The sequence below is a fragment of the Streptomyces sp. APSN-46.1 genome, from assembly GCF_022815725.1.
Taxonomy (GTDB): Bacteria; Actinomycetota; Actinomycetes; order Streptomycetales; family Streptomycetaceae; genus Streptomyces.
Genome location: NZ_JALGRF010000007.1, coordinates 1 through 225755, shown reverse-complemented (window position 1 = coordinate 225755; position 225755 = coordinate 1). Strand labels below are relative to the sequence as shown.

Here is a 225755-nt window from a genome sequence, read left to right as displayed (position 1 = left end):
CGGGACCGGACTGGTCGACCTGGCCTTCTTCGACGACAGCCATGAGCGGTGCGCGCACACCGTCTTCCACTCCTTCCTGCTGCTGGTCCGGGGCGTGGTGCAGCGGCGCGGCCCGCAGAGCCTGAGCGTGGTCGGCGCGGCGGCCTGGAACCTGGCGGAGCTGGTGGAACTGCGGGCCGCGGGCGGTGTGGACGCGGTCGCGGCCCGGCTGTCCGAGCCGGCGGGTGAGAGCGCTCCCGCCACGGGCGCCGGTGGCGGGAGCGGTGGCGGGAGCGGCGGCGGCACCGGCGGTGGGAGCGGCGGCGCGGCCGGCGGCCGCCGGATCCACCTGCCGACGGGCTACGAGATGAACCCGTGGGCCGACCTCCAGCCGGCCGGCGAGCGAGCCGCGACCGGCCGCAAGCTGTGGCACTCCAGCCCGGGGAGCGCGGGATGAGCACCGGCGTCCTGCACGTCCGGTGCGCCCCGGCCCTGCCCGAGGAGGGCTACCGCGCGGTGCTGGAGCTGCTGCGGGAGTTCTCCCCGCTCGTCCAGGCCCTGCCGCCCCGGGCCGCCATCGTCCAAGTCCGGGGTGCCCAGCGGTACTTCGGCGTGGACGCCGAGCGCATCGCGGAGGTGGTGCGGCTGCGCGCGGTGGCCCGGCTGGGTACGGACGTCCGGATCGGGGTCGCCGGGACCTGGGCGGTCGCGGCGATGGCCTCCGCACGGATCCCGGGGCCGGGCGGCATCCTGACCGTCCCCGACGACGCGGCGGCGGTGGCGGGATTCCTCGGACCGCTGCCGGTGGAGGCGCTGTACGGCCTCGGCTCCCGCCAGGCCGAGGCGCTGCGCCGGTACGGGCTGCACACGGTCGGGGCACTGGCCGAGGTCCCGCCCGGGGTCGTCGAGCGGATCCTGGGCCGCCGGGCCGGCCGACTGGTCGCGGAGCGCGCCCGGGGGATCGACCCGCGCCCGGTCACCCCGAGGGACCTGCCCTCCTCGGCCGCCGTCCGGAGCCGGTTCACCCGCGAGGAGCTGGACGGCCCGCACGCCCGGGCCGAGCTGCTCGGCCTGGTGGTCCGCCTCGGCGCGACCCTGCGCGGCCGCCGCCAGGCCGCCCGGGCCCTGACCCTGACCCTGCAGTTCGCGGGCGGCACCCGCTGGGAGAAGACCCGGCGGCTGGTGGAGCCGTCCGCCCACGACGAGGACCTCCGCACCCTGGCGTACCGCCTGATGGACGCGGCCGGCCTGCAGCGGGCCCGGCTGACCGGCATGGTGCTCCGCGCGGAGGACCTGACCGGCGCCGAACGGGCGGCCCGGCAGCTCTCGCTGGACCCGGTCCGTGAATCCCGCCTGACGGTGGAGGCGGCCATCGACCGCGCCAACGCCCGCTTCGGCCCTGGCACGGTCCGCCCGGCCGCCACCTTCGGCAGGGCCTCGTAGCACCTTTCGGGGCCGGGGCGGGGGCAGTTGGGGACGACACGTCAGTTTTTTACCGACGCGTAACTTCCAAGTTTTGCTACCCGCCCGTAATTTAGCCACAGCAGCACCCCTTGTGATCCGGATCACGGGATGAACCCCCACGCATGCCCTGACCGCAAGGAGATCACTCGATGCTGCCTTGGCGACGCCTGCTCCGCCCGCTGGCCGTCCTCACCCTCACCGCAGCCGCGCTCGTCGCCCCCACCGGCGCAGCGCAGGCCGCTTCCGCACCGAGCACCGGCTGGAACAACTGGTCCTGCAAACCGTCAGCCGCCCATCCCCGCCCCGTCGTTCTCGTGCACGGCACCTTCGGGAACTCCGTGGACAACTGGCTCGGACTCGCGCCGTACCTCGTCCACCGCGGGTACTGCGTCTACTCCCTCGACTACGGCCAACTGCCCGGTGTGCCCTTCTTCAACGGGCTCGGGCCCGTCGACAAGTCGGCCGGTCAGCTCGACGTCTTCGTCGACAAGGTGCTGGCGTCCACCGGAGCCGCGAAGACCGACATCATCGGCCACTCCCAGGGCGGCATGATGCCGCACTACTACCTCAAGTTCCTCGGCGGCGCCCCCAAGGTCAACGCGCTGATCGGGCTCGCCCCCGACAACCACGGGACCACCCTGAACGGACTCACCCAACTGCTCCCGTACTTCCCCGGCGCGGAGGACCTGATCAGCTCGGCGACCCCGGGCCTGGCCGACCAGATCGCCGGATCCCCCTTCCTCACCAAGCTGAACGCGGGCGGCGACACCGTCCCCGGGGTGAAGTACACGGTGATCGCGACCAAGTACGACGAGGTGGTCACCCCCTACCGGAGCGGGTTCCTCGACGGGCCGAACGTACACAATGTCGTCCTCCAGGACCTCTGCTTCCTGGACCTCTCCGAGCACGTAGCCATCGGCCTCACCGACCGGATCGCCTGGCACGAGGCGCTCAACGCCCTCGACCCGGCCCACGCCGAACAGACCACCTGCGCCTCGGTCTTCGACTGAGACCGCGGCGCGGCGGCCCGCTCGCGCGGGGGAAAGCCGGGGTCAGAAGCTGTGGCGGCTCCTCGCCGCGCGGCGGCGGGCGAGGGCGAACAGCACGGCCGCACCGACACCCAGGGCGCCGGCCCCGGCGATCGCGATCGCCGGGGTGGCGCTGTCGCCGCCCGTCTCCGCGAGGTTGCCGCCGGCGGGGGACTGCGACGTCACCGGGGAGGGCGCGCTCTCGCCGTTCGTCTTCGGGTCGTTGTCGCCGTGGCCGTTGTGCTCCACGGAGGACTTGCCCGCGCCGGCGGCGATCTGCCGGTCCGTCGGGGCCTGGGCGCTCGGCTTGGCACCGGGCTTGTCGCCGGGCTTCGCGCTCGGCTTGGTCTCCGTACCACCGGTGGCGGTGCCGGTGCCCGCACCCGCACCCGTGCCGGTGCCCGCGCCGCCACCGCTCTCCTGGCCGAACACCACGTCCGAGCAGGTGTAGAAGGCCTCCGGGCTGTCCGAGCGCTGCCAGATGCTGTAGATCAGGTGGCGTCCGCTCTTGCCGGGGACCGTCCCGGTGAAGACGTAGTCCCCGTTCCGCATCTCCGGGTCGGTGGCCTCGGCGAAAGGCGCGGGCTCCAGGTCCGACCACTTCAGCGGCTTCGCCGGGTCGTACCCGTCCTTGGTGATGTACAGCTCGAAGGAGCCCTTGTGCGGGGCGGTGCCCTTGTAGCGGAACGTGTGCGATCCGGCCGTCATCCGGCTCGCGGGCCAGTCGGCGCGCGGCAGGTCCAGGCCCTGGTACTTGTCGTTGCCGGCTGAGCACAGCTGGCCGTTCGGGATCAACGCCCGGTGGTTCCCGGCCGCGTTGGCGATGTTCACGGCGTTCCAGTCGTAGAACGCCTGCGCCCCGCTCGCCTTCACCGCAGCCTTGCACGCCGCCGACTTGGGGGCCTCCGGACCCTCCGCGTAGCACGCCGCCACCCGGCTGACCGGGTCCGTCATCGAACCGTGGGCGGCCGCCGGGGCGGCGCCGTACGAGGCCACCGCGAGCGGGGCGAGGACGACGGCGGCGATACGGGTCACGGTGTGGCGTGCGGGCATGGGTGGATCTCCTTCGGGCATGGCGAAGCCGGCGGCACAAGTCCTGGGGCGCGCCAACGGAGTCGGGCTGTGCGGCGCCGGCCCCCCGTGGGTTCCCGGCGCCGCCTCAGGCCCTCCCTGGCCCGCCCAAACTAACCGCCCCACCCCCACCCCCGACCGCATTCCCGCCCCAGAACCAGATCCTTAGGCTCCGTTTAAGGCAGCGGTAAGCACCCCCTCAGGAACGACGCCCCCACCGGCCTTGTGGCCCAGGCCTTCAACCCCTCAACCGTCCGTAGAAGTCCAAGAGAATCCGCTCCGCGCCGAGCCCGATGGCTCCCCATCTGGCTCCCCAGGAGGTGCCCGGTCTTCCATGCCGCCGGCAGTCTGGCCTGCCCGAGATTCTGGCGGCAGCGCGTTTCGGCTTGTTGCGCAGGAAGTCATGTCTGCCTCAGCCCGCCAGTCAGACACTCAACAGACCCCCGCTCCAACCATGGTCTGAGGGGCTGTCATTGGTCATTGCCGGCGACCACCGGCAACCCTCCGACGGGCCACAGACGGCCCAGGCCTGTCCCGAACGCGACTTCCGACGGCGGTCGGCACACGGCTCCGGAGGCCCCGTGCGTCTCACGCGTTTCGCCAGCTCAGGGGACCAGAGGCCGGTCGAGCGGTTGTGTCCGTCCACGGATAGGCCGTGGCCTTGGGATGATGATCCCGGTCACCCGCTTGGCTTCGCTTTGCCGTGAGGACCGCCCCCGGCTTCGTTGCTCGGCTGAGGGGGACGTATGCGGGCAACACCTCGGGACACACCAGATCACAGACCAATTCCCCGAATCACTCGGTCCCTTGGATAGACGGCGGCCATGATGACTTAGGGCTGTGATGGCCCGCGCCACTCCGGAACTGGTACGACCATCCGGCGCACCGGCGCACCGGCGCGACCTTCGGACGGAGGGGCTGCTTGTGGCTGACTCGATTGAGGATTGGTACGCCCAGTACGACCTACCGGGAGGCGACCTCACGAGGGCCCCGAACTACTACTACAGCGAAGATGACGACCCCGCCCGTACCCCAGCAGGAGGGTCACTCATCTACGGCACGCCCAAGCCGTACCGGGAAGACCCCCTCGACTGCGCTGCTTGTGGACACACGCATCCCGAGAACCTTGACGAACAAGGTCGCTGCCCCTTCTGCCGCTAACGACGAGACGTGCGCATCTCGAAGATGCTCACCCGCAGGAAATCGCCGTTTGCCCCACACGGATCGGCCAGGGCTACCACGATGTACGAACCACCGTGAGAGGCCACACATGACTACTCTTGCCAAGGGCGGCAACACACTCTTGTCCGCGGCGGTATGCCGCGTCACCGTCACCTCGCCGACAACGGGCATCGATGTCTCTGCTGTTCTGCTCGGGCCTGAAGGCAAGGTACGGAGCGATGACGATCTGGTCTTCTACAACCACTCATCGCAGAACGGGATCGAACTAGAGGGTCAGACGATTGTGGCAAATCTTGCCGCCGTACCCACGACGGTCGACCGCATCGCGGTCGTCGCCAGCATCGACCCAGAACTACGAGCCATTCACTTCGACGAGAGGAATACCCCCCAAGCCGTCATCGAGTGCGGAAGCATGCGGATCACCTTTGCGCCGCCGCCGCTCATGCACAGGGAGACGGTGACCATCCTCGTCGAGCTCTACCGACGCGCAGGTGACTGGAAGGCGAGAGCCGTCGGCCAGGGATGGGATACGGGGCTGGCGGGGCTGGCCTCCGACTTCGGCATCGTTGTGGATGACCCAGGACCGGCCGTGCTACCGGCCTCATCTACGACGCTCCCCACACGGACACGACACGCGCTCACTTCGCCACCGCCTCCCGCGTTCGAGCCACACGTTTCACCGGCGACGACATCGGTCCTGCCGCAGGCACCAGTCCGCCCCCTTGTCCCGCTGGGCACGGTCGCCCTCACCAAGGCTGGCCGGGCGACCATCAACATGCGCAAGGACGACCCGACCCTCACCGTGACTGCCACGCTTGAGTGGAACGGCGGAAGCGCGGCCCGACGCCAGGCCGGTGCCGACCTTGACCTGTACGCCCTCTACGTACCAGGAAGCCTGGTCACTCCGGCTGGCGAGCGGCCGAGTAAGTACGACCAGGTTGTCTATTACCGACAACTCGGATCCGCCATTGCGCCGCCCTATATCGCTTTGGACGGGGCTCCCGTGTGCCCGGCCGCGAGACGATCGCCATTTGCCGTCCAGACCTCCAGGGCTATGTTCTCTTGTGTGCCTACAGTGCGGTGGAGAACGGGACCGGTTCGTTCAAGTCCTACGGTGCCAGAGCGGTCGTCACCGACGGGCGAGGCTCCACCGTAACGGTGCCACTCTTCAACAATCGCAACCTGTCCTACTGGGTCGCCATTGCCTTGATTGACTTCACCGTCCCCGGTGGCGTCCAAATCCGCCATGCAGAGAAGTACAGCGGCAACCATGTCGAAGCCCGCCCGACGTTGTACTCGAATGGGAATTTCCGAATGAGCACCGGGAAAATCGAGTTCAAAACAAGATAGCCGGCGGCAGGCGCATTTCTTTCGCAGCCGAAAGCTCTGAGTTTGGGAATCACCGATCTTGAAGGCCCTGCAACCCCTGTGACCTGTGGAAGCAGATGTAGGAGGCAGGGCTTTCGCGTTGTTCAGCGCCCGGTGCTGTCCGCGGTTATCCGCCTTACCTGGCGCGCATCTGGCACGTTGAGCACCTCAGGTCGCCGCGGCTGGGGTGCGGGTGCTGGGCCCCGAGCTGCTCCCGACATTAATAATGCTGCATCACGCGACTGATGCAGCATTGGCGGAGGAGCCAGCGTAGGCCGACGGCAAGCGGCTACGACTGCTTGGTGTCATAGCTGAGGCGGGTGACCTTCCCGTTGCCCGCCTCGTCGCGCTGGGCGCCCATGGCCATGCCGGTGAGCCAGTCACCACCGCTGGTCTGCAACTTGAAGGTGAACCTGTAGTCCTGACGGGTCCCGACCGGCTGCTCCTCGACGCGAACCACCTTGAGGGTGGAGGCGATGATCGTGTTGTCCCGGGTGAGGGACTTGAAGAACGCGTCCTTCTCCGCCGGCGTGAGTTTGCCCGGGTAGGTCACGGCCGTGCCCTCGTTGTCGCGCTTGTCCCAGCCCGGCTCGCTCGTACTGCGCGGCGTGTAGATGAAGGTCTGGGTCCAGTAGGTCGCGTCGTCCGACATCCAGGTCCGGTACGTACCGTCCTGCGGGGTGCGCAGGGCCTCCAGGAGGTGGACGACCTGTATGCGCCCGGGGGCTTTCGCGTACAGGTCGGCCGACGGAGACGGCGAGGACGGCGACGCTGCGTCATGGGAGCTGGACTTGGCTTTGTCGCCGGGTTCCGTCTCCGTACAGCCGGTAAGTGCCAGTGAGGCCGCCATCAGAACGATCGCCGCAACCTTTGATCGCGTCGGCATCAGCACGCTGTCTCCGTCCTTGCTACGCAGCATTAGGTCCATACGGGGCAATCCTTTGCGATCTTATGCTCAAAGACATGCATGTTCCGGCAGTTTGCCTCGATCGGAGATCACCGCACGCCAGCCGCTCCCCACGCCGCGACAGGGCCCCTGACCGACTTTTCCGGTCGAGGGCCCTGTGCTGTCAGCCTTCTGATCCGTAGCTCTAGCAAGATTGGTCAGCCACGGTCATACCGGCCGCTTCGAAGCCCCGGGGAGGCGCTACCGGACGGTGACGGCTGCTGTGGTTGCGGTACTCGACTGCTGTACGCCTACACCGAGCGCACCCCAGCGCACTCCAAAGCTGCGATGGCCGTCCGACGGTTGCCCGGGTCCGAATCTTCAGTCGTGTGCGATCCCGAGGGCCTGGGCCACCGCATCGGGGTCGTCCTTGTCGACGGCATGCCGCACCCACGCGAGAAGCGGACCCCGGTCAGTGATCAGAATCGCCAGCTCCCGATGCCCATCGCCGTCCGGACCATGGTGCGCCCGCTTCACAGACGCCTCGTCGAGGATGCGATTGATCTCGCGTGTGCAGTGCGCCAGATCCTCATCATGGGAGTCGGTTGGTGCGCGAGTGGTGAGGAACGCGCTGGCTCTGCCACGACTGTTCGCGTCGACGACAACACAGTCGTACGTCGAACTTTTGAAGCACACGATCGTGCCTTTATCGGTGACAGTGAATTCCCTCTCGACTGGCCTGGCCATCCCTCATCTCCTCTTGCGTGAAGTTGCTGTCCTGGGCCGATGGCTCATGAGTAATCTTCAGCCTCGCGTGTGGCCTCGTGGCACGCCATCCAAGAGCGCCCATCCGACTGCCCTGGTCACAGCTGGAACGCTTGAACGCACTCGCGGTCGTCGGAGCGGCTTTCGCCGTGTCCTGCCCCGGCTGCGGTCGAGCAGGTCGAGCCGAGTGGCTGGCCCAGCCACAACCTGCCCCGCTGTCATCCCCACCACAAACCGGCCCGCACCCGCACGACCGGCCCCCGTCATCCCGGAGCCTGAGCGCCCCCGCCGGAGGAAAGGGCTCTGACCCGTTGATGCCGTGGCCCTTGGTCCGGTACAAGCGTCCGGGGCACCTCCCAGCCGCGCCAACAGACCTGGCAAACAGGCAACACGCTTCAAGGTGGTGAGCGGGTATCGGTCTTGCTCGACACGGGGCCCAGGCCGGGGAGGTTGCTCAAGGCGTGGAGCCGACCGCCCCAGCCACAAAGGGGTTCTCCCGCCCATCAACCCGAGCCGTAGGCGTGCGGACGGCGGCCGGGCTGGAGCGGGGCGCAGACAGGAGCGCAGGCCCGGGCGCCGGGCCGCGCGCGCCGCGCCTGCGCGGCGGGTGCCTTGGTTGAGAGGGGAAACTTCTACCAGCGGAGGCAGCGACGGTTTTCAAGACGGGTCCGCTTGCAGTTCCTATACAGGGCCTGACCTGCACAGGAAGCCCCGAGGGCGGTCCCTTCCATCAACCCTGGCCCGCACATGGCCCAGAGGGTGCCGTGCGGGCTGGAGCGTGGGGGTCGTAGGCCCGGAGTGTCTGGGAGCGAGGGGGGCGTGGCTGGGATCGGCGCTAGGGACAACCGGGTGCCTGGCTGGCGTCTTCCAGGGCGAGGAGCAGTGCGCGGCGCATCATGCGGTCAAGGTCCTCGGCGACGGCGGCCAAGTCGCGCGTGGCGCTCCCGTCGAGCCGCCGGAGGGGCGCAGTGCGGTGCTGGTCACCGTGTACTTCCGTGTTGCGCCACTGGTAGACAGCGAGGATCAGTGCCTCGATGTTCGCCCTGGTCGGCGTACCGAGTGCGGGGTCTCCTGTCAGCTTTCCGGCGGCGCCGGACGCGAGAGGCCTGGCCTTTTGAGGGCCGCTGTGGCCGGGGCGCTTGATGAACAGCGCCTCACCTGCCGTAACCAGGTTGAGGATTCTGTCCTGGACGAGACCTCGGGAGCCAGCGAGGACGACCTGTCGTGTGGCGGTGGACAGTGGACGGTCGGCAATGACGGCCGGGTGGGTAAGGTGCTGGTACGTGGTGCGGACCCGGTCGAGCGTCTCCTGGCCAGCCAGGACGGTCGGGCGGGACGGATCGGTTGGCCCGATCGGGGTGAGCGCCGCGGAGTAGCCCTGTCCGAGCGAATCGGTACGGATGCCGTAGCTGGTGGTGGTCGAGCCCCCGCAGATCAGGCGGATCGCGGCAAGCACCGCGGGAATCTCATCGGCGTAGGTCGGGAGCGGTGGAGCGGCAGGTGGCGTAGTGAGGTCGGTGTCGCCTGTCTGGAGCGGATGGGTGTGCTCGACGGTCAAAGCCCATTGGTTGAATCGGGAGACCAGCATCATCGTGGTGGTCATGTACTGGTCGATGGGGATGGCCGCACGCTGGACCGCAAGCGATATCTCAATGTCGGTCATCCTGCGCAGCACGACGCCCGCGGTGATCTGCTGGCCCTCGACGCTCTGGTCCCCGTCGAACCCGAGCAGGGGGGCAAAGTCGGTGAAAGTGACCGTTCCGGCGGCCAGAACAGCCTCAAGGCGCCTATATGCCGCATCGAAGGTCTCCTGTTCGAAGTCCCAGGAGCCATTGGCCATCACCAGGTCGTGCACCAGGGATCGAACCAGCTCAGCAAGTTCCCGTCGCCGGCCGGAGAAGTGGGTTCCAACCATGGTGTCGACACGGGATGCCAGGACGGGATGGTTCTGGATGACCGCGCGCAGCTGGCGCATTTCTTCCAGGTTTTCCACGTCTCTCCACCAAACTTCGAGGGCGAGCTTCCAGAACACCAGGAGGATGACGCAAGCGGTGAGGGAGGCCGCGCCCATGAGGGCGAAGCGCCGGCGGGCGCGCCGACGCCGTCCGATGAGTGCCACGACGAGCCCGACAGAGGGCGCGACCACCACGCCGCCCATACCCGCCCACAGCAGCACTCTGGTGACCCCTTCCCACAAGGGATCACGGTCGCGCGACTGGACGCCGATGAGCATGGAAAGCGCGAACGTCAAGGGAGAGGCCATCCACCACAGCGAAACCCAGGTGAGGGTGGATGCCTGAGTACGTCACGGTTGCGATGCCTAAGTCGAGAGCGGCGCTGCCCGGCGTTCTCGTGAGTCAACACCGTCACCTTGATCACTCGTTGGTGTTGGTGGTGCGAGCCCGCTGCATGGTGACCTTTCGATGCGCCCGAGCCGACCGGGCTCCCGTATAGACCGAGGCCCGTGGGGTGAGCTGGTGCCACGAACGGCTACTGAGGTGGCGGACCGACCCTCGCGTCGAGTCCTGGGGTTAGGTCGCTGCGTGGTCCCGCATGAGCTCGTGACCAGTACAAACACCCGATTGCTGGGAGGGGAAAGACCTTGATCTACTGCGGCATCGACTGGGCGGAACGCACTCACGACGTCGCCCTGGTCGACGACAGCGGCCAGTTATCGGCCAAGCGGCACATCACCGATGACGCCGTCGGCTACAAGATCCTGCTGGATTTACTCGCTGAGTACGGCGACACGGAGGAATCCCCGATCCCGGTCGCGATCGAGACATCCCGCGGCTTACTCGTGGCGGTGCTGCGGACCGGCAAGCGCCAGGTGTTCGCGATCAACCCGATGGCCGCCGCCCGCTACCGCGACCGGCACTCCGTCTCCCGCAAGAAGTCCGACCCGGGCGACGCCCTGGTCCTGGCCAACGTGCTGCGGACCGACATGCACGCCCACCGGCCGCTTCCCCAGGACAGCGACCTGGCCCGAGCCGTCGCCGTCCTCGCCCGCGCTCAGCAGGACGCGACCTGGAACCGCCAGCAGATCTCCAACCAGCTCCGATCCCTGCTGCGCGAGTACTACCCGGCCGCCCTCGCAGCCTTCGAACCCTGGAAGAACGGACTCTGCCGACCCGAGGCCCACCAGCTCCTCAAGCTGGCCCCGACGCCAGCCAAGGCCGCTCGGCGCACCCGTACGCAGTTGCAGGCCGCGCTCAAGCGGGCCGGTCGACAGCGGGGTATTGCCGCCGAGGCCGAGCGGCTCCGCGAGGTCTTCCGGGCTGATTGGGCCCAGCAGCCGCTGCTGGTCGAGGACGCACTCGGTAAGCAGATGCTCGCCCTCCTGGTCCAGCTGGAGGCCGCCTGCACGGCCGCCGACAACCTCGCCGAGGCAGTCGAAGAAGCGTTCCCTCAGCACCCGGACGCTGAGATTATTCTCAGCTTCCCCGGCCTCGGCACCCAGCTCGGCGCCCGGGTGCTCGCTGAGATCGGCGACGACCGGCAACGGTTCGCCGACGCCCGCGGGCTGAAGGCATACGCCGGCGCGTCGCCCATCACCCGAGCTTCTGGCAAGAAGTCGAGCATCACCCGCCGCTGGGTGAAGAACGACCGACTCAATCACGCCGGTTACCTCTGGGCGTTCTCCGCGATCACCGCCTCGCCCGGTGCCAAAGCCCACAACCGGCGACGACGCGACAATCACGCGGACTGGCACGCAGCCGCCCAGCGCAACCTCTTCAACCGCATGATCGGCCAGCCCTACCACTGCCTCCAGCAGGACCAGCGATACGACGAGGCCCTTGCCTTCCCAGCTCCGCCGGACGAGGTGGGCACTGCGGCCGCCTGACCAGAGACCGCCTAATGGCCTGAGGACCGCACCCAGGGAGCGAAGCGCTGATCGGGGCCCGCATCCTCGCGCCAGTACCGCAGGACGGTTTCCTGGACGATGTCGAGCCGCTCTGCGGCGATGAGGCACGAGACCGGCTCCTGCCCGCCTGCGTCGGCCTCGAAGGCGACCACGACGGGCGGCTTCGCGCCGAGCTGACGAGCTACCTTCAGGAGCTCGTCCGGCGTAGGTGCGCGGAAGGCCGGATCGTGAAAGGTGGACGGGCAGCTGGCGAAGACCGGATCGCCGAAGACCAGTTCCAGGCCGTGGTGGTAGGCAAGGTCGTGGCCAGCGGCGAGCCTGAGCTGTCCGCCGTCCCAGGCGACGACGTCCCAGTCCCACCAGGACCCTTCAGGGAGCTGGATCGCGGCATGCGCTCCTTCGCCATCCACCCGCAACCCCCTCATCCCGTTCGAACAGATCGAAAGGCTACACAGCGGTCATGAGCGGGTGACTTGACGAGCTAGGACCCTGAGGTGTCTCGACTGGAGCGGCGTTGTTGGAGGACATTTTCGAAGCGTACGGCGCCGGTCAGGTGAGCAGGGCGGTGAGGCCGGACTCCGTTCGGGCCTGGGCGGCCAGGCCGTCCAGGGCGCGGACGGCCTCGGTCGCGGCGGCCGGGTCGGCTTCGGCGAGGCCGCTGGCGGCGAACTCGTCCTCGTCGAGGCGGAGTACGGTGGCGCCGTCCGCCGAGACCCAGAGGTCGAGGTCCAGGTCCTCCACGAGGACGTCGCCGTCGCTCACCACGGCCGGGCGCGTGACATCGCAGTACCAGCCCTTGAGGACGCCCTCGCCGGTCCGGACCTCCTTGATCGCGTACCAGCGGCTCCGCCAGAAGTGCTCGGTGAACACGTCGCCCGGCTCGAAGCGCACGAAGCCGAAGTCCCGTACGCCGTCGGCGGCCCAGGGGGCGCGCACGGAGATCCGGTCGCCGGTGTCGGCGACCAGCGTGGCCGGGTAGCGGATCTTGGTGCGGCCGGCCTTGGTGAGGGTGACGGTCAGCCGGGTGGTCATCGCGTGGTCTCCAGTTTCTTCGCGTAGCGCGTCTCGGTCGCGCAGATCTCGTATCCGAACCATCTGTTGACGGCGAGCATCGGCTCGTTCCCGGCGTCGTTGCCGGTGAAGGCCTCCGTGCAGCCGGCCGCGAGGGCCCGGTGGAGGGAGTCGGTCTTGGCGAGCTTGGCCAGGCCGCGGCCCCGGTGGGCGCGCAGGGTGCCGGTCATGGCCGAGCCGTAGCGGCCCGCGCCGTCGGTGCAGGCGGCCGTGAAGGCGGCCACGGCGCCGTCGACGAGGACGACCGTGGTCAGCCGCTTGTCGAGCAGCGGGTCGTGCCAGACGGTCCGCAGCCAGTCCTCGTAGTCGTCGAGGTCCACCGGGAGGTCGCCCGGTTCGTCGGCCGACACCTCGGCGTCGGCCTCGTAGAGCGGGTGCGGGTCGCCGGAGAAGTCGGAGCCGGGGCGGAGCTCGACCCCGGCGGGCAGGGTGTCCGGGTACGGGGGCAGCGTGCCCGAGGCCAGGTCCAGGCGCAGGAAGTGCGCGGAGCGGCTGGGGCGGTAGCCGTGCCGCTCGGCGAAGGCGCGGTGGCCCGGCTCGTCCAGCACCCAGGCGTACACGTCCAGCGCGCCCTCGGCGGCCAGGTACTCCTCGGCCGCGCGCAGCAGGGCCGTCCCGGCGCCGAGGCCGCGGTGGGCGGGGTCCACGTACGCGTTGACGTACGAGTGGCCGGGCTCGGGGCTGTCGTAGGCGAGGCCCACCTGGGCGGTGCCGATGGCGAGGCCATGCTCGTTCTCGGCGACGAGGAGGCGGTGGCGCGCGGCCGGGTTGGCGGATTCGGCCTCGAAGGCCACCCCGGCGGTGGTGGTGATCAGGAAGGGCAGGGCGGCGCGGCGCACCCGTACGACGGACGCGGCGTCCCCGGGGTCGCCGGGACGGAGGTCGCGGATCGTTGCGGTCATGTGAGCGACCGTAGAGGCGGGGACGGGCGGGACGCCTGCGAATTTCGCGGGAGATGGGGAAGAATCAGCCGCGTGACCTCGACGAACCTGAAGATCCGGATTGACGGCTCGGCCGGCGCCGCCGCCCCGTACGAGCAGCTGCGCGCGCAGATCGCGGACGCGGCGCGGGCGGGGCGGCTGCCGGTGGGGTACAAGCTCCCGACGGTGCGGGGGCTCGCGGAGGAGCTGGGGCTGGCGGCGAACACGGTCGCGAAGGCGTACCGGGCGCTGGAGGGCGACGGGGTGATCGAGACGCGGGGGCGCAACGGCACCTTCGTCGCGGCGGCGGGGGACTCGGCCTCACGGGAGGCGGCCGCGGCCGCGCAGGCCTACGCGGAGCGGGCGCGGCGGCTGGGCCTGACCTTCGACGAGGCGACGGCGGCCGCGCTCGACGCCCTGCGCGCGCGGTACGGCGAGTAGTCCCCTGGTCAGGGGCGGGCGCCTCCCGAGTGGCGCCTCCCGGATGGCGCCTCGCGAGTGGCGCTCGCGAGTGGCGCCTCCCGGGTCAGGGCTTGTGCGGCTGGAGCCGCGCCTGGAGGTGGTGCCGCATCGGCTGTCCCATCGCCGCCATGTCCTGCGTGATCGTCAGCTCTCCGTCCTGGAAGGCGTACCGGCGCCGCATGGCGGTCACCTCCTTGGCCCGGGGCGTGCGCGCCACGGTGTCGGTCGCCATCTCGATCTCCGTCCCGGACACCTGGCCGACGTACGTCTCCACGATTCCGGTGGGGTGCGCGAGGACGACCTCCAGCGAGGCGTCCGGCATGATCCGCCACCACCCGCTCTCCCGGCCCGACGGGCGCAGCGCCGTCCCGGACTCGTCGATCAGCCACGCGCGCGATTCGTAGCGCAGGAACGGCCTACCGTCGTGGCTGAAAGTGATCTCCTGCTCGTACCGGAATCCCTGCTCCAGGGTCGGATACTCGCCGCGTCCGCGGCCGTGCCAGCGCCCCAGGAGGGGCAGCACCGGCCGCAGCTGCGGGTGCGGTTCGGGGCCCTCGCCGAGGATGTGGCTGTCGGGGTACGGATTCTCCTGCGCCGGCTCGGGCACGGTGCGCTCTCCTGTTCGGTATGCCCCCCGGGGGCGGTGGTGGGGGGCGGTGGTCGCGGTCGACGGGGGCCTTCGGCCGTGGCCCATTGTCGTCGGCGCCCGGCCCGGCCCGCGCGCTCCCCGCGCCCCCGCGCGCGCCGTCGCCTTCGCGCCACCGCCTACAGGTACAGCCCCGCCTCCGCGCCGTGCTGCCCCTGCGGAGGCAGCAGCGCCGCCGGGCCCGTACCGCGCCGCAGGGCGAAGAGTTCGGCCAGGGTCGCGCCCTCGCGGGACACCCCCTCGTCCGTACCCAGCCAGTCCACCGCCTCGCCGTGGGTCAGCCGGCCCACCTCGATGCGGGCCAGGCAGCGGCCGGGGCGGACCACCGCCGGGTGCAGCCGTTCCAGGTCCTCGTTGGTCGTGACCCCGACCAGGACGTTGCGGCCCTGGCCCAGCAGTCCGTCCGTCAGGTTGAGCAGCCGGGACAGCGCCTGGCCGGCCGTGTGGCGGGCCTCGCCGCGGATCAGCTCGTCGCAGTCCTCCAGGAGCAGCAGCCGCCACCGTCCCTTGGCCGTGCCCTCGTCCTCGCCGATCGCGATGTCCATCAGGTAGCCCACGTCGTTGAACAGCCGCTCCGGGTCCAGCACGCAGTCCACCTGGCACCAGTCCCGCCACGACCGCGCCAGCGTGCGCAGGGCGGAGGTCTTCCCCGTCCCCGGAGGCCCGTGCAGCAACAGCAGCCGGCCCGCGATGTCGTCCGGGGTGACCTTCATCAGCCGGTCCATCGCCCCGGCCACCGGCGCGGTGTAGTTGGGCCGGACCTCCGCCCAGGTGCCGGCCGCGATCTGCCGGGTCGTCCGGTACGGGCCGCGGCGCGGGGAGACGTACCAGAACCCCATCGTGACGTTCTCCGGCTGCGGTTCGGGCTCGTCCTGCGCCCCCTCCGTGGCCTTGCCGAGCACGTCGGCGGCGAGTTCGTCGCTGACCGCCGTCACCGTGACGTCCGCGCCCCGGCTCCAGCGCGAGACGAGCATCGTCCAGCCCTCGCCCTCGGCGAGCGTGGCGCTCCGGTCGCTGTCGCGCGCCGAGCGCAGCACGGTCGCTTCGGGCGGCAGCAGGGTCGCCTCCGCCTTCACCCGCTCGATCGTCACGCTGTGCGAGTACGGCTGCTCGCCGGACGCGAACCGGCCGAGGAACAGCGCGTCGACGACATCCGACGGTGAATCGCTGTCGTCGACGTTGAGCCGGATCGGCAGCGCGTGGTGTGGATCGTCTGCGGTGGCTGACATGGCGCCCATGATCCGGCACGAACTGCCCCCATGCACCCGTGTTTCGCTGGATCGGGTGCCCAAGTTCCCTCTTCAAACACCCCGGGAGTGAAGATTCGGGCCATAACTCTGCCCCGAACATTCTTGGCATGAACACTTCCAGCCAAGCGCGGCTGCTTGTACCACGGACTCAGGAGTAACCCCCACAAGGAGCCGTACACATGAGCAAGAAGATTCCGCGCCTCGCTGCCCTGACCTCCTCCCTCTTACTCGCCGCGGGCGCCGCCCTGTTCGGCGCCGGCCAGGCCTCCGCCGCCGCCCAGGCCGACTTCGGCTACGTCGCCCTCGGCGACTCGTACTCCTCCGGCGTCGGCGCCGGCAACTACGACAGCGGGAGCGGCGACTGCAAGCGCACCAGCCGCGCCTACCCGGCCCTGTGGGCCGCCGCGCACTCCCCGCAGACGTTCTCCTTCACCGCCTGCTCGGGTGCCCGTACGGGTGATGTGCTCGCCGGCCAGCTCGGCCCGCTGAACTCCGGCACCGACCTGGTCAGCATCACCGTCGGCGGCAACGACGCGGGATTCTCTGACGTCATGACGACCTGTGTGCTCCAGTCCGAATCCACCTGCGTAAGCCGCGTCAACCAGGCCAAGGCCTACGTGGACTCCACCCTGCCCGGCAAGCTCGACCAGGTCTACGCCGCCATCGACAGCCGCTCGCCCAACGCCCGGGTCGTCGTCGTCGGCTACCCCCGGTTCTACAAGCTGAACGGCACCTGCGTCGCCGGGCTGACCGAGGGTGAGCGCTCCGCCATCAACGGTGCCGCCGACTATCTGAACGCCGCCATCGCCAAACGGGCCGCCGACCACGGGTTCACCTTCGCCTCGGTCGCCGGTGCCTTCACCGGCCACGAGATCTGCTCCGGCAGCGCGTGGCTGCACAGCGTCAACTGGCTCAACATCGGGGAGTCGTACCACCCCACCGCCGCCGGACAGTCCGGCGGATACCTGCCGGTGTTCACCAACGCGGCCTGACCCAGGTCCGGGAGGCGGAGCGGCGGAGCCGCGGAGCGGCCTAAGCGCCGAACGGCCTAAGCGCCGAACGGTCCAAGCGCCGAACGGCCCAAGCGCCGAACGGCCTATCGGCCTAAGGGCTGGCCTCCGCGCTCGGCGCCGCGCTCGCCGTCGCGCCCGGTGAACCGGTCGTGCCGGGGGAGGAGGCCCCGCCCGTCGGGGTCTCCTCCTCGCACGTCACGGAGAACTCCAGCCACTCCGAGGCCGCCCGCGCCGGCGCCCGTACCTCCAGCCGGACCGCGTCCTCGAAGGTCGCGTCCGGGTGGTGGGTGAGCTCGCCGTGCTCCAACTGCCGGCTCTTGGGGCCGTCCGCCTCGAACGTGAGGGACTGCCAGCCGGGACCGGAGGTGACCCCGCCGCGGGTGGCCCAGCGGTACTCCAAGGCGGCCGGAACCCTGGTGAGCTCGACGGTCGCGGTGAAGGAGGGCGTGTCCGACGCGGGCGGCGGGCAGGTTCCGCGGTAGCTGTCGCGCACGGTGTGGACGTACACCGCCACCTGCTGCGCGGGCGCGCTCCCGGAGGCCGATGCCGACGCCGAAGCCGATGGGGTGGGCGGCGACGGCGAGGCCGAGGGGCTCGGCGAGACGGACGGCGAAGTGGTGGCCGCGCCCGTCGGGCCGGCGTCCCCGCCGCTGCCGCCGTCGCGCTCCCTCAGCAGCAGCCAGCCCAGCGCCGCCAGCGCCAGCAGCAGCACCACGATCCCGACGGTCAGCAGCAGCCCGGCCCGCCCCTGGCGCGGCGGCGGCCCGGAGGGGGGACGCTGCGAGGGAGCGGGCACCGGCACCCGCTCCGTGGGCGCGCCGCGCGGTGTGCCGTACGGGACCGCGCCCTGCCGGCCCGGCCGGTCGTGCCCGTGGCGGGCGGCGGCCGTCGGCGAGTCCGGCCCGGACACCGCCCCGCCCGTGGTCCGTACGTCCCCGCCCGCGCCGATGATCCGCAGCATCCGGGCCGCCTCCGCCGGCGACAGCCGCTCGGCGGGGTCCTTCCGCAGCAGCCCCTCCAGTACGGGCTCCAGCGGCCCGGCCCGGCGCGGCGGCGGCAACTCCTCGTCCACCACCGCGCGCAGCGTGGACAGCGGGGTGTCCTGCCGGAACGGGGAGACCCCCTCCACGGCCTGGTACAGCATCACCCCGAGCGACCACAGATCCGACTCGGGACCCGGATCGCGCCCCAACGCCCGCTCCGGCGCCAGGAATTCGGGGGAGCCGACCACCTCGCCGGTCATCGTGATCGCCGAGGACCCCTCCAGGCGCGCGATCCCGAAGTCGCTCAGCACCACCCGGCCGTCATTGGCGACCAGCACGTTGGCGGGCTTGACGTCCCGGTGCAGCACCCCCGCCTCGTGCGCGGAACGCAGGGCGGCCAGCACCTGCTCCCCGAAGTGCGCGGCCCGCTGCGGGGTGAGCGGTCCCTCGGCCTCCAGTACGTCGGCCAGTGAGAGCCCGCGCACCAGCTCCATCACGATCCAGGGCCGGCCGTCCTCGGTCGCCACGTCGTAGACCGTCACGACCCCGCGGTGCGAGATCCGGGCGGCCGCCCAGGCCTCCCGTTCGAGGCGCCGGTACATCCGGGCCACCTCGGCCGGATCCAGCCCGGCGGGCGCCCGCACCTCCTTGACCGCGACCTCGCGGCCCAGGACCTCGTCCCGGGCCCTCCACACGATGCCCATGCCGCCGCGGCCCAGCGGGCCCAGCAACCGGTACCGGCCGGCGATGACACGCCCGTCGTCACCCATGTCTTCCGTCACGCGAGACCCCCATGTGTGCCACCGGGCGATCACTCCAAGTTAGCGCAGAGCGGGCTTTCCGGCTCCTCCCGCGGCGCGGTTCGCCGTATCGCTCCCCGGAGCGCCGGATTTGTGCGGAGAGTAACGGGCGACTCCACTGAGTAATCGTCAACTACCCGTAGAAGCAGGGGTAATTCACACGCCCGGGATACCCGAGCGCGACGCCGGGGCGATAGGGTTACCCTGCCCGGGCCGGGTGCCCTCGTACGGGTGGGGAGAGACATGGAACAGATAGCATTGCGCAGCAGGCCGCCCCGCGTGCCTGCCATCACCTGCGGCAGCAGCGCGACCAGCTCGCGCCTCGACCGCCACCTCGCCGTGCTGGGCGGTCCCGCCGTCCCGCACCACGAGACGGCCGAGGCGACCCTGCTGATGCGCGAGCTCACCTCCCGCGACCACACGCACGTCCTGCGGAGCCGGAGCGCGCGCGTCGCGCTCTTCGCGCCGCTGCGGCGGCTGCGTCGCACGCTCTTCGGTAGCCGCCGCTCGTAACTGGCCCCGAAGTGCGGCCGGTTGACCGGTCGCGACCCGGCCCCTCGTCCCCTTTCCCCGGCGTACCTTCCGGCCTCAGGCGATCACACCGTCCCGGCGCAGTGCCGTGATCTGCGCGCCCGTCATCCCCAGGGCGCGCAGCAGGGCCTCGGTGTGTTCGCCGAGAGCGGGCACCGCGCCCATGCGCGGTGCCGCGCCGCCCGGCAGCCCGATCGGCGGAAGCAGCGCCCGCAGCGGTCCGGCCGGTGAACCCACCTCCCGCCAGCGGTCGCGCGCCGCCAGCTGCGGATGCCCCGCCAGCCGGGCCACCGAGTTCAGCCGCGCGCAGGCGATACCCGCCGCCTCCAGCCGCTCGACCGCCCGCTCCGCGTCCAGCCGGCCCAGCGCCTCGGCCACCGCGGCGTCGGTCTTCTCGCGGCCCCGGGTCCGTGCCGCGTTCGTCGCGTACGCCGGGTCGTCCGCCAACTCCGGGCGCTCCAGTACCTGTTCGGCGAGCCGGCGCCACTCCCGGTCGTTCTGCACCGACAGCAGCACCCGGTCCCCGTCCGCCGTCGGATAGGCGTCGTAGGGCGCGATCACCGCGTGCGCGAGACCCGTCCGTACGGGCTGCTCCCCGCCGTGCATCGTGTGGTGCAGCGGGTGTCCCATCCACTCGGCGAGCGCGTCCAGCATCGACACCTCCACGCGGCCGCCGCGCCCGGTGACCCCGCGCCGCAGCAGGGCCGCGAGCACGCCCGAGAAGGCGTACATGGCCGCCGCGATGTCCGCCGCCGGGATCCCCGCCTTGACGGGCTGCTCCGGGGTGCCGGTCACCGACACCAGCCCCGCCTCGCACTGCACGAGCATGTCGTAGGCGCGCTTGTGGGCGTACGGGCCCTGCGCGCCGTAGCCGGAGATGTCCACGGCGACCAGCCTCGGGTAGCGGGCGCACAGCGCGGCCGAGTCCAGTCCGAGCCGGGCGGCGGCCCCGTGCGCGAGGTTCTGCACGAAGACGTCGGCGCCGTCGAGCAGTCCGTGCAGGACCTCCCGGCCGCGCGGATCCTTCAGGTCGAGCGCGATCGACTCCTTGCCGCGGTTGCACCACACGAAGTGCGAGGCGAGGCCGTGCGCCGCGGTGTCGTAGGCGCGCGCGAAGTCGCCGCCGTCGGGACGCTCGACCTTGACCACCCTGGCCCCGAGGTCGGCGAGCTGGCGGGTGGCGAAGGGGGCCGAGACGGCCTGTTCGACGGCGACGACGGTGACACCGTCGAGCGGCAGCGGATCGGGAGCGGGGCCGGGAAGGGGGCCTGGAAGGCGGTCGGGGGCAGGTTCGGTAGCCATGGGCCCCTGCCTACTGGATCAGGCCCAGGACTGTCACCCGTATGCGGGGCGAACACCCCGCTGTTCGTAGCATTTGCGTGCTTATGTTACTCAGTCCCGGCCGCGCGCGAACCGGCGCGCGGTCAGCGGTACGAAGACGACCAGCAGCGCGAGGGACCAGACCACCGCCCCGGCCACGGGGTGCGCCGCCGGCCAGGCCGCGCCCGCCGCCGCCCCGGCGCCGGTGTTGCCGCACAGCTCGCGCACCGCCGACGCGACCGCGCTGATCGGGTTCCACTCGGCGACCGTGCGCAGCCACGACGGCATCCCGGCGGTCGGCAGATACGCGCTGGACAGCAGCGGCAGTACGAAGGTGGCGCTGCCGAGCTGGCCGGCCGCCTCCTCGCTCGCGCTGATCAGGCCCAGGTAGGTGCCCACCCAGGCCATGGCGAAGCGGAACAGCAGCAGCACACCGAAGGCGCCGACCGCGCCCGCCGCCCCGTTCTCGACGCGCCAGCCCATGGCCAGGCCGACCAGCATCAGCGGAACCGTCCCGACCGCCGTGGTCAGCAGGTCGGCCGCGGTCTGTCCGAGCGGCACGGCGCCACGGCTCATCGGCAGGGTCAGGAACCGGTCCATCACCCCGCGGTGGGCATCCTGCGCGGCGGTGAACATGCCGGTCATCAGCCCGCCGGCGGCGGTCGCGGCGAGCAGGCCGGGCACCAGGAACTCGCGGTACTCCGAGCCCGGCATGGCGAGCGCGCTGCCGAAGACGTAGCCGAAGAACAGCAGCATGGTGATCGGCATGGTCTGGGTGAGGACCAGCAGCGCCGGGGCGTGCCGGGCCTTCTGCAACTGGCGGGTGAGGACGGCGCCGCCGTCCGACAGCAGGGCGCTCATGCCGCGTGCTCCTCGATCTCGTGGGGCGCGTGGGGCGGGTGGGGCGCGTGGGGTTCGTTGGGCGTGCCGGGCTCGTCGGGCTCGTTGCGCTTGTTGGGCTGGGCGGCGGGCTCGTGGGCGGTGCGGACCTGGGTGAGGCGCAGGAACACCTCGTCGAGGGTGGGCGGCCGCAGGCTCGCGTCGGTCACCGCGACCCCGGCGGCGTCGAGGGCGCGGATGATCCGGGGCAGGGTGAGCCCGGCCTCCGGCACGGTGACGCCGACGGTGAGGCGCTCCTCGTCCAGTACGGGCCGCCCTCCGGTGAGCTGGTCGAGTACGACGGCGGCGCCCGCGAGGGCCTCGGGGGCGGCGACGGTGACCTCGGCGTGGGCGCCGATCCGGGCCTTGAGTTCGGCCGGGGTGCCGGTGGCGACGGCCCGCCCCCGGTCGGCCACCACGATGTCGTCGGCGAGCCGGTCGGCCTCCTCCAGGTACTGGGTGGTGAGCAGCACCGAGGTGCCCTCGTCCCCCTTGTCGACGAGTTCCCGCACGGCCTCCCAGATCTGGCCGCGGGCCGCCGGATCGAGGCCGGTGGTGGGCTCGTCGAGGAACAGCACCCGGGGGCGGGTGATCAGCCCGGCGGCCAGGTCGAGGCGCCGCCGCATGCCGCCCGACCAGGTGGCGGACACCCGGTCGGCGGCCTCGGTGAGTCCGAGCCGCTCCAGCAGCTCGTCGGCGCGGGCCCGCCCGGCGTGCCCGCGCAGTCCCGCGAGGCGGGCGAACAGGCGCAGGTTCTCCCGGCCGGTCAGATCCCCGTCCACCGAGGCGTACTGGCCGGTGACCCCGATGGCCCGGCGTACGAGGGCAGGGTCGCGGGTGACGTCGTGGCCCGCCACGAGGGCGCGGCCGCCGGTGGGCGCGGTGAGGGTGGTGAGGATCCGGACGGCGGTGGTCTTGCCCGCGCCGTTCGGGCCGAGGAGGCCGCAGACCGTTCCCTCGGGCACCGCCAGGTCCAGCCCGCGCAGGGCGTGGACCTCTCCGTAGCTCTTCTCCAGCCCCTCACTAAGTACAGCGTACGTAGTAGTCATGTGCGGCACCCTATCCGACTCCGTACGGTGTACGTAACTAGGATGGTGGCGATGGACGAGGTGATGAGCGATGACACCCAGCGGCCGCCCCGCTGAACCTGAAGTGATCTGGGCCCGCCCGCAGCGGGCCGGCCGTGGCCCCCGCCCCGCGCACAGCCGTGACTCGATCGCCGCCGAGGCGGTGCGGATCGCCGACGCGGAGGGGATCGAAGCCGTCTCCATGCGACGCGTCGCCGCCGCCGTCGGGGCCGGGACGATGTCCCTGTACAACTACGTACCGCGCAAGGAGGACCTGTACGAGCTGATGGTCGACGCGGTCAGCGGGGAGTACGCGTTCACGGCGCCGACCGGCGACTGGCGGTCGGACCTGCTCGGACTGGCCCGCCAGACCCGCGCGCTGATGACCCGGCACCCCTGGCTACCCCGGCTGCTCAGCCCCGTGTACGGGTTCGGCCCGAACGCCCTGCGCTACCTGGAGCACAGCCTGGCCTGCCTGACACCCCTCGACGTGCCGGACGGCGAGAAGCTGGAGCTCGTCGCCGCCGTCAACGGCACGGTCGCGACGTTCGTGGCGGCCGAGCTGGCGCTGGCCGAGCGGACCCGGTCCCTGCCGTGGAGCGAGGCCGCCGAACAGGGCGTACGGATGGCCTGGCTGGGCACCCGGCTGGCGACGGGGGAGTACCCCTTGCTGGCCGCCGCGCTCACCGGGGGGCATCCGGTGGCCGAGGCGGAGTCCGACATGGGCGCGGTCTTCGACCGCTCCGTGTCCCGGCTGCTCGGGGCGTGGGAGCCGGCGTAGTCCGGAATCGGCCGCGGGGCCGTGTCAGAGCAGTGCGAACTGCCCGCCCGGGCCCTCCTCCTGGTGGTCCAGCACGGAGGCCGGCCGCCGGGCCCAGCGCGGCGCCGGCAGCACCCCGGCCGCGCGCAGCTCGTCGGCGGTCAGCGACGGCCCCGCACGGAACGCCGCCCGCTCCGGGGCGAGATCGGCCAGCAGCGCCAGGGTCGTGACCAGGGCCAGCAGCTCCGAGGTCCAGGCCTGCGGCCACTCGGCGGGGCCCAGCGCCTCCAGTCCGTCGACATCGGGCGCGCGGTGCGCGTGGCGGGCGGCGAACCAGGCCGCCAGCACCCGGGTCCCGTTCGCCTCGTACGCCCAGGCGCCCGCCGGGACGGGGGAGATGGTTCCGCTCCCCAGGCTCAGCGTCTCGGTCTCCGGGTCGTACGCGAGTTCGCGCGGCCACGCCGGCGGCGCGGAGCGGACGTAGGGCCGGCGCCCGCCGGGCAGCCGGGGCGGCTCACCGCCGCGGGCCCCGCGCAGCTGGACGGTGAGCAGCCGGTGTCCCAGCTCCAGGCCCGCCCGCCAGCGCTCCGGATCGGCGGCGAGCGGGACCTCGTACCCCCGCGGCCCGGGGCGCCCCGCGGCGAGGATCCAGCACAGCACGTCCTGCGGGGTGACACAGCTGCCGTACCGCTCGCCCAGCAGCGGCAGCAGGCCGGGCGCGAGATTGGGTTCGGCGCCGCCGGGGCGCCGGTGCAGGGGGCGGATCCGGCCGAGCCGGCCGGCCGGGAGGTGCGCGGTGACCAGCAGATCCGGGGTCTCGACGGCGAACAGCTGATGCTCGTCCCGGACCCGCCACAGCTCCGGCCGGGCCAGGTCGATGAGCCGCTGGTCGGGGATCAGCCACTGCTCGTCGAAGGGCTCGCGCAGCACCCGTACCGGATCGGGGAACGGGCCGGGCGCGTCCGTGAACCGGGCCGTCGAGCCGGCGCGCCGGCCGGGCAGCGCGGCCGCGCCGGCGGTGGGCCTACGGGTCCTGGTGGGGCGGAACAGCCGCTCCCGCTCGGGTCCTTCGGCGCCGGTCAGGGCCGTCCAGCGGGCCCGCAGGGTCGCGGCGTCGGGCGCCGCGACCCAGGTCCGGCCCAGGCGCAGCCCGCCCACGGTCCAGGGCATCAGATCGTCCAGCAGCGGGTCCGGCAGCGGTACGTCAGCGCTCACCCGGCCGATGGTAGCGACGGGACCTGACGGCCGGGCCCGGTCCAGGCCGAAGCGCTACGCTCCTTATATAGGGGTATGCGCCGATCGTGCGTTCCGACTGAGGAGACGGTCATGAGTCAGTACGACGAATACACGACTCCGTCCCAGGCCGAGGGTGAGCGGCTCGACGAGGACATGGACGAGACCGAGAAGAAGCAGCGGCACCCCCAGACGACGCGGACCACACCGTCCCAGGCCGAGGGTGAGCGCGGCGCGGACGACGAGGAGAAGAGCTGATCGGGCGATCGGGCGACAGGCGATCAGGTCGGGCGATCGGGTGATCGGGCGATCGGTGGTCAGTGCGCGTCGACCGTCACCGTGAAGGAGAAGCGGTCGCCGCGGTACCGGATCCGCGCCACGTCCACCACTCGGCCGCCCTCGTCGTACGTGACGCCCGTGTAGTGCAGGATCGGGCTGAGGAGCGGCACCTGGAGCAGCTCGGCCGTCGCCGGGTCGGCGAGCCGCGCCTCGACCGTGTCGGTGATCCGGCTGATCTTGACGCCCGCGATGTCACGTATCACCTTGGTCATCGGCCAGCGCGCCAGATCGGCCAGGTCGATGGCCGCCGCCAGTTCCGGGCGCACCGCGTTCTCCACCCAGTTGGTCGGCTCGCCGCTCTCGCTGTCGTGGCGCAGCCGCCGGTACGTGACCACCTCGGGCGTGTCCGGGAAGTGCTCCAGCAGCTCCCCGGACACGGGCGTCCGCTCGTGGCCGAGAATCGTCGTACGGTCGCCCGACTGCTGGGCCACGATCGCGTCGACGGAACCCAGCAGCCGGACCGGGGCCCCGCGCATCGCGCCCGGTTCGATGAAGGTGCCGCGCCGCCGGTGCCGGCTGATCAGCCCCTCGCCCTCCAGCTCCTTGAGCGCCTGCCGCATGGTCAGCACGCTCACCCCGTAGTGCCCGGCCAGCTGCTCCTCGGTGGGCAGGCGCAGCGACGCGTCCGGGGTGCGCCCCAGTATCGAGGCGCGCAACGACTGTGACACCTGGTACCAGAGCGGCAGCTTCCGGTTGAGCACCAGCGAGTCGGGGGCGAAGGCGGTCACGGGTGGTTCTCCGTACGGCTGGGCTTCTGTGGGGACAAGGGGGGCGGGACGGCTTGGGGCGGGGGCGTGCGCGCCGGCGTGGCGGGCTCAGCGCATGTTAGGCACGGAAATGGCGCTGGAGACCCCGCCAGACGTCGTCGTATCCGCGCTGGAGGTGGTCCGCGCCGGCTGCCTGGGCGGTGGCGGTGATCGGCCAGCGGGTCTCGAACATGAAGGCGAGGCCGTCGTCGATCTTCTGCGGCTTCAGCTCGGCGGCGCTCGCCTTGTCGAAGGTCTCCTGGTCCGGGCCGTGCGCCGACATCATGTTGTGGAGGGAGCCACCGCCTGGAACGAAGCCCTCCGCCTTGGCGTCGTAGGCGCCCTCGATCAGGCCCATGTACTCGCTCATGACGTTCCGGTGGAAGTACGGCGGGCGGAAGGTGTCCTCGCCGACCAGCCAGCGCGGGGCGAAGACCACGAAGTCCACGCCCGCCAGGCCCGGGGTGTCGGAGGGCGAGGTCAGCACGGTGAAGATCGACGGGTCGGGGTGGTCGTAGCTGATGGAGCCCAGGACGTTGAACCGCCGCAGGTCGTACACGTACGGCGCGTGGGTGCCGTGCCAGGCGACGACGTCGAGCGGGGAGTGGTCGTAGGTCGCGGACCAGAGGTTGCCGCAGAACTTGTTGACAACCTCGGTCGGGCGATCGATGTCCTCGTACGCGGCGACCGGGGCGCGGAAGTCCCGGACGGCGGCGAGGCCGTTGGCGCCGATGGGGCCCAGGTCGGGCAGCTCGAAGGGGCGGCCGTAGTTCTCGCAGACGTAGCCGCGGGCGGGGGCGTCCTCGCCGTCCAGCAGCTCGACGCGGAAGCGGACGCCGCGTGGGATCAGGGCGACCTCGCCGGGGCGGGCCGCGAGCAGGCCGAGCTCGGTGCGCAGCAGCAGCCCGCCGCGCTCGGGGACGATCAGCAGCTCGCCGTCCGAGTCGCTGAACACCCGGTCGGTCATGGAGACGTTGGCGGCGTAGAGGTGGATGGCCATGCCGGCGCGCTGGGCGGCGTCGCCGTTGCCGCCGAGGGTCCAGAGGCCGGCCAGGAAGTCGGTGCCGGGGGCCGGGTCGGGCAGCGGGTTCCAGCGCAGCCGGTTCGGGTCCGCCGGGGCCTCGGTGAAGGGCGCGCTGCGCAGGGCGCCGTTGTCGATCCGGGTGAAGGGCGGGTGCGCGGCCGAGGGGCGGATCCGGTAGAGCCAGGAGCGGCGGTTGTGGTGGCGCGGCTCGGTGAAGGCACTGCCGCTGAGCTGCTCGGCGTAGAGGCCGAGGGGGGAGCGCTGGGGCGAGTTCCGGCCGAGCGGGAGCGCGCCGGGGACGGCCTCCGAGCTGTGCTCGTTGCCGAAGCCGGTGAGGTACTCCAGCGCCTCCGCCGTCTTCCTGGCCTGCTCGCTCATGGCTGCTCCCGCTCTGTCGAAGGAATCCTATGGGTGACAGTAGGATTCCTCGGCTCGCACGTCAACGGGCTCTTCCGGCCCCTTCCGGCTGGCTTGTCCCTCTTTGTGCACCTCTTGCAGCCCCCTTGCAGCCCCCTTGCGGCCTGGTTGCGGCCTGCTTGTGGCCTGCTTGTGGCCCCCTCGCGGCCCGCCCGGCCCACCCGCCCGACATTCACAGTGCGGAGGGGGATCCGAAAAGATGAACATTGCTCTACTCTCACGCGCATGTCGTGGACCCGCAGGTTCCCTGCCGTGCCGGCGGCGCTCCTCGCCGCCCTCCTCGCCCTCCTGTCCCTCCTCGTCGCCGCGCCCGTCGCCCGCGCGCACGAGGAGCGCCCCGTCGCCCTCCCGGACGGCTCCGGATCCGTGCCGCGGTACCGGGAGGGCGAGCCCGACCTCGTGGTCTGCAAGACCGACCGGCCCGCCTTCGAGCGCCGTATCGCCGCCTTCCCGGAAGAGCTGAAGCAGCGCAACCTCGCCCTCTACGAGCGGTGCGAGAAGAACGGCTACCGGCACCTCCAGGAAGCCGTCGACGCCGTGGACCGGCCGGGAATGAACATCGCGATCCTCCCCGGCCTGTACGAGGAGGAGCCCTCGCTCCCCGAACCCACGGGCGAGTGCGCCTCGCTGAAGGCGCCCGACTCCTCCCTCGGCTACCAGATCCTCAGCTACGAGCAGCAGCTCGCCTGCCGCCACAACCAGAACCTCGTCGCGATCCTCGGCAAGACCGACCTCCAGATCGAGGGCACAGGCGCCTCCCGGCTGGACGTCGTCATCGACGCCAAGTACCAGAAGCTCAACGGCATCCGCGCCGACAAGTCCAACGGCATCTACTTCCGCAACTTCACCGCGCAGCGCACCACCTTCAACTCGCTGTACGTGCTCGCGGGCGACGGCTTCGTCATCGACGACGTCCTGACCCGCTGGAACGACGAGTACGGCTTCCTGACCTTCGCCAGCGACCACGGCCTCTACAAGAACTGCGAGTCGTACGGCAACGGCGACTCAGGCATCTACCCCGGCAGCGCCTCCGACATCAACGACGGCCGCGGCTACGACGTCCCGCGCTACTCCATCGAGATCACCGGCTGCCGCAGCCACCACAACATGGTCGGCTACTCCGGCACCGCGGGCGACTCGGTGTGGGTGCACGACAACGAGTTCGACCAGAACATGGGCGGCGCCTCGATGGACAGCGCCTTCCCCGGACACCCCGGACTCCCGCAGAACCACGCCAAGTTCGAGCGCAACCTGATCCACGACAACAACCAGGACTACTACCCCCACGTCGCCGACGGCACCTGCGCCAAGGCGCCGATCGAGCGCGGATACGAGCAGGGCGTGGTCTGCCCGCAGATCTCCATGCCGCCGGGCACCGGCATCATCACCGCGGGCGGCAACTGGAACCTGTACGAGAACAACTGGGTGTACGGGCACCGGCGCGCCGGGTTCTTCCTCAGCGCCGTCCCCGCCTTCATCCGCGGCGAGGAGGACTGGGCCAAGCAGACCGACACCTCCCACCACAACCGCTACGCCGGAAACGTGATGGGCAAGGACAAGTCCGGCGCGTCCCGCCCCAACGGCATGGACGTGTGGTGGGACGGCCAGGGCCGCGCCAACTGCTGGCAGGACGGACCCGACGGCTCCACCCCGGGCACCGTCCCGCGGTGCGGCGACCGCCGGGGCGAGGTGTCCGGCGCGTCCTCCCGCCTGGTGGGCGAACCGGTGAAGCTCGCCCAGCTCCTGGTCTGCGCCGACTACAGCGTCCAGGCGCGCAAGCTCCCGGCCGGCTGCGACTGGTACGGGGCGCGCGGCCTGGAACGGGTGGAGACCCAGCTCGCGGCGGCCGTCGCGGTGGTGCTGCTGCTGGTCGGCGGGGTGCTGTGGTGGCGCCGGCTGCGCGGGTCCCGGCTGGGTACGGCCGCCTCGCTGCTCGGCCTGGCCGGCCTGATCCTGGACGTGGCGGGTTCCACCATGCCGCTGACCGCCACCCCCGTCCCGGCCCTCGCGCTGCTGCTCCTGGGCCTGGGGTGGACGGGCGTCGGCCTGGCCCTGCGCCCCGACCGGCCGTGGCTGGGCCGCCTGAGCCTGCTGCTGGGCGGACTGACCCTGCTGGACGCCTTCGACAAAGCCGTCCTGATGATCCCGTGGATTCCGCTCGGGCCCGCCTGGATACGGGCGTTCGTGGCGGTGCTGTGGGTGCTCTGGGCGGTCATCGCCTCGGCCCGCCCGGGTACCCCGGCCCGCCCCGCCGGCCCGGGCGGCGACCCAGACGGTGACCGCGCCCCCGGCCCGGACGGCCCCGCCCCGGCCCTGAGCGCGGCCGCCACCCCCGAACCCCCGGCCGCCACCCCCGAACCCCCGGCCGCCACCGGAGGCCGGCGGTGACCCATGTCCGCGCCGAGGCCTCCGACCGCGCCGACGGCGTCCGTTGCGAGGCCTGTGATCCGCCGCTGCCCCGCGCGCCCCGCCGGACCTTCCGCACCGCGGCCCTGATCGCCGTCCTCCTGTTCTTCGCGGGCGTCGCGGCGACGGGCTGCGGGGGCAGGGCCACCACCCACCACAAGCCCGGCACCAGCCACGAGCAGGCCTCCGGCAGCGTGGGCCTCCTGCTCGAAACCGAGGACGGCGCCGGACACCGGCTCCGCGAGGTCCCGGCCGGGGGCGCGCCGGAGGTGCGGATCACCGCCCGCCCCGACACGGAGGACGGCTGGAACCTGCACCTGGAGGTGAAGCACTTCCGCTTCACCCCCGACAGCACCGGCGGCGCCGCCCTCCCGGGCGCGGGCCACGCCCACCTGGAGCTGGACGGCCGCAAACTGGCGCGGTTGTACGGCCCCTGGTTCCACCTGCCCGCCGCGCAGGTCCCCGAGGGCGCGCACACCCTGACCGTCCGGCTCTACGCGGACGACCACACCGCCTGGGCGGTGGCCGGCAAGCCGGTCGAGGCCGCCGTCCCCCTCACCGGCGGAGCCCCCGGCCAGGGCGCGGGAGCCCACAGCCACGGGCCCGCCCCCGCCACGCCCCCGAAGGCCACGACTCCGGAGGCCGCAGCCCCGCAGGCCGACCGCACGGTCACGGTCACGATCCGGGACGGCAAGGTCGCCCCCGCCCCGGGCCGCACCGAGCTCAAGCGCGGCGAACGCGTCGCGCTCCGGGTCACCAGCGACCGCCCGGACACCCTGCACGTCCACGGCTACGACAAGGAACTCGCCCTGCCGGCAGGGCAGGAGGCCACCCTGACCCTGACCGCCGACCGCACCGGCCTCTTCGAGGTCGAGACCCACGGGTCCCGACTCGTCCTGACCCAGCTCCTCGTCCGATGACCCCACCCCCACCCCCGATCCCGAGCGACGACCGGGCTCCCGACCACGCCCCCGCCGCCCGCGCGGCCCCCCGCGCCGCCCCCGGCCGGCTCCCCGGGCTCGGGCCCGAGCCCGGGACGCCAGTTCGAGGGTGTGGCGGGGCGCTGACCCTGGGGGGTCGGTGGTGACCCCGGCCGGGCCGGGGCCCCTCCCCGGCGCGGGCGCCGGCGGTGCCGGCCAGGGCGTGGTCCTTCACCCGGCCGATCCGCTCACCGCCCTCGCGCACGGGATCGGGTCCCAGCACGATCTGCCCATCTCTCCCTTCTACGCCTTCGCCGGTGCCTTCGCCGCGCTGTTCGTCTCCTTCCTCGCACTGGGCCTGCTCTGGTCCACCTCCCGGTTCCGCGGCGACCGCTCCGGCCTCGCCCTGCCCGCCGGGCTCCAGCGGGTGGCAGACGCGCCTGCCACCCGCACCGCCCTGCGCGGGCTCGGCCTCGCGGCCGCGCTCGCCGTCCTGCTCTCCCTTCTCCTCGGTCCCGACACCCCCGACCGGAACCCCGCTCCCGGCGCCGTCTACGTCCTCCTCTGGGTCGGTCTCGTCCCCGCCTCCCTCCTCCTCGGCCCCGTGTGGCGCCTCCTCAACCCGCTCCGCACCCTGCACCGCCTGCTCTCCAAGGCCTTCCGCCCCACAGCCCGCCCGCTTCCCGCCCGGCTCGGACAATGGCCCGCCGCGGCCGGGCTGTTCGGCTTCACCTGGCTCGAACTCGTCGCTCCTGATCCCGCGTCCACCACCACCCTTCTGATCGCCCTCGCCGCCTACGCCGGTGCCCAACTCCTGCTCGCCGCCCGCTTCGGCGAGCGCTGGTTCACCGAAGGAGACGCCTTCGAGGCCTACTCCGCCCTTCTGGCCCGGCTCTCCCCCCTCGGCCGGCGTGACGACGGCCGCCTGGTGGTCCGTAATCCCTTCCATGGACTCGACGCGACGCCCGAGCGGCCCGGACTCGTCGCCACCGTCTGTGTCCTGCTCGGCTCCACCGCATACGACGGCTTCTCCGACAACCCCGCCTGGATCAACTCGATACAGACCTCCCCCCTCGGCCGCACCCCCGCGGCCACCCTCGGACTTCTTGGCTCCATCGCCCTAGTCGCCGCCCTCTACGGCCTGTGCGCGGCAGTCACCCGCCTCGTCTGCGGCCCGCACCCCGGCCCGCTGACCGCCTTCGCGCACTCACTCGTGCCGATCGCGCTCGGCTATCTCATCGCCCATTACTTCTCCCTCTTCGTCACCGAAGGACCACGTACAGTAAGCATGGCACTCGGCACTGACAAAGCCCCCGAACCCTTGCCGCCACTGGGTCCCGGCGGCCTCGCCACCCTCCAGGTCGCCGCTGTCGTCACCGGCCACGTGCTCGGTGTCATCGCCGCCCACGACCGCTCCGTGCGCCTCTTCCCTCCCGCCAAGGCCGTGGCCGGCCAGCTCCCGCTGCTCGCGCTGATGATCACCTTCACCATCGGAGGGATCGGCCTCCTGTTGAATTGAGACGGCCGCTTGAATTGAGACGGCCGCCGAACCGAGGAGCCAGGAGCGGAGCGGCATGATGGACCCCGTGCCCCCAGCCCACCCCCTGCGCCGGACCCCGATCCAGCAGCGCAGCGCCGACCGGCTCGCCCGGATCCTCGATGCCTGCGCCGAACTCCTGGACGAGACCGGGTACGAGAACCTGAGCACCCGGGCCGTCGCCCAGCGCGCCGGTGTGCCCATCGGTTCGGTCTACCGCTTCTTCGGGAACAAGCGGGCCATGGCCCTCGCCCTCGCGCACCGCAACCTCGACCGCTACGCCGACGGCATCGAGAGCCGGCTCGCCGGCCTCCCCGCCACCCACTGGCGGCCGGTGGTTGACGCCGTACTGGACGAGTACCTGGCCATGAAGCGCAGTGTGCCCGGCTTCGCCCTCGTCGACTTCGGAGTGCCCGCGCCGCCCGCCGACGGTCGCGGCGCCGACCCCAACCACCTGGTCGCCGCCCGCCTCGCCGAGTTGCTCTGCGCTCATCTCGGCCTCGTCCCGGACGCCGCACTGGGGCGGGCCGTCCTCGTCGCGGTGGAGGCCACCGACGCGCTGACCAAGCTGGCCTTCCGGGTCGATCCGGCCGGCGACCCCGACATCGTCGCCGAGACCCGGGCGATGATGCACGCCTACCTCGCTCGCGTCCTGGACTGACCGAGCCGCACTGACCGAGCCGCAATGACCGAGCCGCATTGAGCCGCATTGACCGAGCAGTCGAACCCTCCCCACCGTGCCTACCGGTCGGTATGCTCGATCCCCCGCAGTGCCCGCGTAGCCACGTCGCGGTCTGCCGTCCCCAGGAGGGCCCATGCCCCGCACCGCCCCGCGCATCTGCCCGCTCTGCGAAGCCACCTGCGGTCTCACCCTCACCATCGAGGGCACCACCGTCACAGGAGCCCGCGGCGACCGCGACGACGTCTTCAGCAGGGGCTTCATCTGCCCGAAGGGCGCCGCCTTCGGCGCGGTCGACGGGGACCCCGACCGGCTGCGCACCCCCCTCGTCCGCCGCGACGGGCGGCTCCAGGAAGCCACCTGGGAAGAGGCGTTCGAGACCATCGCCGCCGCGATCCCCGCGCTGGTCCGGGAGCACGGCGGCCAGTCCGTCGGCGTCGTCCTGGGCAACCCGAACACCCACACCATGGCCGGCGCCCTCTATCCGCCGGTGCTCCTCAAAGCCCTCGGGACCCGCAACCTCTTCACCGCGAGCACCCTTGACCAGATGCCCAAGCACGTCTCCAGCGGACTGCTGTTCGGAGACCCCTTCGCGATCCCGGTGCCCGACCTGGACCGCACCGACTTCCTGCTGCTCCTGGGCGCCAACCCGGTGGAGTCCAACGGCTCCCTGTGCACCGCGCCCGACTTCCCCGGCAGACTCAAGGCCCTCCGCGCCCGCGGCGGCACCCTGGTCGTCGTCGACCCGCGCCGCACCCGCACGGCCCGGCTCGCCGACCGGCACCTCGCTCCGCACCCCGGCAGCGACGCACTGCTGCTCGCCGCCCTCGCGCACACCCTGCTCGACGAGAAGCTCGCCGCCCCCGGCACGCTCGCGGAACAGACCGAAGGACTCGGGGAACTCGCCGCCGCGCTCGAGAGTTTCACTCCTGAGGCCGTGGCCCCCGCCTGCGACCTCAAGGCCGCCGAGATCCGCGTCCTCGCCCGCGAGCTCGCGGCCGCGCCGACCGCCGCCGTCTACGGGCGGATCGGCAGCTGCACCGTCGAGTACGGCACCCTCGCCAGCTGGCTGGTCGACGTACTGAACATCCTCACCGGCAATCTCGACCGGCCGGGCGGGGCCCTCTTCCCGCTCTCCGCGACCGACCGCGCGCCCCGGCCCCCCGGACCCGGCAAGGGGTTCGCCCTCGGCCGCTGGCGCAGCCGGGTCAGCGGCCACCCCGAGGCCAAGAGCGAACTCCCGATCGCCGCCCTGGCCGAGGAGATCGAAACGCCGGGGGAGGGGCGGATCCGCGCCCTGATCGCCATCGCGGCGAACCCCGTACTGTCCGCCCCCGACGGCCGGCGGCTCGACACCGCCCTGGCCGGGCTCGACTTCATGGTCAGCGTGGACCCGTATCTGAACGAGACCTCCCGCCACGCCCACGTCGTACTGCCCCCGCCGCCGCCCTCGCAGAGCGCCCACTTCGACTTCGCGTTCAACGCCTTCGCCATCCGCAACCAGGCACGCTACTCACCGCCCGCCATCCCCCTGGAGGAGGGCCGGATGGACGAGTGCGAAATCCACGCGCGCCTCATCCTCGCCGTGTCAGGGCTGCACGGTGCCCCGCCGGGGGCCGTAGACGACCGCCTCATCGCCGACACGCTCGCCCGGGCCGTCGAGGACAGCCACTCGCCGCTGTTCGGCGGCGATCCGCAGGAGCGGGATCGCCTGCTGGCCGGCGGCACCGGGCCCGAGCGGCGGCTCGACCTGATGCTGCGCCTCGGGCCGTACGACCTCACCCTCGACGATCTCCGCAACGCACCGCACGGCATCGACCTGGGCCCGCTGCGGCCCCGGCTCCCGGGCGTGCTGAGGACGCGCAGCGGCAGGATCGAGCTGCTGCCGGAGCCGATCGCGGCCGAACTCCCCAGGCTGCGCGCCGCGCTCGCCGAACGCCCCGCCGCCCTGGTGCTCGTGGGCCGCCGCCATCTGCGGTCCAACAACAGCTGGTTGCACAACGTCCCGGCCCTCACCGGAGGTTCCAACCGCTGCACCCTCCAAGTCCACCCGGAGGACGCCGGCCGGCTCGGCCTCGCCGACGGCGGCCGGGCACGGATCACCGCGGACGGCGGCAGCCTGGAAGTACCCGTCGAGGTCACCGACGCGGTCCGCCGCGGTGTCGTGAGCCTTCCGCACGGCTGGGGCCACGACCGCGACGGATCCCGGCTCTCGGTGGCCTCCGCCGAGCCCGGAGCCAACGTCAACCAGCTCCTCGACGGCACCCGGCTCGACCCGCTGTCCGGCACGGCCGTGCTCAACGGTTTCCCCGTCGAGCTGGCACCCCTGCCCTGAGCTGGGGTTTTGCTCGTATTGCTCACGCCCGGACGTCTTGTTGGCACGAGGAGTCGACACCTACGTTCCCCCCATGCTGACCTTCCTCGGCTTCGCCATGATCGCCACTTTCCTGGTCCTGATCATGCTGAAGAAAATGTCGCCCATCGCGGCGCTCGTCCTGATCCCCGCGCTGTTCTGCGTGTTCGCCGGCAAGGGTGCCCACCTCGGCGACTACGTCATCGACGGCGTCGGCAAACTCGCGCCGACCGCCGCCATGCTGATGTTCGCCATCGTCTACTTCGGCGTGATGATCGACGTCGGCCTCTTCGATCCGATCGTCCGGGGCATCCTGCGCTTCTGCAAGGCCGACCCGATGCGTGTCGTGGTCGGCACGGCCGCCCTCGCCGCGATCGTCTCCCTCGACGGAGACGGCTCGACGACCTTCATGATCACCGTCTCGGCCATGTACCCGCTCTACAAGCGGCTCGGGCTGAGCCTGGTGGTCATGACGGGCGTCGCCGCCACCGCCAACGGCGTGATGAACACCCTGCCCTGGGGCGGTCCCACGGCCCGCGCCGCCACCGCGCTCAAGCTCGACGCCGCCGACATCTTCGTCCCGATGATCCCGGCCCTCGCGGTCGGCCTGCTCTGTGTGTTCATCCTCGCGTACGTCCTCGGTCTCAAGGAGCGCCGCCGGGTCGGCACGCTGGTCCTCCCGACGGGTGCCGACGAGGAGCCCGAGCTGGTCACCGCGGCGGCGGGTTCCGCCGAGGGCCAGACCGGTACGGCGGCCCCCGCCTCCGCCGGTACCCCCGCCTCTGGAGGGATCCGGGGCTCCGCCGGTACCCCCGCCTCCGCCGCCCCGGCCTCCGGCAGCGCTCCGGCGGAGGAGGGCTTCCAGGGGCTCGACCCGCACCGCCCCACCCTCCGCCCCCGCCTCTACTGGTTCAACGCGGGCCTCACCGTCGCCCTGCTCACCGCGATGATCATGGAACTGCTGCCCATCCCGGTGCTCTTCCTGCTCGGCGCGGCCCTCGCCCTCACCGTCAACTTCCCTCACATGCCAGACCAGAAGGCCCGGATCGCCGCCCACGCCGACAACGTTCTGAACGTCGCCGGCATGGTCTTCGCCGCCGCCGTCTTCACCGGCGTCCTCAGCGGCACCGGCATGGTCAAGCACATGGCCGACTGGCTGGTCGGCGCCATCCCCGAGGGCATGGGCCCGCACATGGCCCTGGTCACCGGCCTGCTCAGCCTGCCCCTCACCTACTTCATGTCCAACGACGGTTTCTACTTCGGCGTTCTGCCGGTACTCGCCGAGGCCGGCGCCGCGCACGGGGTCTCCCCGCTGGAGATCGCCCGCGCCTCCCTGGTCGGGCAGGCGCTGCACATGTCCAGTCCGCTGGTTCCCGCCGTCTACGTCCTCGTCGGCATGGCCAAGGTCGAGTTCGGCGACCACACCCGCTTCACCGTGAAATGGGCGGCCCTCACCTCCCTCGTCGTCCTCGCGGCAGGGATGCTTTTCGGCATCATCTGAGCGGTACGGGCCCTGGCGCGGGCAAAACTACCGCCGCTAGTTTGTAGGGTGTTCGAGCGGCCTGTGCCAGGTCGCTCACATACGCTCGCGCGTGCTCGGGAGGAATGCGATGAAGGCCCACGACGGGATGTACATCGGCGGGGAGTGGCGGCCCGCCGCCGGACGCGAGCGGATCGAGGTGGTCAACCCGGCCGACGAGAAGATCATCGGCGGGGTGCCGGCGGGGACCGCCGAGGACGTGGACGAGGCCGTACGCGCGGCCCGTGCGGCCTTCCCCGGCTGGGCGGCGACCCCGCCGGCCGAGCGGGGCGCCCTCATCGGAGCCCTCCGCGACGTGCTGATCGCCCGCAAGAGGGAGATCGCCGAGACCATCACCGCCGAACTCGGCTGCCCCCTGGGCTTCTCGGAGATGATCCACGCCGGGGCGCCGATCGGGGTGGCCTCCTCATTCGCCGAGCTGGCGGCCTCGTACGCCTTCGAGGAGCGGATCGGTAACTCCACCGTGCTGCTGGAACCGGTCGGTGTGGTCGGGGCCATCACCCCCTGGAACTACCCGCTGCACCAGATCGTTGCAAAGGTGGCGCCCGCTCTCGCCGCCGGCTGCACCCTCGTCCTCAAGCCGGCCGAGGAGACCCCGCTGACCGCACAGCTCTTCGCCGAAGCCGTGCACGAGGCGGGCATCCCGGCCGGAGTCTTCAACCTGGTGACCGGTACCGGCCCGGTCGCGGGGCAGGCACTGGCCGCGCACGAAGGAGTCGACCTCGTCTCCTTCACCGGCTCGACCGCCGTCGGCAAGCAGATCGGCGCCACCGCCGGCGCCGCGGTCAAGCGCGTCGCCCTGGAGCTGGGTGGCAAATCGGCCAATGTCATCCTGCCCGGCGCCGACCTGGCCAAGGCGGTCGAGGTGGGCGTGGGCCACGTCATGAACAACAGCGGCCAGAGCTGCAACGCGCTCACCCGGATGCTCGTCCACCGGGACCAGCACGAGGAGGCCGTCTCGCTCGCGGCCGCCGCCGTGGCCGCGTACCCCTCCGGCGACCCCCTCGACGCCGCCACCCGCATCGGCCCCGTCATCAATGCCAAACAGCGCGACCGCGTCCGCGGATACATCGTCAAGGGCGTCGAGGAAGGCGCGCGCCTCGTCGCGGGCGGCCCCGACGCGCCCCACGAGCGCGGGTACTTCATCGCCCCGACCGTGTTCGCCGACGTCACACCCGAGATGACCATCGCGCAGGAGGAGATCTTCGGCCCGGTGCTCTCGATCCTCCCGTACGAGGACGAGGACGACGCCCTGCGCATCGCCAACGGCACGGTGTACGGGCTCGGCGGCGCCGTCTGGGCGGCGGACCAGGAGACGGCGGTCGCCTTCGCCCGCCGCATGGACACCGGCCAGGTGGACATCAACGGCGGCCGCTTCAACCTGCTCGCGCCCTTCGGCGGCTACAAGCAGTCGGGTGTCGGCCGCGAGCTCGGCCCGCACGGCCTGGCGGAGTACCTCCAGACCAAGTCGCTCCAGTTCTGAGCCGCTTCACGACGCAGAGCCCTGTTGTCGAGCAGGCCCGCGTTCCCGCCCCGCCGGTCCCGCTCGTTCCACCCCGCTCGTTCCCACCCCGCCGTTTCAGCCCATGCCAGCCCCGCACACACGGAGACGACGACCATGGTCCGCGCCGCCATCCTGCCCGCCGTCGGAGCCCCGCTGGAGATACGGGAGATCGTGCTGCCCGAACCCGGCCCCGGGCAGGTCCGGGTACGGCTCGCCGCCGCCGGGGTCTGTCACTCCGACCTCTCCCTCACCAACGGCACCATGCGGGTCCCCGTCCCCGCCGTCCTCGGCCACGAGGGCGCGGGCACGGTCCTCGCGGTCGGGGAGGGCGTCACCCATGTCGCCCCCGGCGACGGGGTGGTGCTCAACTGGGCCCCGTCCTGCGGGGAGTGCCACCACTGCACCATCGGTGAGGTCTGGCTCTGCGCCAAGGCCCTCACCGGGGTCGGGGCCGTCTACGCCCACGACGCCGAGGGCACGGAGCTGCACCCGGGGCTGAACGTGGCCGCGTTCGCCGAGGAGACGGTCGTCGCGGCCAACTGCGTGCTGCCCGCGCCCGACGGCATCCCGCTGGCCGAGGCAGCCCTGCTCGGCTGCGCCGTCCTGACCGGCTACGGAGCCGTCCACCACAGCGCCCAGGTCCGCCCGGGCGAGTCGGTGGCCGTCTTCGGCGTCGGCGGGGTCGGCCTGGCCGCCCTCCAGGCCGCGCGGATCGCGCAGGCGGGCCCGATCGTGGCCGTCGACGTCTCGCCCGCCAAGGAGGAACTCGCCCGCGCGGCCGGCGCCACCGACTTCGTGCTCGCCTCCGACACCACCGCCCAGCAGATCCGCGCGCTCACCGCCGGCCAGGGCGCGGACGTGGCCATCGAGTGCGTCGGCCGCGCCGACACCATCCGCGCCGCCTGGGAGTCCACCCGCCGGGGCGGCCGCACCACGGTCGTCGGTATCGGCGGCAAGGAGCAGCAGGTCACCTTCCACGCCCTGGAGATCTTCCACTTCGCCCGCACCCTCACCGGCTGCGTCTACGGCAACAGCGACCCGGCCCGCGACCTCCCGGTGATCGCCGACCACGTGCGCGCCGGCCGCCTCGACCTCGGCGCCCTCGTCACCGACCGCATCACCCTCGACGGCATCCCGGCGGCCTTCGACACGATGCTGGCGGGCAAGGGCGGCCGATCGTTGGTCGTCTTCTAGCCAAAAACCGGCTCCGGCCCGGCGCGGCCCGACCTCAGTCGGCCGCGCGGGCCGCCGCCCTCCGCTGCCCGAGGTGCCGGTGCGCGTCGTAGAGCCGCCCGAAGTAGGGGGCGTCCTCGTCGTACGGGTGAGGGAAGCGCTCCAACGCCTCCTCGCCCCTCGGGTCATCGAGGAGGGTCAACGTACGCATGGCTTCCACCCGGACGAACTCCTCCGGATCGTCGAGCAGGCGGGCCACGGCGTCCCGCACCTCGGCGGAACGCTCCTTGCGCTCCGCCAGGGTCTCGCAGGCCCGTCCCCGTATGGACGCGTCGGAGTCCCGGAGGTAGGCGAGCAGCACCGGTCGTAGCCGATCGCCGACGGCAGCGTCGTCCGGCTGCCCGTACAACGTCACCACGACGGCTCGCCTGACCACGGCGGACGGATGCCCGTGGTGGGGGAGTGCGAGGTCCAGGAAGTCCGGCGGGTCGGTTTCGGCCAGCCCCGAGATCACCTCCGCGAGCACTTCGGGGTCCGTCTCCTCGGTGAGCCATCCGAGGAACAGCTCCCGCGACGGCGGTACCGGACAGCCGGGCGCCTCCACGCAGCCCTCGTCCCCGCCGCACTCGTCGAAGAGGGCCATGCACCGCAACACGTCCGCACCGAAACGCCGTGCCGAGGGCCGTGGATGCGTCCGCAGCGCCGCGGCCGCCTCCCAGGTATCCCGGTCCGCGCGCTGGTACAGCACTTTTACGGTCGCGGAGTGCGTCACGTGTTCCAGGTCGGGCTCGGCCTCCGCCCGCGCCAGGAGTTCCTCGAAGGGTGTCCGTATCCCGTACGCCACCTCCAGTGAGCACAGGATCGCCGTGTGCCCGGTGCGCACCTGCGCGCCCCCCAGCCGCAGCAGGCCGGTGAGCCAGAACCCGTCCTCGTCGTCCGGGACACGACTGAGTTCCGCCGGTCCGGTGGCCCCCGTCCGGCGCCGCAGTTCGTTCTCGGCGCCCGTCTCGTGCCAGTGGCGGGCCAGTTCCAGGGCCGTCCGCCCGTCGGGGCCCGTCAGCCCGGTCGCGGCCGAGGAGCCTGTGAGCAGGTCGGCGATCGCGTAGCACCCCGCGTCGACAGCCCGCAGTAGCGGGGTGAAGCCGTCGGAGCTGCGCCGGTCGAGCTTCGCGTATTGCCGGAGCGCCTCGAACGCCGCGGCCAGGCCCTCGCCGACGGCGATGTCCAGCGCCGACAGTCCGTCCTCGCCCGGTGCATCGGGATCGGCGCCCGCGCCCAGCAGATCCCATATGCCCGCCTTGTCGTCCGCGCGTACCGCCGCGATCAGTGCGGCGCCGTGCTGTGTCACCCGTTCTCCTTCAATGCCTCGTACTGCGGGGCCAGCCCGTCCAGCAGCGCCGTCAGGCCCGTCTCGAACGCGCCCTCGTCCACCTCGCGCCGGCGCTCCGCCAGCAGATGCGCCTGGCCCAAGTGGGGGTAGTCCGCCGGGTCGTATGCCGTCTCGTCGTCCACGAAACCCCCGGCGAAGGAGGCCACCGCCGAGCCCAGGATGAAGTACCGCATCAGGGCGCCGATCCGGGTCGCGTGGGCTGGGGGCCAGCCCGCCGCCGTCATCGCGCCGAACACCGCGTCCGCCAGCCGCAGTCCGGCCGGGCGGCGGCCCGGCCCGCGCGCCAGCACGGGCACGATGTTCTGGTGGTCCGACAGGGCGTCCCGGTACGAGTGCGCCCACGCGTGCAGGGCCTCCCGCCAGTCCCTGCCGTCGTCGAACATCGACAAATCGACTCGTGCGCTCACCGAGTCCGCCACCGCGTCCAGGATCTCGTCCTTGGTGCGGAAGTGGTTGTACAGGGACGGCCCGCTGACCCCGAGCGCGGCCGCCAGCCGCCGCGTCGACACGGCCTCCAGCCCCTCGGCGTCCACCAGCGCGCCTGCCGCCTCGACGATGCGGTCTCTGCTGAGAAGGGGCTTGCGCGGTCTGGCCATGCGCCACATAGTAGGGCCTGCCCGCCCATAAACTACCGATGCTAGTTTAACGGCCCGGCCGGACCGGTCGGCCCATCGGCCCCACGCCACCACGCCCGGAGGTGCCCGGTGAATCTTGAGCTCAGCGAGGAGCAGTCCGCCGTACGCCGGCTCGCCCGCGAGTTCGCCGAGCGCGAGATCGCTCCGTACGCCGCCGAGTGGGACCGCGCCGAGAGCGTGGACCGGGCCATCGTGAAGAAGCTCGGCGCCCTCGGCTTCCTCGGCCTGACCGTCCCCGAGGAATACGGCGGCTCCGGTGGCGACCACCTCGCCTACGTCCTCGTCACCGAGGAACTCGGCCGAGGCGACTCCGCCGTACGCGGCATCGTCTCCGTCTCCCTCGGCCTCGTCGCCAAGACCATCGCCGCCTGGGGCACCGAGGAGCAGAAGCACGCCTGGCTGCCCCGGCTCTGCTCCGGCGACGCGCTCGGCTGCTTCGGCCTGACCGAACCCGGCACCGGCTCCGACGCGGGCAACCTCGACACCCGCGCCGTGCGCGACGGGGACTCGTACCTCGTCAGCGGCAGCAAGATGTTCATCACCAACGGCACCTGGGCCGACGTGGTCCTCCTCTTCGCCCGCACGGGCGACGAGCCCGGCCACCGCGGGATCTCCGCCTTCCTCGTCCCCGCCGACAGCCCCGGCCTGACCCGCCGCGAGATCCACGGCAAACTCGGCCTGCGCGGCCAGGCCACCGCCGAACTCGTCCTCGACGGCGTCCGCCTGCCCGCCTCCGCGATGCTCGGCCCGGAGGGCAAGGGCTTCTCCGTCGCCATGTCGGCCCTCGCCAAGGGACGGATGTCGGTCGCCGCCGGCTGCGTCGGCATCGCGCAGGCGGCGCTCGACGCGGCCGTCTCGTACGCCGCCCAGCGCGAGCAGTTCGGCAAGCCCATCGCCCACCACCAGCTGGTCCAGGAGCTGATCGCCGACATCTCCGTCGACGTGGACGCCGCCCGGCTGCTGACCTGGCGCGTCGCCGACCTCATCGACCGCGGACTGCCCTTCGCCACCGAGTCCTCCACCGCCAAGCTCTTCGCCTCCGAGGCCGCGGTGCGCGCCGCCAGCAACGCCCTCCAGGTGCACGGCGGCTACGGCTACATCGACGAGTACCCGGCCGGGAAACTGTTGCGCGACGCCCGCGTGATGACCCTGTACGAGGGCACCAGTCAGATCCAGAAGCTGCTCATCGGCCGGGCCCGCACGGGGATCTCCGCCTTCTGAGCCGCGCCTCGCGCCCCTTCCGCTTCCGTCGCGTCCGTACGTGAGGACGCGCGCGGAGGTGACCGTCGCTCTCCCCAAGAACGCTAAGCGCTTGCTCACCCTCCGGTAAGGTGTTCATTCCTACAGGGTGAAGAGGGTGAGCGAGCGATGGACAGCGCGGCGGAGACCGGCGGCTACCAGCCATGGTCCGAAGTCACGCCCGACGCGGCGCGGCGGCTGCTCGTCGCCGCCGTCGAAGCCTTCGCGGAGCGCGGATATCACGCGACCACCACACGTGACATCGCGGGGCGGGCCGGTATGAGCCCGGCCGCGCTCTACATCCACTACAAGACCAAGGAAGAGCTGCTCCACCGGATCAGCCGGATCGGCCACGACAAGGCCCTCGACATCCTGGAGACGGCCGCCTCCGGGCCCGGCAGCGCGGCCGAACGGCTCGACGCGGCCGTGCGGTCCTTCGTGCGCTGGCACGCGGCCCATCACACCACCGCGCGGGTGGTCCAGTACGAGCTCGATGCTCTCGCTCCGGAGCACCGCTCCGAAATCGTGGCACTGCGCCGCCAGAGCGACGCCGCCGTACGCCGCATCCTGGACGACGGCGTGCGCGCCGGGGAGTTCGACGCCCCCGACGTGCCCGGCACCACCCTCGCCGTGCTCTCCCTCTGCATCGACGTGGCCCGCTGGTTCAGCGTGGCCGGGCAGCGCACGCCCGACGAGGTCGGCGCGCTCTACTCCGACCTCGTGCTCCGCATGGTGGGCGCCCGGCCCGACGGCCCTCAGAAGTAGTAGCGGGACACCGACTCCGCCACGCACACCGGCTTCTCGGAGCCCTCGCACTCGACCATGACGGTGGCCGCGACCTGGACGCCGCCGCCCGCCTCCGTGACCTCCGTGATCACCGCGGTGGCGCGCAGCCGCGAGCCGACGGGCACCGGAGCCGGGAAGCGCACCTTGTTCACGCCGTAGTTGATGCCCATCTTCATGCCCTCGACCCGCATGATCTGCGGCACCAGGCTGGGCAGCAGCGACAGCGTCAGATAGCCGTGCGCGATGGTGGAACCGAACGGTCCGGAGGCCGCCCGCTCGGGATCCACGTGGATCCACTGGTGGTCGCCGGTGGCGTCCGCGAAGAGGTCGATCCGCTTCTGGTCCACCTCCAGCCACCCGCTGGGGCCGAGCGGCTCGCCGATCCCGGCGCTCAGCTCATCGGCGGACATGAAGATCCTCGGCTCGGCCATGCGTCGTCTCCCTCTCCCGGCTCTCCCGGACGAATAAGCGCTTGCTCAGCGCCTGCTCAGCATGGTGGGGCCGCATGTATCTGTCAACGGAGTCCGAGCCGTCCGACTAGGCTCGGACGGGTGCCGCAGATTCCCGAGAAAATCCACGAGCTCACCGTCGGCCAGCTGTCCGCGCGCAGCGGCGTGGCCGTCTCCGCGCTCCACTTCTACGAGGCCAAGGGCCTGATCGCCAGCCGCCGCACCTCCGGCAACCAGCGCCGCTACAGCCGAGACGCGCTGCGCCGGGTGGCCTTCGTACGGGCCGCCCAGCGCGTCGGCATCCCGCTCGCCAGCATCCGCGAGGCCCTCTCCAGGCTGCCCGAGGAGCGCACCCCCAACCGCGAGGACTGGGCCCGGCTCTCCGAGGCCTGGCGCGCCGAGCTCGACCGGCGGATCACCCAACTCGGCCGCCTGCGCGACCACCTGACGGACTGCATCGGCTGCGGCTGCCTCTCCCTGGAGAACTGCGCGCTGTCCAACCCGGACGACGTCTTCGGCGAACGCCTCACCGGCTCCCGCCTATAACCCCGCCCCGGCACCGGCCCCGGCCTCAGCACCCGCGCCGGCCCCGGCCCCGGCACCCCCGCCGGCCCCGGCCCCGGCACCGGCCCCGGCTCCGGCGTCCCCGCCGACACCCGCCCCAGCCTCAGCACCCGTGCCCGCCCCGGCCTCAGCACCCGCGCCAGCACCGGCCCCGGCCTCAAGCACCCGCGCTGGTACCGGCCCCGGCCTCAAGCACCCGCGCTGGTACCGGCCCCGGCCTCAGCACCGGCTGCCCCCGGCCCGCGCCGGCACCCGCCGCGCCCCCGTCGGCGGGCGAGGTCAGTTCCGCGATCGCTGCCCGTACCAGCTCGGCGTTCGACCGGGCCGGCCGCCCGTCCGGCAGCCGCAGTACGTCCCCTACGCCGATCCGCGCGCCCGTGCCACACCGCGCGGCCAGGCGCAGCACCGGCCAGGCGGCGGCCTCCCGCCCGCACAGCACGACCGGCACCGGCGGCAGCCAGCGCAGCCCCGCCACCAGCGCCGGATCGGCCGTCGCCGGCTCCGCCACCAGTCGCACCCGCCCGTGGTCCGGAGCCGGCCAGGCCAGGAACCGGGCGAGCGGCTCCGGCCCGGCGGGCCCGCCCAGCGCCACCACCGCGTCCACCGCGACCCCCCGCTCCAGCAGGGCCAGGGCCAGCTCCTCGGCGCCGGGCTCCCCGAAGTCCACCGCCGCCCGGTCGGGCAGGACCGCCCAGGACCGCACCCGCTCCAGCCGCCCCGCCGCATCCGGCTCGGCCCCGACGGCCGCGGGCACCGTGACCGGTACGCCGATCCCCGCGCCCCGCAGCGCCTCCAGCGCCGGGCCCACCACGCGGGGCGACAGGCTCTCCCGCCCGCACGGGGTGCGCGGGTGCACCAGCACCTCCCCGGCCCCGGCGGCGACGGCCCCCAACGCCGCCTCCACGAGATCCTCGGGGGACATCGGCACGGCGCCCCCCTCGGCCGCGCCCCGGGAACCGTTCAGCGAGACCTGCAACGAAACCTGCGGAGCTACCCGCGGCGAGACCCCCGGCACGGCCCGCCCCCCAGACCTCACGCCGCGCCCGCCGAAGGGGCCTCCGCCAACGCGTCGGCCAGCGCCGGTCTGGGCACCACGATTCCGCAGCCCCCGCACACCGGCCCGTCCCACGCCCAGGCCCCGGCGCCCGCCGCCCAGCGCCCGCGTCCCGTCCCCGGCGGCGGCCAGCGCAGCTCCCGCTCACCGCAGACTGGGCACGCCGTCCCGGGCTCCGACTCCAGCGCCCGGATCAGCCGCCGCAACACCTCGCCCAGCGTCCCCTCCGGCCGCACCCCCGGATCGGCGCACCGCACCACGGCGTCCCCGCTGCCGCCCCACGCCCACTCCGGCCGGCGCAGCCCGTCGTGCTTCTCCCGCCGGCGCCGCGCCGCGAACTGGCGCTCGTACTCCAGCCAGACGGCCCGCGCCTCCTCCAACTCCTCCAGCGCCGCGACCAGCCGCAACGGATCGGCCCCCCGGTCCTCGGGGGCGATCCCGTGCCGGTCGCACAGATGCCACCAGGTCGCCCGGTGCCCGTACGGCGCGAACCGCTCCAGGCAGCGGCGCAGCGAGTGACGCCGCAAGGCCCGGTCGTTCCGCGCGTCGCGCACCTGGTAGGCCAGACTCCGGAAACCCGCCATCACCCTCACCTCCGCCACGCCCATGCCCACGCCCGCACCGAGGCGTCGTACAAGGTCGAACGACGCCACACGCTCCGACGTGCCCAACATGCCCGGCGAGATGTGGGCGCATGCGGGGGCGGTCGAGGCGTGCGGGTGGCACATGGCCGGAAGTCAGCGCCCCATGCGCCCCGCGACAACCACCACCCGGGCCAGTTCCTCGTGGCAGATGTCGCTGTGCGCCCCCGACGGAGCCCCGCCGCGGCGGACCACGGAGCCCGCGTCCACGCTGACGCAACCGCTCGCCGGCAGCCCCGAGCGCAGCACCTCGTCGAGGCTCAGCCTCGGTGCGCCCGGCACCGCCCGCACCCCGTCGTGCCCGATCGCGCCCCACCGCTCGTCGAAGCCCAGCAGACCGGCCGAATCCCGTGCCATCCGGGAGGCCAGCGGATAGAACACCTTCAGCGAGGTGTCGTACGGGGAGTGGCAGGCCACCGCCGGGCCGTCCACCCGTCGCTGGAGGCCCCGCAGGGCGCCGCCCCGGCCCGTGTCGTGGGGCAGGCGGTCGGCGAAGGCGTAATGGGAGAAGGCGCCCTGGAGCAGCGTCAGGGATTTCACGTGCCGCGCCCCGTCCGGCAGCGCGCGCAGCGAGAACGACACCACCCGGGCGCCGAAGCTGTGGCCGACCAGGTGGATCCGCAGTGCCGGCCGGCGGCCCGCGAGCTCTGCCAGCACCGGGCCGAGTCCGCGCTCGCCGACGACGCCGGCCCGCTTCTTCATCTCGAAGTACGTGGCCTGCCGCAGCACCTCCTTCGCGCCGCCCCACAGGGTGCGCAGCCCGCCGCCGACGGAGAGGCCCCGCTCGCCGACGGGCCCGCCCGCCTCGGCCAGCGCCTCGGTGAAGGCCCGGCACACCTCCAGGACGTCCGCGGTGAACATCGCGGGCACGTCAAGAGCCCCGCCCCCCAGGCCGGCCCCCGGGCCGCCGCTCCCCTCGGCCGCATTCACCGCGCCCGCCGCGCGCGCTGCACCCACCGGGCCCGCCGCCCCCGCCGCCTCAACGCCCGCCAGCTCCCGTACCAGGGCCCCGAATTCGATGAAGGCCGCCTCCGACTCGGGCCGGTCCTCCAGCAGTTCGGCGACCCGGTCCAGCTCCGCCTCCCGCCCCGGCCAGAACGCGCCCAGCGCCCGCCGCGTGGCGGGGTCCAGCGCCGTCCCGTGGCCGGGTTCCGCGAGCAGAGCTCCCCGCGCGTCGAAGTCCGGTATCGGCTCGTCCGAGAACCGGATCGATGGCCAGACCACCCCCACGTACCCCAGCCGCACCCCCGGCCCCACCAGCCCCGGGAACGGGGCGAAGAACCGGTCGAAGAGGCGGGTCGCCGTGGACCGGTCGCTGTTCCAGCCGTGCGCGAAGACCACCAGGTCGGTGGCCTCCATCCCGGCCACCGCCTCCCGCGTGCCGCGGTCCACGTCCCCCTCGGCGTCGAAGGTCAGCTCCTCGTAGGGCCCCACCCCCACGCCGCCCGTCCCGCTGCCGCCGACCGCGCCGATGTCCGCCATGACCGTCCCCCTCCACACCGTGCCTCCGGTGCGGTCAGCATCCCGCTGCCACGCCCGCCCGGCCAGCCCCGCGACGCCACCGGGTCGCCACGTCACCGGGTCGCCGGGTCACGGGTAGAGGAGGTACTCCTCGCGCACCGCCGCGAACCGCTCCAGCCCCGCCGCCCAGTCGCCCGCGATCTCGTCCACCCCGGCCCCCGCGTCCACGAGCGTCCGCACCCGGTCCGAGCCCGTCAGCCGGTCGATCCAGTGGTCCGCGCGCCAGGCGAAGCCGCTCCAGCTCCGGCGCGCGGTGACCAGCAGCCCGATTCCGGCCCGCACCGGATCGAAGGCCGCCCGGTCGTGCACGATCAGCCGGACCCCGCCGCACGGCTTCCCGGTGTGCTTGGAGAAGGTCGGCGTGAAATAGGACTCCCGGAACCACACCCCGGGCAGTTCGAGCGCGGTCGCCGCCTCCGCCCAGCGCCGGTCGAGGCCCTCCGCTCCCAGCACCTCGAAGGGCGTGGTCGTCCCCCGCCCCTCGGACAGGTTCGTCCCCTCGAACAGGCAGGTGCCGGCGTACGCGAGGGCCGTGTCCGGCGTTGGCATGTTCGGGCTCGGCGGCACCCACGGCAGTCCGGTCGTCCCGAAGAGGGCGTCCCGCCGCCAGCCGGTCATCCGTACCGTCCGCAGTTCTGCCCGATTCCCTGTCAGGAACTCGCCGTTGAACAGCAGCGCCAGCTCCGCCGCCGTCATCCCGTGCGCGAGCGCGATCGGCTCCCGGCCCACGAAACTCGCGTACGGCCGCTCCAGCACCGGCCCCGCCGCCCGGATGCCGCCCACCGGATTGGGCCGGTCCAGGACCACCACCGCCTTGCCGGCGAGCGCGGCCGCGCGCATGCAGTCGTAGAGGGTCCAGATGTAGGTGTAGAAGCGGGCCCCGACGTCCTGGATGTCGAAGACGACCGTGTCGATCCCGGCCGTCGTGAACACGTCCGCGAGCGCCTGACCGCTCTTGCCGTACGTGTCGTACACCGGCAGCCCGGTCGCCGGATCGCGACCGGCTCCCTCCGAATCGCCCGCCTGCGCCGTCCCCCGGAACCCGTGCTCCGGCCCGAACACCGCGACCAGGTCCACCCGTTCGTCCGCGTGGAGTACGTCGACCAGGTGCCGGGCGTCGGCGGTGATCCCGGTGGGGTTGGTGACCACGCCCACCCGTTGCCCGGCCAGTACGTCGTATCCGGCCGCGGCGAGCCGCTCGAACCCGGTGCACACCCGGCCCGCCCCGGCGGCGGCCCCCGCCGCCCCCGGCCCCGCGGCCCCCTCAACCCCCGTAACCGCGGCCCCCACCGCCCCCAGGGCCCCGGCGCTCCCGGCCAGTCCCAGCAACCCCCGTCGCGACAGACTCATCCCGCCACGTTAAGAGCCGCCCCCCTTCCATCCCGACATACCGACTGGTTAGTCTGCCCGGCATCGGTAGATCGGAACAGCCGGCAGCGCCGCCCGAAAGGTGATCCCCGTGAACGCGTACCAGGACCAGCGAGTCGTCGTCACCGGAGCGGGCGGCGGCATCGGAGCCGCGCTCGCGCGGCGCTTCGCCGCCGAAGGGGCCACCGTGGTGGTCAACGACCTCGACGCGGCCAAGGCCGCCTCCGTGGCCGGCGCGATCGGCGCCCGCGCGATCGCCCTGCCCGGCGACGCCTCGGCGGTCGTGGCGGAGGCCCGCGAGGCCCTCGGGGGCCGGGTGGACGTCTACTGCGCCAACGCCGGACTCGCCTCGGGCGGCGACGCCTTCGCCGACGAGACCGTGTGGGAGGCGGCCTGGGAGGTCAACGTCATGGCCCACGTCCGCGCCGCCCGGGCGCTGCTGCCGGACTGGCTGGAGCGGGGGAGCGGCCGCTTCGTGTCCACCGTCTCCGCCGCCGGGCTCCTGACCATGATCGGGGCGGCGCCGTACAGTGTCACCAAGCACGGTGCCCTCGCCTTCGCGGAATGGCTCTCGCTGACCTACCGCCACCGCGGCGTCCAGGTCCACGCGATCTGCCCGCAGGGTGTGCGCACCGACATGCTGACCGCCGCGGGCTCGGCGGGCGACCTCGTCCTGGCGCCGACCGCGATCGAGCCGGAAGCGGTCGCGGACGCGCTGTTCGACGGCATGGAGAAGGGCCGGTTCTTGATCCTCCCGCACCCCGAGGTCGCGGAGTTCTACGCCGCCCGCGCCACCGATACGGACCGCTGGCTGGGCGGCATGAACCACCTCCAGCGGACATGGGAGAAGTCGTGACGCCGGAAGGCAGCGAAGCACCGGAGCCGTCCCGGTACGCGGCGAAGCCCTGGCTCGGGCGGCTCAGCCCGGCCCAGCGGGCGCCGATCGCGCCCCCGCCGAGCGTCCTGCACGCCTTCCGCGACTCCGTCGCCCGGGCCCCGAAGCGCACCGCGCTGGCCTATTTCGACGGCCGGATCGACTACGCCGAGGCCGACGCGCTCTCCGACTCCGCCGCCGGATACCTGGCCGCCCAGGGCATCGGCCGCGGCGACCGGGTCGCGGTCATGCTCCAGAACACCCCGCACTTCGTGCTGGCCGTCCTGGCCGCCTGGAAGGCCGGAGCGGTCGTCGTCCCGCTCAATCCGATGTACAAGAGCGCCGAGGCCGGGCACATCCTCCGCGACTCCGGGGCCGCCGCGCTGGTCTGCGACGGCCGCGCGTGGGCGGAGTACCTGCGCGAGGCCGCGCGCGCGGCCGGCGTACGGACCGCCCTGACCGCCTCCGACCTGGACTTCCAGACCCGCGGCGACCTCCGCGTCCTCGCGCCCGCCGGCCGGCTGCCGCGGGCCGCGGACGCCGCCGACCTCGCCACGGTGGCCCGCCAGGGCCACCCGGCCCCGCCGGACCCGGGCCCGACCGCCGCCGACACCGCCCTCATCAGCTACACCTCCGGGACCTCCGGCACCCCCAAGGGCGCGACGAACCCGCACGGCGCCCTCATCTACAACGCCGCGCGGCAGGTCACCGGCCACCCGCTCCCCGAGGGCGCGACCTACTTCGCCCTCGCCCCCCTCTTCCACATCACCGGCATGGTCTGCGAGCTCGCCGCCTGCTTCGCCAACGCCGGCACCCTCGTCCTGACCCACCGCTTCGAGGCGGGCGTCGTCCTCGACGCCTTCCTCGAACACCGCCCCGGCTACACCGTCGGCCCGGCCACCGCCTTCATGGCCCTCGCCGCCCACCCCGGCGCCACCCCGGACCACTTCGCCTCGTTCCGCGTGATCTCCTCCGGCGGGGCCCCGCTCCCGCCCGCGCTCGTCGAGCGGCTGCGCGCCGCCTTCGGCTTCTACCTGCGCAACGGCTACGGCCTCACCGAGACCACGGCCGCCTGCGCCACGGTGCCCGCGCACCGCGAAGCGCCCGTCGACCCGGTCTCCGGAACCCTCTCCGTCGGGGTCCCGGGCGCCGACACCGTCATACGCGTCCTCGACGAGCACGGAGCCGAGCTGCCCTTCGGCGAGACCGGCGAGATCGCCGTCCGGGGCCCCCAGGTCGTACCCGGCTACTGGGGTCTGCCGGCCGACACCGCCAAGGCCTTCCCGGACGGCGAACTGCGCACCGGGGACGTCGGCTTCATGGACGCCGACGGCTGGCTGTACGTCGTCGACCGCAAGAAGGACATGATCAACGCGTCCGGCTTCAAGGTCTGGCCGCGCGAGGTCGAGGACGTGCTCTACACCCACCCCGCCGTGCGCGAGGCGGCCGTCGTCGGCATCCCGGACCCGTACCGGGGGGAGAGCGTGAAGGCGTACGTCAGCCTGCGCCCCGGGGCCTCGGCCGAGCCGGGGGAGCTGTCCGCGTACTGCGCCGAGCGCATCGCCGCGTACAAATACCCGCGGCAGGTGGAGATCCTGCCTGTTCTGCCCAAGACGACCAGTGGCAAGATCCTGCGACGGGAACTGCGCGAGCGCGGCTGAAAACAGTCGTACCCCCGCGCGTCGCCGCACCGGCGAGGGATCAGAGAAAAGGAAGGTGAGCGCCATGGCCGCCAGGACCGCCACGGAGACCGGAGGCACGCACGAGGCCCCGGTACCGCAGCGGCTGCTCGCCGTCGCCACCAGGCTGTTCGCCGAACGCGGCTACGACCGCACCTCCGTACAGGAGATCGTCGAGGCGGCCGGGGTCACCAAGGGCGCGCTGTACCACTACTTCGGGTCCAAGGACGATCTGCTGCACGAGGTGTACGCGCGGATGCTGCGCCTCCAGCAGCAGCGGCTGGACGCGGTGGCCGATTCCGACGCCCCCGTCGAGGAGCGGCTGCGCGCCGCGGCCGCCGACGTGGTGGTCACCACCATCGAGAACCTCGACGACGCGGCCATCTTCTTCCGGTCGATGCACCAGCTGAGCCCGGAGAAGTTCAAGCAGGTACGGGCGGAGCGCCGGCGCTACCACGAACGCTTCCGCGCGCTGATCGAAGAGGGCCAGAAGGCGGGGGTGTTCTCCACCGCCACGCCCGCCGACCTGGTGGTGGACTACCACTTCGGGTCCGTCCACCACCTGTCCACCTGGTACCGCGCCGACGGACCGCTCACCCCGCAGCAGGTCGCCGATCACCTCGCCGACCTGCTGCTGCGCGCCCTGCGCCCCTGAAGCGTCCCGGCCCCGCCGCGGCGGGTGGCCCGCGGCGGGGCCACCTGCTGCGGGGCCACCTGCGGCTGGCCCACCTGCTGCGGGGCCACCTGCGGCTGGCCCACCTGCTGCGGGGCCACCTACGGCTGGCCCACCCGCGGCGGGCCGCCCGTCAGCGGTACCGCTTCAGCTCCCGCTGGGCCAGTGAGCGCTGGTGCACCTCGTCCGGGCCGTCGGCCAGCCGCAGCGTCCGCGCCGCCGCCCACAGCTCGGCCAGCGGGAAGTCCTGGCTCACCCCGCCCGCACCGTGCAGCTGCACCGCCTGGTCCAGGATCCCCACCACCGCGCGCGGAGTCGCGATCTTGATGGCCTGGATCTCGGTGTGCGCGCCCCGGTTGCCGACGGTGTCCATCAGCCAGGCCGTCTTCAGCACCAGCAGCCGCAACTGCTCCACCGTGACCCGGGCGTCCGCGATCCAGCCCTGTACGACCCCCTGCGCGGCCAGTTCCTTGCCGAAGGCGGTACGTCCGATCGCGCGCCGGCACATCAGCTCGATGGCCCGCTCGGCCATGCCGATCAGCCGCATGCAGTGATGGATCCGGCCCGGGCCGAGCCGGGCCTGGGCGATGGTGAAGCCGGTGCCCTCCTCGCCGATCAGGTTCGACGCCGGGACCCGGGCCCCGTCGAAGACCACCTCGGCGTGCCCGCCGTGGTCGTGGTCCTCGTACCCGTACACCGTCATCGCCCGGCGCACCTCGACGCCCGGGGTGTCGCGGGGGACCAGGATCATCGACTGCTGGCGGCGCGGATCGGCGGCCCGCGGGTCGGTCTTGCCCATCACGATGAAGACCTTGCAGTCCGGGTTCATGGCGCCCGAGATGAACCACTTGCGCCCCGTGACCACGTACGCGTCACCCACCCGCTCGATCCGGGTCTCGATGTTCGTCGCGTCCGAAGAGGCCACCTCGGGCTCGGTCATCGCGAAGGCGGAGCGGATCTCCCCGGCCAGCAGCGGGTCCAGCCACTGCTTCTTCTGCTCCTCGCTGCCGAACTGGGCGAGCAGCTCCATGTTCCCGGTGTCCGGGGCGGCGCAGTTGGTCGCCGTCGGAGCCAGGTGCGGGCTGCGGCCGGTGATCTCGGCGAGCGGGGCGTACTGGAGGTTGGTCAGCCCGGCGCCGTACGCGGAATCGGGCAAGAAGAGGTTCCACAGGCCTTGACGGCGCGCCTCGGCCTTCAGTTCACCGAAGACGGCCGGGGTGTCCCAGGGCGAGGCCAGCCGCGCGCGCTGCTCGGCGGCGACGGGTTCCGCCGGGTACACGTACTCCTCCATGAACGCGAGGAGCCGCTCGCGGAGTTCCTCGGTCCGGGCGTCGAATGCGAAATCCATGGGTGTGCCTCAGCCTTCCTGGAGGGTGGTCAGACCGTGCTCGATGAAGACCGGGACCAGCTCGCCGATCCGGTCGAAGCCCGCACCCACGGTCTGGCCGAGGGTGAAGCGGTAGTGGATGCCTTCGAGGATCACCGCGAGCTTGAACCAGGCGAAGGCCGTGTACCAGGCGATCGCGCCGGTGTCCCGGCCGGAGCGGGCGGCGTACCGCTCGACCAGCTCGGCGGGCGCCGGGTGGCCGGGCGCCGCGCTCGTCGTGCTGACCGGTGAATCGGTCAGTCCCAGGTCCGAGCTGTACATCACCAACAGGCCGAGATCCGTCAGCGGATCGCCGAGCGTGGACATCTCCCAGTCCAGCACCGCCCGGATCGTGTCGTCCGGGCCGCCGATCAGCACGTTGTCGAGCCGGAAGTCCCCGTGCACCACGGTGGGGGCGGGGGAGCGGGGCAGGGCCCGGCCGAGCGCGCCGTGCAGCTCGTCGATACCGGCCAGTTCCCTGCCCCGGGAGGCCGCCAGCTGCTTGCCCCAGCGCCTCAGCTGCCGGTCGAGGAAGCCCTCGGGCCGGCCGAAGTCGCCCAGTCCCACCGCCTCCGGATCCACCGCGTGCAACTCGACCAGGGTGTCCACCAGGCCCAGCACCGCCCGCCGGGTCCGCTCCGGGCCGATGGCCGCGAGCTCCCCGGCCGTCCGGTACGGCACCCCGTCCACGTACTCCATGACGTAGAACTGCGCCCCGAGCACCGCCTCGTCCTCGCACAGCAGCACCGGTTCGGGCACGGGTACCGCCGTGCCGTGCAGCGCCGCGATGACCCGGTGCTCGCGCCGCATGTCGTGAGCGGTGGCCAGGACATGGCCGAGCGGCGGGCGGCGCACCACCCAGCGGGAGCTCCCGTCGGTGATCTCGTACGTCAGGTTCGACCGGCCGCCCTCGATCAGCCGGCCGCTCAGCGCCCCGGCCACGAGTCCCGGCCGCGCGGCGTCGAGATGGCCGCGCAGCCGCTCCAGATCGAGGCCTCGCGGGTCGGCCGGGCCCGGGGCTGAAGCTGAGGTCATGGTGGCGCGCCTCCGTACGGAGTTGACGATGACGAAGCGAACGAGAGCCATCATGCCGACCAGTCGGTATGCCGTCCAGAGTGCGCGGCGGAAGAGTCCGTCGGAAGAGTCCGGCCGAAGAGTCCGGCGGAGGAGCCCCTCCAGCGGATCAGGCGTGATCAGGCGTGACAGAGGATCGGCGTCCCGCCGTTCATCACCGTCATGTCCCTCAGCACCGCCAGGATGTCCAGCGGAGCCCCCTCCGGCTCCCCGGCCAGCTCCGCGTACGCCCGGTGTACGTTCGCCACCAGGCGCTCGCTCTCCCGCCAGGCCGCGAACTCGCCCAGGTCCGCCCGCCGTGCCACTTCCAGCGGGGTCAGCCCCTTCGCCCGGCCCTCCCGGGCCAGCTCTGCCACGTACCGCAGATAACGCTCGGTGGACTCGTAGGCCGAGGGGTCGGTCAGCGGGCCGTGCCCCGGTACGACGGTCTCGGCGCCCAGCGAGCGCAGCAGATCCAGCGCCCGCAGCGACCCGGCCAGGGAGCCCATCGCCAGGAACGGCGTCCCCTCGGCGAAGACCAGGTCCCCGGTGAACACGATCCGACGGCCGGGCAGCCACACGATCGAGTCCCCGGTGGTGTGCGCGACGCCCGGGTGGTTGACCCGCACCTCGGTCTCGCCCACGTGCAGCGTCATCCGGTCGCTGTACGTCAGACCGGGCGGGGTGATCTCTATCGCGCCGAAGTCGGTGGCGGGCCAGATCATCTCCAGCTGGTGCCCGGAAGCGATCTGCTCGGCCCGCGCGTTGTCGTGCCCGATGATCAGCGCTTCGGGGGCGAACACGCCGTTGCCGTAGGTGTGGTCGCCGTGGTGGTGGGTGTTGACGACCGTGCGCGGCAGCGGCACCCCGGCCGCCACGACCGCGTCGCGCAGCGCCCGTGCCCGCCGCTCGGTGGCGGCGGTGTCGATGAGCAGGGTCCGGCCGCCGTCGCTCACGAAGCCGGCGTTGTTGAGGCACCAGCCCCCGTCCGGCTGGACGTACGCGTACACCCCGGCGGCGGGCTGGACCAGATAGGGCTCCTCGGTGGCTATCGCGCTCTCCCCGGCTCGCTGTGACAGGCAGTCGGCATCCTGCCAGGGCATCCTGCCAGCCGGCGCGGCGCCGGGGGAGAGCGGGCTCAGGTCGGGAGCGGGCGGTCAGTGGTCGTCGTAGTGGCCTTCGTGCGGGGCGTGCCGGTGCCCGTCGTGCAGGTAGTCCAGGTGGTCCCCGTGCGGCACCGCTTCGTGCCCGCAGTTCGCCCCGTGGGTGTGGTCGTGGTCCGCGTGGGTGCTGTGCCCCTCGGGCTCGCACTCGTCCCAGTGTCCGGAGTGCGCCCGGTGCAGATGGCCGTCGTGCGCGTAGTCGAGGTGGTCCCCGTGGTCGACCGCCGGGTGGCCGCAGGCTGGGCCGTGGGTGTGCTCGTGCAGGGGGTGCTCATGGTGCAGGGTCGTCATGGCGTCGAGGCTAGTGCGGATCGCCCGGTATGGACCGTTATGGCAGGAGTGGCGCCCGTAAGCAGGACAAGCGCACCATCGCCTCAGCGGTTCAGATGATCAGCGCCGCCGCTGATCAGCGCCACCGCGAAGGCCGCCAGTCCCAGCGTGCACAGCACGACCGCCAGGGCCGCGCGCGGCGCCAGGCCCGGCGGACGCGCCGCCGCCAGTTCCCGGATCCGCCGGTGCGCCGTCCACAGGAACGCCAGCCAGATCAGGGCGATGACCGCCACCCCGACCACCTCGACCGGCGAGCCGGAACCGCTCAGGACCTGACGCAGCGCCAGTACCGCCACCACCGAGCACGCCAGCGTCGTACGCCGCCACGCGAGCCGGGTCCGCTCCGGCTGCAGCCCGGCGTCGCGCTGCTCCGCTCCGGAAGAGCTCACCGCTCCGTCGTCCAGCCGAGCAGGACGGCCGCGACCATCACCACCGCGACCAGGCCCACGCCCAGGCTCAGCACCACCGGGAACCGCGACAGCGGCAGATCCTCACCCCGGCGCATCGCCTGCTCGCACCGCACCCAGTGGTTCACGGCCCGCAGTGCGCAGGCCGCGCCCACCGCGAGCAGCGCGAAGGCCATCCCGACCCGCACCCCCCACCGCAGGTCCGGCAGGAACTGGTCCACCGCGAAACCGCCGCCCACCAGGGCCAGCGCGGTCCGGATCCAGGCCAGGAAGGTCCGCTCGTTGGCGAGCGAGAACCGGTAGTCGGGAGTCTCGCCCTCGTTCCTCAGCCGCTGCGGTGCGAACCAGAGCCGCACGCCCTTGACGAAGTCGATCATCTGATCAATCTACTGGTGGGGCTCCAGGTGCGCGCGCAGCCGCCGGTACGCCTCCAGCCCGTCCGGCACCCACTCCCACCCGCCGCCGGTCACCCGCGCGGCCAGCTCCTCCTCCGTCAGCCACGCGTGCCACGCCACCTCCGACACCTGCGGCGACACCGGCAGCTCGCACCGCACCTCGTGCACGTACGACCACCAGGCCCCGCCCGGACCCTCGTACAGGAACTTGAACAACGGCTCCGGCTGCCCGAGGCCGGTGACCCCCAGCTCCTCCTCGGCCTCGCGCAGCGCGGCCTCCCCGTAGTCCTCGCCGGCGCCCACCACCCCGCCCACGAACATGTCGTAGGCCGAGGGGAACACCAGCTTCGACGCGGTCCGCCGGTGTACGAAGATCCGCCCCTCGGCGTCCCTGACCCGCACGAACACGCACCGGTGGACGAGCCCGCGCGCGTACACCTCCCCGCGCGGAGCCTGCCCCGTCACCCGGTCGTCCCGGTCCACCACGTCCAGTACTTCATCTTCAGCAGCGGCACTCACACCGCTCATCCAACCACCGCTGTTGACTGGTTACCGCTCCGTAGCCAAGGATCTGCCCCACCATCGACCGGAGGACGGGTTCGTATGACGTACGACGCAGACGTGATCGTGATCGGGGCCGGGCTGGCCGGCCTCGTGGCCACCGCCGAGCTCGTCGACGCGGGCCGCAAGGTCATCCTGCTCGACCAGGAGCCCGAACAGTCCATCGGCGGCCAGGCCCACTGGTCCTTCGGCGGGATGTTCTTCGTCGACTCGCCCGAACAGCGCCGGATGCGGATCAAGGACAGTCGCGAGCTCGCCCTCCAGGACTGGCTCGGCTCGGCCGGGTTCGACCGCGAGGAGGACGCCTGGCCGCGCCGCTGGGCCGAGGCCTACGTGGATTTCGCGGCGGGCGAGAAGCGGCCCTGGCTGCACGCCCAGGGCGTCCGCTTCTTCCCCGTCGTCGGCTGGGCGGAGCGCGGCGGCTACGACGCCAACGGCCACGGGAACTCCGTCCCCCGCTTCCACATCACCTGGGGGACCGGCCCCGGCCTGGTCGAGCCCTTCGAGCGCCGGGTGCGCGCCGGGGTGGCCCGCGGCCTGGTCCAGCTCCGGTTCCGCCACCGCGTCACCGGCCTCGCGCGCACGGCCGGGACGGTGGACACGGTGACGGGCGAGATCCTGGCGCCCTCCGACGCCGTACGCGGGACCGCGAGCGGCCGCGAGAGCACCGGGGAGTTCTCCCTCCGGGCCCAGGCGGTGATCGTCACCAGCGGCGGCATCGGCGGCAACCACGACCTCGTCCGCAAGCAGTGGCCGGCCCGGCTCGGCACCCCGCCGGAGCGGATGCTCTCCGGGGTCCCGGCGCACGTGGACGGCCTGATGCTGGGCATCGCGGAGGAGGCGGGCGCCAGCCACATCAACAAGGACCGGATGTGGCACTACACCGAGGGCATCGAGAACTGGGACCCGATCTGGGCCAAGCACGGCATCCGCATCCTGCCCGGGCCGTCCTCGCTCTGGCTGGACGCGACCGGCAAGCGGCTGCCCGTACCGCTCTTCCCGGGCTTCGACACCCTCGGCACGCTCGACCACATCATGAAGACGGGCCACGACCACACCTGGTTCGTGCTCAACCAGCGCGTCATCGGCAAGGAGTTCGCCCTGTCCGGCTCCGAGCAGAACCCGGACCTCACCGGGAAGTCCGTCCGCGGCGTCATCGACCGCGCGCGGCAGGCGGTGCCCGGCCCGGTCAAGGCCTTCATGGACAACGGCGCGGACTTCGTCGTCGAACGGGACCTCGCCTCGCTGGTGCGGGGCATGAACGCGGTGACCAAGGAGAACCTGCTCGACGAGGCGACCGTCCGCCGGGAGATCGTGGCGCGGGACCGGGAGATCGCCAACCCCTTCGCCAAGGACCTCCAGGTGACCGCCATCCACGGCGCGCGCAAGTACCTGGGCGACAGGCTGATCCGTACGGCCGCCCCGCACCGGATCCTGGACCCGAAGGCGGGCCCGCTGATCGCCGTCCGGCTCTCCGTCCTGACCCGGAAATCCCTGGGCGGGCTGGAGACCGACCTCTCCTCGCGCGTCCTGACCGGATCCGGCGAACCGCTGCCGGGCCTGTACGCGGCGGGCGAGGCGGCCGGCTTCGGCGGCGGCGGGGTCCACGGCTACCGCGCCCTGGAGGGCACCTTCCTCGGCGGCTGCGTCTTCTCGGCCCGCGCGGCCGGGCGCTCCGCGGGTATGGCGGTGAGCTGACCGGCCGGGTGCCCCGGCCCGGCCCGGACATGGCGCAGCGGCAGCGTTACGGCAGTCGCGAGAGGACCCGGAACCGTTCCGCGACGACGAGCGTGTCGTCGTCCACCGTGTACTCCGGGTCGCCGAGCGCTTCGCGGACCGGCGGACTGTGCCAGAACCGCTCGTGCGAGGCGCGCCATTCAGCCACGGACGTGTACCCCTCGCCCTCGTCGAGCGCGTGCCGCAGGTCCACATCGGCGAGTCGCACCACCCGTACCTCTGTCACCTCCACCACCGCCACCGCCCGCTCCACGGAGTCCAGCAGGAGGCAGCGCTCACCCGCCACGCGCAGCGGTTCGCCCTCGGCCTCGTACTCGGGCAACAGCCCTGTGGTGGTGGTCTTCGCCCCGCTGAGCACAGCCGCGACCAATTGCTCACGCAGCGGTCCCGGGAATCCCAGCAGGTACGGAGGGAGATCGTCAGTGGTCGTCATCCGCCGACCGTACGCCAGGCGTGATCGGCGGCGCACCCTCGTTCGCGGGCCGCCCGAATGCGGCAAGAAACCCAACTCGTCCCCTTCGGCCACCAGTTGAAACACGCCACCCGATGGCCTGGACCTTGACTCGGAGCTGTGCGTACCGCTTTGCTGTGCGTGATCATCCGGATGCGCTCGCCCGCGTGATCCCCCTGCCCGCCCGCCCGCGTCCTGGAGGGAACCAGCGGTGTCCCCGCCCCCGCCGCCCCTTCCCCGCCCCCGCAAGCGGGACGCGCAGCTTTTCGACTCCGCCCTCTGCGACACCGAACTGGTCGACGTACGCGGCCAGTTCACCCAAGGCCGGTGGTCCAAGGCCCGCGCCCTCCTGGTCGGCACCGGGGACGACTGGGACCGCCGCGGCCACCGCGTCGTCGTTCTCGCCGAAACCCCGGCCGCCACCGCCTGGGCCCGCGAATGGCTGCTCGCCGAACCCGACAGCATCGACGCCGCCACCCTGCTCGCCTGCGCCACCGTCTTCACCGCCCTGCGCGGCAAGGGAGCCCCCGAGGCCGCCGAGGAGGCCTGCCGCAGGGCCGCCGCCCTGCTACCCGCCGACCCCACGCCCTGGCTCGCCCTGCTCCTGCTCTCCCGCGTCTTCGGCACCGAGGAGGAGTTCAGCCGCCACTTCGACCAGGTCCGGGCCCGTCACCGGGAGCACCACCACGCCCACCACCTGATGGTCGCCAAGCTGGCCGAGCGCACTCCCGCCGCCGGACACGACCCGCTCCACGAGGTCTACGACTTCGCCGCCTGGGCCGCCGAGGAGTCCCCGGCGGACTCCCCGCTCGCGGTGCTCCCCGTCGTCGCCCACGCCGAGCGCTACCGGGTCCTGGCCGCGACCCACGGGCACACGTTCGAAAGCGCCACCCAGCACTGGTCCGGGCGCCGCGCCCGCCAGGTCCTGCGCGCCGCCTTCGACTGGTGGCTGGAATGGGAGCGCGAGGACCACCCCCGCAACCGGGTGGACCTCAACTTCCTCGCCCACGCCAAACTCTGCGAGGGCCGCCCCGCCGAAGCCGCCGCCCTCTTCCACCGCATCGGGCGCCACGCCACCCGCGCTCCCTGGTCCTACCCGGACCTCGACCCGCACAAGGCCTTCCTCGCCGCGCGCAACGCAGCGCTCGGCACCGCGTGAAACCCACCCCCGCCTACGGAACGACCGCCCCGCGAAAGGACCCCGCCATGCCGACGGGCAGATCCACCACGGCCTCGACACCGGCCGAGATACGCACGTACAAGGGCCAGGACCGGGCCCTGCGCGCCGACCGCCTCGGTACCGCCGGCCTGCTGCTCTCCGTACTCGCCGCCAGCGCGCCCCTCATGGTGGTCGCGGGCGTCATGCCCACCACCTTCGGCGTCATGGGCATCGTCGGCCAGCCGCTGCTGTTCGTCATCCTCGGCGCCGTCCTCGCGCTGTTCAGCGTCGGATACGCCGAGATGAGCCGGCACGTCCACAACGCCGGCGCCTTCTACGCCTACATCGCGCGCGGCCTCGGCCCCACCGCCGGCGCCGCCGCCTCGGTCGTCGCCCTCGTCGCGTACAGCGCCATGCAGGTCGGGGTCTTCGGCATCCTCGGCTTCGAGATCTCCGGCCTCTTCGCCACCTACCTGGAGATCCAGATCGCCTGGTGGATCCCGGCCCTCGTCTCGGTCGCCGCCACCGGCGCGCTCGGCTGGCTGAAGATCGACCTCAACGCCAAGGTGCTCGGCGTCCTCCTGCTCATCGAGTGCGCCCTGGTCCTCATCTTCGATCTCGCCGCCCTCGCCGAGCCCGGCGCCGAAGGCCTCTCCCTGCACGCCTTCAACCCCGAGACGCTGAGCGGCGCCGGCCTCGGCACCGCCCTGTGCTTCTGCATCGCCGCCTTCGTCGGCTTCGAGCAGTCGCCGGTGTACGCGGAGGAGACCAGCAAGCCGCACATCGTCGTCTCCCGCGTGATGTTCCTCGCCGTCGGCTTCGTCGCCCTGTTCTTCGCGCTCAGCGCCTGGGCCCTCACCGTCGCCACCGGCCCCGCCGACGTGGTCAAGGCCTCCGCCGACGCCGGACCCGGCCTGCTCTTCCAGCTCACCGAGAGCCGCCTCGGCACCGCCTTCACCGACGTCCTGCACGTCCTCTTCGTCACCGGCATGTTCGCCGCCATGCTCAGCTTCCACAACGTCGTCGCCCGCTACGCCTTCGCGATGGGCCGCGAGGGCCTGCTGCCGGCCGCCTTCGGCCGCACCAACGCCGGCACCGGGGCGCCCGGCACCGGCTCCCTCCTGCAGACCGGCATCGCCGCCGTTGTCGTCCTCGGCTTCGCACTGACCGACGACATGCCGGCCGGCGATCCCACCGCGCCCGTCCTGCACCTGTTCACGTGGATGGGCAGCGTCGGAGCCCTCGGTGTGACGCTCCTCATGGCCACCGCCTCCTTCGCCGTCATCGCCTTCTTCGTCCGCCGCGGCACCGCGGGAGCCCAGATCCTGCGACTGGGCGCGGCCGGCGCCGCGGGCCTGGCCCTCGTCGGCATCGCCGTCTACACGGTCAAGGACTTCGGTGTCCTCGTCGGCGCCGAGAAGGGCTCCGCCCTCAGCTGGATCCTGCCCGCGGTCATCGCCGTCGCGGCGCTCATCGGACTCGTGAGCGGCCTGGCCCTGCGCGGTCGCGACCCCGAGGCGCACGCCCGCATCGGCCTCGGGAACGAGGCCTTCCGCCTCGATCAGGCCGCCGGATCAGACCAGGCAGACTGACCCCCCACCCACGCAATTACGGCTCCACGAAGCCCCCGGCACCCGTTTCCATGGTCGCCGGGGGCTTCCGCACGTAGAGGGCGGGTTTTGGCGGCAGCGGAGCCTCATGGTCTCCTGTTGCGACGAAACCACCGGATCGCGCCTCAGGGGACACCACCCAGCTCCCCGCGCGGCGGGTCCGGACCCTGCCTGTCCCACCCACGAAGGCGAAGCCGTACATGAGTGACCGCACCTTGACCGAGGCTCCGGCCCCGGCGTCGTCCCGCCACGTCGACGCCGGCGACGAGGGCTACAGCAAGGACCTCAAGTCCCGCCACATCAACATGATCGCGATCGGCGGAGCGATAGGCACCGGCCTGTTCCTCGGCGCCGGAGGCCGCCTCGCGGGTGCCGGACCCTCCCTCGCGATCGCCTACGCCGTGTGCGGCGTCTTCGCCTTCTTCGTGGTCCGGGCCCTCGGCGAGCTCGTCCTGTACCGCCCGTCCTCCGGCGCGTTCGTCTCGTACGCGCGCGAGTTCATGGGGGAGAAGGGCGCCTACACCGCCGGCTGGCTCTACTTCCTCAACTGGTCCACCACCACCGTGGCCGACATCACGGCCGCCGCGACCTACGCGCACTTCTGGTCGATGTTCACCGACGTCCCGCAGTGGGTCCTCGCGTTCATCGCCCTCGCCGTGGTCCTCACCGCGAACCTGATCTCCGTGAAGTACTTCGGCGAGATGGAGTTCTGGTTCTCCCTCGTCAAGGTCGCCGCCCTGACGGCCTTCCTCATCGTCGGCATCTACCTCGTCGCGACCAGCCACGAGATCGGCGGCCACACCCCGGGCCTCGCCTCCGTCACCGACAACGGCGGCATCTTCCCCACCGGCGTGCTCCCGATGCTCCTGGTCGTCCAGGGCGTGGTCTTCGCGTATGCCTCCGTCGAGCTCTGCGGCGTCGCCGCCGGTGAGACCGAGAACCCCGAGAAGATCATGCCGAAGGCGATCAACTCCATCATGTGGCGCGTGGGCATCTTCTACGTCGGCTCCGTCGTCCTGCTGGCCCTGCTCCTGCCGTACACGGAGTACTCGGACGGGCAGAGCCCCTTCGTCACGGTCTTCGAGAAGCTCGGCATCCCCGGCGTCGCCGGCATCATGAACCTCGTCGTGCTCACCGCGGCCCTCTCCAGCCTGAACTCCGGCCTCTACTCCACCGGCCGGATCCTGCGCTCGATGGCCCTCTCCGGCTCCGCCCCGAAGTTCACCGGCCTCATGAACAAGGGCAAGGTCCCCTACGGCGGCGTCCTGTTCACCGCCGCCTTCGGCGTCGCGGGCGTCGGCCTGAACTACTTCATGCCCAAGGACGCCTTCGAGATCGTCCTGAACTTCGCCTCGCTCGGCATCCTCGGCACCTGGGCGATGGTCATGCTCTGCTCGCTCCACTTCTGGCGCCGCGCCAAGCAGGGGAGCCTGGAGCGCCCGTCCTACCGGCTGCCCTGGGCCCCGTACACCCAGATCATCACGCTGGTCTTCCTTCTCGGAGTCCTGGTCCTGATGTGGTGCGACGGCGGCGTCGGCCGCACGACCGTCATGCTGGTTCCGGCCATCATCGGCGCCCTGGTCCTCGGCTGGTTCTTCGTCCGCGGCCGCGTCAGCGAACTCGCCGCCTCCCGCCGCTGACCCGGACCCCCCAACCCCCGGGCCGCCGTGCCCCTCCCGCCGATCGCCCCGCGCCGATCGCCGGGAGGGGCACGGCGGCCCCGGCGTTCATCGGCCGGGACGTGGTGAAACGCGAAATGCCGACTGAGAAGAATCTCAGCCGGCATCCGGCGACGGTCGAGGACCGTCTGTGGTGTCCGAGGGGGGACTTGAACCCCCACGCCCGATAAAGGGCACTAGCACCTCAAGCTAGCGCGTCTGCCATTCCGCCACCCGGACAAGGTGTCTGTCTCGCGGCCCTTGGCCGTTCCGACGTGGAAAACATTACCAAACATTCCGGGGCCTCGATCACACCCCCCGTCGGCCGGGGACCGTCCTTGGGGAGAGCGGCCGGGAGCGGGAGGATGGGAGGAGTTCGGTACCGATCAGTGGGAGGAAGCAGCGTGAGCGAGACGAGTGCGGGCAGGACCGTCTCCGGCGAGGACGAGGTCGTGGACCTCTGCCGGGACCTCATCCGGATCGACACCAGCAACTACGGGGACCACTCCGGCCCCGGCGAACGCAAGGCCGCCGAGTGGGTCGCCGAGAAGCTCGCCGAGGTCGGCCTGGAGCCGCAGATCTTCGAGTCGCACAAGGGGCGCGCCTCGACCGTCGCGAGGATCGAGGGCGAAGACCCCTCGCGGCCCGCCCTGCTGATCCACGGGCACACCGACGTGGTCCCGGCCAACGCGGCGGACTGGACGTACGACCCCTTCGCGGGCGAGATCGCCGACGGGTGCCTGTGGGGCCGCGGCGCCGTCGACATGAAGGACATGGACGCGATGACGCTGGCCGTCGTACGCGACCGGATGCGCAGCGGGCGCAAGCCCCCCCGGGACATCGTGCTGGCCTTCCTCGCCGACGAGGAGGCCGGCGGCATCCACGGCGCCCGGTACCTCGTGGACAAGCACCCCGGCCTGTTCGAAGGCGTCACCGAGGCGATCGGCGAGGTCGGCGGGTTCTCGTTCACCGTGAACGAGAACCTGCGGCTCTACCTCGTGGAGACCGCCCAGAAGGGCATGCACTGGATGCGGCTCACGGTGGAGGGCACCGCGGGCCACGGCTCCATGACGAACAACGACAACGCGATCACCGAGCTCTGCGAGGCCGTGGGGCGCCTCGGCCGCCACACGTGGCCGGTGCGCGTGACCAAGACCGTACGGTCCTTCCTGGACGAACTCTCGGACGCCCTCGGGACCCCGCTGGACCCGGAGGACATGGACGCCACCCTCGCCAAGCTCGGCGGCATCGCCAAGATGGTCGGCGCCACGCTGCGCAACTCGGCCGCCCCGACGATGCTGGGGGCCGGCTACAAGGTCAACGTCATCCCCGGCCAGGCCACCGCGCACGTGGACGGCCGCTTCCTGCCCGGCTACGAGGACGAGTTCTTCGCCGACCTCGACCGGATCCTCGGCCCGCGCGTGAAGCGGGAGGACGTCCACGGAGACCGGGCCCTGGAGACGGACTTCGACGGCAGGCTCGTGGACGCCATGCAGGGCGCGCTCAAGGCGGAGGACCCGATCGCGCGCGCGGTCCCGTACATGCTCTCGGGCGGCACGGACGCCAAGTCCTTCGACGACCTCGGCATCCGCTGCTTCGGCTTCGCGCCGCTGCGGCTGCCGCCGGAGCTGGACTTCGCCGGGATGTTCCACGGAGTGGACGAGCGGGTGCCCCTGGAGGGGCTGAAGTTCGGCGTACGGGTGCTCGACCGATTCATTGACAACGCCTAGGAATCGCAGAGGTGTGCGCAAACCACTGAGAAGAGTGAATGCACTCATACGCTCGTAGCCCTGGTGATCCCTCCTCGTTACAGGTGGTGCGGTCCGCGGCTGGGACCGCACTTGCCTACTAGGAGGAACAATGCTCAAGAAGGTTGTCGCCGCTGCGGCTGCCACCGGTGGTCTGGTTCTCGCGGGTGCGGGCCTGGCTGTCGCCGACGCGGGTGCCCAGGGTGCGGCCATCGGCTCCCCCGGTGTCCTGTCCGGCAACGTCGTCCAGGTTCCGGTTCACGTGCCGGTCAATGTCTGCGGCAACACCGTGAACATCATCGCCCTGCTGAACCCGGCCTTCGGCAACACCTGCGTCAACGCCTGACGCATCTGAAGTTCTGGCCCCGGAGCGCATTCCAGCGTTCCGGGGCCACCGGGCTTTCCGGCCCGGAATCCGATCTTTTCCGGCGTACGCGGCGGGGGCGCAGTTACGGCCACTACGCCGGGCCGAACGAGCACAGCAGGGGACGAGTACAGATGCGACGACAGGTCACCAGGAAGACGCTGATCACGATGGCGGCCGCGGGCGGGGTGCTCGCGCTGGGCGGGGGGCACGCGCACGCGGATTCCGGCGCGGCCGGACATGCCGCGAACTCTCCGGGCCTTCTGTCCGGGAACAACGTACAGGCGCCCGTGGACGCGCCGGTGAACGTCTGTGGCAACACGGTCACAGTGGTGGGACTGCTGAATCCCGCCTTCGGAAACCACTGCTCCAACGGCAGCAAGCCGGGCAAGCCCGGTCACCCCGGAAACCCGGGCACCCCCGGTCATCCCGGAAACCCGGGTACCCCCGGTCATCCCGGAACCCCGGGAACTCCTGGTCACCCCGGAAACCCGGGTACTCCCGGTCACCCCGGCACCCCAGGTCACCCCGGCAACCCGGGCACGCCAGGTCACCCCGGAACCCCGGGTACCCCCGGTCACCCCGGCACCCCGGATCACCCCGGAATCCCGGGTACTCCCGGTCACCCGGGCCACCCCGGAACCCCCGGCAACCCGGGTCACCCCGGTGGCCCGGGCGAGCCGTGCGACGGCGAGGAGCCGGGCAACCCCGGAATCCCCGGCACGCCTGAGAACCCGGATACCCCCGGAAAGCCCAGGACGCCGGGTGCGCCCGAAACCTCCACGAGCCCCGGCCGGGGAACGGTCACGCCGATCACCACGAGCCCCGCCACGGGTACGCACACCGGCTCCACTCCGGGTCTCGCGGCCACGGGCGCCGGTGACGTCCTCAGCGCGGGCGTGCCGATCGCAGGCGCCCTGCTGCTGGGCGGCGCCGTGCTCTACCGGCGGGCACGCGGCGCCGCCTGACCGGTTCGGCCGACGCGGGCACCGGAGACGGTGCCCGCGTCACCAGGTGGCGCGTACCTGGCGGATGATCCGGCGGCGCAGACGCACCCGTCGGCTGCCGTCCCGGTGCAGTGTCAGCCGGTCCAGCTCCCAGTTCCCGTACTCGGCGTGATCGATCAGCAGGCGGGTGGCTTCCTTGCGGGGCACTCCGCGCGGTACGTACACGTCGACAAATTCGTATTCCGGCATCGCATCTATTGTGCAAGCAGAGCCCTGCTACGGATAGCGTCTGCACTATGTCTGATGCTGCTCTGCCCACTGTTGCCGAGGTACGCGCCGCCGCCGAGGCGGTCAAGGCCGCTCTCGACCGTCACCTCGCCGCGGTCGAGAGCAGGGCCGGGGAAGAGGACCCGGCCGTCTACGCGGCGTTCAACGAACTCGCCGCCGCCGCCGAGGAGTACGACGAACTCCTCTACGACCGGTACGACGAGGTCACCCCCTTCGAGATTCCCACCCCCGAGGAACCCGCACCGTACACCGGCCCCACCGAGCCCGCCGCCATCAGCGTGCTCATCCGCCGTGACTACGCCGTCGTGGAACCGCACCGGCTGATCGCGCAGGCCGAGCGCCTCGCCGCACTCGACCGCGAGGCCGCACTCGATGACGAGAGCGGTACCGCCGGCGCGCTGGGCGTCCTCTTCGGGGAGTACGAGCCCGACGAAATCGCCTCTCGTTACAAGGAGTTCGGTCTGGAGGAGGGCGACTCCACGCTGTGGATCGCGACTTCGGAGGAGATCGCCGAACCGGGGGAGTGGCTCAACTCCCCCTTCGGACACACCGATCCGCAGGACGTACTGCACCGCTTCGACGTGAGCTCCGTCTTCGACGAGGAGTCGGAGGACTACGAGGACGACGAGGCCGCGGAGGAGAACGAAGAATCCGAGGAAGCCGCCGAAGACGACGACGAGACGGCTGAGCCGGGACTGGCCCCGGCCTGAGAAAGCCGAAGGAGCGGCCCCCGCCCGGCAGGGCGGGGGCCGCTTCGCTCACTCGGGCTGTTCCGCCGCCGCCACCAGGGCGCTCAGCAGGCCCGTCAGCCGGGTCGTCCGCGGCTTCGGCGGCACCTCCGCGACCGCGTGCGCCAGTGCCTGGTCCACCCCGTGCACCACGGACAGGTGCCGCTCGGCCCGCCCGAACGCCGTGTAGACCCAGTCCCGCGACAGCGCCTGTGCCGCGTCACCCGGCAGTACGACGACCACCGCCGGCCAGCGTGCGCCCACGGCCTGGTGCGCCGTCACGGCCCAGCCGTGCCGGACCCGCGCCTCCACCCGCTCCCTCGGTACGAGGATCCGCGCGCCCGCGCTGTCCAGGTGCAGCCCCTCCGCGTCGGCCGACACCACCCGGGCCGGCACCGCCCGCCCGGGCGAGGGCACGTACACGACGCGGTCGCCGGGGTCGAAGCCGCCGAACCGGCCGGGGCCGGGGTTCAGCCGCTCCTTGAGGGCGGCGTTCAGCGCCCGGGTCCCCGCGGAGCCGCCATGGCCCGGGGTGATCACCTGGACGCTGTCCGCCGGGATCCCGAAGGCGCGCGGCACCGACTCGGCGACCAGCTGCACGGCGCGGTGGACGGCCTCCCCGGCGTCGCGCACCGGGACGATGACGACCTCCTTGCCGGGGGCGTCTACCTGGTTCAGCTCCCCGATCCCGATCCCCGAGACCAGCTCGCCGAGCGGACCGGGGTCCGGGACTCGGGAGACCACCTGGGGGCAGGCACGGGCGGCCAGGACATCGGCGAACACCCGGCCCGGACCGGCGGACCCGAGCACTCCCGGATCCCCGGACAGCACCAGCCGGGCCCCGTCGGGGACGGACTCCACCAGCGCGGCCGCGGTCTCCACGTCGAGCTGCGGGGCGTCGAGGACCACGAGCAGGTCCAGCGCGAACCGGCCGTCGGCATCCCGGCCCGGGCCTTCGGTGCCGGCGATTAGCCCCGGCACCGTGACGGCCCCGTTCGACGGGGTGTGCGCGGCGAAGCAGACTCGCAGCCCGAACTCCCGGGCGGCCGCCGCCAGGGCCAGCGGCTCGGCGCGGGCGGCCTCACCGCCGGTGTGGGTGACCAGGCCGTGGCCGGCGACGGCCCGGATCAGCTCGGCGCCCGGCCCGGTGGCGGCCTCGTCCCAGTCCGCCGGGTCGTCGAAGGTGTTGGCCAGCCGGGTCAGGCCGTCGGCCAGGCTCTCCTCGGCCAGGGCGTACCCCTCCAGGCCCACGAGCACGCGTACGGGCTGCTCGGCCTCCTCGTCCGCGACCTCGGCCGGCGGACCTAGCGGTTCGTTGAACACCAGCACCGTCCCGTCGCCGATGGCCTGTTCCAGGGCCGCGGCTGGGTCCGGTACGCCGTACTGGGCGAGGGCGGACTCCAGGATGGGCGCCTCCAGCGCGGTGTGCCCCTTGAGCGCGGCCTGCTCCAGCAGCCAGCTCACCAGGGCGGCCGTGCGGCGCTCGTCCGCCGGGTCGGCCTCCGGGCCCAGCAGGGCGCGCGCGAAGCCGTCCGCCTGGGCGGGGCGCACCCCGGCGACGGCCAGCAGCCGCCAGGGGTCCTCGGCCAGTTGCCCGGCGGCCCCCTCGCCCAGGGCGGTGGCGGCCGCCTCGGCCAGCCCCTCGGGTGCCCCGCCCCGTGCGAGCACGGCCCGCAGGGCGGCCACGGCGTCGGCGGACGGCGCGGCGGGCGCCGCGGGGGCGGGGACCGGGGCCGCGGGACGAGGCGCCGGGGGAGGGGCGACCGCCTTGCGCGGGGCGGTCGGCGCGTCGTCGAAGTACACGGCGGGGGGCTTCTCCCCGCTCTCCACGGCCCGTACGGCGGCCAGCAGATCGGCGGCCTTCCCGCTCAGTTTCGCGCCGGCCTCGACGGGTGCCTGTCGCTCGGCCTTGCGCCGCTCGATCCGCTCCCGCTCCACCTTCTGCGCGGCCAACTCGGCCTGCGCCTCGCTAAGCCCCGGCCGAGCCTCGTCCCCGCCTGCGGCCCCGTCCCCGACTTCGCCCGCGGCGGCCGGTTGCGCCTCCGCGTCGGCCTCCGCGTCGGCCTCCGCGGTGCCCGCAGTGCTTTCCCCCACCCCGCCCCTTCCCGAAACCGGTGGCTCCGCCCCCGGCCCCCCCTCGCCTGCGGCGGGTCCGTCCTGGGGCTCGGCCCCCGGCCCCCCCTCGCCTGCGGCGGGTTCGTCCTGCGGCTCCGCCCCCGGGCCCCCCTCGCCTGCGGCGGGTTCGTCCTGGGGCTCGGCCCCCGGGCCCCCCTCGCTTGCGGCGGGTTCGTTCTGGGGCTCGGCCCCCGGGCCGTCGTCCCCGGCTTCGCCGGGCGCGGGGTCTGCGGCGGCCTGCGGCGCGGCCGTGCCGGGCTCGGCGGTGGCGTCAGAGGGCGCCGGCGTGGCCGTGCCGGGCTCGGGGGTGGGGCCAGAGGGCTCCGGCGTCTCGCGGGTGGGTGTGGCTTCCGGGGCGATGGTCTTCTCCGGTTCCTCCGCGGCAGCGGCAGCGGCGGCGGCGGCCTCGGGGTCCGTACTCACAGCGTGCTCCAGTCCTGATCGGGATAGCGGTGCAGCGGCGCCGAAACGTCGTCCAGCGCCTGGCAGATCTCCTCCGGAAGACTAAGGGCCTCCACCGACAGAGCCGCCCCGAGCTGCGCCGCCGTCCGCGCGCCGACGATCGGCGCGACCACCCCCGGCCGGTCGCGGACCCACGCGAGCGCGACCTGGAGCGGGGTCACCGCCAGGCCCTGCGCCGCCGTGACCACCGCGTCCACGATCCGGCTCGGCGCCTCGTCCAGGTACGGGTCCACGAACGCGGCCAGCGTCTCCGACGCGGCCCGGGAGTCCACCGGGGTGCCGTCCCGGTACTTGCCCGTCAGGACACCCCGGCCCAACGGCGAGGAGGGCAGCAGGCCGACGCCCAGGTCCAGCGCCGCAGGCAGCACCTCCCGTTCCACGCCCCGCTGCAGGAGGGAGTACTCCATCTGTGTCGAGGCCAGGCGGGTCCGCGCCCCGGGCGCCGCGAGCTGCCAGGTCGCCGCCTTCGCCAGCTGCCAGCCGCTGAAGTTCGACACCCCCGCGTACCGGGCCCGGCCGCTCGCGACCGCCAGGTCCAGCACCTGGAGGGTCTCCTCCAGCGGGGTCGCCGGATCGAAGCCGTGCACGTGCCACAGGTCCACGTAATCGGTGCCCAGGCGGGCCAGCGAATCGTCCAGCGCCGCGAGGAGATGGCCGCGCGAGCCGTCGAAGCGCCGGTCCGGGTCGCGCACGGAGCCCGACTTCGTCGCGATCACCAGGTCCCGGCGCGGCACCACCCCGCCCAGCAGCTGCCCGAGGAGGTACTCCGCCTCCCCGCCCCCGTACACGTCGGCGGTGTCGACGAGCGTGCCGCCCGCCTCCCAGAAGGTCTTCAACTGCTCGGCGGCGCCCGACTCGTCCGGTCCGCCCGCGGAACGGCCCCAGGTCAGGGTACCGAGGCCGATCCGGGACACGCGCAGGCCGGTGCGGCCGAGATGCCTCTGCTCCATGAGCGCTGAGACTACTGGGGCGCTGACGGATCGGACCTTGGCGCGCTACAGTCCCGGCAACGAACGTTACTGATCGGTAAACCGTAAGGGGACGACACATGCGGCTCGGCATCAATCTCGGCTACTGGGGCGCTGGCATGGACGCCGACAACCTCGCCGTCGCCCAGGAGGCCGACCGCCTCGGCTACGACGTCTGCTGGGCCGCCGAGGCCTACGGGTCCGATGCCGCCACCGTCCTGGCCTGGGTCGCCGCCCAGACCGAGCGCATCGACGTCGGCTCCGCGATCTTCCAGATCCCGGCCCGCCAGCCCGCGATGACGGCCATGACCGCCGCCACCCTCGACTCCCTCACCAAGGGCCGCTTCCGCCTCGGCCTCGGCGTCTCCGGACCGCAGGTCTCCGAGGGCTGGTACGGCGTCAAGTTCGACAAGCCGCTCGCGCGGACCCGGGAGTACGTGGAGATCGTCCGCAAGGCCATGAGCCGCGAGCGCCTCTCGTACGAGGGCCAGCACTGGACCCTCCCGCTGCCGGGCGGCCCCGGCAAGCCGCTCAAGCTCACCGTGCACCCCGAGCGCGAGCACATCCCCCTCTACATCGCCGCCATCGGGCCGAAGAACCTGGAACAGACGGGCGAGATCGCCGACGGCGCGCTGCTGATCTTCCCGTCCGCCGCGCACCTGGAGGAGACCGCGCTGCGCCACATCCGCGCGGGCCGCGACAAGGCCGGGCTGACCATGGACGGCTTTGACGTCTGCCCGACCGTCCCGCTGGCCGTCGGCGACGACGTGACCGCGCTGGCGGACATGTTCCGTCCGTACACCGCCCTGTACGTGGGCGGCATGGGCAGCCCCAAGCAGAACTTCTACAACCAGCTCGCCCAGCGCATGGGCTACGAGAAGGAGGCCGCCGAGATCCAAGCCAAGTACCTGGGCGGCGACAAGACGGGCGCGGCGCAGGCCGTTCCGCACTCCCTCATCGACTCGACCACCCTGCTCGGCCCGGTCGAGCGGATCGCCGACGGGATGCGGGCCTACGCCGAGGCCGGGGTCACCACCCTGACACTGGCCCCGGCCGGATTCACCCTCGACGAGCGGCTCACCGCCCTGCGGGCCGGCACCGAGGCCATGGAACGCGCGGGCCTCGCCTGACAGTCGGCCCGGCGCATCCGCCGGTGTGAAGAAGGAGCCTGCGGCCGTGGTGGGGGCTCGGGGGGTCCTCCCCGCCACGGCCGTCACAGCCAACAACGCGTGGGGAGCCCGCCGGGTTACGCCCGCCGCGCCACCCTTTCGACTCGTTCATTCGGCCGAGTAGTGCGATGTATCGGTTGCCCGCCCGGGAAATCCGCATTTGACTCGATTTATGCTCTCTGCCCGCAGCCTCTTCCAGGAGATCGTCGACAACGACGACTCCTTCCAGCTGTTCTGCTCCATCGCCGCCAGCGGGGAGGCCCAGGGCGGCTGGGAAAACGGCCGGATCGCGGCCCTGGTTCCCGCAGGCATGCGCCATCTCGCCCCCAAGATCACCCGACACGGCGCAGACGAGGACAAGCACGGCCGGATCTTCAACGCCCTGCTCCGCAAACGCGGGCTGCCGCCCGTCCCCGTACCTCTCGAGACCGACTACACGATGCTGCTGGAGCGGCACGGAATCGGCCTCGCGCACGACAAGCTGCGCCGCGAGGAGCCGCTGACGGAGGAGGACATCCTCGTCTACCTCTCGCACAGCCGGGTCACCGAACAGCGCGCCGCCGACCAGATGGAGATGCTGGTCAAGAACTTCGGGGACCACCCCGAGGTCGGCAAGGCCATCCACATGATCAGCGACGACGAGGACAACCACCTCGCCTACTGCCACGAGGAACTGCTGAGGCTCGCCCACGAGGGACACGGCCGGACCATCCAGCGGGTGCTGCGCGAGAGCGCGCTGGCCGAGATCGCCATCTACCGGGACGTGAGCCTCGCCGTCATGGGCCACATGGGGCGGCTGCTGAAGTGGCCCGCGCCCAAGGCGGCCGTGCTCGCCGCCGGTATCCGCGGGATGTACGCGTACGAGCGGTTCAGCGGCTGGCACCGGATGGTGGGCCTGCGCATGCCGGAGCGGCGCGACGCCCTGGGGGGCGCACCGACCAGCGCGGCCGGGCTCGCGTAACCGCCCCCCGCACGCCCCCTACAGCCAGCCGCGGCTCTTGAACAGCCGGTGCAGGCCCAGGCACACGCCCGCCATCAGCACGACGACGCCCGGATAGCCCCACTCGTTCCTGAGCTCCGGCATGTGGTCGAAGTTCATCCCGTAGATCCCCGCGACCATCGTCGGGACGGCCGCCATGGCCGCCCAGGCCGAGATCTTGCGCATGTCGTCGTTCTGCCGGACGCCCATCTGCGCCAGATGCGCGGCCAGCGCGTCCGACAACAGCCGGTCCAGGCCCTCGATGTACTCGTTCGCCTTGGTCAGGTGGTCGGCGACATCGCGGAAGAAGGGCTGGGCGTGCTCGTGCACGAACGGCACGCTCCCGAAGGCGAGCCGGTCCATCGGCTGGAGCAGCGGGCTCGTCGAGCGCCGGAACTCCAGCACCTGCCGCTTGAAGGCGTAGATCCGGGCGGCCGTGTTCTTGGTGTCCGTGGCGTTCGGCGCGAAGACCTCCGCCTCCAGCTCCTCCAGGTCCACCTGGAGTTCGCCCGCTACGTCGATGTAGTGGTCCACCACAGCGTCGGACACCGCGTACAGCACCGCCGTGGGGCCGTGCCGCAGGACGTCCGGCTCGTGCTCCAGCCGCTGCCGGACGGCGGTCAGCGCGGCCCCCTCCCCGTGCCGGACCGTGACCACGAACGAGTCACCTATGAACACCATCAGCTCGCCGGCGGTCACCGTGTCGCGGTCGTCGTCGTACGTCACCGGCTTGAGGACGACGAAGAGCGAGTCGTCGTAGACCTCCAGCTTCGGACGCTGGTGCGCGGTCAGCGCGTCCTCCACGGCCAGCGGATGCAGTCCGAACTCCTGGCTGACGTGCTCGAACTCCTTCTCCGTCGGCTCGTGCATGCCGATCCACAGGAAGGCGTCCCCCGTGGCCCGCGCCTCGTCGAGGGCGTCCGAGAAGTCCCCGGGAGCGTTGGAGCGACGGCCGTCCCGGTACATCGCGCAGTCCACAATCACGCGCGCATTCTCCCCCGCCCGACCCATCTCCGCATACCGGTGCCACCGCTTAGGGTGGGCCCATGGCCACGCTGATCCTCGTACGACACGGGCGGTCCACCGCCAACACCGCAGGGCTGCTCGCCGGATGGACCCCGGGAGTGGCCCTCGACGAGCGCGGCGCCGAACAGGCGGCGGCGCTCCCGGGCAGGCTCGCCGGGGTGCCGATCGCGGCAGCCGTCACCAGCCCGCTGCAACGCTGCGGCGAGACGCTCGCGCCCCTGCTGGCCGCCCGCCCGGACCTGGCACTGCACACCGACGAGCGCATCGGCGAATGCCACTACGGCGACTGGTCGGGCCGCAAACTCTCCGAACTCTCCGACGAACCCCTCATGAAGATCGTCCAGCAGCACCCCTCGGCCGCGGCCTTCCCCGGCGGCGAGTCCATGCGCGCCATGCAGGCCCGCGCCGTGGACGCCGTACGGGAGTGGAACACGCGGATCGAGGAGGAGCACGGCGGCGACGCCCACTTCCTCATGTGCTCGCACGGGGACATCATCAAGTCCCTTGTCGCGGACGCCCTGGGCATGCACCTGGACCTGTTCCAGCGGATCCACGTCGATCCCTGCTCGGTGACCATGATCCGCTACACCCCGAGCCGGCCGTTCCTGCTCCGGCTCGGCGACACCGGGGACTTCGCCGGCTTCGTACCCCGCGACGAGCCGCCCGCCGCGGGGCCGGCCGCGGACAAAGCCGCGGAAGACGGCGGGATCGCGGTCGTGGGGGGCGGTGCGGGCGCGGTGTGATCGAACGGCGCGTTAGGGTGGACGGGCCAACACAACCGCGCAGCTGCCCTCGCCTCCCCCAGACTTCGTCCGGGGGGACCCCCAGATTTGGAGACTGGACGTGCCCCGTCAGGTGTTCCTCTACGACCCGCCGGAACGCTTCGTGGCCGGCACGGTCGGTCTGCCGGGGCGCCGTACGTTCTTCCTGCAGGCCTCCGCAGGCTCCCGGGTCACCAGCGTCTCCCTGGAGAAGACGCAGGTCGCCGCGCTGGCCGAGCGGATGGACGAGCTCCTCGACGAGGTCGTACGGCGCACCGGCGGCAACGCCCCGGTGCCCGCCGTCGCCTCCACCGAGGCCGCCGACACCGCCCCGCTCGACGTGCCGGTCGAGGAGGAGTTCCGCGTCGGCACCATGGCCCTCGCCTGGGACGGCGAGGAACAGCGGATGATCGTCGAGGCCCAGGCGCTGGTGGAACTCGAAGCCGAATCCGACGAGGACCTCGCCGAGGCCGAGGAGCGGCTCCTCCAGGACGAGGAGAACGGCCCGCCGATGCTGCGGGTCCGCCTCTCCGGCGCCCAGGCCCGCGCCTTCGCCAAGCGGGCCCTGGACGTGGTCAACGCCGGCCGGCCACCGTGCCCGCTGTGCAGCCTGCCGCTGGACCCCGAGGGGCACGTGTGTCCGCGCCAGAACGGGTACCGGCGCCAGGCGTGACCACCGTGACTCCGATCGAGGAGCTGCTCACCCGCGGTGAGCTCACCGTACGCGGCCGCATCCGCGAGGCGTCCAACGCGGTACTGCTGTGCGGCGTCACGTACGAGGGCGTCAGCGCCGACTGCGTGTACAAGCCGGTCAAGGGCGAGCGGCCGCTCTGGGACTTCCCCGACGGCAACCTCGCCCGGCGCGAGCGCGCCGCCTACCTGGTCTCCGAAGCCACCGGATGGGGCCTGGTGCCCGCCACCGTGCTGCGCGACGGGCCCTACGGCGAGGGCATGGTCCAGCACTGGATAGAGGCGGGCGAGTCACCCGAGGCGGCACTCCTCGCGCTCGTCGACGGCGAGGAGGCGGGGGAGGGCTGGAAGCCGGTCGCCCTCGCCGAGGTCGGGGAGGGCCGCACCGCCCTGCTCGTCCACGCCGACGACCCGCGGCTGCGCCGCCTCGCCGTCCTCGACGTGGTGATCAACAACGGTGACCGCAAGGGCGGCCACCTGCTGCCCACGCCCGACGGGCACCTCTACGGCATCGACCACGGAGTGACCTTCCACACCGAGGACAAGCTGCGCACCCTGCTGTGGGGGTGGGCGGGGGAGCCGCTGACCGACGAGGCGCGCTCCGTGCTGGCCTCGCTGGACGCCCAGCTGGCCGATTCGGAGCCCCTCGCCACCCGGCTGGCCGAACTGATCACCCCCGTGGAGCTGGCCGCCGTACGGGACCGGGTGGCCCAGCTGCTGCGCACCGGGGTGCATCCGCAACCCTCGGGGCAGTGGCCGGCGATCCCCTGGCCGCCGGTCTGAACCGGCGGACGGAGCACGCATAGAACCGGCCGGAGCGCAAGAGAGCCGATCAAGCCAACAGTGCAGGTCCGGTTCGTTTTCGGAACACCCGTCCGGTTAGGCTCGACGCATGCATGCCTGGCCCGCTTCTGAGGTCCCCGCCCTGCCTGGCAAGGGCCGCGACCTCCAGATCCACGACACCGCGACCCAACGGACGATCACCCTCGCCCCCGGTCCCGTCGCCCGTATCTACGTCTGCGGTATCACCCCGTACGACGCGACCCACATCGGTCACGCGGCGACCTACAACGCGTTCGACCTCGTACAGCGCGTGTGGCTCGACACCAAGCGGCAGGTCCACTACGTCCAGAACGTTACGGACGTGGACGATCCGCTGCTGGAGCGGGCGCTGCGCGACGGCCACGACTGGACCGAGCTCGCGGAACGCGAGACGGCCCTCTTCCGCGAGGACATGACCGCCCTGCGGATGCTGCCGCCGCAGCACTACATCGGCGCCGTCGAAGCCATACCGGGCATCGTGCCGCTGGTGGAGCGGCTGCGGGACGCGGGCGCGGCGTACGAACTGGACGGCGACGTCTACTTCTCCGTGGAGAGCGACCCGCACTTCGGCCAGGTCTCGAACCTGGACGCGGAGGCGATGCGGCTGCTCTCGGCGGAGCGGGGCGGCGACCCCGACCGGCCGGGCAAGAAGAACCCGCTGGACCCGATGCTGTGGATGGCCGCCCGTCCGGGCGAGCCGAGCTGGGACGGCGCCTCGCTGGGCCGCGGCCGGCCGGGCTGGCACATCGAGTGCGTGGCGATCGCCCTCGACCACCTCGGCATGGGCTTCGACATCCAGGGCGGTGGCTCCGACCTGGCGTTCCCGCACCACGAGATGGGCGCCTCGCACGCGCAGGCCCTGACGGGCGAGTTCCCGATGGCCAAGGCGTACGTACACGCGGGCATGGTCGCGCTGCACGGCGAGAAGATGTCCAAGTCCAAGGGGAACCTGGTCTTCGTCTCGGCCCTGCGGCGGGCCGGCGTGGACCCGGCGGCGATCCGCCTGGCACTGCTGTCCCACCACTACCGGGCCGACTGGGAGTGGACGGACTCGGTGCTGGCGGACGCGGTGGCCCGGCTGGAGCGGTGGCGGGCGGCGGTCTCGCGGCCCGACGGCCTGTCGGCGGACGCGCTCGTCGAGGAGGTCCGCGAGGCCCTCTCCCGAGACCTCGACGCGCCTGCGGCGCTGGCCGCCGTGGATCGCTGGGTGGACGCGCAGAATGCCTCGGACGGCGACGACGAGTCGGCCCCCGGCCTGGTCTCCCGGACGGTGGACGCCCTCCTGGGCGTGGCCCTGTAACCTGCGGCGCCGTTGCCGGGGGCTCCGCCCCCGGACCCCCGCGCCTCAAACGCCGGCGGGGCTGAAAGATCGCCTCAAACGCCGGCGAGGCTAAAAATAGCCTCGCCGGCGTTTGAGGCGCGGGGTGTGGGGCGGAGCCCCACAAGGCCGGGCGCAGCCCGGGACGCTTGCGCGGCGGCGCCGCACCCGGCCGGACCCGGCTACGCCTCCGGCGTCTCCGGCGGAGTCTCGTCCTCGTCCGGCGGGGTCGCGGCCGGCGGCTCGGGTTCCTCCCCGGAGGGGTCCGGCTTGCGCTTCGGAGGGCGCGTCAGACCACTGGAGGTGTCCCGCAGGTACGACCCGTCACCCGGCTCACCGCCCGCGGCAGCGGAAGGGTCCCGCCGCCTCAAGTACCGCTCGAACTCCCGCGCGATCGCGTCGCCCGACGCCTCCGGCAGGTCCGCCGTGTCCCGCGCCTCCTCCAGCGTCTGGACGTACTCCGCCACCTCGCTGTCCTCGGCGGCCAGTTGGTCCACGCCCAGCTGCCACGCCCGCGCGTCCTCCGGGAGTTCACCCAGCGGGATCCGGATGTCGATCAGATCCTCCAGCCGGTTCAGCAACGCCAGGGTCGCCTTCGGGTTCGGCGGCTGCGACACGTAGTGCGGCACCGCCGCCCACAGCGACACCGCCGGAACACCCGCGTGCGTACAGGCCTCCTGGAGCACCCCCACGATCCCCGTCGGCCCCTCGTACCGGGTCTCCTCCAGGTCCATCGTCCGCGCCAGATCGGCGTCCGAGGTCACCCCGCTCACCGGGACCGGCCGCGTGTGCGGGGTGTCCCCGAGCAGCGCGCCGAGGATGACCACCATCTCCACGCCCAGTTCGTGCGCGAAGCCGAGGATCTCGTTGCAGAACGACCGCCACCGCATGGACGGTTCGATCCCCCGCACCAGCACCAGGTCGCGCGGCTTGGCGCCGCGGATCCGCACCACCGACAACCGCGTCGTCGGCCAGGTGATCTTCCGTACCCCGTTGTCCAGCCACACCGTCGGCCGGTTGACCTGGAAGTCGTAGTAGTCCTCGGCGTCCAGAGCCGCGAAGACCTCGCCCTTCCACTCCCGGTCCAGGTGCGCGACCGCACCGGAGGCCGCGTCACCCGCGTCGTTCCAGCCCTCGAACGCGGCCACCATGACCGGGTCGATCAGCTCGGGCACGCCCTCAAGCTCGATCACCCAGGTCTCCTTCCGAAGTTCCTTGCGTACATGGGTCAGCCTAAGCCTTGATACGGCGCCTTCCACAGCCCACGACAGAGGGGCGGTTCCCCATGGAACCGCCCCTCTTCCCCACCCGCGTCAGAGCTATGCCTTGCCGCGGCTCAGCATCTCCTCGACCCGGCCGCGCACCTCGTCGCTGTCCAGACCGCGGATCGTCACCGTCGTACGGCGGCGCAGCACGTCGTCGACCGTCTCGGCCCACTCGTTGTCCCGGGCGTAGGCGACCTGCGCCCAGATCTCCGGCCCGTCCGGGTGGATCCGCTCGGCCAGCGCCGCGTCCTCGTTCGCCAGGCGCGCGATGTCGAAGGCCAGCGAGCCGTAGTGGGAGGCCAGGTGGCGCGCGGTCAGCGGGTCCATCCGCGTACCCGGCTCCCGGTCCACCAGCAGGCGGTGCGCGACCGCGTTCGGGTTGGCGACACCGGGCAGCGGGATTCGGCGTACCAGCGACTTCGCCGGCTCCATGTCCTCGGTCAGCGGGCTGCCCGGGAGCTTGGCCAGCTTGTCCATGACCACGCGGCCGATGTGGCGGTACGTCGTCCACTTGCCGCCGGCCACCGACAGCATGCCGCCCGCGCCCTCGGAGACGACCGTCTCGCGCTTGGCCTTCTCGACGCCGCCGGGGCCGCCGGGCAGCACCCGCAGGCCCGCGAAGGCGTACGTCATCAGCGAGCGGTCCAGGTCGGCGTCCTTCACCGAGAAGGCCGCCTCGTCCAGGATCTGCTGGATGTCGGACTCGGTGGCGCGCACGTCCGCCGGGTCGCCTTCGTACACCTCGTCGGTGGTGCCGAGCAGCAGCTGGTCCTCCCACGGGAGCGCGAACGTGATGCGGTACTTGTCGATCGGGGTGGCCATGGCGGCCTTCCACGGCGACTTGCGCTTCATCACGATGTGCGCGCCCTTGGAGAGGCGGATCGACGGCATCGAGTGCTTGTCTTCCATGCGCCGCAGGTGGTCCACCCACGGGCCGGTGGCGTTGAGCACGACGCGCGCGTCGACGCCGAACTCGGTGCCGTCCAGGCGGTCCTTGAGCTCGGCACCGGTGACCCGGCCCCGCGTCATGCGCAGACCGGTGACCTCGGCGTGGTTGAGGACGACCGCGCCCGACTCGACGGCCGCGCGGACCGTCATGACGGCGACGCGCGAGTCGTTCATCTGGTGGTCGTAGTAGACCGCGACGGCCTTCAAGTTGTCCGTCTTCAGGCCCGGGTTGTCGGCCACGGCACGGGCCGGCGATATGACCTTGCCGATGCCGTCGCCGAACCCCGACAGCGCCGAGTACGCGAACACGCCCGCGCCCAGCTTCGCGGCGCCGACCGGCCCGCCCTTGTAGACGGGCAGGTAGAAGGTGAGCGGGTTGACCAGGTGCGGGGCCACGTCCTTGGCCAGCACCCGGCGCTCGTGGTGGTTCTCGGCGACCAGCTTGACCGCGCCGGTCTGCAGGTAGCGCAGGCCGCCGTGGACGAGCTTGGAGGAGGCCGAGGAGGTGGCGCCGGCGAAGTCGCCGGCGTCCACCATGGCGACCCGCAGACCCGACTGCGCGGCGTGCCAGGCCACCGAGGTGCCCAGGATTCCACCGCCGATGACCAGCAGGTCGTACGTGGCCTTCGCCAGCTGCTCACGGGTCTCGGCGCGGCTCGCGTTGGAACCGGCGGTCGGGTGCGTCCCCAGTGTGGGAACGCTCTGCAGGCTGCTCATATCTCTCTTAGCTCCTCGTCGATTGACTCAGCTGGTGCGGTCAGCTGGCGTCTTCGTCGTCGACCCAGCCCATGGAACGCTCCACGGCCTTGAGCCAGCTCTTGTACTCGCGGTCCCGCTGCTCGGCGGGCATCCGCGGGGTCCACTCCGCCGCGCGGCGCCAGTTGGCGCGCAGGGCGTCGGTGTCGGGCCAGAAACCGACGGCCAGGCCGGCGGCGTAGGCGGCGCCGAGGCAGGTGGTCTCGGCGACCATCGGACGGACCACGGGGGCGTCCAGGAAGTCCGAGAGCGTCTGCATCAGCAGGTTGTTGGAGGTCATGCCGCCGTCGACCTTGAGGGCGGCGAGCTCGACGCCCGAGTCCTTGGTCATGGCGTCGGTGATCTCGCGGGTCTGCCAGGCGGTGGCCTCCAGGACGGCACGGGCGATGTGCGCCTTGGTGACGTACCGGGTGAGGCCGGCGATCACACCGCGGGCGTCGGAGCGCCAGTACGGGGCGAACAGACCGGAGAAGGCCGGCACGAAGTAGGCGCCGCCGTTGTCCTCGACCGAGGAGGCCAGGGTCTCGATCTCGGCCGCGGACTTGATCAGGCCCATCTGGTCGCGCATCCACTGGACGAGCGAGCCGGTGACGGCGATGGAGCCCTCCAGCGCGTAGACCGGCTTCTGGTCGCCGATCTGGTAGCCGACCGTGGTCAGCAGGCCGCTGTAGGAGTTGATGATCTTGTCGCCGGTGTTCATCAGCATGAACGTTCCGGTGCCGTACGTGGACTTCGCCTCGCCCTCGGCGAAACAGGTCTGGCCGAACAGGGCGGCCTGCTGGTCGCCGAGCGCCGAGGCGACCGGGACACCGGCGAGGACGCCTTCCTTGACGTGGCCGTAGACCTCGGCGGAGGACTTGATCTCCGGGAGGACGTTGAGCGGGACGCCCATGGACTCGGCGATCTTCTCGTCCCAGGCCAGGGTGTGCAGGTTCATCAGCATGGTGCGCGAGGCGTTGGTCACGTCGGTGACGTGGTGACCGCCCTCGGCGCCGCCGGTGAGGTTCCAGATGACCCAGGAGTCCATGGTGCCGAAGAGGATGTCGCCGGCCTCGGCGCGCTCGCGCAGGCCCTCGACGTTGTCGAGCAGCCAGCGGACCTTCGGGCCCGCGAAGTAGCTCGCCAGCGGCAGGCCGGTCTCGCGGCGGAAGCGGTCCTGGCCGACGTTGCGGCCGAGCTCCTTGCACAGGGCGTCGGTGCGGGTGTCCTGCCAGACCAGCGCGTTGTGCACCGGCTCGCCGGTGTTCTTGTCCCACAGGACGGTGGTCTCGCGCTGGTTGGTGATGCCGACCGCCTTGACGTCGGCGGAAGTGATCTCAGCCTTGGCGATGGCCCCGGCGACGACCTCCTGGACGTTGGTCCAGATCTCGGCGGCGTCGTGCTCGACCCAGCCCGGCTTCGGGAAGATCTGCGCGTGCTCCTTCTGGTCGACGGCGACGATGCGGCCGTCGCGGTCGAAGACGATGCAGCGGGAGGAGGTGGTGCCCTGGTCGATCGCGGCGATGAACGGGCCGGTGCTGCTGGTCATGGTGGCTGCTCCTGGGTAGTCCGGTGGGCGAACGGCTGAGACGTCTTAGACGAACGCGAGGTTGTAGATACCCGCGGCGAGGGCTCCGCCGATCAGCGGGCCGACGACGGGGATCCAGGCGTATCCCCAGTCGGAGCCGCCCTTGTTCGGCAGCGGCAGCAGTGCGTGGACGATGCGCGGACCCAGGTCGCGCGCCGGGTTGATGGCGTAACCGGTCGGGCCGCCGAGCGAGAGGCCGATGCTGACGACGGTCAGGGCGACGATGAGACCGCCGAGGGTGCCGAGGCCCTTGCCGGAGTCGTTGAGGCCGAAGGCGAGTACCGCGAGCACGAGCACCACGGTGCCGATGATCTCGGTGGCGAGGTTCTGCCACACGTTCCGGATCTCGGGGCCGGTGGAGAAGACGCCGAGCACCGGGCCGGCGTTCGGCTCCGTCTTCTGGTCGACCAGGCCCGCGTGCTCGGACTTGGCGGCGACGATCTCCGGATCGGTGAGGTGGGCCTGGAACTGGCCGTAGTACGCCACCCAGGCCAGCGTGGCACCGATCATGGCGCCGAGCAGCTGGCCGGCGAAGTAGACCGGAACGTTGCTCCAGTCGCCGTCCTTGATCGCGATACCGACCGTGACGGCGGGGTTGAGGTGGGCGCCGGACAGGGTGCCGGTCATGTAGACGGCGGTCATGACCGCGAAGCCCCACCCGAAGGTGATCGCCAGCCAGCCGGCGTTCTGCGCCTTCGAGCGCTTGAGTACGACGGCGGCGACCACGCCGGCGCCGAGCAGGATGAGGACGGCGGTACCAATGGTCTCGCCGATGAAGATGTCGGAGCTGGACACCCGCGACTCCTTACGTCATACGTCCAGGGGTGGGCGGAAACCGGGTCCCTCCGGTGGTTCCGCGCACTCGGTGAGTGCTGCACCAGTCCTTGGCCTCGCCACACCCTAGCGCGTATTGCCGTTAGGTGTTCGGCAATGCCGACCGGTGAACGGCAGTTTTCCGCCCGGGTGAAGAACGCGTCAAGAGTCGGCCAGGTCAAATGCCGGATCGTTACCACTAGGTACGATCGCCCAAAACCGGCCATTCAATGGTCAGGAAATGGCGAAATACACCCAATGGCGCACGCTCGTGCCATGGGTGCGGTCAAAGCAAGGTCAGAACCGGCCCGCGCCAAGGTCGCGCGAAACCGCCCTGGCGCAGTCGCGCACCGAGGCCACCAGGGCCGCCCGGGGCTCACCGGACTCCCCGCAGACCCGCTCCACGGCCCCCGCCACGGCCACCGCGCCGACGGGCATCCGGCGCCGGTCCAGGATGGGCGCCGCCACCGAGGCGATGCCGTCCCACGTCTCCTCGACGTCGGCCGCCCAGCCGCGGGCCCGGGCCAGGTCCAGCACTTCCTCGAAGCCCGCCGCGTCCGTGACCGTCCGGGGCGTGAACGCCTCGCGCTCCACCTCCATGGCCTCCGTGTGCGCCACCGGGTCGTACGCCGACAGCACCTTGCCCAGGGCCGTGGAGTGCAGCGGCTGCATGGCCCCCACCTCCAGCACCTGGCGGCTGTCGTCGGGCCGGAACACGTGGTGCATGATCAGCACCCCGCTCTTGTGGAGCACCCCCACGTACACGCTCTCGCCGCTCGCCCGGGCCAGGTCGTCCGTCCACACCAGGGCGCGGGCGCGCAGCTCGTGGACGTCCAGATAGCTGTTGCCCAGGCGCAGCAGCTCCGCGCCGAGCTGGTAGCGGCCGGAGGCGGGGTCCTGCTCCACGAAGCCCTCGGCCTGAAGGGTGCGCAGGATCCCGTGCGCGGTGCCCTTGGCGAGGCCCAGGGCGCCCGCCACATCCGAGAGTCCCAGCCGGCGCTCGCCGCCCGCCAGGAGCCGCAGCATCGCAGCGGCTCGTTCGAGCGACTGGATGTTCCGTGCCATCGCGCAGCCTCCTGCTGACGTAGTTCGACAATGCTGAACAGTATCGGTCGATGCCGACCTCGCGCACGATGTGGCAGGTCTCCGGACGACTGGTTTCGGACACCCCGTTCAGGCCCCACGCCCAGAATGCCGTCCGCCACGTGGGACACCTCCACCGGGGTTCGCGCCGCGCGGTTACCCTGACCGCGTGCACCCTTGACTACAGATGGGGGTGTAAAGCCGACAGCCGTCGCATTCCAGGGAGCTCAGCCATGGCCTCGTTGCCGAACCTGCCCACCGACCCGCAGAACCGGGCCGATGCCCTCCGCGAGGCGCTCGCGACCCGTGTGGTCGTCGCCGACGGAGCCATGGGAACGATGCTCCAAGCGCAGGACCCCACCCTCGAAGACTTCCAGAACCTCGAAGGCTGCAACGAGGTCCTCAACGTCACCCGCCCCGACATCGTGCGCTCCGTCCACGAGGAGTACTTCTCGGTCGGCGTGGACTGTGTCGAGACCAACACGTTCGGCGCGAACTTCGCCGCGCTCGCCGAGTACGACATCGCCGAGCGGAACTTCGAGCTGTCCGAATCCGGCGCCCGCATCGCCCGCGAGGTCGCCGACGAGTTCACCGCCTCCACCGGACAGCAGCGCTGGGTACTCGGCTCCATGGGCCCCGGCACGAAGCTGCCCACCCTCGGCCACATCGACTACGCGACCATCCGCGACGCCTACCAGGTCAACGCCGAGGGCCTGATCTCCGGCGGCGCGGACGCGCTGCTCGTCGAGACCACGCAGGACCTCCTCCAGACCAAGTCCTCCATCATCGGCGCCCGGCGCGCCATGGAGGCCCTCGGCATCTCCGTGCCGCTGATCTGCTCCGTCACCGTCGAGACCACCGGCACGATGCTGCTGGGCTCCGAGATCGGCGCGGCCCTCACCTCGCTGGAGCCGCTGGGCATCGACATGATCGGCCTGAACTGCGCCACCGGCCCCGCCGAGATGAGCGAGCACCTGCGCTACCTCGCGCGCAACTCCCGCATCCCGCTCTCCTGCATGCCGAACGCCGGCCTCCCCGTCCTCGGCAAGAACGGCGCGCACTACCCGCTGTCCGCGACCGAGCTCGCCGACGCCCAGGAGACCTTCGTCCGCGAGTACGGTCTGTCCCTGGTCGGCGGCTGCTGCGGTACCACCCCCGAGCACCTGCGCCAGGTCGTCGAGCGGGTGCGCGCACAGGCACCGGCCGCGCGCGAGCCGCGCCCGGAGCCCGGCGCCTCCTCCCTCTACCAGACCGTCCCGTTTCGCCAGGACACCTCGTACATGGCCATCGGCGAGCGCACCAACGCCAACGGCTCGAAGAAGTTCCGTGAGGCCATGCTGGAGGCCCGCTGGGACGACTGCGTGGAGATGGCGCGCGACCAGATCCGCGAGGGCGCGCACATGCTCGACCTCTGCGTGGACTACGTGGGCCGCGACGGCGTCGCCGACATGGAGGAACTGGCCGGCCGCTTCGCCACCGCGTCGACGCTGCCGATCGTGCTGGACTCCACCGAGGTTCCCGTCATCCGGGCCGGTCTGGAGAAGCTCGGCGGCCGCGCCGTCATCAACTCGGTGAACTACGAGGACGGCGACGGTCCGGAATCCCGCTTCGCGAAGGTCACCCGACTGGCCCAGGAGCACGGCGCGGCGCTGATCGCCCTCACGATCGACGAGGAGGGCCAGGCCCGCACCGTCGAACACAAGGTCGCCATCGCCGAACGCCTCATCGACGATCTGACGGGCAACTGGGGGATCCACGAGTCGGACATCCTCATCGACACCCTCACCTTCACGATCTGCACCGGCCAGGAGGAGTCCCGCAAGGACGGCATCGCCACGATCGAGGCGATCCGCGAGCTCAAGCGGCGCCACCCCGACGTCCAGACGACGCTGGGCCTGTCGAACATCTCCTTCGGCCTCAACCCGGCCGCGCGCGTGCTGCTGAACTCGGTCTTCCTCGACGAGTGCGTCAAGGCGGGCCTGGACTCGGCCATCGTGCACGCCTCGAAGATCCTGCCGATCGCCCGCTTCGACGAGGAACAGGTCAACACCGCCCTCGACCTGATCTACGACCGGCGCGAGGGCGACTACGACCCCCTCCAGAAGCTGATGGCCCTCTTCGAGGGCGTCAACACCAAGTCCCTCAAGGCGGGCAGGGCCGAGGAACTCCTCGCGCTGCCCCTGGACGAGCGCCTCCAGCGCCGCATCATCGACGGCGAGAAGAACGGCCTGGAGACCGACCTCGACGAGGCCCTCCAGACCCGCCCCGCCCTCGACATCGTCAACGACACCCTCCTGGAGGGCATGAAGGTCGTCGGCGAGCTGTTCGGCTCCGGCCAGATGCAGCTCCCCTTCGTCCTCCAGTCCGCCGAGGTCATGAAGACGGCCGTCGCCTACCTCGAACCCCACATGGAGAAGACCGACGACGAGGGTAAGGGCACGATCGTCCTGGCCACCGTCCGCGGCGACGTCCACGACATCGGCAAGAACCTCGTCGACATCATCCTGACGAACAACGGCTACAACGTCGTCAACATCGGCATCAAGCAGCCCGTCTCCGCGATCCTCGAAGCGGCCCAGGAACACAAGGCCGACGTCATCGGCATGTCCGGCCTGCTGGTCAAGTCCACCGTGATCATGAAGGAGAACCTGGAGGAGCTCAACCAGCGCAAGCTGGCCGCCGACTACCCGGTGATCCTCGGCGGCGCCGCCCTCACCCGCGCCTACGTGGAACAGGACCTCCACGAGATCTACGAGGGCGAAGTCCGCTACGCCCGCGACGCGTTCGAGGGCCTGCGCCTGATGGACGCCCTCATCGCCGTCAAGCGCGGCGTCCCCGGCGCCAAGCTCCCCGAGCTCAAGCAGCGCCGCGTCGCCAGGAAGCCGGCCACATCAGCGGCCGGCGCCGCGGACCCGCTCCTCCAGGCCGATGAGCCGCAGGAGCCGGGCGGCCGCTCCGACGTCTCCGTCGACAACCCCGTCCCCACCCCGCCGTTCTGGGGCACCCGCGTCATCAAGGGCATCCCCCTCAAGGACTACGCCTCCTGGCTCGACGAGGGCGCCCTCTTCAAGGGCCAGTGGGGCCTCAAGCAGGCCCGCGCGGGCGGGGCGACGTACGAGGAGCTCGTCGAGAGCGAGGGCCGGCCGCGGCTGCGCGGCCTGCTCGACAAGCTGCACACCGAGAACCTGCTGGAGGCGGCCGTCGTGTACGGCTACTTCCCCTGCGTGTCCAAGGGCGAGGACCTGATCATCCTCGACGACTCCGGGACCGAGCGGACCCGCTTCACCTTCCCGCGCCAGCGCCGCGGTCGCCGCCTGTGCCTCGCGGACTTCTTCCGCCCGGAGGAGTCCGGCGAGACCGACGTCGTCGGCCTCCAGGTCGTCACCGTCGGCTCGAAGATCGGCGAGGCCACGGCCAAACTGTTCGAGTCCGACTCCTACCGCGAGTACCTGGAGCTGCACGGCCTCTCCGTCCAGCTCGCCGAGGCCATGGCCGAGTACTGGCACGCCCGGGTCCGCGCCGAGCTCGGATTCGGCGGCGAGGACCCCGCCAAGGTCGAGGACATGTTCGACCTCAAGTACCGCGGTGCCCGCTTCTCCCTCGGTTACGGCGCCTGCCCCGACCTGGAGGACCGCGCCAAGATCGCCGACCTCCTCCAGCCGGAGCGGATCGGCGTCCACCTGTCGGAGGAGTTCCAGCTCCACCCCGAGCAGTCCACCGACGCGATCGTCATCCACCACCCCGAAGCGAAGTATTTCAACGCACGCTGACGCGAACCGACGTACACTAGTCGGTCCCACACAGGCCGGTCGCCTGCTCCCCGGGGGATGCCCCATGGGGAAGAGGCGGCCGGCCTTCTCGTCCCCTGAGAGAGGTTGTGCCGGATGACCAGCACCGTTTCCGCCCCCGTTGTCCGTACGGCCGACGGACACGCCCTGCAGGCGGTGCTGCTCGACATGGACGGCACCCTCGTCGACACCGAGGGCTTCTGGTGGGAGATCGAGGTGGACATCTTCGGCGAACTCGGCCACCGCCTCGACGACTCCTGGCGGGACATCGTCGTCGGCGGCCCCATGACCCGCAGCGCCGCCTTCCTCATCCAGTCCACCGGCGCCGCCATCACCCTCTCGGAGCTCAGCGTCCTGCTCAACGAGCGCTTCGAGGCGCGCATCGCCGACCAGGTGCCGCTCATGCCCGGCGCCGAGCGGCTGCTGACCGAGCTGGCCCGGCACAACGTGCCCACCGCCCTCGTCTCCGCCTCCCACCGCCGCGTCATCGACCGCGTGCTGCGCTCCCTCGGCCCCGAGCGGTTCGCCCTGAGCGTCGCCGGCGACGAGGTGTCCCGCACCAAGCCCCACCCCGACCCCTACCTCCTCGCCGCCCGCACCCTCGGCGCCCACCCCTCGCGCTGCGCCGTCATCGAGGACACCGCCACCGGGGTCGCCTCCGCCGAGGCCGCCGGCTGCCGGGTCGTGGCCGTCCCCTCGGTCGGCATGATCGCGCCCGCGCCGGGCCGCACGATCGTCAGCTCGCTGGAGGACGTGGACCTGACGTTCCTGCGCTCCCTCATCACTCCGCTGAACTAATCGCGCACGCTGCGTACCGAACGAAACGTGCGTAAGAATGCGGCACAGTGGAAGAATCTTCCGCGCAACACCCCGGAGGCTGAAATTCCACCCCTTCCGGGGCAGTTGCCGCAAGTGACCTTGGTCACGCGTCAAGCCCCCGACGGACCTGTCAGGCCCTGTCGGGGGCTTCCCTTGTGTCCGGATTGATCAGCTCCTGACCCCATCTGCGGCGACCCCCGCATGAACAGGCAGTCCGCACCCATCACCGTGCGATTACGCCCCAACTCGGGCCAGTTCCAGCCATCCCGCCCCAGGCCACTAGGGTCGATCCCGGGCACTGCGCCGCACCTCTGCCGTCCCGGCACACACCCCTGTGCCGAGACCGCGTGGACCGATCGTCACACCACCGGCCCGATCGTTCCGCCCTGAACGGGCGACCGCCGCGAAGTGCCCTTCACACCGCTTTGAGCAAGTGCCGGTATAGGGAGTACTTCCAGCATGAACCGCAAGACCATGGTGCTGACGGCCGCGGCCGGACTGCTCACCCCCACGCTGGCCGCCTGCGGCACCGCGACCGGCGGAGGAGCGGGCTCCGGAGCGATCGTCGTCGGGACCACCGACCGGTTCGAGGCCGCCGACTACGCCCCCGCCCCGTTCGACCCGGCCTACGCCTACGACGCCGGAGCCTGGAACGTACTGCGCCAGACCGTCCAGACGCTGATGCACACCCCGCGCGGCGGCGGCCAGCCCGTCCCCGAAGCGGCCTCCGACTGCCGCTTCACCGACACCGGCAACGAGAGCTACCGCTGCACCCTGCGCCCCGGACTGAAATTCGCCGGCGGAGAGCCCCTCACCGCCAAGGACGTCAAGTTCTCCATCGACCGCGTCCTCGCGATCAAGGACGAGAACGGCCCCTCCTCGCTGCTCTCCACCCTCGACACCGTCGAAGTCAAGAGCGCCGACACCGTCGTCTTCCACCTCAAGACCCCCGACGCGACCTTCCCGTACAAACTCTCCACCCCCGCCGCGGGCATCGTCAGCGAGAAGAACTACGACGCCAAGAAGCTCCGCGAAGGCTTCACCGTAGACGGCTCCGGCCCCTACACCATGAAGGCCGAAGTCAAGGAAAACCGGCTCGTCCGCGCCGTCTTCAGCAAGAACCCGAACTACAAGGGCGACATCAAGCCTCAGAACGACAAAGTCGAACTGCGCACCTTCACCGACTCCGCGGCCATGGGCAAGGCACTCACCGCCGGATCCGTCCACATGGTCTCCCGCACCCTGTCGCCCGCCCAGATCACCGAGCTCTCCGCCAAGCCCCCCAAGGGCGTCAAGCTGGTCCCCCTGCCCGGCCTGGAGATCCGCTACCTCGGCTTCAACACCGAAGCACCCGTCGTCAAGGACAAGGCCGTACGCCAGGCACTCGCCGCCGCCGTCGACCGCAACGCCCTCATCGCCAAGGTCTACGGCAAGTCCGCGCAGCCGCTGTACTCGCTGGTCCCCACCACCGTGAACGGCCACGTCAACTCCTTCTTCAACAAGTACGGCGAGGCCAACACCGCCAAAGCCGCCACCCTGCTGAAGGACGCCGGCATCAAGACCCCGGTCAAACTCACCCTGACCTACACCGCCGACCACTACGGCGACGGCACGGCCGCCGAATTCGAAGCCCTCAAAACCCAGCTGAACTCCACTCAGCTCTTCGACATCACCGTCCAGGGCAAGGAATGGGCCGACTTCCGGCCCGCCCAGAAGAAGGGCGACTACGCCGCCTACGGGCTCGGCTGGTTCCCCGACTACCCGGACGCCGACAACTTCCTCGCCCCGTTCCTGGAGCAGGACAACTTCCTGGGCACGCCGTACGCCAACACCGCGGTGCGCACCAAACTCATCCCCGAATCCCGGCGCGCCGTCGACCGCAACGTCGCCGCACCCGCGATCGCGGAGATGCAGGACATCGTCGCCGAGGACGTACCCGTCCTGCCCCTGTGGCAGGGCAAGCAGTACGTCGCCGCGCGCGACGGGATCACCGGAGTGGAGTGGTCGGTCAACGCCATCTCCGACCTCCAACTGTGGGAACTCGGCCGCGGTGTCAGCGGCTGAGACCGGCAACAACCGGCAGCGGATGTCGCGGGCCGGCGCAACGAAACAGCTCGACTGTGAAGGACGTTCGCGTGATGAGACGTAACCAGTGGTTGGCGGCCCCGCTCGGCGCAGCCACCGCCGCCGCGCTGCTCAGCGGTTGCGGTTCGCAAGAAGGCACGGCCGCGGACGGCGGCAAGGGCGTGGTCATGGGCATATCCGACAAGGTCAAGGCAACCGACCCCGCGTCGGGCTACGACCCGGGCTCGTGGCTGCTCTTCAACAACGTCTTCCAGTCCCTGCTCAGCTTCCCCAAGGGCGGCACGACGCCGGAGCCCGACGCCGCCCAGGCCTGCACCTTCGAGGGCGGCGACAGCAAGCTCTACAAGTGCGTCCTGCGCCCCAACCTGAAGTTCAGCAACGGCAACAGCCTCACCTCGAAGGACGTCAAGCACTCCTTCGAACGCACGCTGAAGATCAACGACGAGAACGGCCCGGCCGTGATGCTCTCGTCGATCGCGAGCATCGACGCCCCCGACGAGAAGACCGTCGTCTTCCACCTCAAGACGTCCGACGCGACCTTCCCCAGCAAGATCGCCTCGGGCGCCGGCGCCATCGTCGACCACACCGAATACCCGGCCGACAAGCTCCGCACCGACGGCAAGGCCACCGGCTCCGGCGTCTACAAGCTCGACTCGATCAACGACAAGAGCGCCAACTTCTCGGTCAACGACTCCTACACGGGCAAGGCCAAGCCGAAGAACAACGGCGTGACCATGAAGTTCTTCACCGACGACCAGGCCGCCCTCAAGAAGGTCCTGGAAAGCGGCGACGTCGACTTCGCCTACCGGGGCCTCGCCGCCAAGGACATCGCCGACCTCTCCAACAAGACCGGAGAGCAGAAGGTCGAAGTCGTCCAGGGCACCGGAGCCGAGGTCCAGCACCTCGTCTTCAACATGAACGACCCGGTCGCCGGAAAGCTCCCCGTCCGCAAGGCCATCGCCTACCTCGTCGACCGCGAAGCGCTCGTCCAGGGCGTCTACCAGGGCACCGCGACCTCGCTGTACTCGATCGTCCCGGCCGGCATCGGCTCGCACAACACCGCCTTCTTCGACCGCTACGGCGGCACCCCGCAGCCCGAGAAGGCCAAGGCCGTCCTGCGCGCGGCCAACATCAAGGACAAGGTCAAGCTGACCCTGTACTCGACGCCCACCCGCTACGGCCCGGCCACGGACCAGGAGTTCCAGGCCATAGCCAAGATGCTCAACGACAGCGGGCTCTTCGAGGCCGAGGTCAAGTCCATCCCCTTCGACCAGTACGAGAAGGACATCGAGGCCGGCAAGTACGGCGTCTACGTGAAGGGCTGGGTGCCCGACTACCCGGACGCCGACAACTTCACCCAGCCGTTCTTCGGCCCGGGCAACGTCCTCGGCAACAACTACGAGAACAAGGAGATCACCGGGACGATCATCCCCTCGACCTCCGCCAAGTCCGACCGCACCGCGGCCACCATGGACTACGGCCGCCTCCAGGACATCGTCGCCGAGGAGATCCCGCTCCTCCCGCTCTGGCAGGGCAAGCAGTACGCCGTCGCCCGCCAGAACGTGACCGGCCTCCAGTGGTCCCTGGACGCCTCGACCGTCTTCCGCTTCTGGGAGATCTCGAAGGGCTGACCCGCCCCGCACCACGAACGGGCCGGCAACCGCGTGCCGCGGTTGCCGGCCCGTCGCCGTTCCCCCGGCCCGGCTCAGTAGTCCCGGGCCCACACACCCGCCCCGGGACTACTGAGCCGCCCCCGGCCGCACCAGACCGCTCTCGTACGCGTACACGGCCGCCTGCACGCGATCGCGCAGGCCCAGCTTCGTCAGAACATGCCCCACGTGCGTCTTCACCGTGGTCTCACTCACGAACAGATCCGCCGCGATCTCCGCATTCGACAGACCCCGCGCCACCAGCTTCAACACCTCGACCTCGCGCTCCGTCAGCGTCCCCAGCACGTTCGGAACGCTGTCCTCACCCGACGGCAGATGCCCCGCGTACTTGTCCAGCAGCCGCCGCGTGATGCTCGGCGCCAGCATCGCCTCACCCGCCGCGACCACCCGGATCGCCTGCACCAGCTCATTGGCCGGCGCGTCCTTCAGCAGGAACCCGCTCGCCCCCGCCCGCAGCGCCTCCACCACGTACTCGTCCAGATCGAAAGTCGTCAGGACCAGCACCTTCGCGGGCCCGTCCCGGCCCGGACCGGTGATCTGCCGGGTCGCCTCCACCCCGTCCATGCGCGGCATCCGGATGTCCATCAGCACCACATCGGGCTGCAACGCCCGCACCTGGTCCAGCGCCTGCAGACCGTCCCCGGCCTCACCGACCACCGCCAAGTCCTGTTCGGCCTCCAGAATCATCCGGAAACCGGTGCGCAGCAGCGGCTGGTCGTCGACCAGAAGGACGCGGATCGCCACGGGGTCTACCTCGTATTCATCGGACGGCTTCGGGGACGCCGCCCATTCTGCCCTGACCCGGCGATCAGGAATCCGCCGGGCGTACGACCGGCTCCGCCACCGGTGCGGGGTGCTCCACCGGCGCCGCCTCCGGCTCCGCCTCCGCCCCCGCCACCGCCTCCGCACGAGGGATGATCGTCAGGGGATAGGCCGGGGGAGTCCCGCCGAACTCCGGACACACCGCCTGATGATCACACCAGCCGCACAGCTTCGTCGGCCGCGGCCGCCACTCACCCGTCTCCGTCGCCTCCCGGATCGCCTCCCACAACGCCAGCAGCTTGCGCTCCACCCGCTCCAGATCCGCGACCACCGGGTCGTACGTCACCACGTCCCCGCTGCCCAGATACACCAGCTGCAACCGCCGCGGCACGACCCGCTTCAGCCGCCACACCACCAGCGCGTAGAACTTCATCTGGAACAGCGCACCCTCGGCGTACTCCGGCCGCGGCGCCTTCCCCGTCTTGTAGTCGACGATCCGCACCTCGCCCGTCGGCGCCACATCCACCCGGTCGATGATCCCGCGCAGCCGCAACCCCGAATCCAGCTCCGTCTCCACGAAGAACTCCCGCTCCACCGGCTCCAGCCGCGTCGGGTCCTCCAACGTGAACCAGCGGTCCACCAGCGCCTCGGCCTCCGTCAGCCACCGCGCCAGCCCCGCCCCCTCATCACCCACCGGAAACAACTCCGTCAGCTCCGGCTTCGCCTCCAGCAACCGGTCCCACTGCCCCGGAATCAACGCCTTCGCCCGCGGCGCCGTCCGCTCCTCCGCCGGATGATCGAAGAGCCGCTCCAGCACCGCGTGCACCAGCGTCCCCCGCGTCGCCGCCGCACTCGGCTTCTCCGGCAGCTTGTCGATCACCCGGAACCGGTACAGCAGCGGGCACCGCATGAAATCACTCGCCCGCGAAGGAGACAGCGAAGCGGGCCGGGCAGCAGCGCTCGGCACGGCATCGGCATCAGCATCGGCAGTGCCAGGAGCGGAACCGGGGGACGTCGTCATACCCGAAACAGTACGACCCATCACCGACAGCACGCGCATACCATCGACGCCGACCCCCCTCGCACTGCATGATCGGTGCATCACACCCAGCGACAACGCGACCCCGTTCCGCACCGGAACCGCGGGGGAACCACAATGGGAACCACCGACGGAACCGACCCGCCGGACAGCACCGACCGAAGGACAGCCGTGGCAGACACCGACCAGACCGGCGAGCGCCCGAGCCGGCGCCCCGACCCCGGCGGCGGACTCCTCATGGGCCGCCCCTTCGGCGTGCCCGTCTACGTCTCGCCCAGCTGGTTCCTCGTCGCCGCCCTCATCACCTGGGTCTTCGGCGACCAGCTCGACCGCATCCTGCCCGACCTCGGTCCGGTCCGCTACCTCGTCTCCCTCTTCTTCGCCGTCGCCTTCTACGCCTCCGTCCTCGTCCACGAACTCGCGCACACCATCGCCGCCCTCCGCTTCAAACTCCCCGTGCGCCGCATCCAGCTCCAGTTCTTCGGCGGAGTCTCCGAGATCGAGAAGGAATCCGAGACCCCCGGCCGCGAATTCGTCCTCGCCTTCGTCGGCCCCCTGCTCTCCCTCCTCCTCGCCGGCGCCTTCTACCTCGGCCTCGAAGCCGTGGACCCGGCCACCGTCCCCGGCGTCCTCCTCGCCGGCCTGATGATCTCCAACCTCCTCGTCGCCGCCTTCAACCTGCTCCCCGGCCTCCCCCTCGACGGCGGCCGCATGCTCCGCGCCGTCATCTGGGGCATCACCGGCAAACCCATGACCGGCACCATCGCCGCCGCCTGGGTCGGCCGCGGCCTCGCCCTCGCAGTCCTCCTCGGCCTGCCCCTCCTGACCCACACCGGCATCCTCGGCAACCGCACCGAGGAAATCGACGGCATGAACACCGTCATGGACGCCCTGCTCGCCGCGATCCTCGCCGCCATCATCTGGACCGGCGCCGGCAACAGCCTCCGCATGGCCCGCCTGCGCGAACACCTCCCCGAACTCCAGGCCCGCGCCCTCACCCGCCGGGCCATCCCCGTCGAGAACACCACCCCCCTCTCCGAAGCCCTGCGCCGCGCCAACGAAGCCGGCGCCCGCGCCCTCGTCGTCGTCGACGGCCACGGCGACCCCACCGCCATCGTCCGCGAAACCGCCATCGCCTCCGTACCCGCACACCGCCGCCCCTGGGTCGCCGTCAGCACCCTCGCCCAGGACATCAACGACGGCATGAAGGTTTCAGCGGACCTCACCGGCGAAGAACTCCTCGAACACCTCCGCGCCACCCCCGCCTCCGAATACCTCGTCATCGAACCCGGCGGCGAGATCTACGGCGTCCTCTCCACCCTCGACGTCGAAAAGGCCTTCGTGAAGGCCATGGCGCGGCCCCAGCCCTGAAGCCAATACACTGGTCACATGTCCGAACCGACCGGTGCCGCCCGCCGACGCGGGCCCTTCGAGGTCGGGGACCAGGTTCAGCTCACCGACCCCAAGGGCCGCCACTACACGTTCACGCTCGAAGCCGGGAAGAATTTCCACACCCACAAGGGTTCCTTCCCCCACGACGAGCTGATCGGTGCCCCCGAGGGCAGTGTTGTCCGTACCACGGGCAACGTCGCCTACCTCGCGCTGCGTCCCCTGCTCCCCGACTATGTCCTTTCCATGCCCCGCGGTGCCGCCGTGGTCTACCCCAAGGACGCGGGCCAGATCCTGGCCTTCGCCGACATCTTCCCCGGCGCCCGCGTCGTCGAGGCAGGCGTGGGCTCCGGCTCCCTGAGCAGCTTCCTGCTGCGCGCCATCGGCGACCAGGGCATGCTCCACAGCTACGAGCGCCGACCGGACTTCGCCGAGATCGCCACGGCCAACGTCGAGCGCTACTTCGGCGGCCCGCACCCCGCGTGGCAGCTCACCGTCGGCGACCTCCAGGACAACCTGTCCGACTCGGACGTCGACCGCGTCATCCTCGACATGCTCGCCCCCTGGGAATGCCTGGAGGCCGTCTCCAAGGCCCTGGTCCCCGGTGGCATCCTCTGCTGCTACGTGGCCACCACCACCCAGCTCGCCCGGACCGTCGAATCCATCCGCGAGTTCGGCTGCTACGCCGAACCGCAGCCCTGGGAATCGATGATCCGCAACTGGCACGTCGAAGGCCTCGCCGTCCGACCCGACCACCGGATGATCGGCCACACCGGCTTCCTCGTCACCGCCCGCCGCCTCGCGGACGGCGTCGAGCCCCCGCTGCGCCGCCGCCGCCCCTCCAAGGGCGCCTACGGCGAGGACTACGACGGCCCCGGCAGCGACCGCTCCGCCTGAGCCGCCCCGGAAGCCCAACACGAAGGCGCTGTGGCGCAGTTCCCCGAGCAACACGGGAACTGCGCCACAGCGCCTCTTCGTTGTCCCGGACACCGGCCACCACACCGGCCACCACACCGGCCCACCACACGCGGCCACCACACCCGGACCCAGCCATTCCACCTGAGTGTGAGGTATGGCACGATGCTGGCGCCCCGTCACCCTTCGCACAGGAGACACCCCGCGTGCCGCACCGTCCCGCCCAGCCGGCCCCGCCCCTGGAAGACCTGGCGCACAGCCACACCAAGCCCGTCCACTGGTTCGCCACGGCCTCGGCCATGGCCGCCGTCGTAGCCGCCGCGGGCCTCGTCCAGCCCTCCGCCGGCGCCGCCTCCGCCTCGGCCGCGAACGGTCCGCGGGCAGCCGCCCCCGACGCCCGGGCGCTCACCTACCCCCTCGACTGCAAGGGCGCCCCGCAGGCCGTCACGGACACCGCCCAAGGCGACCTCGACGGCGACGGCAGCCCCGAGACCGTCGCCGCCGTCCGCTGCGACGCCGGCTCCGGGACCCCGCCCCACGCGATCTACGTCATCACCCAGGACACCGCCGGTCCGAACGGCGCCGCCCGCCCCCGCGTCGTGGCCACCCTGCTCGACACCGCGCGACGCCAGACCGCCACCGACCTCACCGTGCGCGACGGGATCGTCACCGCCCGTCTCCTCGGCTACTCCTCACCCGAGGTCCCGCGCTACAGCCCCGACATCAAGCAGCTCGCCAAGTGGCGCTGGAGCGACGGGAAATTCCGCCAGGAGCTGACGGACTCGGCCGCCAGGCGGGTTTGAAGCGTCACGAGGCCATTACTCGGCGTCGGGACCGTACACCTCGACCCTGTCCGAAACGCGCCTTACGTGGATACAGTCCCCCGGGCATTCCTTCGCCGAATCGACCACGTCCCGGAGCAGCGTCAAGGGAACCGGAGTGGTCGCCCCCGCCTCCACCAGAAGCTCGTCCTCCGGGCTCTTCACATACGCCAGACCGTCGATGTCCAGCTCGAACACCTCCGGGGCGTACTGCACGCAGATGCCGTCCCCGGTGCAGAGGTCCTGGTCGATCCAGACCTCGAGCGGCTCCCCGGCCCCGCCGGTGCCGCCCGCGAGGGCCTCCTGCTGCACGGTCATATCTCCTGCCGTTCCCTGCGCTGAGTGATCCTTCCCGGCCACAACTCGCGGCAAGTCGCGCGAGCCCTGACGGGTGTTGAACAGTTCGACCTTACAACCGGCTGCTTTCCGATGTTGAAGGGTGGGTATTTCCTTGGCGTGAGGGAGTACGCAAGGGTGAAGATCGGACACACCTCTACCGTCTTTGTGATCTAGGGGTTTCAATCACCACCAGCCCAGGTAGGGTCAGGAAGCGTCCAGCTCCCCTTGGAGGAGGTGAGGACCGTGGCAGCCCACGACGACGACATCAACCGCGGCATCCGGCCCGGGCGAGGGTCCGAGGACCCCGCCGGACAGGTTGCCTATCTCGAGCAGGAAATCGCCGTCCTGCGACGTAAGCTCGCCGACTCTCCGCGACACACGAGGATTCTCGAAGAGCGGATCGTCGAGTTGCAGACAAACCTGGCCGGCGTCTCCGCACAGAACGAACGACTGGCGAATACCCTCCGTGAGGCCCGCGACCAGATCGTGGCCCTCAAGGAAGAAGTCGACCGGCTCGCACAGCCGCCGGCCGGTTTCGGTGTCTTCCTTCAGGCGAACGAAGACGGCACCGTCGACATCTTCACCGGCGGCCGAAAGCTCCGCGTGAACGTCAGCCCCAGCGTCGACCCGGAAGAGCTCCGGCGCGGCCAGGAAGTCATGCTCAACGAAGCGCTCAACGTGGTCGAGGCCATGAAGTTCGAGCGGGCCGGGGACATCGTCACCTTCAAGGAGATCCTCGAGGACGGCGAGCGCGCCCTGGTCATCGGACACACCGACGAGGAGAGGGTGGTGAGGCTCGCCGAGCCGCTCCTGGACGTCCCTATCCGAGCCGGCGACTCCCTCCTGCTCGAACCCCGCTCCGGCTACGTCTACGAGATCGTCCCCAAGAGCGAGGTCGAGGACCTCGTCCTCGAAGAAGTCCCCGACATCGACTACAGCAAGATCGGCGGCCTGGGCGACCAGATCGAGTTGATCCGCGACGCCGTCGAGCTCCCCTACCTCTACCCGGACCTGTTCAAGGAACACGAACTGCGGCCGCCGAAGGGCATCCTGCTCTACGGCCCGCCCGGATGCGGCAAGACGCTCATCGCCAAGGCCGTGGCCAACTCGCTTGCCAAGAAGGTCGCCGAGGTGACCGGACAGGCCGCGGGGAAGTCGTACTTCCTGAACATCAAGGGACCCGAGCTCCTCAACAAGTACGTCGGCGAGACCGAGCGGCACATCCGCCTCGTCTTCCAGCGTGCCCGCGAGAAGGCGAGCGAGGGCACCCCCGTCATCGTCTTCTTCGATGAGATGGAATCCCTCTTCCGCACCCGCGGATCCGGAGTCAGCTCGGACGTGGAGAACACCATCGTCCCCCAGCTGCTCGCCGAGATCGACGGCGTGGAAGGCCTGGAGAACGTCATCGTCATCGGCGCCTCCAACCGCGAGGACATGATCGACCCGGCCATCCTGCGCCCCGGCCGGCTCGACGTGAAGATCAAGATCGAGCGCCCCGACGCCGAAGCCGCGAGGGACATCTTCGCGAAGTACCTCAAGGCCTCGCTGCCGCTGCACGCCGACGACCTCACCGAGCACTCGGGCTCTCCCGAGGTCGCCGTCCACAGCATGATCCAGACCGTCGTCGAGCAGATGTACGCCGAAACCGAGGAAAACCGCTTCCTCGAGGTCACGTACGCCAACGGCGACAAGGAAGTCCTCTACTTCAAGGACTTCAACTCGGGCGCGATGATCCAGAACATCGTCGACCGTGCGAAGAAGATGGCGATCAAGGCCTTCCTCGAGCACAACCAGAAGGGCCTCCGGGTCTCCCACCTCCTCCAGGCCTGCGTGGACGAGTTCAAGGAGAACGAGGACCTGCCGAACACCACCAACCCCGACGACTGGGCCCGAATCTCCGGAAAGAAGGGCGAGCGGATTGTATTCATCCGCACCCTCGTCACCGGAAAGCAAGGCGCGGACACCGGACGCTCCATCGACACGGTGGCAAACACCGGTCAGTACCTCTGACAAAGCGGGGCGGCTGCGGGTGCCCTCACGGGGCATCCGCAGCCGACTGCTTTACCGACCGCAGTTCAGCCGTGGACGGGAAAAGTCAATGACTGAAATGATCTCCCCACCAGCGCGGAGTGGTTCTAGGCTCTTCCGTACCGCCGGTCGCGCAGTGCGGGGACGGACACCGCACAGGCACACGCACCGGAGCACCAGCGGTACTTGAGCGCCGCTCCCGAACGGGAGCGCCGCCGGGCAAGGAGGGCCGCATGACCGTACGGCGAGTAATGGGGATCGAGACGGAGTACGGGATCTCCGTCCCGGGGCACCCGAACGCCAATGCCATGCTCACCTCGTCCCAGATCGTCAACGCCTACGCGGCGGCGATGCACCGGGCGCGCCGCGCCCGCTGGGACTTCGAGGAGGAGAATCCGCTGCGGGACGCCCGCGGCTTCGACCTCGCCCGCGAGGCCGCCGACAACAGCCAGCTCACCGACGAGGACATCGGCCTCGCCAACGTGATCCTCACCAATGGCGCGCGGCTCTACGTCGACCACGCGCACCCCGAGTACAGCTCCCCGGAGATCACCAATCCGCTGGACGCCGTCCTGTGGGACAAGGCCGGCGAGCGGATCATGGCCGAGGCGGCCGTCCGGGCGGCCCAGCTGCCCGGGGCCCAGCCGATCCACCTCTACAAGAACAACACCGACAACAAGGGCGCCTCCTACGGCACGCACGAGAACTACCTGATGAAGCGGGAGACCCCCTTCTCGGACATCGTGCGCCACCTGACCCCCTTCTTCGTCTCGCGGCAGGTCGTCACCGGCGCGGGACGCGTGGGCATCGGGCAGGACGGGCGCGAGGACGGCTTCCAGATCAGTCAGCGCGCGGACTACTTCGAGGTCGAGGTCGGCCTGGAGACCACCCTGAAGCGGCCCATCATCAACACCCGGGACGAGCCGCACTCGGACGCCGAGAAGTACCGCCGGCTGCACGTGATCATCGGCGACGCGAACCTGTCCGAGATCTCGACCTACCTCAAGCTCGGCACGACCGCGCTCGTCCTGTCCATGATCGAAGACGGCTTCATCAACGTGGACCTGGCCGTGGACCAGCCGGTGCGCACCTTGCACCAGGTCTCCCACGACCCCGACCTGCACCACCTGATCACCCTGCGCAGCGGCCGCACGCTGACCGCCGTACAACTCCAGATGGAGTACTTCGAGCTGGCCAGGAAGTACGTGGAGGAGCGGTTCGGGGCCGACGCGGACGACCAGACCAAGGACGTCCTCGCTCGGTGGGAGGACGTGCTGGGGCGGCTGGAGAGCGACCCGATGAGCCTGTCGGGGGAGCTGGACTGGATCGCGAAGCGGGAGATCCTGGAGGGCTACCGCAGGCGGGACGGGCTGGGCTGGGACGCGGCGCGGATCCACCTGGTGGACCTCCAGTACGCGGACGTACGGCCCGAGAAGGGCCTGTACAACCGCCTGGTGGCCCGCGGCAAGATGCAGCGGCTGGTGGAGGAGCCGGCCGTGCAGCGGGCCCAGGGCAAGCCGCCGGAGGACACCCGGGCGTACTTCCGGGGGCGGTGCCTGGAGCAGTACGCGGACGACGTGGCGGCGGCGTCCTGGGACTCGGTGATCTTCGACCTCCCGGGCCACGACTCCCTCCAGCGGGTCCCGACGCTGGAGCCGCTGCGGGGGACGCGGGCGCACGTGAAGGAGCTCCTGGACCGCTGCCGGACGGCGGAGGACCTGGTACGGGTGCTTTCGGGGCGGTGAACGCGGCTGAAAGGCCCCCGGGGCGGGAATCATGAGAAGGCCCGCACGTTATGAAAGTGCGGGGACGAATGTCGGACCCTCCTTGTAGGGTCCGACGTAGGGTCTGATCTTGAGAGAGATCCCGAATCCCGGGGTCTCTCGACGTGAGCGTGCGAACCGAGCGGGGTGAGGTAGACATGGCGACCAAGGACACCGGCGGCGGACAGCAGAAGGCGACGCGCTCGACCGAGGAGGTCGAGGAGCAGACCGTAGAGGCTGAGTCCGACCTCAAGGAACGACAGGAAAAGCTCTCCGACGACGTCGACTCCGTACTTGACGAGATTGACGATGTACTCGAGGAAAATGCCGAGGACTTCGTGCGCTCATTTGTCCAGAAAGGTGGCGAATGAGCTAAATGTCCGATTTGCCGAATGGGAAGCAGTGTCGAGGCTGTCTGGCAGTGCTCGCGCCTGACTCGTTCGCGGCGGATCGGAACCGTCCGGACGGGCTCCAGACGCGATGTCGCACATGCGTTGCGGAGTACTGCGCAGAGCGGTACCGAGCCCGTCGGGCGGCTGAAGGCAAGGTCGGCCGCGAGAAGGTCGAAGTGCCCGAGGGACACAAGATCTGCCGGACCTGCGGAGAGGTCAAGCCGCACAGCGAGTGGCATCGCCGGAAGAGCGCCCCTGATGGGCTTGCCACACGGTGCAAAACGTGTCGCAAGCCCAGGGATCGTGCTGGGCACCTGAAGCGTAAGTACGGCATTACCGAGGCCGAGCGAGAGCAGATGATCGCAGCCCAGGGCGGTGTCTGCTGTATCTGTCTGCGGGCTCCAGCCGTGCATGTGGATCATTGCCACACGACGGGTAGGGTCCGTGGCGTACTTTGCTTCAACTGCAACACGGCCCTTGGCCTATTGCAGGAAGACCCCGACCGATTTCGTCGGGCAGCCGAATACCTGGAGGGACACGCGTGGAAGCCAACAATCGTGGCACAGGGCGTCTACCGGCAGCCTTCCTGACGCCGGGGTCGTCGTCCTTCATGGACTTCCTGGGCGCGCACTCGCCCGAGATGCTGCCGGGGAACCGCAAGCTCCCCGAGGGTGTCATCGAGGCGCCGCACGGGACGACCATCGTGGCCGCCACCTTCCCCGGCGGGGTCGTGCTCGCCGGTGACCGGCGAGCGACCATGGGGAACATGATCGCGCAGCGGGACATCGAGAAGGTGTTCCCGGCCGACGAGTACTCCGCGGTGGGCATCGCCGGTACGGCCGGTCTGGCCGTGGAGATGGTCAAGCTGTTCCAGCTGGAGCTGGAGCACTTCGAGAAGGTCGAGGGGACGACCCTCTCCCTGGAGGGCAAGGCCAACCGGCTCTCGACCATGATCCGGAGCAATCTGGGGATGGCGATGCAGGGGCTGGCGGTCGTGCCGCTGTTCGCCGGGTTCGACGAGGCCAAGGAGAAGGGCCGGATCTTCTCCTACGACGTGACGGGCGGCCGCTCCGAGGAGCACGGCTTCGCCGCCACCGGCTCCGGTTCGATCTTCGCGCGGGGCTCCATGAAGAAGCTGTACCGCGACGACCTCACGGAGCAGCAGGCCACCACCCTGGTCGTGCAGGCCCTGTACGACGCCGCCGACGACGACTCGGCGACCGGTGGGCCGGACCTGTACCGCCGGATCTTCCCGATCGTCACCGTCATCACCGACGAGGGTTTCCGCAGGCTCAGCGAGGAGGAGTCCTCGGAGCTCGCCCGCGCCATCACCGAGCGGCGCATGGAGCAGCCCGACGGCCCGCGCGCCGCCCTGCTCTGACCATTCGTCGCCCCGTGGGCGCCCAGAAGAAAGGGACGGACAGCCGGTGTCGACTCCGTTCTATGTGTCACCCCAGCAGGCCATGGCCGACCGGGCGGAATACGCCCGGAAGGGTATTGCCCGCGGTCGCAGCCTCGTCGTGCTGCAGTACGCCGACGGCATCGTGTTCGTCGGTGAGAACCCGTCCCGCGCGCTGCACAAGTTCAGTGAGATCTATGACCGGATCGGCTTCGCGGCCGCCGGTAAGTACAACGAGTACGAGAATCTGCGGATCGGCGGTGTGCGGTACGCGGATCTGCGTGGATACACCTATGACCGTGACGATGTGACGGCGCGTGGGCTGGCGAACGTCTACGCGCAGACGCTGGGCACCATCTTCTCCTCGGCGGGCGAGAAGCCGTACGAGGTGGAGCTGGTGGTGGCGGAGGTCGGTGCGACGGCTGCCGGGGACCAGATCTACCGGTTGCCGCACGACGGGTCGATCGTGGACGAGCACGGTTCGGTCGCGGTCGGCGGGAACGCGGAGCAGATCAGTACGTTCCTCGATCAGCGTCACCGGGACGGGATGACCTTGTCCGAGGCGTTGAAGCTGGCGGTGCAGGCGCTGTCCAGCCAGGCGAACAATGCGGACAAGGCGATTCCGGCGGAGCGGCTGGAGGTCGCGGTGCTGGACCGGACGCGGTCGCAGCAGCGGAAGTTCAAGCGGATCCGGGGTCGTCAGCTGTCGCGGTTGCTGGAGGCGGACGTTCCGGCGGCTGCCCAGGCGGATGCGGTGTCGAACGACGAGGTGCCGGAGGACGACGCCGAGTAGGACCCGGGTGCGTGGGCCCCGGTCTGCCCGTAGGGGTGGGCCGGGGCTTTGTCGTGTGCGGGTTCAGGAGGGGGCCGGGGCGGGGCCTGAGGAGTCGCGGACGACGAGGTTCACGGGGATGTCGGGGGCGGTCCAGGGGGTGCCTTCGAGGACGGCGAGGAGGGCGGTCATGCCTTGTTCGCCGACGCGTTCGGCGGGGAGGTGGACGGTGGTGAGTTCGGGTTCGACGGCGGTGGCGAGGGCGAGGTCGTCGAAGCCGGTTACGGAGAGGTCCTCGGGGATGCGCAGGCCGAGGCGGCGGGCGGCTTTGCAGGCGCCGGCGGCGAGGATGTCGTCGTCGCAGACGATGGCGGTGGGGCGGCCGTCCGGGGTGGCGAGGGCGGCTTCCATGGCGGTACGGGCGCCGTGCACGGTGAGGGGGGACCGTACGGTGCGCAGCTCGGTGTCGGGGCCCAGGAGGGTGTTCAGGGCGCCGGCGCGGACTTCGAAGGTCCAGGTGTCGATGGCGGAGGCGAGGTGGAGGAAGCGGCGGTGGCCGTGGCCGAGGAGGTGTTCGGTGACTTGGCGCATGCCGTCGGCGATGGCGAGGTTGACGTGGGCGGCGGCGGTGCCGGCGGTGGGGTCGCTGTCGAGCATGACGAGGGGGAGGGTGTCGCCGCCGATGGCTTCGAGGGTGTGGGCGGCCATGGAGGAGGCGATGACTCCGTCGAGGGCGGCGCGGGCGGAGGCGAAGGGGTCGCGGGCGGGGCCGGTGCCGTCGGGGGAGGGGTAGAGGACGACGCCGAAGCCGTGTGCGGCGGCGATGCGGGCGGCGCCGGTGTAGACGCGGGCGAAGAATTCGTTGGTGAGGGCGGGGACGACGAGGAGGGCGGTGCGGGTGCTGCCGAGGCGGAGGTTGCGGGCGGCGAGGTTGGGGCGGTAGCCGAGGTCGGTGGCGGCTTCGCGGACGAGGTTCGCGGTGCGTTCGGAGACGCGGCCGCGCCATTTGTCGCCGAGGACGAGGGAGACGGTGGCCTGGGAGACCCCGGCGGCGTGGGCCACGTCGCGGCTGGTGGGTCTGGTCACGGGTGGCTCCTGGTCGGGGTGGTGCGGGTGGACCGGTGGGCTGTGGCCATGGTACGTATGACGGGTCAAGTTATACGTATTACCCCGGCTGGATCCGGGCAGAAGGGGGCGGACATGGCCGCGGGATACGCGGAGCTGCTCAGGACCCGGCATGCCGCGAGGCTGCTGGTGGGGACGCTGATCGGCCGGCTGCCGAACGGCACCGCGCCGATCGCGATCGTGCTGTTCACGCGGGCCGAGGGGGGCAGCTACAGCCTCGCGGGGGCGCTGGCGGCCGCGTACGGGGTGGCCAACGCGGTGGGTCAGCCGCTGCTGGGGCGGGCCGTGGACCTGTACGGGCAGCCGCGGGTGCAGTTGCCGGCGGCTCTGGTCTCCGCGCTGGGCATGGTGTGGCTGGCGCTCTCGGGTACCGGGTCGGTGGCGGTGGCGTATGTCGCCGTGGTGGTCGCGGGTCTGTTCACGCCGCCGCTGGAGGGCGGGCTGCGGGCGCTGTGGCCGAGTGTGCTGGGCGGCCGTGAGGAGCGGGTGCACCAGGCGTACGCGATGGACGCGGTGGCGCAGGAGGTCATGTTCACGGTGGGTCCGCTGCTGGTGACGCTGTTCGTGGCGCTGTGGTCTCCGGCCGGGGCGCTGCTGGCGTTGAACGCGATCGGTGTGCTGGGCGCGCTGTCGGTGGTGGTCTCGGAGCCGTCGCGGGCGTGGCGTTCGGCGCCGCGTGAGGCGCACTGGCTGGGGGCTCTGCGGTCGCGGGGGCTGGTGGCGCTGCTGGGCGCGTTCTTCTTCGTGGGTACGGCTCTGGGTTCGATCACCGTGGCGGGGGTGGCGTACGCCGATGACCATGGCGGTCAGGCGGTGTACGGGTGGCTGATGGCGGCGCTGGGTCTGGGTGCGCTGGTCGGTGGTGTGGCGTACGGTGCCCGCCGGTGGGCGGGGGCGCCGGAGCGGCGGCTGCGGTCGCTGGTGGCGTTGCTGGCGGTCTGCTATCTGCCGTTGGTGCTGGTTCCGGGGCCGGTGGCGATGACGGGGCTGGCGGCGCTGGCGGGTGTGTTCCTGGCGCCGGCGATCGCCTGTGCGTTCATCGTGGTGGACCGGCACGCTCCGGCGGGGACGGTGACGGAGGCGTTCTCGTGGCTGGTGACTTTCTTCGGGGTGGGTGCGGCCATGGGTACGGCCGCGGCGGGGCCGGCGGTGGAACTGGGCGGTACGGCGGCGGGCTTCGGTGTGGCGGGTGTCGCCGGGGTGGCGGCGCTGGTGGTTCTGATGGCCACTCAGCGGGTGCTGGGCTCTGTCGGCCGCGGTCGTGCGGTGGCGGGTTCGCCCGGGGTGTCGTCCGGCGACACTCCGGCCGGTGCGTCGGCGGGTGCCTCCGGCGGTGTCGCCGCCGCTGCTCCCGCGGATGCTCCGGCGTCGGGCTGAGGGTGCGGTCCCGGGGCGGGTTTCCGCCCGGGGGCCGACCGGGTATGTAAAGGGGCCTCGCCTGGAGTGTTCCGGGGGCTGGTCGGCGGATTGACGGGAAACTGATCGAATCGCGCTGGCGAACCCGGTTTCAGAAGAGGGCAGAAGGCGTAATGTTCAGTCATGGACCGCCGCATTTTCGGGCTGGAGAACGAGTACGGCGTCACGTGCACGTTCAGGGGACAGCGCCGACTGTCTCCTGACGAAGTGGCGCGCTACCTCTTCCGCCGTGTTGTGTCATGGGGCCGCAGCAGCAATGTCTTCCTGCGGAACGGCGCCCGCCTCTACCTCGACGTGGGTTCGCATCCGGAATATGCAACACCCGAATGCGACAACCTGACCGAGCTGGTCACTCACGACAAGGCCGGCGAGCGCATTCTCGAAGGCCTGCTCGTCGACGCCGAACGCCGCCTGCACGAGGAGGGAATCGCGGGCGACGTCTACCTCTTCAAGAACAACACCGACTCGGCGGGCAATTCGTACGGCTGCCACGAGAACTACCTCGTGGCGCGGCACGGAGAATTCTCCCGTCTGGCGGACATCCTCATTCCGTTCCTTGTCACCCGCCAGTTGATCTGTGGCGCGGGCAAGGTGCTGCAGACTCCTCGGGGCGCGGTCTACTGCGTCAGCCAGCGGGCGGAGCACATCTGGGAGGGCGTCAGCTCCGCGACGACCCGGTCCCGGCCGATCATCAACACGCGGGACGAGCCGCACGCGGACGCGGAGCGTTACCGGCGTCTGCATGTGATCGTGGGCGACTCGAACATGTCGGAGACGACCATGCTGCTCAAGGTCGGGGCCACCGACCTGGTGCTGCGCATGATCGAGGCGGGCACGGTGATGCGGGACCTGACGCTGGAGAACCCGATCCGGGCGATCCGTGAGGTCAGCCATGACATCACCGGCCAGCGCAAGGTGCGTCTGGCCAGTGGCCGGGAGGCCTCCGCGCTGGAGATCCAGCGCGAGTACTACGACAAGGCCGTGGACTTCGCCGAGCGCCGGGGTATTCGCACCGGGGTCGTCGACCAGGTTCTGGAGCTGTGGGGCCGTACTCTCGACGCGATCGAGTCGGAGGATCTGGACCGGATCGGCACCGAGATCGACTGGGTCATGAAGTACCAGCTGATCGAGCGGTACCGGGGCAAGCACAACATGACGATGTCGAATCCGCGGGTCGCGCAGATAGACCTCGCGTACCACGACATCCACCGTCGGCGCGGGCTGTACTACTTGCTGGAGCGCAAGGGGCAGGCGGCGCGGATCTGCAACGACCTGAAGATCTTCGAGGGCAAGTCGGTGCCCCCGCAGACCACCCGGGCCCGGTTGCGCGGTGACTTCATCCGGCGGGCGCAGGAGCAGCGTCGGGACTTCACGGTCGACTGGGTGCATCTGAAGCTCAACGACCAGGCGCAGCGGACCGTGCTGTGCAAGGACCCGTTCCGGTCGGTGGACGACAGGGTGGAGAAGCTCATCGCCGGCATGTGATGCCGGTGTCGTGTCGTGTGGTGGAGGGCCCCGTGCGCCGTGGCGTGCGGGGCCCTTCGCACGCCACGGCCTTGTCGCCGTGGGGGTTGGCCGTAGAGTGGGCCGCTACGACGGACCATTCCAGCGACCCTGAGGACCACTGTGCGACGCCGACTTGCTGCCGCGCTCATCGTGCCGGCTCTGATGCTCACCGCGGCCTGCGGAGGGGGCGACGACTCCGGGAAGAAGAAGGACGCGTCCCCGTCGGCCAGCCCTTCCCAGCCCGAGGTCCCGAAGGCGGTCGCGTCCGCGGACCCGATGCCCACGGTGAAGGGTGAGGCGGGCCAGAAGGCGGAGATCACCGTCCCCAAGGGCGAGCCGAGCGGCAAGTTCGTGGTGAACACGCTCAAGGAGGGCACGGGCCCGGAGATCAAGAAGGACGATCTCGTGGTCACGAAGTACACGGGCAAGATCTGGAAGAGCGGCAAGGACCTGACGGGGTCCTATGACAAGGACGGGTCTCCGCTCGTCGTCCCGGCCGGCTCGCAGACGATCGTCCCGATGTTCAGCGAGTCGGTGCTGGGCAAGAAGGTCGGCAGCCGGGTGCTGGTCGTCGCTCCGCCGGAGGCGGCGTTCGGTGCGCAGGGTCAGCCGCAGCTGGGTGTGGGTCCGACCGATAATCTGATCTTCGTCCTGGACATCGACTCGGTCATGCCGAAGAAGGCCGAGGGCACGCAGGCGCCGATTCCGTCGGACCTGCCGCAGGTCAAGGCGGACAAGGACGAGGCCGCCACGATCACGGTCCCGAAGAACGACCCTCCGAAGGAGCTGGTCGACAAGGTCCTGATCGAGGGCAAGGGCCCGGAGGTCAAGAACGGCCAGACCGTCTACATGCAGTACAGCGGTGCGGCGTGGGCGCCGAACCAGGGCAAGGACGCGGCGAAGCTCTTCGACACCTCGTGGAAGACCGGCGCGCCGTTCTCGACCGCGATCGGCCAGGGTCAGGTCATCGAGGGTTGGGACAAGGGCCTGGTGGGCAAGAAGGTGGGCAGCCGCGTGCTGCTGGTGATCCCGCCGGAGCAGGCGTACAAGGACCAGGCCAAGGGTGAGGACCTGCCGGCCAACTCCACCCTGGTGTTCGTCGTCGACATCGTCGGAGCAGTGTAAGACTGTTCCGGTTGTCAACCGGTTCGTACGTATGAGGAGCAGTTCCGTGAGCGACAAGCTCGAGAAGCCCGAGATCGACTTCCCCGAGGGCGAGGCCCCGGAGGACCTCGTGATCGAGGACATCTGGCTGGGCGACGGCGCCGAGGCCAAGGCCGGTTCCCGGGTCTCCGTCCACTACGTGGGTGTGGCCTTCTCCACCGGCGAGGAGTTCGACGCCTCCTGGAACCGCGGCTCGGCGCTCCAGTTCCAGCTCGGTGTCGGCCAGGTCATCGCCGGCTGGGACAAGGGCGTCCAGGGCATGAAGGTCGGCGGCCGCCGCAAGCTGACGATCCCCGCGCACCTCGCCTACGGCGACCGCGGCGCGGGCAGCGCGATCGCCCCGGGCGAGACGCTGATCTTCGTCTGCGACCTGATGGCGGCCTGACCGTCCGGGCGTGACTGCTGTGGGCCCCTGCCGTGAGGCGGGGGCCCTCGCTTTTGTCCGGGCCCGCCGGAGCGGTACGGTCAACGGTCACGAGTGTGTCCATCAGGGTGCATCAGGTGTACGTGGGGAAGGGCGGAAGGGCGTCGATGGCGATTGCCAAGGCCGAGCGGTTGATGAATCTGGCGTTGTGTCTGCTGGGGACCCGCCGGCCGCTCAGCAAGCGGGAGTTGCGCGGTTCCATCGAGGCCTATCTGGAAGCCGGCAACGACGAGTCCTTCAACCGCATGTTCGAGCGGGACAAGGACGATCTGCGTGAACTCGGCCTGGTCATCGAGACGGTGGAGAACCTGGAGGGCGAGACCGGCTATCTGGCCCGCCGGGACAGCAACCGGCTGCCGCCCGTCTCGCTGGACGCCGAGGAGGCGGCCGCGCTGGGGCTGGCGGCCAAGGTCTGGCAGCAGGCCCGCCTCGCGGGCGCGGCCAGCGGCGCCCTGCAGAAGCTGCGCGCGGGCGGGATGCCGGAGGCGTCGGATCCGTACGAGGGCCAGCACAGCGCCATCGAGCCGCGGATTCCGGTCCATGAGGCGGCCTTCGAGCCGTTGATGCTGGCCTGCCGGGACCGGCGGCCGGTGGTCTTCGACTACCGCAAGTCCACGGCCGCGCGGCCCGAGACGCGGCAGGTGGAGCCGTGGGCGCTGGAGTGCTGGCGCGGCCACTGGTATTTGGCCGGATTCGACCGCGACCGCAAGGCGGAGCGGGTGTTCCGGCTGTCCCGGATCACCGGGAAGGTCCGCTCCCGCGCCGCCAAGTACACCGCCGAGGTGCCGGACGTGGTGACCGTACGGGAGACCGTGGCGAGCTGGGCCGGGGAGATGGCGGACCGTTCCGCGCTGATCCGGCTGCGCGCCGGGGCGGGCTATCCGCTGCGGGCCAAGGCCACCGCCGTGCGGGAGTGCGGGGACGGCTGGGACGAGCTGGAGATTCCGTACGGGCACGGGCTGGACGCCTGGCTGGTGGAATTCGGGCCGGATGTGGTGGTCCTGGAGCCCGCCGACCTGCGGGCGGATGTGGTGGACCGGCTCCGCGCCGTCGCCAAGGGCTGACCCGACCCGCGCAAGATCCGTTAGATACGCCCTGAGGGGGAGACGTACCAGCATGGCTGCGAACGCCATTGACCAGACCCGCCGGATGCTGTCCCTGGTGACCTATCTGCGCGAGCGGCCCGGGGCGTACGTCGCCGACGTGGCGCGCGCCTTCGGGATCACCGAGGACGAGCTGATCTCGGACCTCGACGTGCTGCCCATGTGCGGCACCAGCTTCCGGGGCGGCGACCTGCTCGACATCGACACCGACGGGGAACGCATCTGGTGGCGCAATCCCGACGCGTCGGGGGAGTCCACCGCCGAGCCGCTGCGGCTGGCCGCCGACGAGGCGACGGCGCTCCTGGTCGCCGCCCGCGCGGTGGCGACGCTGCCCGGGCTGCGCGAGAGCGACCGGGACGCCCTGCTGCGGGCCACCGCGAAACTGGAGGCGGCCGCGGGTGAGGCGGCCGGTGCCAGCTCCCGGCTGTCGGTGACGTTCGAGGCCGAGGGCGGGGTCTTCGCGGACGTCGACCGGGCCATCGCGGAGCGCCGGCGGCTGTGGCTGCGCTACTACTCTCCCGCGCGCGACGAGCTCACGGAGCGCAAGGTCGATCCGATCCGGCTCTTCACGGTGGGGCACACGTACATGGAGGGGTGGTGCCACCTCTCCGAGGCGAGGCGCACCTTCCGTCTCGACCGGGTGGCTGAGATCAGGCTGCTCGACGAGCGGGCGGAGCCGCCCGCGATCGAGCCGCGCGACCTGTCGGAGGGTCTGGTCCAGCCGGCCGCCGAGGACCCGGAGGTGGTGGTCGAGGTGGGCCCCGGCGGGCGCTGGGTCGCCGAGTACTACCCGCACGACAGTGCCGCGGAGCTGGCGGACGGGGGCCTGCGGATCACGCTGCGCAGCCCGGACCCGGCTTCGCTGCGCCGGCTCGCGCTGCGGCTGGGCCGGGAGGGGCGGATCGTGGCGCCCGTGGAGCTGGCGGACAGTGCGCGGCGGGCGGCGCGCGAGGCGCTGGCGGGGTACGGGGAGCATACGGGGAACGGGGAGCAAGCGGGGTACGGGGAGCAGGCCTGAGCTCCGGTCGCGGGGCTGGTACGAAGAGCTGGGCTGGGTACGGAGAGCTGGGCCGAGGGGAGCGCCGAGTGATGTCGCCGACGTATGGGACGCCAGGGCTGAGGGCCGGTGCGGGGCAGCCGGTGAGGCCGGTCACCTTCAAGGCGGGCTGCCCCGACTGCCGGGGCCGCTTCGAGCTCGCGGCGGGCGCGCTGCGGCTGGTGATCGGCGGCAGCCGGCGTACCACGTTCTATTCGTTCACGTGTCCCGAGTGCGGGGCGGCGGTGCGCAAACCGGCCGGTGAGCGGATCGTGGAACTCCTGACCGGCGGCGGCGTGAGCACCCTGCGCAGCATCTGAACCGCCGGTGGCCTACGCTCGGTCCCATGCTGTGGCCGATGCTCGCAATTGCCCTGGGTTTTCTGGGGGTCGCCGTCCTCTCCGTGCTGGCCCTGCGGGTCTTCCTGGAGGTGCGGCGGCTGTCCGGACAGGTCGCCGACGCCAGTCGGCGGATCACGCAGGCCTCGGCGGACCTGGAGCGGGCGGCGGAGGACCTCGCGCGGGCGGGCCGCGCCGTGCGATCATAAAACCGGACGAATGCGTATGGTCGGGGTGTTGGCCGCCGTCCGCGCGCGAGGCGGGAAGACGTCGGGGGATTGCCGGGCGTTAACCCCCGGGGGTTACGATCCTCGGGAGAGACGCCCGTCTGTGTGCTGTGAACCTCGGAGAAAAGGAAGATACCTATGTTCGGCAACCTCAGGGGTTGGGAAATCTTCGTCATTCTCGGGGTCATCATCCTGCTCTTCGGTGCGAAGAAGCTCCCGGACATGGCCCGCTCGCTGGGCAAGTCGGCCCGCATCCTCAAGAGCGAGGCCAAGGCCATGAAGAAGGACGGCGAACCCGATGACGCCGCCGCGGCCGCCGCGGCCACCGCCGCCGACCAGGCCGCTCAGCAGCCCGTCGCCCCGCGCACCATCCAGGCCGCGCCCGGCGACGTCGCCAGCTCCCGGCCCGTCAGCGAGCCGAACCGCACCACCCAGGCCTGATCTCCAGGTCACGCCGGTCATCTGCAACGAGACAAGGGACGTGGGTTGCTCAAGTCTGCCCGCAAGCAGGAGAAGCAGGACAAGAAGGCAAAGGACGCCGAAGGGCGGATGCCTCTCGTCGAGCACCTGCGTGAGCTGAGAAACCGGCTGATGAAGTCGGTCCTGGCGATCCTCGTGATCACCTTCGTGGCGGCCTTCTTCTACAAGGACCTCATCGACTTCATGCTGAAGCCGATGCTGGACTCCGTCGGCTGCACCAACGGGGTGGTCTCGCAGCGCAACGGCCGGCCCTGTGCCGACATGACCGTCAACGGCCTCATCGCACCCTTCTCGATCGCCCTGAAGGTCTCGCTCACCGCCGGTGTGGTGCTCTCCGCGCCGGTGTGGCTCTACCAGCTGTGGGCGTTCACCGCCCCCGGCCTGCACAAGCACGAGAAGAAGTACGCGATGAGCTTCGTCGCGGTCGGCGCGCCGCTGTTCGGCGTCGGCGCGGTGCTCGCGTACAAGATCCTCCCGCAGACCGCCGTCATCCTGCTCGACTTCACGCCGGACAACGCGCGCAACCTGCTGCCGGTCGACGATTACCTCGACCTGGTCACGCGCATGGTCGTCGTCTTCGGCCTCGCCTTCGAGCTGCCGCTGCTGCTGATCCTGCTGAACGTCACCGGGGTCCTCACCGCGAAGCGGCTGGGGAGCTGGTGGCGCGCGATGGTCCTCGGCATCACGGTCTTCTCGGCCTTCGCGACACCCACCGGCGACCCGCTGACCATGCTGTCGCTGGCCGTCCCGATCATCGCCCTCTACTTCGTCGCGCTCGCCATCTGCTACGTCAACGACCGCCGGCGCCGTCGCAACGACCCGGACGCGCTCCTCGACGACGACGAGGCCTCCGAGCTGGACCTGGCTCCCGCGCCGATCGGCGCCGTCGAATCGGTCCCGGCCCCGAACGCGCTGCCCGAGCAGGCCGACGGCGGGCGGCGGCAGATCAACGGTTACGACGACGCGACCTGACAGGTACATTCCCTTCGGTGAGCGCTGAGATCACCCTCTTCGTCAATCCCACCGCGGGACGCGGCCGGGGCGCGCACGCCGCGCAGCCGGCCGCTTCCGCGCTCCGGGCCGCCGGATTCTCCGTACGGACCGTTCTCGGCGCCGACGCCGAGGACGCGCTGGCCCGGCTGCGCACCGCCGTGCGCGAGGGCACCGGCGCGGTGCTCGCCGTCGGCGGCGACGGGATGGTCTCCCTCGCCCTCCAGGCCCTCGCGGGCACGCTGGTGCCGCTCGGCGTGGTCGCGGTGGGCACCGGGAACGACTTCGCGCGGGCCATGGGGCTGCCCGTACGGGAGCCCGCGCAGGCCGGGCGGCTGGCCGCGGAGGCCCTCAAGGAGGGGCGGATCCGGGAGATCGACCTCGGCCGCGTGGGCGGGGACGGCGGCGGAACCTGGTACGGGACCGTGCTGTGCTCCGGCTTCGACTCGCGGGTCAACGACCGGGGCAACCGGATGCGGCTGCCGGCGGGCCGGTTCAAGTACGACCTGGCGATGATCGCGGAGCTGGCCGCCTTCCGGCCCTTCCCGTACCGGATCACCCTGGACGACGGTCCCGTCATCGAGACCGAGGCCACGCTGGTGGCGGTGGGCAACGGTTCTTCGTACGGCGGCGGCATGCGGATCTGCGCGGACGCGGTGCCCGACGACGGGCTCTTCGACGTCACGGTCGTCGGCGACTGCAGCCGCACCACCCTGCTGAGGGTGTTCCCGCGGGTCTACAAGGGAACCCATCTCAGCCACCCGAAGGTGACCGTCCACCGGGCGCGGAAGGTGACCCTGGAGGCCGCCGGGATCTCCGCCTACGCCGACGGCGAGCCGCTGGGGCCGCTGCCCGTGACGGCCGAGTGCGTGCCCGGCGCCCTGCGGCTCCTGGTGCCGGATTCCCGGGTACAGGGCTCCTGATAAAGATCGCGACTGTTGTCAGAGGCGGCGGGTAGGCTCGACTACAAGATGACCGAAGAACTCTCACCCGCCGAGCGGTACGCCGCTGCCCGGATCCGCGCCGCCGAAGAGGCCTCTGGCCTGGCCCCCTTCCGCGAGATGTACGAATTCGATCTGGACCCGTACCAGGTCGAGGCCTGCAAGGCACTGGAGGCCGGCAAGGGCGTGCTGGTCGCCGCCCCGACCGGCTCGGGCAAGACCATCGTCGGCGAGTTCGCCGTGCACCTGGCGCTGCGGCAGGGCCGCAAGTGCTTCTACACGACGCCGATCAAGGCCCTGTCGAACCAGAAGTACGCCGACCTCGTCAAGCGCTACGGCGCCGCCAAGGTGGGCCTGCTGACCGGCGACAACAGCGTCAACGGGGACGCGCCGGTGGTCGTGATGACCACCGAGGTGCTCCGCAACATGCTGTACGCGGGCTCCCAGGCGCTGCTCGGCCTCGGCTACGTCGTGATGGACGAGGTGCACTACCTCTCCGACCGGTTCCGCGGCGCCGTCTGGGAGGAAGTGATCATCCACCTCCCCGAGTCGGTGACGCTGGTGTCCCTCTCGGCGACCGTGTCCAACGCCGAGGAGTTCGGCGACTGGCTGGACACCGTGCGCGGCGACACCGAGGTCATCGTCTCCGAGGAGCGGCCCGTACCGCTGTGGCAGCACGTCATGGCCGGGCGCCGGGTGTACGACCTCTTCGAGGAGGAGTCCGACCACGGAGGCCGCGGCTCCGCCCGCCGGGAGGTCAACCCCGACCTGCTGCGCATGGCGCGCGAGGAGAACAGCCGCACGTACAACCCGAAGGACCGGCGCCGGGGCAAGATGGTCCGCGAGGCCGACCGCGAGCGCGAGCGGCGCTCGCGCGGCCGGATCTGGACGCCGAGCCGTCCCGAGGTGATCGCCCGCCTCGACAACGACGACCTGCTGCCCGCGATCAACTTCATCTTCAGCCGGGCCGGTTGCGAGGCCGCCGTCCAGCAGTGCCTCTACGCGGGCCTGCGGCTCAACAACGAGGAAGCGCGCCTGAAGGTGCGCGGCATCGTCGAGGAGCGGACCGCCTCCATCCCCACCGAGGACCTGCACGTCCTCGGGTACTACGAGTGGCTCGAAGGCCTGGAGCGGGGCATCGCCGCGCACCACGCCGGCATGCTGCCGACCTTCAAGGAGGTCGTGGAGGAGCTCTTCGTCCGCGGCCTGGTCAAGGCCGTCTTCGCCACAGAGACGCTGGCGCTGGGCATCAACATGCCCGCGCGCACGGTGATCCTGGAGAAGCTGGTCAAGTGGAACGGCGAGCAGCACGCCGACATCACCCCCGGCGAGTACACGCAGCTCACCGGCCGGGCGGGGCGGCGCGGCATCGACGTCGAGGGCCACGCGGTGGTGCTGTGGCAGCGCGGCATGGACCCGGTGGGGCTCGCCGGGCTCGCGGGTACCCGTACGTATCCGCTGCGGTCCAGCTTCAAGCCCTCGTACAACATGGCCGTGAACCTGGTCCAGATGTTCGGGCGGCATCGCTCGCGCGAGCTGCTGGAGACCTCCTTCGCGCAGTTCCAGGCCGACCGCTCGGTCGTCGGGATCTCGAAGCAGGTGCGGCGCAACGAGGAGGGCCTGGAGGGCTACCAGGAGGGCATGACCTGCCACCTCGGTGACTTCGCGGAGTACGCGCAGCTGCGCCGCGACCTCAAGGACCGTGAGACGGACCTGGCGAAGCAGGGTGCGGCGCAGCGCCGGGCCCAGGCGGCGAGTTCGCTGGAGCGGCTCAAGCCGGGCGACATCATCCACGTGCCGACCGGCAAGTTCGCCGGGCTGGCGCTGGTGCTGGACCCGGGTGTGCCGGCCGGGCGGGTCAACGGGCACCGGGGCCACGAGTACACCGAGGGTCCGCGCCCGCTGGTGCTGACCGTGGAGCGGCAGGTCAAGCGGCTCGCCGCGATCGACTTCCCGGTCCCGGTCGAGGCCATCGACCGGATGCGGATCCCGAAGACCTTCAACCAGCGTTCTCCGCACTCCCGTCGGGACCTGGCGTCCCAACTGCGGGCCAAGGCCGGGCACATAGCGCCGGACCGGCACCAGCGGGGCCGGGCCGCGGCGGCCGACGACCGGGAGATCACCCGGCTGCGGGCCGAGCTGCGGGCGCATCCGTGCCACGGCTGCGACGAGCGCGAGGACCATGCCCGCTGGGCGGAGCGCTACCACCGGCTGAAGCGGGACACCGTGCAGCTGGAGCGGCGGATCGAGGGCCGGACGAACACCATCGCCCGCACCTTCGACCGTATCCACGCGCTGCTCACCGAGCTGGACTACCTGCGCGAGGACCAGGTCACCGAACACGGCAAGCGGCTCGCCCGGCTGTACGGGGAGCTGGACCTGCTGGCGTCGGAGTGTCTGCGCGAGGGCGTCTGGGAAGGCCTGAACCCGGCCGAACTGGCCGCCTGTGTCTCGGCGTTGGTGTTCGAGGCGCGGCAGTCCGACGACGCGGTGGCGCCGAAGGTGCCCAATGGCGCGGCGAAGGCGGCGCTGGGCGAGATGGTCCAGATCTGGGGCCGGCTCGACGCGCTGGAGGAGGAGCACCGCATCAACCAGGCCGAGGGCGTGGGCCAGCGTGAGCCCGATCTCGGTTTCGCGTGGGCGGCGTACCAGTGGGCCTCCGGCAAGGGCCTGGACGAGGTGCTGCGCGAGGCGGAGATGCCGGCCGGTGACTTCGTGCGCTGGTGCAAGCAGGTCATCGATGTGCTCGGGCAGATCGCGGCGGCGGCTCCTTCGTCCTCGGGCGGTGGGAGCACGGTGGCGAAAAATGCCCGTAAGGCCGTGGACGAACTGCTGCGCGGTGTAGTGGCCTACAGCTCCGTCGGCTAGGCGGACTTGGGGCTTCCTCTAAGAGTGCGGCTGGCCGGATCTGATCTCTTGCCATGATCGATCCGGCGTGCGCTGTGCGACGATCGCCCTATGAGTGGGGGAGCGGGAGAGGGAGCGAGACGGGTCGGTCGGCCGCGTGCCGATCAGCAGAGACCGGACAGTGGCCGGCCGCCGCGCGAGGAACTCCTCTGTGCGGCGGCCGAGCTGTTCACCGTCCGGGGGTACGCGGCCACCACCACGCGGGCGGTGGCCGAACGGGCCGGAATGCGCCAGGCCACGATGTACCACTACTTCGGCGGCAAGGAGGAACTCCTCGCCGAACTCCTGGAATCGACGGTCAGTCCCTCGCTGGCCCTGGCCCGGCGGCTGCTGGCCGAGATTGAACGGCCCGCCGGGCGGCGGCTGTGGGAGCTGTGCCGCTCCGATGTGCTCCAGCTGTGCGGGGGGCCGTACAACCTGGGCGCGCTCTATCTGCTGCCGGAGGTGAGCGGGGCGCGGTTCACCCGCTTCCGCCGGATGCGCGGGGAACTGCGGTACGTCTACCGGGAGTTGCTCGACCGGACCTCCGTGGGGGCCGAACTGGCCGGTGACAGGGCGGGATTGACCCTGCGCAACGATCTGGTCTTCGGGCTCATCGAGGGTGTCATGCTGATCCACCGCTCCGATCCGGAGCGGCCGGTGGAGGCCTTCGCGGAGGCGGCCGCCGACGCGGCGATGCGGATCGCGGGGGTCAAGGACGACGGCGCCGCCTGAGACCGCTCAGCCCTGGTCGCCGGTTTCCCAGGCGGTGCGGTCCTGCCAGGCGCGCAGGGTGAGGCGGCTTTCGAGGCGGTGGCTGAGGCCGGTGACCGGGTCGGTGAACGACAGGAACCGGGCCAGCAGTTGCAGCGGACGGCGGTAGTCCCGCGGGTCCGGGTCGGTGACCTCGGGGTAGACCGGGTCGCCGAGGATGGGCAGCCCCAGGCTGTTCATGTGCACCCGCAGCTGGTGGGTGCGGCCGGTGTGCGGGGTCAGCCGGTAGCGGCCCACGTCCCCCTTCGACTCGGCGAGTTCGACCAGGGTCTCGGCGTTCGGCTCGCCGCCCGGGATCTCGGCCGCCGCGATGACGCCCCGGGTCTTCTCGATCCGGCTGCGGAGCTTGCGCGGGAGGGTGATCTCCGGATCGAGGGGTGCGAGCGCCTCGTACTCCTTCTCGACCCGCCGGTCCTGGAAGAGGAGCTGGTAGGCGCCGCGGTCCTCGGGGCGGATGCTGAACATCACCAGGCCCGCCGTCAGCCGGTCCAGCCGGTGCGCGGGGCTGAGGGCGGGCAGGTCCAGCTCGTGGCGGAGCCGGGCCAGCGCGGTCTGCGTGACGTGGCTGCCGCGCGGGGTCGTCGCCAGGAAATGCGGCTTGTCCGCGACCAGGAGGTGCTCGTCGCGGTACACGACGCCGATCGGGAAGGGCACCGGCGGCTCGGGCGGCATGTCCCGGTGGAACCACAGGTAGCGGCCCGCCTCGTACGGGTCGTCCGGGCGCAGGACCCGCCCGCCCTCGCCGAGGACCCGGCCGGAGCGCAGCAGCGCGGGCATGGTCCGCTCACCGCGCGTGCCGGCGTAGCGGTCCGCGAGGTAGGCGCCGAGGTCCGGCCAGAGCCCGTCCGGGTCGGAGGGCAGCCGCAGCCGGACCGGGTCGATGCCGGCGATCTGGGGGAGGGGTGCGGGGGGTAGGGGTCTGCGTCTCATCGGGGTCAAGGGTAGGCGCCCGGGCCCGGCGGCCGTGCCGGACGGGCGCCCGGCTACTCCTGGGTGAAGGTGCCCAGGTGGTTGGCATCGAGGGACTCGACGCGGACCGTGCCGTCGGCGAAGGTCACGCCGGTGCGGCCGGCCGCCATCTCGCCGGTGGTCTCGAAGCTGAAGGTGTCGCCGTCGTAGTGGGTGAGCGGGAAGAGCATCGGCTTCGGGCCGAGGGCGAGGGTCAGCGCGCCCTTGTCGTCGGCCGTCACGGTCGCCTTGCCGTAGTACGGGTTGTCGTAGGTGCCGGTGTAGGCGGCGCTGTCCTTGGCGGGCTTGGCGGAGGCGGGCGGGTGGGCGTAGTCGGTGGGGGACCGGGCCTCGTCGACCTCCTTCGCGTAGACGGACGCGAGCAGGGGCAGCCAGTCGGTCGTGGCCTTGCCGTGCTGGGCGACGTCGAAGAAATCGAGGGCGACGGCGTCGGCCAGGCCGACGGGGGCGCCGTTGGTGAGGACGACGATGCCGAGCTTCTCCAGGGGGAGCATCGTGACGTTGGCGTTGGTACCGAGTTCGAAGGCGCCGGAGTGGCTCAGGCGCAGCCGGCCGGAGTCGTCGTAGGACACGTTCCAGCCGAGGCCGTAGAAGCCGGGGGTTCCGGAGGGGGTGGACGGCTGCGAGACGATCTCGGGGAGGTGCGTGCGGGCGAGGGTGTCCTCGGGGATGATGCGCTTCCCGTCGAGGGTGCCGCCCGCCAGCTGGAGCCGCATCCACCGGGCCATGTCTCGGGCGGTGGAGCTCACTCCGCCCGCCGGGGCCTGGGCGTCGGGGTCGCGGACGAAGCGCGGGCTCCAGGTGCCGTCGGGGTTTTTGACGTGGGTGGCGGCGTGGTCGGGCGCGTCGGCGAAGGCGGAGAACTCGGTACTGGTGCGGGTCATGCCGGCGGGCTTGAAGAGGGTGTCCTCGGCGAGTTTCTGCCAGCTGGTGCCCTTGGCGCGGGCGATGGCCTCGGCTGCGGCGGTCAGGCCGAAGTTGGTGTACGCGTAGCTGGCCCGGAACGGGCTGAGGGGTTCCAGGCGCAGGTGGTCGAGGATGTACGCCTGGTCGTAGCCGAGGTCTTCGAGGAGGTCTCCGGCGTGGTCGGGCAGGCCGCTGCGGTGGGAGAACAGGTCGGCGGTGGAGACGTGGTCGGTGACCCAGGGGTCGCCCAGCGCGAAGCCGGGGAGGGGGACGTGCTTGTCCCACTCGCCGGGGTCGGTGAGGGCGCCGGCCACGATCGTGGAGGAGACGGGCTTGGAGAGGGAGGCGATCTGGAAGACGGTGTCGGGATCGACCTTGGCGGTCTCTCCGGTCTTGCGGACGCCGAAGCCCTGGGTGTAGACGACCTTGTCGTCGTGGACGACGGCGACGGAGACGCCGGGGACGCCGGTGGTCTTCATCATGGCGGCGACGGTGTCGTCCAGGCGCGCCACGGCCTTGTCGACGGCGGCGTCGGAGAGCTGGGGCCCGGGCGGCGGGGGCGGGCTCGGTGCGGCGGTCGCTGTGATCGCTGCGGTCCCGGCCGTTCCCGCGGTGGCCAGCAGGAGGGCGGCCGCGGCCCCGGCGGTGGTGAGGGCGCGGAGCGTACGCATGCGGTCATTGTCCCGCCGCACGGGTGAGGCCGCCCTTCGGGGCGGAGGCCGCCCTTCAGGGCGACGAGGGCCGCCAGGGCCGCTTCAGGGCCGCCCTTCGGGGCCGCCCTGAGGGCCGTCGGCGTCAGACCGCCGGGAGTTCCTGTTCGGCGGCCTCGACCTCGGCGTTCCAGTCGCGCTTGATCGCGCGCCAGCCCTCGTCCGTCTCGCCCAGCCGCCAGTAGCCCGAGATCGACAGCCGCTCGCGCGGGATGCCGCGCTCCAGGCGCAGGTGGCGGCGGAGGTCCTTGACGAAGCCCGCCTCGCCGTGGACGAAGGCGTGGACGTCGGCGGAGGGGAACTCCAGCGAGGTGATCGCCTCCACCAGGGCCTCGCCGATGGGGCGGCCGCCGCGGTGCAGCCAGATCGGGACGACCCCGTCCGGGGTGGCGATCTTCTGCTCGTCGTCCGGGCCGTCGATCTCCACGAAGGCGTGCACTCGCGCGCCGACCGGCATCCGCTCCAGCGCGGCGCCGATCGCGGGCAGGGCGCTCTCGTCGCCCGCCAGGAGGTACCAGCCGGCGGCGGGGTCCGGGGCGTACGCGCCGCCGGGGCCGAGGAAGCGGACCTCCTCGCCGGGCTGGACGCGGGCAGCCCAGGGGCCGGCGAGGCCCTCGTCGCCGTGGACGACGAAGTCCAGGGTCATCTCCAGGTGCGCCGGGTCCCAGCTGCGGACGGTGTACGCGCGCTGGCGCGGCCACTGCTCGCGGGGGTGGGAGGAGCGGATCGCGTCCAGGTCCCAGGGGGAGGGGTAGGTGACGCCCTCCGGCGCGAAGAGGATCTTGATGTAGTGGTCGGTGAACTCCCCCGCGCCGAACTCGGCCAGCCCGGCTCCCCCCAGCACCAGCCGCACCATGTGCGGTGTCAGCCGCTCGGTGCGTACGACGACGGCGGTGCCGACCTTGCGGGCGCGTCCTTCTGCCACGGCGTCTCCCTGACTCCAGTTAAACTTAGGATTACCTAAGTTAGCACCTCAGGGGAGCAGCGCGCTGCTCAGACGCGACACCGCTCCACTCAGACCCCAGCGGCGGGCCAGCTCCTCCACGAGATCCGGCTGGGCGGGAGCCTTCGGCAGGGCCGGGTCGAACCGCGGAAGCGGAACGTCCGAGGCGACCTTGACCACCTTCGGGGCCACCGCCAGATACGGCCGCGATTCGTGCAGCCGCTTGCGCTGGGCCGGAGTCAGCTTGGACCTCGGGTCGTCGATCGCGGCGATGATTCCGGCCAGATTCCCGTACGCGTCGAGGAGCTTGGCCGCCGTCTTCTCGCCGATCCCGGGCACGCCCGGCAGGCCGTCGCTCGGGTCCCCGCGCAGCAGCGCCAGGTCCGCGTACCCGGGGCCGTCGACGCCGTACTTCTCGCGCAGCCACGCCTCGTCGGTGACCTGGAGCGTGCCCACGCCCTTGAGCGGGTACAGCACGCGCCGCTGCCGGGCGTCGTCCACCAGCTGGTAGAGGTCCCGGTCGCCGGTGACGATGTCCACCGGGCCGGTGGCCCGCGCGGTCAGCGTCCCGATCACGTCGTCCGCCTCGTATCCGGCGACCCCGACCCGGGCGATCCCGAACGCGTCCAGCGCCGCCTCGATGATCGGCACCTGCGGGGCCAGTGTGTCCGGGACCTCCTCCACATCGGGGCCGGTCGCCGTCTCGGCCGCGACCCGGTGGGCCTTGTACGAGGGGATCAGCTCCACCCGCCAGTGCGGGCGCCAGTCGGCGTCCATGCAGGCCACCAGATCGTCCGGGTGGTGGTCGTGGACCAGCCGCCCGATGAAGTCGAGCAGCCCGCGCACGGCGTTCACCGGGGTGCCGTCCGGTGCCCTCACGGAGTCCGGCACGCCGAAGTAGGCACGGAAGTAGAGGGAGGCGGTGTCCAGGAGCATCAGGCGTCGTGTCGTCACGGTGACGATGATGCCGCAGCCGCGGCGCGTTCGGCTGACTCCGGCCGGGGGAGGCCGTGCGCGCGAAACCGGAGGCGGTTGCTGCGTATGGTGCTTACAGCAGACCGATGTGCGACGGACAAGGGGAGGGCAGCCCCGACATGAACGACAGGGACGGCGCAGACGACAAGGAACGGGACAAGGACGCCAAGGAACCGCTCCGGGTGGGCGTGGCCGTGCGTAAACGGCGCCGCGCGCTCCACTTGACGCTCGCCGCGGTATCGGCGCGCAGCGGCCTCTCGGTGCCTTTCCTCAGCCAGATAGAGAACGAGCGGGCCCGGCCCAGCATGCGCTCCCTGGAGCGGGTCGCGGACGCGCTGGAGACCACGGCCGTCGAACTGCTGGCCGCCTCCGACACCGCGCGCACGGTGGACCTCGTACGGGCCGGTGACGAATCCGGGCTCACCCCCGTCCCCGGCGTACGTCCCCTCGTACGCGGGCACCACCAGCTGCACGCGTTGGAATTCACCGGGGACCAGGACGCCGGCGGCGAGTACCAGCACCGCAACGACGAGCTGATGTACGTGGTCTCGGGCGCGTGCCAGGTGGAGGCCGAGGGGCGGGCGTTCCGGCTGGAGTGCGGGGACGCGCTGTTCCTGTCCGGAGGCGTGCGGCACCGCTGGCGGGCCGTCACCGAGGACACCCGGTTCCTGGTCGTCGCGGTCGGGGAGCACATCCACGCGACCTCCGAGCCGCCGTCGCCGGGGCAGTGAGCCGCCGGGCGGTGAAGCGGAAGCGGGTCGTCTCGCTGGTGCCCTCGCTGACCGAGGCGGTGGCGGTGAGCGCTCCCGGGCTGCTGGTCGGGGTCACGGACTGGTGCACGCACCCCGCGGACCTGGGGGACGCCGTGCGCATAGGGGGCACGAAGAACCCCGATGTACGGGCGATCGCCGCGCTGCGCCCCGACCTGGTGATCGCCAACGAGGAGGAGAACCGGGCCCCGGACCTGGCGGCGCTGCGGGCTGCCGGTGCGGAGGTGCTGGTCACCGAGGTACGCGAGCTGCCGCAGGCGCTGCGCGAGCTGGACCGGGTACTGGTGGGGGCGTTGGGGCTGGCGCGGCCGGGGTGGCTGACCGACGCCGAGCGGGCGTGGGCCCGGGCCGAGCCCGCCGGGGAGCGCCGGGCGATCGTCCCGGTGTGGCGGCGGCCGTGGATGGTCCTGGGCCGGGACACGTTCGCCGGGGACCTGCTGGCGCGACTGGGGGTGCGCAACGTCTACGCCGGGCACGCGGAGCGGTATCCGCGGGTCCCGGTGGCGGAGCTGGCCGCCGCCGGATGCGATCTGGTGGTGCTGCCGGACGAGCCGTACCGCTTCACGGCCGAGGACGGGCCGGAGGCCTTTCCGGACCTGCCGGCGGCGCTGGTCAGCGGACGGCACCTGACCTGGTACGGCCCCTCGCTGGCCGAGGCCCCCGCGGTCCTGGCCGCCGCCTTGCGCGCTGCGGGCTGACGCCGGGACGCGGCGAGCGTGCGTGCCCGAGCTCGCGACGCCGCGGAGATCCGGGAAACACCCCTAGCGTGGGGCGGCGAGCAGGCGGCCGGTGACGAGGCCGCGGAGGGTGTGGGCGGCGGCGAGCAGCCAGGCGGTGAGCAGGGCCAGGAACAGGGCCGCGGCCAGCCAGGCGAAGGCGGTCAGGCCGGTGTGGCGGGCCAGGCCGGCGGCGCCGGTGACGCAGGTGCCGACGGGGAAGGTCAGGGCCCACCAGGTCATCGCGAAGCCCATGCCGTTACGGGCGGCCCGGACCAGCATCGCCGCCGCCAGGGCCAGCCACAGGAGGGCGAAGCCCATCACGGGGACCCCGTAGACGACCGCGAAGGCGCCGAGCGCGCCGGCGTAGGGGGCTCCGATCGACCGGGGGGCCATGTCCGCGAGCTGGTTCACGGCGGTGGTGGACTGGCCGAGGGGGCCGAGGACCAGGAAGAGGGTGGGGGTCAGGGCCAGGGGCAGCGGGCCGCTCATGATCAGCCGGCCGAACACCAGGGGCAGCATGAGCAGGGTGGCCAGCAGGCTGATGCCGAACATGGCGTAGCAGGCGAGCAGCAGCGCCTCACGGGCCTGGCCCTCGGGCAGGTGGGGTATGAGCAGCGGGCCCACGGCTGCGGAGACCATCGGGGCGACCAGGGGGAGCAGCCAGACGGGGGTGGCCTGGTGGGGCTCGACCTTGTGGCGGACCACCATCAGGTAGGGCACGACGACGGCCATGACCAGGCCGATCACGGTTCCGGCGGTGAAGAGGACCGCGTCCGCGACGACGGCCGGCCCGGTGCCGATCAGGTCCTCGCCGACGATGAGGGTGCCGCCTCCGACGGCCAGCAGCGCCATCGCCAGACAGCCGTAGAAGGGGGCGACGGCGGGGTCCAGGAGATGAGCGCGGGCCTGGTCGCGGTGGTGAAGCCAGTGCCCGGCGCGGGCGGTCAGCAGGACGGCGAGGGCGGCGGCGGACAGCGCCCAGAGGAGCTGGCAGGCCACGCGCTGTCCGGGCAGCTGGTACGGGAGGGTCGCGCCGGCGTTGGCGACGATCGCCGTGCCCATGACGGAGGCGTACCAGTTGGGGCCGAGGTGCCGGAGCGCGGGGGCCTTGTGGGCCAGGGGCGCGGGGTCGGTGGCGGTGCGGGGTCGCACGAGGGTGGTGGCCATGGAGCCAGCGTCTCGCCGGAGCGGGCGGGGCGGCAGAGGCCATCTTCATATGAGGGCATAAACTGGATTTATGGGCAATGAGGAGTGGGTTCCGCTGGCGCACCGCGTGCCGGACCTGGGCGCGCTGGAGTTGCTGCTGGCGGTGGCGCGGGTCGGCAGCCTGAGCGGGGCCGCGCGGCGCATGGGCATCACCCAGCCCGCCGCGAGCAGCCGGATCCGGGCGATGGAGACCCGGCTGGGGGTCGCGCTGGTGGACCGGTCGCCGCGGGGATCGACGCTGACGGCGGACGGGGCGCTGGTCACGGACTGGGCCCGGCGGGTGGTGGAGGCGGCCGAGGCGTTCGACGCGGGGGCGCAGGCGCTCCGCGGGCGACGGGACTCGCGGTTGCGGGTGGCGGCCAGTATGACGATCGCGGAGTACCTGCTCCCGGGGTGGCTGATCGCGCTGCGGGGGCAGCGGCCGGATACGGCGGTGTCCCTGCACGCCGGGAACTCGGCCGTGGTCGCGCAGCGGGTGCTGGCCCACGAGGCGGACCTCGGGTTCGTGGAGGGGCTTTCCGTGCCGGAGGGGCTGGACTCGGTGGTGATCGCGCAGGACCGGCTGGTGGTCGCGGTGGCACCGGGGCACCCGTGGGCCCGGCGGGCACGGGGAGTGGAGGCGGCGGAGCTGGCGGCGACACCGCTGATCCTGCGGGAGCGGGGTTCGGGGACGCGGCAGGTGCTGGACGCGGCGCTGGCGGGGTGCGGGGGGCTGGCGGAGCCGCTGCTGGAGCTGGCGTCGACGACCGCGGTGAAGTCGGCGGCGCTGAGCGGGGCGGGGCCGTGCGTGCTGTCGGAGCTGGCGGTGGGGGACGAGCTGGCGGCGCGGCGGCTGGTGGCCGTGCCGGTGGTTGCGGCGGCGCTGGACCGGGAGTTGCGGGCCGTGTGGCCGGTGGGGGCGCGGCCGGGTGGCCCGGCGCGGGATCTGCTGTCGCTGACCCGGGCCCCCGCGTGATCCCGCCGGGGGTTTAGCGGGAGGTCCGGGGGCGGGCGCCCCCGGACCCCGAGCGGCGGGCCGCCCTGCCCCGCCGGTGCCCCGGCCCGGGGGAGGGGCCGGGTGCGGCGCCGTTGCGGGGGCGCTGCCCCCGGACCCCCGCGCCTCAAACGCCGGCGAGGCTGGATTTGGGCGCTGCCCCCGGCCCCCGCGCCTCAAACGCCGGCGGGGCTGGAAAGGGCCGGCGGGGTTGGCGAGGTGGCCGGGAGGCGGCTTAGCCGCGGCTTAGACGGGGGCGAGGGTTAGGCTGCTGGCCTCGATCAGGGAGGACATGACGCGGGTGTCCTTGTCGCGTTCCGGGTGCCACTGGACGCCCAGGACCCAGCGGTCCGGTTCGGGGAGTTCGATGGCCTCCACCGTGCCGTCCAGGGCGTGGGCCGAGACGACCAGGCCGCTGCCCACGCGGTCCACCGCCTGGTGGTGGTACGTGGGGACGTCCGCCTCCTCCGGGACCAGTGCCGCGTAACGGGTGCCGGGGACCGGGCGCACCGGGTGCCAGGAGGTGATGCCCGGGGTCTCTACGTGGCCGTCGATGTGCTGGTGCAGCGTGCCGCCCAGGGCCACGTTCAGCGCCTGCATGCCCCGGCAGATGCCCAGCAGCGGCATCCGGGATTCCAGCGCGGCGTTGATCAGGGCCAGCTCCCAGTGGTCGCGGACCGTCGCGGGATCCCCCGTACGGGGGTCGCGGGCGGCGCCGTAGTGGACCGGGTCCACGTCCGGTCCGCCCGCGATGACCAGGCCGTCCACCCGGCTGAGCACCTCCGCCGCCCTCGCGGGTTCGTCGGGCGGGAGCAGCACGGCCGCACCGCCCGCCGCCTGGACGAGTTCGTAGTACCCGGTCGGAACCAGGGAAGCGGGAAGGTCCCACACCCCGTAGCGGGTGGATTCCTCCACGTAGGTGGAGATGCCGATGAGCGGCCTGGGCACGGTTTCTACCTCCAGGGACGGTCGAGACACAGGGGTCGGGCACGGCCGGGCACGGTCGTGCGTACGGCGCGCCGTCACGCGGCGCGCCGCAAGGTCATGCAACACCATGCAAGGTCATGCGGGGACAGGATTTCAGTCCCGGGAGAGTTCCGCCTCGGCTTCGGCGAGGGCCGCGAATTCTTCTTCGGGTGCCGAGGCCACCAAGTGGTGCCGACTGTAGATCGCGAAGTAGGCGAGGGCGACGGCGTACACGGCCAGTGCGATGAATGCCGCGTCCTTGTCCACCAGGAAGGTGGCGACCAGGGCCGACAGGGCCAGGGCGAAGGCCACCGAGGACGTGGCGATGCCGCCCGGTGTGCGGTACGGGCGCTCCAGCCCCGGCTCCCGGTGGCGCAGCACGATATGCGACAGGGCCATCAGGGCGTACGAGATGGTCGCGCCGAACACCGCGATGTTGAGCATGCGCGGGCCGTTCCCGGTGGCCGCCGCGAGGGCGAAGCCGATCGCGCCGGGTATCAGCAGGCCGAGGTACGGGGCCTTGCGCTTCGAGGTCAGGGACAGGAAGCGCGGCAGATAGCCCGCCCGGGACAGGGCGAACAGCTGGCGCGAGCCGGCGAAGATCAGGGAGAAGAACGAGGCGACCAGGCCGGCCAGACCGGCGTAGTTGACGAAGGTCTTCAGCCACGACAGGCCGGGGTTGCCCTCCAGCGCCACGACGAGCGGGTTGCCGGCGTCCTTGATGGCGTCGGCGCCGCGGGCGCCGGTCGAGGCCAGGAAGGTGATCAGCGCCAGCACGACGAGGATGCCCATGGAGATCGACAGGGCGCGCGGCATCGAGCGCACCGGGTCCTTGGCCTCCTCGGCCGCGAGCGGGACGCCCTCGACCCCGAGGAAGAACCACATCCCGAACGGGAAGGCCGCCCAGATGCCGAGGAAGCCCAGCGGCAGCCAGGAGTTCGATCCGGCGGCGGTGGTGTCGACGGGGATGTTGTCGAGGTTGGCCGCGTCGAACTCGGTGAACGCGCCGAGCGCGAAGACGATCAGCGCGAGCACGGCGATGGCGGTGACGACGAGGGAGAAGCGCAGGGCCTCGCCGACGCCCCAGAGGTGGATGCCGATGAAGACCGCGAAGCAGGCGAGGTAGACGGGCCAGCCGGAGGTGAGCCCGAAGAGGTTCAGGGATTCGACGTAGTCGCCGATGAAGATGGCGATCGCGGCGGGGGCCAGGATGTACTCGATGAGGATCGCGGTGCCGGTGAGGAACCCGCCCCAGGTGCCCAGCGCCCGGCGGGCGAAGCCGTAGCCGCCGCCCGCCGTGGGCAGGATCGCGGACAGCTCCGCGAGGGAGAAGACGAGGCACGCGTACATCGCGCCCATCAGGACGGTGGCGATGGCGAGGCCGCCGAAGCCGCCCTGGGCGAGGCCGACGTTCCAGCCGGAGAAGTCGCCGGAGACGACGTACGCGACGCCGAGGCCGGTGAGCAGCAGCCAGCCGGCGCTGCCGCGGCGCAGCGTACGGCGCCCGAGATAGTCGTCGGGACGGGCGCCGCCATCGGGGGGCGGGGCGGTTTCGGGCCCGGCTGCCAGCCGGGCCTCGATGTCGTCGGCCATGGGTGCGCTCCTGCCTCAGGGCAATGGTTGTGAGGCGTACCTTTGCGTCAGCGGAGGGGAACGCGCAAGACCCCTGCGTTAAACAGCGGTTACGAAAACCTCCCGGGGCGCGAGAACGCGAACCCGCCCCTCAGGCCAGAAACCCCCTCAGCAGCGCCGCCGTCCCGCAGCAGTGCTGGCGCATCGTCTCGCGGGCGGCCTCGGCGTCCTGCTCCAGTACCGCCTCGACCAGCGCGGTGTGCTGCTGCTGCGAGTGCTCCAGGTTGCGCACCAGTAGCGGGATGCAGTCCAGCAGGTCGTTCACCGAGGCCCGGACGGCCGCGTACTGGGCCGTCAGCGTGGCGGATCCGGCGAGTTCGCACAGGGTGAGGTGGAAGAGGGTGTCCTGGCGGCGGTAGTCCGCGAGCGCGGCGTCATGGGTGGCGGCGAGCGCGCCGAGCAGCCGCTCGGAGCCCTCCTCGGTCAGCCCGTGGGAGGCGCACAGGCCGGCCGCGCCCACTTCCAGGACCTCGCGGAACCGCAGGACGTCCTCGATGTCCACGCCCGCGACCCGGCGCCGCAGCTCCTCCTCGGCCCCGCCCGCCGGGGTGTCCGGACGCGGCAGCACGAACGTTCCGCCGTACCGGCCGCGCCGGGCCTCCACCAGACCCTGGTCCTGGAGTACCTTCAGGACCTCCCGCAGGGTGACCCGGCTGATCCCCATCCGCTCGGCCAACTCGCGCTCCGGTGGCAGCCGTTCGCCGCCCGGTACCAGGCCCAGCCGGACCACCTGGAGAATCTGCTCCAGCGCCTCCTCGAAACCGTTGCCCGCCCGCACCTGTCGCAGCACGGGATTCAGCCGCGCGATCGGGCCGCCTTCGCTCGCCGTGTCGGTCATCTTGGCTCCTCCCCTTCCCAAGCAATGGTTCTATTCAATACCTTAGGCCCACTCGGCTCACCGAAGGAGAGATTCCCGTGGTAGACCGCAAGCCGCCGCTCGCGCCCGAGGAGCTCCGTGCCCTCGTCGCCAGCGGTGAGATCGACACAGTGGTCCTGGCCTTCCCCGACATGCAGGGACGCCTCCAGGGCAAGCGGTTCGCCGCGCAGTTCTTCCTCGACGAAGTCCTCGAACACGGCACCGAGGGCTGCAACTACCTCCTGGCCGTCGACACCGACATGAACACCGTCGACGGATACGAGATGTCCTCCTGGGACCGGGGCTACGGCGACTTCGCCATGCGCCCCGACCTCGCCACCCTGCGCCGGATCCCCTGGAACCCGGGCAGCGCCTTCCTCCTGGCCGACCTGGCCTGGAACGACGGCTCGCCCGTCGTGGCCGCGCCCCGGCAGATCCTGCGCCGCCAGCTGGAGCGCCTCGCCGAGCACGGGTACACCGCGATGGTCGGCACCGAGCTGGAGTTCATGGTGTTCCAGGACACCTACGAGCAGGCCTGGAACGCCAACTACCGCGGCCTGACCCCGGCGAACCAGTACAACATCGACTACTCCGTCCTCGGCACCGGTCGCATCGAGCCGCTGCTGCGCCGCATCCGCAACGAGATGCAGGCCGCGGGCCTGATCGTCGAGTCGGCGAAGGGGGAGTGCAACCTCGGACAGCACGAGATCGCCTTCCGCTACGACGAGGCGCTGACCACCTGCGACCAGCACGCCGTCTACAAGACGGGGGCGAAGGAGATCGCCGCCCAGGAGGGTGTCTCGCTCACCTTCATGGCCAAGTTCGACGAGCGCGAGGGCAACTCCTGCCACATCCACCTCTCACTCAGCGACGCCGACGGGCACAACGCGATGGCCGGGGACGGCCCTGGCGGCATGTCACCGGTGATGCGGCACTTCCTGGCCGGCCAGCTGGCCGCGCTGCGCGACTTCTCCCTTCTCTACGCCCCGAACATCAACTCGTACAAGCGTTTCCGGCCGGGATCCTTCGCACCGACCGCCGTCGCCTGGGGCGTCGACAACCGGACCTGCGCCCTTCGCGTCGTCGGCCACGGCCGCTCCATGCGCTTCGAGAACCGCCTCCCCGGCGGCGACGTCAACCCGTACCTCGCCGTCGCGGGCCTGGTCGCGGCCGGGCTGTACGGCGTCGAGAACCGCCTGGAACTCCCGGAAGCCTGCGCCGGCAACGCCTACACCGCCGATTTCGCGCACGTCCCGACCACCTTGCGCGAGGCCGCGGAGCTCTGGGAGAACAGTGAGATCGCCAAGGCGGCCTTCGGTCCCGAGGTGGTCGCCCACTACCGGAACATGGCCCGCGTGGAACTCGACGCGTACGACTCCGCGGTCACCGACTGGGAGCTGCGCCGCTCCTTCGAACGCCTGTAACCCGCTCCCGCCAACCGAAAGTCTGTGAGGCACCACGTGTCCGATGTGCTGGCCCCCCTCGATCTAGAGGTGTTGAATCCGGCCACCGAGGAAATCGTCGCCATCGTCCCGGCCGCCACACGGGACGATGTCGATGCCGCCGTCGCCAGAGCCGCCGCCGCCCAGCGCGGCTGGGCGGCGGTCGCCCCCGCGGACCGGGCCCGGCTGCTCCGCCGCTTCGCGGCGGTGGTCGACGGACACATCGAGGAGCTGGCCCGCCTGGAGGTCCGGGAAGCCGGGCACACCATCGGCAACGCCCGCTGGGAAGCCGGCAACGTACGCGACCTGCTGGACTTCGCCGCCGGCGGAGTGGAACGGCTCTCCGGCCGCCAGATCCCCGTCGCCGGAGGCATCGACGTCACCTTCCTCGAACCCCTCGGCGTCATCGGCGTGATCGCCCCGTGGAACTTCCCCATGCCGATCGCCGCCTGGGGCCTGGCCCCCGCGCTCGCCGCTGGCAACGCCGTCATCCTCAAGCCCGCCGAGACCACCCCGCTCACCGCACTGCGCCTCGCCGAACTCGCCCTCGAAGCCGGGATCCCCGAGCACCTGCTCCAGGTGCTCCCCGGCCGCGGGGCGATCACCGGAGACGCGCTGGTCGAGCACCCCGGCGTCGCGAAGATCGTGTTCACCGGCTCCACCCGGGTCGGCAAGCAGATCATGGCCAAGTGCGCCGACCGGGTGAAGCGGGTCACCCTCGAACTCGGCGGCAAGAGCCCCAACATCGTCTTCGCGGACGCGGACCTGGAGGCGGCGGCCGCCGCCGCCCCCATGGCCTTCCTGGACAACACCGGCCAGGACTGCTGCGCCCGCACGCGGATCCTCGTACAGCGCTCGGTGTACGACCGGTTCCTGGAGCTGGTCGCCCCCGGAATCGAGGGCGTGGTCGTCGGGGACCCGTCCGACGAGAAGACGCAGATGGGGCCGCTGATCTCGCAGGTGCAGCTGGACCGCGTGCGGTTGTACGTCACCGACGACCTCACCGCGATCCGGGGCACGGCTCCCGCGGGCCCCGGGTTCTGGCACGCCCCGACCCTCGTCACCGGCGTCGCCCCCACCGCGCCCGTGGCCGCCGAGGAGGTCTTCGGCCCGGTCGCCGTCGTCCTGCCCTTCGAGGACGAGGAGGACGCCGTACGCCTGGCCAACGCCACCGAGTACGGACTCTCCGGCTCCCTCTGGACCCGCGACATCGGCCGTGCCCTGCGCGTCTCGCGCGCCGTCGCCGCGGGCAACCTGTCCGTCAACTCCCACAGCAGCGTCCGCTACTCGACCCCCTTCGGCGGCTACAAGCAGTCCGGACTCGGACGCGAGCTCGGACCCGACGCCCTCACCGCGTTCACCGAAACCAAGAACGTCTTCATCAGCACGGAGGCCTGAAAACTCATGACCGGTCAGAGCACTGAAGAGATCGTCTGCCGCCGCCTGGTCGGCCGCACCGCCGTCATCACCGGAGCCGGCAGCGGCATCGGCCTCGCCACCGCCCGCCGACTCGGCTCCGAAGGCGCCAATGTGGTCTGCGCGGACATCGACGAGACGGCCGGCAAGGCCGCCGCCGAGGAGGTCGGAGGCACCTTCGTCAAGGTGGACGTCACCAGCCCCGAGGAGGTCGAGGCGCTGTTCAAGACCGCCTTCGACACCTACGGCTCGGTCGACATCGCCTTCAACAACGCGGGCATCTCGCCCCCCGAGGACGACTCGATCCTCACCACCGGCCTGGAGGCCTGGAAGCGCGTCCAGGACGTCAACCTCACCTCCGTCTACCTGTGCTGCAAGGCCGCCCTGCCCTACATGCGGCGCCAGGGCCGCGGCTCGATCATCAACACCGCGTCCTTCGTGGCCATCATGGGCGCCGCCACCTCGCAGATCTCGTACACCGCCTCCAAGGGCGGCGTCCTCGCCATGTCCCGCGAACTCGGCGTCCAGTTCGCCCGCGAGGGGATCCGCGTCAACGCCCTGTGCCCCGGGCCGGTCAACACCCCGCTCCTCCAGGAGCTGTTCGCCAAGGACCCCGAGCGGGCCGCCCGCCGCCTCGTGCACATCCCGCTGGGCCGGTTCGCCGAGCCCACCGAGATCGCCGCGGCCGTCGCCTTCCTCGCCAGCGACGACTCCTCCTTCATCAACGCCACCGACTTCCTGGTCGACGGCGGCATCTCCGGCGCGTACGTCACCCCGCTGTAGGGCGAACACCCCTAAAGGAACGTGCGGCCCTCGCCCCGGTAGGTCGGGGCGGTGGCCGTCACCCGGTCGCCCTCCACGAGGTGCAACGCGTCGAAGCGCTCGCACAGTTCCCCCGCCTTGGCGTGGCGGAACCAGACCCGGTCGCCGATCAGCAGGTCGTCGGCCGGGCTGCCGAGGAGCGGGGTCTGCACCTCGCCCGCACCCTCCTGGGGGTCGTAGCGCAGGCCCCGGGGCAGGTACGGCTCGGGGAGCCGGTCGGGTCCGGCCGCGCCGGAGGCGGGGTAGCCGCCGCCGAGCACGGTGACGACACCCACGCCCGGCCTGCGGACCACCGGCAGGGCGAACAGCGCGGCCGGGCGGCCCCGGAACGAGGTGTAGTTGTCGAACAGCCTCGGTACGTACAGCCCCGAGCCGGCCGCGATCTCGGTGACGGCGTCCTCGGCGGCGGTCTGCTGGACGCTGCCGGTGCCGCCCCCGTTGACGAACTCCAGGTCCGGGATGACGGAGCGGACGGCCCGGACCGCCTCGGCACGGCGCGCGGCGAGCTCCCTGCGGGCCGCGCCCTGCATCAGCCGGATGGCGCGGGAGCGCAACGGCCGCCCCGCGAGGGCGTCTCCGACCCCCGCGACGTGGCCCTCGTACCCCATGAGCCCGACGACCCGGAAGCCCGGCCGGGCGCTGACCGCGCGGGCCAGCTCGGCGAGCTGCCCGGGCTCGCGCAGCGGCGAACGCCGGGCGCCCACGCGGACCCTGCCGCCGAAGAGCTGGAGCGCGGTGTCGAGTTCGAGGCAGACCCGGATCTCCTGGCCGCCGCCGTCCCGCGCGCGGTCCATGAGCTCCAGCTGCGCGGGGTCGTCCACCATGACGGTCACGGCACCGGCCAGCTTCGGGTCACCGGCCAGCTCGGCGAAGCCCGCGCGGTCGGCGGACGGGTAGGCGAGCAGGACGTCCTCGAAACCCGAGCGGGCCAGCCAGATGGACTCGGCGAGCGTGTACGACATGATCCCCGCGAACCCGGGCCGGGCCAGGACCCGTTCCAGGAGCACGCGGCACCGGACGGACTTGCTGGCCACCCGGATCGGCTTCCCGCCGGCGCGGCGCACCAGGTCGTCGGCGTTGGCGTCGAAGGCGTCGAGGTCGACGACGGCCAGCGGGGCGTCGAGGTGGGCGGTGGCCTTGTCGTACCGGGCCCGGTCGCCTCCGGCGGGGGATTTCATGGCGGCAGCTTGCCAGACGCCTCTACCGGTGGGTAGGCCCCGAACCCCCTGGGGAGTGTCGGTCGCGAGGGAGTCCCCGGGACCGGGGCCCGGCAGGCCGGACGTAGAGTACGGGGAGGCCGCAGCGGAAGAACGGGGGGCGGGCCGCCGCATGACGACGTCGACACCGCAGACCGCGTTCCCCGCCGTGCCGCAGCGGATGGCCGCCGCCGTGCTGTGCGGACTGCTCGGGGCCGGACTCGTCGGCGCGGCCGGGGTCACCGCCTGGGAGGAACACCGCGCCGCGCACCGCCCCTTGACCGCCGGCGCCGCCTACCGCGAGGCGGGCTCGCTCTGGCGGGCCGCCCCGGTGGACACCCTGTTCCCGCCCGTGCTCGACGGAGCCGCCGCCGGGCCCGGCGGCGCCGACCGCTCCTGGACCCGGACGGCCATCGCTCCCGACGCCGCGTGCGCGGCCGCCCTGGCCCCCGACTGGCAGGGCCTGCTGAACGAAACCGGAGCCGGCTGCACCCGCGTGCTCCGCGCCACCTACACCGACGCCACCCGAAGCTCCCTGATCACCGTCGGCCTGGTCTTCACCCCAGCCGACGCCACCGCCATGGCGGGCCTGCGCGAGCGCCTCACCGCCCCGCCCGCCTACGGGTTCGCCGACCCGCAGCGCGCGGCCTGGACGGCGTCCGTGCTCCCCGAGGCCCCGGTCGTCGTCTACGCCGTATCGGCCTTCGCCGACGGCCGGGTCCTGGACACCCCCCTCCCGGCCCGGGACGCCATGAAGAAGGACGCCACCGGCGCCGCGGCGCGCGCCGGCCTCGGCCACGAGACCCAGGCCGTCGCCGACCGGGTCGAGCGCGCCGTCCGGGCCCTGGCCACCGCGCCGGAGCCCGCGGCATGACGGCGCGGACGAGCGGATCCCGGGCCCGCACCACCCTGGCGGCCCTCGTGTGCGCCGCGCTCCTCGCCGGGGCCACCGCGCCCGCCGTCGCCGTCGCCGCCCCAGCCGACATTGACGCCATCCGCGACCGCCAGTGGGGCCTGCTGGCGCTGCGCGCCGAGGAGGCCTGGGGGACCACCCAGGGCGAGGGGATCACCGTCGCCGTCCTCGACACCGGGGTCGACTCCCGCCACCCCGACCTGGCCGGACAGGTCCTCGACGGCACCGACCTCATCGGCATGGGAGCCGGCCGCGGCGATCGCGCCTGGGCCCGCCACGGCACCGCGATGGCCGGCATCATCGCCGGGCACGGCCACGGAGCCAACCGCCGCCAGGGCGTCCTCGGCATCGCCCCCCGCGCGAAGATCCTCCCGGTGCGGGTGATCCTCGAAGAGGGCGACCCCGGCCGCGCCAAGGCCCGCGAGAGCAAGGGCGGCGCCCTCGCCGAGGGCATCCGCTGGGCGGCCGACCACGGCGCCGACATCATCAACCTGTCCCTCGGCGACGACAGCGAGTCCGCCCACCACGAGGCCGCCGAGGACGAGGCGGTTCAGTACGCCCTGGCCAAGGGCGTGGTCGTCGTCGCCTCCGCGGGCAACAGCGGCAAACAGGGCGACCCCGCCTCCTACCCGGCCGGCTACCCCGGGGTCATCGCCGTCGCCGCCGTCGACCGGCGCGGCCGCAGGGCCGGCTTCTCCACCCGCAACTGGTACGCCACCGTCAGCGCCCCCGGCGTCGACGTCGTCATCGCCGATCCCGACCGCTCCTACTACGAGGGCTGGGGCACCAGCGCCGCCGCGGCCTTCGTCTCCGGCGCCGTGGCCCTGGTCAAGGCGGCCCACCCGGACCTGTCCCCGGCCCAGATCAAGAAGCTGCTGGAGGACACCGCCTCGGACTCCCCGCCCGGCGGACGCGACGACTCCCGGGGCCACGGCCTGGTGGATCCCGTCGCCGCCCTCCAGGCCGCGGAGCGACTGCGCCCCGAGCAGCCGGTGCCCTCGCCCGTCGCGGCCGGCCGGCCCTACTTCGGCCCCGGCCCCGAGCCCGTCCGCGTGCCCGAGCGCGGCGCCCGGATCGGGGCCCCCGCGGCGGCCGCCGCGGGGGTGGCGCTGCTCGCGCTGGCCCTCGTACTGGCCCGGCGGCCGCGGCGCCCCGGGCCGGGATAGGGTCGGGTAACTGTGGCGATCAAAGGCGTGGCGATTAAAGGCGTGGCGAACAAAAGCGTGGCGAAGAAGAGCGTGGCGAACAAGAGCATTCCCGACCCCGGCTTCTCCGACGACGACGGCTCCGCCGACCCCCGGCTGAGCGCGGCCCTGGCCGCCTGGGCCGAGGACAGGGGCCGCGAGCCCGAGGTGCTGGCCGCGCTCCAGGACGCCCGTCTGCTGGTCCCCGTCGTCGCCGTCCTCGGCGAGGTCGAGACCGACCCGGAGACCGGCCTCAAGCGGGAGAAGACCAGCGACATGGCCGTCCCCACCCTCACGGCGGGGGACCGGCGCGCGCTGCCCGCCTTCACCTCGATCGCCTCGCTCGCGCTGTGGGACCCGGCGGCCCGGCCGGTGGCCGTCCCGCTGCACCAGGCCCTGAAGGCCGCCGCGCACGAGAAGGCCGACACCGTGGTCCTCGACCTGGCCGGCCCGGTCACGTATCAGCTCACCGGCGCCGCCCTGCGCGCCCTGGCCGAGGGCCGCACGGACGCGGGCCCGCTGGCCGATCCCGCCGTACGGGAGGCCGTACGCGCGGCCGTGGCCGCCGAGCCCGCCGTACTCCGCGCCCACATCGGCCCCGCGGGCCCGGACGCCGACGGCACCCTCGCCATCGTGCTGGCCGGTGACGCGCAGAGCGCCCCGGCGGCGGCCCGCCGGGTCGCCGAGGCGCTGGCCGCCGACGAGACCCTGCGGGGCCGGCTGGTGCGCGGGCTGAATCTGGCACTGCTGCCGGCCGGGGCCCCGAACCCGCCCGGCGAGCCGCTCTTCACCCGCCCGTAGGCGAAGCCCGTAAGCGAAGCCCCTAAACGAAGAAGGAGGCCGGGGCGGTCACGCCCCGGCCTCCTTCTCCCCTGCGTGGACGCGCTCAGGCGTACACCGGGCCCGTGAACTTCTCGCCCGGGCCCTGGCCCGGCTCGTCCGGCACGATCGAGGCCTCGCGGAAGGCGAGCTGCAGTGACTTCAGACCGTCGCGGAGCGGGGCGGCGTGGAAGGAGCTGATCTCGGTGGCGCTCGCCGTGACCAGGCCGGCCAGGGCCGTGATCAGCTTGCGGGCCTCGTCGAGGTCCTTGTGCTCGGAGTCCGGCTTGTCCAGACCCAGGTTGACCGCCGCGGCGCTCAGCAGGTGCACGGCCACCGTGGTGATCACCTCGACCGCGGGCACGTCCGCGATGTCGCGGGTCATGGCGTCGTAGTCGGGGGCCTGGTCGGAATCGGCGGAGTCAATGGTGGAGGGCGTCGCGTCAGTCATGCGCCCCACGATATGCCGTGCGGCGGGCTTGTCACGCGGGTGCTAGTATGTACTTCGACCGGCCGGACACTGATGTGCCCGGCCCACAAGTGGAGGCTCCGATCTCCCACCTGACTGCCCTCCGGGGTGGCGGGTCATCCGGTCAGGCGGTATCCATCGTTCCGTACGGACGATGGAAAGCTGCCCGAGTTGCGCCCCGCGGTTCGCATGCGGAGGTGCTCCGGTTGTGTTGGAGCCCCTGCCTGTGCCCGGCGGGGCATTTTTGTGTTCCGCCGCGGTTGGTCTGACGACAACAAACGTCAGCGGCTGTCTGCCAGGCAGTCGTGTGGTGCTACCGAGGAGGATCCATCAGCACCGAGCCCCGCATCAACGATCGGATTCGTGTCCCTGAGGTGCGACTCGTCGGTCCCAGCGGCGAACAGGTGGGCATCGTCCCGCTTGCGAAGGCGCTTGAGCTCGCGCAGGAGTACGACCTGGACCTGGTCGAGGTCGCGGCGTCTGCACGCCCGCCGGTCTGCAAGCTCATGGACTACGGCAAGTTCAAGTACGAGTCGGCCATGAAGGCCCGTGAGGCGCGCAAGAACCAGGCGCACACGGTCATCAAGGAAATGAAGCTCCGGCCGAAGATCGACCCGCACGACTATGACACCAAGAAGGGTCACGTCGTTCGGTTCCTCAAGCAGGGCGACAAGGTCAAGATCACGATCATGTTCCGTGGTCGCGAGCAGTCCCGGCCGGAACTCGGCTACCGACTGCTGCAGCGTCTCGCTTCGGACGTCGAGGACCTCGGGTTCATCGAGTCGAACCCGAAGCAGGACGGCCGAAACATGATCATGGTCCTCGGTCCGCACAAGAAGAAGACCGAGGCGATGGCCGAAGCCCGCGAGGCGCAGGCCGCCCGCAAGGCCGAGCGCCAGGGTGTCTCCGCCACCGACGAGGAGGCTCCCTCCGAGGAAGCCGCCGTCGAGGCGCAGGACATCGAGGTCGCCTCTGCCGAGGTTGCCGAGGACGCCGAGGCTGCCGCCTCCGACGAGGCATCCGCCGAGGCCTGATCCAGGGACAGCCCGTCCCGGGTCACCGACACAACATGACGCTCCCGCGAGCCCGGTCCCGCAAGCGGACCGGACCGGCGGGAGCGCCACCGACGAGGAGAGAACGGCGCCATGCCGAAGAACAAGACGCACAGCGGTACCAAGAAGCGCTTCAAGGTCACCGGCTCCGGCAAGATCCTGCGCGAGCGCGCCGGTAAGCGCCACCTGCTCGAGCACAAGTCGTCCAAGCTGACGCGTCGCCTCACCGGCACCGCGGAGATGGCCCCGGGCGACGCCGCGAAGATCAAGAAGCTTCTCGGCATCTGACGTCTCCGCTCCCCTGCCGGGAGCGGGACGCCATGACCACCGGGACCCCATCGAATTTCGGGCCGTGTGAAGACACCCACGGCCCCGCTACAAGGAGTAAAAAGTGGCACGCGTCAAGCGGGCAGTAAACGCCCACAAGAAGCGCCGGGCGATCCTCGAGGCTGCCTCCGGCTACCGCGGTCAGCGTTCGCGCCTGTACCGCAAGGCCAAGGAGCAGGTCACCCACTCGCTGGTCTACAACTTCAACGACCGCAAGAAGCGCAAGGGCGACTTCCGTCAGCTGTGGATCCAGCGCATCAACGCCGCTGCCCGCCAGAACGGCATGACGTACAACCGCCTCATCCAGGGTCTGAAGGCCGCCAACATCGAGGTGGACCGCAAGATCCTCGCGGAGCTGGCCGTCAACGACGCCAACGCGTTCGCCGCGCTCGTCGAGGTTGCGCAGAAGGCGCTTCCGGCCGACGTGAACGCCCCGAAGGCCCCCGCCGCCGCCTAAGCGCCGCCTAAGCGTCACGCTTCGCGAGCAGCAAGCCCTTCACTGGCTTCAGCCCGGACCCGCAGGCCCTGTGCCTGCGGGTCCGTGCGTTGTGACACCTGTTTTCACGGACCACCTGTTTTCGCGGACCACCTGTTTTCACCCGCAGTACGTACGGAAGCGAGCCGACCGCCATGGGTACCCCCGCCCCCGCCGAGCTGATCTCCCCCCGGTCCCCCCGGGTGGCCGCCGCCAGGCGGCTGGCACGGCGCAACTTCCGCACCAAGGAGCGCCGGTTCATCGCCGAGGGCCCGCAGGCGGTCCGCGAGGCCGTGGCGCACCGCGGGACCGAGGGCGCGACCCTGATCGAGCTGTTCGCCACCGTCGAGGCCGCCGAGCGCTACGCCGACATCGTCGAGGCCGCGACCGCCGCCGGCGCCCGCGTCCACTACGCCTCCGACGAGGTGCTCGCGGAGGTCTCGCAGACCGTCACCCCGCAGGGCCTGGTCGGCGTCTGCCACTTCCTCGACTCCCCCTTCGAGGACATCCTCAAGGGCCGGCCCAAGCTGGTCGCCGTCCTCGCGCACGTCCGCGACCCCGGCAACGCCGGTACGGTGCTGCGCTGCGCGGACGCCGCGGGCGCCGACGCCGTGGTGCTCACCGACGCCTCGGTGGACCCGTACAACCCGAAGTCGGTACGGGCCTCCGTGGGCTCCCTCTTCCACCTCCCGGTCGCGGTCGGCGTGCCGGTGGAGCAGGCCGTCGAGGGGCTGCGGGCAGCGGGCGTACGGATCCTCGCGGCCGACGGGGCCGGCGAGGACGACCTCGACGCCGAGCTCGACGCGGGCACCATGGGCGGCCCCTCGGCCTGGGTCTTCGGCAACGAGGCCTGGGGCCTGCCCGAGGAGACCCGGGCGCTCGCGGACGCCGTGGTGCGGGTCCCGATCCACGGCAAGGCGGAGAGCCTGAACCTCGCCACGGCCGCCGCCGTGTGCCTCTACGCCTCCGCGCGTGCACAGCGGGCTCCCGGAGGGTGCCGCTCTGTGACTCCCAGCTAGTAATGTGGCGGCCCGGGGGCCCACTGCGCTACTCGGAGATGTGGGGTACGGGGACATGACCGTCGGTACGAACAGCTCGCCGGGGGCCGCGGAAGCCGCTGACGCGGCCGAGGAACGGTTCCGGGACACCCCCGAACCCTGCGGGCCCGGCCCGGCCGGCGGCGAAGCCGCGCAGGCCCCCGCGAGCGGGCACCCCGGCGCCCCGGACGCGCTGCGCGGCGTACCGCCGCAAGCGGCGGACTCCGGGCGCGGCAGCAGCCCCGGCGCCCGCCGGCCGGCCTCCGCCCCCGGCGCCCGCACCGGCCTCCCCCGGCAGAGCACCGGCCCGGGCTCCCCGGCCGCCGCCCCCGGCGAGGGGACCGGCTTCGCGGTCGACCCCGACGACCTGCCCGACGGGCTCGTCATCGCCGACGACACCGGGCGGGTCATCTGCTTCAACCGGGTCGCGGCCCGGATGACCGCGATTGACCCCGCCCAGGCCCTCGGTACCCGCATCGACTCCGCGCTCCCGCTGGAGGACCTCGAAGGCCGCCGCTGGTGGGCGCTGACCGATCCGTACGGGGGCCTCGCCACCCGGCGCGGGCAGCCCGAGCGGAACCTGCTGCTCCCCGGCGGCCGCGAGGTGCTCGTATCCGCCAGCTACGTCCGTACGCACCCCACGGGCCCGCTGCGCCGCCTCGTGGTCACCCTGCGGGGCACCGAGGCCCGGCGCCGCACCGAGCGCAGCCACGCCGAGCTGATCGCGACCGTGGCCCACGAGCTGCGCTCCCCGCTCACCTCCGTCAAGGGCTTCACGGCGACGCTGCTCGCCAAGTGGGAGCGGTTCACCGACGACCAGAAGCGGCTGATGCTGGAGACCGTCGACGCCGACGCCAACCGCGTCACCCGGCTGATCGCCGAGCTCCTCGACATCTCCCGCATCGACTCCGGGCGGCTGGAGGTGCGCCGCCAGCCCGTCGATCTCGCCACCGCCGTGGCCCGGCACGTCCAGGCCCTCACGGCGAACGGCCAGGCCCCCGACCGGTTCCTCGTGCGCGTCAGCCGCCCGCTCCCCGATCTGTGGGCCGATCCGGACAAGATCGACCAGATCCTCGGCAACCTCCTCGAAAATGCGGTGCGGCACGGCGACGGAACGGTCACCATCGACGTATCGCCGCATGAGAAGGGAACCGCCGTCACCGTGACCGACGAAGGCCCCGGGATCCCCGAGGAGTCGATGGGCCGCGTCTTCACCCGCTTCTGGCGGGGGAGCAAGCGCGGCGGCACCGGCCTGGGCCTGTACATCGTCAAGGGCATCGTGGAGGCCCACGGCGGCACCATCACGGTCGGCCGCGGGCCCGGCGGAGGCGCCGAGTTCCGATTTATCCTGCCCGTCGCCGCCCCGGCCTACCTCACGCAGTAGCCCTGCGGAGCGTCTCGCCAGGCGGCCCACGGGCCTCCATCACCCCCAGCGGCCTTTAGACTCGTCCTTTGGCACCTTTGTGTCCGTGTGCAGAACGTGTCGGTCGAGAGTGTCGAGCGTGTCGCGCGGGGATCCACCAGCCAGCCATCGGAAGTACGGGAAGAGATGTCGGCACCGAACAAGTCGTACGACCCTGTCGAGGTCGAGGCACTGAAACCGGAAGAGATCGAGCGCATGCGGGACGAGGCGCTCGCCGCCTTCGCGTCCGCCGGCGACCTCGACGAGCTCCGCGAGGCGAAGACCGCGCACATGGGCGACCGCTCGCCCCTGGCGCTCGCCAACCGCGAGATCGGCGCCCTGCCGCCCCAGGCCAAGGCCGAGGCGGGCAAGCGCGTCGGCCAGGCCCGCGGCGCCGTGAACAAGGCCTTCGGGGCCCGCACGGTCGAGCTGGAGGCCGAGCGCGACGAGCGGGTGCTGGTCGAGGAGGCGGTGGACGTCACGCTGCCCCACGACCGCGTGCCCGCCGGCGCCCGGCACCCCCTGACCACGCTGATGGACCGCATCGCGGACATCTTCGTGGCCATGGGGTACGAGGTCGCGGAGGGCCCCGAGGTCGAGGCGGAGTGGTTCAACTTCGACGCCCTCAACTTCACGCCCGACCACCCCGCGCGCCAGATGCAGGACACCTTCTTCGTCAAGGGGCCGGACGGCACCGAGGGCGACGAGTCCGGTGTCGTGCTGCGCACCCACACCTCCCCGGTGCAGGCGCGCTCGCTGCTGGAGCGCAAGCCCCCCGTCTACATCGTCTGCCCGGGGCGGGTCTACCGCACCGACGAGCTCGACGCCACGCACACCCCGGTCTTCCACCAGGTCGAGCTGCTCGCCGTGGACGAGGGCCTGACCATGGCGGACCTCAAGGGCACCATGGACCACATGGTCCAGGAGCTGTTCGGCGAGGGCACCACCACGCGCCTGCGCCCGCACTTCTTCCCCTTCACCGAGCCGTCCGCCGAGATGGACATGCAGTGCTACGTGTGCCGCGGCGAGTCGGTGGGCAACCCCGACCGCCCGTGCCGTACCTGCTCCAGCGAGGGCTGGATCGAGCTCGGCGGCTGCGGCATGGTCAACCCCAAGGTGCTCATCGCCTGCGGTGTGGACCCCGAGAAGTACAGCGGATTCGCCTTCGGGTTCGGCATCGAGCGGATGCTGATGTTCCGCCACAACGTCGAAGACATGCGAGACATGGTCGAGGGTGACGTGCGCTTCACCCGGCCGTTCGGGATGGAGATCTGATGCGGGTCCCGCTTTCTTGGCTGCGGGAGTACGTAGACCTCCCCGCAGGTGAAACCGGTCGCGACGTCGCGGCCAAGCTCGTCGACGCCGGCCTGGAGGTCGAGACCGTCGAGCAGCTCGGCGGCGGGCTCAAGGGCCCGCTCGTCGTCGGCCAGGTGCTGACGATCGAGGAGCTCGAAGGCTTCCGCAAGCCGATCCGTTTCTGCACGGTCGACGTCGGCCGTGCCAACGGAACCGGCGAGCCGCAGGAGATCGTCTGCGGCGCCCGGAACTTCTCCGTCGGCGACAAGGTCGTCGTGGTCCTCCCCGGCGCGGTGCTGCCCGGCGACTTCGCGATCGCCGCGCGCAAGACGTACGGCCGGACCTCGCACGGCATGATCTGCTCCGGCGACGAGCTGGGCATGGGCGACGACGGCACGCACGGCATTATCGTGCTGCCGCCGGAGTACGAGGTCGGCACCGACGCGATCGAGCTGCTCCAGCTCATCGACGAGGTCCTCGACATCGACATCACCCCGGACCGCGGCTACTGCATGTCCATGCGCGGCGTGGCCCGTGAGACCGCCACCGCGTACGGCCTGCCGCTGCGCGACCCGGCGCTGCTCGACGTGCCCGCGCCGAACTCGTACGGCTACCTCGTCAAGGTCGAGGACCCGACCGGCTGCGACCGCTTCACCGCGCGCACCGTCACGGGCCTGGACCCCGAGGCGCGCTCCCCGATCTGGCTCACCCGGCGCCTGCAGAAGGCGGGCATGCGCCCGGTCTCGCTCGCCGTCGACGTCACCAACTACGTGATGCTCGAACTCGGCCAGCCGCTGCACGCCTACGACCGCTCGCGCCTCGACGGCGCGATCGGCGTCCGCCGTGCCGAGCAGGGCGAGAAGTTCACCACCCTCGACGGCGTCAAGCGCACGCTCGACGCCGAGGACCTGGTGATCACGGACAACAGCGGCCCGATCGGCCTCGCCGGTGTCATGGGCGGCGCCAACACCGAGATCGCCGACTCCGTCACCGACCTCGACACAGGCGCCGTCACCGGCACCACCGACGTGGTCATCGAGGCCGCGCACTTCGACCCCGTGTCGATCTCGCGCACCGCCCGCCGCCTGAAGCTGTCCTCCGAGGCGTCCAAGCGCTTCGAGCGGGGCGTCGACCCGCAGGCCGCCGCCGCGGCCGCGCAGCGGACCGTGGACCTGCTCGTGCTGCTCGCGGGCGGTACCGCCGAGGCCGGTGTCACCGAGCTCGTCGCCCCGGGCGCCCCGCGCACCGTCGCGATGAGCGCGGACCACCCCGACCGCGTCGCGGGCATGGCGTACGGCCGCGAGACCGTCGTGCGCCGCCTCCAGGAGATCGGCTGCGACGTCTACGGCCAGGACGAGCTCGTCGTCACCGTCCCGTCGTGGCGGCCCGACCTCGCCGAGCCCAACGACCTCGCCGAGGAGGTCATCCGGCTGGAGGGCTACGGGAACCTCCCGTCCACCCTCCCGCAGGTGACCTCCGGCCGCGGTCTGACCGACCGGCAGCAGCTGCACCGCCGGGTCGGCCGCGCGCTGGCCGGCGCGGGCTACGTCGAGGCGCTCAGCTACCCGTTCCTCGGCGAGGGCGTCTTCGACCAGCTCCAGCTGCCGGCGCACGACGCCGCCCGCCAGGTGGTCAAGCTCGTCAACCCGATCTCCGACGAGGAGCCGGCGCTGCGCACCACGCTGCTGCCGGGTCTGCTCGGCGCGCTGCGCCGCAACGACAGCCGGGGCAGCCACGACCTCGCGCTCTTCGAGACCGGTTCGGTCTTCCGGGCCGCGGCGCAGCCGGGTGTGGCCGTACGGCTGCCCGTCGACCGCCGTCCCACGGACGAGGAGATCGCCACGCTCGACGCCGCCCTTCCGGCGCAGCCGCGGTACGCCGCGGTCGTGCTGGCCGGTGCGCGTGAGCAGGCCGGCTGGTGGGGCAAGGGCCGCCCGGCCGACTGGGCGGACGCCGTCGAGGCGGCGCGCTCGCTGGCCGTCGAGGCCGGTGCGGAGCTCGTGGTGCGCCAGGGCCAGTACGGCCCGTGGCACCCGGGCCGGTGCGCCGAGCTGGTCGTCACCCTGGACGGGGTGGAGACCGTCATCGGACACGCCGGCGAGCTGCACCCGCGCGTCGTCAAGGCGATGGGCCTGCCGGCCCGTACCAGCGCGATGGAGCTCGACCTGGACCGCCTCGCGGCGGCCGGCGGCGAGCCCGTCCAGGCGCCCCGGATCTCCACCTTCCCGGTGGCGACCCAGGACGTCGCGCTGATCGTCGACGCGGCGGTTCCGGCCTCCGAGGTGGAGGCGGCGCTGCGCAAGGGCGCGGGTGAACTGCTGGAGTCGCTGCGGCTGTTCGACGTGTTCACCGGTGAGCAGGTGGGCGAGGGCAAGAAGTCCCTCGCGTACGCGCTGCGCTTCCGGGCGCCGGACCGCACGCTGACGGCCGAGGAGTCCACGGCGGCGCGCGACGCGGCCGTTGCCCTGGCCGGGGAGCGGACGGGCGCGGTGCTGCGCGGCGCGTAGCCGCTGCCGCGGGTTTCGAGGGGCGCATCCGGATTGCCGGGTGCGCCCCTCGCCCGTTGTGGCGGGCCCCCGGGTGCCCCGCGGCGCCGTTGCGGGGGCTCTGCCCCCGTACCCCCGCGCCTCAAACGCCGGCGGGGCTGGAATTGCCCGGCGGGGGCGGAACGGCGCGCCGGGCCCGGTGGAAGGGGTCCGGCGCGCGTCCGGCCTGGCCCTGCCGGGCCCGGCGACCAACCGGGCGTCGGCGGAACCGAGGCGCGCCGCCCGCCTGCCATGGAGTGTCGGGCAGACAGCAGAACGGGCGGCGCGGTGACGGGTCGTCGCACTGTACGAGGGGGAGCCGACGACCCGAGCTGCCTCTTGGCGAGGCCCTTAAGTGAACCGCCGAATACCCCCTCCACGGCAGAGTGCGTTTCGCATTTATGCGCGTACTTGGTTCACACCCCGTGTGAACCCCGCACCCACTAGCCTGAGTTCCACCAGCCCTTGGAGGGGCCCATGCAGCCGAACACCCTGCTCGACGCCCTCCTCGCCGAGGCGGGCATGTCCCATGCCGGACTTGCCGCTCACGTCAACCAGGCGGGCCGGACCCGCGGACTCGCGCTGCGCTACGAACACACCGCGGTCTCCCGCTGGTTGAAGGGGCAGCGCCCGCGCGGTCAGGTGCCCGACCTGATCTGCGAGGTGCTCGGCGGACGGCTGGGCCGGCCCGTCGGCCTCGACGACGCCGGGCTCGGACTGCCGGGCCGGGCTCACCACGCGACACCGCTCAGCGGGTTCGTCGACCGGGCCGCCGCCCTGTGGCGGTCCGAGGAGCAGGGCCGCACCCAGCTCCTCGCCGTCGAGGCGGTCACCGGCACCCCCGCCGTCATCCCGGTCTGGGAGTGGGAGAACCCGCCCGAGGACATCGACGTGTCCCGGGAGGGCCCGACCAGGATCGGCCCGGAGCACATCGAGATCCTGCGGGCGGCCCGCGCGCACTACGAGCTGATGTACCGCCGGGCCGGCGGGGTGGCCACCCGGGATCGGATCGTCCGCTTCCTGGGCAGCGAGGCGGCCCCCATGCTGCGCGGCAGCTACCCCGATGACCTCGGCCGCCGTCTGCACCGCGCCGCCGGGTCCCTGGTGGCCGTGGCGGGCATCTGCGCGTACGACTCGGACGCCCACGGGCTCGCCCAGCGCTATTTCCACCAGGCCCTCAGGCTCGCCAAGGCGAGCGGGGACCGGGGGCTGGGGGCGTACGTCATCGCGCTGCTCGTCAACCAGAGCCTGCATCTGCGGGACCACCGCCAGGCCGTGGCCTTCGCCGAGGCCGCGCTGCGCGCCGCCGGCCGGCACACCACCCCGGCCCTGGCCGCGGACCTGTACGCGATGCAGGCCAAGGCCTACGCCCAACTCGGCGACACCCGCGCCGCGTTGGCGTGCATCCGGCAGGCCGAGGCGGCCGCCGAGCGGATCCGGCCCGGTACGGAGCCCGACGAGACGGGGTACGTCCAGCCCGGGCTGGTCAACGTACAGGTGGCTCAGGCGCTGCTCAGCCTCGGGGATCTGGACGCCGCGCACGAGCAGGCGGCCGCCGCCGTGGGCACGCCGGCGCACGATCGCGGCCGGGTCCACCGGCTGGCGATGCTCTGCGAGATCCAGCTGCGCCAGGGCGAGGCCGACCGGGCGGTGGCGGCCGCGGCCGAAATGGCGGAACGGGCCAAGGGGATGGAATCGCTCCGGCTGCGGGAGCGGCTGCGGGCGGTCCGCGAACAGCTGCTGACCAGCGGTTGTGCCGGTGCGGAGGAGACCGCACAGCTCATCGACGGGGCGTTGCGCGTTCCCCTGTGACGGCCTGAACTGCTGCCATGTTGCCACCTACTCGAACGGAAGGTGGCACAACCGTGCAGTGGACGAACCTGAGTGAGCAGACCGTGTACAAGAACCGCTGGTTCGATGTGAACCTCGCCGATGTGGAACTCCCCGACGGGCGGCACCTGGACCACTTCGTGATCCGGCTGCGCCCGGTCGCCGTCGCCACGGCCGTCAACGAGGCCAATGAGGTACTGCTGCTGTGGCGGCACCGGTTCATCACCGACAGCTGGGGCTGGGAACTCCCGGCGGGTGTCGTCGAGGACGGCGAGTCCGTCGAGGCGGCCGCGGCGCGCGAAATGGAGGAGGAGTCGGGATGGCGGCCCGGCCCGCTCCACCACCTGATGACAGTGGAGCCCTCCAACGGGCTCACCGACGCCCGCCACCACCTCTACTGGGCCGACGGGGCCACGTACATCGGCCACCCCGAGGACGGCTTCGAGTCCTCACGCCGTGAATGGGTCCCGCTCAAACTGGTGCCGGACATGATCGCCCGCGGGGAGGTCCCGGCCGCCAACATGGCGGCCGGGCTCCTGCTGCTCCACCATCTGAGGCTGGGGTAGCGGCCGCTACGGGAGTCAGCCGTAGGGGTAGAAACCCGAGCCGCTCTTGCGGCCGAGGCGGCCCGCGTCGACCATCCGCTGGAGCAGCGGGGGAGCGGCGTACAGCGGCTCCTTGTACTCCGCGTACATGGAGTCGGCGATCGACACGATGGTGTCCAGGCCGATCAGGTCGGACAGCTTCAGCGGGCCCATCGGGTGGGCGCAGCCCAGCTCCATGCCGTTGTCGATGTCCTCGCGGCTCGCGATGCCGGACTCGAACATCCGGATCGCCGACAGCAGGTACGGGACGAGGAGCGCGTTGACGACGAAGCCGGAACGGTCCTGGGCGCGGACGGCGTGCTTGCCCAGCACGTCCCGCACCAGGGCCTCGGCCCGCTTGACCGTCTCCTCGCCCGTGGTCAGCGCCGGGATCAGCTCGACGAGCTTCTGCACCGGGGCCGGGTTGAAGAAGTGGATGCCGATGACCTGGTCCGGACGCGAGGTCGCGACGGCCAGCTTCACCAGCGGGATCGAGGAGGTGTTGGAGGCGAGGATCGCGTCCGGACGGGTGATCACCTGGTCCAGGACCTGGAAGATCTCCGTCTTGACCTGCTCGTTCTCGACGACGGCCTCGATGACGAGGTCGCGGTCGGCGAACTCGCCGAGGTCGGTGGTGAAGGTGAGGCGGGCCAGGGTGGCGTCCCGCTCCTCCACGCTGATCTTGCCGCGTTCGGCGGCCTTCATCAGCGAGTTGTGCAGCCGGGTGCGCCCGAGTTCCAGGGCCTCGCCGGTGGTCTCGGCGACCTTCACCTCAAGACCGCTGCGGGCGCACACCTCCGCGATGCCCGCGCCCATCTGGCCACAGCCCACTACGCCGACGCGTGCGATGTCGGTAGGGAGGTCCGTCACATCGTGCCTTTCGCTGCTCATCCATCGCGGGTCCCCCGGCCTTGACAGTGGTAACTGCTGTCCGGCGCCCGCCACGTCCCCCGACGTTACCCCTGACGTTGAGCGTCGTGGCGGGCCGGGGCGGGCATGCTGGGCGCACGCGGGGCAATGTCACCGATCGGAGTGGGGTCGTCACATGGAGTGCATCGGGCGTCGTGGGCTGCTGGCGGGAGCGGCGGGGGCGCTGGCCGCCGCGGCGGCGGGCCAGGCGGTCCCCGCGCGCGCGGCGGAGCCGGCGGGCGCGGCGGAACGGGCGGCGCGCGGGGCGGCGCGGCGAGCGGCGCCGGCCCGCGGGGCGGCGGGAGGGCGGTCGGCCGCCCCCGAATTCCGCGGGATGTGGATCGCCTCCGTCGAGAACCTGGACTGGCCCTCCGAGCCGGGGCTGCCCGCGGCGGCGCAGCGGGCCGAGCTGACCGACTTGCTCGACACCGCCGTCAGGCGGCGCCTGAACGCGGTGATCCTCCAGGTCCGGCCGACCGCGGACTCGATGTGGCCGGCGGCGTGGGAGCCCTGGTCGCAGTGGCTGACCGGGGAGCAGGGCCGTGATCCCGGCTGGGATCCGCTCGGTACCGCCGTCGCGGAGGCGCACGCCCGCGGGCTGGAACTGCACGCCTGGTTCAACCCGTACCGCGTGGCCCAGCACACCGACCCCGATCTGCTGGACCCGGGCCATCCCGCCCGGCGCAACCCGCACTGGACGGTCGAGTACGGCGGCAAGACCTACTACAACCCGGGCCTGCCGGAGGTGCGGGCCTTCGTCCAGGAGGCCATGCTCGACGCCGTCTCCCGCTACGCGGTGGACGGGGTGCACTGGGACGACTACTTCTACCCGTACCCCGTCGAGGACGAGTACTTCGACGACGACGAGGCGTACGAGGAGTACGGAGGCTCCTTCCCCTCCCGGGCCGCGTGGCGCCGGGACAATATCGACACCCTGGTCAGCGAGATGTCCGCGCGGCTGCGGAAGGTCCGGCCGGCGGCGCACTTCGGCATCAGCCCGTTCGCGATCTGGCGCAACGACGACGTGGACCCGCTGGGCTCGCCGACCCGCGCGGGCGTCGCGACGTACGACGACCTGTACGCGGACACCCGCAAGTGGGTCAAGCAGGGCTGGATCGACTACGTCGTGCCCCAGGCCTACTGGCAGATCGGCCACCCGGCGGCCGACTACACCGACATCGTGCCGTGGTGGGCGCGGACGGTGGAGGGCACCGGGGTGCGGCTCTACGTCGGCGAGGCGCTCTACCGCTGCGACCCCGACAGCCCCACGGAGGCCTGGCGCGACCCGGCGGAGCTGTCGCGGCACGTCGCGTTCGCCAAGGAGTACGCCGAGGTCCGCGGCCACGTCTACTTCTCGGCGAAGCAGGTGGTCACGGACCCCAATGGAGCGATGGCGAGGGTCGTCGCCGACCACTACCCGACGGCGGCGCCGCCCCGGTGAGTCGGTGCGTCGCGTGGAGTCAGCGCGCGTGGCGTCAGCGCGGGGGCTCCGCGGGGTGCTTCACGACGCAGTCGGGGCCCGGAGACATGATGGCCTCGTGGCCGTCCTGGAAGCGCACCCGGTAGGGAGGGGTTCCGTTCTCGCCAAGTACCTGAGTGATCTCGCCGACCTTGTCGTGCTGTCCCACGACTCTGCCGTGCTGCACGATCTGGTCGCCCTCAGTCGCACGCATACTGACCTCCTCGGTGGCGGTCCGATCCGATCCGATCCGGTGTTAGCAGTCTAGGGTGAATTGCTCCTATTTGACCCGCTGGGTCACGGCGATGCAGACCAGCACCGCGCAGGCGGCCACCGGGGCGGCGGGCGACAGCCGCTCGCCCAGCAGCGCCACCGACCACACCAGGGTCAGCAGCGGCTGGGCGAGCTGGAGCTGGCTGGCCCGGGCGGCGCCGATCTCGGCCATGCCGCGGTACCAGACGAACAGGCCGAGGAAGGTGGAGCCGCCCGCCGCCCAGACCAGGCCGGCCAGCCCGTGCCCGGTCAGGTGCACCGGCTCGTACGCGAGCCCGAGCGCGGAACCGGCGAGGGTCAGCGGCAGACACAGCACCAGCGCCCAGCCGATCACCTGCCAGCCCGGCAGGTGCCGGGCCAGGCGCCCGCCCTCGGTGTAACCGGCGGCGCACACCAGCAGGGCCGCGAAGAGGAAGCCGTCGCCGCCCGAGACGCCCCCGCCGCTCTGGGCGAGGGTGAAGCAGAGCACGACCAGGGCTCCGGCCACGGCCGCCGCCCAGAACCGGCGCGAGGGGCGGATCCCCGTCCGCAGGGCGGCCAGCGCCGCCGTGGTCAGCGGCAGCAGGCCGACCACCACGGCGGCGTGCGAGGTGGTGGAGGTCCGCAGGGCCAGGGTGGTCAGCAGCGGGAAGCCGACCACCACGCCGGCGGCCACGACGGCGAGCCCCGCCCAGTGCTCCCGGCCGGGCAGGGGCACCCGTGCGGCCAGCAGGAACCCGCCCGCGATCAGGGCCGCGAGCACGCTGCGCAGGGAGACCAGGGACCAGGGGCCGAAGCTCTCCAGGCCCCAGGCCGTGGCGGGGAAGGTCAGCGAGAAGGCGATGACGCCGAGCAGGGCGAGGGCGGTTCCGGTGCGGGTACTCGTAGCGGGGGTGCTCGCAGCGCCTTGAACTGCTATCGGCATCGAGGCGATAGCGCTATTCTGTGCTGTCATGTACGAGCGTAGCAGTGTGGCCCAACTGGCGGAATCCTTGCGGTCGGAGCTCAACCGCTACTCGGTGGGTGGAAAGCTCCCGTCGAGTCGGGCTCTCGTGGAGCGCTACCGGGTCAGCCCGGTCACCGTCTCCCGGGCCCTCGCCCAGCTCGCCTCCGAGGGGCTCGTGGTCACCCGGCCCGGCGCCGGGGTGTTCCGGGCCCAGCCGCGTACGGAGACCGAGGCGCCCGGGGACACCTCCTGGCAGGAACTCGCCCTCAGCGCCGACGGCGCGGGGGAGGTGATCCCGCGTTCCGTGGACGCCTCGGGGGTGCTGAACACGCTGGCCGCGCCCCCGCCCGGGGTGATCGAGCTCAACGGCGGCTACCTGCACCCCGCGCTCCAGCCCGAGCGGGCCATGGCGGTGGCCCTGGCCCGGGCCGGGCGCCGCCCCGGGGCCTGGGGGCGGCCGCCCATGGAGGGGCTGCCCGAGCTCCGCGACTGGTTCGCCCGGGAGATCGGCGGGGCGGTGGCGGCCGTCGGGGCCGCCGACGTACTGATCACCGCGGGCGGGCAGAGCGCGCTGACCACCGCTCTGCGGGCGCTGGCCCCGCCCGGGGCGCCGATCCTGGTGGAGTCCCCGACGTACCCCGGACTGCTGGCCATCGCCCGCGCGTCCGGCTGCCGGCCCGTACCCGTGCCGGTGGATGCCGAAGGGGTCCGGCCGGAGCTGCTGGCCGCCGCCTTCGAAGCCACCGGTGCGCGGGTGTTCGTATGCCAGCCGCTGTTCCAGAACCCGACCGGCGCGGTGCTGTCCGCCGAGCGGCGGGGCGAGGTGCTGCGGATCGCGCGGGCCGCCGGGGCGTTCGTGGTCGAGGACGACTACGCCCGGGCCCTGGCCCACGAGGACGCCGGGCCGCTGCCTCCCACGCTCGCCGCCGAGGACGACGCGATGGCCCAGGGGCTGGTGGTCCATGTGCGCTCGCTGACCAAGGCCACCTCGCCCAGCCTGCGGGTGGGCGCGCTCGCCGCCCGGGGCCCGGTGCTGGACCGGCTGCGCGCCATCCAGGTGGTGGACAGCTTCTTCGTGGCCCGGCCGCTCCAGGAGGCCGCCCTCGAACTGGTCGGCGCGCCCGCCTGGCCGCGCCACCTGCGCGCCGTCGCCGCCGAGCTGCGGCACCGGCGGGACGTGCTCGCGGGCGCGCTGCGCCGCGAGCTGCCCGGGGTCGAGCTGCCGCATCTGCCGTCCGGCGGGTACCAGCTGTGGGCCCGGCTCGGCGAGGGCGACGACGTGTCCTTCGCGGCGGCGGCCCTGCGCGCGGGCGTCGCGGTCGCGCCCGGCCGGCCGTACTTCTGTGCGGAACCGCCGGCTCCCTACGTCCGGCTCAGCTTCGCCGGGGTGTCGGGCGCGGGGGAACTGGCCGAGGCCGTCCACCGGCTCCGCACCGGGCTGGGCGCGGGGCTGGGCGCCGGGCCGGCCTCGGGTCTCGGCAACGTGTCGGCCTCGGGTCTCGGCAGCGCGCCGGGCTCCGGTCCCGGCAACGCGCCGGCCTCGGGTCTCGGCAGCGCGCCGGGCTCGGCTTTCGGCAACGCGCCGGGCTCCGGTCCAGGCAACGGCGTCGGTCGGGACGCTTGACCCGACGCCGCGCGCGGCTCACCATCACCGCATGCATGTTCGGGTCTCGCTCGTCGCCGCAGCCCGGGGCACCCCGCTGCTCGCCGAGCGCTTCGACGACGACCGCCCGCTGGACGGGGCCGGCTGGCGCGCGGTGGAGTCCGCCGCCCGGGGTCTCGTACCGCTGGGCGCCGCCGAGCTGCGCTACTGCTCGCCGACCCCGCGCAGCCGCGCCACGGGCGAGGCCCTCGGGTACGCCCCGCTCGCCCAGCCCGCGCTGCGCGACTGCGACATGGGGCGCTGGCGGGGACTGACCCTGGGCGAGGTGACGGCGCGCGAACCCGGGGCGGTGGACCTCTGGCTCACCGACCCCCTGGCCGCCCCGCACGGCGGCGAGTCCCTGCTGGCCTTCATCTCCCGGATCGGCGGCTGGCTGGACACCCGGCCGGCCGACGACGGCGGAGCCATCGTGGCGGTGGCCGAGCCCGCGGTGGTCCGGGCGGCCCTGGTCTACGCCCTGAAGGCACCCCCGCTGACGTACTGGAACGTGGACGTCCGCCCGCTGTCCACGGTCACCCTGACGGGCTGGTCGGGCCGCTGGCACCTCTCGCTGCAGGCCCCGGCACAAACCGCTTGAGGGGGTGGTGGCCCCCGCCTAGCCTGCGGGTATGACCGGTATCAAGATCACCTCCCTCGCGCACCGCCCCGAACTGGCCGAACGGCTCTGGGACATGGCGGACCCGTGGCCCGAGTTCGCCGTGCACGACGACCTCGCCTGGCTGCTCTACCCGCGCATGGTGGCCGAGCTGCCGGAGTTCATCTGGGTCGCCACGGACGGCGACGCGGTGGTGGCCCGGGCCTTCAGCCTGCCGTTCGCCCAGCACGCGCCCGGGCGGGACGGGGTGCTGCCCACGCGGGGCTGGGACCAGATCCTGATGTGGGCCTTCTCCGATCTGCGGCGGGGGGTCGAGCCGGACACCCTGAGCGCGATCGAGATCACCGTCGCCCTGGACCGGCAGGGCGAGGGCCTGTCGGGGCGGATGCTGGCCGCGATGCGCGAGGGCGCCCGGGCCGCCGGGTTCGCCGAGGTCGTGGCCCCGGTCCGGCCGAGCGGGAAGCCGGCCGAGCCGGACACCTCGATCCACGAGTACGCGTACCGCACCCGCGAGGACGGTCTCCCGTACGACCCCTGGCTGCGGGTCCACGTACGGGCTGGCGGCGTCATCGACTCCGTGGCCCCGCTGTCGATGACGATCAACGGCTCGCTCGCGCAGTGGCGGGAGTGGACCGGCCTGCCCTTCGACGAGCCGGGCCCGGTGCGCGTTCCGGGCGCGCTCACCCCGGTGCGCTGTGAGCCGGAGCAGGGCTACGCGGTGTACGTGGAACCGAACGTCTGGGTCCGGCACCGGCTCGGCTGACGGCGCCTGCCGCCCGGCCCGGGAGGGCGCGGCCGCGTGCGGTGGTCGGGGCATGATTTCCGCTGTGCATGAGGACGAGAAGGAGCACGGGAGCGCGCGGTACACGCTGACCGAGACGGAGCACGGCCATGTCTGGGGCGTCTGCGCCGAGGTGGAGGGACTGTTCGGAGAGTCCCCGCGCGCGACGTACGAGCTGTTCGGCTGGGTTCCGGAGGAATCCGGCGTACCAGCTTGGGTCGGCAGCCGGGTGTGGCTGGTGCCGGACGACGAGACACTCGACGCCTGGCACCTGGAGGACGCGGAAAGTATGGGGCCGCTCCCCGGGACGGACAGCCTGTTGCTCACCGGCCTGGCCGACTACGAAGGTCCGCCCGAGGGGCACCGGGGAAGCGTTCGCGTGCACGACGGGCACCGCTGGCTGGGCTCCTGCCGGGAATTCACCCGCATCCTGTCACCAGAGCAGGTGCCGCCCCCGATCGTCCTTCGGGGGTTCGCGCGGAGCGATCAGCTGAGGGCGGCGCTGATGAAGGGCACCCGGCGGGCGCTGGACCTGGAGGAGGCCGCTCTGGAGATACGGGACGACCGAGGTGGGCTGCTGACTGATCGGCTGCTGTGGGCCACGGTCAGCGACTGGCGCCCCTCCTCCCGCGGGACGGACCTGATCGACCTGGAGCTCGACGGAGGCCGCTTCACACCCGTTCCCGCATACGCCCGGCCCATCTGGGAGCGGTGGCTCGCCGGGCCGCCGGACGCCGTGAACGCCTGGGCCGGCCTCGATACCCGCCGCCGCGGGGCCTGGCACGACCTCGTCCGAGAGCGGGCCTGCCGACGATCCCACCATGACCGGCCGGCCGGTCACGCCTACGAACTCGACGGCCGGCACATCACCGACGAACCCGCCCTCTACCTGGCGCTCGGCGAGGCGGTCAACGGGCCGGGCGGCTACTTCGGCGGCTGCCTCGCCGCCCTTGACGACTGCCTGCACGGCGCCTTCGGCTACACCGCCCCCGCCACCCTGCTCTGGCGAGACGCCGCGACCGCGCGCGAGCACCTCTCCTACGCCCTGACACCGGACGGCCGGCCCTACGACCTGTTCGCCGCAGTCCTTGAGGCCCTGGCCGAGGGCGGCATGGACGTCACACTGGCCTGAGCCGCTGTCCGCCCGGCACTCGCGCCCCGCTCGACGCCGACCTCAACTCTTGACGGCCTCTGCGATCCGCAGGGCGGCCTGGGCGGGCGTGAGGTGCGTGGTGTCGACGACCTCGGCCTCGCCGTGCAGCCACGTGAGCGTCTCGCCGACCTTCTCGGCGTCGAAGACCGTGAATCCGGGATCAGCCGCTGCACGAGTGCACTGGTCGTCGTCTTGCCTGCGCCGTGGGTGCCGTTGAGCCATACGATCATGGGCCCAACGCTAGCGCCGCACGGGCCGCGGGAATGGGCACAGCAGAGCTGCCGCGTGCCGGAGGACCGCGACAGCGTTGCATAAAAGTGCGGGATTACGTATAGTCATGCCATCAAGGATGGAGGTCCGATGGTGGTACGTGTAGCGGTGGCCGGAGCGAGCGGGTATGCGGGCGGTGAGGTGCTGCGCCTGCTGCTCTCGCACCCCGAGGTGGAGATCGGCGCGCTGACCGCGAACTCCAACGCCGGACAGCTCCTCGGCTCCCTTCAGCCGCACCTCGTGCCGCTCGCGGGCCGCACCCTGGAGGCGACCACGCCCGAGGTGCTCGCGGGGCACGATGTCGTGTTCCTCGCCCTGCCGCACGGCCAGTCCGCCGCCGTCGCCGCCCAGCTCGGCGAGGACGTCCTCGTCGTCGACATGGGCGCCGACCACCGGCTCAAGGACTCCGCCGACTGGGACACGTTCTACGGGGCCCCGCACGCCGGCACCTGGCCGTACGGCCTCCCCGAGCTGCCGGGCGGCCGCGCCGCGCTGGCGGGGTCCAAGCGCATCGCGGTTCCCGGCTGCTACCCGACCGCCGTCTCGCTCGCGCTCTTCCCGGCGTACGGGGCGGGACTGGCCGAGCCGGAGGCCGTGATCGTCGCCGCCACCGGCACCTCCGGCGCGGGCAAGGCCCTCAAGCCGCACCTGCTCGGCTCCGAGGTGATGGGCTCCATGAGCCCGTACGGCGTCGGCGGCGGCCACCGGCACATCCCCGAGATGATCCAGAACCTGAGCCCCCTGGCCGGGCAGCGCGTCACCGTGTCGTTCACGCCGACCCTCGCGCCGATGCCACGCGGCATCCTCGCCACCTGCTCCGCCAAGGCCCTGCCGGGCACCACGGCCGAGTCGGTGCGCGCCGCGTACGAGAAGGCGTACGCCGACGAGCCCTTCGTCCACCTGCTCCCCGAGGGCCAGTGGCCGGCCACCTCGTCCGTTTACGGTTCCAACGCCGTTCAGGTCCAGGTCGCCTACGACGAGGCGGCCCAGCGGATCATCGCCATCAGCGCCATCGACAACCTGACCAAGGGCACCGCCGGCGGCGCGGTCCAGAGCATGAACATCGCGCTCGGGCTCCCGGAGAGCCTGGGTCTTTCGACGATCGGAGTCGCACCGTGAGCGTCACGGCAGCACAGGGATTCACGGCGGCGGGCATCGCCGCCGGGATCAAGGCAAACGGCAATCCGGACCTGGCCCTCGTGGTCAACAACGGGCCGCGTCTGGCCGCCGCGGGCGTCTTCACCTCCAACCGCGTCAAGGCCGCGCCCGTCCTCTGGTCCGAGCAGGTCCTGCGCGGCGGCACCGTCGGCGCGGTGATCCTCAACTCCGGTGGCGCCAACGCCTGCACCGGCCCCAAGGGCTTCCAGGACACCCACGCCACCGCCGAGAAGGTGGCCGAGGCCCTGAACGGTCTCGGCGGCGGCGAGCACAACGCCGGCGAGGTCGCCGTCGCCTCCACCGGCCTGATCGGCGTCCTGCTCCCCATGGACAAGCTGCTGCCGGGCATCGACACGGCGGCCGCCGCCCTGTCCGCCGACGGCGGCGAGGACGCCGCCATCGCCATCAAGACCACCGACACCGTGCACAAGACGGCCACCGTCTCCCAGGGCGGCTGGACCGTCGGCGGCATGGCCAAGGGCGCGGGCATGCTCGCCCCCGGCCTGGCCACCATGCTCGTCGTCCTCACCACCGACGCCGACGTGGACAGCGCCACCCTCGACACGGCGCTGCGCTCCGCCACCCGCACCACCTTCGACCGGGTCGACTCCGACGGCTGCATGTCCACCAATGACACGGTGCTGCTGCTCGCCTCCGGCGCGTCCGGCCAGGTGCCGGCGTACGAGGAGTTCGCCGAAGCGGTACGCACCGTCTGCCACGACCTCGCCCGCCAGCTCATCGGCGACGCCGAGGGCGCCAGCAAGGACATCCGCATCGAGGTCATCGGCGCGCTGGACGAGGACGACGCGGTCGAGGTCGGCCGGTCCATCGCCCGGAACAACCTGCTCAAGTGCGCCATCCACGGCGAGGACCCGAACTGGGGACGCGTGCTCTCCGCGATCGGCACCACCAAGGCGGCCTTCGACCCGGACCGCCTCAACGTCGCCATCAACGGTGTCTGGGTCTGCAAGAACGGCTCGGTCGGCGAGGACCGCGACCTGGTCTCCATGAAGGACCGCGAGGTCCACATCACCGCGGACCTGTCCAACGGCACCGAGTCGGCGGTCATCTGGGCCAACGACCTGACCGCCGAGTACGTCCACGAGAACAGCGCGTACTCCTCATGAGCACCGCGAGAAGGCACACCGCGCTCCCCAAGGCCGAGATCCTCATCGAGGCCCTGCCCTGGCTCACCCGCCACAACGGCAAGATCGTCGTCATCAAGTTCGGCGGCAACGCCATGATCGACGAGGACCTGAAGGCCGCCTTCGCCCAGGACGTCGTCTTCCTGCGGCAGGCCGGCCTCAAGCCGGTCGTCGTCCACGGCGGCGGCCCGCAGATCAACGCCCAGCTGGACAAGCAGGGCCTGGTCAGCGAGTTCAAGGCAGGACTGCGGGTCACCACCCCGGAGGCCATGGACGTCGTACGGATGGTCCTGGCGGGCCAGGTCCAGCGTGAGCTGGTCGGGCTGCTCAACCAGCACGGGCCGCTCGCCGTCGGCATGACCGGCGAGGACGCCCACACCATCACCGCGAAGAAGCACAGCCCCGAGATCGGGGGCGAGCGCATCGACATCGGCCGGGTCGGCGAGATCACCGCCATCGACACCGGGGCCATCGAGGCGCTGCTGGCGGACGGCCGGATCCCGGTCATCTCCTCCATCGCGCGCAGCGCCGACGACCACCACGTGTACAACGTGAACGCCGACACCGCGGCCGCGGCGCTCGCCGCCGCCCTCGGCGCCGAGACCCTGATGGTCCTCACCGACGTCGAGGGCCTGTACGCGGACTGGCCCAACAGCGACGAGGTGATCAGCCGGCTCACCGTCAGCGAGCTGGAGAAGCTGCTGCCCGAGCTGTCCAGCGGCATGGTGCCCAAGATGGAGGGCTGCCTGCACGCCGTGCGGGGCGGCGTGACCACCGCCAGAGTGATCGACGGAAGGGTCCAGCACTCGATCCTGCTGGAGATCTTCACCGACGAGGGAATCGGCACGATGGTCGTGCCCGACACGCAGGCCGATACTCAGGCCGACACGCAGGGAGGGGACAGCGCATGACCGGGAACCAGGAGACCGGCAATCAGCGGTACGGAGCCCGTTGGAAGGGGGCGCTGACCGACAACTACGGCACCCCCGCGCTGGCGCTCGTACGCGGCGCGGGCGCCCAGGTCTGGGACGCCGACGGCCGCCAGTACACCGACTTCGTCGGCGGTATCGCGGTCAACGCCCTCGGCCACGCCCACCCGGCGATCGTCTCCGCGGTGACGGAGCAGGTCTCCACCCTCGGCCATGTCTCCAACCTGTACGCCTCCGAGCCCGTCCTCGCGCTCGGCGAGCGGCTGCTCCAGCTCTTCGGGCGCCCGGGCCGGCTGTTCTTCTGCAACTCGGGCGCCGAGGCCGTCGAGGCCGCCTTCAAGATCGGCCGGCTGACCGGGCGGACCCGCATGGTGTCCACCGACGGCGGCTTCCACGGCCGGACCATGGGCGCCCTCGCGCTCACCGGCCAGCCCAAGAAGCAGGACCCCTTCCTGCCGCTCCCCGGCGATGTGACGCACGTCCCGTACGGTGACGTGGAGGCCTTGCGGGCCGCCGTCACCGAGGAGACCGCGCTCGTGATCATCGAGCCGATCCAGGGCGAGAACGGCGTCGTCGTCCCGCCCGCCGGGTACCTGACCGCAGCCCGCGAGATCACCCGGGCCACCGGCACCCTGCTCGTCCTCGACGAGGTGCAGACCGGTATCGGGCGCTGCGGCCAGTGGTTCGAGCACCAGGCCCACGAGGGCGTCGAGCCCGACCTCGTCACGCTCGCCAAGGGTCTGGGGGGTGGACTGCCGCTCGGCGCCCTGGCCGCCTTCGGGCCCGCCGCCGACCTGCTCCGGCCCGGCCAGCACGGCACCACCTTCGGCGGGAACCCGGTGGCCTGCGCCGCCGGCCTCGCCGTCCTCGACACCATCGCCGCCGACGGACTGCTCGACCAGGTCAAGGCGCGGGGCGAGCGGCTGCGCTCCGGAATCGAGGCTTCCGGAAGCGCGCTCGTCTCCCATGTCCGCGGTGCGGGCCTTCTGCTGGGTATCGTGCTGACCGAGCCCCTCGCACCCCAGGTGCAGAAGGCGGCTCAGGACGCCGGCTTCCTGGTCAACGCGCCCGCCCCCGACGTCGTACGGCTCATGCCCCCGTACGTTCTCACCGAGGACGAGGCGGACGCGTTCGTCCAGGCCCTGCCCGGTGTCCTCGCGGCAGCCAAGAGCGCTGCCGAGAACGCGGCCAACGGGGACGGACGAACCGGGGAATGAGACGACGATGAGTCAGGCGCAGGAACACGAGCAGAACGGCCCGTCCGTCCCGCAGACCCGAACCGCCCGCCACCGCCGGATCGTGGACATCCTCAACCGGCAGCCGGTCCGCTCCCAGAGCCAGCTGGCGAAGCTGCTCGCCGACGACGGGCTGAGCGTCACCCAGGCGACGCTCAGCCGGGACCTCGACGAGCTGGGCGCGGTGAAGATCCGCAACACCGGCGGCGAGCTGATCTACGCGGTCCCCAGCGAGGGCGGTTTCCGCACCCCGCAGGCTCCGCTCGGCGAGTCGGCGAAGGAGGAGCGCATGCGGCGCCTCTCCGGTGAGCTGCTGATCTCGGCGGAGGCCTCCGCGAACCTCGTGGTCCTGCGCACCCCGCCGGGTGCGGCCCAGTTCCTCGCCTCCGCGATCGACCAGGCCGAACTTCGGGAGATCCTGGGCACGATCGCGGGCGACGACACCCTGATGCTGATCAGCCGCGACCCGATGGGTGGCCAGGCCCTGGCCGACCACCTGCTGCGACTGGCCCAAAAAGAGAGCTGAGCGGTCTCCGTCTCCGCTCAGCAGGTCCCGACAGGTCGTGGCCCGGATCGCGGCCGCCGAGCCCCGAACCCGGATCGCGGCCGCCGCGCCCCGAACCCGGATCGCGGCCGCCGCGCCCCGAACCCGGATCGCGGCCGCCGCGCCCCGCGGCCTCAGTAGCGGGTGACGGCCAGCGGCCCGGACTCCGTGCCGATCACGATGTGCGGTCCGCGCCGCGGGTTCGCCCAGCGCAGGATCGCGCGCATGGCCCGCTCCGGGACGGACACGCAGCCGGCCGTCGCCCCCTTGCCGTTGACGTGCAGGAAGATGCCCGCGCCCCGGCCGCGTACCGGGCGCTCGTAGTTGAAGCCGATGACCAGCGCGTGGGCGTACTGCTTCTCGAACGTCACCAGGCGCTCCGCCTCGCCCGGCGCGCAGTCCGCCGGCAGCGGTTCCACCCAGCGGTTGTAGCTGGCGGACGCGTTGTCCTGGCACCACCACGCGTGCTCCGTCACCCGCCGGTAGCGGTACCCCGTCCCGGCCGGGGCCGATCGGATCCCGAACGCGTACGGGAGCTCGTACAGTCCGGCCGGGGTCGTGTCGGTGCCCTGCGTGCGGGTCGCGCCGTCGGTCAGCCCGTTCGCGCCGAACCGGGCCTCGACGCTGCCCTCCTCGTACCAGCGCCCCGCGCGCCGGTCCCACCACGTCACCCGTCCGGTGGTGGATCCGGGCCCGGGCGCGACGGCGGTGATCAGCTGACTGCCGCCGCCGGTGTCGGCGAGGCGGGCGGGCAGCGGGTCATGGCCGTGGGGCAGCAGGGTGGTGACGATCAGTGAGCCGGTGACGAGAGCGGTACGCAGCACATGTCAGACGGTACGGGGGGAAGGCGCGGAGGCAGCGCAGGCAGGCCGTCGAGGCGGAAGTCAGGGTTCAGTATCCGTCCGTCGTGGACCGCGGGCGGGGCAATCCGAGTTGTGAGCGCATCCGGTTCATGACGTAGTCGCTGAACAGGTGCGTGCAGCGGTCCAGCAGGGCGCCGACCTCCAGGTCCCGGAACGGCAGGCCGGGCGGCCGGTACGGGGACCACAGGCTCCGGATGCGCTGCGCGGCGATGTGCCGCAGGCCCGGGTCACGGTCCGTCAGCAGCTCGACGGAGGCCCGCAGTCCGGCCACTCCGCCGCGCGTGTGCAGCAGCCGGTACGCGGCCCGGCGGGTGTGCGGCGGCCGCTCGGGCGTGATGCGGGCCAGCAGCCAGTCGGCGGGCAGCCGTTCCGCCGAGTCGCACAGGCTGAGCGAGGCCTCGCGGGCCACGGCCGGCGACGGGTCGTCGAGCAGCGCGCGCAGCCGGTCCTGGTCGACCGTGCCGTCCAGTGCGCGCAGCCCGCCGAGGGCGGCGGCCCGCACCGCGTCGGCCCGGTGCTCCAGCAGGGCGCGCAGCAGCGGCGCGTCGGCCCGCTCGGCGCATTCGGAGAACCCGGTCACGGCGTACGGGGAGACGCGCGCCGGGTCCGCGACCAGCTCGCGGTAGCGGGCGTACGGGTCGCCGCCGTCCTGGCGCACCAGCCAGCGGGCGCAGGCCCGGACCAGGCCGGAGCGGTCGGTGAGGTGCCGGGCGGCCTCGGAGGCCCGCCCGGCCCGGCGCAGGGCGGTGACCCCGGCGGCCCGGACCATCGGGATGCGGGCGCCCCGCAGGCGGTCGACCGCCTCGTCGTCCGGCCCGTCGGCGGCCATGGCGGCGAGGGCGGAGTCCGCCCACTGCCCGGCCGTCACCGGATCCGGCTCCTCGGCGGCCCGCCGGGCGAGCTCCCGTACGTCGTACTCCCCGGCCTCGACGGCCAGCCGGGCGGCGAACCGCCGGGTCGGCAGGTCGGCGCTGTCGAGCAGCCCGGCCAGGACGCCGGAGCCGCCGCCGGAGCCGCTGCCGGAGCCGCGCAGCTCGGCCCCGAACCGCTCAAGCGCCCAGGCGCCCTGCCCGCGGCGGCCCAGCCGCAGGACGAGCGGGGTCAGCCGGTGCAGCACCGGCACGGGGTCGGCCGCCAGGGCCTCGGTCAGCCGCCGCCGTGCCTGTTCCCGCACGGCCGGGACCCAGTCCGCGCACCGGATCACGAGGAGCTCGGGCGGCGGGTGCGGTGCGCGCAGCGCCCCCTCGCGGACCCGGCCGTCGGGATGGCAGAGGCGGACCTCCGCCCGGTTGCTCCGGGGGAACCCGTACCAGCGGCGGTGGATGCTGCGCACCTCTTCGTCGAAGGCGGTCCAGGCCTCGGGCCCGGCGCCGGGCAGTACCTCCCCGACCCCGTCGGCTTCGCCGCTCAGGAGCAGCTCCGCCACTGCCCGGCCCTGGTCCGCCGCCCGCCGCTGTCCGGCGCCCATGTGCCCTCCCCGTGGTGCGTCGAACCCTGATCGTAGACAGCCGGCCCGGGGCGGCGCCCGCGATATTCCGGCAGGTCAGGACGCGCGCCGGGGACTGATTGACGAAACATACGGAGTAGTGCATAGTTATGCCTGTCGTTGAATGCACCCTAAGGAGAAACCCGTGACCGAGCGCGTCGTACTCGCCTACTCGGGCGGCCTGGACACCTCCGTCGCCATCGGCTGGATCGCCGAGGAGACGGGCGCCGAGGTCATCGCCGTTGCCGTGGACGTCGGCCAGGGCGGCGAGGACCTGGACGTCATCCGCAAGCGCGCGCTCGACTGCGGTGCCGTCGAGGCCGAGGTCGCGGACGCCAAGGACGAGTTCGCCAACGAGTACTGCCTCCCGGCGATCAAGGCGAACGCCCTCTACATGGACCGCTACCCGCTGGTCTCGGCGCTCTCCCGGCCGACCATCGTCAAGCACCTGGTCGCCGCCGCCAAGAAGCACGGCGCCACGACCGTCGCCCACGGCTGCACCGGCAAGGGCAACGACCAGGTCCGCTTCGAGGCCGGCATCGTCGCCCTCGCCCCGGACCTCAAGTGCATCGCCCCGGTCCGCGACTACGCGATGACCCGGGACAAGGCGATCGCCTTCTGCGAGGCGAAGAACCTCCCGATCGCGACCACCAAGAAGTCCCCGTACTCCATCGACCAGAACGTCTTCGGGCGGGCCGTCGAGACGGGCTTCCTGGAGGACATCTGGAACGCGCCGATCGAGGACATCTACGAGTACACCTCGAACCCCGCCGAGGCTCGCGAGGCCGACGAGGTCGTCATCTCCTTCAAGGAGGGCGTCCCGGTCGCCATCGACGGCAAGCCCGTCTCCGTGCTCCAGGCCATCCAGCAGCTCAACGAGCGCGCCGGAGCCCAGGGCATCGGCCGGATCGACATGGTCGAGGACCGTCTCGTCGGCATCAAGTCCCGTGAGGTGTACGAGGCCCCGGGCGCGATCGCGCTGATCACCGCCCACCAGGAGCTGGAGAGCGTCACCGTCGAGCGCGAGCTGGCCCGCTACAAGCGGCAGGTCGAGCAGCGCTGGGGCGAGATGGTCTACGACGGCCTGTGGTTCTCCCCGCTCAAGCGCGCCCTGGACGGCTTCATCAACGAGGCCAACCAGCACGTCACCGGCGACATCCGGATGACCCTGCACGGCGGCCGCGCCGTCGTCACCGGCCGGAAGTCCGACGAGTCGCTGTACGACTTCAACCTCGCCACCTACGACTCGGGCGACACCTTCGACCAGTCCAAGGCCCAGGGCTTCATCGAGATCTTTGGCCTGTCCGCGAAGATCGCCGCCCGCCGCGACCTCGCCTGAGTCGTTACCGCACTAGGCAGTAGTACGGACGGCCTCCCCGTGTCCTCCGCGACGGGGAGGCCGTTGCACACCCGAAGCCATGCAGTCTTGAGGAGCAGCAGCTGTGAGCAGCAACAACGGTGGTGACGTCCGGCTCTGGGGCGGCCGGTTCGCCGACGGCCCTTCGGAGGCGCTGGCCCTGCTGTCGGCGTCCGTCCACTTCGACTGGCGTCTCGCCCCGTACGACATCGCCGGCTCCCGCGCCCACGCCCGGGTGCTCCACAAGGCGGGCCTGCTCACGGCCGAAGAGCTCGACCGCATGATCGCGGGCCTGGACCGGCTCGAAGCCGATGTGGCCGACGGCTCCTTCACCGGCACCGTCGCCGACGAGGACGTGCACACCGCCCTGGAGCGGGGCCTGCTGGAGCGGCTCGGCGCCGACCTCGGCGGCAAGCTGCGGGCCGGCCGGTCCCGCAACGACCAGGTGGCCACCCTCTTCCGGATGTACCTGCGCGACCACGGCCGGATCCTCGGCGGCCTGATCGCCGACCTCCAGGACGCGCTGGTCGGCCTCGCCGAGACGCACGCGGACGTGGCCATGCCGGGCCGGACCCACCTCCAGCACGCGCAGCCGGTGCTCTTCGCCCACCACGTACTGGCCCACGTGCAGTCGCTGTCCCGGGACGCGGAGCGGCTGCGGCAGTGGGACACCCGGACCGCGGTCTCCCCGTACGGCTCGGGGGCGCTGGCCGGCTCCTCGCTGGGCCTGGACCCGGAGGCGGTCGCCGCCGACCTGGGCTTCGAGCGCGGCTCGGTCGGCAACTCGATCGACGGCACGGCCTCGCGCGACTTCGTCGCCGAGTTCGCCTTCATCACCGCGATGATCGGGATCAACCTCTCCCGGATCGCGGAGGAGATCATCATCTGGAACACGAAGGAGTTCTCCTTCGTGACCCTGCACGACGCCTTCTCGACCGGGTCGTCGATCATGCCGCAGAAGAAGAACCCGGACATCGCGGAGCTGGCGCGAGGCAAGTCGGGCCGCCTCATCGGCAACCTGACGGGCCTGCTGGCCACGCTGAAGGCGCTGCCGCTGGCCTACAACCGGGACCTCCAGGAGGACAAGGAGCCGGTCTTCGACTCCTGCGACACGCTGGAGGTCCTGCTGCCGGCCTTCACCGGCATGATGGCCACCCTCACGGTCAACCGGGAGCGGATGGAGGAGCTGGCTCCGGCGGGCTTCTCGCTCGCGACCGACATCGCGGAGTGGCTGGTCAAGCAGGGTGTCCCCTTCCGGGTGGCGCACGAGGTGGCCGGCGAGTGCGTCAAGGAGTGCGAGGCGCACGGCATCGAGCTGGACGAGCTCACGGACGAGCAGTTCGCGAAGATCTCCGAGCACCTCACGCCGCAGGTCCGTATGGTCCTGAACGTGCCCGGCGCGCTGGCCTCCCGCAACGGCCGCGGCGGCACCGCCCCGTCGGCGGTCGCGGTCCAGCTCACCGAGCTGAAGGCCGACCTGGTCATCCAGCACGCCTGGGCGGCCCACAAGCAGTAGGCGCAACCGCCCGAAGGGGCGGCCGGAGCACCCGCTCCGGCCGCCCCTTCGGCGTCTACGGGGCCCAGCGGGCCAGCGCCTCGAAGTCCGGCCGGAGCAGGCCGATCCGCTCGTCGATCCGCAGCAGCAGCGCCCGCGCCGGGTGGCGCTGGTCGACGTACTCGCGGTCCATCGCCGTGATGTCGTCGTCGATCCACGCGAACGGCCGCCCGCCCGCGTACTCCAGGATGTACTGGGTCTTCCAGAAGGTGCCGCGCGGCGCCCGGCCGTGCATCTGCGGCCAGTCGATGTACGGGAGCCTCGGCAGCCCCAGCCGCGGGCCTATCCAGTCGTTGGCCTCGTCCTTCCAGGTCGTGGCCCAGACGAGCTCGTACGAGTCCGCCAGCGCGAGCAGCTCCTCGCCGTGGGCGGGGTTCAGCCAGACCCGCAGGGGCTTGCGGTCCGCCTGCGTCCAGCCCGTCGGGCGCATCCGGTGGGTGGTGTAGCCCGCCGGGCGGCGCTGCGCCTTCGCGGCGTACGGGTTCAGCGGGCCGTCGACGTCGATCAGTAGCAGTGGCTTCATGCTCGGCATGGCGATCGGCTCCGTCGTCAGTTCGGTGTGACGGCCCAGTCCGGGACCGCCGGGAGCACTTTCTCGGCGACGCGCAGGAGTACCGCGTCGTCCGGCACTCGGCCGTCGGTGCGCCACACGGTCAGCTCGAAGGAGCCGCCGCTGTCCTTCTCGTCCTGGGCCACGGTGAGGACGCGGGTCGGGAGGCCGGGGACGCTCTGGGCATCGCTGCCGTCGAGGCGGAAGCGGATGCTGAGGGTGCGATCCGAGGAGAAGAACGCCGGGCGGCCCAGAACCGTCTGCAGCGGCGCGCCGTTCCCCAGGAGGACGGCGGAGTCAGCCACGGAAAACCGGTCGGCGGTGGCCGTCAGGTTCACGGTGTAGGTCTCGAACTGGACCTTGGCCGAGGGGGTGACGATCTCCTTGCCGCCGCCTCCGGCAGGATTGAAGGTGCTGCTGTTGCCGCTGGCGTTCAGCGCGATCTCCGTGGGCGTGCCCAGCAGTTCGGCGAGCTCGGGACGGTTCAGCGCCGTGCACAGTTGCTCCCCGGAGACGGGCCGGGGCGCGTTCCCGGCTTCCCCGGTCTCCCCGGTCCGCTCCGGCGTCTTCGTGGGCTTGCCGTTCGAGCACGTGGCGGGCGGCCGCGGGCCACCGCTCGAGTTCGTCGCCTCCCCGACCACCCACAGGCCGCCACCGAGTGCCCCGATCAGCGCCACGGCCGTGACTGCCTGCCCCCACGCCGCGCCCGCCGTGAGTGTGTCGCTGCCTTCGGTCATGTCCCCCACCTGCTGTGATCCCCCGATGTGCATGCCCCGATGTGCATGCCCCGATGTGCATGCCCCGGGACCTTAACCCGTGATCATCGGGCAGGGGAACAGGGTTCTTGATGAGACATTGATGTCTCATTTGGGGTATGGTTGTCTCATGGCCATGGATCGTGATCAGGTGCTCCGCGCTGCCGCCGCCCTGCTCTCCCGCAAATCGACCGCCACGATGGACGAGGTCGCCCGCGCCGCCGGAATCGGCCGCGCGACCCTCCACCGGCACTTCGCCGGGCGCGACGCCCTCGTACGGGCGCTCGAAGACCTCGGCATCCGGGAGTTCGAGGTGGCGTTCGACAACGCCCGTCTCGACGAGGGCAGCGCCGTCGACGCGCTGCGCAGACTGGTCGCCGAGTCCGAGCCCAACGCGCAGTTGCTGGCCTTCCTCGTCACCGAGAACCAGCTCTTCGAGGGCGACCAGATCAACGAGGGCTGGGCCCGGCTCGACGCCCGGGTGAGCGCGCTCTTCCGGCGCGGCCAGCAGGAGGGGGACATCCGGATCGATCTGAGCCCCGCCTGGCTCACCGAGGCCCTCTACGGCCTCATCGGCACCTGCGCCTGGGCCGTCATGGACGGCCGGGTCGCGGCCAAGGACTTCCAATACATGATCATCGAGCTGCTGCTCGGTGGCGCCCGACGGAGTGTGGAGTGATGAGCAGTACCGAACAGCTGAAGCGTCAGACGGGGACGGAGGAGAGGAGTCCGGGCCGCTGGCTCGCGCTCTCCGTACTCGTCCTCGCCGTGCTGCTGGTCGCGGTGGACGCCACCGTACTCGGTCTGGCCACCCCGTCCCTCAGCGAGGACCTCAAGCCGTCCGGAACCCAGCTGCTGTGGATCGGCGACATCTACTCCTTCGTCATCGCCGGTCTGCTCGTCTCCATGGGCTCCCTCGGTGACCGCATCGGCCGAAAGAAGCTGCTGCTCGTCGGCGCCACCGCCTTCGGCGCCGTCTCCGTCCTCAACGCCTACGCGACCAGCCCCGAGATGATGATCGTGGCCCGGGCGCTGCTCGGCGTGGCCGGTGCGACGCTGATGCCGTCCACCCTCGCGCTGATCCGGAACATCTTCCACGACCCCAAGGAGCGCAGCCTCGCCATCGGCATCTGGGGCGCCACCGCCTCCGCCGGCGCGGCCGTCGGCCCGGTGGTCGGCGGAGCGCTGCTCCAGCACTTCTGGTGGGGCTCGGTCTTCCTCATCAACCTCCCCGTCATGGCCGCCCTCGTCCTCGTCGGCATCAAGCTGCTGCCCGAGTCGAAGAACCCGGTCGCGGGTCCCTGGGACCTCGTCAGCGTCGGTCTCTCCCTCGTCGGTGTCATCGCCGTCGTCTACGCCGTCAAGGAACTCGCCACGCACGGACCGACCTGGGAGGTCGCGGCCACCGCGATGGCCGGCGCGGCCGCGCTGTACGCCTTCGTGCGCCGCCAGTTCACCCTGCCGTCGCCGCTGCTCGACATGCGGCTGTTCAAGCACCGCGGCTTCTCCGGCGCGGTCCTCGCCGACCTGCTGACCGTCTTCGGACTGTCCGGCCTCGTCTTCTTCCTCTCCCAGTTCCTCCAGCTCGTCCAGGGCCGCGATCCGCTGGAGGCGGGCCTGGCCGAACTGCCCGCCGCGATCGGCGCGGTGGCCACCGGTCTGCTCGCGGGCCGGTACGCCCGCAGGTACTCGGTGCGGTCCATCGTGACCGGCGGCCTGGCCGTCATCGGCCTGGCCCTGGGCGCACTGACCGTGCTCCACAAGGAGAGCGGCTACCCGCTGCTCGGCGCCGCACTGCTCGCCGTCGGCCTCGGCGCCGGTTTCTCCTTCACCGTCACCGCCGACGTGATCCTGTCCAGCGTGCCCAAGGAGCAGGCCGGTTCGGCCTCCGCCGTCTCCGAGACCGCGTACGAACTCGGCGCCGCCCTCGGCATCGCCCTCCTCGGCTCCATCGTCACGGGCGTGTACCAGGGCTTCAACGCCCCGGCGTCCGTCGCCGGCCCGGTCGCCGACGCCGCGCACGAATCGCTCGGCGGCGCCGTCGAGGCGGCCAAGTCGCTGGATCCGCACACCGCTCAGGAGATGGTGGGCGCGGCCCAGGAGGCCTTCGTGGACGGGCTCCGGCTCGCCTCCGGCGTCGGCGCGGCCGTGCTGCTGGCCACCGCCGCGGCCGCCTGGTTCCTGCTGAGGGGCCAGAAGCTCCAGGACGGTACCGAGCACTGACGTCCCGACAGGGGAGCGGGTGTCGCGCGGAGTTGACAGTGCGTCGAACCGCAGGCCACCATCCCCAAGCGATGGAGATCACCGACCTGACCCCGGCGGAGCGCCGCGTATGGGACGCCTTCCCGAGCGGGGAGGGCGTTGACTTCCGTCAACACCCCGACGAGGAGGCCACCGAGGGCCATACCTGGGGACCGGAGCGGACCGTACGTGCGGACGTGCTCGCCGTCCTGCTGCTGAGCGGTGTCCCGGCCGGGGGACAGGTCCCCGAGCTGAATGTCCGGGGCGCCCGGATCACCGGCAAGCTCAACCTCAGGTACGCCGACATCGAGCACTCGATCCGGCTGCGCGCCTGCTGGTTCGAGCGCAAACCCGTCCTGTACGGGGCCCGATTGCGCGCCGTGTCACTGAGCGACTCGGCGCTGCCCGGCCTGACCGCCTCCTCCATCAGCGTCGACATCCAGCTCAAGCTTTCCTGCTGCCGCATCACCGGGCCGGTCCGCCTCGCCGGCGCCCGGATAGCCGGCGGACTCTTCCTCCAGAAGGCGGTCATCGGCATGCCCGGCCCGGCCGAGGAGGGCCAGGAGGCGGCGCTCCAGTTCAACCACGCCGACATCGGCACCGACGTCATCGCCTTCGGCCTCACCGTCCACGGCCAGACCCGCATCAACGGCGCCGTCGTCGGCGGCCAGATCAACCTCGACGACGCCCGCCTCCTCGCCCCCGGCGTCACCGCCCTGCACGCCGAGATCCTGACCGTCGGTACCGACCTGCGGGCCATGCGCCTGGAGGCCCGCGGCCGGGTCAACCTCACCGGCTCCCGGATACCCGGTCAGCTCAACCTCGCCTACGCCCGGTTCCACAACCCCGACGGCGTCGCCCTGCGCGCCTCCAGCTGCGTCGTCGGCGAGGTCTGGATGCGCTCCTGCCCGACCATCCAGGGCGGGGTCAACCTGCGCCGCTCCCAGTTGGACCTGCTGCACGTAACGCCCGTCACCTTGCCGGAGCAGATCCGCCTCGACGGCCTCACCTACCGCACCCTCGCCCCGCACCTCCCGGCCGAGGACCGGCTGCCCGCCCTGGAGCGCGAGGCGTCGGGCTACCTCCCGTACGCCTACGAACAGCTCGCCGCGGCCTACCGTACGGCGGGCGACGAGGCGGGCGCCCGTACCGTGCAGCTCGCCAAGCTGCGCAGGCACCGCCGCACCCTGCCCCGGCACGCCCGGGTCTGGGGGCTGCTCCAGGACGTCACCGTCGGCTACGGGTTCCGGCCGCTGCGCGCGGCGGGCTGGCTGCTGGCGCTGCTGCTGACGGGGGCGATCGCGTACGGGATCGACCCGCCCCGGCCCCTGAAGGCGGGGGAGGCGCCGGACTTCAACCCGGTGTTCTACACGATCGACCTGATGCTGCCGATCATCGGCTTCGGGCAGGAGGCGGCCTTCGCGCCGAGCGGCTGGCACCAGTGGCTGTCGTACCTGCTGATCGTGACCGGCTGGGTCCTCGCCACCACGACGGCGGCGGGCGTCAGCCGGTCACTCCAGCGGCAATAGGGTGACCGGCTACGCGGCCTTCGCCTTGGTGGCGTACATGTCCACGTACTCCTGGCCCGAGAGCCGCATGACCTCGGCCATCACCGAGTCGGTGACGGCGCGCAGCACGTAGCGGTCGCGGTCCATGCCCTCGTAGCGCGAGAACTCCATCGGCTCGCCGAAGCGGACGGTGACCCGGCCCGGGCGCGGCATGCCCGCGCCGCCCGGCTGGAGCTTGTCGGTGCCGATCATCGCGAACGGGACCACGGGGGCGCCGGTCATCAGGGTGAGGCGGGCGATGCCGGTCCGGCCGCGGTAGAGGCGGCCGTCGGGGGAGCGGGTGCCCTCCGGGTAGATACCGAAGATCCTGCCCTCTTCGAGGATGCGCCGGCCGGTCATCAGGGCCGCGACCCCGCCGTTGGCCCCGTCACGGTCGACGGGGATCATGCCGGAGCCGGTGAAGAACCAGGCCATGAGGCGGCCCTTGATCCCCTTGCCCGTCACGTACTCGTCCTTGCCGATGAAGTGGACCGTACGGTCGCACACCAGCGGAAGGATCATGGAGTCGATGAAGGTGAGGTGATTGCCCGCCAGGATCACCGGACCGGTGCCGGGGATCTTCTCCAGGCCCTCCACACGGGTGCGGAACATCATGCGGATGACCGGTCCCACAGTGGCCTTGATGAGCGCGGTACGGAACAACGTGAGCCCTCCGGCATCGAAAGCGGTTCGCGCACCACACGGCGGTAGTGCAGGTGAGGACGATACTCGCGGGTCCGAGCTGATCGCACATCGGGTTCACACGGTGGATACCCAGTGTTGACGCGTGTTTCCGCCATGTTCCCTCCAGTCCCACTCTAAGGACACGGGCCCGTGCCTACGATCGCCACGCCGAATCGGGGCCGCGAGTCGCCGGGACATCCGAGATCCCCGGGTCGGCGGCCCCCTCAGAATGGGGAGTGGCACTCATGACGCAGGGTGGGGCAGCGCGGCGCACGGTCCTGGGGGCGGCCGTCCTGGCGGCGGGCGGCGGCATCGCCGGACTCTCGGCGGGATCCGCCGCGGCCGCGGAGACGGGATCCGCCCCGGCCGCGGAGAGCGGTCGCGGGGGCGGCGGCTACCGGGACCTTCCCGTTCCGACGGTGATCGGCCACCGGGGCGCCAGCGGGTACCGGCCCGAGCACACCCTCGGCTCCTACCAGCTCGCGCTCGACCTCGGCGCCGATGTCGTCGAGCAGGACCTGGTGCCCACCAAGGACGGCCACCTCGTATGCCGTCACGAGAACGAGATCGGGGGCACCACCGATGTCGCAGACCACCCCGGGTTCGCCTCCCGCCGCACCACCAAGTCGATCGACGGGGTCTCCGTCACGGGCTGGTTCACCGAGGACTTCACCCTCGCCGAGCTGAAGACCCTGCGCGCGAAGGAACGTATCCCCGCCCTGCGCCAGCGCAACACGCTCTACGACGGCCGGTGGGCGGTGCCCACCTTCGAGGAGGTGCTGCGCTGGGCCGACCGCGAGGGCAAGCGGCGCGGCAAGCGGGTCTGGCTGCACGTCGAGACCAAGCACCCCAGCTACTTCCGAGGCCTCGGCCTCGGCCTGGAGGAGCCGCTCGCCCGGCTGCTGCGCCGCTACGGCCGCGACGGCCGCACCGCCGCCGTCTTCCTCCAGTCCTTCGAGCCGTCCAGCGTCCAGCGGCTGTCCCGGCTGGTGTCCGCGCCGCGCGTGGTGCTGCTGTCCGCCGCGAACACCCGCCCGTGGGACTTCGAGCTGGCCAAGGACCCGCGTACGGTCGCGGACCTGGTCAAGCCCGAGGGGCTGAAGTGGATCGCGGGCTTCGCCCAGGGCATCGGCCCCACCCTCGACTTGATCGTCCCGCGCGACGCGGCCGGCAAGTTGGGCACCCCGACCACCCTGGTGAAGGACGCCCACGCGCGGGGGCTGGTGCTGCACCCCTACACCGCGCGCAACGAGAACAACTTCCTGCCGGCCGAGTTCCGCAAGGGTACGGATCCGGCCGGTTACGGCGACGCCTTCGGCGCTTTCCGGACGTATTTCGAGCTCGGAATCGACGGCATCTTCACCGACAACCCGGACACCGGACTGCTCGCGGCGGAGGCCTTCCGCCCGGGCCGCGGAGCCGGCCGATAGGCCACCGATAGGCCGAGGGGCCAACCGGGTAAGACGGGTAAGACGGGTAAGACGGGTAAGAAGGGGTCAACCGATAAGCGGAACATCCCGTACGGGTGGGCCGTGCCCCACGGCGAAACCGCGGGGCACGGCCCGCGCGTCCCGCCCGGCATGGACCTGTTGAAGGACACCGACCTCCTGAACGAACTGGGCCCACTGCTCTCCGCCGAGGCGGCCGCGGAGGCCCCCGGCACCGGCGTGGACGCCGCCGACCTCGAACAAGCCGTCTGGGTCAGGCTGCTGGAACGCGACCCCGCCCCCACCGAGCCCGTGCGCTGGCTGCGCCGGGCGGTGCGCGCCGAGGCCCGCGTGGCGCGGCGCCGGGCCAGGCGCGAGATCCCCTACGGCCACCGCCACCACCTCGTGGACGGCCACCGCCGCTACTCCGCGGACGGCGGGCCGCCGGCGAGCGGGCCGCCGTCCGCGGAGCCGGAGGACGCGCTGATGAACGGTGAGGAGAAGAAGGTCATCCGATCAGCGGTCGCCCGATTGCCGGGACGCTGTCCTGAGCTCATGGGGGCACTTCTTTCGCCCAGGGACTTGACTTACCGTGAAATCGCAGGGGAGTTGGGTATCTCACAAGGAAGTTTGGGACCAGTTCGTTCCCGTTGCCTGGGATGTCTGCGCAGAATGCTCGCTGCAGAGGTTGCGGCTCCTGGCCTGCGGGGAAAGGAGCGGTAGACCAACGGGCTACCAGGTGAGCTGGAGGCATGCGCACATGGGCATGAGCGTGACCATTTCGGCGGCGACCGCCGAGGACGCCGAGCAGATCTTCAAACTGCAGTATCTGGCGTTCCAGCGGGAGGCCGAGCTGTACGGCAACTACCGCATCCAGCCGCTCACCCAGACCCTGGAGTCCCTCAAGGGCGAACTGGCGACGGACACCGTGCTGGTGGCCCGCCTCGGCGACGAGGTCGTCGGCACCGTCCGCGGCAACGTGGACGAGGACGGCACCGGCAAGATCGCCAAGCTCTGCGTCCACCCGCGGCTGCAGGGCCACGGGCTCGGCGCCCGCCTGCTGCGCGCCGTGGAGGAGGCCCTGGAAGGCGGCGGCGGGACCGCCCGCTTCCGGCTGCACACCGGACACAAGAGCGAGTCCAACCTGAGGCTCTACCGCAAGGCGGGCTACACCCAGGTCGGCGGCCGCACCGCGTCCGACGGCGTGAAGCTGGTCATCCTGGAGAAGGAAGCCAAGAACGCCGGCGACTTCGCGGTCAGCGCCTGATACGGAGTCAGCGCTTCGTGCGCAGCCAGAGCATCCCGGTGATCGGCAGGATCACCGGGATGAACAGGTAGCCCATCCCGAAGTTGGACCACACGGTCGTGTCCGGGAAGGCCTCGGGCCGGACCAGGGTCCAGGTGCCCACGGCCAGTACGCCGGTCAGCTCGGCGGCGCAGCAGATCCGCGCCGCCTTGCGGGCCGTCTCCCCGCCGCGCACCAGGGAGTACGTGATGAAGGCGTACACGAGCGCGGCCACGCCGGTCAGTGAGTACGGCAGCGGGGCTCGGTCGAACTCGGTGGAGATCTGGTAGACGGAGCGCGAGACCGCGCCGACCGTGATCACCCCGTACAGCCAGACCAGCAGCAGCCCGGGCCCGGAGACCAGACGCCGCCGCCCGGCGGTCGCGGCGGCCGTGTCCTCCATCCGCGTGTCAGGCACCGGGGGTTCCCCAAATGTCATAGAGGCGTACTTCGAGCACGGCGAGGACGACCGCGCCGGCGGACACCGTCACCGAACCCCACTTGCTCCGCTCGGTCAGGGAGAGCAGCCCGGCGGCCGGGACCGCCGCGAAGGCGCCGATCAGGTAGGCCACGAAGATCACCGTGCCCTCGTCGGGCTCGCCGCCCTGCGCCAGCTTGACCAGGCCCACCGCCAGTTGGGCCAGGACCAGCACGGTCACGGCGGCCATGCCGATGAAATGCCAGTCCTTGGTCGGCTGGTCCCGCCAGGCGGCGAGGCCGCACCAGGCGGCGAGGGCGAGTGCGGTCACGCCGATGGCGACCGTCAGGGCGTCGAGCATGCAGCGAGCGTATTACGGCCCGAAAGGCCCGCCGCGCGCGCCCCTGGCCCCGGGTTGCCGCCATCGACGGGGTACGTGGTCTTGACCACAGCGCGCACCGCTGCCCGGGCCCCGCGCGGACCTGGCCGCAGGGGCCCCTCCGGGCCGTGTCGGCGCAGGTCGGCGCGGGTGTCCGGGCTGGGGACCGGGTGACTGGATCGGACCGCTGTTGTCCGGTATGCGGCCCAATTCCGTCCGCTATCCGGACGTCTTTGATCGGTGAAGCGACGTGTCTGCTTTACTGGGGCCCATGACCACGACGAGCAGCCGCACCCTTGCGACCGAGGCGACGATGACGCCCGGTGCTCGTTGTATGTGTCGAATGTGCGCCTTCTGAGGGCCCCTTTCCGCACGTCTCGCGCCCCGAAGCGAGACCGGCCGCGCCCGGCCGCGCGTCACGCCTGACACCTGACGCATCCCGGACCGCTCCTGCCCCGCGCACGCGCTGAGACCGTCGCTTCATGCCGGTTTCAACCCGTATCGCGTCCCCAGATGTTTGCCCCGTGCCCGGCACCCGCTGCGCCGAGCACTCGACAGCGACGGAAATCCTGTGATCACCACATCGGGCCTCACGAAGGTCTACCAGTCCCGTGGCCGCGAGGTCACCGCCCTGGACGGCGTCGATCTACACGTCCGCGAGGGCGAGGTCTACGGAGTCATCGGCCAGAGCGGCGCCGGCAAATCCTCCCTGATCCGTTGCGTGAACCTGCTGGAGCGCCCGACCACCGGCACCGTGACCGTCGACGGGGTGGACCTCACGGCGCTCGCCGGCCGCGGCCGGCGCGCCGGCAAGGAGCTCCGCGAGGCCCGCAGCCGCATCGGCATGGTCTTCCAGCACTTCAACCTGCTGTCCTCGCGCACCGTACAGGCCAACATCGAGCTGCCCCTGGAGATCCTCGGGATCTCCGGCCGTGAGCGCTCCCGCAAGGCCGCCGAACTCCTCGACCTCGTGGGCCTTTCCGACAAGGCCAAGGCCTACCCCGGCCAGCTCTCCGGCGGTCAGAAGCAGCGCGTCGGCATCGCCCGCGCCCTGGCCGGAGACCCCAAGGTGCTGCTGTCCGACGAGGCCACCAGCGCCCTGGACCCCGAGACCACCCGCTCCATCCTCCAGCTGCTGCGCGACCTCAACCGGCAGCTCGGCCTGACCGTCCTGCTCATCACGCACGAGATGGACGTGGTCAAGGCCGTCTGCGACTCCGCCGCGCTGATGAAGAGGGGCCGGATCATCGAGTCCGGCACCGTCGCCGAACTGCTCGCCACCCCCGGCTCCGAGCTCGCCGGCGAACTCTTCCCGGTCAGCGGCGCCGCCACCGGCCCCGATCACACCGTCGTGGACGTCACCTTCCACGGCGACGCCGCCACCCAGCCGGTCATCTCCCAGCTGGCGCGGACGTACAACATCGACATCTCGATCCTCGGCGCCGCGATGGACACCGTCGCCGGCCGCCAGATCGGCCGGATGCGCATCGAACTGCCCGGCCGCTACGAGGACAACGTCGTGCCGGTGGGCTTCCTGCGCGAGCAGGGCCTCCAGGTCGACGTCGTCGAGGACCCCGAAAGCGACACCGACACCGACAGCGCAGACGCCGAGCTCGCCGAGCTCGTCAAGGATGGTGCCCAGTGACCTGGTCCGAGATGCAGCCCCTGCTCACCCAGGGCACGTACGACACCCTCTACATGGTGCTGTGGTCCACCCTGGTGACCGTCCTCGGCGGACTGCCCATCGGCATCCTGCTGGTCCTCACCGACAAGGGCGGCCTCCTGCGGAACCAGCCGCTCAACAAGGTCCTCGGCGTGATCGTGAACATAGGCCGCTCGCTGCCGTTCATCATCCTGCTCATCTTCCTGATCCCGGTGACCACGGCCGTCGTCGGCACCTTCATCGGCCCCACCGCCATGATCGTCCCGCTGGCCATCGGTGCCATCCCCTTCTTCGCCCGCCTCGTCGAGACGGCCGTACGCGAGGTGGACCACGGACTGGTCGAGGCCGTCGAGTCGATGGGCGGCGGCATCCCCACCCTGGTCGGCAAGGTGCTGCTCCCGCAGGCCCTGCCCTCGCTGGTCGCCGGCGTCACCACCACCGTCATCACCCTGGTCGGCTACTCCGCCATGGCCGGCGCGGTCGGCGGCGAGGGACTCGGCTCCAAGGCCATCACCTACGGCTTCCAGCGGTTCGAGACCAGCTTCATGGTCGCCACCGTCGTGGTCCTGGTCGTCCTCGTCACCGTGATCCAGCTGACCGGCGACGGCGTGGTCCGCATCCTCGCCCGCCGCGGCCGGACAGCCTGAAACAGAACTTTCTCCCCCATGAAGCCCGCACTTGTCGTGCTTGGGCCACCACCGCACACCCGCTAGAAAGGCACTCTTCGTGCGTAAGAACATCAAGCTCACCGCTTTCGCCGCCGCCTCCGCCGCGCTCGCCCTCGGCCTCACCGCCTGCGGCAGCTCCTCGGACCCGTCCTCCACCAAGGCCGACGGCGGCAAGGCCGACGCGAGCAAGCCGCTCGTCATCGCGGCCTCCCCGAGCCCGCACGCCGACATTCTGAACTTCGTCAAGGACAAGCTCGCGGCCAAGGAAGGCCTCAAGCTGGAGGTGAAGGAGTTCACGGACTACGTCCTGCCCAACACCGCCACCGAGCAGGGCCAGGTCGACGGCAACTACTTCCAGCACAAGCCGTACCTCGACGACTTCAACAAGAAGAACGGCACGCACATCGTGCCCGTCGTGAACGTGCACCTGGAGCCCCTCGGCCTCTACTCCAAGAAGGTCAAGGCCATCGGCGACATCAAGCCCGGCCAGACCGTCGCCGTCCCCAACGACACCACCAACGAGGGCCGCGCGCTCCAGCTGCTCGCCGCGAACAACCTGATCACCCTCAAGGAGGGTGTCGGCACCAGCGCCAAGCTGTCCGACATCACCGACAAGAAGGGCCTGGAGTTCAAGGAGCTGGAGGCCGCCACCGTCCCGCGCGCCCTGAACGACGTGGACGCCGCCGTCATCAACGGCAACTACGCCATCGAGGCCGACCTCAAGCCCGCCGAGGACGCGTTGGTCCTGGAGAAGTCCGAGGGCAACCCGTACGCCAACTTCCTCGCGGTGAAGGCCGGCAACGAGAAGGACCCGCGCATCGAGAAGCTCGCCAAGCTCCTCGGCTCCGACGAGGTCAAGAAGTTCATCGAGGAGAAGTACCAGGGCTCGGTCGTCCCGGCCGCCGGAGCCCCCGCCGCCTCCTGATGAGCCGCTGAGAACCGCCTGACGAACACGCCTGACAAACACGGGCAATCCGGCCCCGCACGCCCTCGTGGCGGGCGGGGCCGAGCCGTGCCCGCTTCCGGGCAGCCCCGGCCATGCGCATCCCGCCGCCGATGCTGCATGCTGTGGCCTACGACCCGCATGAACGGTCCCGCACCACGGTCGCATCGCATCACGGTCGCACCACGGTCTCAGGCATGGAGCTGCGCATGACTACCACCTTCCCGGACGTCACCATCAGCACGGACCGGCTGGTGCTGCGCGCCTTCGAGGAAGACGACGTCACCGCGCTCGCCGAGATGATGAACGACGAGCACGTCACCGCCTGGACCTCCGTCCCCCACCCCTACACCCACGCCGACGCGCGGAGCTGGGCCACCCGGGACTCCCACGCGGAGCGCACCGAGGGCCGCGGCATCGTCCTCGCCGTCACCGAATTCCTCACCCAGCGCCTGGTCGGCATCGTCCACCTCCAGAACACCAACTGGCGCACCCGCTCCACCGAGGTCGGATACGTCACCGCCCCCTGGGCCCGCGGCGAGGGCTACGCCAGCGAGTCCGTGCTCGCCGTCGCCCAGTGGCTCTTCCGGGACCAGCGCTTCGAACGCCTCGAACTGCGCACCGCCGCCGACAACACCGCCTCCCAGCAGGTGGCTCAGAAGATCGGCTGCATCAGTGAGGGCGTGCTCCGCAACGCGTGGATAGTGCGCACCCAGACGGCCGACGGCTCCTGGACCGACACCCGGACCGACCTCATCGTTTGGAGCCTCGTCCCCGAGGACCTCGACGGCTACGACGGAACCGACGGATACCGGGACGGCTACTCCGACTACTCCGAGGGCTACGACGGATACGACTTCGGCCGCCGCTCGGACGCGAACGGGTACGCGGTCTCCACCGACTGGAACTGACCCGATGACCAGGTAGTCTCACCGTAACCCCGCACCCTCCGCGCCTGCCCACATCCACGCCTGCCCCCACCTCTGGAGACTGACGACGATGGCCGACCGGGTCACGGTGATCGGCTGGGACGGCTCCCCCCTGACAGCGGCCGCCCGGTCCGCGCTCTCCGCCGCCACCCTGGTGGCCGGCGCCGCGCACCACCTCGCGCTTCCCGAAGTCCCGCCGACCGCCGAACGCATCCGCCTCGGCAGCCTGGGCCTCGCCGCCCGGCGCATCGCCGGCCACCGCGGGACCGCCGTGGTCCTCGCCGACGGAGACCCCGGCTTCTTCGGCGTCGTACGCACCCTGCGCGCCCCGGAGCACGGCCTGGAGGTCGAGGTCGTCCCCGCCGTCTCCTCCGTCGCCGCCGCCTTCGCCCGCGCCGGGATGCCCTGGGACGACGCCCAGGTCGTCGTCGCCCACCCCCGCACCCTGCGCCGCGCCGTCAACGTCATCCGCGCCCACAGCAAGGTCGCCGTCCTCACCTCGCCCGGCGCCGGACCCGCCGAACTCGCGCTGCTGCTCGACGGAGTCCACCGCACGTTCGTCATCTGCGAGGAACTCGGCACCGCCGGGGAACAGGTGAGCGTCCTCACCTCCGACAAGGCCGCCGACCACACCTGGCGCGACCCCAACGTCGTCATCGTCATCGGCGGCGCCGGCCAGCCGGCCACCGCCCCCGACTCCGGCTGGCTGCTCGGCCAGACCCCCGGCCAGACCGGCCCGCGAGGCTGGGCCCGGCCGCAGCCGGACGCCGTGGGAGAAGGGGAGTCCGCTCCGCTGCGCGCCGCCCAACTCGCCCGCCTCGGCCCGCGCACCGGCGACCTCGTCTGGGACATCGGAGCCGGCTCGGGCGCCCTGTCCGTGGACGCCGCCGCGCTCGGCGCCGCCGTCATCGCGGTGGACGCCGACCCGCACGCCTGCGAACGCGTAACTGCCGCCGCCCGCAAGCGAGGCGTACAGATCCAGGTCGTCGCCGGGCGAGCCCCGCACGTACTGGAGGACCTGCCCGAACCCGACGTCGTCCGCGTCGGCGGCGGGGGAGCCGAGGTCGTCGCGGCCGTCGCCGACCGCCGTCCCGAACGGATCGTCAGCCACGCCTCGTCGCGCGACGAAGCGGAGGCGATCGGCCGCGCACTCACCGAACACGGGTACGCCGTCGAGTGCGCACTGCTCCAGTCCGTGGGCCTCGACCCGCGCACCTGGGCCGAACAGGACCGATCCGTCGTCTTCCTGCTGGCGGCCGAACGCCCCGTGAACCGCTGGCGGGAGGGCCCGGGGTAGGCTGGCCGATCGTCGTACTGCCCTGGACGTCCGGGCACGACGGCGACGAGGCGGTACGCGGGGCGCGCGACGTGGCGCAGTCCACAGCGGACCGTGCCGGTTCTGGCCGCCATTGCGGCCGACGAGCGCGACAATGCTTACTGGTTGTTGTGCGGGCGTCCGTGAGGCGTTCGCGTCGCACGGCGACCCCGTACGGCAAACTCCGCGCGGCGGGCCCTGTGGGCGACCGGGCGATCGAAGAGGCAACACCGATGGGCGAGGGGTACGCATGACTGACACCGGCCAGGTCCCGGGCGAGGGGCTCCCGGACAACGCGGGCATGGTGGATCAGCAGGGTATCCCCGCTCCGGTCCAGGCGCAGGTGCCGCACCCGATGCAGGTCCCGACTCCTTCCGCCCCCGCGGGCTACGCCTTCCAGGACCTCATGGACAACCCGGCCGAGCCGGAGGACGAGGAACTGCTCCTGATGCCCAGCGGACAGGGCGCGTGGAGTGACCCGCAGCTGGTCCCGCCGGTGCCGTCCTTCCCCGTGGCGACCGAATACCCCGAATACACGGACGCGCCGCCCGCGCCCTACGCCCAGTACCCCGGGTTCCCCGAACAGCCGTTCCCCGAGCCTTCCTTCCCCGAGCCCTCCTTCCCCGAGCCCGCGTACAGCACGGGCGCGCACGAGGCGGGTGGCCGGGACACCGGCGCGCTCGACCTCGGCGGCCTGGTGGTCCCGCCGCCCGCCGCCCCGCAGGCGGCGCCTCCGGTGACCCCGGCGCGCCGCCCGCTGCACATGGGCCCGCCCGTGCCCGAGGCCGGCGGAGTCGTACGTTCCCTCGCGGACCGGGGCCCGGCCGCGCCGATGGCACCCGCCGCCCAGCCCACGCCGGTTCCGGTGCGTCAGCCCGGGCCGCCGACCACGGGTCCGGAGTACCTGGACATCCCGCGCGCGGAAACCGCCGTGGACCCGTCAGCCGCGCCGCCGCAGGCCGGGACCCCGTGGGCCCCGGACCCGGTCCCCCCGGTCCCGGCTCCCGAGGCCGAGGCGCAGGCCGAGCCGGAACCGGAGCAGCCGGTCGCCGCCGCGGCTCCCCTGGCGGCGGAAGCGCCTGCCGCCCTCGCCGTTACCCCGGAGCCCGAGGTCGCGGAGCCGGCGGAGGCCGCCCCGGAGCCGGAGCTGCCCGCGGAAGCGGCAGTTCAGCCCCCGGCGCCCCAGCCCGCCCCCGTCGATCCCGAGGTCACCACCGCCCAGCCGGCCCCCGAGCCCGCCCCGGCCGCGCCCGCCGCAGGCGACCCCGCGCACGCCGTGCCGGCCGCAGCCGAACCGGCCGTGCCGGCCGCAGGCGAGCCCGCACTTGCCGTCCTGGCCGCAGGCGACCCCGCGCACGCCGTACCCGCCGCAGTCGAACCGGCCGTGCCCGCCGCAGGCGAACCCGCACTTGCCGTGCCGGCCGCAGGCGACCCCGCGCACGCCGCAGTCGAACCGGCCGTGCCGGCCGCAGGCGAGCCCGCATTTGCCGTGCCGGCCGCAGGCGAGCCCGCATTTGCCGTGCCGGCCGCAGGCGAGCCCGCACTTGCCGTGCCGGCCGCAGGCGAGCCCGCGCACGCCGTACCCGCCGCAGTCGAACCGGCCGTGCCCGCCGCAGGCGAACCCGCTGTGCCGGCCGCAGCCGCACCCGCCGACACCGAGCCCGCGGCAGGCGAGCCCGCACTTGCCGTGCCGGCGGCAGGCGAGCCCGCGCACGCCGTGCCCGCCGCAGGCGAACCCGCACTTGCCGTGCCCGCCGCAGGCGAACCCGTGCACGCCGCGCCCGCCGCAGCCGAACCTGCGCACGCCGTGCCGGCCGCAGGCGAACCCGCGCACGTCGCGCCCGCGGCAGGCGAGCCCGCGCACGCCGTGCCCGCCGCAGGCGAGCCTGTACCCGTCCTGCCCGCCGCAGGCGACCCCGTACCCGTCCCGCCCGCCGCAGGCGACCCGGCCGACACCGAGCCCGCCGCAGGCGAGCCCGTACCCACCGGGCCCGTACCCGTCGCGCCCGCCGCAGGCGACCCCGTACCCGTCCCGCCCGCCGCAGGCGACCCGGCTCCCGCGTACGCCGACGCCGAGCGCGAGGCCGTCCTGCGCGTGATGCGCGAACGCCGGGACATCCGCAAGGGCTTCCGCACCGACCCGATCCCGCACGAGGTGCTGCTCCGCGTCCTGGAGGCGGCGCACACCGCCCCCAGCGTGGGCCACTCCCAGCCCTGGGACTTCGTCGTCATCCGATCGGCCGAAACCCGCCGGACGATGCACGAGCTCGCCCAGCGCCAGCGCGAGGCCTACGCCAAGTCGCTCCCCAAGGGCCGGGCGAAGCAGTTCAAGGAACTCAAGATCGAGGCCATCCTCGACACCCCGGTGAACATCGTCGTCACCGCCGATCCAACCCGCGGCGGCCGCCACACCCTCGGCCGGCACACCCAGCCGCAGATGGCCCCTTACTCCTCGGCCCTCGCCGTCGAGAACCTCTGGCTCGCCGCGCGCGCCGAAGGCCTCGGCGTCGGCTGGGTCAGCTTCTTCGACGAGCGCGAGATGGTGCGCGCGCTGGGTCTGCCGGAGCACCTGGAGGTCGTGGCGTACCTGTGCGTCGGCTACGTCGACGAGTTCCCGAAGGAGCCCGAGCTCGCGCAGGCCGGCTGGTCGCAGCGCCGGCCGCTGGCGTGGGTCGTGCACGAGGAGACGTACGGCCGCCGCGCGCTGCCCGGCGAGGCGCCGCACGACCTGCTCTCGGAGACCGTCGCCAGCATCCGCCCGCTCGACGCGAAGGCGCTGGGCGAGGCGTGGGAGCGGCAGAAGCGCATGACCAAGCCCGCCGGGGCCCTGGGCATGCTCGAAATCATCTCGGCGCAGCTCAGCGGGCTGTCCCGGGTCTGCCCGCCGCCGATCCCGGAGCCCGCGGCGGTCGCGATCTTCGCGGGTGACCACGGCGTGCACGCGCAGGGGGTCACCCCCTGGCCCCAGGAGGTCACCCAGCAGATGGTGGCCAATTTCCTCGGTGGCGGAGCGGTCTGCAACGCGTTCGCCAACCAGGTGGGCGCGGAGGTCTGCGTGATCGACGTCGGCGTCGCCGGCGACCTCCCGGCCACGCCGGGCCTGCTCCCGCGCAAGGTCCGCCCGGGCACCGCGGACCTCTCCACCGGCCCGGCGATGACCCGCGAGGAGGCCATCGCGGCCATCGAGGTCGGCATCGAGACGGCCCGCGACCTGGTCGCGGCGGGCAACAAGGCGCTCCTCACGGGCGAGATGGGCATCGCCAACACCACGGTCTCGGCGGCCCTGATCTCGGTGTTCACCGGAGTGGACCCGTCCGAGGTCACCGGCCGCGGTACGGGCATCAACGACGAGACCCACGCCCGCAAGGTCGAGGTCGTACGCCGCGCCCTCGAACTCCACCAGCCGGACCCGGCGGACCCGATCGGGGTCCTGGCGGCGATCGGCGGCCTGGAGCACGCGGCCATCGTGGGTCTCCTCCTCGGCGGCGCGTCCCTGCGCACCCCGGTGATCCTGGACGGCGTCAGCGCCGGAGCGGCGGCCCTGGTCGCCCGCGCCATCGCCCCGGAGTCCCTCTCCGCCTGCATCGCGGGCCACCGCAGCGCGGAGCCGGGCCATGTGGCGGCCCTGAACAAGCTCGGCCTTCGGCCCCTGGTCGACCTGGACCTCCGCCTCGGCGAGGGCACGGGCGCGCTGCTGGCGCTCCCCCTGGTCCAGAGCGCGGCCCGCGCGATGCACGAGGTCGCCACCTTCGACTCGGCGGGCGTCACCGAAAAGTAGCCCCTGCGGGCCGCCTTCCCGGGGCTCCGCCCCAGACCCTCCCCCAGACTCCGTCCGGGGGGACCCCCACGCCTCAATCGCCGGCGGGGCTGGATGTGGCTGATGCCGCTCGCCAGGCGCGGCTGGATTGCCCGCAGGGCAATTTCAGCCCCGCGCGGCGGAAATATAGCCTCGCCGGCGTTTGAGGCACGGGTCCGGGCAGAGCCCGGTTTCGGGAAGGGGCGGGTAGGGGAAGGCCCCGCAGGGCCCGCCCCGCGCCCCCGCCCCCGCCGGGCCGTATCGTGGACCCGCACGAGAAACCGCACGTCAGCACCGCACACAGCCGCTCCAACGCCGCAGCGGCACAATCGCACGACCGCCGCATCAGGAGCCGCACGCCATGGCTGAACACCCCGCGTACCCCGTCGGTCTCCGACTCGCCGGCCGCCGCGTCGTCGTCATCGGCGGCGGCCAGGTCGCCCAGCGCCGCCTCCCCGCGCTCGTCGCGGCCGGCGCCGACGTCCTGCTGATCTCGCCCTCCGCCACCCCCTCCGTGGACGCCATGGCGGAGACCGGCGAGATCCGCTGGGAGCGCCGCCGCTACCAGGACGGCGATCTCGACGGCGCCTGGTACGCCCTGATCGCCACCCGGGACCGCGAGACCAACGAGGCCGCCTCCGCCGAGGCGGAGCGCCGCCGGGTCTGGTGCGTGCGCGCCGATGACGCCGAGGCCGCCACCGCTTGGACCCCCGCCACCGGCCGGGTCGACGGCGTCACCGTCGCCGTGCTGAGCGGCAACGACCCCCGCCGTTCCGCCGCCGTCCGTGACGCGGTCGTCGAAGGACTGCGCGACGGCTCCCTCAGGTCCGCCCGCCCCCACACGCCCGGCGTCGCCCTCGTCGGCGGCGGCCCCGGCGACCCGGACCTGATCACGGTCCGCGGCCGTCGCCTCCTCGCCGAGGCCGACGTCGTCATCGCCGACCGGCTCGGCCCCCGCGACCTCCTCGACGAGCTCCCGCCGCACGTCGAGGTCATCGACGCCGCGAAGATCCCATACGGCCGTTTCATGGCCCAGGAGGCCATCAACAACGCCCTGATCGAGCACGCCAAGGCCGGCAAGGCCGTGGTCCGGCTCAAGGGCGGCGACCCGTACGTCTTCGGCCGCGGCATGGAAGAGCTCCAGGCCCTCGCCGAAGAGGGCATCCCCTGCACCGTCGTCCCCGGCATCTCCAGCTCCATCTCGGTGCCCGGCGCCGTCGGCATCCCGGTCACCCATCGCGGCGTGGCGCACGAGTTCACCGTCGTCAGCGGGCACGTCGGTCCCGACGACCCGCGCTCCCTCGTGGACTGGGCCTCCCTCGCCAAGCTCACCGGAACCCTGGTGATCCTGATGGGCGTCGACAAGATCGGCCTGATCGCCGAGGCCCTGGTCCGCCACGGCCGCTCCGCCGACACCCCCGTCGCCGTCGTCCAGGAGGGCACCACCGCCACCCAGCGCCGCGTGGACGCCACCCTCGCCACGGTCGGCGAGACGGTCCGCGCGCAGGAGGTCCGCCCGCCCGCGGTCATCGTCATCGGCGAGGTCGTACGGGTCGCGACCGCCGCCGGAACGCCGGACACCCGAACCACCAGCGCCTGACCGGCCGTTGGCACCGCACCCAGGACAAGGCAGTATCACCCTGTGGCTGATCTCATCACCATCGAAGACCCCGCCGACCCGCGCCTGCGCGACTACACGGGTCTGACCGACGTCGAACTCCGGCGACGGCGCGAGCCTGCCGAGGGCCTTTTCATCGCCGAGGGCGAGAAGGTCATCAGACGGGCCAAGGACGCCGGGTACGAGATGCGCTCGATGCTGCTCTCCGCCAAGTGGGTCGATGTCATGCGCGACGTCATCGACGAGCTCCCGGCCCCGGTCTACGCCGTCAGCCCGGACCTCGCCGAACGCGTCACCGGCTACCACGTGCACCGCGGCGCCCTCGCCTCCATGCAGCGCAAGCCGCTGCCGACGGCCGAGGAACTGCTGGCCACGACCCGCCGCGTGGTCGTCATGGAAGCGGTCAACGACCACACCAACATCGGGGCCATCTTCCGCAGCGCCGCCGCCCTCGGAATGGACGCGGTGCTGCTGTCGCCCGACTGCGCGGACCCGCTCTACCGGCGCTCGGTGAAGGTGTCGATGGGCGCGGTGTTCTCCGTCCCGTACGCCCGTCTGGAGTCCTGGCCCAAGGGCCTGGACTCGGTCCGCGAGGCCGGCTTCAAGCTGCTCGCCCTCACCCCGCACGAGAAGGCCTCGCCGATCGACGAGGCCGCCCCGCACACCCTGGAGCGGGTGGCGCTGATGCTGGGCGCGGAGGGCGACGGCCTGTCCACCCAGGCACTGGTCGCCGCCGACGAGTGGGTACGGATCCCCATGGCGCACGGCGTGGACTCGCTGAACGTGGGTGCGGCCGCGGCCGTCGCCTTCTACGCGGTGGCGAGCGGGCGTCCGTAACGCCCCTGACGGACGCCCCTACAGCTTCTGGGCGGCGGCGATGCCCAGCGCGACGATCAGCGTCACCACGACGAACACGATCAGCCGCTGCCGCATCAGCTTCGGATCGGGCCGCGAGGGGCGCCGCCCCGTGCCCGTCGTACGGGGGGCCGGGCGGCCGCCCGTACGCCCCGCGGTCGGCCGGGAGGCCGGGCCGCCGGCGCCGGCCCGGCTCTTCGGGGACGAGGGCCGCGCGTGCGGTCCGCTCTGCGGCCCCTGGCCCTGGCCCTGACCCTGCGCCCGGGCCACGGGTGTGCCGCCCGTACGACGCTCCGTGTGCTGCTCCCCGTACGGCTCGGCGAGCCGCCCGGTCGTCCGCTCGGTACGGGCGCGCTGCGCGGGCGGGCGGCCGTCGGCGGACAGCCCGTGCGCCTCGCGCGCCGCGATCTCCTTGAGCCGCATCGACAGCTGGAGCGTGGTCGGCCGCTCCTCGGGATCCTTGGCCAGACAGGCCTGTACGAGGGGGGCGAGCGCGTCGGGGACCCCGACCAGGTGCGGCTCCTCGTGCACCACGCGGTACAGCATGACCTCGGAACTGCCGTGCCCGAACGGCGAGTCGGCCGTCGCCGCGTAGGCGAGGGTGGCGCCGAGCGCGAAGACGTCCGTCGCCGGAGTGACGAGGGCGCCGCGCACCTGCTCGGGCGCGAGGAAGCCGGGGGAGCCGACGGCGGTGCCCACGTGCGTGAGGGTGCTCGCGCCGGTGGCCCAGGCGATCCCGAAGTCGATGATGCGGGGGCCCTTGGGAGACAGCAGGATGTTCGAGGGCTTGAGGTCCCGGTGCACCACCCCAGCCTCGTGTACGGCGACCAGCCCCTCGGAGAGCGCGGCGCCCACGGCGGCGATCTGCGCGGCCGTCAGGGGACCTTCCTCGGCCACCTTGTCGTGCAGCGACGGGCCGGGAACGTACTGGGTGGCGAACCACGGCCGCTCGGCCTCCAGGTCCGCCGCCACCAGGCGCGCGGTGCACCCGCCGCGGATCCGCCGGGCCGCGGACACCTCGCGCGCGAACCGCGAGCGGAACTCCTGGTCCTCGGCCAGATCGGGCCGGATCACCTTGAGCGCGACGCGCTGGCCGCGCCGGTCCGAGCCCAGGTAGACGACGCCCATGCCGCCGGCGCCGAGCCGCCGGTGCAATCTGAACGAGCCGACGACACGCGGGTCCTCGCGCCGGAGCCGCATCATCGCCATGTCCACCCCGCTGACCGGTCGTCCTGCTGACGTGGCACAGCTTACGGACCATCCGGCATGAGCGCTCAGAGGCCGCGCCCTCGTCAGGAGATTCGATTGTCAGTGCGGCGCAGCCCACTTGAAGGATGTCCGGGTGCCCGGACACAGGGCGGGCGGGCGGGTGCGGACGGTTCCAAACCGCCCTCGCGCCAAGGGGATTGGCGTGCGACGGGGCCGGGCACGGCCGACGGCCCCGGCCCGTATCGCCGAACAACCCGGAATGATCTTGCAGGCACCCGAAAGCAGGACACGCGTGTGCGAGGAGTGACGGAAGTGAGCGAAGTCACCACACTCCGGTCATCCCCTCCGGGAAGACCCCCATGACGGGGGAGCCGTCTCCACCCAGGGGAGTACACGAGGAGGGGACTCGTCATCCTCCCGGAGGCCCGCCAAAGGGTACGAGGGCATGAGGCCAGAAGCCTTCCGGGTGCCTAGTGTTGAAGACAAGCGGCGGGTGGAGCACTCGTCCCCCGAGGTCATAAGCCCGCCGCTGCCAACGACAGGGAGAGGACCATGGCGGACATCGCACGGCAGGGACGCAAGGCATTCGCGTTCAACGGCCATGAGTCCGGCACGCGCCACCCACTGGTGGCCGCGGCCATGGTGCTCCCCCTGGCCGCCCTCCTGCTCTTCCTCTTCGGAGGCTTCGAGCAGGTGGTGGCACAGGCGTCGTCCGTGGGTGTGATGCTGGGGCGCTGAGCGGCGCACCAGACCCGGGAGAGCGGCCCGGGTCCGACATCGGCCCGTCGAACCCCGTGGGGACGGGGGCGCGGCGGACGGCAGGTGAAGGGTGCTGCCCGTACGACTGGGGAGTCGGACGGGCAGCACCCTTTTTCATGCGCCGTGCCGCCGGCCCGACCTCCCGACGGGGGCGGTGTTCCGTAATCTGGCTCCGGACCCCGAGGTGACGGAACGGAAGCGGAGGCACCGAGCCGCGATGACCCAGGACACCCTGCACGCGGCCCTCGCGGCGTACGCGGCCTCCTCCGGCGAACCCGCGCCGTACGTACTCCTCGCCGACCGGGACGACGGGACCGTCGTGCGGTGCGGGGAATCCGTGGCCAAGGCCCACGCGGGGGACACCGACCGGGACGGCCTCGCCGCGCGGATGCGGATCGCCGGGGACCGGTTGCTGGCCGGGGTGCTGCTGCCGCCCCTGCGGACCGGTGTCGCCCACATCGGGGGCCGGCCGGTGTCGCTGTGGCCCTACGGGGCGCCCGTCGATCCGGCGCGCCCCGAGGACGCCCCCTGGGAGCCGGCCGCCCGGCTGCTCGCGGCCCTGCACCAGGTGCCGCTCCGCCGGCTCCCGGGACCGGTCCCGCCGATGCGCGGCCCGGCCAAACTCGCCCGCGCCCTGCACCGCCTCGGGCGCGCCGCCCTGTCCGGAACCGGACTCGGAGCCGACGCCGAGGCGGTCCGGGGCGCCGCGCGGACGCTGCCCGCCTGGGCGCGGGGCGAGACCCCCCCGCCCGCGGGCGGGGTGCTGTGCCACGGGGACCTGCATCTGGGGCAGTTGGTCCGGTTCCCCGCCCCGGAAGGGGCCTGGCGGCTCATCGACGTCGACGACCTCGGCGTCGGCACCCCGGCATGGGACCTCGCCCGCCCCGCCGCCTGGTACGCGGCCGGGCTCATCGACTCGGCCACCTGGCTGCGGTTCCTCGACGCCTACCGCGACGCCGGCGGGGCCGGTGCCGGTCCGCCCGGCTCCGACCCCTGGCCGGAACTCGACCTGGCCGCACGGGCACTCACCGTACAGACGGCGGCGCTGGCCCTGACCAAGGCGGCACGTGAAGGCCGCCGACTGGAAGACGTGGAACGCCTGATGGTGGACGCCTGTGTCCGAATCGCCACTCTCCCGCCCCACTTGGAGCCCGCCCCCGCGTCGTAGGCTGAGCCCCACGCCACCGGGCACGCGTCCGGTGTCGACGCATACGGCGAGGAGTTGATCCGGTCATGCAGTGTCCGAAGTGTCACGCGATGATGCACACCTACAACCGCAACGGCGTCCAGATAGAGCAGTGCAGCGGCTGCCGCGGCATCTTCCTCGACTACGGCGAGCTGGAGGCGCTGACCCGCCTGGAGTCCCAGTACACCGCCCAGTACGGCCAGGTCCCGCCGCCCGCCGCGCCGCCGGCCCCCTACCCGGGCCAGCACGCCGCCCCCGCCCCTGCCTGGGGCGCCCCTCAGCACGGGCACGGCCACGGGCACCACGGCCACCAGCGGGGCGGGTTCGGCCGGATGCTGTTCTCCTCCTGACCCGGTCCTGACCCGGCCCGCACACGCAGAAGCCCCGACCGTCGAGACGGCCGGGGCTTCCGGATACCGGTGCGCGATACTGGGATTGAACCAGTGACCTCTTCCGTGTCAGGGAAGCGCTCTCCCGCTGAGCTAATCGCGCGGGCTCGCGGCTCGAAAGCCGCAGGTGAAGCAGGTGGTGCAGAGGTGGTGCGGAGTACTGCGTGCGCGATACTGGGATTGAACCAGTGACCTCTTCCGTGTCAGGGAAGCGCTCTCCCGCTGAGCTAATCGCGCGGGTGGTCCTCGCGGACCAGTGGACGATACTGGGATTGAACCAGTGACCTCTTCCGTGTCAGGGAAGCGCTCTCCCGCTGAGCTAATCGTCCTTGGAGGTGGAGACGGGATTTGAACCCGTGTAGACGGCTTTGCAGGCCGTTGCCTCGCCTCTCGGCCACTCCACCATGGAGCTGCGGGGTTCTCGGGAAGATCCCCCACTTCGAGCGGACGACGAGACTCGAACTCGCGACATCCACCTTGGCAAGGTGGTGCTCTACCAACTGAGCTACGTCCGCAGGTCACCGTGCTCGCTCCGGGGTTTCCCCCTTCGCTCCCTGGCGACGTGTTGAACTCTAGCGGATTCCCGGGCCAGCTCAAAAACGCGTTTCCGCAGCGTGCTGCCGCTCGATCACCGGGGGTCACCCGGCAGTCACCTGCCCGGCGCCGCCGCGCCACCGGTCATAGACTCGCAGCCGTGCACGACCTGCTTCCTCTGGCCCGCTTCGGCGGCCTCCTCGCGACCGACCTCCGTGACGTCACCAGCGACGCCTCCGCCCTGGACTCCACCGGGTTCTGGGCCGTGGCCGCCGACTTCGAAGGCGGGCTCGTCTGCGCTCGCTTCGGTGACGTACGCCCCGATCCGGTGCCCGCGCCCCTCCCGGGCGCCTGGCGCGGCCCCGCCGCCGACCGCTGGACCTCCTCGCTCGACCGGCCCGCGTACACCGCGGGCGTCCGCCGCATCCGCGAGCTCATAGCCGCGGGTGAGGTCTACCAGGCCAATCTCTGCCGGGTGATGTCCGCGCCGCTGCCGGATCCGGCCGCCGCCGATGTCGACGCCCTCACCGCCCTGCTCGCGCGCGGCAACCCGGCCCCGTACGCGGGAACGATTCGGCTCCCGGCCCGCGGCGTCGAGATCGCCACCGCGTCGCCCGAGCTGTACCTGCGCCGGGCCGGGCGCCACGTCGAGTCCGGGCCCATCAAGGGCACCGGCCGCACCGCCGCGGACCTGCTTCCCAAGGACCACGCCGAGAACGTGATGATCGTGGACCTCGTCCGCAACGACCTCGGCCGGGTCTGCGCCACCGGCACCGTCACCGTCCCCGAGCTGTGCGCCGTCGAGGAGCACCCGGGCCTGGTCCACCTCGTCTCCACCGTCAGCGGCGAACTCGCCGACGGCGCGGGCTGGCCCGAGCTGCTTGACGCGACCTTCCCGCCCGGTTCCGTCACCGGCGCCCCCAAGTCCTCCGCCCTGCGGATCATCGCCGACCTGGAGACCGCCCCCCGCGGCCCCTACTGCGGTGGGATCGGCTGGGTCGACGCCGACCGGGGCACCGCCGAGCTCGCCGTCGGCATCCGCACCTTCTGGATCGACCGCGCCGCCCCCGGCGGCCCCCGCCTCTGCTTCGGCACCGGCGCCGGGATCACCTGGGGCTCCGACCCCGACCGCGAGTGGGCGGAAACGGAACTCAAGGCCGCCCGGCTGCTCGGGGTAGCGTCAGCCTCGGGGGCCGATGGAGCTGCGGGTATGCCCGAGGCTCGTGGAACGAGTGCCCGTGAAGCACGTGGAAGTGGAAGGACCGTTCGGTGAGGATCTGGCTCGACGGAACACTGCGGGACGCCGACGACGCGAAGGTGTCCGTGTTCGATCACGGGCTGACCGTGGGTGACGGCGTGTTCGAGACGCTCAAGGCGCAGGACGGGACGCTCTTCGCCCTCACCCGCCACCTGGACCGGCTGGCCCGCTCGGCCCGCGGCCTCGGGCTGCCCGACCCCGACCTCGACGAGGTCCGGCGCGCCTGCGCCGCCGTACTGGAGGCCAACCCGGTCCCGCTCGGCCGGCTCCGGATCACCTACACCGGCGGCCTGTCCCCGCTCGGCTCCGACCGGGGTGACAGCGGCCCCACCCTCGTCGTCGCCGTCGGCGAGACCACCCGCCGTCCGGACACCACCGCCGTGATCACGGTGCCCTGGGTCCGCAACGAGCGCTCCCCGCTGACCGGCCTGAAGACCACCTCGTACGCCGAGAACGTGGTCGCGCTGGCCGAGGCGGACCGGGCGGGGGCCTCCGAGGCCCTGTTCGCCAACACCGTCGGGCAGCTCTGCGAGGGCACCGGCTCCAACGTGTTCGTCGTCGTCGACGGGGAACTGCACACGCCGCCCGTCGCCTCCGGCTGCCTCGCGGGTATCACCCGCGCCCTGGCCGTCGAATGGACCGGCGCCAAGGAGACCGACCTGCCCTTCGACGTCCTGGAGCGGGCCGAGGAGGTCTTCCTGACCTCCACCCTGCGCGACGTCCAGGCCGTCCACCGGATCGACGGGCGGACCCTCGCGCACGCCCCCGGCCCGGTCACCGCGAAGGCGATGCGCGTGTTCGACGAGCGCGCCGCCTCCGACCTCGATCCGTGACCGCCCGGCGGGCGGGCCGATAAAGGCTGTCGCCGGGGCCGCCGGGCGGGTAGAACTCGGATGATGACCACCACCCTGCGGCCCAGCGCGCCGCTTCAGCAGAGCACCAACGGGGGGCGCTCGCGCCCGTACGAGGTCCGCGTCAACAGCAGGCGCGTCGGCGCCCTGCTGATCACCGCCGACACCCCCTTCGGGCCGACGGTCGGCGAGATCCGCGACCTGGCCATCGACGAGCCGGACCGGCGGCGCGGCCGCGCCACGGTCGCGGCGCTCGCCGCCGAGGAGGTGCTGCGCGGCTGGGGCTGCCGCCGGGTCCGCGTCTCCGTCCCGGCCGGGTCGGCGGGCGGGCTGCGGATGGCCGAGGCCCTCGGGTACACCGAGTACAGCCGCAACCTGGCCAAGGAACTCCCGGCCGAACCGCCCGCCCTCTCCGAGGGGGTGCTCGGGCGGCCCATGACGCAGGCCGAGTACGAGGTCTGGGACGCCGCGGCCCGCGCGGAATACGCGGAGGTCTGGATCGGCCGGGGCATGTCCCCGGAGGCCGCGCACGCGAAGTCGGCCGCCGACCACGACAGCAACCTGCCCCGCGGCCTGGCCACCCCCGGGGTCACCCTCGCCGTCCTGGAGGCGGCCGGCGCGCCGGTGGGCACCCTGTGGGTCGCACCGCTCGGCGAGGGCGCGTACGTCTTCGACGTCGACGTCGCCGCCGAGTACCGCGGCCGGGGCTACGGCCGCGATCTGATGCGGCTCGCCGAACGCACGGCCCTCGCCGACGGGCACCGGACGCTCGCGCTCCAGGTCTTCGCCGACAACACCCCGGCCCTGCGGCTCTACGACTCCCTCGGCTACCGCCCGACCCGCATCAACTACGCGAAAGCCCTGTTCTAGGCGCGGTCCAGGCGCGCTCCGAGGCCTTCAGCGGGACGTCAGCCGGCCAGCAGGCGGTCGGCGATCTCCTCGACGCGGGCGCGCAGGCCCTCTTGGCTCTTGCCGCCGTCGAGGCGCTCGCCGCCGATCACGTACGTAGGGGTGCCGGTCACGCCGATCGCCTTGCCCTCGGCCTGGTCGGCGTCCACGATCAGGATGTGCCGGCCGTCGATCAGGGCCGTGTCGAACTCCTCGACGTCCAGGCCCAGCGCGCGCGCCACGTCCAGCAGCACCGGCTCGCCGCGCTCGGCGAGCTCGGCGGTGCGCGCCAGCACGGCCTCCGCGTACGGCCAGCCCTGACCCTGTTCCAGGGCCTCCTCGGCGGCCTGCGCGGCCGCGAACGCGTGCTTGTGCTTCTCCAGCGGGAAGTGGCGCAGCCGGATGTCCAGCCGGTCGCCGTAGCGGGCCCGCAGGGCGCGTACGTCGTCGAGGGCGCTGTGGCAGTCCGGGCACTGGAGTTCGCACCAGACGTCGAGGATCACGGAATCGGTCATACGGACAGTCTCCCAGCCGCGCCCCGGGCGCACCGCACCGCACCGACCGGCACCTGCGGAGGAGGCGGGACCCGGAGATGTCCCGGAGATCGGGCCGGGCCGCGGCCCGGGCGTGGCCCGTACGGCGGTGCCCGGTGCAGGATGGAAGGGACGGATCGCCCGCCCCGACAGTCACTCGCCCCCTGGAGGACCGCATGCTCGCCGAGACGATATGTGCCGCGGTGTCCGCGGCGGGCCTGGGCATCGCCGCGGTGGCCGCCTACCGCAAGCGCTTCCTGGCCGCCGCGCGGATCGCCGCGTACGCGCTGGTGCCGCTGGGCCTGGTGCTGACGGGCGTCGTGGAGTGGGTGTCCGGGATGGTCTTCAAGCCGACGGTCTGGATCGGCTTCGGGCTGCTGGGCGCCGCCTGGCTGCTGTTCATGACGACCCGGGCCATCGAGCGCCGCGGGCTCGGTGCGTCCGAGAAGCGGGCGAAGCCGGTCAAGGCGTCCAAGGAGCCCAAGGCCGCGAAGGGCGCTCCCGTACGGGACGCCGTCGAGCCGGCGGCCTCCGCGCCCGCCGCGCCCTCACCGGGGCCCGCCGCCGGCCGGAGCGCCCCGGTCACCCCCGCGGATGACTTCTCCGACATCGAAGCGATTCTCAAAAAGCACGGGATCTGACGAACTCCCGCGTAGATCTTGGCGTGTTGAGGGGCGAACGGCGGCGCGCTGCGCCATCATCGCCCCGACATGCTCGACACATCGCAGGGTGAGCCGTCGGTTCCCGCGCCGGTCCCCGTCCCCGTCGCCGAGGAGCCGAGAGGCTGCCTCTTCGCGCTGTCCCAACCGCCCCTGATGATCTTCCTAGCGGTGATCGGAACGCTTCTGCTGCTTGCCGCCGTCCATGATCTCTTCCTGCTCTGAACGTGTCTCCGGGTAGGCGTCGGCCTCCTTGCGCCGCGCCCGGTACGCGGCCACGTGCAGCCGGTTTCCGCAGGTGCGGCTGTCGCAGTAGCGGCGCGAGCGGTTGCGGGAGAGGTCCACGAAGGCGCGCCGGCAGTCAGGGGCCTCGCAGCGGCGCAGCCGCTCCTGCTCGCCCGAGACCACGATGAAGGCCAGCGCCATGCCGCCGTCCGCCGCGAGGTGGTCGCCCACCGAGGCGCCGGGCGCGAAGTAGTGCACGTGCCAGTCGTAGCCGTCGTGGTCGGTCAGCTGTGGGGTGGTGCCCGCCGTGTCCACCAGCTCGTTGATCAGTGCGGCCGCCGCACGGGAGTTCGGAGCCGCGAAGATCTGGGCGAACTTGCCGCGCACCGCCCGGACCCCGGCGAGGTCGCGAGCGCCCAGCTCACCTACGTCGCTGATGGCGTGCTCCTGGACGAAACCGCGCAGCGCGCTGACGTCCGACAGGCCGTCCGGCTGGTCCGGCTCGGCCGCTGTGTTCACCAGCGCGACGACGACGTCGAGCGCGCGACGGGTGTCGTGGGGGATCTGCACGGGGTCTCCCTCAGGGGCCGGGCCTGCGGCGACAGGCTGCTGCCGCCGCTTGCGGGCGACTCTAGCGGGTCCCTCGGAAAGCGCACCGGCGCCGCCCGCGCGGGTGGCTCCCGCAGGGACAGCGCCGACACTGCCGTATGTGGTTGTCCAGCCCGCACCGTCGCCCCGAGTCGGACGGTGTCGAGCGGGAGCGGTTGTAGGCCTGGCTCAGCTTTCGGCCAGGATGTGGGAGAGCTCCTTGTCGAGATCGAAGTGCCGGTGTTCGGTACCGGGTGGAACCGCGGCGTCCGTCCGCTTGAGGAACGACTCGAGTGCCCGCGCGGGTGCTTCGAGCAGTGCTTCTCCCTCCGGTGAGCTCAGGGCGATGCAGACGACGCCCTGACCGTGGCTGCGGGACGGCCACACGCGGACGTCGCCGGTACCGGTGGGCCGGTGGAGGCCCTCCGCGAGGAGGTCGCGGGCGAATACCCATTCGACCGTCTCCTCGGCGCCGGTGTGGAAGGTGGCGTGCACGGCGTAGGGGTCGGCCGTGTCATACCGCAGGCCCGCGGGAACAGGCAGTGAGGACTCGCTCGACACAACGAGGCGCAGGTGCAGCTCGCAGCTGACCGTGGTGTTCATAAGCGCCAGGGCCTTTCGCTCAGTGTGCGCTCGGGGATTCGCACGTCGGCGAAATCGACATGCCACCTACGGTGCCGTTGTAAACCCCTCTGACCGTTTTGCGGACCTCTGGGTCCCTCGGACGGCGGATCCAAACCGACATTCACGTGTGCATCCGGTTCCGGTAGATTCGGGCCTATGAATACGGGGAGTGACCACGAGACCAACGAGTCCGCAGAATCCGTCGAATCCGCCGAGGCGGCCGGGTCCCGCGCGGCGGAAGCGCTGCTCGGTTCCCGGGCGCCGGCGTTCATCAAGGCCCGCCGGAGCCTCCACCTGAGCTGGCAGGTGGGCGTCTTCGTCGTCGGCCTGGCCGTCGTGGTCGCGGGCGTCATCATGCTGCCCCTGCCCGGCCCCGGCTGGCTGGTGATCTTCGGAGGCATGGCGATCTGGGCGACCGAGTTCGTCTGGGCCCAGCTGGTCCTGCGCTGGACCAAGCACAAGGTCTCGGAGGCCGCCAGGAAGGCGCTCGACCCGAAGGTCCGCCGTCGCAACATCATCCTGACCAGCGTCGGCCTCGCCATCGCGGGCGTCCTGATCGGCTTCTACGCGTGGAAGTACGGCTTCGCCATGCCCTGGAACATCAAGGACCAGTGATCGGCCGGGTTCCGCCGGGGACGGTCAAAGAGCACCGCTGACATGCGGTAATGTTTGCGGTGCGTCCGGGCGATTAGCTCAGTGGGAGAGCACTTCGTTCACACCGAAGGGGTCACTGGTTCGAACCCAGTATCGCCCACCCGGACCGAAGGCCCGGAGACTCGATGAGTCTCCGGGCCTTCGGCGTTACCCGAGCCGGCCGAGGGCCGAGCGCAGCCGCCGGGCGTCCCGCAGCCGCTTCTCGTACGTGGCCCCCACCGCGAGCAGCAGCAGGCCCGCCAGGGCCGGCGGCAGCCAGCGGGGGAGGGCGTCGACGACCTGGACCACGTACGGGGCCAGCTCGTGCAGGGCCACCGCCGCGAGGGTCGCGCCGCCCAGTAGGAGCGGCGCCTGGAGCCGGCGGTGCGCGCCCGCCAGGGTCACCGCGAGCGCGGCCGTCCCCAGCAGCAGCGGCCGCAGCCAGTGCCCGTCGCCCCAGGCGGCGAACAGGCTCGGCAGCAGGGTCGCCGCCAGGCCCGGGCCGTACGCCGCCCAGGACGAGGCCGCCGGGTCCTCGCGGCGGCGCAGGAATCCCACCACCAGCGCGGGCAGCGTCACCGGCAGCGTGTACGCCTCCGGCACGTCCACCCCCGCCGACGCCAGCCGGACCCAGGTCGCCGCCACGAACAGGACCCCGGCCGCCCAGCCCAGCGAGCGCCGGTCCGCCCGGACCGCGGCGCCCGCGCAGACCACCCCGGCCAGCGCCATCGTCAGGGCCAGCACCGGCAGGTCCCGCGCGGCGAAGGCCACCGCCAGGAACCCCGCGACGGCCGCCGCGGCCTCCGCCGGGACGCGGACGGCGCCCAGCCGGGGGCCCGCCGCGGCCACCGCCGCCGGCACTGCCAGCACCAGCGGCCCCCACCACCACACCGCGAGGTCCAGCCGCGCGCCCAGCGCCGCCAGCACCGCCGCGGCGTACGCGACGCAGAGCGCCGCCGCCCCGCCGCGGGCCCAGCGCGCGGCGGGCCTGTAGGCCGCTCCAGCCGCGCCGCCCGCGCCCAGCAGCCCCCAGACCGCGAAGGTGGCCGAGCGGCCGTCCAGCGCCCCCACGGACACGCTGACGGCACCGATGACGGCGCACACGCCGGCCGCGATCCCGGCCTCCCGGGCCGGCGACCGCAGCGCGAGGACCCCCGCGGCCCCCGTCACCGCCAGCTGCGCCGCGAACACCGCAGCCGGCGCGAGCCCGAGCACCACCGGGGCCGTGAACGCGCCCGCCCAGGCCAGGACCACCGCCGCGATCGCCGGCTCCGGGCGCGGCAGCACCCGGGTCAGGAACCAGGCCGCCCCCGCCGTGATGAGCAGGGCCACCGGGACGGCCGCGCCCGGTCCGTACGGATCCCGCGGCGGGGTCGTCGCCGCCCACACCTCGCCCAGCACCCCGAGCCGGTCCGCGAGCACCCCGGCGGCCCCCGCCAGGGCGCCCGCCCCCGCCAGGACCGCGATCCCCGCCCCGGCCCGGGCCAGCCCGAGCCGTACGGGCTCCGGGAGCGCGGTGGCCCGTACGGCCGCCAGCAGCGGCAGCGCCACCGTCAGGTACACGACCGCCGCCCAGGCCGGATCCAGCTCCGGCCGGGCCACCCCGCCGAGTGCCGCGACCGCCGCGACCCCGCCGGCCAGGGCGGCCGCCGAGGCCGCGGGGGCGCGCCACGCCGCCGCCACGCCGAGGCCCGCCACCGCGGCCAGCAGGGCCGCCGGAGCCAACGCGTCCGCCGCCGAGGCCGCCGCCACCGACTCCGAGAGCCCGATGAGCGCCGCCCCCGCGCCCAGCGCCACCGCCGGGATCCACGCGGCACGCGAGCGGGACCCCGGCACCAGGACCGCCAGAGCCAGGTCCAGCGCGGCCGTCGCCAGCAGGGCCCAGCCGAGCTCCAGCGGGCCGGCGTCCGAGGCCAGCGCGGCCAGCGGGAGCGGGAGCTGCGCCGTCAGCAGCGCCGCCGGGACCGGGATCCGCAGCGCGGGCAGCTCGGGGGCTCTCCCGCCGGGCCAGGCCGGGCTCGCGCCGCCTGGAGCCGCACCTCGCCGCGTTCTCGTCGGTCGCCGACGCTCCGCGTCGACTCCCTCCTCGGCCTTGCGATGCACGGCGCCAGCCACCGCTCCCTGATCCGGCCTGGCCCAGCGGGAGAGCCCCGGCCCGTACCCGGCCCAGACCGCGGCCAGCACCGCGGCCGCGCCCGCCGCGTACGCGGTGCCGTCGGTCCCCGGCATGCCGACCGCGTGCAGGGCGTAGGCGTCCAGCACCGTCAGCAGCAGCCCCAAGGCCCCGACCGACTCGGCCGTGGACCGCAGGCCCCGGCGCAGAAGCGCCGCGGGGGCGCCCAGGGCCGCGGCCGTGACCGCGGCCAGCACCGCCGAGCGCCCGACGATTCCGAGGGAACCCCAGCTGACCAGGGTGAACGCGAGGGCGGCCACGGCCAGCAGTACGGCGCCCAGGGTCAGGAGCACGTTCTGCGCGCTCGGCGCGGAAGCCTCCTTCGCACGCTCGGGAGCGCGCCCCGGCGCGGACGCGGACCCGGGCGCGGTCGCGGGCGCCGCCCAGAGGATCGGGGCGAGCGGGACCAGCTGCCGCAGCAGCCAATCCCGTCGGCTGAGCAAGTACACGCGCCGGGCGTCGAGTTGCGTCAGCTCGCGATCGATGAGCGCCAGCTCGTCGGCCGGCGGCAGGGGGGTGTTCATGGTCCGGAGTGTGGTGCCCGTCACGGCATCAGCACATGGGTGCGGATACTCATCTCCCGCTGAGTACCCAACGGGCCGAGCCGGCCGCGCATCCGGGTATCCGGCCACCGCGTCGGGAGCGGTTTGAATCAGACCCCATGGCTCTTGTATGGTTCAGACCGTTCCCGGGCGATTAGCTCAGCGGGAGAGCACTTCGTTCACACCGAAGGGGTCACTGGTTCGATCCCAGTATCGCCCACCGGGACAGGCCGGTCCGTCTTATGGCGGACCGGCCTTCCGCATTCCCGGCACCTTTCCGCGGGGCCGCGCCGCTACGCCGCCGCCGGCAGCTCCGGCCGCAGCGGCCAATGCGGATCCACCGCCTCCGGCGTCCCCTGACGCGCGAACCACGCCTGCAGTCCGCGCGCCTGCGCCGCGTGCCACACCGCCTGCAGCGTGTGCAGTTCGCCCGGCGTCAGCCGCTCCAGCCGCGCCGCGAAACGGCGGCCGACCGCCCGTACGAGCTCCAGCGAGGCCAGCGCGTCCGCCGCCGCGTCGTGCGCCCCCTCCAGCTCTATCCCGTAGTGCGCGCACAGATCCGTCAGCGTCCGCCGGCCCTTGCGGTAGCGGTCCAGGTGCTTGTCCAGCACCCGCGGATCCAGCACCGTCAGCGGCCGGTTCTCCAGGTACCGGGCCAGCGACGACGCCCGGTGCCGGCGCAACTCGCGGTCCAGCAGCGTCAGATCGAACGGCGCGTTCATCACCACCACCGGACGGCCCGCCACCAGCTGCTCCCCGAGCGCGCGGGCTATCTCCTCCACCACCGGCGCGGGCCAGCGCCCGTGCCGCTGGAGGTGCTCATCGGTCAGACCGTGCACTTCCGTGGCACCCGGGGGAACCGGGATGCCGGGATTGACCAGCCAGCGCGTGGAGCGGACCCGGCCGCCCGCGCACTCCTGCACGATGAGCGCGGCGGACACGATCCGGTCCTGCTCCACGTCCACCCCGGTCGTCTCCGTGTCGAACGCGGCCAGCGGGCCCTCGTACCAGCGAGTCATGGCGAACTCCTCGTCCCCGAACGGCAGATGGGGCGCACCCGGGCGCCGCCGCCTCGGAGCGTGTCGCCCTTGCCCGAATCCGTGATACCCGGGCTGTTTGCGCTGTACGCCGTTTGCGGGCAGCCGGGTGCGGAGACAACTTCCTTGGGGGACCGCACACCTGATCGGCCGTCACCCCATCCACCACTCCACCCTCATTCGGCAGAGCCCGGAAGGCATGGGGAGCCGGCCATGGCGCTCGCGCAGCCCGAACAGGGCGGGGTGCTGGCGGGGCGGATCGAGCCGCGGACCGACGCGCGGACCGGACCGCTGCGCGGCACACTCGCCACCACCGCCTGCATGGAGACCCTCCAGGTGGGCTACCTGCACGCCGTCGCCGCCGCGGCCGGCTGCTCGCTGTCCCAGCCCTTTCCGGACAACGGCATCGACTGGCACGTCAGTCACGGCGCGCCCGAGCACGTCGTCGACGACGAGGTCACCATCAAGGTGCAGCTGAAGGCGACGTACCAGATACCGCCCAGCCCGGCCGGGCCCACCTTCGCCTTCACCCTCGACAACGAGCACCTGGTGAAACTGGCCCGGACCCCGGTCGCCGTGCACAAGGTCCTGGTCGTGATGCTCGTCCCCAGGGAGCGCGACCAGTGGCTCGCCGCCGGGCACGACCGGCTCGACCTGCGGCACTGCTGCTACTGGACCAACCTCGCCGGACACCCCGTGACCGGCCGGCGCCGGACCACCGTACGGATCCCGACCTCGCGGATCTTCGACGACCGGGCGCTGTGCGAGATCATGACCCGGGTCGGGTCGGGAGGGACACCCTGATGAACTGGCACTCACCGCACCTGGAACCGCTGACGTCCCCGGAGTTCGCCTCCGGAGCCCCCGGCCCCGACCCCGCCCACGTCGATCCGGCGGTACTGGGCGCCCTCCTGCACCGGCACGGCTGGCTGCGGCGCGGCGGGGCCGCCGGACGGTACGGGCGCTGGACCCCGCCCGGCTACGCGGGCACCAGCGTCCTCGTCCCCGAGAGCCGGGCCTTCCCCGACTGCGCGGACCTGCTGGACGAGGCGCTCACCGCGCTCTCGCGCAGCGCCCTGCCGTCGGCGCGGGAGGTGCTGTACGGGCTGAGCGTGCCGAGCGACGAGATCCGCTGGGAGCGGGAGATACCGGAGGGGCCGTACGGGTTCCAGGGCGAGGCCGACTGGACGGTGCAGGAACAGCTGCGCGCGGCCGCCCGGCAGCTGCTCCTGGCCGGGGCCCTGGCGGACCGGGCGCGCGCCGGGTACTACGGGGCGCGGCACCGGGCGCAGGCCGAACGGGCGCTGGACGGGGTGCTGGTGGGGCCGGCGCCGGGCGGCCGGCGGCTGGCGGCGTACGTCCCGGTGGACGGGGGCCGGGGCATCGTGACCCGGCTGCACCACGCGCTGCACGCCACGCGGGAGGCGGTGGACTACCGGCGGGCGACGGGCGGCATGGAGGCCTTCGACGCGGCGGTCGCGGCGGGGGTCAGCCGGGAGCTCGCGGACGCGGTGATCGCGCTGGTGCGGGGGTCGGAGGGGGCGCGGATCGCACTGGCGTGGGCGCCGGCGGCCGGGGTCCCGGCGGGGTGCGCGGCCCGGCCGGAGCCGGTGGAGTTCTCCCCGGGCGATCTCCCGGTGCTGCGGGAGGCCGCCGCCCGCTACACCCGGGACGAGCCCGCGGTCCTGGTCCGGGTCGCGGGCGCGGTGGTCCGGATGCGGCGCTCCGCCCCGGGCGGCGGGGGCACGGTCCGGCTGAGTGTTCTGGCCGGGGCGGAGGTTCCGTCGATCCGCGCGGCGCTGGACGAGGAGGCGTACCGGGTCGCGGTCCACGCCCATCTGGCGGGGCTGCCGATCCGGGTCAGCGGCCGCCTCCAGCGGCGGGGCGGCTTCCGCCGGCTCGCCGATGTCACGGACGTGACCCCCGTGCCGCTCGACGAGGTCGAACGGGACCGCCTGCTGAAGTCGCTGGACGAGGCCCTTGATCCTGCGGATGTGCTGCCGGGCGACGAGTAGGGTGCGGCGCCGTTGCCGGGGCTCTGCCCGGGGCCCGCTCCTCAAACGCCGGAGGGGCTGGATTCAGCGGGGCTGGACCGGAAGGACGCCATGCGCAGGCCCGGGGTGGGGGAGAAGTCCGCGCCGCGGGTGAAGCCCAGGCGCTCGTACAGGGTCACCGCGGGGGCGTTGGCCGCGCCCGTGGTGACCTCGACCGGGCGGTCCGGGAAGAGCTCGGTCAGGGCGTGGCGCAGCAGCAGGGAGGCGATGCCCCGGCGGAACCGGGCCGGGTCCACGCACAGGCGGTCCACGCACACGGAGCCGTCAGGCTCCTCCTCCCAGGCCAGGAACCCGGCGATCCCGCCTCCCTCGGCGACCGCGCCGAGCCATCGGAGCGGCCGCTCCCGCATCTGCGCGAGGCTCTCCCGCAGGGCCGGGATCCCGTCGAAGCCGATCAGCTCCGCCTCCACCGTGTAGGCGGCCCGGCCGATCCGGTGCACGGCGGCCGCGGTGGCGTCGTGGCTCAGGTCCAGCGGGCATATCTGCGGGCTCGGCATAGGGGCCACGCTACGACATCCAGCCTCGCCGGCGTTCGAGGCGGGGGGCCCGGGGCGGAGTCCCAGCGGCGGCGCCGCACTTTCGGCCCCGTGCCGCCGGCCGGTGATGGGCTCGGCCACACCGGGGCCCGGTAACCGTTTCGCGGCGCGGCCACTCGGCTCGGTACGATTCAGGCGCGCAGTGTTCGCTCGCGCACCCCCAGAGTTCAGGAGAGACCGGTGTCAGACGTCCGTGTGATCATCCAACGCGATTCCGAGCGGGACGAGCGCGTGGTGGCCACGGGCACTACGGCGGCGGAGCTCTTCGCCGGCGAGCGCACCATCGTCGCCGCGCGCGTCGTAGGCGAGCTCAAGGACCTCGCCTACGAGGTGAAGGACGGCGAGACCGTCGAGCCGGTGGAGATCTCCTCCGAGGACGGCCTCAACATCCTGCGGCACTCGACCGCGCACGTCATGGCCCAGGCCGTGCAGGAGCTGTTCCCCGAGGCCAAGCTGGGCATCGGCCCGCCGGTCCAGAACGGCTTCTACTACGACTTCGACGTCGCCCGCCCCTTCACCCCCGATGACCTCAAGGCCATCGAGAAGAAGATGCAGGAGATCCAGAAGCGCGGGCAGAAGTTCGCCCGCCGCGTGGTCACCGACGAGGCGGCGCGCGAGGAGCTCGCGGACGAGCCGTACAAGCTGGAGCTCATCGGCATCAAGGGCGCGGCCTCGACCGACGACGGCGCGAACGTCGAGGTGGGCGGCGGCGAGCTGACCATCTACGACAACCTGGACGCCAAGACCGGTGAGCTGTGCTGGAAGGACCTCTGCCGCGGTCCCCACCTGCCCACCACCCGCAACATCCCGGCGTTCAAGCTGATGCGCAACGCGGCCGCCTACTGGCGCGGCAGCGAGAAGAACCCGATGCTCCAGCGCATCTACGGCACCGCGTGGCCCTCGAAGGAGGAGCTGAAGGCCCACCTCGACTTCCTCGCCGAGGCCGAGAAGCGCGACCACCGCAAGCTCGGCAACGAGCTGGACCTCTTCTCCATCCCGGACGAGATCGGCTCCGGCCTGGCCGTCTTCCACCCGCGCGGCGGCATCATCCGCCGCACCATGGAGGACTACTCGCGCCGCCGGCACGAGGAGGAGGGCTACGAGTTCGTCTACTCCCCGCACGCCACCAAGGGCGCCCTCTTCGAGAAGAGCGGCCACCTGGACTGGTACGCGGAGGGCATGTACCCCCCCATGCAGCTCGACGGTGGTACCGACTACTACCTCAAGCCCATGAACTGCCCGATGCACAACCTGATCTTCGACGCGCGCGGCCGCTCGTACCGTGAACTGCCCCTGCGCCTCTTCGAGTTCGGCACCGTGTACCGGTACGAGAAGTCGGGCGTCGTGCACGGCCTGACCCGCGCCCGCGGCTTCACCCAGGACGACGCGCACATCTACTGCACCCGTGAGCAGATGGCCGAGGAGCTCGACCGCACCCTCACCTTCGTGCTGAACCTGCTGCGCGACTACGGTCTGACCGACTTCTACCTGGAGCTGTCCACCAAGGACCCGGAGAAGTTCGTCGGCTCGGACGAGGTCTGGGAGGAGGCCACCGCGGTCCTCCAGCAGGTCGCCGAGAAGCAGGGCCTCCCGCTGACCCCCGACCCGGGCGGCGCGGCCTTCTACGGCCCGAAGATCTCGGTGCAGGCGCGGGACGCGATCGGCCGTACCTGGCAGATGTCGACCGTCCAGCTCGACTTCAACCTGCCGGAGCGGTTCAACCTGGAGTACACCGCGCCGGACGGCTCCCGCCAGCGGCCGGTCATGATCCACCGCGCGCTGTTCGGCTCGATCGAGCGGTTCTTCGCCGTGCTGCTGGAGCACTACGCGGGCGCCATGCCGCCGTGGCTGGCCCCGGTCCAGGCGGTCGGCATCCCGATCGGCGACGGGCACGTGGAGTACCTGCGGGAATTCGCCGCCGAGGCGAAGAAGAAGGGCCTGCGGGTCGAGGTGGACGCCTCCTCCGACCGGATGCAGAAGAAGATCCGCAACCACCAGAAGCTCAAGGTCCCGTTCATGATCATCGTCGGTGACGAGGACATGGCGGCGGGCACCGTCTCCTTCCGCTACCGCGACGGTTCGCAGGAGAACGGCATCGCCAAGGACGAGGCCCTGGCCAAGCTGGTCAAGGTCGTCGAGGACCGCGTCCAGGTCTGAGCGGCGCAACGCGTCAGGACGAGGCCCCCGGGGAGTTTCCGTTCCCCGGGGGCCTCGGGGCACGGGGCCGGCACCGTGGGGCCCTGTCCGCTTTCGCCCCGGCGACACGCCCAGCGGGGGCAAGGTCATATGCTGCATCTCATGACGACTGAGCGGGAGCAGCAGATCGGTGTGGGCACGCAGGACGCGTTCCAGCGTCTGTGGACGCCCCACCGGATGGCCTACATCCAGGGGGAGAACAAGCCGACCGGCCCGGACGCCGGCGACGGCTGTCCCTTCTGCGGGATTCCGGAGATGTCCGACGAGGACGGCCTGGTTGTGGCCCGCGGCAGGCACGTCTACGCCGTGCTGAACCTGTACCCGTACAACGGCGGACACCTGATGGTCGTCCCGTACCGGCACGTCGCCGACTACACCGAGCTCGACGGGCTGGAAACGGCCGAGCTGGCGGACCTCACCAAGCGGGCCATGGTCGCGCTGCGCAAGGCGTCGGGGGCGCACGGCTTCAACATCGGCATGAACCAGGGCGCGGCCGCCGGGGCCGGCATCGCCGCGCACCTGCACCAGCACATCGTGCCCCGCTGGGGCGGGGACACGAACTTCATGCCGGTCGTCGGCCACACCAAGGTTCTCCCGCAACTCCTCGCGGACACCCGTCAGATGCTGGCCGACGCCTGGCCCGTCGACTAGGAGTGCCAGGTGCGGGGGACGGGCCCCCGCACCCGGCACCCGACGGCGCTACGCGTCGTACACGTCCGCCTTGCGGGGCGCGGGCTCCTGGATGACGCCGCTCATGATCGAGGAGCGGTTGGTGAAGCGCTCGGTGTCGCAGCCGTTCTCCTCCAGCACCCGGAACGCGGCCGCGTGCACGGCCCGCAGGACCGGGGTGACCGTGCGCAGGGCGTCGTCCGCCATGAAGCGGTGGCGCCACATCGAACCGGTCCAGACGTGGCGCAGGCCGAAGGGCTCCGGCAGGACCAGCTTGCCGCCGAGGAAGTCGAGGAGCGGCGGGTACCAGGTCAGCGGGGCGCGGGCCGCCACGCGTACCACCTCCATGGTGTCGACCAGCGGCAGCGGGCGCTCCACGGTCTCCCAGAAGCGGATGGACTTGGGGACCTCGACCGTGGGGGGCTTGGACTTCGTGGTGAACAGCCCGTGCACCGGGCCGAGGGCGTGCGCGGTGACGTCGACGCGCAGGGTCTTGTAGAGCACGGTGACGGTCACGAGCATGTTGATGACGAGCTGGCCGTCCCAGAGCGGGTACTGGATGCCCAGGTAGTGCCGGTCGCCGGCGCTGAACTGCTGCTCGTTGCAGATCCGGGTGATCTCGTGCGGCTTCACGAGGAAGGTGTCCACGTCCTCACCGGAGGGCCGGGCGACCTCCGCGGCGCCTTCGCCGATCGGCGTGACGATCCAGTGCTGGATGGCGGCGTGCGGGAAGCCGCCGGTGTGCAGGGGGCCGCGCTCCAGCTTGCGCAGCTCGGTGTCGATCGCGCGTATGACGTCCCAGCTGCGGAACGGGTGGATCTCGGCGCCCTCGTCCTTGGGGGCCAGCTCCTCGGCCATCTGCCAGCTGCCCCAGCGGGTGCCCATCCCGAGGATGCCCTTGGGACCGGCGTAGAAGACGGAGTTGCTCCGGTTCTCGGCGGTGAGCTTGGCGAGGGAGTGGCGCAGGTCCTCGCGGGCCTTCTCGTCGGGGTTGACGGGCACCGCCTCCGGGATCTTGGCGGCCACGCCGTCTCCCGACAGCAGACCGTCCCACCGGGAGCGCAGATCGACGACGGTGGCCTCGCAGAGGCGGCGGGCGAGGAACCAGCCCAGCGCCGGGGCGATGATCATGCCGCGCAGGTAGATGCCGAGGAAGCCCGTGAACGGCAGCCGGAACATCAGCACGGCCGCGACCACGGCGACGCCCACGAGCACCGCGGTGCCCATCCAGGACGCGCGCTTGCCCTCCTTGGCGGTCAGGGTCTTGCGGAGTTGGAACAGGCCCAGCCACAGCAGGAGTCCGGGCAGGAAGAGCACTCCGCAGACCAGCATGATCAGGCGCAGCTTGCGGTCCCGCACCTTGCGGATGCGGGAGGCCGCCAGACAGTGCTCGACGACCGTCTGCGGGTCGGCGCCGAAGGACTGGATGAGCGGTTTGCGGCCCGCGCCGAGGGTGCGGGCCTCCACGGCGCGGCAGAAGGCCTCGCCGAGGCTGGGTTCGAGGAGGGACAGCTTCCCGGCCTTGACCGTCGACTTGTGGTACTCGTTGTCGGCGCCGAGGATCTCCTTCAGCTTGCTGTCCTTGCCGCCGTCGCGGTACGCGGCGGAGGCCAGCGCGTTGGTCGCCGCCGTCTGTCCGCCACCGCCCTGCAGCGGAATCTGCGCGCCGGGCCTGAAGTCGAATCCGTCGTTCGCCACCGCTGCCCCCATCGCTGTGCATCTGTACTTTTGCCGCGCGGAAGAGCCTATCCGGGCAGCTTGCCCCATGGTCATGGGACAGGGAAAGACCGCCCACCGCAAGCTGGTTGGGTGGGCGGTCGCCGAAGCGCTATGTCAACTAGGTTCCCTTCTCCGCCTGTTCGCGAATCTTGTCCGCCAATTGCGGGGGCATGGGCTCGTGGCGGGCGTACGACCGGCTGAACCGGCCCGTGCCGTGCGATACGGAGCGCAGCTCGACGGCGTACCGGCCGATCTCGATCTCGGGAATCTCCGCGCGCACCCTGGTCCGGCCGGGGCCCGCCTGTTCGGTGCCGACGACGCGGCCGCGGCGGCCGGCGAGGTCGCTCATCACGGGGCCGACGTACTCGTCGGGGACGGTGACGTCGAGCTCGGCGACCGGTTCGAGGAGGTGGATGCGGGCCTCGGCGGCGGCTTCGCGCAGGGCGAGGGCGCCGGCCGTCTGGAAGGCGGCGTCGGAGGAGTCCACCGAGTGCGCCTTGCCGTCGAGGAGGGTGACGCGTACGTCGACCAGCGGGTAGCCGGCGGCGACCCCGCGGGCGGCCTGGGCCCGTACGCCCTTCTCCACGGACGGGATGAACTGGCGGGGCACGGAGCCGCCGACGACCTTGTCGACGAACTCGACGCCGCTGCCGGGCGGGAGCGGCTCGACCTCGATCTCGCAGATGGCGTACTGGCCGTGCCCGCCGGACTGCTTGACGTGGCGGCCGCGGCCGGCGGCCCTGGCGCCGAACGTCTCGCGCAGGCTCACCTTGTGGGGGACTGGATCGACCTGGACCCCGTACCGGGTGCGCAGCCGTTCGAGGGCGACGTCCTGGTGGGCCTCGCCGAGGCACCACAGGACGACCTGGTGGGTGTGCGGGTTCTGCTCCAGCCGCATCGTGGGGTCCTCGGCGACGAGCCGGGCCAGGCCCTGGGAGAGCTTGTCCTCGTCCGCCTTGCTGTGGGCCTCGATGGCGAGGGGGAGCAGCGGGTCGGGCATCGGCCAGGGCTCCATGAGGAGCGGCCGGTCCTTGGCCGAGAGGGTGTCGCCGGTCTCGGCGCGGGTGAGTTTGGCCACGCAGGCCAGGTCGCCGGCGATGCACCGGGTGAGGGTGCGCTGCTGTTTGCCGAAGGGTTCGGTCAGGGTGCCGATCTTCTCGTCGAGATCGTGGTCCTCGTGTCCGCGGTCGGTGAGTCCGTGGCCGCTGACGTGCACGGTCTCCTCGGGGTGCAGGGTGCCGGAGAAGACGCGGACCAGGGAGACCCGGCCGACGTACGGGTCGGAGGAGGTCTTGACGACCTCGGCGACCAGTGGCCCGTCGGGATCGCAGCCCACCTCGGCGGGGGCGCGGCCGTCCGGGGCGGTGACGGTGACGGGGGCCCGCTCCAGCGGGGTGGGGAAACCGCCGGTGATCAGTTCGAGGAGTTCCACGGTGCCGAGGCCCTGGCGGGCGCCCTCGGGGGCCGGTGCGGCCATCAGGACGGGGTGGAAGGTGCCGCGGGCCACGGCCCGCTCCAGGTCGTCCACGAGGGTCTTGACGTCGATGTCCTCGCCGCCGAGGTAGCGGTCCATGAGGCCCTCGTCCTCGCTCTCGGCGATGATCCCCTCGATCAGGCGGGAGCGGGCGTCGGAGATGAGGGCGAGCTCGGCGGGGTCCGGATCGCGTTCGACGCGCTCCCCGGAGGTGTAGTCGTAGACGCGCTGCGAGAGCAGGCCGAGGAGGCCGGCCACGGGGGCGTGCCCGTCCGGCCCGACCGGCCCGTGCAGGGGCAGGTAGAGCGGGACGACGGCGTCGGGGTCGTCGGCGCCGAAGATCTCGCCGCAGATTCCGGCCATCTGGGCATAGTCGGCGCGGGCTGCCTCCAAATGGGTGACGACGATGGCCCGGGGCATGCCCACGGCCTCGCATTCGTCCCAGACCATGCGAGTGGCTCCGGAGAGCCCCTCGCCGCCCTCGGCGGCCGAGACGACGAAAAGGGCCGCGTCCGCGGCGCGCAGACCGGCCCTGAGGTCCCCGACGAAGTCGGCGTATCCGGGGGTGTCCAGGATATTGATCTTGATCCCGCCCCATGCGACGGGGACGAGGGAGAGCTGGATGGAACGTTGCCTGCGGTGTTCGATCTCGTCGTAGTCGGAGACGGTCCCGCCGTCCTCGACCCGGCCCGCCCGGTTGACCGCGCCCGCGGTCAGGGCCAGGGCTTCGACCAGGGTGGTCTTACCGGCTCCGCTGTGGCCGACCAGCACGACATTCCGTATGGAGGAGGGGCGGTCGGCCGTCAGTGCCCTGCCGGCGGCCCCGGCTTGGTGTGAGGTGGCTCCCATGATGCTCGTGCCTCCCGGTGGTGGCGGTGAGGAGGATGCCCGGTCCGGAAGAAGTGCGTCCGGAAGTAGTGCGTCCGGAAGAAGTCCTTCCGGAGGAAAAAAGGGGCTCTTCGAGCTTTGCACTGCCGTCACACCCCGTCCATACGTCGTACCGAGCGCTGTCCGGAGGGTGAAGCGGGCACGGCGCGGCGATTGTCCGGCAGCGACCGGTGGGTGCGGGGCGGTACCGGCTCGGGGCGCTGGCTACGATGGGCCAGCCGGTGGCCATGTGGCCGTGCGGCCCAGCGACCCTCTGGGAAGGCCATGCTGAACAAGTACGCGCGTGCATTCTTCACGCGTGTTCTCACGCCATTCGCCGCTTTTCTGCTCCGGCGGGGGGTGAGCCCGGACGCGGTCACCCTGATCGGCACGGCCGGAGTGGTGACGGGAGCGCTGGTCTTCTTCCCCCGGGGAGAGTTCTTCTGGGGCACGATCACCATCACCCTGTTCGTGTTCTCCGACCTGGTGGACGGGAACATGGCCCGCCAGGCCGGCGTCTCCAGCCGGTGGGGCGCGTTCCTCGACTCGACGCTCGACCGGGTCGCGGACTCGGCGATCTTCGGCGGGCTCGCGCTCTGGTACGCGGGCTCCGGGAACGACAACGCCCTCTGCGCGGTGGCGATCTTCTGCCTGGCCAGCGGGCAGGTGGTCTCGTACACCAAGGCGCGAGGAGAATCGATCGGCCTGCCGGTGGCCGTCAACGGGCTCATCGAGCGGGCCGAACGCCTGGTGATCTCGCTGGTCGCGGCCGGCCTGTCCGGACTGGAGACCTTCGGGGCGCCCTCGTGGATCGGGGTGCTGCTGCCGATCGCGCTGTGGGTCGTGGCCGTGGGCTCGCTGGTCACGCTGATCCAGCGGGTGGTCACCGTACGCCGTGAGGCGGCCGAGGCCGACGCGGCCGCCGCCGTCGCCGAGGGCGGGGCCGCCTGATGGCCGGCAGCGCGCGGGAGAAGCTGGTCGACGGCCTGTACGGGCTCGGCTGGGCCGGGGTCAAGAAGCTCCCCGAGCCGGCGGCGGTGGCCCTGGGCCGGCGCATCGCGGACTACACGTGGAAGCGGCGCGGCAAGAGCGTGCTGCGGCTGGAGTCGAACCTCGCCCGGGTGGTGCCGGACGCGACGCCCGAGCGGCTGCGCGAGCTGTCGCGGGCGGGCATGCGCTCGTACATGCGCTACTGGATGGAATCGTTCCGCCTGCCGACGATGGACCGGCGGCGCTTCGGCACGGACGTCGAGATCGCGGACGAGCACATCCTGCGCGAGGCCCTCGCCGCCGGGCGCGGGGCCATAGTCGCCCTGCCGCACCTGGCCAACTGGGACCTCGCCGGGGCCTGGGCCACCGGGCACTTGGGCATCCCGTTCACCACGGTCGCCGAGCGCCTCAAGCCCGAATCGCTGTACGACCGCTTCGTGGCCTACCGGGAGAGCCTGGGCATGGAGGTCCTGCCCCACACCGGCGGCTCCTCCTTCGGCACCCTGGCGCGCCGGCTGCGCTCGGGCGGCCTGATCTGCCTGGTCGCCGACCGGGACCTGTCGGCCTCCGGGGTCCCGGTGGACTTCTTCGGCGCGGCCGCGCGGATGCCGGCCGGGCCGGCGCTGCTCGCGCAGCAGACGGGCGCGGCCCTGCTGCCCGCCACCCTGTACTACGGGGACACGCCGAAGCTGTACGGGCGGATCCACCCCGCCGTGCCGGTGCCGCGGGACGGGACCCGGATCGAGAAGACGGCCGTGATGACGCAGGCCATGGCCGACGTCTTCGCGCGCGGCATCGCCGAGCACCCGCAGGACTGGCACATGCTGCAGCGGCTGTGGCTGGACGACCTGGAGGAGCGCGCGTAGTGAAGATCGGCATCGTGTGCCCCTACTCCTGGGACGTACCGGGCGGGGTCCAGTTCCACATCCGGGACCTCGCGGAGCACCTGATCCGCCTCGGCCACGAGGTGTCGGTGCTGGCCCCGGCGGACGACGAGACCCCGCTGCCCCCGTACGTGGTCTCGGCGGGGCGGGCGGTGCCGGTGCCGTACAACGGCTCGGTGGCCCGGCTGAACTTCGGCTTCCTGTCGGCGGCCCGGGTGCGGCGGTGGCTGCACGACGGGGTGTTCGACGTGATCCACATCCACGAGCCGGCCTCGCCCTCGCTGGGCCTGCTCTCCTGCTGGGCGGCGCAGGGGCCGATCGTCGCCACCTTCCACACCTCGAACCCGCGCTCGCGGGCGATGATCGCGGCGTACCCGATCCTGCAGCCGGCGCTGGAGAAGATCAGCGCGCGGATCGCCGTGAGCGAGTACGCCCGGCGCACGCTGGTCGAGCACCTCGGCGGCGACGCGGTCGTGATCCCCAACGGCGTCGACGTGGACTTCTTCGCCTCCGCCTCGCCGAAGGCGGAGTGGGCCGGGCAGACCCTGGGCTTCATCGGCCGCATCGACGAGCCGAGGAAGGGCCTGCCGGTGCTGATGGCCGCCTTCCCGAAGATCGTGGAAGCCTGCCCGGACGTACGGCTGCTCGTGGCGGGCCGAGGAGACGAGGAGGAAGCGGTGGCCTCCCTCCCGGCTGCCCTGCGCTCCCGCGTCGAATTCCTCGGCATGGTCTCCGACGAGGACAAGGCGCGGCTGCTGCGCAGCGTGGACCTGTACGTCGCGCCCAACACCGGCGGCGAGAGCTTCGGGATCATCCTGGTCGAGGCCCTGTCGGCGGGGGCCGCCGTGCTGGCCTCCGACCTGGACGCGTTCGCGCAGGTCCTGGACCAGGGGGCGGCGGGCGAACTCTTCACGAACGAGGACGCCGACGCGTTGGCCGCCGCCGCCGTACGACTGCTGCGCGACCCGGCCCGCCGCGCGGAACTGAGCGCCCGCGGCTCCGCGCACGTGCGGCGCTTCGACTGGTCGACGGTGGGGGCGGACATCCTGGCCGTCTACGAGACGGTGACGGACGGCGCCGCCGCCGTGGCGACCGACGAACGCGTCCCGTTGCGCACGCGCTGGGGGCTGTCCCGCGACGCGTGACGTCCGGGGCCGGGGCCTGAGGCGCGCGGTGGCGGGTAAAGTCGCGGCCCGTGATCGAAACACTTGTCTGGATCGCCCTGGCGCTCGGCGTCATCGGGGTCTACCTCAGCTGGAGCGCCGGTCGGCTCGACCGGCTGCACACGCGGATGGACGCCGCCCGGGCCGCCCTCGACGCGCAGCTCGTGCGGCGGGCCTCCGTCGTGCTGGAGGTGGCGACCTCCGGGGCGCTGGACCCCGCCTCCTCGCTCGTGCTCTACGAGGCCGCGCACGGCGCCCGCCAGGCCGACGAGGACCACCGCGAGGTCGCCGAGAGCGAGCTCAGCCAGGCGCTGCGCGCGGTGTTCGCCGACGCCGACCAGGTCGAGGTGCTGAAGGCGGCCCCGGGAGGCAAGGAGGCCGCCGAGGAGCTGGCGGCGGCGGTGCGCCGGGTACCGATGGCGCGCAGGTTCCACAACGACGCCGTACGGGCCGCCCGCGCGCTGCGCAGGCACCGCAAGGTCCGCTGGTTCAGACTGGCCGGCCACGCGCCGTTCCCGCTCGCCTTCGAAATGGACGACGAACCCCCCGTGGACCTTGCCGACCGTCCTTAGTTGTACCGAAAGGCCAAGTCGGAAGGAGCCACCGGCTCCTCATTGGCCCTTGCAGTGGACTGCTCGATGACGGTTTGCTCTGCCGAGTACACCCGCAGCACCCGTCTTCCTTCGAGTGAGGTCTACCCGTGAGCACGCTTCCCTCCACCCCGCAGTCCGCTGAGTCCGCGATCGGCACCTCCCGCGTCAAGCGCGGCATGGCCGAGCAGCTCAAGGGCGGTGTGATCATGGACGTGGTCAACGCCGAGCAGGCGAAGATCGCCGAGGACGCCGGCGCCGTGGCCGTCATGGCTCTGGAGCGGGTCCCCGCGGACATCCGCAAGGACGGCGGCGTGGCCCGCATGTCCGACCCGAACATGATCGAAGAGATCATCGAGGCCGTCTCGATCCCGGTCATGGCCAAGTCCCGCATCGGCCACTTCGTCGAGGCCCAGGTCCTGCAGTCCCTCGGCGTCGACTACATCGACGAGTCCGAGGTCCTGACCCCGGCCGACGAGGTCAACCACTCCGACAAGTGGGCGTTCACCACCCCCTTCGTCTGCGGCGCCACCAACCTCGGTGAGGCCCTGCGCCGCATCGCCGAGGGCGCGGCCATGATCCGCTCGAAGGGCGAGGCCGGCACCGGCAACGTCGTCGAGGCCGTCCGCCACCTGCGCCAGATCAAGAACGAGATCGCCCGCCTGCGCGGCTACGACAACAACGAGCTGTACGCCGCCGCCAAGGAGCTGCGCGCCCCGTACGAGCTCGTCAAGGAGGTCGCCGAGCTCGGCAAGCTCCCGGTCGTGCTGTTCTCCGCCGGTGGCGTCGCCACCCCGGCCGACGCCGCCCTGATGCGCCAGCTCGGCGCCGAGGGCGTCTTCGTGGGCTCCGGCATCTTCAAGTCGGGCGACCCGGCCAAGCGCGCCGCCGCCATCGTGAAGGCCACCACCTTCTACGACGACCCGAAGATCATCGCGGACGCTTCCCGCAACCTGGGCGAGGCCATGGTCGGCATCAACTGCGACACCCTCCCCGAGGCCGAGCGCTACGCCAACCGCGGCTGGTAATCACCTCATGACGAACACCCGTACCCCAGTCATCGGTGTCCTGGCTCTCCAGGGCGATGTACGGGAGCACCTGATCGCCCTGGCCTCGGCGGACGCCGTGGCCAGGCCGGTCCGGCGTCCCGAGGAGCTCGCCGAGGTCGACGCCCTGGTGATCCCCGGCGGCGAGTCCACGACCATGTCGAAGCTCGCCGTCCTGTTCGGCATGCTGGAGCCGCTGCGCGAGCGCGTGGCCGCGGGCATGCCCGTGTACGGCACCTGCGCCGGCATGATCATGCTCGCCGAGAAGCTCCTGGACGGCCGTGAGGACCAGGAGACCCTGGGCGGCATCGACATGATCGTCCGCCGTAACGCCTTCGGTCGCCAGAACGAATCCTTCGAGGCGAAGATCGACTTCGTGGGCATAGCGGACGGCCCGGTCGAGGGCGTCTTCATCCGCGCCCCGTGGGTCGAGTCCGTCGGAGGCGCCGCCGAGGTGCTGGCCACGTACGAGGGCCACACGGTCGCCGTGCGCCAGGGCAACGTCCTCGCCACCTCGTTCCACCCCGAACTGACCGGCGACGACCGAGTTCACGCGTACTTCGTCGACATGGTGCGCGCGGGGCTGTAATCAGGTCCCGGTAGGATCGGAGACGAACACTGTTGGTTACGCGAAGGAGACAGGCGGATGTCCGGCCACTCTAAATGGGCTACGACGAAGCACAAGAAGGCCGTGATCGATGCCAAGCGCGGCAAGCTCTTCGCGAAGCTGATCAAGAACATCGAGGTCGCGGCCCGTATGGGCGGCGCCGACATCGACGGCAACCCGACGCTCTTCGACGCCGTTCAGAAGGCCAAGAAGAGCTCGGTCCCGAACAAGAACATCGACTCCGCGGTCAAGCGCGGCGGTGGCCTTGAGGCCGGCGGCGCCGACTACGAGACGATCATGTACGAGGGTTACGGCCCGAACGGTGTCGCGGTGCTCATCGAGTGCCTCACCGACAACCGCAACCGCGCCGCGTCCGACGTACGGGTCGCCATGACCCGCAACGGCGGCTCGATGGCCGACCCCGGCTCGGTCTCGTACCTGTTCAACCGCAAGGGCGTCATCGTGCTCCCCAAGGGCGAACTGTCCGAGGACGACGTCCTGGAGTCGGTGCTCGAAGCCGGTGCCGAAGAGGTCAACGACATCGGTGACAGCTTCGAGGTCATCAGCGAGGCCACCGACCTGGTCGCGGTCCGTACCGCGCTCCAGGAGGCGGGCATCGACTACGACTCGGCCGAGGCCAGCTTCGTCCCCTCGATGCAGGTCGAGCTGGACGAAGAGGGCGCGCGCAAGATCTTCAAGCTGATCGACGCGCTGGAGGACAGCGACGACGTGCAGAACGTCTTCGCCAACTTCGACGTCTCGGACGAGGTCATGGAGAAGGTCGACGCCTGAGCCCCCCTTTGCGGCTAAACCGCCGCCGCTCTCGCGGAGGTGGTTGCTCGCCGTTGTGGTTGCTCAATTGATGGTTGCTGTATTCGGCGGGCCGACAGGAAACACCCTGTCGGCCCGCTGCTTTGTCAGTGGGGCCGGATAACCTGCACGGACACGGACAGACGATCGAAGGCAGGGGGACGGTGTGCGCGTACTCGGGGTGGACCCGGGGCTGACGCGGTGCGGTGTCGGCGTCGTCGAGGGTGTCGCCGGCCGCCCCCTGGCCATGCTCGCGGTGGGGGTCGTACGGACGCCCGCGGACGCCGAGTTGGGCCACCGGCTCGTCGCCATCGAGCAGGGCATCGAGGAATGGCTCGATACGCACCGGCCCGAAGTCGTCGCCGTGGAGCGGGTGTTCAGCCAGCACAACGTCAGCACCGTGATGGGCACCGCCCAGGCGAGCGCTGTCGCCATGCTGTGCGCGGCGCGGCGGGGGATACCGGTCGCGCTGCACACCCCGAGTGAGGTCAAGGCCGCCGTCACCGGCAGCGGCCGCGCCGACAAGGCCCAGGTCGGCGCCATGGTCACCCGGCTGCTGCGACTGGCCGCGCCGCCCAAGCCCGCCGACGCCGCCGACGCCCTCGCCCTCGCCATCTGCCACATCTGGCGGGCCCCCGCCCAGAACCGCCTCCAGCAGGCGGTCGCCCTGCACGCCCCGAAAGGCCGTACCCGATGATCGCCTTCGTGAGCGGCCCGGTCGCCGCGCTCGCCCCCACCCTGGCCGTGATCGAGGTCGGGGGAGTGGGCATGGCCGTGCAGTGCGCGCCGAACACCATCGCCGGCCTGCGGATGGGGGAGACGGCGCGGCTGGCCACGTCCCTGGTCGTACGGGAGGACTCGCTGACGCTGTACGGCTTCGCCGACGACGACGAGCGGCAGGTCTTCGAACTGCTCCAGACCGCGAGCGGGGTCGGACCGAGACTGGCCCAGGCGATGCTCGGGGTGCACAGCCCGGACGCGCTGCGGGTCGCCGTCTCGACGGGGGACGAGAAAGCGCTGATGGCGGTGCCGGGCATCGGGAAGAAGGGCGCGCAGAAGCTCCTGCTGGAGCTGAAGGACAAGCTGGGGGCTCCGCTCGGTTCAAGTGGCCTGGTGGGGGCGCAGCGGGCCGCCGCCGCCGGGCCGGCCCCGTGGACGGAACAGCTCTCCGCGGCCCTGATCGGCCTCGGCTACGCGTCCCGCGAGGCCGATGAGGCGGTGTCGGCGGTGACCCCGCAGGCCGAAGCCGCCATCGCCGCCGGCGGCTCCGCCCCCGTTCCGCAACTCCTGCGCGCCGCCCTCCAGTCCCTGAACCGGACCCGCTGACCCCCCGTGCGGGCCGGCTCCCGGGGCTCCGCCCCAGACCCCACGCCTCAATCGCCGGCGAGGCTAAAAGGCCGGGGCTCCGCCCCGCACCCCGCGCCTCAAACGCCGGCGGGGCTGGATTTGGCTGGCGTCAGCCTGCCAGTGCGCGCAGCGCAATCTCAGCCTCGCCCGGCACACTCCAGCCCCGCCGGCGTTTGAGGCGCTGGGGGCACCTCCCAGCGGTAGCTGGGGGAGGGTTCGGGGGCTGGCCCCCGCAGCGGCGCCGCACAGGACAGACCACCGTGCACACGAGAAGGCAGACTGACAGCGTGAACTGGGACGACGAGACTGACGTGGACGAGAGCGGCGAGCGACTCGTCGCGGCCGCCGCCGACGGGGAGGACACCGCCGTCGAGGCGGCCCTGCGCCCCAAGGACCTCGGCGAGTTCGTCGGCCAGGAGAAGGTCCGCCAGCAGCTGGACCTCGTCCTCAAGGCGGCCCGCCAGCGCGGCGCCACCGCCGACCACGTCCTGCTCTCCGGCGCGCCCGGCCTCGGCAAGACCACCCTGTCCATGATCATCGCCGCCGAGATGGGCGCGCCCATCCGGATCACCTCCGGCCCCGCCATCCAGCACGCCGGCGACCTCGCCGCGATCCTCTCCTCCCTCCAGGAGGGCGAGGTCCTCTTCCTCGACGAGATCCACCGCATGTCCCGGCCCGCCGAGGAGATGCTGTACATGGCCATGGAGGACTTCCGCGTCGACGTCATCGTCGGCAAGGGCCCGGGAGCGACCGCGATCCCCCTGGAGCTGCCGCCCTTCACCCTGGTCGGCGCCACCACCCGCGCCGGCCTGCTCCCGCCGCCCCTGCGCGACCGCTTCGGCTTCACCGGGCACATGGAGTTCTACGCCCCCGAGGAGCTGGAACGCGTCATCCACCGCTCCGCCCGCCTCCTCGACGTCGAGATCGACACCGCCGGCGCCGCCGAGATCGCCGGCCGCTCCCGCGGCACCCCCCGCATCGCCAACCGGCTCCTGCGCCGCGTCCGCGACTACGCCCAGGTCAAGGCCGACGGCGTAATCACGCGCGAGGTGGCCGGAACCGCCCTCCAGGTCTACGAGGTGGACGCGCGCGGGCTCGACCGGCTGGACCGGGCCGTGCTGGAAGCCCTGCTCAAGCTGTTCGGCGGCGGGCCCGTCGGGCTGTCCACCCTCGCCGTGGCCGTGGGTGAGGAGCGGGAGACCGTGGAGGAGGTGGCCGAGCCGTTCCTGGTACGCGAGGGCCTGCTCGCCCGTACCCCCCGGGGCCGGGTGGCGACGCCCGCCGCATGGGCTCACCTGGGGCTCGTCCCGCCGCAGCCCGGCGGCGCCGGCGGATCAACCAGTGGATCAAGCGGACAACGGGGCTTGTTCGGGGCCTGACGGCGCGGAGGTTCGCCCGGTCAGGAACTGCGGTGCCATGCTGGGCGTTGTTCCATCGGTGCGGACTCGCCTAGACTCCGCCGATGCCGACCCTTCAGGTCGGCGTGCCCACCCCCGTAGAAATTGGCCGCCTCCCGTGTGGTCGTGCGAAGGATCTCCGTCCCGTGAACAACCTCAGCTTTTTGCTTCCGTTCATCGTGCTCATCGGGGCGATGTTCCTGATGACCCGCTCCGCCAAGAAGAAGCAGCAGGCGGCCGCGCAGATGCGCGACCAGCTCGCGCCCGGCACCGGCGTCCGCACCATCGGCGGCATGTACGCCACGGTGAAGGAGATCGGCGACGACACGGTCACCCTGGAGGTGGCCCCCGGCGTCCACGCGATCTACGCGAAGAACGCCATCGGCGCGGTCCTCGACGACGATGAGTACAACCGCATCGTCCACGGCGCCCCCGTTGATCTGACGATCGACACGCCGGTCGTCCCGGACGACGCCTCCTCGCTGACCAAGGACGAGGCCGAGACCGAGTCCCCGAAGCTCGACCTGGGCAAGAAGGAGGGCTCCGACAAGGAGGCCGCCGACGAGTCCGAGGGCGACGAGCCGAAGGACGGCAAGGCCGACGGCGAGCCCGGAGCCAAGTAGTACGCGGGCATGGACCGCGGCGGTGCCGGACCGGCAGCCGCCGCGGGCCTGGCAGTGACCCGTTTCTGCGGGGGGCAGGGGTCCCCACCACACATTTCTTGGCCGTCCGCGCGCTGACCCGGTGCAGGATGGTTGGACAGGGAGATACGACAAGGTGGCAGCACCGAAGAAGGGCCGGCGGCCCACGGGGGCTCAGGGGAGGCCGGGGCGCGCCCTGGCCATCATCCTGATCGCGATGGTGGCGCTCACCGCGGGGATGTTCCTCACGAAGCAGACGACCCCCCGGCTCGGCATCGACCTCGCGGGCGGCACGAGCATCACGCTCAAGGCCAAGAGCGAGCCCGGCAAGCCGGACGCGATCAACGAGACCAACATGAACACCGCGGTCGGGATCATCGAGCGCCGTGTCAACGGTCTCGGTGTGACCGAGGCCGAGGTCCAGACGCAGGGCCGCGACCACATCATCGTGAACATCCCCAAGGGGATGAACGAGCAGCAGGCGCGCGAGCAGGTCGGTACCACCGCCCAGCTCTACTTCCGCCCCGTCCTGGCGTTCACCAGCGGTGAGCCGATCGCCCCGGAGCCCTCGCCCAGCGGATCGCCGAGCGGGTCGCCCAGCGCGTCCCCGAGCGGTTCCGGCGCTCCGAAGGCCCAGGACGGCAAGAAGGCCGGCCCGTCCGCCACCCCGTCGTCCAGCGCCACTTCCCAGGGTCGCGCGCTCAGTGAGGCCCTCAAGGCCCCGGGCACCCCCACTCCCTCGCCCAAGGCGAGCGAGTCGAAGAAGGCAGACGACAACAAGGCCCCGTCCCCGTCCGCGACCCCGTCCGCGGACCCGTCGGCCGATGCCGCCGCCTCCGCGCTCCAGGCGAAGTTCGCCGCCCTGGACTGCACGGACGAGAAGCAGCGCGTCGCGGCGAACCAGGGCGTCAAGCCCGAGGACCCGATGGTCGCCTGCGGCCAGCGCGGTGACACCTGGGGCAAGTGGGTGCTCGGCCCGGCCGCCGTCAACGGCCAGGACGTGGACGACGCGAAGGGCCAGATCGACCCGCAGCGCGGTCAGTGGATCGTCACCATGCAGTTCACCGACAAGGGCGCCGACAAGTTCGCCAAGATCACCGGTGAGCTGGCCGGCAAGCAGCCGCCGCAGAACCAGTTCGCGATCGTGCTCGACGGCCAGGTCATCTCCGACCCGTCCGTGAGCCAGGCGCTGACCGGCGGCAACGCCGAGATCTCCGGCGGCTTCACCCAGCAGTCCGCGCAGGACCTGGGCAACATGCTCTCGTACGGCGCCCTGCCGCTCTCCTTCAGCGAGGACAGCGTCACGACCGTCACCGCCGCGCTCGGCGGTGAGCAGCTGAAGGCCGGCCTGATCGCCGGCGCGATCGGTCTGCTCCTCGTCGTGATCTACCTGCTCGTGTACTACCGCGGTCTGGCGTTCATCGCGATCGTCTCGCTGCTGGTGTCCGCGATCCTCACGTACGCGATCATGGCGCTGCTCGGCAAGGGCATCGGCTTCGCGCTGAACCTGCCGGCCGTCTGCGGCGCGATCGTCGCCATCGGCATCACGGCCGACTCGTTCATCGTGTACTTCGAGCGCATCCGCGACGAGATCCGCGAGGGCCGCACCCTGCGTCCGGCCGTGGAGCGGGCCTGGCCGCGCGCCCGGCGCACCATCCTGGTGTCCGACTTCGTGTCGTTCCTGGCCGCCGCGGTGCTGTTCATCGTGACCGTCGGCAAGGTGCAGGGCTTCGCCTTCACCCTGGGTCTGACCACCATCCTCGACGTGGTCGTGGTGTTCCTCTTCACCAAGCCGGTCATGACGCTGGTGGCCCGTACGAAGTTCTTCTCCAGCGGTGGCCCGTGGTCCGGGCTGGACCCGAAGCGGCTTGGCGCGAAGCCGCCGCTGCGCCGGTCCCGCCGCACCGGTTCCGGTACCGTCTCCGCTCCCGTCGACGTAAAGGAGGCGTGAGAGATGTCGAAGCTGGGAGATCTCGGCGCCAAGCTGTACCGCGGTGAGGTCGGCTACGACTTCGTCGGCAAGCGCTTTCTCTGGTACGGCGTTTCCATCCTGATCACCATCACGGCGATCGTGGCCCTGGCCGTTCAGGGCCTCAACATGGGCATCGAGTTCAAGGGCGGTGCCGTCTTCACGACCCCGAAGACGGCCGTCTCCGTCGCTCAGGCGACCGAGGACGCGGAGAAGGCCTCGGGCCACGACGCGATCGTCCAGGAGCTCGGCACCGGCGGCCTGCGCATCCAGATCTCGGGTCTGGACACCGAGTCCGCCGCCGATGTGAAGAAGCAGCTGGCCGGCGACCTCAAGGTCGCGCAGCAGGACATCAACGCGGACCTGGTCGGCCCCAGCTGGGGCGAGCAGATCGCGAACAAGGCCTGGACCGGCCTCGGCATCTTCATGATCCTCGTCGTGATCTACCTCGCCATCGCCTTCGAGTGGCGGATGGCGGTCGCGGCGCTCATCGCCCTGATCCACGACCTCACGATCACCGTCGGCGTGTACGCGCTGGTCGGCTTCGAGGTCACCCCGGGCACCGTGATCGGTCTGCTGACCATCCTCGGTTACTCCCTCTACGACACCGTCGTCGTCTTCGACGGTCTGAAGGAGGGGTCGAAGGACATCACCAAGCAGACCCGCTACACCTTCAGCGAGGTCGCCAACCGCAGCATCAACGGGACCCTGGTCCGCTCGATCAACACCACCGTCGTGGCGCTCCTCCCGGTCGCGGCCCTGCTGTTCATCGGTGGCGGCTTCCTGGGCGCGGGCATGCTCAACGACATCTCGCTGTCGCTGTTCGTCGGCCTCGCGGCCGGTGCGTACTCCTCGATCTTCATCGCGACCCCGCTGGTCGTGGACCTGAAGGAGCGCGAGCCGGGCATGAAGGCGCTGCGCAAGCGGGTGCTCGCGAAGCGGGCGGCCGCGGCCGCGAAGGGCGAGTCGGCCGACGAGGACTACGAGGGCGACCCCGGGTCGGCTCCGCAGGTCGTCGCGCAGGCGCAGGGACGTGCGGGGCGGCGGCGGTGAGCGTGATCTCGCCGGAGGCGCGGGAGCTGCTGCTCGGCCGCATCAAGGACGTCCCGGACTACCCGAAGCCGGGGGTGATGTTCAAGGACATCACCCCGCTGCTGGCGGACCCGAAGGCGTTCGCCGCGCTGACGGACGCGCTGGTGGAACTGGCCGGCCGGTACGGCGCGACGAAGATCGTCGGGCTGGAGGCGCGGGGGTTCATCCTGGCGGCTCCGGTGGCGGTGCAGGCGGGCATCGGCTTCGTGCCGGTGCGCAAGGCCGGCAAGCTGCCGGGGGCGACGCTGGCGCAGGTGTACGAGCTGGAGTACGGGACCGCGGAGATCGAGGTCCACGCGGAGGATCTGTCGGTCGGTGACCGGGTCATGGTCATCGACGACGTCCTGGCCACGGGCGGTACCGCCGAAGCGTCGCTGGAGCTGATCCGGCGGGCCGGGGCGGAGGTCGCCGGGGTGGCGGTCCTGATGGAACTGTCGTTCCTACCCGGGCGGGCGAAGCTGACCGGCGCGCTGGGCGGGGCCCCGTTGGACGCGCTGATCGTGGTCTGACCTCTGCTGTGCGAAGCGGCGGGTATCCGGGACATCCCGGGTGCCCGCCGTTTGCGTGTGCCGCGCCGCTTCCGGGGGCCAGCCCCCGGACCCCCGCGCCTCAAACGCCGGCGAGGCTGGATCTTTCAGCCTCGCCGGCGTTTGAGGCGCGGGGTCTGGGGCGGAGCC

207 protein-coding genes, 8 tRNA genes and 1 pseudogene (1 of these 216 running past the window's edge) are annotated in these 225755 nt (G+C 71.9%); 136 read left to right on the top strand and 80 right to left on the bottom strand.

Annotation, left to right across the window (positions count from 1 at the left end):
* The 3 genes from MTF65_RS20695 to MTF65_RS20685 form a co-directional block, all read left to right on the top strand.
* Positions 1 to 436, top strand: the end of a protein-coding gene (locus tag MTF65_RS20695; RefSeq protein WP_243630361.1) for a DNA polymerase III subunit alpha. Its footprint begins 3281 nt before the window's first position; the window shows 436 of its 3717 coding nt (coding positions 3282-3717); its start codon lies beyond the left edge, outside the window; its stop codon occupies positions 434 to 436.
* Positions 433 to 1422, top strand: coding sequence for a hypothetical protein (locus tag MTF65_RS20690; RefSeq protein ID WP_243630360.1), 990 nt, complete (start codon positions 433 to 435; stop codon positions 1420 to 1422). The genes MTF65_RS20695 and MTF65_RS20690 overlap by 4 nt, the downstream gene beginning before the upstream one ends.
* 170 nt (positions 1423 to 1592) lie before the next feature.
* Positions 1593 to 2453, top strand: a complete 861-nt coding sequence (locus tag MTF65_RS20685; RefSeq protein ID WP_243630358.1) for a triacylglycerol lipase — start codon at positions 1593 to 1595, stop codon at positions 2451 to 2453.
* A 42-nt stretch (positions 2454 to 2495) separates the two neighbouring features.
* Here the strand turns inward: MTF65_RS20685 and MTF65_RS20680 are convergent, their stop codons facing one another.
* Positions 2496 to 3524 carry a lytic polysaccharide monooxygenase gene (locus MTF65_RS20680; RefSeq protein WP_243630356.1) on the bottom strand — a complete coding sequence of 343 codons (1029 nt, stop codon included), beginning with the start codon at positions 3522 to 3524 and terminating at the stop codon, positions 2496 to 2498.
* Between the two features lie 1288 nt (positions 3525 to 4812).
* Here MTF65_RS20680 and MTF65_RS20675 point away from each other — a divergent pair.
* A complete protein-coding gene (locus MTF65_RS20675; protein WP_243630354.1) occupies positions 4813 to 5880 on the top strand; it encodes a TerD family protein in 1068 nt (355 codons plus the stop codon).
* Positions 5881 to 6381: 501 nt separating this feature from the next.
* Here MTF65_RS20675 and MTF65_RS20670 read toward each other — a convergent pair.
* The 3 genes from MTF65_RS20670 to MTF65_RS20660 all read right to left on the bottom strand — a co-directional run bounded on the left by MTF65_RS20670 (position 6382) and on the right by MTF65_RS20660 (position 10006).
* On the bottom strand, positions 6382 to 6978 hold the full coding sequence (locus MTF65_RS20670; RefSeq protein ID WP_243630353.1) for a hypothetical protein: 597 nt from the start codon (positions 6976 to 6978) through the stop codon (positions 6382 to 6384).
* A 381-nt stretch (positions 6979 to 7359) separates the two neighbouring features.
* Complete coding sequence (locus MTF65_RS20665) at positions 7360 to 7725, bottom strand: hypothetical protein (protein ID WP_243630349.1); 366 nt, start codon at positions 7723 to 7725, stop codon at positions 7360 to 7362.
* 853 nt (positions 7726 to 8578) lie between these two features.
* Positions 8579 to 10006: a hypothetical protein gene (locus tag MTF65_RS20660; protein WP_243630348.1), complete on the bottom strand. Its 1428-nt coding sequence runs from the start codon at positions 10004 to 10006 to the stop codon at positions 8579 to 8581.
* 339 nt (positions 10007 to 10345) lie between these two features.
* Here MTF65_RS20660 and MTF65_RS20655 point away from each other — a divergent pair, with 339 nt between their 5' ends.
* Complete coding sequence (locus MTF65_RS20655) at positions 10346 to 11587, top strand: IS110 family transposase (protein WP_243630347.1); 1242 nt, start codon at positions 10346 to 10348, stop codon at positions 11585 to 11587.
* Between the two features lie 11 nt (positions 11588 to 11598).
* Here MTF65_RS20655 and MTF65_RS20650 read toward each other — a convergent pair whose 3' ends face one another.
* The 3 genes from MTF65_RS20650 to MTF65_RS20640 form a co-directional block, all read right to left on the bottom strand.
* Positions 11599 to 12018: a hypothetical protein gene (locus tag MTF65_RS20650; RefSeq protein ID WP_243630345.1), complete on the bottom strand. Its 420-nt coding sequence runs from the start codon at positions 12016 to 12018 to the stop codon at positions 11599 to 11601.
* A 139-nt stretch (positions 12019 to 12157) separates the two neighbouring features.
* Positions 12158 to 12640 (bottom strand): DUF402 domain-containing protein, encoded by a 483-nt coding sequence (locus MTF65_RS20645; protein WP_243630344.1) that lies wholly within the window; start codon positions 12638 to 12640, stop codon positions 12158 to 12160.
* Positions 12637 to 13581 (bottom strand): GNAT family N-acetyltransferase, encoded by a 945-nt coding sequence (locus MTF65_RS20640; RefSeq protein ID WP_243630342.1) that lies wholly within the window; start codon positions 13579 to 13581, stop codon positions 12637 to 12639. The genes MTF65_RS20645 and MTF65_RS20640 overlap by 4 nt, the downstream gene beginning before the upstream one ends.
* Positions 13582 to 13653: 72 nt before the next feature.
* Here MTF65_RS20640 and MTF65_RS20635 point away from each other — a divergent pair, with 72 nt between their 5' ends.
* Positions 13654 to 14040 (top strand): GntR family transcriptional regulator, encoded by a 387-nt coding sequence (locus tag MTF65_RS20635; RefSeq protein ID WP_243630340.1) that lies wholly within the window; start codon positions 13654 to 13656, stop codon positions 14038 to 14040.
* Positions 14041 to 14125: 85 nt separating this feature from the next.
* Here MTF65_RS20635 and MTF65_RS20630 read toward each other — a convergent pair whose 3' ends face one another.
* Both MTF65_RS20630 and MTF65_RS20625 read right to left on the bottom strand, forming a co-directional pair.
* Positions 14126 to 14668: an FABP family protein gene (locus tag MTF65_RS20630; protein ID WP_243630338.1), complete on the bottom strand. Its 543-nt coding sequence runs from the start codon at positions 14666 to 14668 to the stop codon at positions 14126 to 14128.
* Positions 14669 to 14826: 158 nt separating this feature from the next.
* Positions 14827 to 15945: a DUF5925 domain-containing protein gene (locus MTF65_RS20625; protein ID WP_243630337.1), complete on the bottom strand. Its 1119-nt coding sequence runs from the start codon at positions 15943 to 15945 to the stop codon at positions 14827 to 14829.
* 191 nt (positions 15946 to 16136) lie between these two features.
* Here MTF65_RS20625 and MTF65_RS20620 point away from each other — a divergent pair, with 191 nt between their 5' ends.
* Positions 16137 to 16949 (top strand): SGNH/GDSL hydrolase family protein, encoded by an 813-nt coding sequence (locus MTF65_RS20620; RefSeq protein ID WP_243630334.1) that lies wholly within the window; start codon positions 16137 to 16139, stop codon positions 16947 to 16949.
* A 112-nt stretch (positions 16950 to 17061) separates the two neighbouring features.
* Here the strand turns inward: MTF65_RS20620 and MTF65_RS20615 are convergent, their stop codons facing one another.
* Complete coding sequence (locus MTF65_RS20615) at positions 17062 to 18723, bottom strand: serine/threonine-protein kinase (protein ID WP_243630438.1); 1662 nt, start codon at positions 18721 to 18723, stop codon at positions 17062 to 17064.
* Positions 18724 to 18996: 273 nt separating this feature from the next.
* Here MTF65_RS20615 and MTF65_RS20610 point away from each other — a divergent pair, with 273 nt between their 5' ends.
* A complete protein-coding gene (locus MTF65_RS20610; protein WP_243630332.1) occupies positions 18997 to 19266 on the top strand; it encodes a hypothetical protein in 270 nt (89 codons plus the stop codon).
* Between the two features lie 75 nt (positions 19267 to 19341).
* Here the strand turns inward: MTF65_RS20610 and MTF65_RS20605 are convergent, their stop codons facing one another.
* From MTF65_RS20605 to MTF65_RS20595, 3 genes are all read right to left on the bottom strand, one after another.
* A complete protein-coding gene (locus MTF65_RS20605; protein ID WP_243630331.1) occupies positions 19342 to 20586 on the bottom strand; it encodes a CaiB/BaiF CoA-transferase family protein in 1245 nt (414 codons plus the stop codon).
* Positions 20587 to 20676: 90 nt separating this feature from the next.
* On the bottom strand, positions 20677 to 21465 hold the full coding sequence (locus MTF65_RS20600) for an ABC transporter permease (RefSeq protein ID WP_243630329.1): 789 nt from the start codon (positions 21463 to 21465) through the stop codon (positions 20677 to 20679).
* The gene (locus MTF65_RS20595; RefSeq protein ID WP_243630328.1) at positions 21462 to 22532 is read right to left on the bottom strand and encodes an ATP-binding cassette domain-containing protein; all 1071 of its coding nucleotides are present in this window, start codon (positions 22530 to 22532) and stop codon (positions 21462 to 21464) included. Before MTF65_RS20595 ends, MTF65_RS20600 begins: the two co-directional genes overlap by 4 nt.
* Positions 22533 to 22602: 70 nt before the next feature.
* On the opposite strand from MTF65_RS20595, the gene MTF65_RS20590 reads away from it, so the two are divergent.
* Positions 22603 to 23331, top strand: a complete 729-nt coding sequence (locus MTF65_RS20590) for a TetR/AcrR family transcriptional regulator C-terminal domain-containing protein (protein WP_243630327.1) — start codon at positions 22603 to 22605, stop codon at positions 23329 to 23331.
* 24 nt (positions 23332 to 23355) lie between these two features.
* On the opposite strand, the gene MTF65_RS20585 is transcribed toward MTF65_RS20590, so the two are convergent.
* Positions 23356 to 24480, bottom strand: coding sequence for a type ISP restriction/modification enzyme (locus tag MTF65_RS20585; RefSeq protein ID WP_243630437.1), 1125 nt, complete (start codon positions 24478 to 24480; stop codon positions 23356 to 23358).
* Between the two features lie 156 nt (positions 24481 to 24636).
* Here MTF65_RS20585 and MTF65_RS20580 point away from each other — a divergent pair, with 156 nt between their 5' ends.
* Positions 24637 to 24801, top strand: a complete 165-nt coding sequence (locus MTF65_RS20580; protein ID WP_243630326.1) for a hypothetical protein — start codon at positions 24637 to 24639, stop codon at positions 24799 to 24801.
* Between the two features lie 59 nt (positions 24802 to 24860).
* Here MTF65_RS20580 and MTF65_RS20575 read toward each other — a convergent pair whose 3' ends face one another.
* Positions 24861 to 25610 (bottom strand): GntR family transcriptional regulator, encoded by a 750-nt coding sequence (locus tag MTF65_RS20575; protein WP_243630325.1) that lies wholly within the window; start codon positions 25608 to 25610, stop codon positions 24861 to 24863.
* 97 nt (positions 25611 to 25707) lie between these two features.
* A complete protein-coding gene (gene hmgA / locus MTF65_RS20570; RefSeq protein ID WP_243630323.1) occupies positions 25708 to 27030 on the bottom strand; it encodes a homogentisate 1,2-dioxygenase in 1323 nt (440 codons plus the stop codon).
* A gap of 264 nt (positions 27031 to 27294) precedes the next feature.
* On the opposite strand from hmgA, the gene MTF65_RS20565 reads away from it, so the two are divergent.
* From MTF65_RS20565 to MTF65_RS20530, 8 genes are all read left to right on the top strand, one after another.
* The gene (locus MTF65_RS20565) at positions 27295 to 29457 is read left to right on the top strand and encodes a right-handed parallel beta-helix repeat-containing protein (protein WP_243630321.1); all 2163 of its coding nucleotides are present in this window, start codon (positions 27295 to 27297) and stop codon (positions 29455 to 29457) included.
* Between the two features lie 65 nt (positions 29458 to 29522).
* A complete protein-coding gene (locus MTF65_RS20560) occupies positions 29523 to 30395 on the top strand; it encodes a hypothetical protein (RefSeq protein ID WP_374207273.1) in 873 nt (290 codons plus the stop codon).
* Between the two features lie 223 nt (positions 30396 to 30618).
* On the top strand, positions 30619 to 31914 hold the full coding sequence (locus MTF65_RS20555) for a hypothetical protein (RefSeq protein WP_243630435.1): 1296 nt from the start codon (positions 30619 to 30621) through the stop codon (positions 31912 to 31914).
* A gap of 58 nt (positions 31915 to 31972) precedes the next feature.
* The gene (locus tag MTF65_RS20550) at positions 31973 to 32593 is read left to right on the top strand and encodes a TetR/AcrR family transcriptional regulator (RefSeq protein ID WP_243630434.1); all 621 of its coding nucleotides are present in this window, start codon (positions 31973 to 31975) and stop codon (positions 32591 to 32593) included.
* A gap of 154 nt (positions 32594 to 32747) precedes the next feature.
* Positions 32748 to 34946 carry a molybdopterin oxidoreductase family protein gene (locus MTF65_RS20545; protein ID WP_243630320.1) on the top strand — a complete coding sequence of 733 codons (2199 nt, stop codon included), beginning with the start codon at positions 32748 to 32750 and terminating at the stop codon, positions 34944 to 34946.
* A 73-nt stretch (positions 34947 to 35019) separates the two neighbouring features.
* On the top strand, positions 35020 to 36465 hold the full coding sequence (locus tag MTF65_RS20540) for a CitMHS family transporter (protein WP_243630317.1): 1446 nt from the start codon (positions 35020 to 35022) through the stop codon (positions 36463 to 36465).
* A 109-nt stretch (positions 36466 to 36574) separates the two neighbouring features.
* Entirely contained in the window at positions 36575 to 37987 is a 1413-nt protein-coding gene (locus tag MTF65_RS20535; RefSeq protein ID WP_243630312.1) for an aldehyde dehydrogenase family protein, read from the top strand.
* 135 nt (positions 37988 to 38122) lie between these two features.
* Complete coding sequence (locus tag MTF65_RS20530; protein ID WP_243630310.1) at positions 38123 to 39202, top strand: Zn-dependent alcohol dehydrogenase; 1080 nt, start codon at positions 38123 to 38125, stop codon at positions 39200 to 39202.
* A gap of 34 nt (positions 39203 to 39236) precedes the next feature.
* Here MTF65_RS20530 and MTF65_RS30540 read toward each other — a convergent pair whose 3' ends face one another.
* Positions 39237 to 40529 (bottom strand): HEAT repeat domain-containing protein, encoded by a 1293-nt coding sequence (locus MTF65_RS30540; protein ID WP_243630309.1) that lies wholly within the window; start codon positions 40527 to 40529, stop codon positions 39237 to 39239.
* Positions 40526 to 41167, bottom strand: a complete 642-nt coding sequence (locus MTF65_RS20520; protein ID WP_243630308.1) for a TetR/AcrR family transcriptional regulator — start codon at positions 41165 to 41167, stop codon at positions 40526 to 40528. Before MTF65_RS20520 ends, MTF65_RS30540 begins: the two co-directional genes overlap by 4 nt.
* Positions 41168 to 41275: 108 nt before the next feature.
* On the opposite strand from MTF65_RS20520, the gene MTF65_RS20515 reads away from it, so the two are divergent.
* A complete protein-coding gene (locus MTF65_RS20515; RefSeq protein ID WP_243630307.1) occupies positions 41276 to 42427 on the top strand; it encodes an acyl-CoA dehydrogenase family protein in 1152 nt (383 codons plus the stop codon).
* Between the two features lie 147 nt (positions 42428 to 42574).
* On the top strand, positions 42575 to 43210 hold the full coding sequence (locus MTF65_RS20510; RefSeq protein ID WP_243630306.1) for a TetR/AcrR family transcriptional regulator: 636 nt from the start codon (positions 42575 to 42577) through the stop codon (positions 43208 to 43210).
* Here MTF65_RS20510 and MTF65_RS20505 read toward each other — a convergent pair.
* On the bottom strand, positions 43201 to 43662 hold the full coding sequence (locus tag MTF65_RS20505) for a MaoC family dehydratase (RefSeq protein WP_243630305.1): 462 nt from the start codon (positions 43660 to 43662) through the stop codon (positions 43201 to 43203). The two genes, MTF65_RS20510 and MTF65_RS20505, sit on opposite strands and share 10 nt — an antisense overlap.
* A gap of 120 nt (positions 43663 to 43782) precedes the next feature.
* On the opposite strand from MTF65_RS20505, the gene soxR reads away from it, so the two are divergent.
* Positions 43783 to 44226 (top strand): redox-sensitive transcriptional activator SoxR, encoded by a 444-nt coding sequence (soxR, locus tag MTF65_RS20500; RefSeq protein WP_243630303.1) that lies wholly within the window; start codon positions 43783 to 43785, stop codon positions 44224 to 44226.
* A 175-nt stretch (positions 44227 to 44401) separates the two neighbouring features.
* On the opposite strand, the gene MTF65_RS20495 is transcribed toward soxR, so the two are convergent.
* The 4 genes from MTF65_RS20495 to MTF65_RS20480 form a co-directional block, all read right to left on the bottom strand.
* Positions 44402 to 45259: a 3-keto-5-aminohexanoate cleavage protein gene (locus tag MTF65_RS20495; RefSeq protein WP_308407192.1), complete on the bottom strand. Its 858-nt coding sequence runs from the start codon at positions 45257 to 45259 to the stop codon at positions 44402 to 44404.
* Between the two features lie 17 nt (positions 45260 to 45276).
* Positions 45277 to 45882: a hypothetical protein gene (locus MTF65_RS20490; RefSeq protein WP_243630301.1), complete on the bottom strand. Its 606-nt coding sequence runs from the start codon at positions 45880 to 45882 to the stop codon at positions 45277 to 45279.
* A gap of 153 nt (positions 45883 to 46035) precedes the next feature.
* Positions 46036 to 47421: a serine-threonine protein kinase gene (locus tag MTF65_RS20485; protein ID WP_243630299.1), complete on the bottom strand. Its 1386-nt coding sequence runs from the start codon at positions 47419 to 47421 to the stop codon at positions 46036 to 46038.
* Positions 47422 to 47529: 108 nt separating this feature from the next.
* Positions 47530 to 48810 carry an exo-beta-N-acetylmuramidase NamZ domain-containing protein gene (locus MTF65_RS20480; RefSeq protein WP_243630298.1) on the bottom strand — a complete coding sequence of 427 codons (1281 nt, stop codon included), beginning with the start codon at positions 48808 to 48810 and terminating at the stop codon, positions 47530 to 47532.
* A gap of 100 nt (positions 48811 to 48910) precedes the next feature.
* Between MTF65_RS20480 and MTF65_RS20475 the strand changes: the two genes are divergently transcribed.
* From MTF65_RS20475 to MTF65_RS20465, 3 genes are all read left to right on the top strand, one after another.
* On the top strand, positions 48911 to 49684 hold the full coding sequence (locus MTF65_RS20475; RefSeq protein WP_243630296.1) for an SDR family oxidoreductase: 774 nt from the start codon (positions 48911 to 48913) through the stop codon (positions 49682 to 49684).
* Positions 49681 to 51363: a class I adenylate-forming enzyme family protein gene (locus MTF65_RS20470; protein ID WP_243630294.1), complete on the top strand. Its 1683-nt coding sequence runs from the start codon at positions 49681 to 49683 to the stop codon at positions 51361 to 51363. The genes MTF65_RS20475 and MTF65_RS20470 overlap by 4 nt, the downstream gene beginning before the upstream one ends.
* A gap of 64 nt (positions 51364 to 51427) precedes the next feature.
* The gene (locus tag MTF65_RS20465; protein WP_243630292.1) at positions 51428 to 52036 is read left to right on the top strand and encodes a TetR/AcrR family transcriptional regulator; all 609 of its coding nucleotides are present in this window, start codon (positions 51428 to 51430) and stop codon (positions 52034 to 52036) included.
* 151 nt (positions 52037 to 52187) lie between these two features.
* Here MTF65_RS20465 and MTF65_RS20460 read toward each other — a convergent pair whose 3' ends face one another.
* The 7 genes from MTF65_RS20460 to MTF65_RS20430 form a co-directional block, all read right to left on the bottom strand.
* Entirely contained in the window at positions 52188 to 53402 is a 1215-nt protein-coding gene (locus tag MTF65_RS20460; protein ID WP_243630290.1) for an acyl-CoA dehydrogenase family protein, read from the bottom strand.
* 9 nt (positions 53403 to 53411) lie between these two features.
* On the bottom strand, positions 53412 to 54455 hold the full coding sequence (locus MTF65_RS20455; RefSeq protein ID WP_243630287.1) for a phosphotransferase family protein: 1044 nt from the start codon (positions 54453 to 54455) through the stop codon (positions 53412 to 53414).
* 158 nt (positions 54456 to 54613) lie between these two features.
* Positions 54614 to 55576, bottom strand: a complete 963-nt coding sequence (locus MTF65_RS20450) for an MBL fold metallo-hydrolase (protein WP_279399310.1) — start codon at positions 55574 to 55576, stop codon at positions 54614 to 54616.
* A gap of 54 nt (positions 55577 to 55630) precedes the next feature.
* Positions 55631 to 55927 carry a hypothetical protein gene (locus MTF65_RS20445; RefSeq protein ID WP_243630286.1) on the bottom strand — a complete coding sequence of 99 codons (297 nt, stop codon included), beginning with the start codon at positions 55925 to 55927 and terminating at the stop codon, positions 55631 to 55633.
* Positions 55928 to 56010: 83 nt separating this feature from the next.
* Positions 56011 to 56355 carry a DUF202 domain-containing protein gene (locus MTF65_RS20440; RefSeq protein ID WP_243630285.1) on the bottom strand — a complete coding sequence of 115 codons (345 nt, stop codon included), beginning with the start codon at positions 56353 to 56355 and terminating at the stop codon, positions 56011 to 56013.
* Positions 56352 to 56750, bottom strand: coding sequence for a YidH family protein (locus tag MTF65_RS20435; RefSeq protein ID WP_243630283.1), 399 nt, complete (start codon positions 56748 to 56750; stop codon positions 56352 to 56354). The genes MTF65_RS20440 and MTF65_RS20435 overlap by 4 nt, the downstream gene beginning before the upstream one ends.
* A 9-nt stretch (positions 56751 to 56759) precedes the next feature.
* On the bottom strand, positions 56760 to 57296 hold the full coding sequence (locus MTF65_RS20430; RefSeq protein ID WP_243630281.1) for an NUDIX domain-containing protein: 537 nt from the start codon (positions 57294 to 57296) through the stop codon (positions 56760 to 56762).
* Positions 57297 to 57371: 75 nt separating this feature from the next.
* Here MTF65_RS20430 and MTF65_RS20425 point away from each other — a divergent pair, with 75 nt between their 5' ends.
* A complete protein-coding gene (locus MTF65_RS20425) occupies positions 57372 to 59027 on the top strand; it encodes an FAD-binding dehydrogenase (RefSeq protein ID WP_243630280.1) in 1656 nt (551 codons plus the stop codon).
* A gap of 46 nt (positions 59028 to 59073) precedes the next feature.
* Here the strand turns inward: MTF65_RS20425 and MTF65_RS20420 are convergent, their stop codons facing one another.
* A complete protein-coding gene (locus tag MTF65_RS20420; RefSeq protein WP_243630279.1) occupies positions 59074 to 59499 on the bottom strand; it encodes an ASCH domain-containing protein in 426 nt (141 codons plus the stop codon).
* 229 nt (positions 59500 to 59728) lie between these two features.
* Here MTF65_RS20420 and MTF65_RS20415 point away from each other — a divergent pair, with 229 nt between their 5' ends.
* From MTF65_RS20415 to MTF65_RS20405, 3 genes are all read left to right on the top strand, one after another.
* The gene (locus tag MTF65_RS20415; protein ID WP_243630277.1) at positions 59729 to 60676 is read left to right on the top strand and encodes a hypothetical protein; all 948 of its coding nucleotides are present in this window, start codon (positions 59729 to 59731) and stop codon (positions 60674 to 60676) included.
* Between the two features lie 47 nt (positions 60677 to 60723).
* The gene (locus MTF65_RS20410) at positions 60724 to 62268 is read left to right on the top strand and encodes an APC family permease (RefSeq protein ID WP_243630275.1); all 1545 of its coding nucleotides are present in this window, start codon (positions 60724 to 60726) and stop codon (positions 62266 to 62268) included.
* A gap of 218 nt (positions 62269 to 62486) precedes the next feature.
* A complete protein-coding gene (locus MTF65_RS20405) occupies positions 62487 to 63926 on the top strand; it encodes an amino acid permease (protein WP_243630274.1) in 1440 nt (479 codons plus the stop codon).
* Between the two features lie 170 nt (positions 63927 to 64096).
* Here MTF65_RS20405 and MTF65_RS20400 read toward each other — a convergent pair.
* Positions 64097 to 64184, bottom strand: a tRNA-Leu gene (locus tag MTF65_RS20400).
* Positions 64185 to 64348: 164 nt separating this feature from the next.
* On the opposite strand from MTF65_RS20400, the gene MTF65_RS20395 reads away from it, so the two are divergent.
* The 3 genes from MTF65_RS20395 (at position 64349) to MTF65_RS20385 (ending at position 67024) form a co-directional block, all read left to right on the top strand.
* The gene (locus tag MTF65_RS20395; protein WP_243630272.1) at positions 64349 to 65674 is read left to right on the top strand and encodes a M20/M25/M40 family metallo-hydrolase; all 1326 of its coding nucleotides are present in this window, start codon (positions 64349 to 64351) and stop codon (positions 65672 to 65674) included.
* Positions 65675 to 65804: 130 nt separating this feature from the next.
* Positions 65805 to 66038: a chaplin ChpH gene (gene chpH / locus MTF65_RS20390; RefSeq protein WP_243630266.1), complete on the top strand. Its 234-nt coding sequence runs from the start codon at positions 65805 to 65807 to the stop codon at positions 66036 to 66038.
* A gap of 152 nt (positions 66039 to 66190) precedes the next feature.
* Positions 66191 to 67024 carry a chaplin gene (locus tag MTF65_RS20385; RefSeq protein WP_243630265.1) on the top strand — a complete coding sequence of 278 codons (834 nt, stop codon included), beginning with the start codon at positions 66191 to 66193 and terminating at the stop codon, positions 67022 to 67024.
* Between the two features lie 39 nt (positions 67025 to 67063).
* On the opposite strand, the gene MTF65_RS20380 is transcribed toward MTF65_RS20385, so the two are convergent.
* The gene (locus MTF65_RS20380) at positions 67064 to 67252 is read right to left on the bottom strand and encodes a DUF5703 family protein (protein ID WP_243630263.1); all 189 of its coding nucleotides are present in this window, start codon (positions 67250 to 67252) and stop codon (positions 67064 to 67066) included.
* Between the two features lie 47 nt (positions 67253 to 67299).
* On the opposite strand from MTF65_RS20380, the gene MTF65_RS20375 reads away from it, so the two are divergent.
* Positions 67300 to 68001, top strand: a complete 702-nt coding sequence (locus MTF65_RS20375; protein WP_243630261.1) for a hypothetical protein — start codon at positions 67300 to 67302, stop codon at positions 67999 to 68001.
* A gap of 48 nt (positions 68002 to 68049) precedes the next feature.
* On the opposite strand, the gene MTF65_RS20370 is transcribed toward MTF65_RS20375, so the two are convergent.
* Together MTF65_RS20370 and MTF65_RS20365 are read right to left on the bottom strand one after the other, a co-directional pair.
* Positions 68050 to 70494, bottom strand: a complete 2445-nt coding sequence (locus MTF65_RS20370) for a helix-hairpin-helix domain-containing protein (RefSeq protein ID WP_374207272.1) — start codon at positions 70492 to 70494, stop codon at positions 68050 to 68052.
* A gap of 59 nt (positions 70495 to 70553) precedes the next feature.
* A complete protein-coding gene (locus tag MTF65_RS20365) occupies positions 70554 to 71546 on the bottom strand; it encodes an aldo/keto reductase (RefSeq protein ID WP_243630258.1) in 993 nt (330 codons plus the stop codon).
* 98 nt (positions 71547 to 71644) lie between these two features.
* Here MTF65_RS20365 and MTF65_RS20360 point away from each other — a divergent pair, with 98 nt between their 5' ends.
* Together MTF65_RS20360 and MTF65_RS20355 are read left to right on the top strand one after the other, a co-directional pair.
* Positions 71645 to 72694 carry an LLM class F420-dependent oxidoreductase gene (locus tag MTF65_RS20360; RefSeq protein ID WP_243630257.1) on the top strand — a complete coding sequence of 350 codons (1050 nt, stop codon included), beginning with the start codon at positions 71645 to 71647 and terminating at the stop codon, positions 72692 to 72694.
* A gap of 211 nt (positions 72695 to 72905) precedes the next feature.
* The gene (locus MTF65_RS20355) at positions 72906 to 73694 is read left to right on the top strand and encodes a ferritin-like domain-containing protein (RefSeq protein WP_243630255.1); all 789 of its coding nucleotides are present in this window, start codon (positions 72906 to 72908) and stop codon (positions 73692 to 73694) included.
* Positions 73695 to 73712: 18 nt separating this feature from the next.
* On the opposite strand, the gene corA is transcribed toward MTF65_RS20355, so the two are convergent.
* Entirely contained in the window at positions 73713 to 74723 is a 1011-nt protein-coding gene (corA, locus tag MTF65_RS20350; protein ID WP_243630254.1) for a magnesium/cobalt transporter CorA, read from the bottom strand.
* A 35-nt stretch (positions 74724 to 74758) separates the two neighbouring features.
* Here corA and MTF65_RS20345 point away from each other — a divergent pair, with 35 nt between their 5' ends.
* From MTF65_RS20345 to mshC, 4 genes are all read left to right on the top strand, one after another.
* Positions 74759 to 75481: a histidine phosphatase family protein gene (locus MTF65_RS20345; RefSeq protein ID WP_243630252.1), complete on the top strand. Its 723-nt coding sequence runs from the start codon at positions 74759 to 74761 to the stop codon at positions 75479 to 75481.
* A 100-nt stretch (positions 75482 to 75581) separates the two neighbouring features.
* A complete protein-coding gene (locus tag MTF65_RS20340; protein WP_243630250.1) occupies positions 75582 to 76172 on the top strand; it encodes a DUF3090 domain-containing protein in 591 nt (196 codons plus the stop codon).
* Positions 76173 to 76177: 5 nt separating this feature from the next.
* A complete protein-coding gene (locus MTF65_RS20335; RefSeq protein ID WP_243630431.1) occupies positions 76178 to 76972 on the top strand; it encodes an SCO1664 family protein in 795 nt (264 codons plus the stop codon).
* 109 nt (positions 76973 to 77081) lie between these two features.
* Positions 77082 to 78311, top strand: coding sequence for a cysteine--1-D-myo-inosityl 2-amino-2-deoxy-alpha-D-glucopyranoside ligase (mshC, locus tag MTF65_RS20330; protein ID WP_243630248.1), 1230 nt, complete (start codon positions 77082 to 77084; stop codon positions 78309 to 78311).
* Positions 78312 to 78511: 200 nt separating this feature from the next.
* Here mshC and MTF65_RS20325 read toward each other — a convergent pair whose 3' ends face one another.
* The 5 genes from MTF65_RS20325 to MTF65_RS20305 form a co-directional block, all read right to left on the bottom strand.
* Positions 78512 to 79522: a PAC2 family protein gene (locus MTF65_RS20325; protein ID WP_243630247.1), complete on the bottom strand. Its 1011-nt coding sequence runs from the start codon at positions 79520 to 79522 to the stop codon at positions 78512 to 78514.
* A 126-nt stretch (positions 79523 to 79648) separates the two neighbouring features.
* Positions 79649 to 81259, bottom strand: coding sequence for a glycerol-3-phosphate dehydrogenase/oxidase (locus tag MTF65_RS20320; RefSeq protein ID WP_243630245.1), 1611 nt, complete (start codon positions 81257 to 81259; stop codon positions 79649 to 79651).
* 40 nt (positions 81260 to 81299) lie between these two features.
* Positions 81300 to 82826, bottom strand: a complete 1527-nt coding sequence (glpK, locus tag MTF65_RS20315) for a glycerol kinase GlpK (protein WP_243630244.1) — start codon at positions 82824 to 82826, stop codon at positions 81300 to 81302.
* A gap of 45 nt (positions 82827 to 82871) precedes the next feature.
* Entirely contained in the window at positions 82872 to 83660 is a 789-nt protein-coding gene (locus MTF65_RS20310) for an MIP/aquaporin family protein (protein WP_243630242.1), read from the bottom strand.
* A gap of 315 nt (positions 83661 to 83975) precedes the next feature.
* Entirely contained in the window at positions 83976 to 84743 is a 768-nt protein-coding gene (locus tag MTF65_RS20305) for an IclR family transcriptional regulator (RefSeq protein WP_243630240.1), read from the bottom strand.
* Between the two features lie 251 nt (positions 84744 to 84994).
* Here MTF65_RS20305 and metH point away from each other — a divergent pair, with 251 nt between their 5' ends.
* From metH to MTF65_RS20285, 4 genes are all read left to right on the top strand, one after another.
* Positions 84995 to 88531 (top strand): methionine synthase, encoded by a 3537-nt coding sequence (metH, locus tag MTF65_RS20300; RefSeq protein WP_243630239.1) that lies wholly within the window; start codon positions 84995 to 84997, stop codon positions 88529 to 88531.
* 114 nt (positions 88532 to 88645) lie between these two features.
* On the top strand, positions 88646 to 89347 hold the full coding sequence (locus tag MTF65_RS20295) for an HAD family phosphatase (RefSeq protein WP_243630236.1): 702 nt from the start codon (positions 88646 to 88648) through the stop codon (positions 89345 to 89347).
* Between the two features lie 480 nt (positions 89348 to 89827).
* Positions 89828 to 91432 (top strand): ABC transporter substrate-binding protein, encoded by a 1605-nt coding sequence (locus MTF65_RS20290; protein ID WP_243630235.1) that lies wholly within the window; start codon positions 89828 to 89830, stop codon positions 91430 to 91432.
* Between the two features lie 74 nt (positions 91433 to 91506).
* Complete coding sequence (locus MTF65_RS20285) at positions 91507 to 93084, top strand: ABC transporter substrate-binding protein (protein WP_243630234.1); 1578 nt, start codon at positions 91507 to 91509, stop codon at positions 93082 to 93084.
* 108 nt (positions 93085 to 93192) lie between these two features.
* Here the strand turns inward: MTF65_RS20285 and MTF65_RS20280 are convergent, their stop codons facing one another.
* Positions 93193 to 93867, bottom strand: coding sequence for a response regulator transcription factor (locus MTF65_RS20280; RefSeq protein WP_243630233.1), 675 nt, complete (start codon positions 93865 to 93867; stop codon positions 93193 to 93195).
* 64 nt (positions 93868 to 93931) lie between these two features.
* Entirely contained in the window at positions 93932 to 94906 is a 975-nt protein-coding gene (locus tag MTF65_RS20275) for a RecB family exonuclease (protein ID WP_374207263.1), read from the bottom strand.
* A 255-nt stretch (positions 94907 to 95161) separates the two neighbouring features.
* Here MTF65_RS20275 and MTF65_RS20270 point away from each other — a divergent pair, with 255 nt between their 5' ends.
* The 3 genes from MTF65_RS20270 (at position 95162) to MTF65_RS20260 (ending at position 98031) form a co-directional block, all read left to right on the top strand.
* The gene (locus MTF65_RS20270) at positions 95162 to 96295 is read left to right on the top strand and encodes a site-2 protease family protein (RefSeq protein WP_243630430.1); all 1134 of its coding nucleotides are present in this window, start codon (positions 95162 to 95164) and stop codon (positions 96293 to 96295) included.
* 18 nt (positions 96296 to 96313) lie between these two features.
* A complete protein-coding gene (locus tag MTF65_RS20265; RefSeq protein ID WP_243630227.1) occupies positions 96314 to 97210 on the top strand; it encodes a tRNA (adenine-N1)-methyltransferase in 897 nt (298 codons plus the stop codon).
* A gap of 317 nt (positions 97211 to 97527) precedes the next feature.
* Positions 97528 to 98031, top strand: coding sequence for a hypothetical protein (locus MTF65_RS20260; RefSeq protein ID WP_243630429.1), 504 nt, complete (start codon positions 97528 to 97530; stop codon positions 98029 to 98031).
* A 15-nt stretch (positions 98032 to 98046) separates the two neighbouring features.
* Here MTF65_RS20260 and MTF65_RS20255 read toward each other — a convergent pair whose 3' ends face one another.
* Positions 98047 to 98367 (bottom strand): ferredoxin, encoded by a 321-nt coding sequence (locus MTF65_RS20255; RefSeq protein ID WP_243630226.1) that lies wholly within the window; start codon positions 98365 to 98367, stop codon positions 98047 to 98049.
* A 264-nt stretch (positions 98368 to 98631) separates the two neighbouring features.
* Between MTF65_RS20255 and arc the strand changes: the two genes are divergently transcribed.
* The 6 genes from arc to prcA all read left to right on the top strand — a co-directional run bounded on the left by arc (position 98632) and on the right by prcA (position 104763).
* The gene (gene arc, locus MTF65_RS20250) at positions 98632 to 100398 is read left to right on the top strand and encodes a proteasome ATPase (protein ID WP_243630224.1); all 1767 of its coding nucleotides are present in this window, start codon (positions 98632 to 98634) and stop codon (positions 100396 to 100398) included.
* Between the two features lie 251 nt (positions 100399 to 100649).
* On the top strand, positions 100650 to 102161 hold the full coding sequence (gene dop / locus MTF65_RS20245) for a depupylase/deamidase Dop (RefSeq protein ID WP_243630222.1): 1512 nt from the start codon (positions 100650 to 100652) through the stop codon (positions 102159 to 102161).
* A 176-nt stretch (positions 102162 to 102337) separates the two neighbouring features.
* Positions 102338 to 102550 (top strand): ubiquitin-like protein Pup, encoded by a 213-nt coding sequence (locus tag MTF65_RS20240; RefSeq protein ID WP_243630220.1) that lies wholly within the window; start codon positions 102338 to 102340, stop codon positions 102548 to 102550.
* A 5-nt stretch (positions 102551 to 102555) separates the two neighbouring features.
* Positions 102556 to 103161, top strand: coding sequence for an endonuclease VII domain-containing protein (locus MTF65_RS20235; RefSeq protein WP_243630219.1), 606 nt, complete (start codon positions 102556 to 102558; stop codon positions 103159 to 103161).
* Positions 103113 to 103952, top strand: coding sequence for a proteasome subunit beta (gene prcB, locus MTF65_RS20230; protein WP_243630217.1), 840 nt, complete (start codon positions 103113 to 103115; stop codon positions 103950 to 103952). Before MTF65_RS20235 ends, prcB begins: the two co-directional genes overlap by 49 nt.
* Positions 103953 to 103998: 46 nt before the next feature.
* Positions 103999 to 104763 (top strand): proteasome subunit alpha, encoded by a 765-nt coding sequence (gene prcA, locus MTF65_RS20225; RefSeq protein WP_243630216.1) that lies wholly within the window; start codon positions 103999 to 104001, stop codon positions 104761 to 104763.
* A 63-nt stretch (positions 104764 to 104826) separates the two neighbouring features.
* Here prcA and MTF65_RS20220 read toward each other — a convergent pair whose 3' ends face one another.
* Positions 104827 to 105828: a LacI family DNA-binding transcriptional regulator gene (locus MTF65_RS20220; RefSeq protein WP_243630215.1), complete on the bottom strand. Its 1002-nt coding sequence runs from the start codon at positions 105826 to 105828 to the stop codon at positions 104827 to 104829.
* A 114-nt stretch (positions 105829 to 105942) separates the two neighbouring features.
* On the opposite strand from MTF65_RS20220, the gene MTF65_RS20215 reads away from it, so the two are divergent.
* The 13 genes from MTF65_RS20215 (at position 105943) to MTF65_RS20155 (ending at position 119113) form a co-directional block, all read left to right on the top strand.
* The gene (locus MTF65_RS20215; RefSeq protein WP_243630212.1) at positions 105943 to 107244 is read left to right on the top strand and encodes an MFS transporter; all 1302 of its coding nucleotides are present in this window, start codon (positions 105943 to 105945) and stop codon (positions 107242 to 107244) included.
* 162 nt (positions 107245 to 107406) lie between these two features.
* Positions 107407 to 108768: a Pup--protein ligase gene (pafA, locus tag MTF65_RS20210; protein ID WP_243630210.1), complete on the top strand. Its 1362-nt coding sequence runs from the start codon at positions 107407 to 107409 to the stop codon at positions 108766 to 108768.
* Between the two features lie 141 nt (positions 108769 to 108909).
* A complete protein-coding gene (locus tag MTF65_RS20205) occupies positions 108910 to 109914 on the top strand; it encodes an FKBP-type peptidyl-prolyl cis-trans isomerase (RefSeq protein ID WP_243630208.1) in 1005 nt (334 codons plus the stop codon).
* Between the two features lie 31 nt (positions 109915 to 109945).
* On the top strand, positions 109946 to 110338 hold the full coding sequence (locus MTF65_RS20200; protein ID WP_243630207.1) for an FKBP-type peptidyl-prolyl cis-trans isomerase: 393 nt from the start codon (positions 109946 to 109948) through the stop codon (positions 110336 to 110338).
* Positions 110339 to 110484: 146 nt separating this feature from the next.
* Positions 110485 to 111441: a YafY family protein gene (locus tag MTF65_RS20195; RefSeq protein ID WP_243630206.1), complete on the top strand. Its 957-nt coding sequence runs from the start codon at positions 110485 to 110487 to the stop codon at positions 111439 to 111441.
* Between the two features lie 52 nt (positions 111442 to 111493).
* Positions 111494 to 112498, top strand: a complete 1005-nt coding sequence (locus MTF65_RS20190) for a YafY family protein (protein WP_243630200.1) — start codon at positions 111494 to 111496, stop codon at positions 112496 to 112498.
* A gap of 71 nt (positions 112499 to 112569) precedes the next feature.
* The gene (locus MTF65_RS20185) at positions 112570 to 112836 is read left to right on the top strand and encodes a hypothetical protein (protein ID WP_243630199.1); all 267 of its coding nucleotides are present in this window, start codon (positions 112570 to 112572) and stop codon (positions 112834 to 112836) included.
* 26 nt (positions 112837 to 112862) lie between these two features.
* On the top strand, positions 112863 to 113063 hold the full coding sequence (locus tag MTF65_RS20180; protein ID WP_243630197.1) for a hypothetical protein: 201 nt from the start codon (positions 112863 to 112865) through the stop codon (positions 113061 to 113063).
* Between the two features lie 156 nt (positions 113064 to 113219).
* The gene (gene tatA, locus MTF65_RS20175) at positions 113220 to 113522 is read left to right on the top strand and encodes a Sec-independent protein translocase subunit TatA (RefSeq protein WP_243630196.1); all 303 of its coding nucleotides are present in this window, start codon (positions 113220 to 113222) and stop codon (positions 113520 to 113522) included.
* Positions 113523 to 113567: 45 nt separating this feature from the next.
* Positions 113568 to 114533 carry a twin-arginine translocase subunit TatC gene (gene tatC / locus MTF65_RS20170; RefSeq protein ID WP_243630194.1) on the top strand — a complete coding sequence of 322 codons (966 nt, stop codon included), beginning with the start codon at positions 113568 to 113570 and terminating at the stop codon, positions 114531 to 114533.
* A gap of 17 nt (positions 114534 to 114550) precedes the next feature.
* Positions 114551 to 115474 carry a diacylglycerol kinase gene (locus MTF65_RS20165; RefSeq protein ID WP_243630192.1) on the top strand — a complete coding sequence of 308 codons (924 nt, stop codon included), beginning with the start codon at positions 114551 to 114553 and terminating at the stop codon, positions 115472 to 115474.
* 48 nt (positions 115475 to 115522) lie between these two features.
* Complete coding sequence (locus MTF65_RS20160) at positions 115523 to 118360, top strand: RNA helicase (RefSeq protein WP_243630190.1); 2838 nt, start codon at positions 115523 to 115525, stop codon at positions 118358 to 118360.
* 90 nt (positions 118361 to 118450) lie between these two features.
* Positions 118451 to 119113 (top strand): TetR/AcrR family transcriptional regulator, encoded by a 663-nt coding sequence (locus MTF65_RS20155; RefSeq protein WP_243630188.1) that lies wholly within the window; start codon positions 118451 to 118453, stop codon positions 119111 to 119113.
* 6 nt (positions 119114 to 119119) lie between these two features.
* On the opposite strand, the gene MTF65_RS20150 is transcribed toward MTF65_RS20155, so the two are convergent.
* The 4 genes from MTF65_RS20150 to MTF65_RS20135 all read right to left on the bottom strand — a co-directional run bounded on the left by MTF65_RS20150 (position 119120) and on the right by MTF65_RS20135 (position 123616).
* Positions 119120 to 120082, bottom strand: a complete 963-nt coding sequence (locus MTF65_RS20150; protein WP_243630186.1) for a pseudouridine synthase — start codon at positions 120080 to 120082, stop codon at positions 119120 to 119122.
* A gap of 53 nt (positions 120083 to 120135) precedes the next feature.
* Entirely contained in the window at positions 120136 to 121698 is a 1563-nt protein-coding gene (locus MTF65_RS20145) for a serine hydrolase (RefSeq protein WP_243630185.1), read from the bottom strand.
* A gap of 124 nt (positions 121699 to 121822) precedes the next feature.
* The gene (locus tag MTF65_RS20140) at positions 121823 to 122662 is read right to left on the bottom strand and encodes a siderophore-interacting protein (RefSeq protein WP_243630184.1); all 840 of its coding nucleotides are present in this window, start codon (positions 122660 to 122662) and stop codon (positions 121823 to 121825) included.
* 48 nt (positions 122663 to 122710) lie between these two features.
* Positions 122711 to 123616, bottom strand: a complete 906-nt coding sequence (locus MTF65_RS20135) for a 5'-3' exonuclease (RefSeq protein WP_243630428.1) — start codon at positions 123614 to 123616, stop codon at positions 122711 to 122713.
* A 158-nt stretch (positions 123617 to 123774) separates the two neighbouring features.
* Here MTF65_RS20135 and MTF65_RS20130 point away from each other — a divergent pair, with 158 nt between their 5' ends.
* Both MTF65_RS20130 and MTF65_RS20125 read left to right on the top strand, forming a co-directional pair.
* Positions 123775 to 124386 carry a helix-turn-helix domain-containing protein gene (locus tag MTF65_RS20130; RefSeq protein ID WP_243630183.1) on the top strand — a complete coding sequence of 204 codons (612 nt, stop codon included), beginning with the start codon at positions 123775 to 123777 and terminating at the stop codon, positions 124384 to 124386.
* Between the two features lie 11 nt (positions 124387 to 124397).
* Entirely contained in the window at positions 124398 to 125123 is a 726-nt protein-coding gene (locus MTF65_RS20125) for a helical backbone metal receptor (RefSeq protein ID WP_243630182.1), read from the top strand.
* A 63-nt stretch (positions 125124 to 125186) separates the two neighbouring features.
* Here MTF65_RS20125 and MTF65_RS20120 read toward each other — a convergent pair whose 3' ends face one another.
* Complete coding sequence (locus MTF65_RS20120) at positions 125187 to 126311, bottom strand: TDT family transporter (protein WP_243630180.1); 1125 nt, start codon at positions 126309 to 126311, stop codon at positions 125187 to 125189.
* Positions 126312 to 126381: 70 nt separating this feature from the next.
* Here MTF65_RS20120 and MTF65_RS20115 point away from each other — a divergent pair, with 70 nt between their 5' ends.
* Positions 126382 to 127305 carry a LysR family transcriptional regulator gene (locus tag MTF65_RS20115; RefSeq protein ID WP_243630179.1) on the top strand — a complete coding sequence of 308 codons (924 nt, stop codon included), beginning with the start codon at positions 126382 to 126384 and terminating at the stop codon, positions 127303 to 127305.
* A 264-nt stretch (positions 127306 to 127569) separates the two neighbouring features.
* Here MTF65_RS20115 and MTF65_RS20110 read toward each other — a convergent pair whose 3' ends face one another.
* The 3 genes from MTF65_RS20110 to MTF65_RS20100 all read right to left on the bottom strand — a co-directional run bounded on the left by MTF65_RS20110 (position 127570) and on the right by MTF65_RS20100 (position 130759).
* Positions 127570 to 128271 carry a gamma-glutamyl-gamma-aminobutyrate hydrolase family protein gene (locus MTF65_RS20110; RefSeq protein ID WP_243630177.1) on the bottom strand — a complete coding sequence of 234 codons (702 nt, stop codon included), beginning with the start codon at positions 128269 to 128271 and terminating at the stop codon, positions 127570 to 127572.
* 132 nt (positions 128272 to 128403) lie between these two features.
* Positions 128404 to 129882: an ethanolamine permease gene (gene eat, locus MTF65_RS20105; protein ID WP_243630176.1), complete on the bottom strand. Its 1479-nt coding sequence runs from the start codon at positions 129880 to 129882 to the stop codon at positions 128404 to 128406.
* A gap of 130 nt (positions 129883 to 130012) precedes the next feature.
* Positions 130013 to 130759 (bottom strand): FadR/GntR family transcriptional regulator, encoded by a 747-nt coding sequence (locus MTF65_RS20100; protein ID WP_243630174.1) that lies wholly within the window; start codon positions 130757 to 130759, stop codon positions 130013 to 130015.
* A 77-nt stretch (positions 130760 to 130836) separates the two neighbouring features.
* Between MTF65_RS20100 and MTF65_RS20095 the strand changes: the two genes are divergently transcribed.
* From MTF65_RS20095 to MTF65_RS20085, 3 genes are read left to right on the top strand one after another with little or no spacing between them, the layout of a single operon-like run.
* Positions 130837 to 132201 (top strand): glutamine synthetase family protein, encoded by a 1365-nt coding sequence (locus MTF65_RS20095; RefSeq protein ID WP_243630173.1) that lies wholly within the window; start codon positions 130837 to 130839, stop codon positions 132199 to 132201.
* A 36-nt stretch (positions 132202 to 132237) separates the two neighbouring features.
* A complete protein-coding gene (locus MTF65_RS20090) occupies positions 132238 to 133617 on the top strand; it encodes an aldehyde dehydrogenase (protein WP_243630172.1) in 1380 nt (459 codons plus the stop codon).
* 6 nt (positions 133618 to 133623) lie between these two features.
* A complete protein-coding gene (locus tag MTF65_RS20085; RefSeq protein ID WP_243630170.1) occupies positions 133624 to 134418 on the top strand; it encodes a 3-oxoacyl-ACP reductase in 795 nt (264 codons plus the stop codon).
* Between the two features lie 11 nt (positions 134419 to 134429).
* Here MTF65_RS20085 and MTF65_RS20080 read toward each other — a convergent pair whose 3' ends face one another.
* The gene (locus MTF65_RS20080) at positions 134430 to 135635 is read right to left on the bottom strand and encodes an amino acid deaminase/aldolase (protein ID WP_243630168.1); all 1206 of its coding nucleotides are present in this window, start codon (positions 135633 to 135635) and stop codon (positions 134430 to 134432) included.
* 151 nt (positions 135636 to 135786) lie between these two features.
* On the opposite strand from MTF65_RS20080, the gene MTF65_RS20075 reads away from it, so the two are divergent.
* From MTF65_RS20075 to MTF65_RS20065, 3 genes are all read left to right on the top strand, one after another.
* Entirely contained in the window at positions 135787 to 136527 is a 741-nt protein-coding gene (locus tag MTF65_RS20075) for a hypothetical protein (RefSeq protein WP_243630166.1), read from the top strand.
* Positions 136524 to 137732, top strand: a complete 1209-nt coding sequence (gene mycP / locus MTF65_RS20070; protein ID WP_243630164.1) for a type VII secretion-associated serine protease mycosin — start codon at positions 136524 to 136526, stop codon at positions 137730 to 137732. Before MTF65_RS20075 ends, mycP begins: the two co-directional genes overlap by 4 nt.
* 72 nt (positions 137733 to 137804) lie before the next feature.
* On the top strand, positions 137805 to 138551 hold the full coding sequence (locus tag MTF65_RS20065; protein ID WP_243630427.1) for an SseB family protein: 747 nt from the start codon (positions 137805 to 137807) through the stop codon (positions 138549 to 138551).
* Between the two features lie 85 nt (positions 138552 to 138636).
* Here the strand turns inward: MTF65_RS20065 and MTF65_RS20060 are convergent, their stop codons facing one another.
* Complete coding sequence (locus tag MTF65_RS20060; protein ID WP_243630162.1) at positions 138637 to 139020, bottom strand: DUF1844 domain-containing protein; 384 nt, start codon at positions 139018 to 139020, stop codon at positions 138637 to 138639.
* 323 nt (positions 139021 to 139343) lie between these two features.
* On the opposite strand from MTF65_RS20060, the gene infC reads away from it, so the two are divergent.
* From infC to MTF65_RS20015, 9 genes are all read left to right on the top strand, one after another.
* On the top strand, positions 139344 to 140072 hold the full coding sequence (gene infC, locus MTF65_RS20055) for a translation initiation factor IF-3 (protein WP_243630160.1): 729 nt from the start codon (positions 139344 to 139346) through the stop codon (positions 140070 to 140072).
* Between the two features lie 111 nt (positions 140073 to 140183).
* Positions 140184 to 140378 carry a 50S ribosomal protein L35 gene (gene rpmI, locus MTF65_RS20050; protein ID WP_243630157.1) on the top strand — a complete coding sequence of 65 codons (195 nt, stop codon included), beginning with the start codon at positions 140184 to 140186 and terminating at the stop codon, positions 140376 to 140378.
* Positions 140379 to 140481: 103 nt separating this feature from the next.
* Entirely contained in the window at positions 140482 to 140874 is a 393-nt protein-coding gene (rplT, locus tag MTF65_RS20045; RefSeq protein ID WP_008741875.1) for a 50S ribosomal protein L20, read from the top strand.
* Between the two features lie 173 nt (positions 140875 to 141047).
* Positions 141048 to 141911 (top strand): RNA methyltransferase, encoded by an 864-nt coding sequence (locus MTF65_RS20040; RefSeq protein ID WP_243630156.1) that lies wholly within the window; start codon positions 141048 to 141050, stop codon positions 141909 to 141911.
* A gap of 55 nt (positions 141912 to 141966) precedes the next feature.
* Positions 141967 to 143313 carry a PAS domain-containing sensor histidine kinase gene (locus MTF65_RS20035; RefSeq protein WP_243630155.1) on the top strand — a complete coding sequence of 449 codons (1347 nt, stop codon included), beginning with the start codon at positions 141967 to 141969 and terminating at the stop codon, positions 143311 to 143313.
* A gap of 165 nt (positions 143314 to 143478) precedes the next feature.
* Positions 143479 to 144606, top strand: coding sequence for a phenylalanine--tRNA ligase subunit alpha (pheS, locus tag MTF65_RS20030; protein ID WP_243630153.1), 1128 nt, complete (start codon positions 143479 to 143481; stop codon positions 144604 to 144606).
* Positions 144606 to 147134, top strand: coding sequence for a phenylalanine--tRNA ligase subunit beta (pheT, locus tag MTF65_RS20025; RefSeq protein ID WP_243630151.1), 2529 nt, complete (start codon positions 144606 to 144608; stop codon positions 147132 to 147134). The genes pheS and pheT overlap by 1 nt, the downstream gene beginning before the upstream one ends.
* A gap of 495 nt (positions 147135 to 147629) precedes the next feature.
* Positions 147630 to 148964 (top strand): transcriptional regulator, encoded by a 1335-nt coding sequence (locus MTF65_RS20020; protein WP_243630150.1) that lies wholly within the window; start codon positions 147630 to 147632, stop codon positions 148962 to 148964.
* A gap of 53 nt (positions 148965 to 149017) precedes the next feature.
* Positions 149018 to 149548 carry an NUDIX hydrolase gene (locus MTF65_RS20015; protein WP_243630148.1) on the top strand — a complete coding sequence of 177 codons (531 nt, stop codon included), beginning with the start codon at positions 149018 to 149020 and terminating at the stop codon, positions 149546 to 149548.
* 15 nt (positions 149549 to 149563) lie between these two features.
* Here the strand turns inward: MTF65_RS20015 and MTF65_RS20010 are convergent, their stop codons facing one another.
* The gene (locus MTF65_RS20010) at positions 149564 to 150457 is read right to left on the bottom strand and encodes a 3-hydroxybutyryl-CoA dehydrogenase (RefSeq protein WP_243630147.1); all 894 of its coding nucleotides are present in this window, start codon (positions 150455 to 150457) and stop codon (positions 149564 to 149566) included.
* Between the two features lie 154 nt (positions 150458 to 150611).
* Between MTF65_RS20010 and MTF65_RS20005 the strand changes: the two genes are divergently transcribed.
* Positions 150612 to 151916 (top strand): glycoside hydrolase family 10 protein, encoded by a 1305-nt coding sequence (locus MTF65_RS20005; protein ID WP_243630144.1) that lies wholly within the window; start codon positions 150612 to 150614, stop codon positions 151914 to 151916.
* A 34-nt stretch (positions 151917 to 151950) separates the two neighbouring features.
* Here MTF65_RS20005 and MTF65_RS20000 read toward each other — a convergent pair whose 3' ends face one another.
* Positions 151951 to 152148, bottom strand: a complete 198-nt coding sequence (locus MTF65_RS20000; protein ID WP_243630143.1) for a DUF1918 domain-containing protein — start codon at positions 152146 to 152148, stop codon at positions 151951 to 151953.
* A 66-nt stretch (positions 152149 to 152214) separates the two neighbouring features.
* On the bottom strand, positions 152215 to 153141 hold the full coding sequence (locus MTF65_RS19995) for a DMT family transporter (RefSeq protein ID WP_243630141.1): 927 nt from the start codon (positions 153139 to 153141) through the stop codon (positions 152215 to 152217).
* Between MTF65_RS19995 and MTF65_RS19990 the strand changes: the two genes are divergently transcribed.
* From MTF65_RS19990 to MTF65_RS19975, 4 genes are read left to right on the top strand one after another with little or no spacing between them, the layout of a single operon-like run.
* Entirely contained in the window at positions 153140 to 154756 is a 1617-nt protein-coding gene (locus MTF65_RS19990) for a PLP-dependent aminotransferase family protein (RefSeq protein WP_243630140.1), read from the top strand. The two genes, MTF65_RS19995 and MTF65_RS19990, sit on opposite strands and share 2 nt — an antisense overlap.
* Before the next feature lie 31 nt (positions 154757 to 154787).
* Complete coding sequence (locus MTF65_RS19985) at positions 154788 to 155372, top strand: histidine phosphatase family protein (RefSeq protein ID WP_243630139.1); 585 nt, start codon at positions 154788 to 154790, stop codon at positions 155370 to 155372.
* Positions 155373 to 155403: 31 nt separating this feature from the next.
* Entirely contained in the window at positions 155404 to 156153 is a 750-nt protein-coding gene (locus tag MTF65_RS19980) for an N-acetyltransferase (RefSeq protein WP_243630136.1), read from the top strand.
* Between the two features lie 52 nt (positions 156154 to 156205).
* On the top strand, positions 156206 to 157303 hold the full coding sequence (locus MTF65_RS19975) for a barstar family protein (protein ID WP_243630135.1): 1098 nt from the start codon (positions 156206 to 156208) through the stop codon (positions 157301 to 157303).
* Between the two features lie 42 nt (positions 157304 to 157345).
* On the opposite strand, the pseudogene MTF65_RS19970 reads toward MTF65_RS19975, so the two are convergent.
* Positions 157346 to 157554, bottom strand: a pseudogene (locus MTF65_RS19970) (hypothetical protein).
* A 130-nt stretch (positions 157555 to 157684) separates the two neighbouring features.
* Between MTF65_RS19970 and argC the strand changes: the two are divergent.
* Genes argC through MTF65_RS19945 form a run of 5 tightly spaced genes read left to right on the top strand, consistent with a single transcriptional unit; the run spans position 157685 to position 162587 of the window.
* Complete coding sequence (gene argC / locus MTF65_RS19965) at positions 157685 to 158713, top strand: N-acetyl-gamma-glutamyl-phosphate reductase (RefSeq protein WP_243630134.1); 1029 nt, start codon at positions 157685 to 157687, stop codon at positions 158711 to 158713.
* Complete coding sequence (argJ, locus tag MTF65_RS19960) at positions 158710 to 159879, top strand: bifunctional glutamate N-acetyltransferase/amino-acid acetyltransferase ArgJ (RefSeq protein ID WP_243630132.1); 1170 nt, start codon at positions 158710 to 158712, stop codon at positions 159877 to 159879. The genes argC and argJ overlap by 4 nt, the downstream gene beginning before the upstream one ends.
* On the top strand, positions 159876 to 160808 hold the full coding sequence (gene argB / locus MTF65_RS19955) for an acetylglutamate kinase (protein ID WP_243630131.1): 933 nt from the start codon (positions 159876 to 159878) through the stop codon (positions 160806 to 160808). The genes argJ and argB overlap by 4 nt, the downstream gene beginning before the upstream one ends.
* Positions 160805 to 162043 carry an acetylornithine transaminase gene (locus tag MTF65_RS19950; protein WP_243630129.1) on the top strand — a complete coding sequence of 413 codons (1239 nt, stop codon included), beginning with the start codon at positions 160805 to 160807 and terminating at the stop codon, positions 162041 to 162043. The genes argB and MTF65_RS19950 overlap by 4 nt, the downstream gene beginning before the upstream one ends.
* Before the next feature lie 7 nt (positions 162044 to 162050).
* Complete coding sequence (locus MTF65_RS19945) at positions 162051 to 162587, top strand: arginine repressor (RefSeq protein WP_243630127.1); 537 nt, start codon at positions 162051 to 162053, stop codon at positions 162585 to 162587.
* A 152-nt stretch (positions 162588 to 162739) separates the two neighbouring features.
* On the opposite strand, the gene MTF65_RS19940 is transcribed toward MTF65_RS19945, so the two are convergent.
* Both MTF65_RS19940 and MTF65_RS19935 read right to left on the bottom strand, forming a co-directional pair.
* Positions 162740 to 163426 (bottom strand): L,D-transpeptidase, encoded by a 687-nt coding sequence (locus tag MTF65_RS19940; protein ID WP_374207271.1) that lies wholly within the window; start codon positions 163424 to 163426, stop codon positions 162740 to 162742.
* A 70-nt stretch (positions 163427 to 163496) separates the two neighbouring features.
* Positions 163497 to 164936, bottom strand: coding sequence for a HEAT repeat domain-containing protein (locus MTF65_RS19935; RefSeq protein WP_243630126.1), 1440 nt, complete (start codon positions 164934 to 164936; stop codon positions 163497 to 163499).
* A gap of 163 nt (positions 164937 to 165099) precedes the next feature.
* Between MTF65_RS19935 and MTF65_RS19930 the strand changes: the two genes are divergently transcribed.
* Positions 165100 to 166293 (top strand): argininosuccinate synthase, encoded by a 1194-nt coding sequence (locus MTF65_RS19930; protein ID WP_243630124.1) that lies wholly within the window; start codon positions 165100 to 165102, stop codon positions 166291 to 166293.
* Between the two features lie 103 nt (positions 166294 to 166396).
* Entirely contained in the window at positions 166397 to 167827 is a 1431-nt protein-coding gene (gene argH, locus MTF65_RS19925) for an argininosuccinate lyase (RefSeq protein WP_243630122.1), read from the top strand.
* A gap of 55 nt (positions 167828 to 167882) precedes the next feature.
* On the opposite strand, the gene MTF65_RS19920 is transcribed toward argH, so the two are convergent.
* A complete protein-coding gene (locus MTF65_RS19920; protein ID WP_243630121.1) occupies positions 167883 to 168389 on the bottom strand; it encodes an HAD domain-containing protein in 507 nt (168 codons plus the stop codon).
* Between the two features lie 26 nt (positions 168390 to 168415).
* A complete protein-coding gene (locus MTF65_RS19915) occupies positions 168416 to 169153 on the bottom strand; it encodes a DUF6215 domain-containing protein (RefSeq protein WP_243630118.1) in 738 nt (245 codons plus the stop codon).
* Positions 169154 to 169301: 148 nt separating this feature from the next.
* Between MTF65_RS19915 and MTF65_RS19910 the strand changes: the two genes are divergently transcribed.
* From MTF65_RS19910 to MTF65_RS19900, 3 genes are all read left to right on the top strand, one after another.
* Positions 169302 to 169850 carry a TetR/AcrR family transcriptional regulator gene (locus MTF65_RS19910; RefSeq protein ID WP_243630116.1) on the top strand — a complete coding sequence of 183 codons (549 nt, stop codon included), beginning with the start codon at positions 169302 to 169304 and terminating at the stop codon, positions 169848 to 169850.
* A complete protein-coding gene (locus MTF65_RS19905; protein WP_243630114.1) occupies positions 169850 to 171394 on the top strand; it encodes an MFS transporter in 1545 nt (514 codons plus the stop codon). The genes MTF65_RS19910 and MTF65_RS19905 overlap by 1 nt, the downstream gene beginning before the upstream one ends.
* Positions 171395 to 171465: 71 nt before the next feature.
* A complete protein-coding gene (locus tag MTF65_RS19900; protein ID WP_243630112.1) occupies positions 171466 to 172941 on the top strand; it encodes a membrane-associated oxidoreductase in 1476 nt (491 codons plus the stop codon).
* Positions 172942 to 172950: 9 nt separating this feature from the next.
* Here the strand turns inward: MTF65_RS19900 and MTF65_RS19895 are convergent, their stop codons facing one another.
* Positions 172951 to 173574 (bottom strand): 1-acyl-sn-glycerol-3-phosphate acyltransferase, encoded by a 624-nt coding sequence (locus MTF65_RS19895; RefSeq protein ID WP_243630425.1) that lies wholly within the window; start codon positions 173572 to 173574, stop codon positions 172951 to 172953.
* A 314-nt stretch (positions 173575 to 173888) separates the two neighbouring features.
* On the opposite strand from MTF65_RS19895, the gene MTF65_RS19890 reads away from it, so the two are divergent.
* From MTF65_RS19890 to MTF65_RS19880, 3 genes are all read left to right on the top strand, one after another.
* Positions 173889 to 175073 (top strand): glycerophosphodiester phosphodiesterase, encoded by a 1185-nt coding sequence (locus tag MTF65_RS19890; protein ID WP_243630111.1) that lies wholly within the window; start codon positions 173889 to 173891, stop codon positions 175071 to 175073.
* A 150-nt stretch (positions 175074 to 175223) separates the two neighbouring features.
* Positions 175224 to 175793 carry a sigma-70 family RNA polymerase sigma factor gene (locus MTF65_RS19885; RefSeq protein WP_243630109.1) on the top strand — a complete coding sequence of 190 codons (570 nt, stop codon included), beginning with the start codon at positions 175224 to 175226 and terminating at the stop codon, positions 175791 to 175793.
* A 37-nt stretch (positions 175794 to 175830) separates the two neighbouring features.
* Positions 175831 to 176337 (top strand): GNAT family N-acetyltransferase, encoded by a 507-nt coding sequence (locus tag MTF65_RS19880; RefSeq protein WP_243630107.1) that lies wholly within the window; start codon positions 175831 to 175833, stop codon positions 176335 to 176337.
* 7 nt (positions 176338 to 176344) lie between these two features.
* On the opposite strand, the gene MTF65_RS19875 is transcribed toward MTF65_RS19880, so the two are convergent.
* Complete coding sequence (locus MTF65_RS19875) at positions 176345 to 176758, bottom strand: hypothetical protein (protein ID WP_243630424.1); 414 nt, start codon at positions 176756 to 176758, stop codon at positions 176345 to 176347.
* A 7-nt stretch (positions 176759 to 176765) separates the two neighbouring features.
* On the bottom strand, positions 176766 to 177134 hold the full coding sequence (locus tag MTF65_RS19870; protein WP_243630105.1) for a hypothetical protein: 369 nt from the start codon (positions 177132 to 177134) through the stop codon (positions 176766 to 176768).
* Positions 177135 to 177723: 589 nt separating this feature from the next.
* Here MTF65_RS19870 and MTF65_RS19865 point away from each other — a divergent pair.
* The 8 genes from MTF65_RS19865 (at position 177724) to MTF65_RS19830 (ending at position 188921) form a co-directional block, all read left to right on the top strand.
* On the top strand, positions 177724 to 178797 hold the full coding sequence (locus MTF65_RS19865; RefSeq protein WP_243630104.1) for a methionine ABC transporter ATP-binding protein: 1074 nt from the start codon (positions 177724 to 177726) through the stop codon (positions 178795 to 178797).
* Positions 178794 to 179462 (top strand): methionine ABC transporter permease, encoded by a 669-nt coding sequence (locus MTF65_RS19860; RefSeq protein WP_243630102.1) that lies wholly within the window; start codon positions 178794 to 178796, stop codon positions 179460 to 179462. The genes MTF65_RS19865 and MTF65_RS19860 overlap by 4 nt, the downstream gene beginning before the upstream one ends.
* 79 nt (positions 179463 to 179541) lie before the next feature.
* Positions 179542 to 180408: a MetQ/NlpA family ABC transporter substrate-binding protein gene (locus tag MTF65_RS19855; protein WP_243630101.1), complete on the top strand. Its 867-nt coding sequence runs from the start codon at positions 179542 to 179544 to the stop codon at positions 180406 to 180408.
* A 227-nt stretch (positions 180409 to 180635) separates the two neighbouring features.
* A complete protein-coding gene (locus tag MTF65_RS19850) occupies positions 180636 to 181337 on the top strand; it encodes a GNAT family N-acetyltransferase (protein ID WP_243630100.1) in 702 nt (233 codons plus the stop codon).
* 88 nt (positions 181338 to 181425) lie between these two features.
* A complete protein-coding gene (cbiE, locus tag MTF65_RS19845) occupies positions 181426 to 182652 on the top strand; it encodes a precorrin-6y C5,15-methyltransferase (decarboxylating) subunit CbiE (RefSeq protein ID WP_243630098.1) in 1227 nt (408 codons plus the stop codon).
* 268 nt (positions 182653 to 182920) lie between these two features.
* Positions 182921 to 186448, top strand: coding sequence for a nicotinate-nucleotide--dimethylbenzimidazole phosphoribosyltransferase (cobT, locus tag MTF65_RS19840; RefSeq protein WP_243630097.1), 3528 nt, complete (start codon positions 182921 to 182923; stop codon positions 186446 to 186448).
* A gap of 379 nt (positions 186449 to 186827) precedes the next feature.
* Positions 186828 to 188066: a uroporphyrinogen-III C-methyltransferase gene (gene cobA, locus MTF65_RS19835; protein ID WP_243630095.1), complete on the top strand. Its 1239-nt coding sequence runs from the start codon at positions 186828 to 186830 to the stop codon at positions 188064 to 188066.
* Between the two features lie 42 nt (positions 188067 to 188108).
* Positions 188109 to 188921, top strand: a complete 813-nt coding sequence (locus MTF65_RS19830; protein WP_243630092.1) for an RNA methyltransferase — start codon at positions 188109 to 188111, stop codon at positions 188919 to 188921.
* Positions 188922 to 188939: 18 nt separating this feature from the next.
* Here MTF65_RS19830 and MTF65_RS19825 read toward each other — a convergent pair whose 3' ends face one another.
* Positions 188940 to 190148: a serine/threonine-protein kinase gene (locus tag MTF65_RS19825; RefSeq protein ID WP_243630091.1), complete on the bottom strand. Its 1209-nt coding sequence runs from the start codon at positions 190146 to 190148 to the stop codon at positions 188940 to 188942.
* Positions 190149 to 190700: 552 nt separating this feature from the next.
* Here MTF65_RS19825 and MTF65_RS19820 point away from each other — a divergent pair.
* From MTF65_RS19820 to MTF65_RS19810, 3 genes are all read left to right on the top strand, one after another.
* On the top strand, positions 190701 to 190886 hold the full coding sequence (locus MTF65_RS19820) for a hypothetical protein (protein ID WP_215149678.1): 186 nt from the start codon (positions 190701 to 190703) through the stop codon (positions 190884 to 190886).
* A 238-nt stretch (positions 190887 to 191124) separates the two neighbouring features.
* Positions 191125 to 192075, top strand: coding sequence for a phosphotransferase (locus MTF65_RS19815; protein WP_243630089.1), 951 nt, complete (start codon positions 191125 to 191127; stop codon positions 192073 to 192075).
* Between the two features lie 65 nt (positions 192076 to 192140).
* A complete protein-coding gene (locus MTF65_RS19810) occupies positions 192141 to 192443 on the top strand; it encodes a zf-TFIIB domain-containing protein (protein WP_243630086.1) in 303 nt (100 codons plus the stop codon).
* A gap of 70 nt (positions 192444 to 192513) precedes the next feature.
* Here MTF65_RS19810 and MTF65_RS19805 read toward each other — a convergent pair.
* The 5 genes from MTF65_RS19805 to MTF65_RS19785 form a co-directional block, all read right to left on the bottom strand.
* A tRNA-Val gene (locus MTF65_RS19805) sits at positions 192514 to 192585 on the bottom strand.
* A 62-nt stretch (positions 192586 to 192647) separates the two neighbouring features.
* Positions 192648 to 192719 (bottom strand) — tRNA-Val (locus MTF65_RS19800).
* Between the two features lie 20 nt (positions 192720 to 192739).
* Positions 192740 to 192811, bottom strand: a tRNA-Val gene (locus MTF65_RS19795).
* Between the two features lies 1 nt (position 192812).
* Positions 192813 to 192886: transfer RNA gene (locus tag MTF65_RS19790), tRNA-Cys, on the bottom strand.
* 38 nt (positions 192887 to 192924) lie between these two features.
* Positions 192925 to 192997, bottom strand: a tRNA-Gly gene (locus tag MTF65_RS19785).
* A 179-nt stretch (positions 192998 to 193176) separates the two neighbouring features.
* On the opposite strand from MTF65_RS19785, the gene MTF65_RS19780 reads away from it, so the two are divergent.
* From MTF65_RS19780 to MTF65_RS19770, 3 genes are all read left to right on the top strand, one after another.
* The gene (locus MTF65_RS19780) at positions 193177 to 194289 is read left to right on the top strand and encodes a chorismate-binding protein (RefSeq protein ID WP_243630084.1); all 1113 of its coding nucleotides are present in this window, start codon (positions 193177 to 193179) and stop codon (positions 194287 to 194289) included.
* Complete coding sequence (locus MTF65_RS19775) at positions 194286 to 195107, top strand: aminotransferase class IV (RefSeq protein WP_243630082.1); 822 nt, start codon at positions 194286 to 194288, stop codon at positions 195105 to 195107. The genes MTF65_RS19780 and MTF65_RS19775 overlap by 4 nt, the downstream gene beginning before the upstream one ends.
* Before the next feature lie 63 nt (positions 195108 to 195170).
* On the top strand, positions 195171 to 195995 hold the full coding sequence (locus MTF65_RS19770) for a GNAT family N-acetyltransferase (RefSeq protein ID WP_243630079.1): 825 nt from the start codon (positions 195171 to 195173) through the stop codon (positions 195993 to 195995).
* Positions 195996 to 196033: 38 nt separating this feature from the next.
* Here MTF65_RS19770 and MTF65_RS19765 read toward each other — a convergent pair whose 3' ends face one another.
* Complete coding sequence (locus tag MTF65_RS19765) at positions 196034 to 196528, bottom strand: DsbA family protein (protein ID WP_243630077.1); 495 nt, start codon at positions 196526 to 196528, stop codon at positions 196034 to 196036.
* Between the two features lie 194 nt (positions 196529 to 196722).
* On the opposite strand from MTF65_RS19765, the gene MTF65_RS19760 reads away from it, so the two are divergent.
* Positions 196723 to 197187 carry a hypothetical protein gene (locus MTF65_RS19760; RefSeq protein WP_243630076.1) on the top strand — a complete coding sequence of 155 codons (465 nt, stop codon included), beginning with the start codon at positions 196723 to 196725 and terminating at the stop codon, positions 197185 to 197187.
* Positions 197188 to 197370: 183 nt separating this feature from the next.
* Here MTF65_RS19760 and MTF65_RS19755 read toward each other — a convergent pair whose 3' ends face one another.
* A complete protein-coding gene (locus MTF65_RS19755) occupies positions 197371 to 198000 on the bottom strand; it encodes a CGNR zinc finger domain-containing protein (RefSeq protein WP_243630075.1) in 630 nt (209 codons plus the stop codon).
* A gap of 207 nt (positions 198001 to 198207) precedes the next feature.
* A complete protein-coding gene (locus MTF65_RS19750; RefSeq protein WP_030011909.1) occupies positions 198208 to 198621 on the bottom strand; it encodes an SsgA family sporulation/cell division regulator in 414 nt (137 codons plus the stop codon).
* A gap of 177 nt (positions 198622 to 198798) precedes the next feature.
* Between MTF65_RS19750 and MTF65_RS19745 the strand changes: the two genes are divergently transcribed.
* Both MTF65_RS19745 and MTF65_RS19740 read left to right on the top strand, forming a co-directional pair.
* On the top strand, positions 198799 to 199257 hold the full coding sequence (locus tag MTF65_RS19745) for a TIGR02611 family protein (protein WP_243630071.1): 459 nt from the start codon (positions 198799 to 198801) through the stop codon (positions 199255 to 199257).
* A gap of 67 nt (positions 199258 to 199324) precedes the next feature.
* A tRNA-Val gene (locus MTF65_RS19740) sits at positions 199325 to 199396 on the top strand.
* 47 nt (positions 199397 to 199443) lie between these two features.
* Here the strand turns inward: MTF65_RS19740 and MTF65_RS19735 are convergent.
* Complete coding sequence (locus MTF65_RS19735; protein WP_243630068.1) at positions 199444 to 201972, bottom strand: SCO7613 C-terminal domain-containing membrane protein; 2529 nt, start codon at positions 201970 to 201972, stop codon at positions 199444 to 199446.
* 166 nt (positions 201973 to 202138) lie between these two features.
* On the opposite strand from MTF65_RS19735, the gene MTF65_RS19730 reads away from it, so the two are divergent.
* A tRNA-Val gene (locus MTF65_RS19730) sits at positions 202139 to 202210 on the top strand.
* A gap of 73 nt (positions 202211 to 202283) precedes the next feature.
* Here MTF65_RS19730 and MTF65_RS19725 read toward each other — a convergent pair.
* Positions 202284 to 203009: a 3'-5' exonuclease gene (locus MTF65_RS19725; RefSeq protein WP_243630067.1), complete on the bottom strand. Its 726-nt coding sequence runs from the start codon at positions 203007 to 203009 to the stop codon at positions 202284 to 202286.
* 231 nt (positions 203010 to 203240) lie between these two features.
* Here MTF65_RS19725 and MTF65_RS19720 point away from each other — a divergent pair, with 231 nt between their 5' ends.
* Together MTF65_RS19720 and MTF65_RS19715 are read left to right on the top strand one after the other, a co-directional pair.
* The gene (locus tag MTF65_RS19720) at positions 203241 to 203831 is read left to right on the top strand and encodes a DUF4365 domain-containing protein (RefSeq protein ID WP_243630065.1); all 591 of its coding nucleotides are present in this window, start codon (positions 203241 to 203243) and stop codon (positions 203829 to 203831) included.
* Positions 203831 to 205042: a hypothetical protein gene (locus MTF65_RS19715; RefSeq protein WP_243630063.1), complete on the top strand. Its 1212-nt coding sequence runs from the start codon at positions 203831 to 203833 to the stop codon at positions 205040 to 205042. Before MTF65_RS19720 ends, MTF65_RS19715 begins: the two co-directional genes overlap by 1 nt.
* Positions 205043 to 205083: 41 nt before the next feature.
* On the opposite strand, the gene MTF65_RS19710 is transcribed toward MTF65_RS19715, so the two are convergent.
* A complete protein-coding gene (locus tag MTF65_RS19710) occupies positions 205084 to 205578 on the bottom strand; it encodes a GNAT family N-acetyltransferase (RefSeq protein ID WP_243630062.1) in 495 nt (164 codons plus the stop codon).
* Between the two features lie 219 nt (positions 205579 to 205797).
* Here MTF65_RS19710 and thrS point away from each other — a divergent pair, with 219 nt between their 5' ends.
* Positions 205798 to 207774 (top strand): threonine--tRNA ligase, encoded by a 1977-nt coding sequence (gene thrS / locus MTF65_RS19705; RefSeq protein WP_243630060.1) that lies wholly within the window; start codon positions 205798 to 205800, stop codon positions 207772 to 207774.
* A 129-nt stretch (positions 207775 to 207903) separates the two neighbouring features.
* A complete protein-coding gene (locus tag MTF65_RS19700) occupies positions 207904 to 208464 on the top strand; it encodes an HIT domain-containing protein (protein ID WP_243630058.1) in 561 nt (186 codons plus the stop codon).
* Positions 208465 to 208512: 48 nt separating this feature from the next.
* On the opposite strand, the gene MTF65_RS19695 is transcribed toward MTF65_RS19700, so the two are convergent.
* Both MTF65_RS19695 and MTF65_RS19690 read right to left on the bottom strand, forming a co-directional pair.
* Positions 208513 to 210180 carry a hypothetical protein gene (locus tag MTF65_RS19695; protein ID WP_243630057.1) on the bottom strand — a complete coding sequence of 556 codons (1668 nt, stop codon included), beginning with the start codon at positions 210178 to 210180 and terminating at the stop codon, positions 208513 to 208515.
* Positions 210181 to 210319: 139 nt separating this feature from the next.
* Entirely contained in the window at positions 210320 to 212524 is a 2205-nt protein-coding gene (locus tag MTF65_RS19690) for an elongation factor G-like protein EF-G2 (RefSeq protein WP_243630055.1), read from the bottom strand.
* Between the two features lie 303 nt (positions 212525 to 212827).
* Between MTF65_RS19690 and pgsA the strand changes: the two genes are divergently transcribed.
* The 14 genes from pgsA to MTF65_RS19620 all read left to right on the top strand — a co-directional run bounded on the left by pgsA (position 212828) and on the right by MTF65_RS19620 (position 225587).
* On the top strand, positions 212828 to 213493 hold the full coding sequence (pgsA, locus tag MTF65_RS19685) for a phosphatidylinositol phosphate synthase (RefSeq protein WP_243630054.1): 666 nt from the start codon (positions 212828 to 212830) through the stop codon (positions 213491 to 213493).
* Positions 213493 to 214398, top strand: a complete 906-nt coding sequence (locus MTF65_RS19680) for a phosphatidylinositol mannoside acyltransferase (RefSeq protein WP_243630053.1) — start codon at positions 213493 to 213495, stop codon at positions 214396 to 214398. The genes pgsA and MTF65_RS19680 overlap by 1 nt, the downstream gene beginning before the upstream one ends.
* Positions 214398 to 215561 (top strand): glycosyltransferase family 4 protein, encoded by a 1164-nt coding sequence (locus tag MTF65_RS19675; RefSeq protein WP_243630052.1) that lies wholly within the window; start codon positions 214398 to 214400, stop codon positions 215559 to 215561. Before MTF65_RS19680 ends, MTF65_RS19675 begins: the two co-directional genes overlap by 1 nt.
* A 50-nt stretch (positions 215562 to 215611) precedes the next feature.
* A complete protein-coding gene (locus MTF65_RS19670) occupies positions 215612 to 216151 on the top strand; it encodes a hypothetical protein (RefSeq protein WP_243630051.1) in 540 nt (179 codons plus the stop codon).
* A gap of 128 nt (positions 216152 to 216279) precedes the next feature.
* Positions 216280 to 217197, top strand: coding sequence for a pyridoxal 5'-phosphate synthase lyase subunit PdxS (gene pdxS, locus MTF65_RS19665; RefSeq protein WP_308407191.1), 918 nt, complete (start codon positions 216280 to 216282; stop codon positions 217195 to 217197).
* A 7-nt stretch (positions 217198 to 217204) separates the two neighbouring features.
* Positions 217205 to 217804: a pyridoxal 5'-phosphate synthase glutaminase subunit PdxT gene (gene pdxT / locus MTF65_RS19660; protein ID WP_243630050.1), complete on the top strand. Its 600-nt coding sequence runs from the start codon at positions 217205 to 217207 to the stop codon at positions 217802 to 217804.
* A gap of 57 nt (positions 217805 to 217861) precedes the next feature.
* Positions 217862 to 218614, top strand: a complete 753-nt coding sequence (locus tag MTF65_RS19655) for a YebC/PmpR family DNA-binding transcriptional regulator (RefSeq protein WP_243630049.1) — start codon at positions 217862 to 217864, stop codon at positions 218612 to 218614.
* A 184-nt stretch (positions 218615 to 218798) separates the two neighbouring features.
* The gene (ruvC, locus tag MTF65_RS19650; RefSeq protein WP_243630048.1) at positions 218799 to 219329 is read left to right on the top strand and encodes a crossover junction endodeoxyribonuclease RuvC; all 531 of its coding nucleotides are present in this window, start codon (positions 218799 to 218801) and stop codon (positions 219327 to 219329) included.
* Positions 219326 to 219958 (top strand): Holliday junction branch migration protein RuvA, encoded by a 633-nt coding sequence (gene ruvA, locus MTF65_RS19645; protein WP_243630047.1) that lies wholly within the window; start codon positions 219326 to 219328, stop codon positions 219956 to 219958. The genes ruvC and ruvA overlap by 4 nt, the downstream gene beginning before the upstream one ends.
* 308 nt (positions 219959 to 220266) lie before the next feature.
* Complete coding sequence (ruvB, locus tag MTF65_RS19640; RefSeq protein ID WP_243630046.1) at positions 220267 to 221358, top strand: Holliday junction branch migration DNA helicase RuvB; 1092 nt, start codon at positions 220267 to 220269, stop codon at positions 221356 to 221358.
* A gap of 164 nt (positions 221359 to 221522) precedes the next feature.
* Positions 221523 to 221999, top strand: a complete 477-nt coding sequence (gene yajC, locus MTF65_RS19635) for a preprotein translocase subunit YajC (RefSeq protein ID WP_308407190.1) — start codon at positions 221523 to 221525, stop codon at positions 221997 to 221999.
* A gap of 154 nt (positions 222000 to 222153) precedes the next feature.
* Positions 222154 to 223968, top strand: coding sequence for a protein translocase subunit SecD (gene secD / locus MTF65_RS19630; RefSeq protein ID WP_243630045.1), 1815 nt, complete (start codon positions 222154 to 222156; stop codon positions 223966 to 223968).
* Between the two features lie 3 nt (positions 223969 to 223971).
* Positions 223972 to 225039 (top strand): protein translocase subunit SecF, encoded by a 1068-nt coding sequence (secF, locus tag MTF65_RS19625; protein WP_243630044.1) that lies wholly within the window; start codon positions 223972 to 223974, stop codon positions 225037 to 225039.
* Between the two features lie 2 nt (positions 225040 to 225041).
* Complete coding sequence (locus MTF65_RS19620; protein WP_374207270.1) at positions 225042 to 225587, top strand: adenine phosphoribosyltransferase; 546 nt, start codon at positions 225042 to 225044, stop codon at positions 225585 to 225587.
* Positions 225588 to 225755: the final 168 nt, after the last annotated feature.

What these genes read in the sequence shown, in the direction of transcription:
- MTF65_RS20690 (WP_243630360.1), top strand. Translation starts at nt 433, where the DNA reads ATGAGCACCGGCGTCCTGCACGTCCGGTGCGCCCCGGCCCTGCCCGAG.
- MTF65_RS20685 (WP_243630358.1), top strand. Translation starts at nt 1,593, where the DNA reads ATGCTGCCTTGGCGACGCCTGCTCCGCCCGCTGGCCGTCCTCACCCTC.
- MTF65_RS20680 (WP_243630356.1), bottom strand. Translation starts at nt 3,524, where the DNA reads ATGCCCGCACGCCACACCGTGACCCGTATCGCCGCCGTCGTCCTCGCC.
- MTF65_RS20675 (WP_243630354.1), top strand. Translation starts at nt 4,813, where the DNA reads ATGACTACTCTTGCCAAGGGCGGCAACACACTCTTGTCCGCGGCGGTA.
- MTF65_RS20670 (WP_243630353.1), bottom strand. Translation starts at nt 6,978, where the DNA reads ATGCCGACGCGATCAAAGGTTGCGGCGATCGTTCTGATGGCGGCCTCA.
- MTF65_RS20665 (WP_243630349.1), bottom strand. Translation starts at nt 7,725, where the DNA reads ATGGCCAGGCCAGTCGAGAGGGAATTCACTGTCACCGATAAAGGCACG.
- MTF65_RS20660 (WP_243630348.1), bottom strand. Translation starts at nt 10,006, where the DNA reads ATGGCCTCTCCCTTGACGTTCGCGCTTTCCATGCTCATCGGCGTCCAG.
- MTF65_RS20645 (WP_243630344.1), bottom strand. Translation starts at nt 12,640, where the DNA reads ATGACCACCCGGCTGACCGTCACCCTCACCAAGGCCGGCCGCACCAAG.
- MTF65_RS20640 (WP_243630342.1), bottom strand. Translation starts at nt 13,581, where the DNA reads ATGACCGCAACGATCCGCGACCTCCGTCCCGGCGACCCCGGGGACGCC.
- MTF65_RS20625 (WP_243630337.1), bottom strand. Translation starts at nt 15,945, where the DNA reads ATGGGCGCCATGTCAGCCACCGCAGACGATCCACACCACGCGCTGCCG.
- MTF65_RS20620 (WP_243630334.1), top strand. Translation starts at nt 16,137, where the DNA reads ATGAGCAAGAAGATTCCGCGCCTCGCTGCCCTGACCTCCTCCCTCTTA.
- MTF65_RS20615 (WP_243630438.1), bottom strand. Translation starts at nt 18,723, where the DNA reads ATGGGTGACGACGGGCGTGTCATCGCCGGCCGGTACCGGTTGCTGGGC.
- MTF65_RS20610 (WP_243630332.1), top strand. Translation starts at nt 18,997, where the DNA reads ATGGAACAGATAGCATTGCGCAGCAGGCCGCCCCGCGTGCCTGCCATC.
- MTF65_RS20605 (WP_243630331.1), bottom strand. Translation starts at nt 20,586, where the DNA reads ATGGCTACCGAACCTGCCCCCGACCGCCTTCCAGGCCCCCTTCCCGGC.
- MTF65_RS20600 (WP_243630329.1), bottom strand. Translation starts at nt 21,465, where the DNA reads ATGAGCGCCCTGCTGTCGGACGGCGGCGCCGTCCTCACCCGCCAGTTG.
- MTF65_RS20595 (WP_243630328.1), bottom strand. Translation starts at nt 22,532, where the DNA reads ATGACTACTACGTACGCTGTACTTAGTGAGGGGCTGGAGAAGAGCTAC.
- MTF65_RS20590 (WP_243630327.1), top strand. Translation starts at nt 22,603, where the DNA reads ATGACACCCAGCGGCCGCCCCGCTGAACCTGAAGTGATCTGGGCCCGC.
- MTF65_RS20585 (WP_243630437.1), bottom strand. Translation starts at nt 24,480, where the DNA reads ATGCCCTGGACCGTGGGCGGGCTGCGCCTGGGCCGGACCTGGGTCGCG.
- MTF65_RS20580 (WP_243630326.1), top strand. Translation starts at nt 24,637, where the DNA reads ATGAGTCAGTACGACGAATACACGACTCCGTCCCAGGCCGAGGGTGAG.
- hmgA (WP_243630323.1), bottom strand. Translation starts at nt 27,030, where the DNA reads ATGAGCGAGCAGGCCAGGAAGACGGCGGAGGCGCTGGAGTACCTCACC.
- MTF65_RS20565 (WP_243630321.1), top strand. Translation starts at nt 27,295, where the DNA reads ATGTCGTGGACCCGCAGGTTCCCTGCCGTGCCGGCGGCGCTCCTCGCC.
- MTF65_RS20550 (WP_243630434.1), top strand. Translation starts at nt 31,973, where the DNA reads ATGGACCCCGTGCCCCCAGCCCACCCCCTGCGCCGGACCCCGATCCAG.
- MTF65_RS20545 (WP_243630320.1), top strand. Translation starts at nt 32,748, where the DNA reads ATGCCCCGCACCGCCCCGCGCATCTGCCCGCTCTGCGAAGCCACCTGC.
- MTF65_RS20540 (WP_243630317.1), top strand. Translation starts at nt 35,020, where the DNA reads ATGCTGACCTTCCTCGGCTTCGCCATGATCGCCACTTTCCTGGTCCTG.
- MTF65_RS20535 (WP_243630312.1), top strand. Translation starts at nt 36,575, where the DNA reads ATGAAGGCCCACGACGGGATGTACATCGGCGGGGAGTGGCGGCCCGCC.
- MTF65_RS20530 (WP_243630310.1), top strand. Translation starts at nt 38,123, where the DNA reads ATGGTCCGCGCCGCCATCCTGCCCGCCGTCGGAGCCCCGCTGGAGATA.
- MTF65_RS20520 (WP_243630308.1), bottom strand. Translation starts at nt 41,167, where the DNA reads ATGGCCAGACCGCGCAAGCCCCTTCTCAGCAGAGACCGCATCGTCGAG.
- MTF65_RS20510 (WP_243630306.1), top strand. Translation starts at nt 42,575, where the DNA reads ATGGACAGCGCGGCGGAGACCGGCGGCTACCAGCCATGGTCCGAAGTC.
- MTF65_RS20505 (WP_243630305.1), bottom strand. Translation starts at nt 43,662, where the DNA reads ATGGCCGAGCCGAGGATCTTCATGTCCGCCGATGAGCTGAGCGCCGGG.
- MTF65_RS20490 (WP_243630301.1), bottom strand. Translation starts at nt 45,882, where the DNA reads ATGGCGGGTTTCCGGAGTCTGGCCTACCAGGTGCGCGACGCGCGGAAC.
- MTF65_RS20485 (WP_243630299.1), bottom strand. Translation starts at nt 47,421, where the DNA reads ATGGCGGACATCGGCGCGGTCGGCGGCAGCGGGACGGGCGGCGTGGGG.
- MTF65_RS20480 (WP_243630298.1), bottom strand. Translation starts at nt 48,810, where the DNA reads ATGAGTCTGTCGCGACGGGGGTTGCTGGGACTGGCCGGGAGCGCCGGG.
- MTF65_RS20465 (WP_243630292.1), top strand. Translation starts at nt 51,428, where the DNA reads ATGGCCGCCAGGACCGCCACGGAGACCGGAGGCACGCACGAGGCCCCG.
- MTF65_RS20460 (WP_243630290.1), bottom strand. Translation starts at nt 53,402, where the DNA reads ATGGATTTCGCATTCGACGCCCGGACCGAGGAACTCCGCGAGCGGCTC.
- MTF65_RS20455 (WP_243630287.1), bottom strand. Translation starts at nt 54,455, where the DNA reads ATGACCTCAGCTTCAGCCCCGGGCCCGGCCGACCCGCGAGGCCTCGAT.
- MTF65_RS20450 (WP_279399310.1), bottom strand. Translation starts at nt 55,576, where the DNA reads ATGCCCTGGCAGGATGCCGACTGCCTGTCACAGCGAGCCGGGGAGAGC.
- MTF65_RS20445 (WP_243630286.1), bottom strand. Translation starts at nt 55,927, where the DNA reads ATGACGACCCTGCACCATGAGCACCCCCTGCACGAGCACACCCACGGC.
- MTF65_RS20435 (WP_243630283.1), bottom strand. Translation starts at nt 56,750, where the DNA reads ATGATCGACTTCGTCAAGGGCGTGCGGCTCTGGTTCGCACCGCAGCGG.
- MTF65_RS20430 (WP_243630281.1), bottom strand. Translation starts at nt 57,296, where the DNA reads ATGAGCGGTGTGAGTGCCGCTGCTGAAGATGAAGTACTGGACGTGGTG.
- MTF65_RS20425 (WP_243630280.1), top strand. Translation starts at nt 57,372, where the DNA reads ATGACGTACGACGCAGACGTGATCGTGATCGGGGCCGGGCTGGCCGGC.
- MTF65_RS20420 (WP_243630279.1), bottom strand. Translation starts at nt 59,499, where the DNA reads ATGACGACCACTGACGATCTCCCTCCGTACCTGCTGGGATTCCCGGGA.
- MTF65_RS20410 (WP_243630275.1), top strand. Translation starts at nt 60,724, where the DNA reads ATGCCGACGGGCAGATCCACCACGGCCTCGACACCGGCCGAGATACGC.
- MTF65_RS20405 (WP_243630274.1), top strand. Translation starts at nt 62,487, where the DNA reads ATGAGTGACCGCACCTTGACCGAGGCTCCGGCCCCGGCGTCGTCCCGC.
- chpH (WP_243630266.1), top strand. Translation starts at nt 65,805, where the DNA reads ATGCTCAAGAAGGTTGTCGCCGCTGCGGCTGCCACCGGTGGTCTGGTT.
- MTF65_RS20385 (WP_243630265.1), top strand. Translation starts at nt 66,191, where the DNA reads ATGCGACGACAGGTCACCAGGAAGACGCTGATCACGATGGCGGCCGCG.
- MTF65_RS20380 (WP_243630263.1), bottom strand. Translation starts at nt 67,252, where the DNA reads ATGCCGGAATACGAATTTGTCGACGTGTACGTACCGCGCGGAGTGCCC.
- MTF65_RS20375 (WP_243630261.1), top strand. Translation starts at nt 67,300, where the DNA reads ATGTCTGATGCTGCTCTGCCCACTGTTGCCGAGGTACGCGCCGCCGCC.
- MTF65_RS20365 (WP_243630258.1), bottom strand. Translation starts at nt 71,546, where the DNA reads ATGGAGCAGAGGCATCTCGGCCGCACCGGCCTGCGCGTGTCCCGGATC.
- MTF65_RS20360 (WP_243630257.1), top strand. Translation starts at nt 71,645, where the DNA reads ATGCGGCTCGGCATCAATCTCGGCTACTGGGGCGCTGGCATGGACGCC.
- MTF65_RS20355 (WP_243630255.1), top strand. Translation starts at nt 72,906, where the DNA reads ATGCTCTCTGCCCGCAGCCTCTTCCAGGAGATCGTCGACAACGACGAC.
- corA (WP_243630254.1), bottom strand. Translation starts at nt 74,723, where the DNA reads ATGGGTCGGGCGGGGGAGAATGCGCGCGTGATTGTGGACTGCGCGATG.
- MTF65_RS20345 (WP_243630252.1), top strand. Translation starts at nt 74,759, where the DNA reads ATGGCCACGCTGATCCTCGTACGACACGGGCGGTCCACCGCCAACACC.
- mshC (WP_243630248.1), top strand. Translation starts at nt 77,082, where the DNA reads ATGCATGCCTGGCCCGCTTCTGAGGTCCCCGCCCTGCCTGGCAAGGGC.
- MTF65_RS20320 (WP_243630245.1), bottom strand. Translation starts at nt 81,259, where the DNA reads ATGAGCAGCCTGCAGAGCGTTCCCACACTGGGGACGCACCCGACCGCC.
- glpK (WP_243630244.1), bottom strand. Translation starts at nt 82,826, where the DNA reads ATGACCAGCAGCACCGGCCCGTTCATCGCCGCGATCGACCAGGGCACC.
- MTF65_RS20305 (WP_243630240.1), bottom strand. Translation starts at nt 84,743, where the DNA reads ATGGCACGGAACATCCAGTCGCTCGAACGAGCCGCTGCGATGCTGCGG.
- metH (WP_243630239.1), top strand. Translation starts at nt 84,995, where the DNA reads ATGGCCTCGTTGCCGAACCTGCCCACCGACCCGCAGAACCGGGCCGAT.
- MTF65_RS20295 (WP_243630236.1), top strand. Translation starts at nt 88,646, where the DNA reads ATGACCAGCACCGTTTCCGCCCCCGTTGTCCGTACGGCCGACGGACAC.
- MTF65_RS20290 (WP_243630235.1), top strand. Translation starts at nt 89,828, where the DNA reads ATGAACCGCAAGACCATGGTGCTGACGGCCGCGGCCGGACTGCTCACC.
- MTF65_RS20285 (WP_243630234.1), top strand. Translation starts at nt 91,507, where the DNA reads ATGAGACGTAACCAGTGGTTGGCGGCCCCGCTCGGCGCAGCCACCGCC.
- MTF65_RS20275 (WP_374207263.1), bottom strand. Translation starts at nt 94,906, where the DNA reads ATGACGACGTCCCCCGGTTCCGCTCCTGGCACTGCCGATGCTGATGCC.
- MTF65_RS20270 (WP_243630430.1), top strand. Translation starts at nt 95,162, where the DNA reads ATGGGCCGCCCCTTCGGCGTGCCCGTCTACGTCTCGCCCAGCTGGTTC.
- MTF65_RS20265 (WP_243630227.1), top strand. Translation starts at nt 96,314, where the DNA reads ATGTCCGAACCGACCGGTGCCGCCCGCCGACGCGGGCCCTTCGAGGTC.
- MTF65_RS20260 (WP_243630429.1), top strand. Translation starts at nt 97,528, where the DNA reads ATGGCCGCCGTCGTAGCCGCCGCGGGCCTCGTCCAGCCCTCCGCCGGC.
- MTF65_RS20255 (WP_243630226.1), bottom strand. Translation starts at nt 98,367, where the DNA reads ATGACCGTGCAGCAGGAGGCCCTCGCGGGCGGCACCGGCGGGGCCGGG.
- dop (WP_243630222.1), top strand. Translation starts at nt 100,650, where the DNA reads ATGACCGTACGGCGAGTAATGGGGATCGAGACGGAGTACGGGATCTCC.
- MTF65_RS20240 (WP_243630220.1), top strand. Translation starts at nt 102,338, where the DNA reads ATGGCGACCAAGGACACCGGCGGCGGACAGCAGAAGGCGACGCGCTCG.
- MTF65_RS20235 (WP_243630219.1), top strand. Translation starts at nt 102,556, where the DNA reads ATGTCCGATTTGCCGAATGGGAAGCAGTGTCGAGGCTGTCTGGCAGTG.
- MTF65_RS20215 (WP_243630212.1), top strand. Translation starts at nt 105,943, where the DNA reads ATGGCCGCGGGATACGCGGAGCTGCTCAGGACCCGGCATGCCGCGAGG.
- pafA (WP_243630210.1), top strand. Translation starts at nt 107,407, where the DNA reads ATGGACCGCCGCATTTTCGGGCTGGAGAACGAGTACGGCGTCACGTGC.
- MTF65_RS20200 (WP_243630207.1), top strand. Translation starts at nt 109,946, where the DNA reads ATGAGGAGCAGTTCCGTGAGCGACAAGCTCGAGAAGCCCGAGATCGAC.
- MTF65_RS20195 (WP_243630206.1), top strand. Translation starts at nt 110,485, where the DNA reads ATGGCGATTGCCAAGGCCGAGCGGTTGATGAATCTGGCGTTGTGTCTG.
- MTF65_RS20190 (WP_243630200.1), top strand. Translation starts at nt 111,494, where the DNA reads ATGGCTGCGAACGCCATTGACCAGACCCGCCGGATGCTGTCCCTGGTG.
- MTF65_RS20185 (WP_243630199.1), top strand. Translation starts at nt 112,570, where the DNA reads ATGTCGCCGACGTATGGGACGCCAGGGCTGAGGGCCGGTGCGGGGCAG.
- MTF65_RS20180 (WP_243630197.1), top strand. Translation starts at nt 112,863, where the DNA reads ATGCTGTGGCCGATGCTCGCAATTGCCCTGGGTTTTCTGGGGGTCGCC.
- tatA (WP_243630196.1), top strand. Translation starts at nt 113,220, where the DNA reads ATGTTCGGCAACCTCAGGGGTTGGGAAATCTTCGTCATTCTCGGGGTC.
- MTF65_RS20160 (WP_243630190.1), top strand. Translation starts at nt 115,523, where the DNA reads ATGACCGAAGAACTCTCACCCGCCGAGCGGTACGCCGCTGCCCGGATC.
- MTF65_RS20155 (WP_243630188.1), top strand. Translation starts at nt 118,451, where the DNA reads ATGAGTGGGGGAGCGGGAGAGGGAGCGAGACGGGTCGGTCGGCCGCGT.
- MTF65_RS20150 (WP_243630186.1), bottom strand. Translation starts at nt 120,082, where the DNA reads ATGAGACGCAGACCCCTACCCCCCGCACCCCTCCCCCAGATCGCCGGC.
- MTF65_RS20145 (WP_243630185.1), bottom strand. Translation starts at nt 121,698, where the DNA reads ATGCGTACGCTCCGCGCCCTCACCACCGCCGGGGCCGCGGCCGCCCTC.
- MTF65_RS20135 (WP_243630428.1), bottom strand. Translation starts at nt 123,616, where the DNA reads ATGCTCCTGGACACCGCCTCCCTCTACTTCCGTGCCTACTTCGGCGTG.
- MTF65_RS20130 (WP_243630183.1), top strand. Translation starts at nt 123,775, where the DNA reads ATGAACGACAGGGACGGCGCAGACGACAAGGAACGGGACAAGGACGCC.
- MTF65_RS20120 (WP_243630180.1), bottom strand. Translation starts at nt 126,311, where the DNA reads ATGGCCACCACCCTCGTGCGACCCCGCACCGCCACCGACCCCGCGCCC.
- MTF65_RS20115 (WP_243630179.1), top strand. Translation starts at nt 126,382, where the DNA reads ATGGGCAATGAGGAGTGGGTTCCGCTGGCGCACCGCGTGCCGGACCTG.
- eat (WP_243630176.1), bottom strand. Translation starts at nt 129,882, where the DNA reads ATGGCCGACGACATCGAGGCCCGGCTGGCAGCCGGGCCCGAAACCGCC.
- MTF65_RS20100 (WP_243630174.1), bottom strand. Translation starts at nt 130,759, where the DNA reads ATGACCGACACGGCGAGCGAAGGCGGCCCGATCGCGCGGCTGAATCCC.
- MTF65_RS20085 (WP_243630170.1), top strand. Translation starts at nt 133,624, where the DNA reads ATGACCGGTCAGAGCACTGAAGAGATCGTCTGCCGCCGCCTGGTCGGC.
- MTF65_RS20080 (WP_243630168.1), bottom strand. Translation starts at nt 135,635, where the DNA reads ATGAAATCCCCCGCCGGAGGCGACCGGGCCCGGTACGACAAGGCCACC.
- MTF65_RS20075 (WP_243630166.1), top strand. Translation starts at nt 135,787, where the DNA reads ATGACGACGTCGACACCGCAGACCGCGTTCCCCGCCGTGCCGCAGCGG.
- mycP (WP_243630164.1), top strand. Translation starts at nt 136,524, where the DNA reads ATGACGGCGCGGACGAGCGGATCCCGGGCCCGCACCACCCTGGCGGCC.
- MTF65_RS20060 (WP_243630162.1), bottom strand. Translation starts at nt 139,020, where the DNA reads ATGACTGACGCGACGCCCTCCACCATTGACTCCGCCGATTCCGACCAG.
- rpmI (WP_243630157.1), top strand. Translation starts at nt 140,184, where the DNA reads ATGCCGAAGAACAAGACGCACAGCGGTACCAAGAAGCGCTTCAAGGTC.
- MTF65_RS20040 (WP_243630156.1), top strand. Translation starts at nt 141,048, where the DNA reads ATGGGTACCCCCGCCCCCGCCGAGCTGATCTCCCCCCGGTCCCCCCGG.
- MTF65_RS20035 (WP_243630155.1), top strand. Translation starts at nt 141,967, where the DNA reads ATGACCGTCGGTACGAACAGCTCGCCGGGGGCCGCGGAAGCCGCTGAC.
- pheS (WP_243630153.1), top strand. Translation starts at nt 143,479, where the DNA reads ATGTCGGCACCGAACAAGTCGTACGACCCTGTCGAGGTCGAGGCACTG.
- pheT (WP_243630151.1), top strand. Translation starts at nt 144,606, where the DNA reads ATGCGGGTCCCGCTTTCTTGGCTGCGGGAGTACGTAGACCTCCCCGCA.
- MTF65_RS20020 (WP_243630150.1), top strand. Translation starts at nt 147,630, where the DNA reads ATGCAGCCGAACACCCTGCTCGACGCCCTCCTCGCCGAGGCGGGCATG.
- MTF65_RS20010 (WP_243630147.1), bottom strand. Translation starts at nt 150,457, where the DNA reads ATGAGCAGCGAAAGGCACGATGTGACGGACCTCCCTACCGACATCGCA.
- MTF65_RS20005 (WP_243630144.1), top strand. Translation starts at nt 150,612, where the DNA reads ATGGAGTGCATCGGGCGTCGTGGGCTGCTGGCGGGAGCGGCGGGGGCG.
- MTF65_RS20000 (WP_243630143.1), bottom strand. Translation starts at nt 152,148, where the DNA reads ATGCGTGCGACTGAGGGCGACCAGATCGTGCAGCACGGCAGAGTCGTG.
- MTF65_RS19990 (WP_243630140.1), top strand. Translation starts at nt 153,140, where the DNA reads ATGTACGAGCGTAGCAGTGTGGCCCAACTGGCGGAATCCTTGCGGTCG.
- MTF65_RS19995 (WP_243630141.1), bottom strand. Translation starts at nt 153,141, where the DNA reads ATGACAGCACAGAATAGCGCTATCGCCTCGATGCCGATAGCAGTTCAA.
- MTF65_RS19985 (WP_243630139.1), top strand. Translation starts at nt 154,788, where the DNA reads ATGCATGTTCGGGTCTCGCTCGTCGCCGCAGCCCGGGGCACCCCGCTG.
- MTF65_RS19980 (WP_243630136.1), top strand. Translation starts at nt 155,404, where the DNA reads ATGACCGGTATCAAGATCACCTCCCTCGCGCACCGCCCCGAACTGGCC.
- MTF65_RS19975 (WP_243630135.1), top strand. Translation starts at nt 156,206, where the DNA reads ATGATTTCCGCTGTGCATGAGGACGAGAAGGAGCACGGGAGCGCGCGG.
- argC (WP_243630134.1), top strand. Translation starts at nt 157,685, where the DNA reads ATGGTGGTACGTGTAGCGGTGGCCGGAGCGAGCGGGTATGCGGGCGGT.
- argB (WP_243630131.1), top strand. Translation starts at nt 159,876, where the DNA reads ATGAGCACCGCGAGAAGGCACACCGCGCTCCCCAAGGCCGAGATCCTC.
- MTF65_RS19950 (WP_243630129.1), top strand. Translation starts at nt 160,805, where the DNA reads ATGACCGGGAACCAGGAGACCGGCAATCAGCGGTACGGAGCCCGTTGG.
- MTF65_RS19945 (WP_243630127.1), top strand. Translation starts at nt 162,051, where the DNA reads ATGAGTCAGGCGCAGGAACACGAGCAGAACGGCCCGTCCGTCCCGCAG.
- MTF65_RS19935 (WP_243630126.1), bottom strand. Translation starts at nt 164,936, where the DNA reads ATGGGCGCCGGACAGCGGCGGGCGGCGGACCAGGGCCGGGCAGTGGCG.
- MTF65_RS19920 (WP_243630121.1), bottom strand. Translation starts at nt 168,389, where the DNA reads ATGAAGCCACTGCTACTGATCGACGTCGACGGCCCGCTGAACCCGTAC.
- MTF65_RS19915 (WP_243630118.1), bottom strand. Translation starts at nt 169,153, where the DNA reads ATGACCGAAGGCAGCGACACACTCACGGCGGGCGCGGCGTGGGGGCAG.
- MTF65_RS19910 (WP_243630116.1), top strand. Translation starts at nt 169,302, where the DNA reads ATGGCCATGGATCGTGATCAGGTGCTCCGCGCTGCCGCCGCCCTGCTC.
- MTF65_RS19905 (WP_243630114.1), top strand. Translation starts at nt 169,850, where the DNA reads ATGAGCAGTACCGAACAGCTGAAGCGTCAGACGGGGACGGAGGAGAGG.
- MTF65_RS19900 (WP_243630112.1), top strand. Translation starts at nt 171,466, where the DNA reads ATGGAGATCACCGACCTGACCCCGGCGGAGCGCCGCGTATGGGACGCC.
- MTF65_RS19895 (WP_243630425.1), bottom strand. Translation starts at nt 173,574, where the DNA reads ATGATGTTCCGCACCCGTGTGGAGGGCCTGGAGAAGATCCCCGGCACC.
- MTF65_RS19890 (WP_243630111.1), top strand. Translation starts at nt 173,889, where the DNA reads ATGACGCAGGGTGGGGCAGCGCGGCGCACGGTCCTGGGGGCGGCCGTC.
- MTF65_RS19885 (WP_243630109.1), top strand. Translation starts at nt 175,224, where the DNA reads ATGGACCTGTTGAAGGACACCGACCTCCTGAACGAACTGGGCCCACTG.
- MTF65_RS19880 (WP_243630107.1), top strand. Translation starts at nt 175,831, where the DNA reads ATGGGCATGAGCGTGACCATTTCGGCGGCGACCGCCGAGGACGCCGAG.
- MTF65_RS19875 (WP_243630424.1), bottom strand. Translation starts at nt 176,758, where the DNA reads ATGGAGGACACGGCCGCCGCGACCGCCGGGCGGCGGCGTCTGGTCTCC.
- MTF65_RS19870 (WP_243630105.1), bottom strand. Translation starts at nt 177,134, where the DNA reads ATGCTCGACGCCCTGACGGTCGCCATCGGCGTGACCGCACTCGCCCTC.
- MTF65_RS19850 (WP_243630100.1), top strand. Translation starts at nt 180,636, where the DNA reads ATGACTACCACCTTCCCGGACGTCACCATCAGCACGGACCGGCTGGTG.
- cbiE (WP_243630098.1), top strand. Translation starts at nt 181,426, where the DNA reads ATGGCCGACCGGGTCACGGTGATCGGCTGGGACGGCTCCCCCCTGACA.
- cobT (WP_243630097.1), top strand. Translation starts at nt 182,921, where the DNA reads ATGACTGACACCGGCCAGGTCCCGGGCGAGGGGCTCCCGGACAACGCG.
- cobA (WP_243630095.1), top strand. Translation starts at nt 186,828, where the DNA reads ATGGCTGAACACCCCGCGTACCCCGTCGGTCTCCGACTCGCCGGCCGC.
- MTF65_RS19825 (WP_243630091.1), bottom strand. Translation starts at nt 190,148, where the DNA reads ATGGCGATGATGCGGCTCCGGCGCGAGGACCCGCGTGTCGTCGGCTCG.
- MTF65_RS19820 (WP_215149678.1), top strand. Translation starts at nt 190,701, where the DNA reads ATGGCGGACATCGCACGGCAGGGACGCAAGGCATTCGCGTTCAACGGC.
- MTF65_RS19815 (WP_243630089.1), top strand. Translation starts at nt 191,125, where the DNA reads ATGACCCAGGACACCCTGCACGCGGCCCTCGCGGCGTACGCGGCCTCC.
- MTF65_RS19810 (WP_243630086.1), top strand. Translation starts at nt 192,141, where the DNA reads ATGCAGTGTCCGAAGTGTCACGCGATGATGCACACCTACAACCGCAAC.
- MTF65_RS19770 (WP_243630079.1), top strand. Translation starts at nt 195,171, where the DNA reads ATGACCACCACCCTGCGGCCCAGCGCGCCGCTTCAGCAGAGCACCAAC.
- MTF65_RS19765 (WP_243630077.1), bottom strand. Translation starts at nt 196,528, where the DNA reads ATGACCGATTCCGTGATCCTCGACGTCTGGTGCGAACTCCAGTGCCCG.
- MTF65_RS19760 (WP_243630076.1), top strand. Translation starts at nt 196,723, where the DNA reads ATGCTCGCCGAGACGATATGTGCCGCGGTGTCCGCGGCGGGCCTGGGC.
- MTF65_RS19750 (WP_030011909.1), bottom strand. Translation starts at nt 198,621, where the DNA reads ATGAACACCACGGTCAGCTGCGAGCTGCACCTGCGCCTCGTTGTGTCG.
- MTF65_RS19745 (WP_243630071.1), top strand. Translation starts at nt 198,799, where the DNA reads ATGAATACGGGGAGTGACCACGAGACCAACGAGTCCGCAGAATCCGTC.
- MTF65_RS19735 (WP_243630068.1), bottom strand. Translation starts at nt 201,972, where the DNA reads ATGAACACCCCCCTGCCGCCGGCCGACGAGCTGGCGCTCATCGATCGC.
- MTF65_RS19725 (WP_243630067.1), bottom strand. Translation starts at nt 203,009, where the DNA reads ATGACTCGCTGGTACGAGGGCCCGCTGGCCGCGTTCGACACGGAGACG.
- MTF65_RS19720 (WP_243630065.1), top strand. Translation starts at nt 203,241, where the DNA reads ATGGCGCTCGCGCAGCCCGAACAGGGCGGGGTGCTGGCGGGGCGGATC.
- MTF65_RS19715 (WP_243630063.1), top strand. Translation starts at nt 203,831, where the DNA reads ATGAACTGGCACTCACCGCACCTGGAACCGCTGACGTCCCCGGAGTTC.
- MTF65_RS19710 (WP_243630062.1), bottom strand. Translation starts at nt 205,578, where the DNA reads ATGCCGAGCCCGCAGATATGCCCGCTGGACCTGAGCCACGACGCCACC.
- MTF65_RS19700 (WP_243630058.1), top strand. Translation starts at nt 207,904, where the DNA reads ATGCTGCATCTCATGACGACTGAGCGGGAGCAGCAGATCGGTGTGGGC.
- MTF65_RS19690 (WP_243630055.1), bottom strand. Translation starts at nt 212,524, where the DNA reads ATGGGAGCCACCTCACACCAAGCCGGGGCCGCCGGCAGGGCACTGACG.
- pgsA (WP_243630054.1), top strand. Translation starts at nt 212,828, where the DNA reads ATGCTGAACAAGTACGCGCGTGCATTCTTCACGCGTGTTCTCACGCCA.
- MTF65_RS19680 (WP_243630053.1), top strand. Translation starts at nt 213,493, where the DNA reads ATGGCCGGCAGCGCGCGGGAGAAGCTGGTCGACGGCCTGTACGGGCTC.
- pdxT (WP_243630050.1), top strand. Translation starts at nt 217,205, where the DNA reads ATGACGAACACCCGTACCCCAGTCATCGGTGTCCTGGCTCTCCAGGGC.
- MTF65_RS19655 (WP_243630049.1), top strand. Translation starts at nt 217,862, where the DNA reads ATGTCCGGCCACTCTAAATGGGCTACGACGAAGCACAAGAAGGCCGTG.
- ruvA (WP_243630047.1), top strand. Translation starts at nt 219,326, where the DNA reads ATGATCGCCTTCGTGAGCGGCCCGGTCGCCGCGCTCGCCCCCACCCTG.
- secF (WP_243630044.1), top strand. Translation starts at nt 223,972, where the DNA reads ATGTCGAAGCTGGGAGATCTCGGCGCCAAGCTGTACCGCGGTGAGGTC.